General features: G+C 64.6%; 209 protein-coding genes, 5 tRNA genes and 2 pseudogenes (1 of these 216 cut by a window edge). 134 read left to right on the forward strand and 82 right to left on the reverse strand.

The features are described 5' to 3' along the window. The first annotated feature begins 83 nt into the window (after positions 1–83). The 3 genes from HAP40_RS18520 to HAP40_RS18530 all read left to right on the forward strand — a co-directional run bounded on the left by HAP40_RS18520 (position 84) and on the right by HAP40_RS18530 (position 4,754). Positions 84–995: a DMT family transporter gene (locus HAP40_RS18520; RefSeq protein ID WP_166816454.1), complete on the forward strand. Its 912-nt coding sequence runs from the start codon at positions 84–86 to the stop codon at positions 993–995. A gap of 111 nt (positions 996–1,106) precedes the next feature. Further along, on the forward strand, positions 1,107–2,342 hold the full coding sequence (locus HAP40_RS18525; protein ID WP_166816453.1) for an ABC transporter substrate-binding protein: 1,236 nt from the start codon (positions 1,107–1,109) through the stop codon (positions 2,340–2,342). Between the two features lie 240 nt (positions 2,343–2,582). Then, positions 2,583–4,754, forward strand: coding sequence for a hypothetical protein (locus tag HAP40_RS18530; RefSeq protein ID WP_166816452.1), 2,172 nt, complete (start codon positions 2,583–2,585; stop codon positions 4,752–4,754). Positions 4,755–4,967: 213 nt separating this feature from the next. Here the strand turns inward: HAP40_RS18530 and HAP40_RS18535 are convergent, their stop codons facing one another. After that, positions 4,968–6,335 carry a M23 family metallopeptidase gene (locus HAP40_RS18535; protein ID WP_208024762.1) on the reverse strand — a complete coding sequence of 456 codons (1,368 nt, stop codon included), beginning with the start codon at positions 6,333–6,335 and terminating at the stop codon, positions 4,968–4,970. Between the two features lie 110 nt (positions 6,336–6,445). Next, positions 6,446–7,126, reverse strand: coding sequence for a peroxiredoxin (locus tag HAP40_RS18540; RefSeq protein ID WP_166819456.1), 681 nt, complete (start codon positions 7,124–7,126; stop codon positions 6,446–6,448). A gap of 195 nt (positions 7,127–7,321) precedes the next feature. On the opposite strand from HAP40_RS18540, the gene HAP40_RS18545 reads away from it, so the two are divergent. Continuing rightward, a complete protein-coding gene (locus HAP40_RS18545) occupies positions 7,322–11,128 on the forward strand; it encodes a DUF3971 domain-containing protein (RefSeq protein ID WP_166816450.1) in 3,807 nt (1,268 codons plus the stop codon). A gap of 190 nt (positions 11,129–11,318) precedes the next feature. On the opposite strand, the gene HAP40_RS18550 is transcribed toward HAP40_RS18545, so the two are convergent. The 4 genes from HAP40_RS18550 to tyrS all read right to left on the reverse strand — a co-directional run bounded on the left by HAP40_RS18550 (position 11,319) and on the right by tyrS (position 16,603). Next, on the reverse strand, positions 11,319–13,013 hold the full coding sequence (locus HAP40_RS18550) for a methyl-accepting chemotaxis protein (protein ID WP_166816449.1): 1,695 nt from the start codon (positions 13,011–13,013) through the stop codon (positions 11,319–11,321). Positions 13,014–13,368: 355 nt separating this feature from the next. After that, on the reverse strand, positions 13,369–13,812 hold the full coding sequence (locus HAP40_RS18555) for a DoxX family protein (protein WP_166819455.1): 444 nt from the start codon (positions 13,810–13,812) through the stop codon (positions 13,369–13,371). A gap of 220 nt (positions 13,813–14,032) precedes the next feature. Beyond that, positions 14,033–15,292, reverse strand: coding sequence for an MFS transporter (locus tag HAP40_RS18560; protein WP_166816448.1), 1,260 nt, complete (start codon positions 15,290–15,292; stop codon positions 14,033–14,035). Positions 15,293–15,349: 57 nt separating this feature from the next. After that, on the reverse strand, positions 15,350–16,603 hold the full coding sequence (gene tyrS, locus HAP40_RS18565; protein ID WP_166816447.1) for a tyrosine--tRNA ligase: 1,254 nt from the start codon (positions 16,601–16,603) through the stop codon (positions 15,350–15,352). A gap of 163 nt (positions 16,604–16,766) precedes the next feature. Between tyrS and HAP40_RS18570 the strand changes: the two genes are divergently transcribed. The 3 genes from HAP40_RS18570 (at position 16,767) to HAP40_RS18580 (ending at position 18,975) form a co-directional block, all read left to right on the forward strand. Next, complete coding sequence (locus tag HAP40_RS18570) at positions 16,767–17,870, forward strand: anhydro-N-acetylmuramic acid kinase (RefSeq protein WP_166816446.1); 1,104 nt, start codon at positions 16,767–16,769, stop codon at positions 17,868–17,870. A 94-nt stretch (positions 17,871–17,964) separates the two neighbouring features. Beyond that, complete coding sequence (locus tag HAP40_RS18575) at positions 17,965–18,642, forward strand: glutathione S-transferase family protein (RefSeq protein ID WP_166816445.1); 678 nt, start codon at positions 17,965–17,967, stop codon at positions 18,640–18,642. A 9-nt stretch (positions 18,643–18,651) separates the two neighbouring features. Further along, positions 18,652–18,975, forward strand: coding sequence for a DMT family transporter (locus tag HAP40_RS18580; protein WP_166816444.1), 324 nt, complete (start codon positions 18,652–18,654; stop codon positions 18,973–18,975). Positions 18,976–19,040: 65 nt separating this feature from the next. Here the strand turns inward: HAP40_RS18580 and HAP40_RS18585 are convergent, their stop codons facing one another. After that, positions 19,041–19,688 carry an alpha/beta hydrolase gene (locus tag HAP40_RS18585; RefSeq protein ID WP_014495555.1) on the reverse strand — a complete coding sequence of 216 codons (648 nt, stop codon included), beginning with the start codon at positions 19,686–19,688 and terminating at the stop codon, positions 19,041–19,043. A gap of 341 nt (positions 19,689–20,029) precedes the next feature. Here HAP40_RS18585 and HAP40_RS18590 point away from each other — a divergent pair, with 341 nt between their 5' ends. The 8 genes from HAP40_RS18590 (at position 20,030) to HAP40_RS18625 (ending at position 27,597) form a co-directional block, all read left to right on the forward strand. Further along, entirely contained in the window at positions 20,030–21,169 is a 1,140-nt protein-coding gene (locus HAP40_RS18590) for a cysteine desulfurase family protein (protein ID WP_166816443.1), read from the forward strand. Positions 21,170–21,282: 113 nt separating this feature from the next. Continuing rightward, complete coding sequence (sufB, locus tag HAP40_RS18595) at positions 21,283–22,779, forward strand: Fe-S cluster assembly protein SufB (protein ID WP_166816442.1); 1,497 nt, start codon at positions 21,283–21,285, stop codon at positions 22,777–22,779. 61 nt (positions 22,780–22,840) lie between these two features. Next, complete coding sequence (gene sufC / locus HAP40_RS18600; protein WP_061848239.1) at positions 22,841–23,590, forward strand: Fe-S cluster assembly ATPase SufC; 750 nt, start codon at positions 22,841–22,843, stop codon at positions 23,588–23,590. A gap of 12 nt (positions 23,591–23,602) precedes the next feature. After that, on the forward strand, positions 23,603–24,907 hold the full coding sequence (gene sufD, locus HAP40_RS18605) for a Fe-S cluster assembly protein SufD (protein ID WP_166816441.1): 1,305 nt from the start codon (positions 23,603–23,605) through the stop codon (positions 24,905–24,907). Then, the gene (locus HAP40_RS18610; protein WP_166816440.1) at positions 24,904–26,151 is read left to right on the forward strand and encodes a cysteine desulfurase; all 1,248 of its coding nucleotides are present in this window, start codon (positions 24,904–24,906) and stop codon (positions 26,149–26,151) included. The genes sufD and HAP40_RS18610 overlap by 4 nt, the downstream gene beginning before the upstream one ends. After that, the gene (locus HAP40_RS18615; RefSeq protein WP_008558582.1) at positions 26,148–26,519 is read left to right on the forward strand and encodes an SUF system Fe-S cluster assembly protein; all 372 of its coding nucleotides are present in this window, start codon (positions 26,148–26,150) and stop codon (positions 26,517–26,519) included. Before HAP40_RS18610 ends, HAP40_RS18615 begins: the two co-directional genes overlap by 4 nt. 49 nt (positions 26,520–26,568) lie before the next feature. Beyond that, positions 26,569–26,967 carry a HesB/IscA family protein gene (locus tag HAP40_RS18620; protein ID WP_166816439.1) on the forward strand — a complete coding sequence of 133 codons (399 nt, stop codon included), beginning with the start codon at positions 26,569–26,571 and terminating at the stop codon, positions 26,965–26,967. Between the two features lie 183 nt (positions 26,968–27,150). Continuing rightward, positions 27,151–27,597 carry a TfoX/Sxy family protein gene (locus tag HAP40_RS18625; RefSeq protein ID WP_166816438.1) on the forward strand — a complete coding sequence of 149 codons (447 nt, stop codon included), beginning with the start codon at positions 27,151–27,153 and terminating at the stop codon, positions 27,595–27,597. Positions 27,598–27,663: 66 nt separating this feature from the next. Here the strand turns inward: HAP40_RS18625 and HAP40_RS18630 are convergent, their stop codons facing one another. From HAP40_RS18630 to HAP40_RS18640, 3 genes are all read right to left on the reverse strand, one after another. Further along, positions 27,664–28,731, reverse strand: coding sequence for a GGDEF domain-containing protein (locus tag HAP40_RS18630; RefSeq protein WP_166816437.1), 1,068 nt, complete (start codon positions 28,729–28,731; stop codon positions 27,664–27,666). Positions 28,732–28,896: 165 nt separating this feature from the next. Next, a complete protein-coding gene (locus tag HAP40_RS18635; RefSeq protein ID WP_166816436.1) occupies positions 28,897–30,396 on the reverse strand; it encodes a DEAD/DEAH box helicase in 1,500 nt (499 codons plus the stop codon). 300 nt (positions 30,397–30,696) lie between these two features. After that, a complete protein-coding gene (locus HAP40_RS18640) occupies positions 30,697–31,677 on the reverse strand; it encodes a helix-turn-helix transcriptional regulator (protein WP_166816435.1) in 981 nt (326 codons plus the stop codon). A 197-nt stretch (positions 31,678–31,874) separates the two neighbouring features. On the opposite strand from HAP40_RS18640, the gene HAP40_RS18645 reads away from it, so the two are divergent. Then, positions 31,875–33,389 carry a caspase family protein gene (locus tag HAP40_RS18645; protein WP_166816434.1) on the forward strand — a complete coding sequence of 505 codons (1,515 nt, stop codon included), beginning with the start codon at positions 31,875–31,877 and terminating at the stop codon, positions 33,387–33,389. Positions 33,390–33,568: 179 nt separating this feature from the next. Beyond that, complete coding sequence (locus HAP40_RS18650) at positions 33,569–33,784, forward strand: hypothetical protein (protein ID WP_166816433.1); 216 nt, start codon at positions 33,569–33,571, stop codon at positions 33,782–33,784. Positions 33,785–33,995: 211 nt separating this feature from the next. Here the strand turns inward: HAP40_RS18650 and HAP40_RS18655 are convergent, their stop codons facing one another. Beyond that, positions 33,996–34,403, reverse strand: a complete 408-nt coding sequence (locus HAP40_RS18655; protein WP_166816432.1) for a hypothetical protein — start codon at positions 34,401–34,403, stop codon at positions 33,996–33,998. Between the two features lie 601 nt (positions 34,404–35,004). Between HAP40_RS18655 and HAP40_RS18660 the strand changes: the two genes are divergently transcribed. Beyond that, a complete protein-coding gene (locus tag HAP40_RS18660) occupies positions 35,005–36,252 on the forward strand; it encodes an FAD-dependent oxidoreductase (RefSeq protein WP_208024938.1) in 1,248 nt (415 codons plus the stop codon). Positions 36,253–36,431: 179 nt separating this feature from the next. Further along, entirely contained in the window at positions 36,432–37,205 is a 774-nt protein-coding gene (locus HAP40_RS18665) for an outer membrane protein (RefSeq protein ID WP_166816431.1), read from the forward strand. A 123-nt stretch (positions 37,206–37,328) separates the two neighbouring features. On the opposite strand, the gene HAP40_RS18670 is transcribed toward HAP40_RS18665, so the two are convergent. The 4 genes from HAP40_RS18670 to parE all read right to left on the reverse strand — a co-directional run bounded on the left by HAP40_RS18670 (position 37,329) and on the right by parE (position 41,910). Then, positions 37,329–38,099, reverse strand: a complete 771-nt coding sequence (locus HAP40_RS18670; RefSeq protein WP_166816430.1) for an SDR family NAD(P)-dependent oxidoreductase — start codon at positions 38,097–38,099, stop codon at positions 37,329–37,331. 21 nt (positions 38,100–38,120) lie between these two features. Further along, entirely contained in the window at positions 38,121–38,312 is a 192-nt protein-coding gene (locus HAP40_RS18675; protein ID WP_166816429.1) for a hypothetical protein, read from the reverse strand. A gap of 294 nt (positions 38,313–38,606) precedes the next feature. Then, complete coding sequence (locus HAP40_RS18680; protein ID WP_166816428.1) at positions 38,607–39,389, reverse strand: outer membrane protein; 783 nt, start codon at positions 39,387–39,389, stop codon at positions 38,607–38,609. 472 nt (positions 39,390–39,861) lie between these two features. Next, positions 39,862–41,910, reverse strand: coding sequence for a DNA topoisomerase IV subunit B (gene parE, locus HAP40_RS18685; RefSeq protein WP_166816427.1), 2,049 nt, complete (start codon positions 41,908–41,910; stop codon positions 39,862–39,864). A 273-nt stretch (positions 41,911–42,183) separates the two neighbouring features. Here parE and HAP40_RS18690 point away from each other — a divergent pair, with 273 nt between their 5' ends. Continuing rightward, positions 42,184–42,714 (forward strand): DedA family protein, encoded by a 531-nt coding sequence (locus HAP40_RS18690; RefSeq protein ID WP_166816426.1) that lies wholly within the window; start codon positions 42,184–42,186, stop codon positions 42,712–42,714. A gap of 41 nt (positions 42,715–42,755) precedes the next feature. On the opposite strand, the gene HAP40_RS18695 is transcribed toward HAP40_RS18690, so the two are convergent. Continuing rightward, a complete protein-coding gene (locus tag HAP40_RS18695; RefSeq protein ID WP_166816425.1) occupies positions 42,756–43,757 on the reverse strand; it encodes an MBL fold metallo-hydrolase in 1,002 nt (333 codons plus the stop codon). A gap of 390 nt (positions 43,758–44,147) precedes the next feature. Here HAP40_RS18695 and HAP40_RS18700 point away from each other — a divergent pair, with 390 nt between their 5' ends. Then, a complete protein-coding gene (locus HAP40_RS18700) occupies positions 44,148–44,813 on the forward strand; it encodes an FMN-binding negative transcriptional regulator (RefSeq protein ID WP_166816424.1) in 666 nt (221 codons plus the stop codon). After that, the gene (gene argC, locus HAP40_RS18705; protein ID WP_166816423.1) at positions 44,810–45,793 is read left to right on the forward strand and encodes an N-acetyl-gamma-glutamyl-phosphate reductase; all 984 of its coding nucleotides are present in this window, start codon (positions 44,810–44,812) and stop codon (positions 45,791–45,793) included. The genes HAP40_RS18700 and argC overlap by 4 nt, the downstream gene beginning before the upstream one ends. Before the next feature lie 114 nt (positions 45,794–45,907). Here the strand turns inward: argC and HAP40_RS18710 are convergent, their stop codons facing one another. Both HAP40_RS18710 and HAP40_RS18715 read right to left on the reverse strand, forming a co-directional pair. Next, positions 45,908–46,306 (reverse strand): MAPEG family protein, encoded by a 399-nt coding sequence (locus HAP40_RS18710; RefSeq protein WP_166816422.1) that lies wholly within the window; start codon positions 46,304–46,306, stop codon positions 45,908–45,910. 68 nt (positions 46,307–46,374) lie between these two features. Then, positions 46,375–48,192 carry a PHA/PHB synthase family protein gene (locus tag HAP40_RS18715; protein ID WP_166816421.1) on the reverse strand — a complete coding sequence of 606 codons (1,818 nt, stop codon included), beginning with the start codon at positions 48,190–48,192 and terminating at the stop codon, positions 46,375–46,377. Between the two features lie 253 nt (positions 48,193–48,445). Between HAP40_RS18715 and HAP40_RS18720 the strand changes: the two genes are divergently transcribed. From HAP40_RS18720 to HAP40_RS18745, 6 genes are all read left to right on the forward strand, one after another. Next, positions 48,446–48,721 (forward strand): hypothetical protein, encoded by a 276-nt coding sequence (locus HAP40_RS18720; protein WP_166816420.1) that lies wholly within the window; start codon positions 48,446–48,448, stop codon positions 48,719–48,721. A gap of 275 nt (positions 48,722–48,996) precedes the next feature. Next, entirely contained in the window at positions 48,997–50,217 is a 1,221-nt protein-coding gene (locus tag HAP40_RS18725) for an LL-diaminopimelate aminotransferase (protein ID WP_166816419.1), read from the forward strand. A 30-nt stretch (positions 50,218–50,247) separates the two neighbouring features. Continuing rightward, complete coding sequence (locus tag HAP40_RS18730) at positions 50,248–51,564, forward strand: homoserine dehydrogenase (RefSeq protein ID WP_166816418.1); 1,317 nt, start codon at positions 50,248–50,250, stop codon at positions 51,562–51,564. 84 nt (positions 51,565–51,648) lie between these two features. Then, a complete protein-coding gene (glpX, locus tag HAP40_RS18735) occupies positions 51,649–52,650 on the forward strand; it encodes a class II fructose-bisphosphatase (RefSeq protein WP_166816417.1) in 1,002 nt (333 codons plus the stop codon). 139 nt (positions 52,651–52,789) lie between these two features. Next, positions 52,790–53,509, forward strand: a complete 720-nt coding sequence (locus HAP40_RS18740; RefSeq protein WP_166816416.1) for a haloacid dehalogenase type II — start codon at positions 52,790–52,792, stop codon at positions 53,507–53,509. A gap of 77 nt (positions 53,510–53,586) precedes the next feature. Beyond that, positions 53,587–53,991, forward strand: a complete 405-nt coding sequence (locus HAP40_RS18745) for an ASCH domain-containing protein (protein WP_166816415.1) — start codon at positions 53,587–53,589, stop codon at positions 53,989–53,991. Between the two features lie 129 nt (positions 53,992–54,120). On the opposite strand, the gene HAP40_RS18750 is transcribed toward HAP40_RS18745, so the two are convergent. The 5 genes from HAP40_RS18750 to HAP40_RS18770 form a co-directional block, all read right to left on the reverse strand. Next, positions 54,121–55,092, reverse strand: coding sequence for an MBL fold metallo-hydrolase (locus HAP40_RS18750; RefSeq protein ID WP_166816414.1), 972 nt, complete (start codon positions 55,090–55,092; stop codon positions 54,121–54,123). Positions 55,093–55,296: 204 nt separating this feature from the next. After that, positions 55,297–55,710: a cupin domain-containing protein gene (locus HAP40_RS18755; RefSeq protein ID WP_166816413.1), complete on the reverse strand. Its 414-nt coding sequence runs from the start codon at positions 55,708–55,710 to the stop codon at positions 55,297–55,299. 48 nt (positions 55,711–55,758) lie between these two features. After that, positions 55,759–56,502, reverse strand: coding sequence for an SDR family oxidoreductase (locus HAP40_RS18760; protein ID WP_166816412.1), 744 nt, complete (start codon positions 56,500–56,502; stop codon positions 55,759–55,761). Positions 56,503–56,753: 251 nt separating this feature from the next. Then, the gene (locus HAP40_RS18765; protein ID WP_208024761.1) at positions 56,754–58,121 is read right to left on the reverse strand and encodes a TAXI family TRAP transporter solute-binding subunit; all 1,368 of its coding nucleotides are present in this window, start codon (positions 58,119–58,121) and stop codon (positions 56,754–56,756) included. Positions 58,122–58,409: 288 nt separating this feature from the next. Further along, entirely contained in the window at positions 58,410–59,486 is a 1,077-nt protein-coding gene (locus tag HAP40_RS18770; protein WP_166816411.1) for a methyl-accepting chemotaxis protein, read from the reverse strand. 272 nt (positions 59,487–59,758) lie between these two features. Here HAP40_RS18770 and recJ point away from each other — a divergent pair, with 272 nt between their 5' ends. From recJ to HAP40_RS18785, 3 genes are all read left to right on the forward strand, one after another. After that, positions 59,759–61,600: a single-stranded-DNA-specific exonuclease RecJ gene (gene recJ, locus HAP40_RS18775; RefSeq protein WP_166816410.1), complete on the forward strand. Its 1,842-nt coding sequence runs from the start codon at positions 59,759–59,761 to the stop codon at positions 61,598–61,600. Between the two features lie 64 nt (positions 61,601–61,664). Beyond that, positions 61,665–62,474: an SDR family NAD(P)-dependent oxidoreductase gene (locus tag HAP40_RS18780; protein WP_166816409.1), complete on the forward strand. Its 810-nt coding sequence runs from the start codon at positions 61,665–61,667 to the stop codon at positions 62,472–62,474. Between the two features lie 96 nt (positions 62,475–62,570). After that, on the forward strand, positions 62,571–63,362 hold the full coding sequence (locus tag HAP40_RS18785; RefSeq protein WP_166816408.1) for an aldolase: 792 nt from the start codon (positions 62,571–62,573) through the stop codon (positions 63,360–63,362). 132 nt (positions 63,363–63,494) lie between these two features. On the opposite strand, the gene HAP40_RS18790 is transcribed toward HAP40_RS18785, so the two are convergent. Next, the gene (locus HAP40_RS18790; protein ID WP_166816407.1) at positions 63,495–64,724 is read right to left on the reverse strand and encodes a lytic murein transglycosylase; all 1,230 of its coding nucleotides are present in this window, start codon (positions 64,722–64,724) and stop codon (positions 63,495–63,497) included. A 123-nt stretch (positions 64,725–64,847) separates the two neighbouring features. On the opposite strand from HAP40_RS18790, the gene HAP40_RS18795 reads away from it, so the two are divergent. Together HAP40_RS18795 and HAP40_RS18800 are read left to right on the forward strand one after the other, a co-directional pair. Beyond that, positions 64,848–65,102 (forward strand): hypothetical protein, encoded by a 255-nt coding sequence (locus tag HAP40_RS18795; RefSeq protein ID WP_166816406.1) that lies wholly within the window; start codon positions 64,848–64,850, stop codon positions 65,100–65,102. A gap of 63 nt (positions 65,103–65,165) precedes the next feature. Further along, positions 65,166–65,417, forward strand: a complete 252-nt coding sequence (locus HAP40_RS18800; protein WP_166816405.1) for a hypothetical protein — start codon at positions 65,166–65,168, stop codon at positions 65,415–65,417. A 32-nt stretch (positions 65,418–65,449) separates the two neighbouring features. Here HAP40_RS18800 and HAP40_RS18805 read toward each other — a convergent pair whose 3' ends face one another. Next, entirely contained in the window at positions 65,450–65,977 is a 528-nt protein-coding gene (locus HAP40_RS18805; RefSeq protein WP_166816404.1) for a MarR family winged helix-turn-helix transcriptional regulator, read from the reverse strand. A gap of 54 nt (positions 65,978–66,031) precedes the next feature. On the opposite strand from HAP40_RS18805, the gene HAP40_RS18810 reads away from it, so the two are divergent. Next, the gene (locus HAP40_RS18810) at positions 66,032–66,511 is read left to right on the forward strand and encodes a carboxymuconolactone decarboxylase family protein (RefSeq protein WP_166816403.1); all 480 of its coding nucleotides are present in this window, start codon (positions 66,032–66,034) and stop codon (positions 66,509–66,511) included. Positions 66,512–66,532: 21 nt separating this feature from the next. Then, complete coding sequence (locus HAP40_RS18815) at positions 66,533–67,030, forward strand: cupin domain-containing protein (RefSeq protein ID WP_166816402.1); 498 nt, start codon at positions 66,533–66,535, stop codon at positions 67,028–67,030. A gap of 29 nt (positions 67,031–67,059) precedes the next feature. Here the strand turns inward: HAP40_RS18815 and HAP40_RS18820 are convergent, their stop codons facing one another. The 3 genes from HAP40_RS18820 to efp form a co-directional block, all read right to left on the reverse strand. After that, on the reverse strand, positions 67,060–68,046 hold the full coding sequence (locus HAP40_RS18820; protein WP_166816401.1) for a DUF808 domain-containing protein: 987 nt from the start codon (positions 68,044–68,046) through the stop codon (positions 67,060–67,062). A 78-nt stretch (positions 68,047–68,124) separates the two neighbouring features. Beyond that, positions 68,125–69,747: a M23 family peptidase gene (locus tag HAP40_RS18825; RefSeq protein ID WP_166816400.1), complete on the reverse strand. Its 1,623-nt coding sequence runs from the start codon at positions 69,745–69,747 to the stop codon at positions 68,125–68,127. Between the two features lie 23 nt (positions 69,748–69,770). Next, a complete protein-coding gene (gene efp, locus HAP40_RS18830; RefSeq protein WP_166816399.1) occupies positions 69,771–70,337 on the reverse strand; it encodes an elongation factor P in 567 nt (188 codons plus the stop codon). 162 nt (positions 70,338–70,499) lie between these two features. Here efp and epmA point away from each other — a divergent pair, with 162 nt between their 5' ends. Genes epmA through HAP40_RS18845 form a run of 3 tightly spaced genes read left to right on the forward strand, consistent with a single transcriptional unit; the run spans position 70,500 to position 72,949 of the window. After that, positions 70,500–71,564, forward strand: coding sequence for an EF-P lysine aminoacylase EpmA (epmA, locus tag HAP40_RS18835; protein WP_166819452.1), 1,065 nt, complete (start codon positions 70,500–70,502; stop codon positions 71,562–71,564). Continuing rightward, positions 71,561–72,655 (forward strand): lysine-2,3-aminomutase-like protein, encoded by a 1,095-nt coding sequence (locus tag HAP40_RS18840; protein WP_166816398.1) that lies wholly within the window; start codon positions 71,561–71,563, stop codon positions 72,653–72,655. The genes epmA and HAP40_RS18840 overlap by 4 nt, the downstream gene beginning before the upstream one ends. A gap of 42 nt (positions 72,656–72,697) precedes the next feature. Beyond that, positions 72,698–72,949, forward strand: coding sequence for a hypothetical protein (locus HAP40_RS18845; protein ID WP_166816397.1), 252 nt, complete (start codon positions 72,698–72,700; stop codon positions 72,947–72,949). Between the two features lie 148 nt (positions 72,950–73,097). Here HAP40_RS18845 and HAP40_RS18850 read toward each other — a convergent pair whose 3' ends face one another. The 6 genes from HAP40_RS18850 to HAP40_RS18875 form a co-directional block, all read right to left on the reverse strand. Continuing rightward, positions 73,098–74,183 carry a 3-deoxy-7-phosphoheptulonate synthase gene (locus HAP40_RS18850; RefSeq protein ID WP_166816396.1) on the reverse strand — a complete coding sequence of 362 codons (1,086 nt, stop codon included), beginning with the start codon at positions 74,181–74,183 and terminating at the stop codon, positions 73,098–73,100. Positions 74,184–74,416: 233 nt separating this feature from the next. Beyond that, positions 74,417–74,995, reverse strand: a complete 579-nt coding sequence (locus tag HAP40_RS18855) for an HdeD family acid-resistance protein (protein ID WP_166816395.1) — start codon at positions 74,993–74,995, stop codon at positions 74,417–74,419. A 68-nt stretch (positions 74,996–75,063) separates the two neighbouring features. Beyond that, the gene (locus HAP40_RS18860) at positions 75,064–76,104 is read right to left on the reverse strand and encodes a PrsW family glutamic-type intramembrane protease (RefSeq protein WP_166816394.1); all 1,041 of its coding nucleotides are present in this window, start codon (positions 76,102–76,104) and stop codon (positions 75,064–75,066) included. Positions 76,105–76,417: 313 nt separating this feature from the next. Then, entirely contained in the window at positions 76,418–76,690 is a 273-nt protein-coding gene (locus HAP40_RS18865) for a hypothetical protein (protein WP_414645333.1), read from the reverse strand. 104 nt (positions 76,691–76,794) lie between these two features. Continuing rightward, the gene (locus HAP40_RS18870; protein ID WP_166816393.1) at positions 76,795–77,421 is read right to left on the reverse strand and encodes a PilZ domain-containing protein; all 627 of its coding nucleotides are present in this window, start codon (positions 77,419–77,421) and stop codon (positions 76,795–76,797) included. A 178-nt stretch (positions 77,422–77,599) separates the two neighbouring features. Further along, positions 77,600–78,262, reverse strand: a complete 663-nt coding sequence (locus HAP40_RS18875) for a hypothetical protein (protein WP_166816392.1) — start codon at positions 78,260–78,262, stop codon at positions 77,600–77,602. 158 nt (positions 78,263–78,420) lie between these two features. Here HAP40_RS18875 and HAP40_RS18880 point away from each other — a divergent pair, with 158 nt between their 5' ends. Next, on the forward strand, positions 78,421–80,253 hold the full coding sequence (locus HAP40_RS18880; RefSeq protein WP_166816391.1) for an acyltransferase family protein: 1,833 nt from the start codon (positions 78,421–78,423) through the stop codon (positions 80,251–80,253). A gap of 239 nt (positions 80,254–80,492) precedes the next feature. Further along, positions 80,493–82,487, forward strand: a complete 1,995-nt coding sequence (locus HAP40_RS18885; RefSeq protein ID WP_166816390.1) for an acyltransferase family protein — start codon at positions 80,493–80,495, stop codon at positions 82,485–82,487. A 109-nt stretch (positions 82,488–82,596) separates the two neighbouring features. On the opposite strand, the gene HAP40_RS18890 is transcribed toward HAP40_RS18885, so the two are convergent. Next, positions 82,597–83,478, reverse strand: coding sequence for a hypothetical protein (locus HAP40_RS18890; protein ID WP_166816389.1), 882 nt, complete (start codon positions 83,476–83,478; stop codon positions 82,597–82,599). Positions 83,479–83,590: 112 nt separating this feature from the next. Beyond that, positions 83,591–83,665, reverse strand: a tRNA-Glu gene (locus HAP40_RS18895). Between the two features lie 224 nt (positions 83,666–83,889). On the opposite strand from HAP40_RS18895, the gene HAP40_RS18900 reads away from it, so the two are divergent. The 3 genes from HAP40_RS18900 to HAP40_RS18910 are packed head-to-tail and all read left to right on the forward strand — an operon-like array spanning position 83,890 to position 84,639. Beyond that, the gene (locus HAP40_RS18900) at positions 83,890–84,144 is read left to right on the forward strand and encodes a PilZ domain-containing protein (protein ID WP_166816388.1); all 255 of its coding nucleotides are present in this window, start codon (positions 83,890–83,892) and stop codon (positions 84,142–84,144) included. 57 nt (positions 84,145–84,201) lie between these two features. After that, complete coding sequence (locus tag HAP40_RS18905) at positions 84,202–84,465, forward strand: hypothetical protein (RefSeq protein WP_166819450.1); 264 nt, start codon at positions 84,202–84,204, stop codon at positions 84,463–84,465. Between the two features lie 6 nt (positions 84,466–84,471). Then, positions 84,472–84,639 carry a hypothetical protein gene (locus HAP40_RS18910; protein ID WP_166816387.1) on the forward strand — a complete coding sequence of 56 codons (168 nt, stop codon included), beginning with the start codon at positions 84,472–84,474 and terminating at the stop codon, positions 84,637–84,639. Positions 84,640–84,924: 285 nt separating this feature from the next. Here HAP40_RS18910 and HAP40_RS18915 read toward each other — a convergent pair whose 3' ends face one another. Both HAP40_RS18915 and HAP40_RS18920 read right to left on the reverse strand, forming a co-directional pair. Continuing rightward, positions 84,925–85,563: a glutathione S-transferase family protein gene (locus HAP40_RS18915; protein WP_166816386.1), complete on the reverse strand. Its 639-nt coding sequence runs from the start codon at positions 85,561–85,563 to the stop codon at positions 84,925–84,927. Between the two features lie 286 nt (positions 85,564–85,849). Continuing rightward, positions 85,850–86,302 carry a VOC family protein gene (locus tag HAP40_RS18920; RefSeq protein ID WP_166816385.1) on the reverse strand — a complete coding sequence of 151 codons (453 nt, stop codon included), beginning with the start codon at positions 86,300–86,302 and terminating at the stop codon, positions 85,850–85,852. A 517-nt stretch (positions 86,303–86,819) separates the two neighbouring features. On the opposite strand from HAP40_RS18920, the gene HAP40_RS18925 reads away from it, so the two are divergent. Then, positions 86,820–86,951, forward strand: a complete 132-nt coding sequence (locus HAP40_RS18925) for a hypothetical protein (protein ID WP_256380438.1) — start codon at positions 86,820–86,822, stop codon at positions 86,949–86,951. Positions 86,952–87,115: 164 nt separating this feature from the next. On the opposite strand, the gene HAP40_RS18930 is transcribed toward HAP40_RS18925, so the two are convergent. Beyond that, the gene (locus HAP40_RS18930; RefSeq protein WP_166816384.1) at positions 87,116–87,268 is read right to left on the reverse strand and encodes a hypothetical protein; all 153 of its coding nucleotides are present in this window, start codon (positions 87,266–87,268) and stop codon (positions 87,116–87,118) included. A 346-nt stretch (positions 87,269–87,614) separates the two neighbouring features. Here HAP40_RS18930 and HAP40_RS18935 point away from each other — a divergent pair, with 346 nt between their 5' ends. The 5 genes from HAP40_RS18935 to HAP40_RS18955 all read left to right on the forward strand — a co-directional run bounded on the left by HAP40_RS18935 (position 87,615) and on the right by HAP40_RS18955 (position 89,631). Next, positions 87,615–87,848 (forward strand): hypothetical protein, encoded by a 234-nt coding sequence (locus HAP40_RS18935; protein ID WP_166816383.1) that lies wholly within the window; start codon positions 87,615–87,617, stop codon positions 87,846–87,848. Further along, positions 87,842–88,069 (forward strand): hypothetical protein, encoded by a 228-nt coding sequence (locus tag HAP40_RS18940; protein ID WP_166816382.1) that lies wholly within the window; start codon positions 87,842–87,844, stop codon positions 88,067–88,069. The genes HAP40_RS18935 and HAP40_RS18940 overlap by 7 nt, the downstream gene beginning before the upstream one ends. A gap of 207 nt (positions 88,070–88,276) precedes the next feature. Further along, entirely contained in the window at positions 88,277–88,489 is a 213-nt protein-coding gene (locus HAP40_RS18945) for a DUF2934 domain-containing protein (protein ID WP_166816381.1), read from the forward strand. Between the two features lie 520 nt (positions 88,490–89,009). Continuing rightward, entirely contained in the window at positions 89,010–89,174 is a 165-nt protein-coding gene (locus HAP40_RS18950) for a hypothetical protein (RefSeq protein ID WP_166816380.1), read from the forward strand. A 250-nt stretch (positions 89,175–89,424) separates the two neighbouring features. After that, positions 89,425–89,631, forward strand: coding sequence for a hypothetical protein (locus HAP40_RS18955; RefSeq protein WP_166816379.1), 207 nt, complete (start codon positions 89,425–89,427; stop codon positions 89,629–89,631). A gap of 37 nt (positions 89,632–89,668) precedes the next feature. Here HAP40_RS18955 and HAP40_RS18960 read toward each other — a convergent pair whose 3' ends face one another. After that, a complete protein-coding gene (locus HAP40_RS18960) occupies positions 89,669–89,971 on the reverse strand; it encodes a hypothetical protein (RefSeq protein ID WP_166816378.1) in 303 nt (100 codons plus the stop codon). 143 nt (positions 89,972–90,114) lie between these two features. Further along, positions 90,115–90,597, reverse strand: coding sequence for a hypothetical protein (locus HAP40_RS18965; RefSeq protein ID WP_166816377.1), 483 nt, complete (start codon positions 90,595–90,597; stop codon positions 90,115–90,117). Between the two features lie 351 nt (positions 90,598–90,948). Here HAP40_RS18965 and HAP40_RS18970 point away from each other — a divergent pair, with 351 nt between their 5' ends. The 4 genes from HAP40_RS18970 (at position 90,949) to HAP40_RS18985 (ending at position 92,654) form a co-directional block, all read left to right on the forward strand. Continuing rightward, positions 90,949–91,245 (forward strand): HU family DNA-binding protein, encoded by a 297-nt coding sequence (locus tag HAP40_RS18970; protein WP_018323108.1) that lies wholly within the window; start codon positions 90,949–90,951, stop codon positions 91,243–91,245. 305 nt (positions 91,246–91,550) lie between these two features. Then, positions 91,551–91,688, forward strand: a complete 138-nt coding sequence (locus tag HAP40_RS18975) for a hypothetical protein (RefSeq protein WP_008558897.1) — start codon at positions 91,551–91,553, stop codon at positions 91,686–91,688. A 79-nt stretch (positions 91,689–91,767) separates the two neighbouring features. Then, positions 91,768–91,935, forward strand: a complete 168-nt coding sequence (locus HAP40_RS18980; RefSeq protein ID WP_166816376.1) for a hypothetical protein — start codon at positions 91,768–91,770, stop codon at positions 91,933–91,935. 521 nt (positions 91,936–92,456) lie between these two features. Further along, complete coding sequence (locus HAP40_RS18985; RefSeq protein WP_166816375.1) at positions 92,457–92,654, forward strand: hypothetical protein; 198 nt, start codon at positions 92,457–92,459, stop codon at positions 92,652–92,654. On the opposite strand, the gene HAP40_RS18990 is transcribed toward HAP40_RS18985, so the two are convergent. Together HAP40_RS18990 and HAP40_RS18995 are read right to left on the reverse strand one after the other, a co-directional pair. Continuing rightward, positions 92,651–92,773 (reverse strand): hypothetical protein, encoded by a 123-nt coding sequence (locus tag HAP40_RS18990; RefSeq protein WP_256380437.1) that lies wholly within the window; start codon positions 92,771–92,773, stop codon positions 92,651–92,653. The genes HAP40_RS18985 and HAP40_RS18990 overlap by 4 nt on opposite strands. A gap of 74 nt (positions 92,774–92,847) precedes the next feature. Next, positions 92,848–93,078, reverse strand: coding sequence for a hypothetical protein (locus HAP40_RS18995; protein ID WP_166816374.1), 231 nt, complete (start codon positions 93,076–93,078; stop codon positions 92,848–92,850). Positions 93,079–93,363: 285 nt separating this feature from the next. Between HAP40_RS18995 and HAP40_RS19000 the strand changes: the two genes are divergently transcribed. Beyond that, positions 93,364–93,648, forward strand: a complete 285-nt coding sequence (locus tag HAP40_RS19000; protein WP_166816373.1) for a hypothetical protein — start codon at positions 93,364–93,366, stop codon at positions 93,646–93,648. Between the two features lie 63 nt (positions 93,649–93,711). On the opposite strand, the gene HAP40_RS19005 is transcribed toward HAP40_RS19000, so the two are convergent. After that, the gene (locus HAP40_RS19005) at positions 93,712–93,876 is read right to left on the reverse strand and encodes a hypothetical protein (protein ID WP_008558907.1); all 165 of its coding nucleotides are present in this window, start codon (positions 93,874–93,876) and stop codon (positions 93,712–93,714) included. Between the two features lie 262 nt (positions 93,877–94,138). On the opposite strand from HAP40_RS19005, the gene HAP40_RS19010 reads away from it, so the two are divergent. The 4 genes from HAP40_RS19010 (at position 94,139) to HAP40_RS19025 (ending at position 96,531) form a co-directional block, all read left to right on the forward strand. Continuing rightward, entirely contained in the window at positions 94,139–94,900 is a 762-nt protein-coding gene (locus tag HAP40_RS19010) for an SIR2 family NAD-dependent protein deacylase (RefSeq protein ID WP_166816372.1), read from the forward strand. Positions 94,901–95,099: 199 nt separating this feature from the next. Further along, positions 95,100–95,759 (forward strand): cold-shock protein, encoded by a 660-nt coding sequence (locus HAP40_RS19015; RefSeq protein ID WP_166816371.1) that lies wholly within the window; start codon positions 95,100–95,102, stop codon positions 95,757–95,759. Positions 95,760–95,873: 114 nt separating this feature from the next. Continuing rightward, on the forward strand, positions 95,874–96,359 hold the full coding sequence (locus tag HAP40_RS19020; RefSeq protein WP_166816370.1) for a DUF192 domain-containing protein: 486 nt from the start codon (positions 95,874–95,876) through the stop codon (positions 96,357–96,359). Between the two features lie 95 nt (positions 96,360–96,454). After that, positions 96,455–96,531 (forward strand) — tRNA-Pro (locus tag HAP40_RS19025). A 91-nt stretch (positions 96,532–96,622) separates the two neighbouring features. Here the strand turns inward: HAP40_RS19025 and HAP40_RS19030 are convergent. Further along, a complete protein-coding gene (locus HAP40_RS19030; protein WP_246741077.1) occupies positions 96,623–96,784 on the reverse strand; it encodes an RNA-binding protein in 162 nt (53 codons plus the stop codon). A 571-nt stretch (positions 96,785–97,355) separates the two neighbouring features. Further along, positions 97,356–97,514, reverse strand: coding sequence for a hypothetical protein (locus HAP40_RS19035; RefSeq protein WP_166816368.1), 159 nt, complete (start codon positions 97,512–97,514; stop codon positions 97,356–97,358). Positions 97,515–97,821: 307 nt separating this feature from the next. Between HAP40_RS19035 and HAP40_RS19040 the strand changes: the two genes are divergently transcribed. Further along, positions 97,822–98,016, forward strand: a complete 195-nt coding sequence (locus tag HAP40_RS19040; protein WP_166816367.1) for a hypothetical protein — start codon at positions 97,822–97,824, stop codon at positions 98,014–98,016. A 44-nt stretch (positions 98,017–98,060) separates the two neighbouring features. Here HAP40_RS19040 and HAP40_RS19045 read toward each other — a convergent pair whose 3' ends face one another. After that, positions 98,061–99,230, reverse strand: a complete 1,170-nt coding sequence (locus HAP40_RS19045) for an OpgC domain-containing protein (protein WP_166816366.1) — start codon at positions 99,228–99,230, stop codon at positions 98,061–98,063. A gap of 256 nt (positions 99,231–99,486) precedes the next feature. On the opposite strand from HAP40_RS19045, the gene HAP40_RS19050 reads away from it, so the two are divergent. From HAP40_RS19050 to HAP40_RS19060, 3 genes are all read left to right on the forward strand, one after another. Further along, positions 99,487–99,792 (forward strand): ETC complex I subunit, encoded by a 306-nt coding sequence (locus HAP40_RS19050; protein WP_166816365.1) that lies wholly within the window; start codon positions 99,487–99,489, stop codon positions 99,790–99,792. A gap of 248 nt (positions 99,793–100,040) precedes the next feature. Then, positions 100,041–100,535, forward strand: a complete 495-nt coding sequence (locus HAP40_RS19055; protein WP_166816364.1) for an Lrp/AsnC family transcriptional regulator — start codon at positions 100,041–100,043, stop codon at positions 100,533–100,535. A gap of 221 nt (positions 100,536–100,756) precedes the next feature. Continuing rightward, positions 100,757–101,050 carry a DUF3551 domain-containing protein gene (locus HAP40_RS19060; protein ID WP_166816363.1) on the forward strand — a complete coding sequence of 98 codons (294 nt, stop codon included), beginning with the start codon at positions 100,757–100,759 and terminating at the stop codon, positions 101,048–101,050. A 95-nt stretch (positions 101,051–101,145) separates the two neighbouring features. On the opposite strand, the pseudogene HAP40_RS19065 reads toward HAP40_RS19060, so the two are convergent. After that, a pseudogene (locus HAP40_RS19065) lies at positions 101,146–102,157 on the reverse strand (AraC family transcriptional regulator). 156 nt (positions 102,158–102,313) lie between these two features. On the opposite strand from HAP40_RS19065, the gene HAP40_RS19070 reads away from it, so the two are divergent. From HAP40_RS19070 to HAP40_RS19085, 4 genes are read left to right on the forward strand one after another with little or no spacing between them, the layout of a single operon-like run. After that, positions 102,314–103,441 (forward strand): isovaleryl-CoA dehydrogenase, encoded by a 1,128-nt coding sequence (locus tag HAP40_RS19070; RefSeq protein WP_283815371.1) that lies wholly within the window; start codon positions 102,314–102,316, stop codon positions 103,439–103,441. Positions 103,442–103,465: 24 nt separating this feature from the next. After that, a complete protein-coding gene (locus HAP40_RS19075; protein WP_166816360.1) occupies positions 103,466–105,070 on the forward strand; it encodes a carboxyl transferase domain-containing protein in 1,605 nt (534 codons plus the stop codon). 4 nt (positions 105,071–105,074) lie between these two features. Continuing rightward, on the forward strand, positions 105,075–107,078 hold the full coding sequence (locus HAP40_RS19080; protein WP_166816359.1) for an acetyl/propionyl/methylcrotonyl-CoA carboxylase subunit alpha: 2,004 nt from the start codon (positions 105,075–105,077) through the stop codon (positions 107,076–107,078). Between the two features lies 1 nt (position 107,079). Further along, the gene (locus HAP40_RS19085) at positions 107,080–107,994 is read left to right on the forward strand and encodes a hydroxymethylglutaryl-CoA lyase (RefSeq protein ID WP_166816358.1); all 915 of its coding nucleotides are present in this window, start codon (positions 107,080–107,082) and stop codon (positions 107,992–107,994) included. 44 nt (positions 107,995–108,038) lie between these two features. Here the strand turns inward: HAP40_RS19085 and HAP40_RS19090 are convergent, their stop codons facing one another. Genes HAP40_RS19090 through dctP form a run of 3 tightly spaced genes read right to left on the reverse strand, consistent with a single transcriptional unit; the run spans position 108,039 to position 110,967 of the window. Continuing rightward, a complete protein-coding gene (locus tag HAP40_RS19090) occupies positions 108,039–109,397 on the reverse strand; it encodes a TRAP transporter large permease (protein ID WP_166816357.1) in 1,359 nt (452 codons plus the stop codon). Next, entirely contained in the window at positions 109,394–109,948 is a 555-nt protein-coding gene (locus HAP40_RS19095) for a TRAP transporter small permease (protein ID WP_166816356.1), read from the reverse strand. The genes HAP40_RS19090 and HAP40_RS19095 overlap by 4 nt, the downstream gene beginning before the upstream one ends. Continuing rightward, complete coding sequence (dctP, locus tag HAP40_RS19100) at positions 109,945–110,967, reverse strand: TRAP transporter substrate-binding protein DctP (protein ID WP_166816355.1); 1,023 nt, start codon at positions 110,965–110,967, stop codon at positions 109,945–109,947. Before dctP ends, HAP40_RS19095 begins: the two co-directional genes overlap by 4 nt. Positions 110,968–111,288: 321 nt before the next feature. On the opposite strand from dctP, the gene HAP40_RS19105 reads away from it, so the two are divergent. After that, on the forward strand, positions 111,289–111,531 hold the full coding sequence (locus HAP40_RS19105) for a pentapeptide MXKDX repeat protein (protein WP_166816354.1): 243 nt from the start codon (positions 111,289–111,291) through the stop codon (positions 111,529–111,531). Positions 111,532–111,659: 128 nt separating this feature from the next. Here HAP40_RS19105 and HAP40_RS19110 read toward each other — a convergent pair whose 3' ends face one another. After that, positions 111,660–112,007, reverse strand: a complete 348-nt coding sequence (locus HAP40_RS19110; protein WP_166816353.1) for a DUF6481 family protein — start codon at positions 112,005–112,007, stop codon at positions 111,660–111,662. Between the two features lie 267 nt (positions 112,008–112,274). Between HAP40_RS19110 and HAP40_RS19115 the strand changes: the two genes are divergently transcribed. The 3 genes from HAP40_RS19115 to HAP40_RS19125 all read left to right on the forward strand — a co-directional run bounded on the left by HAP40_RS19115 (position 112,275) and on the right by HAP40_RS19125 (position 113,731). After that, positions 112,275–112,502 (forward strand): hypothetical protein, encoded by a 228-nt coding sequence (locus tag HAP40_RS19115; RefSeq protein WP_166816352.1) that lies wholly within the window; start codon positions 112,275–112,277, stop codon positions 112,500–112,502. Positions 112,503–112,576: 74 nt separating this feature from the next. Then, positions 112,577–112,789: a DUF2273 domain-containing protein gene (locus HAP40_RS19120; RefSeq protein ID WP_166816351.1), complete on the forward strand. Its 213-nt coding sequence runs from the start codon at positions 112,577–112,579 to the stop codon at positions 112,787–112,789. Positions 112,790–112,972: 183 nt separating this feature from the next. Then, on the forward strand, positions 112,973–113,731 hold the full coding sequence (locus HAP40_RS19125; protein ID WP_166816350.1) for a hypothetical protein: 759 nt from the start codon (positions 112,973–112,975) through the stop codon (positions 113,729–113,731). Positions 113,732–114,026: 295 nt separating this feature from the next. Here HAP40_RS19125 and HAP40_RS19130 read toward each other — a convergent pair whose 3' ends face one another. Beyond that, positions 114,027–114,188: a hypothetical protein gene (locus HAP40_RS19130; RefSeq protein ID WP_166816349.1), complete on the reverse strand. Its 162-nt coding sequence runs from the start codon at positions 114,186–114,188 to the stop codon at positions 114,027–114,029. Between the two features lie 667 nt (positions 114,189–114,855). Between HAP40_RS19130 and HAP40_RS19135 the strand changes: the two genes are divergently transcribed. Then, a complete protein-coding gene (locus HAP40_RS19135; RefSeq protein WP_166816348.1) occupies positions 114,856–115,074 on the forward strand; it encodes a hypothetical protein in 219 nt (72 codons plus the stop codon). A gap of 467 nt (positions 115,075–115,541) precedes the next feature. Here HAP40_RS19135 and HAP40_RS19140 read toward each other — a convergent pair whose 3' ends face one another. Beyond that, positions 115,542–115,769: a DUF2171 domain-containing protein gene (locus HAP40_RS19140; protein WP_166816347.1), complete on the reverse strand. Its 228-nt coding sequence runs from the start codon at positions 115,767–115,769 to the stop codon at positions 115,542–115,544. A 114-nt stretch (positions 115,770–115,883) separates the two neighbouring features. Between HAP40_RS19140 and HAP40_RS19145 the strand changes: the two genes are divergently transcribed. Next, a complete protein-coding gene (locus HAP40_RS19145) occupies positions 115,884–117,170 on the forward strand; it encodes a hypothetical protein (RefSeq protein ID WP_166816346.1) in 1,287 nt (428 codons plus the stop codon). 188 nt (positions 117,171–117,358) lie between these two features. Here the strand turns inward: HAP40_RS19145 and HAP40_RS19150 are convergent, their stop codons facing one another. Both HAP40_RS19150 and HAP40_RS19155 read right to left on the reverse strand, forming a co-directional pair. Then, on the reverse strand, positions 117,359–117,847 hold the full coding sequence (locus HAP40_RS19150) for a tyrosine-type recombinase/integrase (protein WP_166816345.1): 489 nt from the start codon (positions 117,845–117,847) through the stop codon (positions 117,359–117,361). A gap of 182 nt (positions 117,848–118,029) precedes the next feature. After that, positions 118,030–118,106, reverse strand: a tRNA-Arg gene (locus HAP40_RS19155). A 406-nt stretch (positions 118,107–118,512) separates the two neighbouring features. On the opposite strand from HAP40_RS19155, the gene HAP40_RS19160 reads away from it, so the two are divergent. From HAP40_RS19160 to HAP40_RS19185, 6 genes are all read left to right on the forward strand, one after another. Continuing rightward, positions 118,513–123,714, forward strand: coding sequence for an alpha-2-macroglobulin family protein (locus HAP40_RS19160; RefSeq protein ID WP_166816344.1), 5,202 nt, complete (start codon positions 118,513–118,515; stop codon positions 123,712–123,714). Between the two features lie 111 nt (positions 123,715–123,825). Continuing rightward, entirely contained in the window at positions 123,826–125,937 is a 2,112-nt protein-coding gene (gene pbpC, locus HAP40_RS19165) for a penicillin-binding protein 1C (protein ID WP_166816343.1), read from the forward strand. Between the two features lie 50 nt (positions 125,938–125,987). Then, the gene (locus tag HAP40_RS19170) at positions 125,988–127,730 is read left to right on the forward strand and encodes an ArnT family glycosyltransferase (RefSeq protein WP_166816342.1); all 1,743 of its coding nucleotides are present in this window, start codon (positions 125,988–125,990) and stop codon (positions 127,728–127,730) included. A 1-nt stretch (position 127,731) separates the two neighbouring features. Further along, the gene (locus HAP40_RS19175; RefSeq protein ID WP_166816341.1) at positions 127,732–128,565 is read left to right on the forward strand and encodes a phosphatase PAP2 family protein; all 834 of its coding nucleotides are present in this window, start codon (positions 127,732–127,734) and stop codon (positions 128,563–128,565) included. A gap of 65 nt (positions 128,566–128,630) precedes the next feature. After that, a complete protein-coding gene (locus tag HAP40_RS19180; RefSeq protein ID WP_166816340.1) occupies positions 128,631–129,368 on the forward strand; it encodes a glycosyltransferase family 2 protein in 738 nt (245 codons plus the stop codon). Next, positions 129,365–129,703 (forward strand): lipid-A-disaccharide synthase N-terminal domain-containing protein, encoded by a 339-nt coding sequence (locus HAP40_RS19185; RefSeq protein ID WP_008559030.1) that lies wholly within the window; start codon positions 129,365–129,367, stop codon positions 129,701–129,703. The genes HAP40_RS19180 and HAP40_RS19185 overlap by 4 nt, the downstream gene beginning before the upstream one ends. Before the next feature lie 15 nt (positions 129,704–129,718). On the opposite strand, the gene HAP40_RS19190 is transcribed toward HAP40_RS19185, so the two are convergent. Together HAP40_RS19190 and metC are read right to left on the reverse strand one after the other, a co-directional pair. Then, the gene (locus HAP40_RS19190) at positions 129,719–131,410 is read right to left on the reverse strand and encodes a Na/Pi cotransporter family protein (protein ID WP_166816339.1); all 1,692 of its coding nucleotides are present in this window, start codon (positions 131,408–131,410) and stop codon (positions 129,719–129,721) included. 175 nt (positions 131,411–131,585) lie between these two features. Continuing rightward, positions 131,586–132,770: a cystathionine beta-lyase gene (gene metC / locus HAP40_RS19195; RefSeq protein WP_166816338.1), complete on the reverse strand. Its 1,185-nt coding sequence runs from the start codon at positions 132,768–132,770 to the stop codon at positions 131,586–131,588. Positions 132,771–133,154: 384 nt separating this feature from the next. Between metC and HAP40_RS19200 the strand changes: the two genes are divergently transcribed. The 6 genes from HAP40_RS19200 (at position 133,155) to HAP40_RS19225 (ending at position 142,356) form a co-directional block, all read left to right on the forward strand. After that, complete coding sequence (locus tag HAP40_RS19200) at positions 133,155–134,171, forward strand: amino acid ABC transporter substrate-binding protein (protein WP_166816337.1); 1,017 nt, start codon at positions 133,155–133,157, stop codon at positions 134,169–134,171. Positions 134,172–134,196: 25 nt separating this feature from the next. Continuing rightward, positions 134,197–135,402 (forward strand): amino acid ABC transporter permease, encoded by a 1,206-nt coding sequence (locus tag HAP40_RS19205; protein WP_166816336.1) that lies wholly within the window; start codon positions 134,197–134,199, stop codon positions 135,400–135,402. Then, positions 135,399–136,919, forward strand: coding sequence for an amino acid ABC transporter permease (locus HAP40_RS19210; RefSeq protein WP_166816335.1), 1,521 nt, complete (start codon positions 135,399–135,401; stop codon positions 136,917–136,919). The genes HAP40_RS19205 and HAP40_RS19210 overlap by 4 nt, the downstream gene beginning before the upstream one ends. 11 nt (positions 136,920–136,930) lie before the next feature. Further along, positions 136,931–137,668, forward strand: a complete 738-nt coding sequence (locus HAP40_RS19215; protein WP_166816334.1) for an amino acid ABC transporter ATP-binding protein — start codon at positions 136,931–136,933, stop codon at positions 137,666–137,668. Positions 137,669–137,768: 100 nt separating this feature from the next. Then, positions 137,769–140,009, forward strand: coding sequence for a tetratricopeptide repeat protein (locus tag HAP40_RS19220; RefSeq protein WP_166816333.1), 2,241 nt, complete (start codon positions 137,769–137,771; stop codon positions 140,007–140,009). A 103-nt stretch (positions 140,010–140,112) separates the two neighbouring features. After that, the gene (locus tag HAP40_RS19225; RefSeq protein WP_166816332.1) at positions 140,113–142,356 is read left to right on the forward strand and encodes a tetratricopeptide repeat protein; all 2,244 of its coding nucleotides are present in this window, start codon (positions 140,113–140,115) and stop codon (positions 142,354–142,356) included. A gap of 46 nt (positions 142,357–142,402) precedes the next feature. Here HAP40_RS19225 and HAP40_RS19230 read toward each other — a convergent pair whose 3' ends face one another. Then, positions 142,403–143,437: a cysteine synthase A gene (locus tag HAP40_RS19230; protein WP_166816331.1), complete on the reverse strand. Its 1,035-nt coding sequence runs from the start codon at positions 143,435–143,437 to the stop codon at positions 142,403–142,405. Beyond that, a complete protein-coding gene (locus HAP40_RS19235) occupies positions 143,421–143,663 on the reverse strand; it encodes a hypothetical protein (protein WP_166816330.1) in 243 nt (80 codons plus the stop codon). The genes HAP40_RS19230 and HAP40_RS19235 overlap by 17 nt, the downstream gene beginning before the upstream one ends. 546 nt (positions 143,664–144,209) lie before the next feature. Between HAP40_RS19235 and HAP40_RS19240 the strand changes: the two genes are divergently transcribed. The 5 genes from HAP40_RS19240 to HAP40_RS19260 are packed head-to-tail and all read left to right on the forward strand — an operon-like array spanning position 144,210 to position 154,122. Next, on the forward strand, positions 144,210–145,661 hold the full coding sequence (locus HAP40_RS19240) for an efflux transporter outer membrane subunit (RefSeq protein WP_246741076.1): 1,452 nt from the start codon (positions 144,210–144,212) through the stop codon (positions 145,659–145,661). After that, positions 145,651–147,054: an efflux RND transporter periplasmic adaptor subunit gene (locus tag HAP40_RS19245; protein WP_166816328.1), complete on the forward strand. Its 1,404-nt coding sequence runs from the start codon at positions 145,651–145,653 to the stop codon at positions 147,052–147,054. Before HAP40_RS19240 ends, HAP40_RS19245 begins: the two co-directional genes overlap by 11 nt. Positions 147,055–147,091: 37 nt before the next feature. Next, positions 147,092–150,244, forward strand: coding sequence for an efflux RND transporter permease subunit (locus HAP40_RS19250; protein WP_166816327.1), 3,153 nt, complete (start codon positions 147,092–147,094; stop codon positions 150,242–150,244). Continuing rightward, positions 150,244–153,348 (forward strand): efflux RND transporter permease subunit, encoded by a 3,105-nt coding sequence (locus tag HAP40_RS19255; RefSeq protein WP_166816326.1) that lies wholly within the window; start codon positions 150,244–150,246, stop codon positions 153,346–153,348. The genes HAP40_RS19250 and HAP40_RS19255 overlap by 1 nt, the downstream gene beginning before the upstream one ends. A 36-nt stretch (positions 153,349–153,384) precedes the next feature. Beyond that, positions 153,385–154,122, forward strand: a complete 738-nt coding sequence (locus HAP40_RS19260) for a tRNA-uridine aminocarboxypropyltransferase (protein ID WP_166816325.1) — start codon at positions 153,385–153,387, stop codon at positions 154,120–154,122. Positions 154,123–154,246: 124 nt separating this feature from the next. On the opposite strand, the gene HAP40_RS19265 is transcribed toward HAP40_RS19260, so the two are convergent. Both HAP40_RS19265 and HAP40_RS19270 read right to left on the reverse strand, forming a co-directional pair. After that, a tRNA-Cys gene (locus HAP40_RS19265) sits at positions 154,247–154,320 on the reverse strand. 168 nt (positions 154,321–154,488) lie between these two features. Further along, positions 154,489–154,695, reverse strand: a complete 207-nt coding sequence (locus HAP40_RS19270; protein ID WP_166816324.1) for a hypothetical protein — start codon at positions 154,693–154,695, stop codon at positions 154,489–154,491. 255 nt (positions 154,696–154,950) lie between these two features. On the opposite strand from HAP40_RS19270, the gene HAP40_RS19275 reads away from it, so the two are divergent. The 16 genes from HAP40_RS19275 (at position 154,951) to HAP40_RS19350 (ending at position 173,668) form a co-directional block, all read left to right on the forward strand. Further along, on the forward strand, positions 154,951–155,211 hold the full coding sequence (locus HAP40_RS19275; protein WP_166816323.1) for a hypothetical protein: 261 nt from the start codon (positions 154,951–154,953) through the stop codon (positions 155,209–155,211). A gap of 338 nt (positions 155,212–155,549) precedes the next feature. Continuing rightward, a complete protein-coding gene (locus HAP40_RS19280; RefSeq protein WP_166816322.1) occupies positions 155,550–156,467 on the forward strand; it encodes an ABC transporter substrate-binding protein in 918 nt (305 codons plus the stop codon). Continuing rightward, positions 156,467–158,089: an amino acid ABC transporter permease/ATP-binding protein gene (locus HAP40_RS19285; protein ID WP_166816321.1), complete on the forward strand. Its 1,623-nt coding sequence runs from the start codon at positions 156,467–156,469 to the stop codon at positions 158,087–158,089. The genes HAP40_RS19280 and HAP40_RS19285 overlap by 1 nt, the downstream gene beginning before the upstream one ends. A gap of 49 nt (positions 158,090–158,138) precedes the next feature. Beyond that, a complete protein-coding gene (locus HAP40_RS19290; RefSeq protein ID WP_166816320.1) occupies positions 158,139–159,380 on the forward strand; it encodes an acetamidase/formamidase family protein in 1,242 nt (413 codons plus the stop codon). Between the two features lie 134 nt (positions 159,381–159,514). Continuing rightward, entirely contained in the window at positions 159,515–161,845 is a 2,331-nt protein-coding gene (locus HAP40_RS19295) for an acetamidase/formamidase family protein (RefSeq protein ID WP_166816319.1), read from the forward strand. A 17-nt stretch (positions 161,846–161,862) separates the two neighbouring features. Then, the gene (locus HAP40_RS19300) at positions 161,863–162,246 is read left to right on the forward strand and encodes a RidA family protein (RefSeq protein WP_166816318.1); all 384 of its coding nucleotides are present in this window, start codon (positions 161,863–161,865) and stop codon (positions 162,244–162,246) included. Between the two features lie 234 nt (positions 162,247–162,480). Continuing rightward, positions 162,481–163,644 (forward strand): PspA/IM30 family protein, encoded by a 1,164-nt coding sequence (locus HAP40_RS19305; RefSeq protein WP_166816317.1) that lies wholly within the window; start codon positions 162,481–162,483, stop codon positions 163,642–163,644. 10 nt (positions 163,645–163,654) lie between these two features. Next, positions 163,655–164,314, forward strand: coding sequence for an OB-fold-containig protein (locus tag HAP40_RS19310; protein WP_166816316.1), 660 nt, complete (start codon positions 163,655–163,657; stop codon positions 164,312–164,314). Between the two features lie 23 nt (positions 164,315–164,337). Continuing rightward, on the forward strand, positions 164,338–166,032 hold the full coding sequence (locus HAP40_RS19315; protein ID WP_166816315.1) for a flotillin family protein: 1,695 nt from the start codon (positions 164,338–164,340) through the stop codon (positions 166,030–166,032). A 207-nt stretch (positions 166,033–166,239) separates the two neighbouring features. Then, a complete protein-coding gene (locus HAP40_RS19320) occupies positions 166,240–166,608 on the forward strand; it encodes a hypothetical protein (RefSeq protein WP_166816314.1) in 369 nt (122 codons plus the stop codon). Positions 166,609–166,744: 136 nt separating this feature from the next. After that, positions 166,745–166,819 (forward strand) — tRNA-Asn (locus HAP40_RS19325). Between the two features lie 213 nt (positions 166,820–167,032). Then, on the forward strand, positions 167,033–167,209 hold the full coding sequence (locus HAP40_RS19330; RefSeq protein ID WP_166816313.1) for a hypothetical protein: 177 nt from the start codon (positions 167,033–167,035) through the stop codon (positions 167,207–167,209). Positions 167,210–167,352: 143 nt separating this feature from the next. Then, positions 167,353–168,015, forward strand: a complete 663-nt coding sequence (locus HAP40_RS19335; RefSeq protein WP_166816312.1) for a protein-L-isoaspartate O-methyltransferase family protein — start codon at positions 167,353–167,355, stop codon at positions 168,013–168,015. A 203-nt stretch (positions 168,016–168,218) separates the two neighbouring features. Beyond that, positions 168,219–169,604, forward strand: coding sequence for a TolC family outer membrane protein (locus HAP40_RS19340; RefSeq protein ID WP_166819449.1), 1,386 nt, complete (start codon positions 168,219–168,221; stop codon positions 169,602–169,604). A 302-nt stretch (positions 169,605–169,906) separates the two neighbouring features. Continuing rightward, complete coding sequence (locus tag HAP40_RS19345) at positions 169,907–170,671, forward strand: PopZ family protein (RefSeq protein WP_166816311.1); 765 nt, start codon at positions 169,907–169,909, stop codon at positions 170,669–170,671. A gap of 126 nt (positions 170,672–170,797) precedes the next feature. Next, a complete protein-coding gene (locus HAP40_RS19350) occupies positions 170,798–173,668 on the forward strand; it encodes a valine--tRNA ligase (protein WP_166816310.1) in 2,871 nt (956 codons plus the stop codon). Positions 173,669–173,670: 2 nt separating this feature from the next. Here HAP40_RS19350 and HAP40_RS19355 read toward each other — a convergent pair whose 3' ends face one another. Further along, positions 173,671–174,273, reverse strand: coding sequence for a DNA-3-methyladenine glycosylase (locus HAP40_RS19355; protein ID WP_166816309.1), 603 nt, complete (start codon positions 174,271–174,273; stop codon positions 173,671–173,673). A 130-nt stretch (positions 174,274–174,403) separates the two neighbouring features. Between HAP40_RS19355 and lipA the strand changes: the two genes are divergently transcribed. Next, positions 174,404–175,360: a lipoyl synthase gene (gene lipA / locus HAP40_RS19360; protein WP_166816308.1), complete on the forward strand. Its 957-nt coding sequence runs from the start codon at positions 174,404–174,406 to the stop codon at positions 175,358–175,360. A 6-nt stretch (positions 175,361–175,366) separates the two neighbouring features. Continuing rightward, a complete protein-coding gene (locus tag HAP40_RS19365; protein WP_166816307.1) occupies positions 175,367–175,849 on the forward strand; it encodes a type II toxin-antitoxin system RatA family toxin in 483 nt (160 codons plus the stop codon). 154 nt (positions 175,850–176,003) lie between these two features. Here HAP40_RS19365 and HAP40_RS19370 read toward each other — a convergent pair whose 3' ends face one another. Genes HAP40_RS19370 through HAP40_RS19395 form a run of 6 tightly spaced genes read right to left on the reverse strand, consistent with a single transcriptional unit; the run spans position 176,004 to position 181,132 of the window. Beyond that, a complete protein-coding gene (locus HAP40_RS19370) occupies positions 176,004–176,819 on the reverse strand; it encodes a c-type cytochrome (RefSeq protein WP_166816306.1) in 816 nt (271 codons plus the stop codon). Beyond that, positions 176,819–178,441: a b(o/a)3-type cytochrome-c oxidase subunit 1 gene (locus HAP40_RS19375; protein ID WP_166816305.1), complete on the reverse strand. Its 1,623-nt coding sequence runs from the start codon at positions 178,439–178,441 to the stop codon at positions 176,819–176,821. The genes HAP40_RS19370 and HAP40_RS19375 overlap by 1 nt, the downstream gene beginning before the upstream one ends. Then, entirely contained in the window at positions 178,428–178,991 is a 564-nt protein-coding gene (locus HAP40_RS19380; protein ID WP_166816304.1) for a cytochrome C oxidase subunit II, read from the reverse strand. The genes HAP40_RS19375 and HAP40_RS19380 overlap by 14 nt, the downstream gene beginning before the upstream one ends. Next, positions 178,988–179,164, reverse strand: coding sequence for a hypothetical protein (locus HAP40_RS19385; RefSeq protein WP_166816303.1), 177 nt, complete (start codon positions 179,162–179,164; stop codon positions 178,988–178,990). The genes HAP40_RS19380 and HAP40_RS19385 overlap by 4 nt, the downstream gene beginning before the upstream one ends. A gap of 7 nt (positions 179,165–179,171) precedes the next feature. Further along, positions 179,172–180,410, reverse strand: coding sequence for a cytochrome c (locus HAP40_RS19390; protein WP_166816302.1), 1,239 nt, complete (start codon positions 180,408–180,410; stop codon positions 179,172–179,174). An 11-nt stretch (positions 180,411–180,421) separates the two neighbouring features. After that, positions 180,422–181,132: a c-type cytochrome gene (locus HAP40_RS19395; protein ID WP_166816301.1), complete on the reverse strand. Its 711-nt coding sequence runs from the start codon at positions 181,130–181,132 to the stop codon at positions 180,422–180,424. 1,398 nt (positions 181,133–182,530) lie between these two features. Here HAP40_RS19395 and HAP40_RS19400 point away from each other — a divergent pair. Both HAP40_RS19400 and HAP40_RS19405 read left to right on the forward strand, forming a co-directional pair. Next, positions 182,531–183,307 carry a mechanosensitive ion channel family protein gene (locus tag HAP40_RS19400; RefSeq protein WP_166816300.1) on the forward strand — a complete coding sequence of 259 codons (777 nt, stop codon included), beginning with the start codon at positions 182,531–182,533 and terminating at the stop codon, positions 183,305–183,307. A 63-nt stretch (positions 183,308–183,370) separates the two neighbouring features. After that, positions 183,371–183,796 (forward strand): GFA family protein, encoded by a 426-nt coding sequence (locus HAP40_RS19405; protein WP_166816299.1) that lies wholly within the window; start codon positions 183,371–183,373, stop codon positions 183,794–183,796. Between the two features lie 16 nt (positions 183,797–183,812). On the opposite strand, the gene HAP40_RS19410 is transcribed toward HAP40_RS19405, so the two are convergent. Next, entirely contained in the window at positions 183,813–184,421 is a 609-nt protein-coding gene (locus HAP40_RS19410) for a CinA family protein (RefSeq protein WP_166816298.1), read from the reverse strand. Positions 184,422–184,424: 3 nt separating this feature from the next. Next, complete coding sequence (locus tag HAP40_RS19415) at positions 184,425–185,606, reverse strand: bifunctional 2-C-methyl-D-erythritol 4-phosphate cytidylyltransferase/2-C-methyl-D-erythritol 2,4-cyclodiphosphate synthase (RefSeq protein ID WP_166816297.1); 1,182 nt, start codon at positions 185,604–185,606, stop codon at positions 184,425–184,427. A 283-nt stretch (positions 185,607–185,889) separates the two neighbouring features. On the opposite strand from HAP40_RS19415, the gene dusB reads away from it, so the two are divergent. The 3 genes from dusB to ntrC are packed head-to-tail and all read left to right on the forward strand — an operon-like array spanning position 185,890 to position 189,509. After that, on the forward strand, positions 185,890–186,891 hold the full coding sequence (dusB, locus tag HAP40_RS19420) for a tRNA dihydrouridine synthase DusB (protein WP_208024760.1): 1,002 nt from the start codon (positions 185,890–185,892) through the stop codon (positions 186,889–186,891). After that, complete coding sequence (locus HAP40_RS19425) at positions 186,888–188,057, forward strand: two-component system sensor histidine kinase NtrB (protein ID WP_166816296.1); 1,170 nt, start codon at positions 186,888–186,890, stop codon at positions 188,055–188,057. Before dusB ends, HAP40_RS19425 begins: the two co-directional genes overlap by 4 nt. Positions 188,058–188,066: 9 nt before the next feature. Further along, complete coding sequence (gene ntrC / locus HAP40_RS19430; protein ID WP_166816295.1) at positions 188,067–189,509, forward strand: nitrogen regulation protein NR(I); 1,443 nt, start codon at positions 188,067–188,069, stop codon at positions 189,507–189,509. A 175-nt stretch (positions 189,510–189,684) separates the two neighbouring features. Here the strand turns inward: ntrC and HAP40_RS19435 are convergent, their stop codons facing one another. After that, positions 189,685–190,053: a histidine kinase gene (locus HAP40_RS19435; protein WP_166810895.1), complete on the reverse strand. Its 369-nt coding sequence runs from the start codon at positions 190,051–190,053 to the stop codon at positions 189,685–189,687. Here HAP40_RS19435 and HAP40_RS19440 point away from each other — a divergent pair. The 5 genes from HAP40_RS19440 to HAP40_RS19460 all read left to right on the forward strand — a co-directional run bounded on the left by HAP40_RS19440 (position 190,016) and on the right by HAP40_RS19460 (position 196,278). Next, on the forward strand, positions 190,016–192,448 hold the full coding sequence (locus tag HAP40_RS19440) for a sensor histidine kinase (protein WP_166816294.1): 2,433 nt from the start codon (positions 190,016–190,018) through the stop codon (positions 192,446–192,448). The genes HAP40_RS19435 and HAP40_RS19440 overlap by 38 nt on opposite strands. 17 nt (positions 192,449–192,465) lie before the next feature. Then, the gene (locus HAP40_RS19445; RefSeq protein ID WP_027558046.1) at positions 192,466–193,836 is read left to right on the forward strand and encodes a sigma-54-dependent transcriptional regulator; all 1,371 of its coding nucleotides are present in this window, start codon (positions 192,466–192,468) and stop codon (positions 193,834–193,836) included. 250 nt (positions 193,837–194,086) lie between these two features. Continuing rightward, positions 194,087–194,335, forward strand: a complete 249-nt coding sequence (gene hfq, locus HAP40_RS19450) for an RNA chaperone Hfq (protein ID WP_028179548.1) — start codon at positions 194,087–194,089, stop codon at positions 194,333–194,335. 11 nt (positions 194,336–194,346) lie between these two features. Beyond that, positions 194,347–195,726: a GTPase HflX gene (gene hflX / locus HAP40_RS19455; RefSeq protein ID WP_166816293.1), complete on the forward strand. Its 1,380-nt coding sequence runs from the start codon at positions 194,347–194,349 to the stop codon at positions 195,724–195,726. Between the two features lie 36 nt (positions 195,727–195,762). Further along, complete coding sequence (locus HAP40_RS19460) at positions 195,763–196,278, forward strand: GNAT family N-acetyltransferase (protein WP_166816292.1); 516 nt, start codon at positions 195,763–195,765, stop codon at positions 196,276–196,278. A 29-nt stretch (positions 196,279–196,307) separates the two neighbouring features. Here HAP40_RS19460 and mazG read toward each other — a convergent pair whose 3' ends face one another. Continuing rightward, on the reverse strand, positions 196,308–197,126 hold the full coding sequence (gene mazG, locus HAP40_RS19465; protein WP_166816291.1) for a nucleoside triphosphate pyrophosphohydrolase: 819 nt from the start codon (positions 197,124–197,126) through the stop codon (positions 196,308–196,310). Between the two features lie 126 nt (positions 197,127–197,252). On the opposite strand from mazG, the gene queC reads away from it, so the two are divergent. Continuing rightward, a complete protein-coding gene (gene queC / locus HAP40_RS19470; protein WP_166816290.1) occupies positions 197,253–197,966 on the forward strand; it encodes a 7-cyano-7-deazaguanine synthase QueC in 714 nt (237 codons plus the stop codon). Positions 197,967–198,093: 127 nt separating this feature from the next. Here queC and HAP40_RS19475 read toward each other — a convergent pair. From HAP40_RS19475 to nthA, 3 genes and pseudogenes are all read right to left on the reverse strand, one after another. Beyond that, positions 198,094–198,466 (reverse strand): annotated as a pseudogene (locus HAP40_RS19475) (nitrile hydratase accessory protein). Continuing rightward, positions 198,466–199,125 (reverse strand): nitrile hydratase subunit beta, encoded by a 660-nt coding sequence (gene nthB / locus HAP40_RS19480; protein ID WP_166816289.1) that lies wholly within the window; start codon positions 199,123–199,125, stop codon positions 198,466–198,468. The pseudogene HAP40_RS19475 and the gene nthB overlap by 1 nt, the downstream one beginning before the upstream one ends. Next, positions 199,122–199,751 (reverse strand): nitrile hydratase subunit alpha, encoded by a 630-nt coding sequence (gene nthA / locus HAP40_RS19485; protein ID WP_166816288.1) that lies wholly within the window; start codon positions 199,749–199,751, stop codon positions 199,122–199,124. The genes nthB and nthA overlap by 4 nt, the downstream gene beginning before the upstream one ends. Positions 199,752–199,872: 121 nt before the next feature. Here nthA and HAP40_RS19490 point away from each other — a divergent pair, with 121 nt between their 5' ends. The 4 genes from HAP40_RS19490 (at position 199,873) to HAP40_RS19505 (ending at position 203,493) form a co-directional block, all read left to right on the forward strand. Continuing rightward, positions 199,873–200,679: an enoyl-CoA hydratase/isomerase family protein gene (locus HAP40_RS19490; protein WP_166816287.1), complete on the forward strand. Its 807-nt coding sequence runs from the start codon at positions 199,873–199,875 to the stop codon at positions 200,677–200,679. Between the two features lie 217 nt (positions 200,680–200,896). Further along, positions 200,897–202,036, forward strand: coding sequence for a methionine ABC transporter ATP-binding protein (locus HAP40_RS19495; protein WP_208024759.1), 1,140 nt, complete (start codon positions 200,897–200,899; stop codon positions 202,034–202,036). Then, positions 202,026–202,691 (forward strand): methionine ABC transporter permease, encoded by a 666-nt coding sequence (locus HAP40_RS19500; RefSeq protein WP_166816285.1) that lies wholly within the window; start codon positions 202,026–202,028, stop codon positions 202,689–202,691. Before HAP40_RS19495 ends, HAP40_RS19500 begins: the two co-directional genes overlap by 11 nt. Positions 202,692–202,719: 28 nt before the next feature. Continuing rightward, positions 202,720–203,493, forward strand: a complete 774-nt coding sequence (locus HAP40_RS19505) for a MetQ/NlpA family ABC transporter substrate-binding protein (RefSeq protein WP_166816284.1) — start codon at positions 202,720–202,722, stop codon at positions 203,491–203,493. Between the two features lie 13 nt (positions 203,494–203,506). Here the strand turns inward: HAP40_RS19505 and HAP40_RS19510 are convergent, their stop codons facing one another. Beyond that, entirely contained in the window at positions 203,507–204,496 is a 990-nt protein-coding gene (locus HAP40_RS19510; protein ID WP_166816283.1) for a helix-turn-helix domain-containing protein, read from the reverse strand. 183 nt (positions 204,497–204,679) lie between these two features. On the opposite strand from HAP40_RS19510, the gene HAP40_RS19515 reads away from it, so the two are divergent. The 4 genes from HAP40_RS19515 to fsrB all read left to right on the forward strand — a co-directional run bounded on the left by HAP40_RS19515 (position 204,680) and on the right by fsrB (position 211,838). Continuing rightward, positions 204,680–205,876, forward strand: a complete 1,197-nt coding sequence (locus tag HAP40_RS19515) for a serine hydrolase domain-containing protein (RefSeq protein ID WP_166819447.1) — start codon at positions 204,680–204,682, stop codon at positions 205,874–205,876. An 11-nt stretch (positions 205,877–205,887) separates the two neighbouring features. After that, complete coding sequence (locus HAP40_RS19520; protein WP_166816282.1) at positions 205,888–207,885, forward strand: primary-amine oxidase; 1,998 nt, start codon at positions 205,888–205,890, stop codon at positions 207,883–207,885. Positions 207,886–208,237: 352 nt separating this feature from the next. Continuing rightward, complete coding sequence (locus HAP40_RS19525) at positions 208,238–210,484, forward strand: TonB-dependent siderophore receptor (RefSeq protein ID WP_414645334.1); 2,247 nt, start codon at positions 208,238–208,240, stop codon at positions 210,482–210,484. 61 nt (positions 210,485–210,545) lie between these two features. Further along, positions 210,546–211,838, forward strand: coding sequence for a siderophore utilization protein FsrB (gene fsrB / locus HAP40_RS19530; protein ID WP_166816281.1), 1,293 nt, complete (start codon positions 210,546–210,548; stop codon positions 211,836–211,838). Here fsrB and HAP40_RS19535 read toward each other — a convergent pair. From HAP40_RS19535 to HAP40_RS19545, 3 genes are read right to left on the reverse strand one after another with little or no spacing between them, the layout of a single operon-like run. Beyond that, positions 211,822–212,727: an SMP-30/gluconolactonase/LRE family protein gene (locus tag HAP40_RS19535; protein WP_414645335.1), complete on the reverse strand. Its 906-nt coding sequence runs from the start codon at positions 212,725–212,727 to the stop codon at positions 211,822–211,824. The two genes, fsrB and HAP40_RS19535, sit on opposite strands and share 17 nt — an antisense overlap. Before the next feature lie 11 nt (positions 212,728–212,738). Continuing rightward, a complete protein-coding gene (locus HAP40_RS19540) occupies positions 212,739–213,911 on the reverse strand; it encodes a M24 family metallopeptidase (RefSeq protein WP_166816279.1) in 1,173 nt (390 codons plus the stop codon). A 48-nt stretch (positions 213,912–213,959) separates the two neighbouring features. Continuing rightward, complete coding sequence (locus HAP40_RS19545) at positions 213,960–214,619, reverse strand: GntR family transcriptional regulator (RefSeq protein ID WP_166819445.1); 660 nt, start codon at positions 214,617–214,619, stop codon at positions 213,960–213,962. Between the two features lie 227 nt (positions 214,620–214,846). Between HAP40_RS19545 and HAP40_RS19550 the strand changes: the two genes are divergently transcribed. The 8 genes from HAP40_RS19550 (at position 214,847) to HAP40_RS19585 (ending at position 222,434) form a co-directional block, all read left to right on the forward strand. Further along, positions 214,847–215,866: a TRAP transporter substrate-binding protein gene (locus tag HAP40_RS19550; protein ID WP_166816278.1), complete on the forward strand. Its 1,020-nt coding sequence runs from the start codon at positions 214,847–214,849 to the stop codon at positions 215,864–215,866. Between the two features lie 74 nt (positions 215,867–215,940). Next, a complete protein-coding gene (locus HAP40_RS19555; protein WP_166816277.1) occupies positions 215,941–216,450 on the forward strand; it encodes a TRAP transporter small permease in 510 nt (169 codons plus the stop codon). 55 nt (positions 216,451–216,505) lie between these two features. After that, entirely contained in the window at positions 216,506–217,786 is a 1,281-nt protein-coding gene (locus tag HAP40_RS19560) for a TRAP transporter large permease (RefSeq protein WP_166816276.1), read from the forward strand. A 30-nt stretch (positions 217,787–217,816) separates the two neighbouring features. After that, positions 217,817–218,311, forward strand: coding sequence for a type II 3-dehydroquinate dehydratase (locus tag HAP40_RS19565; protein WP_166816275.1), 495 nt, complete (start codon positions 217,817–217,819; stop codon positions 218,309–218,311). 16 nt (positions 218,312–218,327) lie between these two features. After that, a complete protein-coding gene (locus HAP40_RS19570) occupies positions 218,328–218,984 on the forward strand; it encodes a hypothetical protein (RefSeq protein ID WP_166816274.1) in 657 nt (218 codons plus the stop codon). Then, positions 218,984–219,802 carry a sugar phosphate isomerase/epimerase family protein gene (locus HAP40_RS19575; RefSeq protein WP_166816273.1) on the forward strand — a complete coding sequence of 273 codons (819 nt, stop codon included), beginning with the start codon at positions 218,984–218,986 and terminating at the stop codon, positions 219,800–219,802. Before HAP40_RS19570 ends, HAP40_RS19575 begins: the two co-directional genes overlap by 1 nt. A gap of 15 nt (positions 219,803–219,817) precedes the next feature. Beyond that, complete coding sequence (locus HAP40_RS19580) at positions 219,818–221,533, forward strand: FAD-dependent oxidoreductase (RefSeq protein ID WP_166816272.1); 1,716 nt, start codon at positions 219,818–219,820, stop codon at positions 221,531–221,533. 85 nt (positions 221,534–221,618) lie between these two features. Further along, entirely contained in the window at positions 221,619–222,434 is an 816-nt protein-coding gene (locus tag HAP40_RS19585; protein WP_166816271.1) for a hypothetical protein, read from the forward strand. 91 nt (positions 222,435–222,525) lie between these two features. Here the strand turns inward: HAP40_RS19585 and HAP40_RS19590 are convergent, their stop codons facing one another. Then, positions 222,526–223,989 carry an aldehyde dehydrogenase gene (locus tag HAP40_RS19590; protein WP_166816270.1) on the reverse strand — a complete coding sequence of 488 codons (1,464 nt, stop codon included), beginning with the start codon at positions 223,987–223,989 and terminating at the stop codon, positions 222,526–222,528. 15 nt (positions 223,990–224,004) lie between these two features. Continuing rightward, positions 224,005–224,450, reverse strand: partial view of an ABC transporter ATP-binding protein gene (locus HAP40_RS19595; RefSeq protein WP_166816269.1) — the 3' portion only. The gene runs 286 nt beyond the window's last position; only the last 446 of its 732 coding nucleotides appear in the window; the start codon falls outside the window, past its right edge; the stop codon is at positions 224,005–224,007.

Consider the following 224,450-nt stretch of genomic DNA (forward strand, 5'->3'; position numbering starts at 1 on the left):
ATCCTGCGCTTCGTCGGAATTCGGGTGGCATCGTCATTTGCATCGTCCTAGGCGGACAGGCTGGGCCGCTGAGGTGAGACGCCATGCCGGCGAATGACAACCGGATCGACACGCGTGACTGGTCGCTGCTCGCTCTGCTCTCGATCCTCTGGGGCGGCTCGTTCTTCTTCAACGGCGCGGCCTTGCGGGAATTGCCGCCGCTGACGCTGGTGTTTCTGCGCGTCGCGCTGGGAACGGCCATTCTGCTGCCGCTGCTCCGCATGCAGGGGATCGGCTTTCCCAGGAGCGTTGCGGGCTGGATGCCATTTCTTGCGATCGGGCTGCTCAACAACGTCATTCCGTTCTCGCTCATCGTGTTCGGCCAGACCTTCATCCCGAGCGGATTGGCGTCGATCCTGAACGCGACCACGCCGCTGTTCACGGTGGTGGTGATGGCAGTGGCGGACGAGGAAACCTTGCAGATGCGCCGTGTGGCCGGGGTGGCGCTGGGCCTTGCCGGCGTGATCATTCTGCGCGGATGGGGCTTCGAGACGCGGGCCGGGCAGGGGCTCGGCATCCTGCTCTGCCTCGGCGGCGCGTTGAGCTATGGCTTTGCGGCGCTGGCGGCGCGGCGGTTGCTGAAGGACGCAGCGCCGCTGGGGGCGGCGACGTTTCAACTGATGGTGTCGACCGTGATGATGGCGGCCGTCGCCGGCACGGTGGAACAGCCCTGGCGTCTTCCGATGCCGACCCTCACGACCTGGCTCGCCGTGCTTGGCCTCGCCGCGCTCTCGACGGCGCTGGCTTACATCGTCTTCTTCCAGATCGTCCGGCGCTCGGGCGCGAGCAATGTGATGCTGGTGACGTTGCTCATTCCCGTCACCGCCATCCTTCTGGGATGGCTGGTGCTGGATGAGCCGATCTCCATGCGCGAGATCGCGGGTGCGATCGTCATCGGCAGCGCGCTGCTGGTGATCGACGGACGTGCGTTCGGCTTGCTGCGCCGTGGCGCGTAAGTTCCGCGACCCACGCGTTTCGCTTCGCGGAAAATCGAGCCGCTTGCCAGCCGCACCTCTGCTTGCAACACTGTCTGCAAAACAAGACGACAAGACATAGGGGAGAGAACGATGCCAAATCGTCGCGCGAACCTTGCAGTCCTCGCCATTCTTGCTGCCGGCGTGCTCGTCACGCAACCGGCCCTGGCGCAGAAAAAATACGACCCCGGCGCCAGTGACACCGACATCAAGCTCGGCAACATCATGCCCTATAGCGGCCCGGCCTCGTCCTATGGCGTGATCGGCAAGACCGAGGCCGCCTACTTCAAGATGATCAACGATCAGGGCGGCATCAACGGACGCAAGATCAATTTCATCAGCTATGACGACGCCTATTCGCCGCCGAAGGCGATCGAGCAGGCGCGCAAGCTGGTGGAGAGCGATGAGGTGCTGCTGATCTTCCAGGCGCTCGGCACGCCCTCGAACTCCGCGATCATGAAGTACATGAACGCCAAGAAGGTGCCGCAGCTCTTCGTCGCCTCCGGCGGCACCAAGTTCGGAGACCCCAAGCACTTCCCGTGGACCATGGGCTTCCAGCCCAACTACCAGAGCGAGGGCCGGATCTACGCAAAATACATTCGCGACAAATTCCCCAACAGCAAGATCGCGGTGTTCTGGCAAAACGACGACGCCGGCAAGGACCAGTTCAAGGGCCTGAAGGATGGGCTCGGCGACAAGGTCGGCATGATCATCGCGGACAAATCCTATGAGGTCAGCGATCCCTCGATCGACTCGCAGATCGTGGCGCTTCACGATTCCGGCGCCGACATCTTCTTCTCATGGGCAGCCCCGAAAGGCTCGGCGCAGGCGATCCGGAAGGTCGGCGAGCTCGGCTGGAAGCCGAAATTCTTCCTCGCCAACACCGCGACCTCGGTCGCCTCGGTGCTCAAGCCTGCCGGCCTCGATTATTCCAGGGACATCATCTCGACGGCCTATCTGAAGGACCCGACCGATCCGACCTGGGACAAGGATCCGGCGGTGGTGAAATGGCGCGCGTTCATGGACAAATACTACCCCGACGGCGACAAGAGCAACGCCAACAACATCTATGGCTATGTCCAGGCCGAAGCGATGGCCCAGGTCCTGAAGCAGTGCGGCGACACTCTCACCCGCGAAAACGTCATGAAGCAGGCGGCCAACCTGAAGGATTTCCACACCGACCTGATGCTGCCCGGCATCATGATCAACACCTCGCAGGACGACTATTTCCCGATCGAGCAGATGCAGCTGATGCGCTTCAACGGGCAGGCGTGGGAGCTGTTCGGCGACGTCATCACCGGCGAGGTCGGCCACGAGCGGAGTCCGTAGCCCGGCTGTATGTGACTGACAGCGGTCGCGGTGTCCAGCTCCGCCGAAGAAATGTCTTCCCGGGTGTGTTCTACTTCACATTGCAGCCGGGTCGGCCGGTGTAGTTTTTCCCATTGCTATTCGGGCACCTGGGTCGACGCGCACTGCGCCTCCGCGATGTCCCTGATTTGAATTGTGCCCTGCCTCGGCGAGGGCAGCGCCAATCATGCAAGCGTCGCCTGCTATGTGGGAGCGCGTAACATGGATATCATCCAAGCGATCGTTACGAAGAGCCAATGGATTATTGCGGTCTTGGCACTCTTTGTCGTGGCCTGGGCTCGCTTCAACTCTCCGCCCACCAATCGGTCCGGTACGACCTTCGCGCTGTTCTTCTGGGGGGACGCCTTGATGATACCGCTCTGGCTGGTCGTGATGATCGGGCTCGTCCAGGGCAGCATCGGGTTCGACTTCATCGTCGGCCAGGTGAAGGAGGTAGACCCAAAGGCGCAGGCGCAACTGGCTCAATATGCTCCGATCGTGGCCGTACTCGTCATCGTTGTCGCTTCGCAATTCCGGCAGGTGGCACGGATCGATCGGGCCGCGCGCGCATTTTGCGTCAGATTGGCCGCAATTCCGCGTGAAGCCGACCGGCTCGCATTTGAACTCGCGCAAACCACGGGTTTCATCCCGCGCGACGACCTTCTCAGCAAGGTGACCAAAATCGTTTCGGAGAATATCGGACCACGAGCGCTGAGTTTCAGCAGGGACGGTACTCTTCCCGACCGCTTCACAAGGGCCGTCGGCTTGTACAACCTGTTCGTCGGACCCAGGCAGAATGCCGCGGCACTCGACTTCGCCGGAAATGGATATGGCCGTTCTGCCTACGCCATGATCATGCAAATGGGCGACGCAGTGGCGGCCCGTGCGGATGCCCGCTACGAAGAAATGATGCACGCCGGTCTTGCCTTTTTCACATCGCCGCTTCCACCCCCTGAATTGAAGGACGCCTTGAACCGCAACGTTGCGGAGGTCACCAACCTCACTTGCGGCCTCGTGTCTCGCTATGTCCTCTTTTGCGAAAGGACCCATAGCGGCCGATTGCAGCGGCTCGCGAGGATGGGCTTCGCCTACAGTCCGGGGCCGACGTTTGGGCTGGACCAATGGGCGACAACGATCTTCCTCGTCACGGCCTTGAGCATCGGCATGATGCTGCTCATGCCGGGAATGCGTCCGATCGACTACGGTAAGGTCCTGACGATTGCGGTCACGTTCGGCGCTTCGATCGGCTTCGCGGTGCTGGGAGCAATCGTCGTCGCGCAACGCTTCATCGGACGCAAGGAAGGCGACACACCTGGATATCCGCCCATCGCCGAGTTGGTCGTCGCCGGTCTCGTCGTCGTGGGGTTGTCGATTGCGCTCCGGATCGGCATTCCGCTGGTGTCCGCCCTGATGCAGGGACAAGGATATCAGGACGTTCTTAGGCAGTTCATCGAGCGGCTGTACGGCGTCATCACGCCTTTCATCTGTACCATCTCCCTCGGGCTCATTTGTTCCTACATGGGATGTTCGCGAATGAGCTGGTACCGCGTGGCGGCCTTGGGGGCTCTCGCGAACGGCGCCGCGCTGACCTGTGCGGGGTGGCTAGTCGCCCACATGATCGGCGAGCAAGTGCTCGCTCAGTTCTATGTGCATCCGGAGGATGCGATCAAACTGGTGGCGCTAAGCAATGGCTTAACCGGCTTCATCGTCGGTGGCATGGTTCTCGCAGTCTTCAATGAGTCCGAGCGCATACGCAAGGTCGCCGCTGAGCGGATAGCCACCAGTCCGCACAAGGATTTTCCATTGCATGATGCGCCGTCGATTGCCGGCGGACTCGAACCTCCTTCAGTGACGTCTACATTCGACATCGCCGACGATCTTGGCTACCGCGACCGCGCAGGTGTGGAGGCATTCGAGGGGGATTACGTCTGCTTCAGGCCCGCATTCTCCAACTCCGAGATCATCAGTGCCTACCTCATCGGCATTCGTTGGGACGAGACCGAGTCCTGCCTCATGTTCGAGGAACGCGAACGTGTTGATGCCGGGCACACGCAGACGGGCCGTGTCTACATCCCGGATGGACGTCCATTCTTGAACTTCGTCACCCTCGAAAAAGGCGCGATACGCCTGATCATGGTGTCGCGCCCCGAGAAGAGCAACGAGCCCGCACGCGGTCTGATTACGACGCTTTCCAATCCCGGTGGTGCCCAGTTTACGCCGGCGAGCGCTCCGATCGTTCTCATGCGTGTCGTCGATCACACGCCTCAACTCGGCTTCATTCGGCCGGGAGCGGTCAGCTACGAAAGCTATCGCCGCGAACTCGAAATGGTGGTGCCTGCTTTCGGCGTCTTTGCGCTGGCTCCCCACCCGGCGGCATGCGTGGCGGCGGAGTGAAAGGCTTGGGCGGGGAATGACGCGCACAGCCAGCCCGGTGCGCCGTCCGGCCCTGCGCTGACAGGTCCGAGCGGCCCGTCAGGTCCCGGTGGCATCGGGCGCGCCCGGCGGATCGATGGGAACCGGGAGTGGAATGGGTGGTGGTGGCTTCGGTGGCCCCGGAGGTGGAATGGGCGGTGGCCGGCGCTAACGGATCAAGAGAGAGACACGGAATCAGCCCGCGCTGAGCCGCACGCCGGCGCGCAGGAATTTCTGCGGATCGACCGCTTCGCCCTCAATGCGGGTCTCATAATGCAAATGCGGACCGGTGGAGCGGCCGGTCGAACCGACGAGGCCGATCACCTGGCCGATCTTCACGACCTCGCCGACCTTGGCGTTGATTTCGGAGAGATGGCCGTAGCGGGTCGAGAGCCCGTTGCCATGATCGACCTCGACCATGCGGCCGTAGCCGCCCGACCAGCCGGCGGAGACCACCTTGCCGTTGGCGGTGACGCGAACGGGATCGCCGGTGGCGGCGCGGAAGTCGAGCCCGGTATGCATCGCAGGCCTGCCGAGGAAAGGATCGCTGCGCACGCCGAAGCCGGAGGTGAACTCGACCTCGCCGATGACGGGCTTGCGATAGGGCACCAGGGCCAGCGTGCGATTGAGACGGTCTAACTCGGCGCGCGTGGTGTTGATGCGGTAGAGCTGCTTCTCGAATGGCCCAGAGTTGGGCGTCAATTTGACGGGTACGAAAGGTCCGCCCATCGCGCTGCGCGGCACGGCGGCTTCGAGATTGGCAAGGTTGAGGCCGAGATCGCTGACGACGCCGCGCATCCGGCGCATGCGTGAATCCATGCCTTCCTCGACGGCGTTGAGCGCCGCCATCTGGCGCCGCTCGACCTGATCGAGCGAGGTCGTGAGCCGGACCAGGACGTTGTCGAAGCCCTGGTTCTTGGCGAACTGGCTGGTCGGTGGCGCTGCAACCGTAGGCGCGCGCGACTCGAGCCGCGCTTCGCGGTCCGGGGGTGCCACGAAGATCACGGTGTCGCTGATCGGCGAAGGCTTCGGCGTGCCCTGCGTCGCGTTCTGGCCGGCGTCGCCGCGCTGCATTGTCGCGCGCGGGATCGATCCGGTCACATCGGGCATGGCGCCGAGCGCCGTGGCCCGGGACTCCAGCGCCGTCTGCCGCTTCATGATCTGGTCGAGCTTCTGGTCGAACTGCTCCTGGTCGAGCAGCTGCCGGCTGGTGGTGCGATCCACCTTGGCGCGCAACTCGGCGATACGGTCTTCATAGGCGTATTGCATCTCGGCCTGGCGGGCGATCAGCCGGGTCAGGACGTCGTCGCGAAAGGCGAAATAGGTGGCGGTCGCGGCCGACCACAGACCGAGCAGCACGACCGTGCCGACCACGATCCAGAACACCACGGGCCCGAAGCGGACCTGCTTGCCGGCATGGACGATGGTGTAGGCGTCATCAGCGGCGGGCAGGGGAATCGCGACCGCCGCCGCAGCGGCGGCTGGACGCCGGTGGAAGGCTCGTCCGTGGTCGTGAGGGTGATGTTGGGGGTACTGCGAGTATTGGGCAGAACTTTTCGACATCGGCACTCCCGCGCCGGTCGGATGAGTCCGTACGGCCTAATTGCCGCAGCAATCTGGGCCGGTCATGGTTAATTTTCCGGAAACAGGAACATTCGAATTTAAAGGACTGGTTAAAGACCTCTTGCCGCTTCCAGCACCTCGTCGGCGTGACCGTCGACCCGGACATTGCGCCAGATCCTGGCGACCTTGCCGTCGCGTCCAACCAGCACCGTGGTGCGAAGGATTCCAAGGAAGCTCTTGCCATACATGGATTTTTCGCCCCAGGCGCCATAGGCTTCGAGCATCTGATGCGTCTCGTCGGAGACGAGGGGAATCCCGAGCTTGTGCTTGTCGCGAAACTTCTCCTGAGCCTTTAACGGGTCGGCTGAAATGCCGAGCACGGCCGTGCCGGCGACAGCGAAGGCATCCGCCAGCCGGGTGAAGTCGATGGCTTCCCGGGTGCAGCCCGGTGTGTCGGCGCGAGGGTAGAAGAACAGGACGAGCTTGTGCCCGGCATGGTCCGCCAGCGTGACCACGTCGCCGCCGTCGCGGGGCAGATGGAAGGCGGGGGCCTTCTGGCCTTCGGTCAAGACGGCCTTCGCCGCCGCGGACGATTTGTAGGAATTTAACTGTTTCGATGCGGCGTTATGTGATCCTGCTTTTGCGATGGTCGCGGTTGATTTGCTGGCCGGCGTCCGCTGTGTTTTCGCGGACTTTGTTCGAGTCGCTGCCCGGGTTTTCCCGGTCTTCGTTTTAGCCGTCGGACTGCCGGAGGGCGTTTTGGGCGATTTCTTTCGGGATTTCTTGGACATACGCCTTCCTTTCGTCGCTTTCGGCGGGTCAACAAAAGCGGTATTGCAACTCTCGTCCGGTGTGCCGGAATCGCGCCCTCGGCTGGGCAAGTCTGACGACGCCGGAGTATGGTTACAAGGAATTCCACCGACCACCCCACTGCTCGTTGAACGCGCTTCCGGGGCGAAATGACGAACAGCAGGAACATTCGAGGTATGGCGGCAGTGCCGGCGCAGGGGGCCTCGCTCCCCATCGACGGCTGCGGTCCCGGCGGTGCTCAATCCTACGATGGGCGCCTGTATCGAGAGGCAATGGCAAGGAATACGTCGCCCCAGGACCACAATCGGAATTTCGATCGGCGCGGCGGCCAATCTGGGCCGCAGGAATGGGACGAGGCCGATTGGGATCCGGATCAGGAGGCGGCCGCGGGCCATCGCGCGCGCCGGCTGTTGGCGCGTTCCAATTCGGGTCTTTATCGCTTCGGTGACGGGTTCGGATCGTTGCGCCGCTGGCTGGGCGGCGGCCGCTGGCTGAAACGCTTCGCCATCGTGACGGGGGCCCTGATCGTCATCTTCGTCGGCTGTTTCGGTGCGCTGTGGTGGCGGCTTGGCGCCGGTCCCATCAATCTCGACATCGCAACGCCATGGCTGGCCGCGGCGATCGAGGACAATATCGGCCACGGCAACACCGTGGAGATTGGCGGCACCCAGATCGAGCGGGCCGGGCGGGTCCGTGTCGCGGTCCGCATCCGCGACATCGTCGTCCGCGATCGCGATCATGTCGTCGTCGCCAGCGCGCCGAAGGCGGAGGTGAAGCTGTCGGGCGCGGGACTTCTGATGGGGCACCTGCGTGCCGAAAGCCTCAACCTCGTGGATGCCGAGCTGGCGATCCGCATCGCACCTGACGGCACCGTCACCGTCTCGGCCGGCGACACCGCAAAGCCGCTGGCAACGGGCGTGGCCTCCAAGAAAGAGGCGGGCTTGCCGCCGACATTCCCGCGCAACGGCGTGCCGCCGCCGCCCTTCGCTGCACAGCCGGCGAGCCCGGACGCCTCTCAGGCTGCGCCCCAGGCGAGCGCGCAGAGCGGAATCCTTCAGGGGCTCGACTGGCTCGACAGCCTGAGCATGACCGGCCTCGACGGCCAGAACCTCAACGAGATCGGCCTGAAGAATGGCAACCTGATCGTCGACGATCAGCAGCGCGGCAGCAAATGGTCGTTCGAGAACATCACGCTCAGCCTGCGCCGGCCGAGCCGCGGCGGCGTCGCGCTCAGCCTCGGCGAGGAGGGCGCGCGTCCGTGGATGCTGCGCGCCACGATCGGACCGGTCGAGAACGGCGTGCGCTCGGTCGACATCCGCGCCGACAAGGTCTCGACCTCCAACATCCTGCTCGCGTTGCGGGTCAAGGATCTCACCTATACCGCCGACCTGCCGCTGACCGGCGAGCTCAAGGGTGAGCTCGGCCGCGACGGCGTGCCGACCTTCTTCCGCGGCAAGATCGCGGTCGGCGCGGGCAACATCATCGATACCGACACGCCCGACTATCCGATGGCGATCGACCAGGCCGAGATCAACGTCGAGTGGGACGCGAACCGGCGGGTGCTGGTCGCACCGTTCAAGATCCTCTCCGGCGCGAACCGCCTGACGCTGCTGGCGCATCTGGAGCCGCCCAACGGCACCTCCAATGACTGGCAGCTCGGCTTCAGCGGCGGGTCGATCCTGCTGGGCGGCATCGACAACGAGCCGCCGCTCGTCTTCAACCGCATCGCGATCGGCTTCCGCTTCGATACCGACCACAAGCGGTTCCTGCTGACGCAGGCCGATATCAGCAATGGCGAGATCGGCGTCGCCGGCACCGGCGCCATCGATTATTCGGGTGAGCCGCGGCTGACGCTTGGGTTTGCGGGAACGCCGATGTCGGCCTCCGCGCTGAAGCGGATGTGGCCGACGCTCGTGGTTCCCGAGCTGCGCGAATGGGTGATCGAGCGGATCGAGCGCGGCACGCTCCAGCGCATCGAGATCGGCGTTAATTCGCCGACGAAGAACCTTCCGCGCAAGGGGCCGCCGATTCCCGACGACGGCCTGTCGGTCAACATCGTGGCAAGCGGCGTCGCAGTCCGGCCCGTGGACGGAATGCCGGTGGTGCACGATGCCGATCTGAAGGCACGCGTGACGGGCCGCACGGCGACCGTGAACATCGCCCAAGGGATTGCCGATACGCCGGCAGGTCGCAAGATCACGATCTCCGACTTCACCTTCGAGGTGCCGGACATGGCGCCGAAACCGTCGCCGTCGCGAACGAAGTTTCGCGTTGACGGCCCCGTGCCCGCGGCGGCCGAAATGCTCTCCAACGATCGCTTGAGCGATCTGTCGTCGACGGTCGTCGACCCCAACACCAGCAAGGGGACGTTCTCGGCGAACATCCAGCTCGCCATGCCGGTCAAGGGCGAGCTGACCAAATCCGACACCACCTACGCCGTCACGGCCGACCTCAACGGCTTCTCGGCCGACAAACTGGTGATGAACCAGAAGCTGGAGGCCAACAACCTCAAGATCGTCGCGAGCAACCAGGGCTATCAGGTCAAGGGCGACGTCAAGATCAACGGGCAGGCGGCCTCGCTCGACTATCGCAAGCCGGCCGAGGGCGACGCGGACGTCAGATTGCAGGCGACGCTGGACGATGCCAGCCGCGCGCGGCTCGGCTTCGATCTCAGCCCCTCCATCAGCGGATCGCTGCCGATCAAATTGTCGGGCAGGATCGCGAGCGGCGCGGACCAGACGACGAGGCTCGGCGTCGAGGCCGACCTGACCGCGGTCAGGCTCGACAACATCCTGCCCGGCTGGGTCAAGCTGCCGGGCAAATCCGGCAAGGCCAGCTTCAAAGTGGTGCCGACGACGCAATCGACGCGTTTCGAGGACATCGTCATCGAGGGCGGCGGCGCCTCGATCAAGGGTTCGCTCGAGGTCGATGCGAGCGGCGACCTCATGAACGCGAACTTCCCGACCTACGCGCCGACCGACGGCGACAAGGCGTCGTTGAAGGTGGAGCGCAGCCAGGACGGCGTGGTGCGCGGCACCATGCGTGGCGACGTGTTCGACGGCCGCGGCTTCCTGAAGTCGGCGATCTCAGGCAATTCCAAGGACGACAAGAACAAGATGAAGAACGTCGATTTCGACATCGACGTGAAGCTCGGCGCGGTCGCGGGCTTCAATGGCGAGGCCATGCGCAGCCTCGATGCCAAGATGTCGAAACGCAATGGTGCGATCAAGGCCTTCACGTTGAGCGGCAAGATCGGGCGCGATACGCCTATCGCAGCCGACCTGCGCGGCGGCCGCGCCCAGGGCAATCGCGAGGTGATCTACCTCCAGACCAACGATGCCGGCGCGCTGCTGCGTTTCACCGATATCTACACCAAGGCGGTCGGCGGCCAGATGGTGGTGGCGATGGAGCCGCCGACATCCGAGGCGAACACGTCGCGCGAAGGCCTCATCAACGTGCGTGATTTCACGGTAAAGGGCGAGGCGCAGCTCGAGCGCGTTGCCGCGGGCGCCCCTAACGGCACCGGCAGCGGCGTCTCTTTCAGCGCGCTGCGCGCCGAATTCACCCGGCAGAACGGCTCGCTCACCATCCGCGACGGTGTGGTCAAGGGTCCGATGATCGGCGCCACCATCGAAGGATCGATCGACTATCCCGGCAACCAGGTGTGCATGAGCGGCACCTTCGTGCCGATGTATGGCGTCAACAACATCTTCGGTCAGATCCCGTTGTTCGGCATCTTCCTCGGCGGCGGCAACAATGAGGGATTGATCGGCGTGACCTACGAGGTCGTCGGCACCCCGGCCGCGCCCGTGATGCGCGTCAATCCGATCTCGGCGATGGCGCCGGGCCTGTTCCGCAAGATCTTCGAGTTCAACACCGGCAAGCAGAACTCGCCGTTCGACGAATTCCCCTCGCAATCGAACGACGGCTCGACCGGCTCGGCGCGCCAGCTCTCGAGCGGCTGCACCCTCGCGCGGCGATAGCAACGAGCTCGTTGGAGTTCGTCGCTGATCAGAGCCGATTGCAGCTACGAGGAAGGTGCGCTCCCTCTCCCGCTTGCGGAAGAGGGCTGGGGGAGAGGGTGCCTCCGCTGAGCGACTCCCAATGAGGCGAAAGCCCTCACCCGGCGCTTCGCGCCGACCTCTCCCGCAAGCGGGAGAGGTTCACAACCGCCTACGCCGCGCGCACGCCTGCGAGGAACGTGCCGACTTCGCCGGAGAGCTGCTCGGCCTGCTTGGAGAGGTTTGAAGCCGCCGCGAGCACCATGTCGGCGGCATTGCCGGTCTCGTTCGCGGCGGTGCCGACCGCGCCGATATTGGTCGTGACCTCCCTTGTCGCCTCCGCGGTCTGCGAGACGCTGCGGGCGATCTCGGCGGTGGCGGCGCCTTGCTCCTCGATCGCGGCGCCGATCGAGGTGGCGATGCGGCTGACCTCCTCGATGGTGGCGGTGATGCCGCCGATCGCATCCACGGCCTCCTTGGTCGCGCCCTGGATCTGGGCGATCTTGTCGCCGATCTCGCGGGTGGCTTCCGCGGTCTGGCTTGCCAGCGACTTCACCTCGGAGGCGACGACCGCAAAGCCGCGACCGGCTTCGCCCGCGCGCGCGGCCTCGATGGTGGCGTTGAGCGCCAGCAGGTTGGTCTGGGCCGCGATGCTGGAGATCAGCTCGGCGACATGCTCGATCTGCTGGGCGCCGTCCGACAGCGCGCGCACGATCGTATCGGTGCGGCGGGCACTGTCGACCGCGCGCCCCGTGACTTCGGCGGACTGCGCGACCTGACGGCTGATCTCGGTGATGGAGGAGGACAGCTCTTCGGCGGCCGCGGCGACCGTCTGGACGCGCTGGCTGGCTTCGGTGGCGGCCGAGCCGACCACGGCGGCACGGCGGTTGGTGCCCTCGGCGGTGGAGGACATCGACTTGGCAGTGCTCTCGAGTTCGCCGGAGCCGGATGCCATCAGGCCGACGAGCTGGCCGACGGAGGCATCGAAGCGGTCGGCCAGCGCGATCAGGGCGTCGCGCTTCTCCTGCTCGCTGCGCGCCTTGGTGGCGACTTGCGCGGCTTCCAGGTTCCGGGCCGTCAGTGCGGTTTGCCTGAGCACTTCGAGCGTCTCGGCCATGCGGCCGATTTCGTCGCCGCGATAGGTCTCCTCGACCGGCCTGTCGATAGCGCCGTCGGAGATCTCCTGCATGCGGTTCTTCTGGCGGTCGAGGGCGCCAAGCACGTCGCGGGCAATCAGCCAGGACAGCGCCGCCATCAGCAGCATCAGGCCGATGCCGATGGCGCCGAGCTCCAGCGTCAGCGCGCGCACGTCGGCATCGATGTCGTCGACATAGAGGCCGTAGCTGATCGTCACGTTCCAGGGCGCGAATTTGCGCGTGAACACGGTCTTGCGAACCGGCTCGGTCTGACCGGGGCGGGGATAGAGATAGGAGGTCACGCCGCCCTGCGCAGTCTCGGCGCCGGCCTTGATGATGGCGTCGGCGATCAGGACGCCGTTGGAGTCCTTGGCGCCGGTGATCTTGCCTTCGAGCTGCTGGTTGGCGCCGTTGATGAGGAGGGAGGTGTCCGCGTTGTAAACGACGGGGTAGCCCTGGCCGCCGTTGAAGCTCATGCGGCGGCCGCGCTGGTGGAACAGGCCCTTGGCCTCGGTTTGCGTGAGCTTGCCGGCGGTCACCTCGTCCTGGAGCGATTGAGCGTAATTATGGAGGAGGTCCACCGCGGTCCGCATCTGCTGGACGCGATCCTCCACCATGCGGCTCTTGCTCAGCACGGCCGATACAACGATGATGGCCGTAACCGTGAGCGCCGCGAGGCAGACCATGCTGGCGAGCTTGGTGCGGATCTTGAAATGACTCAGCAGCTTCATCGCAGCCCCTACGGAATGGTTGTTATTGCTCGCGTCGGTAGCATGAAGTTCTTACCATTCATGAACGGACGCGCGCGGCGCGCTGCCACGCATGCAGCGTTCGCAGCCGCATGCGCAAATGTGCAGGCGCAACGTGCCCTGCCTGCGCATGGCGGGTCGGGTCGCGGAGAGGAATGATGCTGGATTTTGGTCGTGATCGAGCCTGGTCGGGACGGCGATGAACGGATTCGTTCACCGCCTCATCATGACCGTGCTGCTCGTGGCGGCCCTCGTCCTGATCTGGAACGTGCTGGGCTCGCGGTAGGTGACACCGGCGAAGCTGCCGGTGTCATCCGTTACTTGCTCGTCAAGCGCGTCAGCGCCGTGCGAATGCACCGCCGGACGATTCGCTTTCATTGCCCAACGCCGCATCGACGCTGATCGGGCCTGCGCCTGCCGCCGACAGATAAAGGCAGGCGAAGCAGAACAGGATCGCCGCGGTGCCGCCGTTGAGCAGCGGCAGGAAGACCGGCGCTTCGCCCCTGAACATGTGTCCCATGAAGTAGGCGAAAGCCATCTCACCGGACAGGATGAAGGCCGCAAGCCGCGAGAACAGGCCGACCATCAACAGCCCGCCAAGCACCAGTTCAAGCGTGCCCGCCGCGCCGTAAATCGACATCAATTCGACTTTTGCGAACATCGGAACAGCCGGAAACTTGAACAGCTTGGCGATGCCGTACTGGAACAGCAACAGGCCGGTGATGAAGCGAAACAGGCTCAAGAGAACCGGTTGAAAGCGAGTGAGATAAGGAAAGTTCATTGGTTTGTGCCCTCCATCCAATGGGCGACTTGGATCGTATTCAGTTCTGTCCCGCAAGCCACCCAGGAACAATTCCGTCCTGACATTTTCGTCATGTAGGACAAAACACCGCACGCCCTGCATTTAGCCGGTTGCGAAGCAGGTCTTGTGCACCTGCTTGTAGGGTGCCCGTCCGTAATTTCCCGGTGACGCCGATGCGCTCAAGTTACTTCTAGGAGACCTACTCCCGCAAGGCGGGGACGATCAGGAATGGAATCATCCCGAGGATCACGCTCGCAAGTGCGAAGACGAGCAACAGATCGTAGCCGTGGGTGAAGTCGTGGATGAGGCCGCCGCTCCATGAGCCGAAGGCCGAACCCAACCCGCTGCCGATCGAGATGGTGCCGAAAATGGTGCCGACGCGTTTGCCGCGAAAGATCTTCATCGCGGTGGCGGTGATCAGCGGACCACGCGAGCCCATCATGCTGCCGAAGCAAACGACGAAACCGGTGAGCAGGATGATGTTCGGATAGAACTGCAAGAGCCAGAGCAGGACGATGCCGAGGATCGAGATCGCGTAGCTCAGCAGCACCGATGGCCGGCGCCCGATCAGCCCGTCCAGCGCGGAGACCCCGAGCATGCCGAACACCAGCACGACGCCGGAGAACCCCCAGGCGGTTGCAGCCTGCAGCGGCGCAAATCCGGCATCGATCAGGTAGGCCACGATCTGCGCGGCGATCGCGTACATGCCGACGGCGGTGAAGAAGAAGGTCGAGAACAGCGCCCAGAACGCATGATGGCGCATCGCGCTGACGAGTGTCCAGCCGCTGTCGATGAAGTCCGGATCGCTTTTCTTGGCGACGTGCGGTGAGCCCGCCGCGAACATGCGCCAGGGCAGGAGCAGCAGCGGCACGAGCAAGCCGAGCGCGGCGAAGCCGAACAGCTGATACGTCTCGCGCCAGCCGAGACGGTCGATCAGGAGCTGCGAAGCCGGAAGCAGCGCCAGGACGCCGCCGCCCATCGCCGAATAGACCACCGCCATGGCGGTCGGCAGCCGCGGCCCGAACCAGCGGCCGAGCAGGATCGAGTTCGGTACATTGCCGATGAAGGCGACGCCGATGCCGACGCACAATCCGATCGAGAGCTGGAATTGCCAGAGCGCCTGCGCCTGGCTCGCGATCAGGAAGGCCGAGCCAAGCAGGAACAGTCCGAGCGCGTAGACGATGCGCGGACCGGAATGATCGAACAGGCGCCCGACCAGCGGCGCGGTCAGTCCGCTGATGAGCCAGGTGAGCGAATAGATCGAGACCACCTCGGCGCGATCCCAACCGAAGCTTTCGGAGATCGGCTTGAGAAAGACCGTGAAGCTCTCGCTGAGGCCGCGGCCAAGAACAGCCAGCGTGAAGCACAGGCAGAGGATCACGAGCGCGGTGCGCACCGCGTCGTGCTTGGTGCGTCCGGCTTGTTCCTTCGACGTTTCCCTGGGCGTGTTCTGATCCATTGCCCGTCAGGGAGCGCGCATCGGCGCGCCCTGACAAGCAGCGAAAAGCTCATACGCCTATGCAGGCCGGATCAGCACGTGCTTCTTCTTGCCGAAGGACAGCTTGATCACGCCCTCCGGCGTCAGATTGGCAACGGACAGCGCCATCTTCTCGTCGCCGACCGGCTCGTCGTTGACGCGCAGGCCGCCGCCCTTGATCTGGCGCCGGGCTTCGCCGTTGGAGGCAACCAAGCCTGCCTTGACGAAGGCGTTAAGCACGCCGAGACCCGCGTCGAGTTCGCCACGCGGAATTTCCACCGTCGGCAGGCTTTCGGCGAGCGCGCCTTCCTCGAAGGTCCGCCGCGCGGTTTCAGCGGCTTCGTTCGCGGCATCGCGGCCGTGCAGCAGCGCGGTGGCCTCGGTCGCGAGCACCTTCTTGGCCTCGTTGATCTCCGAGCCGCCGAGCGCCTCGAGCTTCTTGATCTCAGCCATAGGCAGCGTCGTGAACAGCTTCAAAAATTTGCCGACGTCGGCGTCCTCGGTGTTGCGCCAGTACTGCCAGAAATCATACGGCGAGAACTGGTCGGCATTGAGCCACACCGCCCCCTGCGCGGTCTTGCCCATCTTGGCGCCGGACGCGGTCGTCAGCAGCGGCGTCGTCAGCGCGAACAGCTGGTGCGTGCCCATGCGGCGGCCGAGATCGACGCCCATGATGATGTTGCCCCACTGGTCCGAGCCGCCCATCTGCAATTTGCAGCCGGTGCGCTTGGCAAGCTCGACGAAGTCGTAGGCCTGGCAGACCATGTAGTTGAACTCGATGAAGCTCATCTCCTGCTCGCGCTCGAGGCGCAGCCGCACGGAGTCCATGGTCAGCATGCGGTTGACCGAGAAATGCCGGCCGACGTCGCGCAGCATCTCGATCCAGTTGAGCTTGGTCAGCCACTCCGCATTGTCGAGCATGACGGCGTCGCTCTTGCCATCGCCGTAGCGCAGCACCTTTGCGAACACGCCGCGGATCGATTCCTTGTTGGCTTCGATCTCGGCGACGGTGCGCATCGCGCGCGTCTCGTCCTTGCCGGAGGGATCGCCCACCATGGTGGTGCCGCCGCCCATCAGCGTGATCGGCTTGTTGCCGGACTGCTGGAGCCAGTGCAGCATCATCATGGTCAGATAGTTGCCGATATGCAGCGAGCGGGCGGTGCAATCGTAGCCGACATAGGCGGTCGCTTCGCCCTTGGCGGCGAGCGCGTCCAGCCCCTCGAAATCGGAGCACTGGTGGATGAAACCACGTTCCTGCAGGATATTGAGGAAATCCGATTTAAATGCAGTCATCTGTCGGCGTGCCTGACAATTCTTGGTTTACTGTTTTGGGGGCAATTTAAGGGTCTTGTGTGGGAACCCGCTGGCCGCCCGCCATTTGGCGCTGTGGCATTATAAGATGTGTCCCTCTGGCACAAGATCGGCATGCCGAGCAATCTCTTGAGGACGCTGATCCATGATGTTGACGGCACTCGGTTTGATGAGCGGCACCTCGCTGGACGGGGTGGATGTCGCGCTGATCGAGACCGATGGAAAGCAGGTCAAGGCGTTCGGACCGTCGGGGTACCGGCCTTATGGTCCGACAGAGCGCGAGGTGCTGCGCCGGGCGCTGAGCGAGGCCGTGCATTTGCCGCAGCGCGATGCCCGGCCGGGCGTGCTGGCCGAGGCCGAGCGTGCGGTGACGTGGGCTCATGCCGAGGCGGTCGCGGCCTTCATCGCCCAGAACCGGATGAAGCCGGAGGATATCGATATCGTCGGCTTTCACGGCCAGACCGTGCTGCACCGCCCCGAGCGGCGGCTGACGGTGCAGATCGGCGATGCCCCCGCACTGGCCAAGGCAATCCATATTCCGGTGATGTTTGATTTCCGCGCCGCCGACGTCGAGGCCGGCGGGCAGGGCGCGCCCCTCGTACCCGTCTACCACCGCGCGCTGGCCCAGTCGCTGGAACGCGAGGGCCCGATCGTCGTGGTCAATATCGGCGGCGTCTCCAACATCACCTATATCGACGGTAACGACACGCTGATCGCCTGCGACACCGGTCCCGGCAACGCGCTGCTCGACGATTTCATGTACCGCACCATGAACCAGGCGTTCGATGCGGAAGGAAAGTTCGCAGCGCTCGGCAAGGCCGATCAGGCCTGGATAGCGCGGGCGCTGGAGCTGCCGTTCTTCGCAGCGCCACCGCCAAAGTCGCTCGACCGCAACGATTTTGCCGCGCTGAGGCTTGCCGACGTCCCGCCGGCCGACGGTGCGGCGACGCTCACGGCCTTCACCGCGGCCGCGATCGCCCGCATCATTCCACTGTTGCCGCGGCGGCCGCGCAGCTGGATCGTCTGCGGCGGCGGCGCCCGCAATCTCACCATGCTGCGCATGCTGCGAGAGCGCGTGGGGTCGGCAACCGTCGAGGCCGCCGAGACGCTCGGCTGGGCTTCCGACGCCATCGAGGCGCAGGCGTTCGGCTTCCTCGCCGCCCGCGGCCTGAAGGGGCTGCCGCTGTCCTATCCGGCGACCACGGGGGTGCCGATGCCGATGACGGGCGGGGTGATCGCGCGGCCCTGACCAACATCGGATTGATGCAAGTGCATTGATCTTGACGAATTCATGCAAATGCATCTATCATAGATGCAATTGCATCAACCGTCGGATCTTTGCCATGACCGCTTCACTGAAACTGATCAGCCACAAGCTTTGCCCCTATGTGCAGCGCGCCGTGGTCGCGCTGGAGGAGAAGGGCGTACCGTTCGAGCGGATCGATATCGATCTCGCCGCCAAGCCCGACTGGTTCCTGAAACTGTCGCCGCTCGGCAAGGTGCCGGTGCTGGTGGTGACGACAGACAAGGGCGAGGTCGCGTTGTTCGAAAGCAACGTTATCTGCGAGTACATCGAGGAGACGCAGGGCGGCGCCAGGTTGCATCCGGCCGATCCGTTGAAGCGCGCCGAGCATCGCGCCTGGATGGAATTCGGCTCTGCCATCCTCGGCGACCTCTGGGGGCTGGAAACGACGACCGACCCAGCAACGTTCGAGAGCAAGCGTCAGGCGCTGGCCGCAAAGTTCGCTCGCGTGGAGGCGGCGTTGGGCCAAGGGCCTTATTTTGCCGGCGATGCATTCAGCCTGGTCGACGCGGTGTTTGCCCCGATCTTCCGCTACTTCGATGTGTTCGATGAACTGACTGAGCTCGGGGTCTTCGCCGATCTGCCCAAGGTCCGCGCGTGGCGAACGGCGCTCGCAAAGCGTCCGAGCGTGCGTGCCGCGGTCGGCGCGGACTATCCGCAATTGCTGCGCGCCTTCCTCGTCCGCTACGACGCGCATCTGCTCAAGCTCGCGGCCTGAGCGCACGCGATGTCGCAATCTCTGGCCTGGCTGATGCTGGTGATCGCCGGTGCGCTCGACGTCGGCTGGGCGATCTCGATGAAGTACGCGGAAGGCTATACGCGCGTGGGCTGGAGCATCGTCTCGCTGGTGCTGCTCGCCGCCTTCGTCTTCCTGCTCGGACGCGCGCTGAAAGTGCTGGAGGTCGGCGTCGCCTATTCGGTGGGGACTGGCATTGGTGCGGCCGGCACCTTCGTCATGGGCGTCGTGCTGTTCGGCGAGACCTTGAGCGCGATGAAGCTTGCCGGCATCGCTCTCGTGCTGATGGGAATTGTGGCGCTCAAGCTGGCTTGAGCGACGCACCCGTAGCCCGGATTTCGCTTGGCTCCATCCGGGCTACAAGGTCTTTTCGCGTAAGCTCAGCGAACGTTCGCCAGCCGCATGTCGAGATAGGCCGTGATGGTCTCCATCAGCGGCTCGAGCTTGGCGTCGAAGAAGTGATTGGCGCCGGGGATGACCTGCTGGTCGATCACGATGCCCTTCTGCGTCTTCAGCTTCTCGACCAGCGTGTTGACGTCCTTCGGCGGCACCACCGCGTCCTTCTCGCCATGGACGATCAGGCCCGAAGACGGGCAGGGCGCAAGGAAGGAGAAGTCGTAGAGGTTGGCCGGCGGCGCGATCGAGATGAAGCCCTCGACCTCGGGGCGACGCATCAGGAGCTGCATGCCGATCCAGGCGCCGAAGGAGAAGCCGGCGACCCAGCAGGCGCGCGCCTCCGGATTGATGGTCTGCGCCCAGTCGAGCGCGGCCGCCGCATCCGACAATTCGCCGGTGCCGTGGTCGAACGAGCCCTGGCTGCGGCCGACGCCGCGGAAATTGAAGCGCAGCACGGAGAAGCCGCGATGCGCGAAGGCGTAGTAGCACTGGTACACGATCTGATGATTCATCGTGCCGTGGAACTGCGGATGCGGATGCAGGATCATCGCGATCGGCGCGTTCTTCTGCTTGGCCGGATGATAGCGGCCTTCGAGGCGGCCAGCAGGGCCGGTGAAAATGACTTCAGGCATCGATGATCTCTTGATTGATTTCCTGGAGGACGGTCCTTGGCAATCAACCGATTGTGGCCTCGTCGGCAGATGCCGACGAAAGCGCGAATGAAGGGTGAGAGGGCGCGCGTAGCGGTGATGCGCTGACGGCGCGCGGTGACTTGACGGTGCGGGTTCTAACATAGGCAGAGGGTCAAAAAGCAAGCATCTTGAACATCGCCCAATGGGCTCAAGACGTTAGCGTGTCATGGTCGCGTCACCGACGGCCCCGCATTCGGAATCATCGGTTGCCAAGCGCGGGCCCGCGGCCCATGTCGGGGACGGCGCAAGAACCTTCGTGAGGAAAGGTAATATCTTACTCGATGCCGACCCGGGTCTATCTCGACTGGAACGCGACCACGCCGCTCCGCGCTGAGGCGCGGGCCGCGATGCTGGCTGCATACGACCTGATCGGGAATCCATCCTCGGTCCACGCCGAGGGGCGCGAGGCGCGGCGCCTGGTCGAGGACGCCCGTGCCGCACTCGCTGCAGCCGTGGGGGCGCTGCCGCGGAACGTCGTCTTCACCTCCGCCGGAACCGAAGCCAATGCGCTGGCGCTGGCGCCCGGGCTGCGCAGTCCATCGAGCGGGCCGGTCGAACGGCTTCTGGTCTCGGCCGTCGAGCATGCCTCGGTGCTGGCGGGCGGCCGATTCCTGGCGGAGCGGACCAAGTTGATTCCCGTCAGGCGTTCGGGCGTGGTCGACCTTGAACATCTGAAGGCTCAGCTCGCCGGCGGTCCCCCGGCGCTGGTCTCGATCATGGCAGGCAACAACGAGACGGGCGCGCTCCAGCCGATCGCGGAGGCGGCGCGGATCGTTCATGAGGCCGGTGGTCTCCTGCATGTCGACGCGATCCAGGCGCTCGGAAAAATCCCTTTCGATATCAGAGATATAGGCGCAGACCTTGCGACCTTTTCTGCGCACAAGATCGGCGGCCCCAAAGGTGTCGGTGCGCTGGCGGTAGCGGAAGGGCTCGCCGGGCTGGAGCCGGTGCTGCGAGGCGGCGGGCAGGAGCTCAACCGCAGGGCGGGAACGGAGAATGTCGCCGGGATCGCCGGCTTTGGTGCGGCGGTCAAAAGGGCGCTTCAGACTCTTCCGGAAGATCTGGAGCGGATGGCAAGCCTCAGAGATCATTTGGAAAATGGCCTTCGGGCCATTGCCGGGGCGACCATCTTTGCAAACGATGTCGAGCGGTTGCCCAATACCGTCCTGTTCACCGCACCCGGCCTGAAGGCGGAGACGGCGGTGATCGGCTTTGACCTCGCAGGCGTGGCGGTGTCGTCCGGCTCCGCCTGTTCCTCCGGGAAGGTTCAGCCGTCCCATGTCCTCTCGGCCATGGGCTACGATCCTGCGGTCGCCCAGGGAGCGGTGCGTCTCAGTCTGGGCTGGTCCACGGAACCAGATGACATCAATAGGGCGTTAGAGGCTTGGCGAAAGCTCGGTAATAGCCTACTTAAGGACTAAGCGATGAAACAGGGCTTGAACGGTTCTAAGCCCGTGCTTTCCGCGCAAAAACATCGTAATACTCGTCCGAGTTTGATCCACCGCGGTCCTTGAAACCGCGAGCGGAGGATGGAATGCCAGCCGTACAAGAGACGGTCGAGCGCGTGAAGCGCATCGACGTCGACCAGTATCGTTATGGGTTTGAAACCCTGATCGACACCGAGAAGGCCCCCAAGGGGCTGTCGGAAGAGATCGTAAAGTTCATCTCGCAGAAAAAGAACGAACCCGCCTGGATGCTCCAGTGGCGGCTCGAGGCCTATCGGCGCTGGCTGACCATGACCGAGCCGACCTGGGCACGCGTCGACTATCCCAAGATCGACTTCCAGGACCTCTATTATTACGCGGCGCCGAAGCCGAAGAAGACGGTCACCTCGCTCGACGAGATCGATCCGGAGATCCTCAAGACCTACGAGAAGCTCGGCATTCCCTTGCGGGAAGTCGCCATGCTCGAAGGCGTCGAGCCGAAGCCCGGCGAGGAAGATCCGGCCCGCCGCAAGATCGCGGTCGATGCCGTCTTCGATTCGGTTTCGGTCGCGACCACCTTCAAGGCGGAGCTGAAGAAGGCCGGCGTGATCTTCATGCCGATTTCGGAGGCGATCCGCGAGCATCCTGAACTCGTGCAGAAATATCTCGGCTCGGTGGTTCCGACCTCGGACAATTTCTATGCGACGCTGAACTCGGCGGTGTTTTCCGACGGCTCGTTCGTCTACGTGCCGCCGGGCGTGCGCTGCCCGATGGAGCTGTCGACCTATTTCCGCATCAACGAGCGCAACACCGGCCAGTTCGAGCGCACGCTGATCATCGCCGACAAGGGCTCCTACGTCTCCTACCTCGAAGGCTGCACCGCGCCGCAGCGCGACGAGAACCAGCTGCACGCGGCCGTGGTCGAGCTCGTCGCGCTCGACGATGCCGAGATCAAGTACTCGACGGTGCAGAACTGGTATCCCGGCAATTCGGAAGGCAAGGGCGGCATCTACAATTTCGTCACCAAGCGTGGCGACTGCCGCGGCGCCAACTCCAAGATCTCCTGGACCCAGGTCGAGACCGGATCTGCGATCACCTGGAAATATCCGAGCTGTATCCTGCGCGGCGACAACTCGCGTGGCGAGTTCTACTCGATCGCGATCTCGAACGGCTTCCAGCAGGTCGATTCCGGCACCAAGATGATCCATCTCGGCAAGAACACGTCGAGCCGGATCATCTCGAAGGGTATTGCCGCCGGCAAGTCGCAGAACACCTATCGCGGGCTCGTCACCGCGCACCGGAAAGCGACCGGCGCGCGCAACTTCACCGCCTGCGATTCCCTGCTGATCGGCGACAAATGCGGCGCACACACCGTGCCGTACATCGAAGCCAAGAACTCTTCCGCGACCTTCGAGCACGAAGCGACGACCTCGAAGATCTCCGAGGACGTGCTGTTCTACTGCGTCCAGCGCGGCCTCAGCCAGGAAGAGGCGGTCGGCCTCGTCGTCAATGGCTTCGTCAAGGACGTGCTGCAGCAACTGCCGATGGAATTCGCGGTGGAAGCGCAGAAACTGATCTCGATCTCGCTTGAAGGGTCGGTCGGCTAATTGCCGACCCTCGCGGTGCGCTGAGGCGCTCCAACATCAATTGAATAAACTGGATACCAAGATGGCTTTGCTTGAAGTGAAAGACCTCAAGGTTCGTGTCGAGGAGCGTGAGATCCTCCACGGGCTGACGTTGACCGTGAACGAGGGCGAGGTGCACGCGATCATGGGGCCGAACGGCTCCGGCAAGTCGACGCTCTCGCACGTCATCGCCGGCAAGCCCGGCTACGAGGTCACCGACGGCCAGATCCTGTTCAAGGGCGAGGATCTCCTGGAGATGAGCCCGGACGAGCGCGCCGCCAAGGGCGTGTTTCTGGCGTTCCAGTATCCGGTCGAAATTCCCGGCGTCGCCACCATGAACTTCCTGCGCACGGCGCTGAACGCGCAGCGCAAGGCGCGCGGCGAGGACGAATATTCCACGCCGGACTTCCTCAAGAAGGTCCGCGAGGTCTCGAAGTCGCTGAACATTCCGCAGGACATGCTCAAGCGCGGCGTCAATGTTGGCTTCTCCGGCGGCGAGAAGAAACGCAACGAGGTGCTGCAGATGGCGCTGTTCGAGCCGAGCCTGTGCATCCTCGACGAGATGGATTCCGGCCTCGACATCGACGCGCTGCGCATCGCGGCCGACGGCGTCAACGCGCTGCGCTCGCCGGGGCGCGCGATGGTCGTCATCACCCACTATCAGCGGCTGCTGAACTACATCGTGCCCGACGTGGTGCACGTGATGTCGAGGGGCCGTGTCGTGAAGAGCGGCGGCAAGGAATTGGCGCTGGAGCTGGAAGCGTCCGGCTACGCGCAATTCGAGGCCGCGTAAGGATTGGTTGCAATGAACGTTGCTGTGGCAAAGACCGGAGGTAGCCGCGCAGTGAGCGATCTCTTCGCCAGCGCCGAAGGCCGGCTGCCGGGTTCGCCCGAAGTGATCGCGGCGCGCCGCGAGGCATTCGAGACCTATGAGCGTCTCGGCCTGCCGCACCGCCGGATCGAGGAATGGAAATACACCGATCTGCGTGCGCTGGTCGGCGAGGTGCTGCCGCTGGCAGCCGCGCCCGAGGCGGCGGCGCTGAAGCGGGCCGCGGACGCGGTGAAGGCGCATGGGATTGCAGGCGCCCGCAAGCTGGTGCTGGTCGACGGTGTGTTCGTGGCGGATCTCTCCGACGTCAAGGCGCTTGCCTCCGAGGCAGGCTTCAAGACGCTGCGTGAAATGTTGCAGAAGGACGCCGGTCTGCTGAAGACCGCGGCCACCGATGCCGTGATCGCGCTGAACGCCGCAATGGCGACCGACGGCGTCGTGCTGTCGATCGCTGACGGCGCGCAGCTGTCCGCGCCGATCCAGATCATCCACATCGCGACCGCCGCCGCGGCATCGGCATTCACCCGATCGCAGGTCGCGATCGGGAAGGGCGCTCGCGCCACCATTGTCGAGAGCTTCGTTGCCGCCGGCGCTGCGGCCTACCAGGTCAACGACGCCGTGCTGGTGTCAGTCGGCGACAACGCCGATGTCGCGCATATCCGCCTGATGGACGATGCGCCCGATGCGGTGAACGTCTCGTCGCACTTCGTCACCGTCGGCGCCAGCGTGAAGCTCAATTTCTTCAACATGACGACCGGCGCTGCGGTCAGCCGCCTGCAGGGCTTCATCACGCTGGCGGGCGAGGGCAGCGAGCTCTCGGCCAACGGCGTCAACCTGCTGCAGAAGACCGAGCATGGCGACACCACGCTGGTGGTCGACCATGCCGTGCCGAACTGCGTCAGCCGCGAGACGTTCCGCGCCGTGATCGACGATCGCGCCCATTCGGTGTTCCAGGGCCGCATCATCGTGCGCCCGGACGCGCAGAAGACCGATGGCAAGATGATGACCCGGGCGCTGCTGCTCTCGGACGAAGCCGAGGCCGACAACAAGCCCGAGCTCGAAATCTTCGCCGACGACGTCTCCTGCGGCCATGGTGCCACCGCCGGCGCGCTCGACGACAGCCTCTTGTTCTATTTGAAGGCGCGCGGCCTGCCGGAGAAGCAGGCCCAGGCGTTGCTGATCCAGGCCTTCGTCGGCGAGGCGATCGAGCAGATCGTCGATGACGGCTTGCGCGAGCACGTGATCGGCATCGCCGAGCGCTGGCTGGAGCGGCGCCAATGAGCACACATCCGGCAGTCAAGAACGGCGCCTATGACGTTGCGCGCGTGCGGGCGGATTTTCCGGCGCTGGCGATGCAGGTCTACGGCAAGAACCTGGTCTATCTCGACAACGCCGCCTCGGCGCAGAAGCCGAGCGCCGTGCTCGACCGCATGACACAGGCTTATCAGTCCGAATACGCCAACGTGCATCGCGGCCTGCATTACCTCGCCAATGCCGCGACCGAAGCCTATGAGGGCGGCCGCGCCAAGGTGGCGCAGTTCATCAACGCGGCTCGCACCGAGGAAGTGATCTTCACCCGCAACGCGACCGAGGCCATCAATCTGGTTGCCTCGTCCTGGGGCGGGCCGAACGTCCAAGACGGCGACGAGATCGTCATCTCGATCATGGAGCACCACTCGAACATCGTGCCCTGGCATTTCCTCAGGGAACGTCAGGGTGCCGTGATCAAATGGGCGCCGGTCGATGACGAGGGCAATTTCCTCATCGACGAGTTCGAGAAGCTGCTGACCGCCAAGACCAAGCTGGTCGCGATCACGCAGATGTCGAACGCGCTTGGCACCATCGTGCCGATCAAGGACGTCGTCAAAATCGCCCACGCCCGCGGCATTCCGGTGCTGGTCGACGGCAGCCAGGGCGCGGTGCATCTGCCGGTCGACGTCCAGGATCTCGGCTGCGACTTCTACGTCTTCACCGGCCACAAGGTTTATGGACCGACCGGCATCGGCGTGCTCTGGGCCAAGTACGACCACCTCGTCGCGATGCGTCCCTTCAATGGCGGTGGCGAGATGATCCGCGAGGTCTCCCGCGACTTCATCACTTACGGCGATCCCCCGCACAAGTTCGAGGCGGGCACGCCTGCGATCGTCGAGGCGGTCGGGCTTGGCGCCGCCATCGACTACGTCAACTCGATCGGCAAGGAGCGCATCGCCGCGCACGAGGCCGATCTCACGGCCTACGCCCAGGAGAAGCTGCGCGAGATCAACTCGCTCCGGCTGATCGGCACGGCGCGCGGCAAGGGGCCCGTGATCTCCTTCGAGCTCAAGGGCGCACATGCCCATGACGTCGCCACCGTGATCGACCGCCAGGGCATCGCGGTGCGCGCCGGCACCCATTGCGTGATGCCGCTTTTAGAGCGGTTCAACGTGACCGCGACGTGCCGGGCCTCGTTCGGCATGTATAATACGCGGGAAGAAGTCGATCATCTGGCACAGGCGCTTCTGAAGGCGCGGGATTTGTTCGCATGAGTGACACGGCCGAAATCAAAGCCAATCCGATGGAGACTCAATCGGCGCTGCCGCCGGAGGAGACCGAGCGTCTGACCACCGAGATCATCGCAGGCCTCAAGACCGTGTTCGATCCGGAGATCCCGGCCGACATCTACGAGCTCGGCCTGATCTACAAGGTCGAGATCAAGGACGACCGCTCGGTCGACGTCCAGATGACGCTGACGACGCCGAACTGCCCGGCCGCCGGCGAGCTGCCGACCATGGTCGAGAACGCGGTCGCCAGCGTCCCCGGCGTCGGCGTGGTCGACGTCAAGGTGGTCTGGGAGCCGCCGTGGTCGCCCGAGCGCATGAGCGACGAGGCCCGCCTCGTCCTCAACATGTGGTGACGGTCTCAGCTCGCATTGAATTCGCTTCGCAACGGACCACATAGATAACATGACCCAGGCAACACCAGCTTCGACACCAAAGCCCCGGCGACCGCGCCCGCAGGTGATGCGGCTGACGGATGCCGCCGCGCAGCGGATCACCGAGCTGACCCAGCGCGCCGATTCCGAGATCGTGGGCCTGCGCGTCGGTGTGAAGAACGGCGGCTGTGCCGGCCAGTCCTACACCGTCGAATACGCCCACGAGATCCGCCCGACCGACGAAGTCGTCGAGGACAAGGGCGTCAAGATCCTGGTCGATCCCAAGGCCGTGCTGTTCCTGCTCGGCACCGAGATGGACTACAAGGCCGACAAGATGCAGGCCCAGTTCGTCTTCAACAACCCCAACCAGATCTCCGCCTGCGGCTGCGGCGAGTCCGTCGAACTGCGGCCGGCGAAGGTTGACGGGTAGTTTCGGCTTTATCGTTTCACGCCGCCGTCGTCCCGGCGAACGCCGGGACCCATACCGCGTGATCTCTCGGTGATGGGCAGTGCGCGTACCGACACTGGCGTGTCTGCCAGTCTTCGCTAAACTCCTCCCTGTGGCTATGGGTCCCCGCTTTCGCGGGGACGACGTCGGGGAGACAGTTGGGCCATGGACCGCGACTTCCTCAGCGACCTGTTCGGCGATTTCGGCCCCGTCACCATCCGCAAGATGTTCTCCGGCTACGGCATCTCCGCCGACGGCGTCAACTTCGCGCTGTCCTTGCGCGCGGGACTGTTCTTTCGCGCTGACGAGACGACCATCCCGGATTTCGAAGCGGAAGGCTCGAAGCCGTTCCAGTATTCGACCCGCGCCAAGATCGTCACCGTGAACTCCTATTGGCAGTTGCCTGCGCGGCTGTTCGACGATTCCGAGGAGCTTGTGCAATGGGCGAGGGCCGCGCTCGCCGCCGCGCAGCGTGCCAAGGTGAAGAAGCGGCCTAAAGCAAAGAAGGCGGCGAAGACGCCTGTTGCAAAGAAGCGGCCGGTCAAGAGGGCAGCCCGGACAACAGCGCGTAGGGTGGGCAAAGCGAAGCGTGCCCACCGTTCAAGAGCGTGATGCATGAGGGATGGTGGGCACGATGCTGCGCGCCGTTGCCCACCCTACGAGATTTGCTTCCGAAGCCTAGGCCACGCGGTTGTGCGTCTCGACCGCGTATTCCGGATCGACTTCGCAGATCACGCGGTTGCGGCCGTTGCGCTTGGCGGCGTAGAGGCAGGCGTCTGCACGCTCGATCAGCGCGTCGGTGTCGTCGCCCTGCTTGAGCAGGGAGACGCCGACGGAGATGGTGACGCGGCCGAGGATCTCGCCGGTGGACTTCTTCTTCAATTCCTTCGCCATCACGGCGCGGCGGATGTTATCGGCGACCGTGAGGGCCTGGCGCAGCGCCGTGTTGGGCAGCACGACGGCGAATTCCTCGCCGCCGTAGCGCGCGGTGATGTCCTGGCCCTTGATGGTCTGCTTCAGCGACAGGCCGACGAGCCGCAGCACCTGGTCGCCGGTGAGGTGGCCGTAGGAATCGTTGAACGACTTGAAGTGATCGATGTCGAACAGCAGCAGCGACAGCGGCTCGCCGGAGGCGAGCGCGCTTTGCACGGCCATGCCGATCATGCGGTCGAAATATTTGCGGTTGCCGAGGCCCGTGAGCGGATCGGTCAGGCTCTCGGCGCGGATCGCCTCCAGGCTCTGCTGCAGATTGCTGATCTCGTTCTTCGACAGCGTCAGGCGACCTTCGAGCGCCTTGTTGGCCTCGCGCATCTCGCTGGTCGAACGCAGCAGCGCCTCGACGATGGACTTGATCTGGTCGCGGCTCTTGGCCGACGACAGCCTTTCGGTCGCACCGGACAGGCTGGCATCGTAAGCGCCGCTCATCCCGAGCGCATCGCCGAGAACCTTCATCACGTCGTCGATCTCGCCGATGACGCGCGCGCCGACCTTGTCGATGCGGTCGGTGGTCTTGATGTGGGAGAGATAGGTCTCGTAGATCTGCTCGAGATCGGCTTCGGTCAGCTTGCCGTTGCGCGCCAGCGTCTCGTTGATGATCTTGTTGAGCGGAGCGTTGTAGCCCGTCGCGTAGACGTACCAGATCTCGTAATTGCGGGGAATTGCCGTCTGCCGAAGCGATCTGATCTGACCGAGCGCTACTTCGGCGAACGCCATCGTGCGTTCGTGTTCGTCGAGCACCTTGACCACTGAACATACCCCACGGCGGTCGGTGCGCACTCGACCGCGGCAATGCTTAAATTATGTTCGTAGGCTAACGGACGATCGTGAACACCCCGTAAATATACGTTCACGATTGCGTCTAAAAAGTTGCGCCGCGGGTTTGCTCAACCGAAACCCGGAGCGCCTCACGCGTCAAGCACCGGCGGGGGAGCGGACCGGCCGCAGCAGGAATGCCGGAAGATGCGAGTGATCGCCCGGCTCGGCGTCTGCTTCGCGTTGCCGGCGCGGCTCTGGACGGCCGATCGACGGGACATGCGATGCATTGGCTTGCTGGCGGGCGCCGCGACGCGGCTCGGGCCCACGCTTCGATTCGGAGGCTTGTCTGGGTTCGGCGACTTGCCTTGCCTCGGACGAATGCCTTGCCTCGCCGCGCGGCTCGTGGCTGCGCTCGCGGTCGTGACCGCGTCGCTCGCCGCGCTGCGTCTTGCCGCGTCCACCGCGCGAACGTTCACGGCCGCGCTGCTCGCGCGGACGCTCGGTCCCGTCGGCAGCCTCGGAGTTGACCTCGTAGTCGCCCTCGGCGCGCGGAATGCTCTGGCCGATCAGCTTCTCGATCGCCACCATCGACTTCTGGTCGAGTGGCGTCACGATCGAGATCGCAGTGCCGGTGCGGCCGGCGCGGCCGGTGCGGCCGATGCGGTGCACGTAGTCGTCGGCGTGATGGGGCACGTCGAAATTGAAGACGTGGCTGACCTCGGGAATGTCGAGGCCGCGTGCGGCGACGTCGGAGGCCACCAGCAGCGGCAGTTCGCCCTTGCGGAACTGATCGAGCGCCGCCATGCGGGCCGGCTGGTCCATGTCGCCGTGCAGGGCGCCGACGCTGAAGCCGTGCTTCTGGAGCGATTTGTGAACGATGGCGACTTCGCGCTTGCGATTGCAGAAGATGATCGCGTTCTTGAGGTCCTTGGCTTCGCGCAGCAGGCGGCGAAGCAGCTCGCGCTTCTCATGCGCCTCGCGTCCGGCGGGCACCTGGGCCTGCGTCACGGTCACGGCGGTGGTGGCGGGGCGGGAGACCTCGACCTTCTGCGGATTGTGCAGGAAGGCCTCGGTGATGCGCCGGATCTCCGGCGGCATGGTCGCGGTGAAGAACAGGGTCTGCCGCGTGAACGGGACGAGCTTGCAGATGCGCTCGATGTCGGGGATGAAGCCCATGTCCAGCATGCGGTCGGCTTCGTCGATGACGAGCAGCTCGACGCCGGTGAGCAGCAGACCGCCGCGCTCGGTGTGGTCGAGCAGGCGGCCCGGCGTTGCGATCAGCACGTCGACGCCGCGCATCAGCTTGGCATCCTGATCGCCGAAGGAGACGCCGCCGATCAGGAGCGCGACGTTGAGTTTCTGGCCGGCGCCGTAGCGGTCGAAGTTCTCCTTGACCTGGGCCGCGAGCTCGCGGGTCGGCTCGAGGATCAGCGTGCGCGGCATGCGGGCGCGGGCACGGCCTTTTTCGAGGATGGTGAGCATCGGCAGCACGAAGGCCGCGGTCTTGCCGGTGCCGGTCTGGGCGATGCCGAGCACGTCCTTGCGTGCGAGGACGTGGGGGATCGCCTGTTCCTGAATGGGGGTGGGGTTGGTGTAACCGGTGGCCGCCACTGCGGCGAGGACTTTTTCGGACAGTCCGAGATCTGAAAAGGACATTGAGCCTCTGGTCGAAACCGCCGTTCGGAATCGAGGGTAATAAGGCTGTCGCGTTCCACCCCGAAACGGCGCGCTCTCAAAGAAGCTGGGGGTGCTGACTCACGCGAACAAAGCGCCAGGCTCAGGAATCGCTCTTCGATCTGAGCCGCGTCGCCACGGAACATAGGCAGGAATCGGCCAAAGTCAATGGAGCGGGCGCGGGAAGACCCTAAAAAACCTGAGGTTTTTGCCCAAATCACGGGCGCGGCTAGGTTTTCTGCTCACGCCCCGGGTTCGGCCGGAGGCCGACCGAGCGACGACCTAATGCCCCTCCGGGCCCTGGGCCCGGAAATCACCGGGGGCCATGCCATAGGCGGCGTTGAAGACGCGGTAGTAGGTCGCCAGGCTCTCGAAGCCGCAGGAGGTCGCGATGTCGGCGATCAGCCGTTCCGGCGCCTCGCGCATCAGGCGGCGGCTCTGTTTCAGGCGCTCGTCGGTCACGGTCTGCGAGAAGCTCTTCTCCGCGGTCTCGAACAGGATATGCAGGTGACGTACGGATACGCCCAGCAGGTCGGCCACCATGACCGGTGCCAAATTGGGGTCCTGCAGATGGCGCGCGATCAGGCGCCGGGCCTGGGAGAGGCGGGCAGTCCGCAGCGCGGCCTGTCCGCGCCGGCTGCCGGGCCGCAGGATGCCGCGCTCGATCAGCGCCAGATGGGCCAGAGCCTGGACGAGGGAGGCCTGGACGAGCGAAGCGCCACCGGAGGCGCCCTCATCGTCCGCGGCAGCCTCGCCGAGATCGGCGAAGCAGGCGCCGAGAAGGGGCGCCAAGCCGGGATCGCCGAACGTGCGCGGGGCAAGCTCGCGCATGCGCTTGTCCTGCCCCGGAATGCTGCTCACCGGGATCTTCAGGATCCGCAGATGGAAGCCGCCAGCGCCGAGCGGCGCGGTGCGGTAGGGCAGGTCGGTGTGGCTGGTGGCGAAGCTGCCATCGGCGATCGAAAAGTCGCTTCCGCGCATTCCGCCGAACCAGCCGCCGGTGCCGAGCTGCTGGTAGACGCAGATCGCGTCGCCGGGTGCGTAGGCGATGTCGGATGCGCTGCGTTCGACCGAATAATGCGAGGCCTTCAGCTCGACGAGGCCAGCGTCGCCAAGCCGCTGCAGCGAGAATTCGCCGAAGAAATCAGCGCGTCGTTCGCGCTCGAGTTCGGCGGTGACGCCGAACAATCCCTTGGCGCGCACCTCGCGCCAATAGTCGAAGCGGTCGTGCGGCTCGACCTCGTCGGTACACCAGCGGTACACGGCAGCCCCCTTCAACGGAATACGCCAGAAAAAAGCAGATTCCGCCGGACTCTGCCATAGGTCATTGATGGTATCCGGGAACGAAAGGCTCTTGAACCGTCCTTGCGCTTGGCTCGACTATCACACAGCGGCAGGGGTTCCATGAACGATCGTTCGAGGGACCAGCATGGGCCGCCATGCAACGGGATATGATTGCGATGACGCGTCGGCTTTTCAGAATTCTGGCGGCCCTTGGCCTCGCGGCGGGCCTGAGCGGCTTCGCGGTTCCCGCACATGCCGAAAAGCGCGTCGCGCTCGTCGTCGGCAACAACGATTACAGGAACGTGCCGAAACTGCTCAAGGCGGTCAACGACGCCCGCACCATGGGCGATACGCTGAGGCAGCTCGGCTTCTCGGTGATGCTCGCCGAGAACCAGAACCGGCAGCAATTCTCCGAGACGCTGCTCGCCTTCGACAAGGCGATCGAGCCCGGCGATACCGCGTTCTTCTTCTATGCCGGCCACGGCTTCGAGATCATGGGCCAGAACTATCTGCTGCCGACCGATGTGCCGGCGGCGACCGAAGGACAGGAAGAGCTGGTGCGAGACGCCTCGATCCTCGCCGACCGCATCGTCGAGCGCCTCCAGAACAAGAAAGCGCGGACCTCGATCCTGGTGTTCGACGCCTGCCGCAACAATCCGTTCGAGCGCAAGGGCACCCGTGCGGTCGCCGGCGGCGGCGGGCTTGCGCCGATGACGCAATTGCCCGAAGGCGTGTTCTCGGTGTTCTCGGCAGGGCCCCGCCAGACCGCGCTCGATCGCCTGTCCAACGACGACGCCAATCCCAACTCGGTGTTCACGCGCACCTTCGCCAAGGAGCTGCTCAAGCCCGGCGAGAACCTCGTGCAGGTGGCGCAGCGCACCCGCCGCGCCGTCAGCGAGCTGGCCGATACCGTGAAGCACAGGCAGGTGCCCGTCTATTTCGACCAGATGGTCGACGACGTGTTCCTCGGCGGCCTCGCCAAGGATGCGGTCGCGAGGTCCGACGATCCGCCGCCCACGAAGCTCGCGGCGCTGCCGCCGGTCTCCGTGCCGCAGCTCCCGAAGGAGGAGGCCACCAACGCGCCGATCGCGAGCTTCTCGCGGCACAATGGCGGCTGGAGCGTGGTGTTCTCCTTCGCCGACCCGACGCTCGGCATTTCCTGGCGCATGGCCGGCAAGAGTGAGTTCCGCGAGACCGGCTTCATCGACACGCTCGATCCGCGCACGCGCAAGCGGATGCCGAATCCGTCGATCGAATTGCCGCCGGATGCTGCGGCCGGCACCATCGAGGTCCGCTATGTCGACCAGTCCGGCGACATGCAGGGCCCGTTCCCGATCAGGTTCGATCCCGAGGCCGCGCTGATCCGCGACCAGCGCAAGATCCTCGACATGACCGCGACGAGCTGGCTGTCGTTCCGCGAGTTCAACGGCCTGCTGGTCTACTACACCCATCTCGTGTCCTACCGCTGCGCCATCCGTGAGGTCCGCATCGGCATCGACAGCGCCGTGCCCAACCAGGTGCTGAAGATGCCGCCCTGCGACATGCGCGACCCCAGCGCGGTCAGCGCCGGCATGCCGCTCTACATGAAGCTCGCACCAAGCACGCAGACCGTGTCGGTGGAGCTGACCTATCGCGACGGCAGCGTCTCCGAGATCAAAAGCTTTCGCAGCGCCAACCGCAGCAATAATTGAGGTTCCGCGGCCGCGGCTGCCTCGTCTGTCAGTCGACGCAAGGCGCGTTGCCGTTATGAACCGTGGGTCCGGGAAGTGCCGCAGCAACAGTTTGTGAAAATTCCCATTAACATATTTTAATTCATTTAATGCATTTAAGGATTTTAATATCGCATTCCGACTCGCTACTGGAGGCCGCCATGTCAGCATCAGATGATGACCGTCGCGAATTCCTGAAGACCTGTGGAAAGTTCGCGGCCGTGACTCCTCCAACCCTGGCCGTTCTGCTGTCCACCTCCCTCACATCGGGTGCGATTGCGCACTCCGGTGGAGGCGCGATCTACAAAGGCAACAATGGCAAGGGCAACGGCGGGGGTGATGGAAGCCCCAACGGGAAGACCGACATAGGCCGCTGAATCGGTAGCGACAGCGGCACGCTGGAACGCTCCGTGACTTAGCAAGTTTCCCGATGCCCATCCCCAAGGGCAAATCGGCTGCCTTCCCCCCAAGGTAGCTTGAGCAGGCCCCGACTCTCTACCCCTGGAGTTGGGGCCTTTTGCTGGCGGGGCATTCCGCACTTGCCAGACACCTGACCGGACGTGGACGGGTATCGAACCGGCCAGACGATCAGCGCGCGCGAAGCTCAAGGGGGAGCGCGTTGGCCATGCCGCGAAAGCACTCTTGCTTCCAGTGCGCCGACCGCGCGGCCTGCGATCTCCGAGGCCATGCGATCGGTTGCGTTCGGTCCCGGTGGTCGTCGTCCTCACTGTCGTGACGTTGGCCATTCGGCAGAGTGCCTGAGCTCGACAGCCAGATTGCATCCGAGGTGTCGAGCAACCGCCTTCGTTCGTACGCGCTGAAGGCGTTGTAGTCGTCAACGATCCGCTGCGCCGACGGCTTGAGCGCCGTCCGATTGAAGGCTTGTTCGTTCTCCCAAGAAGAGCAGGCGTTCGTTCGCCGCTGGAGAAGGAACAACTCCTTCTGACTTGGATTGTCCACCAAACCAGGGAGGCAACCCATGATCCGCAACTCCATCCTCGTGACCATCGCTTGTGCGGCTCTTTCGACCGCTGCCTTTGCTCAAGGGGGCGGTGGTGGCGGAGGCGGCGGTGGTGCAGGAGGTGGCGCGGGTGCGGGCGCGGCGGCGGGTGCAGGGACGGGTACCGGTGGCGGCAGCGCGGGATCTGCGGGCTCATCGGGTGCCGGAATGGGCACGTCGTCCAGCAGCGCCAATTCCGGGCCGTCGGGTCCTTCCGGCATGGGGATACGTGGTACGACAACGGGCTCCAACGTGAACACCAGCACCAATACCGGCCCGATCAATTCGAACGCTCAAACGCCAACTACCGCCGGCAAGACTCCATCAGCAGCGCAAGCCGAGCGAAACATGGGTGTTGGCCATGCTCCCAATGGGTTGCCGATCGGCAGTCCGGGCACCGGGACCAGCAACGAGGATCAGAAATAATCTGGTCCGTCTTCAGGCGAGGCCCGCGCTCTGCGGGCCTCTTGCTGTCTTGCGGCCCTGGGCTGCTGCGAACCGGGGGCCTTGCCGCAAATTGAGACTGCCTTCGACCTGAATCACGCTAGTATCGTCCGCCATATCTCGATCGACAATCACAGGCGGATCGCGGCTGCAATGACGTCCGACCAACAATCTGACAGTGCCATGAAGGTCCGCTGCTGCATCGTCGGCGGTGGGCCAGCCGGCATGATGCTCGGCTATCTCCTGGGGCGCGCCGGCATCGATGTCGTGGTGCTGGAGAGGCATGCGGATTTCTTTCGCGATTTCCGCGGCGACACCGTGCATCCCTCGACGCTTGAGGTGATGGACGAGCTCGGCCTGATCGACGGCTTCCTGAAGCTGCCGCACCAGCGCTTGCAGAAGATGGACGGCCTGTTCGGCGGCACGCCGGTGCGCATCGCCGATCTCAGCCGGCTCCATACCAAGTACCCTTTCATCGCCTTCATGCCGCAATGGGACTTCCTGAACTATCTGCGTGAGGCCGGCCGACGCTTTGCCTCGCTCAAGGTGATGATGAGCACGGAGGCGATCGATCTGATCCGCCGCGGCGAGACGATCGCCGGCGTGCGGGCGAAGACGCCCGACGGCATCATCGACATCGAGGCCGACCTCACCATTGCCTGTGACGGCCGGCATTCGACGGTGCGCGAGCGCGCCGGCCTCGAGGTCGAGGAGATCGGCGCACCGATGGACGTGCTGTGGTTCCGCGCCGGCCGCAGACCCGACGAAACCGAGAACGTGTTCGCGCGGGTCGAGCCCGGCAAGATGATGATCACCTTCGACCGCGGCGACTATTGGCAATGCGCCTATGTCATCGCCAAGGGGCAGCATGATGCGGTGAAGGCGAGGGGGCTGGCAGCGCTGCTCGACGACGTCGTGCGCATGGCGCCGATCCTTCGATCGGGCATCGCGGAGGTGAAGAGCTTTGACGACATCAAGCTGCTCACCGTCGCGATCAACCGCCTGACGCGCTGGACGCGGCCGGGCCTGCTGTGCATCGGCGATGCCGCGCATGCGATGTCGCCGATCGGCGGCGTCGGCGTCAATCTGGCGGTGCAGGACGCGGTCGCGACCGCAAACCTGTTGGCGGACAAGCTGCAGCACGGTTGCCCATCGGAGGATGAGCTCGACGCCGTGCGGCGCCGGCGCGAATTCCCGGTGAAGATGACGCAGCGAATGCAGGTCGTCGTGCAGAACAACATCATCAGCGGCGCCTTGCAGGGCGGTGACCGACCGTTGAAGGTGCCCCTGATCGTGCGCCTGATCACCGCGCTGCCGTGGCTCCAGGGCATACCGGCCCGCCTGCTTGCGCTCGGCGTGCGGCCCGAGCACGTGCAGTCGAAAGCTGCGTCGTCTTCGTAGCGCGAGACTTACCCAGGGATAACGTCGCGTTAAATTGCGTGCGATGCGTTGCGTGCGCGCAACAGCGCGAACGGATTCAGGAATCGCTGCGCGCCGATCCGTCGCGTTAACCGTGTTGATTTCAATTTTAGTAAGAGCCCTCTGTGACCGTGCGCCCATCTGAGGACACGGGGTGTACCATGCGTAATAAATTGATTGCCGCCTTCGCCTGCACGACCGCTCTGGTTTCGACCGGCGCTGCTTCCGCCGCCGATCTCGGCGCGCGTTACACAAAGGCGCCTGCCTATGTCGAGCCGCTGTTCAACTGGACCGGTTTCTATGTCGGCGGCCATATCGGTGGCGCGTGGACCAACGAGCAGTTCATCAACAACGGGACCGGCGCGCCGTTCGGCGACCTTTCGCCGGGCGAAGGCTTCCGTCACCGCAAGTCGGGCATCATGGGCGGCGCCCAGATCGGCTACAACTGGCAGGCCAACAATTACGTGTTCGGCATGGAAGGCACGATCTCCGGCCTCGACAACAAGGGCTCGTTCACGAACACAGTGTTTGGCGTCGGCCTCGACGATCAATTCAGCTGGCGCGCCAATGTGCTCGCGACGATCGTCGGCCGTGCGGGCTTCGCGGTGCAGAACAACCTGTTCTACATCAAGGGCGGCTATGCCGGCGTGAACAATCGTCTGTCGGTGATCGACAACGTGGCGAACCCGACGACGGGCTCCGGCGGCCAGACCCATTGGCACAACGGCTGGACCGTCGGCGCCGGCTGGGAATACGGCATCACCCGCAACTGGATCGTCGGCCTCGAATACAATTACGCGGCCTTCGCCAGCCAGACCTATCAGCTCGGCGGCATCTCGGGTAACTACACCTTCGATACCAAGCCGCGTGACATCCAGTGGGCCGTCGTGCGCGCGAGCTACAAGTTCGACGCGCCGGCCATCTCCCGCTACTGAGCACGTCAACGAACGACCAAGCAAAAACGATCACTGCCAAATTCAAAAGCCCCGGCTTCCACCGGGGCTTCCTTTTTGCGTGCAGTGTTGTCTTGCGGCGCAGCCCTGTGGTGCAGGTCTGCCTCAGGCCATGACCGAGAAGCCGCCATCGACGGGAATCGCGGTGCCCGTGACGAAGTTCGACGCGGGCGAGGCGAGGAACACGGCGATGCCGGCGAAGTCGTCGATGTCGCCCCAACGCCCCGCGGGCGTGCGCGCCAGCACGCGCTCGTGCAGACCGGACACCTGCTGCCGCGCGCCGCGGGTGAGATCGGTGTCGATCCAGCCCGGCAGGATGGCGTTGACCTGAATGTTGTCGGGTGCCCAGGCGTTGGCGCAGGCGCGCGTGTACTGCACGATGCCGCCCTTGCTCGCCGCATAGGCGGTCGCGAAGCTCGCGCCGAAGATCGACATCATCGAGCCGATATTGATCACCTTGCCGTTGCCGGAGGCCTTCAGCGCCGGATAGGCCAGCTTTGAGCACACGAAGGCGCTGGTGAGGTTGGTGTCGATCACCTTGTTCCACTCGTCGAGCTCGAGCTCGTGCGGGGGCTTGCGGATGCTCATGCCTGCGTTGTTGATCAGGATGTCGATCCGGCCGAGATCCCGCACGACACGGTCGATCATGGCCGCAACCGCGGCCTTGTCGGTGACGTCGGTGGTGATGGCGATCGCCTTCACGCCGCGCTGCCTGAGATCGGCCACGGCGGCGGCGGACTTGGTCTCGTTGCGTCCGACCACGGCGATATCGGCGCCGGCGTCGGCGAGTCCGTGCGCCAGGCCGAGCCCGATTCCGCCATTGCCTCCCGTGACGATCGCGACCTTGCCGCGGAGATCGAACCGGTTCGATGTCATGTTCTTATTCCCTGGTTTCTTCTATTGGTTGCTCTGCCAGATCAGCACCAGCCCGAAACCGGCCATGGCTGCGCCATAGCCTGCCCATTGCAGCTGGTCGACCATGAAGCTCGATCGCGGCCAGGCAACCGTGCCGGTTCCCTGTCCGATCCAGAGCAGCCCGATGGCAGTCGCAAACAGCCCTGCTACAAGCAGAAATCTGCGCGCATGCATTCCTCCCATCGGTCCGCTTCTGTCGCGATGCGGCATGAACGATACCGCGGATCGCGAAAACTTGGCGCCACAGTAACCGTAGCTTCGGTGCGGACACAATGGTGCACCGGCACAAGCTGCCGGCGGGGAGGGGCGGGCGTCTCTGGAGGCCGTCGAGGCTGCGAGGCCGATTGGCGGTGATCGAATCCCGTTCACCGATGCAGACGAGGTGTCGTAGGCCGGCATCAGCCGCGGGGCCTCATAACGAAAAAGCCCCGGCGATGCCGGGGCTTTGACGTTTGACCTAAGGTTCGATCAGTAGCGACCGACAGCCGGGCCGGTCCAGTTGAAGCGGTAGACCAGCGAGGTCGAGATCGTCTGGTTCCAGCTGTTGGCGCGGACGCTGTTGATGGTCGGGAGGTCGCCGATATCAGTGTTAATGGACTGAGTCTTCTGGTCGTAGAAGGCCGAACGGTACTCGGTCTTCATGAACCAGCCCGGCGAAGCGATGCCGAAGATGTTCAGGCTGTTCTCGACACCGCCGCCGACGAACCAGCCGTGGCGATCATAACCATTGAGGTGAACACCGGCAGGCACGCCGGCGAGATCGGTGAGGTTGGTGCGGCCGAAGTGAGCGCCGGAGTAACCGCCGTTGACGTAGGAGAGAACGTTCGGGGCGACCAGCCAGCCGAGGCGGATACCAGCGGCCCAAGAGGTTTCCAGCTTCTGGCTGCCAGTGAGGTTGAAGATCGGGTCCTGGATGGTGGACCGGATGCTGCCGAACTGACCGTCGGCGAACACACCGGCGACCCAGGTGCCGCTGAACTGCCAATCGTAACCGGCGCCGACGGTGCCGAACCAGCCGGAGCCGCCCTGGCGCTGCGTGATCGTCAGCGGGATGCCGGTGGCCGTATCCACGAGGCTCTGGTCGGCATTCGAGAGGCCGCCGCCGCCGCCGCCGAACACGTAGAAGCCAGTCCAGTTGGCAACCGGCGCGGGAGCCGGGGCCTTCACGTAGGGGCGGGCGCCAAGGTCAGCGGCCGAGGCCGAACCGGTCATCGCCGCAACCGCGGTCAGAGCGAGCAAAGTCTTCTTCATTTCAAAATCCCCAACCTTGGTCTGTCGTCGTGGGCGCGAGCGCGCTGAAGTACGTGTCATCTGATGTCCGGACTATAGATGGTTCTCGCCGAAATGCTGTTGCAGGGCAGGCACAGTCGCCGGAAAACGCCCGGTCGCAGCGGTCCGGGTCGCTATTGCCGAAATCGAGAATAGTGACGAATTATCAATGTGTTATGCCGTTCACTGCAGGTTGGTTTTTGGTAACCTCTCGTTAGCAAATGCGGCATTGTCCGAAATGGAGGCGCCCCTGCCTTAGCTTTCGCCCCCGTGAGTCGCTGGCCGAGTCGCTGCGAGCGCGGAGAATCGATCAGCGTCCCCCGGAGCGCGGGCCGTCGGAGAATCATCGGCAAGAGCTTTGTGGTCCTCAAAAACGAAAGAGCCCCGGCGGTCGGGCCGGGGCTCTTGATGGGACGCGGCAGCGCCCGAGGCTGGAAGCGGAAGGCCAGGCGGCTCAGACGTCCAGCAGCTCCTCGCTGGCAAATTCGGCCTTGTCCGAGATGAAGGTGAACCGAGCCTCGGCCTTGGTGCCCATCAACCGCTCCACCGAATCCGCCGTCGTGTCGCGGTCGTCGGCGAGCAACACCACCTTGAGCAGCGTTCGCCTGCTCGGGTCCATTGTGGTTTCCTTGAGCTGCGCCGGCATCATCTCGCCGAGGCCTTTGAAGCGGTTCACCTCGACCTTGGCGTTGGCGTTGAACTCGCTCTTGAGCAGCGCCTCCTTGTGGGCGTCGTCGCGGGCGTAGACCGACTTCGAGCCATGCGTCAGCTTGTAGAGCGGTGGCACAGCGAGGAAGAGGTGGCCCTCGTCGATCAGCCGCGGCATCTGCCGGTAGAAGAAGGTGATCAGGAGTGAGGCGATGTGGGCGCCGTCGACGTCCGCGTCGGTCATGATGATGATGCGCTGATAGCGCAGATCCTCTTCGCGGTAATGCGCGAGCTGGCCGCAGCCGATCGCCTGCACGAGATCGGAGAGCTGGGCATTGGCCGTCAGCTTGTCCTTGCCGGCGGAGGCCACGTTGAGGATCTTGCCGCGCAGCGGCAGCACCGCCTGGGTTTTGCGGTCGCGCGCCTGCTTGGCGCTGCCGCCGGCCGAGTCGCCCTCGACGATGAAGAGCTCGGAGCCTTCGGTGCCCGCGTCGGTGCAGTCGGCGAGCTTGCCGGGCAGGCGCAGCTTCTTGCCGGCCGTCTTGCGCGCCGTCTCTTTTTCCTGGCGGCGGCGCAGCCGCTCCTCGGCGCGATCGATCACGAAGTCGAGCAGCCTGTTGGCCTGGTTCGGATTACCCGACAGCCAATGGTCGAACGGATCCTTCATCGCCTGCTCGACGATGCGCTGCGCTTCGGCGGTGGCGAGACGATCCTTGGTCTGGCCCTGGAATTCAGGCTCGCGCACGAACACCGAGAGCATCACGGCCGCACCCACCATCACGTCTTCCGACGTGATGGACGAGGCGCGCTTGCCCTGGCCGACGCGTTCGGCGTGGTCCTTCAGACCGCGCAGCAGCGCGCTCCGCAGGCCGGATTCGTGCGTGCCGCCGTCGGGCGTGGGCACGGTGTTGGTGTAGGACGAGAGGAAGCCGTCCGCATCCGCGGTCCAGGCCACCGCCCATTCGCAGGCGCCGTGCGCGCCGTTGCGCCCCGATTTGCCCGAGAAGATGTCGGGATGCACCAGCGTGTCGGCGTGGATGGCCGCGGCGAGATAATCCTTGAGACCGCCGGGGAAGTGGAACGTCGCCTCCGCGGGCACGTCCTCGACGCCCTTGAGCAGCTCGGGCGCGCAATTCCAGCGGATCTCGACGCCGCCGAACAGGTAGGCCTTCGACCGCGTCATCTTGAACAGGCGCTGCGGCTTGAACGCGGCCTTGGCGCCGAAGATGTCGGTGTCGGGCTTGAAGCGCACCCGCGTGCCGCGGCGGTTGTTGACCTTGCCGAGATCTTCGAGCTTGCCCTTGGGATGGCCGCGCTCGAACGTCATGCGATGCAGCTTCTGGCCGCGCGCGACCTCGACCTCGAGACGCGAGGAGAGGGCGTTCACCACGGAGATGCCGACGCCGTGCAGACCGCCCGAGGTTTCGTAGACCTTGGAGTCGAACTTGCCGCCCGAATGCAGCGTGCACATGATGACTTCGAGCGCCGACTTCTTCGGGAATTTCGGATGCGGATCGATCGGGATGCCGCGGCCGTTGTCGGTCACGGTCAGGAACCCGTCCGCGCTCAACTCCACACCGATGAACGTCGCGTGCCCCGCCAGCGCCTCGTCCATGGAGTTGTCGATGACTTCGGCGAAGAGGTGATGCAGCGCCTTCTCATCGGTGCCGCCGATATACATGCCGGGCCGGCGCCGCACCGGTTCCAGGCCTTCGAGCACCTCGATGTCGGCGGCCGTGTAGTCGGCTTCTCCGCCGCTTCCGCGCGAGGCTGACTTGGCGGCGGGCGCGGGGGACTTTTGCTCGTCGGCGCCGAACAGGTCGTTTTTCGCTTTGGTTTTCAACTGCTTGGACATATATCTTGATGCGTTTTGAGGGCCGCATTTGCGGCGAATCGGTCAGGCCGACTATGCCACTTCTGGCTTGGAAAGGTTACCGCAGGGCGGGCCGGCGTGGTGGGGTTGAGAGCCAATCCCGGCGATTTTACGCCGCACTCCTGCCAATTCCCGGCAATTTGACGTCCCGGCCCACCCGGGACGGAGCTTTGTGACTTGATGTCACACAAGCCCTTGGCTTACCAGTCCTTTTCATCGAGCAGCACCTTGAGAGGGCGGGAAGGCTAATCTGGAATGGAGCAGTATGCGCACGCCCTGGCCGACTTCGTGCGCGCTCATCAGGCCTGGGCGGCTCCCATCGTGTTCGTGCTCGCCTTCGGAGAGTCGCTGGCCTTCATCTCGCTGCTGGTACCGGCCTGGGGCGCGCTGGTGGGGATCGGTGCGCTGATTGGGGCGAGCGGCATCGACTTCTTTCCGGTCTGGATCGCCGGCGGCCTCGGTGCGGCGCTGGGCGACTGGGTCTCCTACTGGTTCGGCTTCCGCTACAAGGAGAGGGTCGCCCAGATGTGGCCGCTCTCGCGCTATCCGGAACTCCTGCCCAAGGGCGAGGCCTTCGTGCGGAGCTGGGGCGTGCCCAGCATCTTCATCGGCCGTTTTTTCGGCCCCTTGCGCGCCTCGGTGCCGCTCGCGGCCGGCATCTTCGAGATGCCCTACTGGAGCTTCCAGATCGCCAATTTCGTCTCGGCGCTGATCTGGTCGGCGGCGCTGCTGCTGTTCGGCGACGTGATCGCGAGGCTGATGGAATGGATCTGGCGCCTGATCTGACCGGGCGGTGAGGCCGCCCGGTCAGGGGCGCCGGGCCCAGTCTAAAGCGAGGCGTTCCAGATCGACGGGATCCAGCGGTAGCCGGAGCCATCCTTTTCCTTCTCGACGCGGACGAGGCCGGGGAAGGCGGCATGGAACGCCTGGATCGGCATCTTCTCGGCGATCGCCATGTCGTACAGCTTGCGCCGGGTCGCCTGGGCCAGCGGCTTGTCGACATCGGACGCAATGTTCCATTCGGGATGCTTGACGAACAGGAACGCCGCGCCTGCGGTGATGTCGACTTGCACCAGCACCTTCTCCGCGCCGGATGCAACGACGAAGGAGGTGTGGCCCGGAGTGTGGCCGGGGCTCGCGAGCGCGGTGATGCCGGGCGCGACCTCCTTGCCGGAATCGTATTGCGTGACCTTGCGGCCGAGCGCGTCGAACACGCGGCGGATGTTCTTGAAGTTGTTCTCGAGGATGGGATTGCCCATCCCTTTGCTCATCTCGCCGTCGTCCATCCAGAACTTCCACTCCGTCGCCGGCACCATGATCTCGGCATTCGGGAAGGCAGGCTTGTTCTCGGCTGCCAGCAGGCCGTTGATGTGGTCGCCGTGGAAGTGGGAGATGACGACGGTGTCGACCGTTGCGCGGTCGATGCCGGCCGCCGCGAGGTTGTTCTGGAATTGGCCGACCTTGCCCTTGGTCTGCGCGAACTGGTCGGGTCCGAGACCGGTGTCGATGACGACGAGCTTCGGTCCGGTATTGACGACGACAGGGTTGAACGTGTGGGTGACCTTGTCGGTCGGTAGGTGGTGTTCGGCGAAGACCTTGTTGATGTCGTCCTTGCTGGCGCCGGCTGCGTAATTGTCGGTCAGATTGACGGTTGCAACGCCGTCGCAGACCACCGTGACCTGGTGGGTGCCGACATTGTAGCGATAAAAGCTCGCATTCTGCTTGTCGGCCAGGGGCGCGGCGGCATGCGCGGGCGAGGTCTTGACGAAAGGCAGGAGCGCCGAGGCGGCGGCGCCGGCTAACGTTGCGCGACGGGTAATCTCGGTCATGGCGTTGTCCTGGGGCTGGTTATGAAAGCTTGGACCGGCGGGGGGTGTGGCGCGTCGGTCTCTCTCTGGAACCCCCATTGCTAATCGAAATTCCGCGGCAGCCCGATGACATCTGGGCGGCATCCTGCCGTCGCGCGGTGCGGCATCCTGCCGTCGCGCCGGACCGATTTGCACTTGACGATGGAACCTGTCGGCCTTATAGCCGCGCGCCATGATCAACGCCGCGACCATTCTGTTCGCCCGTCGCCGCCGCCGCATCTCAGCGGTTTGGGCGGTCGATCGCGTTTGAGATCATCGTCTTTGCCGCTGGATCCGATCCGCGGCATGCTCTCTCCTGTCAGTGCGATCTGATCCGGCGGCTCCCCCGAGGAGGCCCAGCAGGAGACCACGATGTATACGCCACCCTTTTTCAAGCAGGATCGCGCCGCGAGCCTGAAATTCGCCGAGGAGCGCGGCTTCGGCACCATGTGCGCCTTCGATGGCCACAAGCCAGTCGCTTCCCCGCTGCCGTTCTATCTGACCTACGCCGCTGACGGCACGCCGCAGGCCGCCTTTCATGTCGCCCGTCACAATCCGCTGCTAAGGCTTGCGGGCGGTGATGCGTCCTGGCTGCTCGCAGTCAACGGTCCCGATGCCTATGTGTCGCCGGACTGGTACGTCTCGCCCGATCAGGTGCCGACCTGGCTCTACCAGTCGGTGCATCTCAGCGGCCCGGTGCGGCTGCTGTCGGACGATGAGCTGGCGGTGCAGATCGACACGCTCAGCGACAAGTTCGAGCACTGGCTGCTGCCGAAAAAGCCGTGGACCTCGGCGAAGATGACGGCGGGCCGGCTGGCGACGATGAAGAAGGCGATCGTGGGACTGGTGATGACGGTCGAGGAGGTTGAAGGCAGCTTCAAGCTGAACCAGCACAAGTCCGACGCCGACTATGCAGCGATCGCCAATGCCCTCGGCGGCGGCGATGCCGACGCCAAGCAGATCTCACATTTGATGCGGCAGGCAAGGCCGCAGGTTTTTGCAGACGACACGAACATGCTCGAAGGGAGCGCACCATGAGCCTCGCTGACACCACCAAAGCCCCGACCACCGGCGCGGCGAAGAAGCCCGCAACCGTCTTCGTCGACGGCGGCTCCGGCACCACCGGGCTCGGCATCAACGAGCGGCTGAAGCTGCAAGTCGATGTCGCGGTGAAGACCATTGCCGACGACAAGCGCAAGGACCCCGCGGCCAAGAAGGCGCTGATGGAGGAGGTGGATCTCGTCATCCTCTGCCTGCCCGACGATGCCGCGAAGGAAACCGTGGCGCTCGTCGACAGCATGGGCGCCGGGGGGCCGAAGGTGCTGGACGCCTCCACCGCCTACCGGGTCGCGCCCGACTGGGCCTACGGCTTCCCCGAACTGACGGCTGACCAGGCCGGCAAGATCAAGGCCGCGAAAAAGGTCTCCAACCCGGGCTGCTATCCGACCGGCGCGATCGCGCTGCTGCGGCCGATCGTCGATGCCGGTCTGCTGCCATCAGACTATCCCGTCACCGTCAACGCTGTGAGCGGCTATTCCGGCGGCGGCAAGTCGATGATCGCGAGCTTTGAAGACGGCAGCGCGCCGTCCTTCGAGCTCTACGGCCTCGGCTTCGAGCACAAGCATCTGCCGGAGATGCAGCTCTATTCGAACCTGACGCGGCGGCCGATCTTCATTCCTTCGGTCGGCAACTACCGGCAGGGCATGCTGGTGTCGGTTCCGCTCCAGCTCGATGCGCTGCCCGGCAAGCCCGGCGGCGCCGATCTCCAGGCTGCGCTGGCAAAGCGGTACGCCGGCTCGAAATACGTCAAGGTGATGCCGCTCCAGAACGAGGCGACCAAGGGCGGCCGGCTCGAGCCGGAAGCGCTGAACGAGACCAATATGCTCGAGCTCTACGTCTTCGCCAGCGACAAATATCACCAGGCCTTGCTGGTCGCCCGGCTCGACAATCTCGGCAAGGGCGCCTCGGGTGCGGCCGTGCAGAACATGCGGCTGATGCTGGGCCTGCCGGAGGAGTAGGCGAAACTCCATCCTCCGTCATTGCGAGCGAAGCGAAGCAATCCAGAACTCCCGCGGGGAGGTAGCCTCGATTGCTTCGTCGCAAGAGCTCCGCGCAATGACGGCGGAGGGGCGTCAAAATACTCTGAAGATCGCCAGCGCCAGCACGGCCTGGGCGAGGAAGCCGACGGTGAAGGCGAGGGTGCGGAACACCGGGATGCCGATCGCGTAGACGATCAGATGCGCGACCCGGGACCAGAAATACACGGCGCAGGCGAGCACGGTCCATTTGCTGGAATAGTCGATCGCGTTCAGGATCAGCACCAGCGGCGCGAAGATCACGAGGTTCTCGACCGCGTTGTCGTGCGCGAACATGAGGCGGTTGGCCCATTCGGCCTGCGGCTTGTCGTTGCGCGAGGGATTGGCCATGGCGCCGCCGAGGCCGCGCACCTGACAGCGGTTGATGATGTAGGGGACCCAGAGAATGCCGGTCAGGATCACCGTCAGTGTCAGCCAGAACAATTCGCGCGTCATAGTCCGGTCCCCCTCTGTCGTCGCTGCTGCGTTGAGTGCGAGTCTATACAGGAGCGCGGCAGAGTCCGCTATGCGCGAACCCTGACGTAGCTGCCGGGCGCATCCTCGATCGGGGGCAGCTCGTCGCTGCCCACGCTGCGCGCCGGGACCTCTTCTGGATCGAGCTCGCCCAGCCATCTGCGCCAGTCCGGCCACCACGAGCCCTTGTGCTCCACGGCGTCCTTCATCCACTGCGCGACGTTGGCTTCCTTGATGTTGTCATTGGTCCAATACTGATACTTGTTCGAGGCCGGCGGATTGACCACGCCGGCGATATGGCCGGAGCCGGAAAGCACGTATTTCACCGGGCCGCCGAAGAACTGCGAGCCGTACAGCACCGATTCCGCCGGCGCGATGTGGTCCTCGCGGGTGGCGAGGTTGTAGACGGGCACCTTGACCTTGGAGAGATCGAGCAGCGTATTGTCGAGCACCAACGTGCCGGTCGAGAGCCGGTTCTCCAGATAGCAGTTGCGCAGGTAATAGGAGTGGTTCGCCTGCGTCATGCGCGTCGCATCGGAATTCCAGTGCAACAGGTCGAAGGCGCTCGGCTGCTGGCCCTTCAGATAATTGCTGACGACGTAGGACCAGATCAGGTCGTTGGAGCGGAGCATGTTGAATGCCATCGCCATCTTCGAGCCTTCGAGCACGCCGGCCGCCTTCATGTCCTGCTCCAGCGCTGCGATCTGCTCCTCGTCGACGAAGACGAGGAGATCGCCGGCATGGGTGAAGTCGACCTGCGCCGCGAAGAACGTCGCGGATGCCACGCGCTGGCGGCGCTTCTCGGCGAGCCAGGCCAGCGTGGTCGCGAGCATCGTGCCGCCGACGCAATAGCCGGCGGTGTGCACCTTCATCTCGCCGGTGAGCTTCTCGATCACGTCCATCGCCGTGAGCGGGCCTTCCTTCATGTAGTCTTCCCAGCTCTTGTTGCCGAGCCGCTTGTCGGGATTGACCCATGAGATCACGAACACGGTGATGCCCTGGTCGACGCACCACTTGATGTAGGATTTCTCCGGCTTGAGATCGAGGATGTAGAACTTGTTGATCCATGGCGGCACGATCAGGAGCGGGGTGCGCAGCACCGTCTCCGTGGTCGGCGAATATTGGATCAGCTGCATCATCTCGTTCTGGTAGATCACCTTGCCGGGCGTCGTCGCCATGTTGACGCCGACGACGAGATTGTCGGGGTTGGACTGGCGGATCTTCAGCATGCCCTTGCCGGCCCCGATGTCCTCGGCCAGCATCTTCAGCCCGCGCGCGAGGTTCTCGCCGCTGGACGCCACCGTCTCGCGCAGCACCTCCGGATTGGTCAGTACGAAGTTGGACGGCGAGAGCGCATTGGTGACCTGCTGGACGTAGAACTCGGCCTTGCGACGCGTGTGCGGATCGAGGTCGGCATCGCGCACCAGCTCCTGCGCCCATTTGGTCGTGAGCAAATAGAGCTGCATCACGAAATCGAAGAACTGGTTCGACTTCCATTCCGGATCGGCAAAGCGCTTGTCGCGCGGCGAGGGCGCAATCGCGGGCTCCACGCTCTGGCCGGCCATGCGGCGCGCCGCCGAGCCCCACAGGTCGAGATAATCCTTGGCAAGCTTGGTCTGGAGATCGGAGGAGCGAGACGTGTCCGACAGCCAGTATTGGGCGACCGAGGTGAAAGTCTTGACGACCTCGGCCAGCTCGGCCGGCGGGCGATCCTGCACCTCGCCGCTCTCGCGCGGCTTGAGATAGGCGGCGAGCGCCTTGCCGCCGCTCTCCATCGCCCGCGCGACATTCATCGCGAAGGCTTCGGCATCGAATTTCGACTCGAGCTTGCTGCCGGATTTGGGCGTGTCGGTTGGGACTGTAGTCATGCTCAGAACAGTAACGATTCATTCCGTATTCGTCACCGCGAAGCTCGCATGTTTGGCGTTAAACACTCTCGAAGATGTGTTGCAGTGCGATAAATTTTTCCGGTTCCGTCACAATCGAGCCGCACCGCTCGGCTTGGTAGCGCCGGGCTATTTTGTCGCTCACGCCATTTGGGCAGCAATGGTTTGAGCTTGGGCGCGGTCTTGGGTAATGTTGCCCGGGGCCGTGCTTTGGGACGAGTAGGGGATTTCCCAAGTGTTGGCGTTGTGGGACCTGCAAAAAACGCTGCCGATCGGCGGCGCGCTGTTGATCGCGGCGCTCGTTCTGGGCGGCTGCTCGAGCCAGCTCGCGGACATGACACCCGCGGATGCGCAGGCGCATCCCAGGGAGCCCGGCAGCTATCTGCCGGTGCATGATCTGCCGCCGGATCGCGATCAGGCGGTCATCCCGCCGGACCAGCGCGCCAAGATCGAGGCCGAGCTCGCCGCTGCGCGCGATCGCCAGGCCGTCGCTGCCAAGGACGCCAAGTGAGGTTAAGTGAGCTTGACGCCAAGCTTGGGCCAGGCCCGGCGACGTGAGCCGGAGCGAGCGGGATGGTGCAAGGTAATCGCTGGCGCCCCCGTCTTGCCGTGCTAAAAGACCTCAGTTCAGCCGAGAGTCAGGGCGAACGACTTCAGTCCTCATCGCCGAATATTGCTCTAAGTATTTGAATTTGAGTAAGTTTCGTGGGGGAATGAGTGCCTTTCCGAACGGCCGTTCTGGCCGGTCGATTCTGTCCTGACCGGTTGCCCGGAGCCCAGAGAGCCATGGAAGAATTTTACCGCATCCGCCGCCTGCCGCCTTACGTATTCGAACAGGTCAACCGGGCCAAGGCGGCCGCGCGGAATGCCGGCGCCGACATCATCGACCTCGGCATGGGCAATCCGGACCTGCCGGCGCCGCCGCATGTGCTGGAGAAGCTCAAGGAGACGCTCGGCAAGCCGCGCACGGACCGTTACTCGGCCTCCCGCGGCATCCCGGGACTGCGCAGGGCCCAGGCCGCCTATTATGCCCGCCGCTTTGGTGTGAAGCTCAATCCCGACACCCAGATCGTGGCGACGCTCGGCTCCAAGGAGGGCTTTGCCAACGTGGCGCAGGCGATCACCGCGCCGGGCGACGTCATCCTCTGTCCGAACCCGAGTTACCCGATTCACGCCTTCGGCTTTTTGATGGCAGGCGGGGTGATCCGCTCCGTTCCCTCCGAGCCGACGCCGCAATTCTTCGAGGCGGTGGAGCGGGCGATCGTGCATTCGATCCCCAAGCCGCTGGCGCTCGTGGTCTGCTACCCCTCGAACCCGACCGCCTATGTCGCGAGCCTCGACTTCTACAAGGACCTCGTCGCCTTCGCGAAGAAGCACGAGATCCTGATCCTGTCCGATCTCGCCTATGCCGAGGTCTATTTCGACGAGAGCAACCCGCCGCCCTCGGTGCTCCAGGTGCCGGGCGCGATGGACGTCACCGTCGAGTTCACCTCGATGTCGAAGACCTATTCGATGGCGGGCTGGCGCATGGGCTTTGCGGTCGGCAACGAGCGCCTGATCGCGGCGCTTGCCCGCGTCAAATCCTATCTCGATTACGGCGCCTTCACGCCGGTCCAGGTCGCGGCAACCGCCGCATTGAACGGCCCGGACGATTGCATCAAGGAGATGCGCGACACCTATCGCAAGCGCCGCGACGCGCTGGTGGAATCATTCGGCCGTGCCGGCTGGGAGATCCCGCCGCCGGAGGCCTCGATGTTCGCCTGGGTGCCGCTGCCGGAAGCCTTCCGCAGCGTGGGCAGCATGCAGTTCGCCACGCTGATGGTGGAGAAGTCCGGGGTCGCGGTCTCGCCCGGCGTCGGATTCGGCGAGCATGGCGAAGGATATGTCCGCATCGCCATGGTGGAAAACGAGCAACGGATCAGGCAGGCCGCGCGCGGCGTGCGCCGCTTCCTTGAAAGCGGCATCGAAACGTTGCACAACGTCGTTCCGCTCGCCAATCGGCGCTAATTCTTCTTCGACGGGTTTTCGAAAAGCATCATGGTCGCACCCCTGAAAGTGGGCATAGCGGGGCTCGGCACCGTGGGTGCCGAAGTCGTCCGTTTGATCGAAACGCAGGCGCGCGTGCTCGCGGGCCGCAGCGGCCGGGGCATCCGCGTCGTCGCCGTCACGGCGCGCTCGAAGGCGAAGAAGCGCGGCGTCGACCTGCGCGGCGTCGACTGGGCGAAGGATCCGATGGCGCTTGCCACCCATCCTGAGGTCGATTGCTTCGTCGAGCTGATGGGCGGCGCCGGCGATCCGGCGCTGTCGGCGGTCGAAGCCGCGCTAAACGCCGGCAAGTCGGTTGTCACCGCCAACAAGGCGCTGCTCGCCAAGCACGGCCTCAAGCTCGCCAAGGCGGCTGAAAAGCACGGCGGCGCGCTGAATTTCGAGGCAGCGGTCGGCGCGGCGATCCCCGTCATCAAGACGTTACGCGAAGGTCTTGCCGGAACCGGCATCAACCGTGTCTACGGCATTCTCAACGGCACCTGCAATTACATCCTGACCCGGATGGAGCAGGAGGGGTTGTCCTTCGCCGAGTGCCTGAAGGATGCGCAGCGGCTCGGCTATGCCGAGGCCGATCCGTCCTTCGACGTCGACGGCCACGACACCGCGCAGAAACTCGCGATCCTTGCCAGCCTCGCTTTCGGCACGAAAGTTGCTCAAAGCGCCGTGTATGTCGAAGGCATCTCATCCATCGCGCCGGAAGATCTGCGCGCCGCGGCCGATCTCGGTTACCGCGTCAAGCTGCTCGGCGTTGCGGTCCGCACCGCGACGGGCATCGAGCAGCGCGTGCATCCCACCATGGTGCCGAAATCCTCCTCGATCGCGCAGGTGATGGGCGTCACCAATGCAGTCACGATCGACGGCGAGGGGATTCCGCCGATCACGCTGGTCGGCCCGGGCGCCGGCGGTGCCGCGACCGCATCCGCCGTGGTCGCCGATATCGCCGACGTTGCCCGCGGCATCCGCGCCAATCCGTTCGGCCGGGCGCTCTCTCAACTGCGCGACACCAAGAAGGCGCCGATGGAGCGGCATGAGGGTGGCTATTACATCCGACTGCTCGCGCGCGACTTCCCCGGCACGGCGGCCGCGATCGCAACGCGGCTCGCAGAGCAGAAGATTTCGATCGAGTCGATCGTGCAGCGCCATCCCAATGGCGGCGCTGCGCCCAGCAACGGCAAGGCGGTCCCCGTGCCCGTCATCCTGATCACCTATGCGACGCATGAGGACGCCGTGCGCCGTGCGCTCGCCGCCGTGCAGAAGGACAAGGTGATCAGCGGACGGCCGCAGGTGATCCGGATCGAGAAGAACTGAGGCGGTTCGAACGAACGAACCGCGGGCGTTGTGAGTTGGTATGGGCGGAGCTGTCCGCCCCGAACCGTTTGAAGGAGTGAGCCGATGTCGACCCATATTTCAGTCCCGCCGCAAGCGTTGCTCGAGCGCATTCTCACGCTGGAGATCGTGCGTGTGACGGAGCGGGCGGCGGTGTCGTCGGCGCGGTTGCGCGGCCACGGCAATGAAAAGGCCGCCGACCAGGCGGCCGTGGATGCCATGCGGCGCGAGCTCAACAAGCTCCCGATCCAGGGCACCATCGTGATCGGCGAGGGCGAGCGCGACGAAGCGCCGATGCTCTATATCGGCGAGCAGGTCGGCCTCAAGGCCGGCCCCGAGGTCGATATCGCCGTCGACCCGCTCGAGGGCACCACGCTGTGCGCCAAAAACATGCCGGGGTCGATCGCCACCATGGCGATGGCCGACGGCGGTACGCTGCTGCACGCGCCCGACGTCTACATGGAGAAGCTCGCGATCGGTCCCGGCTACGACAAGGGTGTTGTCGAAATCGATGCCTCGCCCGCCGACAACGTTCGCCGCCTCGCCAAGGCCAAGGGCGTCAAGCCGGAGGGCATCACCGTCCTCGTGCTCGATCGTCCGCGCCATGCCGACATCATCTCGAGCGTGCGCTCGACCGGGGCCGCCGTGCGCCTGATCACCGACGGCGACGTTGCCGGCGTGATCCACTGCGCCGACCCCGACAATACGGGCGTCGACATGTATCTCGGCACCGGCGGTGCGCCGGAAGGCGTGCTCGCGGCCGTGGCGCTGCGCTGCATCGGCGGCCAGATGCAGTGCCGCCTGATCCTCGATTCCGACGAAAAGCGCGAGCGCGCCGCCAAGATGGGCGTCAACGATCCCAAGATGATCTACGGCATCGAGGACATGGCGCGCGGCGACTGCCTGTTCGCCGCCACGGGCGTCACCACGGGCTCGCTGCTCTCGGGCGTCAAATTCCGCAAGGACGGCGTGATCGAGACCGAGACGGTGGTGATGCGCTCCGTCACCGGCACGGTGCGCTACATCAAGGCCGAGCACCGCGAGCTGGCCAAGTTCCATCTGGACTGAGGCTGCCGTCATTCCGGGGCGACGCGAAAGCGTCGAACCCGGAATCCATCGAGCGGCAGAGTTCGATGTGCAATGGATTCCGGGCCTGGCCCTACGGGCCATCCCGGAATGACAACGATAAAAACAACGGGAAGCGCACATGTCCGATCTCTCCGCCGTCAAAGCCCTCGTCTTCGACGTGTTCGGCACCGTCGTGGACTGGCGCACCAGCCTCATCACCGACTTCATGTGGTGGGGCAAGCAGCGCGGCATCAGCGCGGACTGGACCGCCTTGGTCGACGGCTGGCGCGGCATGTACATGGCCTCGATGGACGACGTGCGCCAACATCCCGAGCGCGGCTACGTCATGCTGGATGATCTGCACCGCCGCTCGCTGGAAAAGCTGGTCGATCAATTCTCGATCAAGGGCCTCACCGAAGCCGATCTCGACTATCTCACCAAAGGCTGGCACCGCCTGCATCCCTGGCCCGACAGCGTCTCCGGCCTTACGCGGCTGAAATCGAAATTCGTGATCGCGCCGCTGTCGAACGGCAACGTTGCGCTGCTCACCAACATGGCGAAGTTCGCTCGCCTGCCGTGGGACCTCGTCATGTCGGCCGAACTGTTCGAGCACTACAAGCCCGATCCCGAGACCTATCTCGGTGCCGCGCGTCTGCTCTGCCTCAAGCCGGAACAGGTGATGATGGTCGCTGCCCACAACGGCGATCTCGGCGCTGCGCAGAAGAACGGGCTCAAGACCGCCTTCGTGGCGCGGCCGACCGAGTACGGACCGCTTCAGAAGGTGGATTTCGAGGCGAACGGCAACTGGGACATCGTCGCGAAGGATTTTGGCGGGATCGCCGACAAGTTGGGCTGTTAGCCGCCGTCTTCATGCGGCACTTGGCTTGGGTTGCTTCAGGGGCCGCCTGACGCAGGTAACGTGACATGCGGGAGAGCATGAGCAAATCGGTTCCCGAGCCCTATCGACATCTCCGGACATTTGCTTTCGGGGACAATCCTGCGCTGGCGGATGAATTGGTCGAGCTCGTCATCAAAGGCATCAAAACCGCGACGTGCAGCACCGAGGACGAGCCGAACACTTCCGCGCCCGGTGAGCGCTGGGTCGTGCTCGACGGGCGCGCCGAGCCGCGCTGCGTCATCGAAAGCATTGAGGTGACATATCGCCGGTTCAATGAGGTCGACGCAGCCTTTGCGCATGATGAAGGGGAAGGCGACCGGAGCCTGGCCTATTGGCGCTCCGCCCATCAATCCTATTTCGGCAGGCTCGGGCGATATAGCGATGACATGATGCTGATGTGTGAGCGTTTTCGTCTGGTCGAGGTCTTCAACGATACGCCGTGATACCGAACTCGCGCGCACGTTTTCATCACGGCCGCCGAGCGGCTGCAAATAATCCAGCGGCTAGGCGGCAAGCAAAAGGTCCGGGAAGCTTGGGCTGCCCGGACCTCGTGTGACAAACGACTTGGTGGCCTACAACGTCATCTGCATCGGTTCGGGATAGTAGCGGAAACCGTCGCCTGCCTTGGCGACATGACCATAGCCGGGCCAGGCGAAGTGATAGGACATCACCGGGACCTTGTTCGCGGCGAGCATCGTGAGCAGTTTCACGCGCGATTCCGCCGCCTGCTTCGGATCGGTGTCGTAGGAGAACTCCATCCGCGGCCGCTCCAGCAGCAGCACCGAATGGTGCGAGAGGTCGCCGAGGAAGGCGAAGGACTTGCCCGCCGACGAGACCGTGAAGATGGTGTGGCCGACGGTGTGACCGGGCGCCGCGATGGCCTGCACGCCCGGCAGAAATTCCTGGCCGTCCTTGAAGAACACGATGCGGTCGCGGACCGGCAGCAGGTTCTTGCGGGCGTGGACAACGAAGTCCTTGGCCGGGCTGCCGAGCTTGCCTTCGTCGGTCCAGAAGTCGAAATCGGTCTGGGAGATGTAGATCTGCGCGTTCGGAAACAGCGGCTTGCCGCCTTCGTCCACGATGCCGCCGATATGGTCGATATGGGCATGCGAGCAGACCACCGCGTCGATGTCCCCCGGCTTGATGCCGGCCTCGGTCATGCTCTTCTGTTGCCGCCCGGTGCTGGCACCGAACATCTTCGAACTGCCCATGCCGGTATCGAACAGGATGAGCTTGTCGCCGGTGTTCACGATCGGAGAGTTCTGCTCGAGCACGACATTGTCCGGCGACAGGAAATTGTCGGCGAGCATCTTCTTGACCTCTTCCTTGGGAACGCCAGAGAACGTCCCGGAGGGATCGCCGAGCGGTAGGGGCCCGTCGGATACGACGGTCACCTCGGCATCGCCGAGAACGAAGCGGTGCCAGTAGGGCGTCTGGGTGCCGAGCTTGGGAGCCCGCGCCATTGCGCTGCTGCCGAGCATGGCGCTGGCACCAAGGCCCGCCCCGAGTGCGAGCAGGGACCGACGAGAGACATCGATTGTCATGCGTTTCCTCGCTTTTGTCTTTTGCTTTGTGCAGTTGTTCGCGCGTCGCCGCCGCCCCGATCGGCCATCGACCGGAGGTCGGCAGGGGCCATGCTGCGCTGCTTACGGCAAGCTAGCAAGTAGAATTGGTCCGCGGATGCGTGCGGTCACGGATGCATACAACCCCGCGAGCACGGGGTTTTTCGATGGCGTGCCGATCTGGCGCTACTTCGTGATCGGCGTCGTCAGCTCCTTGTCGGCCGTGTCGACCACGAACACGGCAAGCAGCTTGGCAGGCTCGGTATCGCTGGCATTGGCGCTGACGGCGTGACGGTCGCCGGGCCTTTCGGAGAAGTTCTCTCCCTTGTGAAAGACCTTTGCGGGGCCGTCATTGACCTGACTGCGGATCGCGCCTTCGAGGACCGTGGCATAGATGAAGGCGGACGGCGCGTGAATGTGGGCCGGCGAGGAGCCTCCGGGACCATACTCGACCAGCACGCCCTTCATGCTCTTGCCCGGCACATTCGGCAGCGCCTGATCAAAGACGATCGTGACCTTGGCCAGGGGGGCCGTCTCGGCGGCATGGACGGCCAGGATAGATGCGGCGTAAACCGCCGTTGCGATCAGCAATCTGCGCATGGGATTCCCTTTCATGGACAGTTTGCGTCGTGATGACGCTGTGGAGCTTCAGAGCCGCGCGAGCCATGTTGCGAGCGCGGTTTTCCCGAGCCGCGCCTCGCCGAGCGGGTTGAGCGATGTGTCGTCGATGGGGGCGCCGTAATAGGGCGCCTTTGCATCTCCCACCACCGGACGGCTGTCGCCGGACGCCTTCAGGCGCCGCGCGATGAATTCATTGAAAGGAGCCTTCTCGGGGCCTGCGATATCGATGGTGCCGTTGAGCGGCTGGCCCGTTGCGACCTCTGCGAGGCGGTCCGCGACGTCGTCGGCCGCGATCGGCTGAAATTGCGCCGTAGGAACGACGACCTTGCCACCTGTCAGACCCGTTTCGGCAATGGCGCCGAGGAATTCGAAGAACTGAGTGGCGCGCACGATCGAGTAAGGGACCGAAGAGGACTTGATGACGGTCTCCTGAGCGAGCTTGGCACGAAAATAGGCGTTGTCGGGCGAACGTTCGGTGCCGACGATCGAGAGCGCCACGTGATGTTTCACGCCTGCTGCGGCCTCCGCCGCGACGAGGTTCTTGCTCGAACGCTGGAAGAAATCGAGCACGGCGGCCGGCTCCCAGGACGGCGCGTTGGCGACGTCGACGACGACATCGGCGCCGGCCAGCGCAGCCGCGAGGCCTTCCCCGGTCACGGCGTTCACGCCTGATTTCGGCGAGGCTGCCACGGGCTCGTGGCCTTGCTGTTTGAGCTTCGCCACGAGCTTGGATCCGATCAATCCGGTCCCACCGATCACAACAATCTTCATGGCATGTCTCCTCAGCATTCGACGAGCGCGCGATGCCCCGGCGAACGGGGCGCGCTCTTCCGTTGATGACGTCGATCAACGTGATGCCAGGCCATCTTACCCGAGCAATAGGGCGAGCTCTTGCCTGGAACTGGCCTGCCTTGTCGAAATATGCTCCGGAGATTCGCCGCGAGATTACAAAGAGTTTGGTAAGGGACCATTCCCCTTTGTCTCGCAGGCGCGTCTGTTCGCGAGGCTCGCCGCAGGCGTGCCTAAACTTGCGATTGGCTTTGGATCGGCGGCGCCGGCTCGTTTTGGACGGCATTCAGCACAGCCTTCCGGTCATGGATGAGGTTTTCCAACCGGTGGGCCGCCACGTTCAGCGTGGCCGCATCGAGCCTGTTTGCATCGTCATCGGCACTCGAGCGTTGTGCGCGAAGCACATTGTCGATCTGATTTTCGATCTCCGAAAGCTCGGCCTCGCTCTTCGCCTGGCGTATCCTGCTTCCCAGCGCGTAGAGCGCATCAAGTGCCGGCTCTCTTGGCTTGCGTTCGCCGGATCTCAGAAATTGCCAGAGCGCAGCCGCGACTGACGCCAGGGCCCCCAGGGCCATCGGTGCCAGGAAGATTATGTTGCTCCACTTGTCCAGGAAGCTCAGCTGGCTGCCGTTGTAGTACTCCGCGGCGCCGGCATGAACGGGAAGATAGGCGCCCGCGTCGGTATCAGGCGCCTTGAATTGCGCTACGATCGGCCACTCCGGCAAAATGTCCCTGCGCGCGGCTGTGAGGGCCTTTGTGAAGTCGGCGATCACGTCGTTGTCGAGATCTTTCGTGCCGACCACGTAGTAGGCCACGCGCAAGGTGGTCACGTCGTCATCGGGGACTGGAGGCGATCCGCGCAACGTTCCCTTGGGGATGTCGAAACTCTCATAGGCGCGCTCCTTCTCCGCAATAGCTCCCGCATTCTCGATCGGGATCAGCACAGGCGCGGTCTTGGCGTTCTGCGGGAACAATCCTCGTACCAGCGACAGATACTTGTCGCTGAGCGGCATGACGAAAAGCACCGCACGCACCTGCTTGGTGTCGAACGCGCGGCGGACTTCGTTTAGCGCAAGGCTCTTGAACGCGACGTTGGCACGGTCAAGGTCATAAGACCTGCTCAGGACACTGACTATCTTCTGATTGATGTCGCCGGCAACGACGCCCACGGTCGTACGCTTTAAACCCGCGATATCGGTTATGGTCGAGCCGGGAGGCGCCACGAGCACGGCCACCGCCTCGGCAAGGACGACGATGGCTTGAGCCTGCGACAGGTCGCCGACGTCGCCACGAACGACGGCGAGGTCGGTCTTGCCCGACGACAGCGCGGAGGCCGATTCGAGGGGGCCGCCGGTCTCGACGACCTTGAGCCGCACCGCTGAGTTATTCGCGGCAAGCCGGCTCGCAAGGGCCGACACGATTTTCGGGGCCTCGCCATCCAGCGATCCGACCGCAATCGACAGCGTCACCGGCCGCGCATACCAAAGATATGCGAACAGGCCCGTGCCAATGACGAGCAGGATCAACGCCACGACCGCGACGACACGAAGCCAGATCGGCAGTCTGCCGGCATCAATGCCAAGTTTCGATAGATCGTCCATGACACGGCTCGTTCCGGAAAGGCTCCGGCACGATCAGCATCAATTTCCGGAGGGCAGTCCCGTTGATTTGCATCAAGACCAAGGACGAACGGATGCGGGAGAGGCGGCCCTTGCACCGCCTCGTGTCCCGGTGCCAAAGCTCTACTGGCAGAGGTGCATTTAGGCCGCCATCGTTTTTGAAGGTACCGCCGGAACCGCAGACGATGCCATCACGGGTCTTCTAATCGTTCCAGCCGTTATAGTTGTAGCAAGCCTATGTTCCGGTAGTCGGTGTCCCGAAGACCGTCCTCACGCCCCGCAGACGATCACGCCGTACCAGCCGAGCCCGCGATAGGTCTCATAGCCGGGGGTGGCATGGAAGGCGACCAGCGTGCCGGTGCGGTCGTGATAGAAGCCGGAGCGCTGGCCGTTCAGCGAGATCGAGATGCGCTCGCTGAGGATGCCCTGGCCGTCGGATGCCGCGATGACGCGAAAGTTCGAATCGACCAGCAGCACGCGGGCCTTGTCGCCGTCGCCGACGCGTACGCCCTGGACGATGGCGCGGGCTTGCGGCTCCCAGTCGAAATGGATGGCGAGCACGCCGATCGGCGCGCCATTGGCCTGGCCGCCGGCGCGGACGCTGGCGCAATAGGTCGCGACCTGCGCATTGCCGAGCAGGGGCTGGTTCTCGACGTCGCCGGCGACATAGTCGTCGCCGGAGCGAAGGCCCTTCGCCTCGCGAAACCATCTGGTGTGGGCGACGTTCTGGCCGACGACGCGGAAGCGGTCCGCCCGGCCGTTGGCGATGACGTTGCCGTCGAGGTCGCAGAGCCAGAGGTCGAGATAGACGGTGTAAGCGCCGAGGATCACGCCGAGGCGCTGCGAGGCGTGGTTCACGGTCGCTGCGCCCGGAGCAGCCGCGCAATCGACCACGGCGGAATCGGTCGCCCACCAGCGCACGTCGCAGGTGCGCTCATAGAGGTTGCGGTCGATCAGCTCGATGGCGTTGAGCGACAAATCGACCATGCGCTCGCCGCGCGAGCGCTGGCTCATGCGGTCGATCGAGGCGACGAGATCGCCGGTGCGTTTGGTCAGCTGGGTCTCGAGCTCGCGGGCGATGGTCTCGACCTGCTGGCCGACGCCGCGGACCTCCTGGGCCACCACCGCGAAACCCGCGCCCTGCGCGCCGGCGCGGGAACTCTCGATCAATGCGTTTAGCGCCAGCATCTTCATCTGGTTGGTGATCTGCTGGATCGCCTTGGTCTTGTCGACCGCGATCTGGTTGACCTCTGCCGTGAGGCGGTTGATCAGCGCGGAGATATCGGAATCGTCGTCGGCGGGTTCGGTGGCGATCGGCTTGGCCTTCAGACCCAGCGCAGCAGACATCGGGGATTTCCCTTGGCAATGAGGTCTGATCTGCAACGAACCCGGAACAACAAATTACAGATCGAATACGAGTCGTTTTCGAAGATTCCGCCTAACGCCCGCTTAATTTGCTGTTCCACGGATTGCCCAAATGATAGTCACTTCGCGCAGCAAAACGGCAATCCACTGCTTTATGCGGCGCGGACATTGCATATGTCGGTGGATTCCGGGTCAATCGTCCTTCCGGCCCACCAGCTGCCACGCTGCCGGGTTTCTCAAGCCAATCGCAATCCATGACGCCGCCCGCCACTGCCTTGCCCGTCGAAGCGCCCCAGGCGTTCCTGGGGGTGACGCGCTCGCTGACCGACAAGCTGTGGCGCGACCGGCTGGACGGGCGCGGGGCGGCCAAGGCGCTTGCCATCGTGCAACGGCACCAATTGCCGGAACTGCTGGCGCGGGTGCTTGCGGGCCGCGGCGTCGACATCGACACCGTGCCGGACTTCCTAGATCCGACCATCCGAAAGCTGCTGCCGGACCCGTTCACGGTGACGGAGATGGAAGCCGCGGCCAGGCGGATCGCGGATGCCGCGACCAAGGGCGAGAAGGTTGCGATCTTCGGCGATTACGACGTCGACGGGGCGACCTCGGCGGCGCTGCTGGCCTGGCACCTGCGCCATTGCGGGCTCGATCCGCTGATCCACATTCCCGACCGGATCTTCGAGGGATATGGGCCCAACACGGAAGCGGTGCGCGCGCTGGCGGCCAAGGGCGCCACGCTGCTGGTTACCGTCGATTGCGGCACCACGAGCATCGAGCCGCTGGCCGAAGCCAAGCGCCTCGGCATGTCCGTGGTCGTGATCGACCACCATCAATGCGGCCTCGATCTCCCGGAGGTCGATGCGCTGGTCAATCCGAACCGGCCCGACGATCTTTCCGGCCTCGGCCATCTCGCCGCGGTCGGCCTCGTGCTTGTGACGCTGGTTGCCGTGAACCGCGAGCTGCGCCAGCGCGGCTTCTGGGGCAGCGAGATGCCCGAGCCGGATCTGCTCGGCATGCTGCACCACGTCGCGCTCGGCACCGTCGCCGACGTCGCCCCACTGATTGGGCTGAACCGCGCCTTCGTCGTGAAGGGCCTGATCGCGATGCGGCGGCGCGACCATGTCGGCCACACCGCGCTGATGGACGTGGCGCGCCTCAACGGCCCGCCGGAGGCCTGGCATCTCGGCTTCATGCTGGGGCCGCGCGTCAATGCCGGCGGCCGCATCGGCCGCGCCGACCTCGGCGTGCGGCTGCTCTTGGAAGGCGACAGCGTCGAGGCTGCGCGGATCGCGGCTGAGCTCGATCGCCTCAACAGCGAGCGCCGCGTCATCGAGCAGGCGGCGGAAGCGCAGGCCGAAGCGGAAGCGCTGGCCTCGATTGGGCTGGAGGACAAGCTCGGCGTCATCGTCACCGCGTCCGAAGGCTGGCATCCCGGCGTGGTCGGCCTCGTCGCCTCCCGCTTGAAGGAGAAATTTTCGCGGCCGGCCTTTGCCATCGCGCTCGAGCCTGGCGGCATCGGCACCGGATCGGGCCGCTCGATCGCCGGCGTCGATCTCGGCAAGGCCGTACGCCAGGCGGTCGCCGACGGCATTCTGCTCAAGGGCGGCGGCCATGCCATGGCCGCGGGCGTGACCTTGCGAAAGGAGAAGCTCGCCGAATTCCGCGCCTATATGGAGCAGGCCCTGGCACGCGACGTTGCCGAAGCCCGCCACGTCAACGAGCTCTATGTCGACGGCGCGGTCTCCGCACGTGCGGTAACGACGGAGCTAGCGACCACGCTGAACCGCGCCGGCCCGTTCGGCAGCGGCAATCCGGAGCCGGTGCTGGCCTTGCCGGCGCATCAGCTCGTCTATGCCGACGAGGTAGGACAGGCGCATCTGCGCCTGCGCTTCAAATCGGGTGACGGCGCCATCGTCAACGGCATCGCGTTCCGTTCGGTCGGCCAGAAGCTCGGCAACGCGCTGCAGGCCAATCGCGGTCAGCAGATGCACGTCGCGGGATCATTGTCGGTCGATCGCTATCAGGGCGTCGAGCGGGTGCAATTCCGCGTCGTCGACGTCGCACTACCGGATCAGGGGCCATCCGTGATCAGATAACGCAAGATCCGACGTGGCCTTGCGGCGACAATAAGTCGCTCAAACAACAAAAAAGGGAGTGAACATGGCAGGGCAGGTTGAGGGCAAGGTGGCGCTGGTGACGGGCGGCGCCTCGGGCATCGGCGAGGCCATCGTCGAGCTGTTCGCGCGCGAGGGCGCCACCGTCATTGCAACCGACATCGACGAGCTACGCGGCCCCGAGCTTGCCAAGCGCATCGCCACGGCCGGCGGCAAGGCGATCTTCCTGGAGCAGGACGTCACCAGCGAGGAACGCTGGATCGAGATCGTCGCCGAAATCGCCAAGCGCTACGGCCGGCTCGACATCATGGTCTCCAATGCCGGCATCGGCATCGCCGTGCCCTCGATCGTCGACATGACGCTCTCGGACTGGCGCAAGCAGAACGCGATCAACCTCGACGGCGTGTTCCTCTCGGTCAAGCACTGCCTGCCCCTGATGCGCAAGACCGGCGGCGGCTCGATCGTGATGATGTCCTCGCTCGCAGGCTTGCGCGGCGCGCCCGGGCTGTCGGCCTATTCCGCCACCAAGGGCGGCGTGCGGCTGTTCGCCAAATCGATCGCGATGGAGTGCGCGGCCGCCGGCGATGGCATCCGTATCAACTCCGTGCATCCCGGCATCATCGATACGCCGATCTGGGGCAAGATCCCGACCGGCGCGACCGGTGCCGGCCAGAACGCGCCGATCGATCCGGAGGAGCGCGCCAAGGTCGCTACGCCGCTTGGCCGCGCCGGCCATGCTGCCGAGATCGCCTCCGGCGTACTCTATCTGGCCTCGGATGGCTCGCGCTACGTCACCGGCAGCGAGCTCGTCATCGACGGCGGCATGAATGCCGGGGGCGTGCCGCGGCGCGCATAGGGCGCGCAGGGCAGGGTGGCGCCTGCAGGGGCTGACGCGCAAGCGCCGGCCCTGTACAACGCGGGGAGCTTCCGACCGACAGAGGTGTCCTTCGCCATGGCGCACAATCTTCACGCCTCCTCACCCGCGCCGCAGCGTTCGAACCGGCCGGATCTCGCCACCGATGCGATCCGCACCGCGCGCGAGGATCTCGCTGCCTGCTTTCGCATGGCCGCGCGCAACGGCTTCGAAGAAGGCATCTGCAATCACTTCTCGGCCGTGGTGCCCGGGCATGACGATCTCTTCCTGGTCAACCCCTATGGCTACGCCTTCCGCGAGCTGACCGCGTCGAAGCTCTTGATCTGCGATTTTCACGGCAACGTGCTCGATGGCGAGGGCGTGCCCGAAGCGACCGCCTTCTACATCCATGCCGAGATGCACAAGCGCCTGCCGCGCGCCAAGGTCGCCTTCCACACCCACATGCCCTATGCCACGGCGCTATCGATGACGGAGGGCGAGCCCCTGATCTGGGCCGGCCAGACCGCGCTGAAGTTCTACGGCCGCATCGCCGTTGACCGCGACTATAACGGCCTCGCGCTCGACAACCGCGAGGGGGCACGCATCGCCTCCAGCGTCGGCGATGCCGACATCGTCTTCATGAAGCATCACGGCGTCATGGTGCTGGCGCCGACCATCGCGGAAGCCTGGGACGATCTCTATTATCTCGAACGCGCCGCCGAGGTGCAGGTGCTCGCGATGTCGACGGGTCGGAAAGTCCTGCCTGTGGATCCCGCTGTCGCGGCCGAAACCTACCGGCAGATGCGCGAAGGCGACTCCGAATCCGCGCGGTTGCATCTCGCCGCGATCCGCCGCCAGCTCGATGCGGAAGAGCCGCAGTACAGGCACTGAGGCAGGCGTCAGCTACAGAATCATTCCGGGGCGCGCCACTTGGCGCGAGCCCGGAGTCCATCGTGCGGTAAGCGATGCGTAGGAATGGAGTTCCGGGCTCGCGCGTCGCGCGCCCGGGAATGACGGTGTGCTCTACGATCCCTGCCGCAGCTTCGCCAGCACCTTGAGCCCGCCATATCCGTCCGCCGGCGTGATGCCCGCACGCTGCTGAAAATCCTTCACGGCCTTCATCGTGTCGTTGCCGACGCGGCCGTCGGTGCCGCCGGTGTCGAAGCCGGCCTTGGTCAGGCGTGTCTGCATCTCCTGCACCTCGGCGAGCGTCAGCGCGCGCTCGGAGCCGGGGAAGGGCTGGATGAAGGGTGGCGCGCCCAGGCAGCGGTCGCCGAGATGGCAGATCGCCAGCGCATAATTCATCGACGGATTATAGCTTTTCACCGAATAGAAGTTCGGTCCGAGCAGGAAGGTTGGCCCGCCCGCGACCGGCGTCCACATTTGCGCGGATGCGTTCGGCTGCGGGAATGGCTGGCCGTCGGCGCGGGTCACGCCGGCGGACGCCCAGGCGGCGTAGCTGCGGCTCCCGCTCATGTTGCCGGACGCGCGCACCTCGTAGCCCCAATGCTCGCCGCGGTGCCATTTGCCGCGATTGACCAGATATTTTGCGGTCGAGCCCAGCGCATCGTCGGGCTTGCCGAATGGCGAGACCTTGCCGTCGCCGTCATAGTCGATGCCGACATTGAGCCAGACTTCCGGCATCCATTGCGAATGGCCCATCGCGCCGGCCCAGGATCCCTGCATCTGCTCCGGCGTGCTCCAGCCCTTGTCGACGATGCGGAGCGCATTGATCAGCTCGGTCTCCCAATAGGCCTTGCGGCGCGGCTCGTTCCAGGCGAGCGCGGCGAGCGAGGGAAACACCGGCTTCATATGGTTCTGCTGCACCAGCGGATCGCCATAGGCGGACTCGACGCCCCACAGTGCCAGCAGCGTGCCGCGCTCGACGCCGAAGTCGCGCTCGATGCGCGCCAGCAGCGCCTCGTTGTTCTTCAGCGCGACCTTGCCGTTGATAATGCGCCAGTCGGAAACGCGGCGGTTGATGTACTGCCACACCTGTTCGTGGAATTCCGGCTGGCTGCGCATCTGCTTGAACACGCTCATGTCCGGCTCGACCCGCGCCATCGCGCGTTGCCAGGCCGCGGCCGAAATGCCCTTTGCCATCGCCCGCGTGCGAAAAGCCTCGCGCCATTCGTCGAAGCCCGGAGGCGCGGCGAGAGCGCGTGTCGGGAGCGTGAGCAAGGCGGCCACACCGAGTGCGGATTTCAGCAGAGTGCGGCGGGCCTGATGGGCGGAGGAATCAGCATTTTTCATGCAACCATTCTAGCGGGAAACATGGCCCATGGGAGCCTGTTCCCGACGCGTCGGAACAGCCTGTTCCCGCGGAACAAAGTGTCGCAGTCCTGCATTCCCTCCGCACACATTGAGGAGGAGAGGATGAGGAAAGTTCTATTTGCAGCCGCCATGGTCACCGCGATTGCGGCCCCTGCATTCGCTGGCGAAGTCGGTGTTCACGTCGGTCCGGTCGGCGCTGGTGTAACGGTTGGGCAGTCGCCGGACTACCGCGTCCGCGAGCGTGATCGCACCACGGTCATCAAGGAACGCGAACCGTCGAGCCGCACCACAGTGATCAAGAAGGAAGATGAATACGGCAATCGCAGCAAGACCGTGATTCAACACGACAACGACTGACGAGCAGGGCCCCGGCTCCGAGGCCGGGGCCTTTGCACGATCGGCAAATCGAATCGGGGTGGAATGAAGATACGCGCACATGCGGAAAGCCATGTCGTCGAGCTCGACGACGGATCGCAATGGCAGATCTTTCCCGGTGATCTCGCGACCACGCTGAGCTGGAAGCCCGAGACCGATCTGCACCTGGAGCCGAGCCGCGACCGGGTGAGTTCGCATGTGCTGGTGAATGGCGCCGATCAGAGCCGCGTGCGGGTGATCGCCGCCGGCGAAGCCTGGCCCGACGGCGAGGTCAAGGATGCGCTGAAGGGCGGGTAGCATTCCTTTGGACGGCGAGGCGCGCGAGCCCCCTAGTCCTCCTGCAACTCGGCTGCGATGCCGGCAAGCCAGCGGCGGATCGCAGTTTCCGCCTTGCTATCCAAGCCCCGGGCGAGCCGCTTTTCGAGCGCGATGACGCGCTCGCGGCAGGCCTTCAGCAGCGTCGACCCTCGCGATGTCAGCGACCATTGCTGGATGCGGCCGTGGATGGGATGCGGCGTCATCTCGATCGCCCCGTCGCGTTCGAGATTTCGAATAATGACCCCAACGGTCTGAGGCGTGAGGAAAGTGAGGCGGGCGACGTCGGCCCCCGACAGGCCCGGATAGGCGTTGAGCATCGTCAGCACAGCGAATTGCGGCGAGGTCACGCCGAGATCGGCGAGGGTCCGCTCCATCGTCAGCCGAACCGCGGCGTGAGCCTGACGCAGCAGATAGCCGAGATAACCTTGCTCGCCGCGCTTGCCTTCGCCGGGCGCGGGTACGCGAACGCCGTCATCGGCCGGTGCAGGGGCCTTGCGCGCGTTTTTCGATCTTGTGAGGCCTGCGGTCTTGCGTGACATATAAGAGCTCTTATAATATGAAAGTCCTCTTACAATAAGACGAGGTGAACCGCAATGTCACACGCCCGCAGCGAATACGAGGATTTCAAGAAGATCGCGCCCGACGTCTATGATCTGGTGCTGGCGCTCGGTCAGCTTGCAACGAAGGCCGGCCTCGACAAGCATCTCGTCGAGCTCGTCAAGCTGCGCGCCTCGCAGATCAACGGCTGCGCCTTCTGCGTGCAGCACCACGTCCTGCTGTCGGAACGGATCGGCGTTCCCGCTGACAAGCTCCATCTCGTCGCGGTCTGGCGCGAGGCGCCGATCTTCTCGGCGCGCGAGCGCGCGGCGCTGGCCTGGGCGGAGGCGTTGACGCTGCTACCCGAGGGCGTCAGCGACGAGGTCTATTCGGAGGCAAGCCGCGAGTTCTCCGAGAGCGAGCTGACCTACCTGACGTCGGCGGTCGCCTCGATCAACGTCTGGAACCGGTTCGGTGCGGCCTATCGCTGGACGCCGGCCCAGCGGCCTGTCGCGGCGAATGCCGCGGCATCCTGATTGCAACACGGGGAGGTCAGCATGACAGCAATGAATTTGGCCGCGACGCAGCGTCCGATGCCCTCGATGGCGATCGCCGCCCTTGGCGGGCTTGCCTGTGCGCTCGTGATCGGCAAGGTGCTGCCGGTGACGATCGACGGTGTGTCAGGCGTGCTGGCGCCGCTCTGCGCCTCGGCGGCGGAGGGCTCGCCACTCGACAAGGTCGAGCCGATCGGCTCCTACGCGTTGCCGAACGTCCCGGGCAAGCGCGTCACCATCGTGCGCGTGTCCTATGGTCCGGGCGGGTTTTCGCGGCCGCACCGGCATGCGGGCTCGGTGACAGCCTACATCACCAAGGGCGAGATCCGCTCGCAGCTCGGCGGCGGGCCCATCGAGACATTCGGCGTCGGCCAGTCGTTCTTCGAGCCGCCGGGCTCGACGCATCTGGTGTCGGCCAATGCCAGCATGACGGAGCCGGCGGAATTGATCGCGGTGTTCGTCGCGGATGAGGGCGCGCAGCTCACGACGCTCCTGGACTAGCCGGCACCCGTCATCCGCGACCGCTGTGTTCAGGCCGGCTTCGATCGCCGCAACAGCTTCCATGCGGGGGAGAGACAGTATTCGACCACCGGAATTGCAATTGCGCCGACAAGCAGTCCAAGAACGCCGGAGATGGCTGCCTCGACCGACCATGCGATGATGCCGGCAACGGATGGAAGGAGGTGTGCGGCAGCCTCGGTCGCGGCATGGACCGTGTGACCGATGGCAGGCGGTCCGTATTTCTCGATGCCGTGCAGGATGATGCCGCCGCCGACCCAGATCATGGCGGCGGTGCCGATGGTGCTCAGCACCGCCAGGAAGATGGGCATGCCGCGAACGACCGCGCGTCCAAGCGAGCGGATCGCGCCGCCGATGACTGAGGCGCCGTCATAGCGCGCAAGGACCATGCCCATATCGTCCGCCTTCACGATCAGGGCGACGACGCCGTAGACCCCGACGGTGATGCAAAGGCCGACCAGCGCCAGGACGAACGCTTGCATCCAGATGCTGCCGGCGGGGAGGGCCGCCAGCGTGATCGCCATGATCTCCGCCGACAGGATGAAATCCGTCTTGATGGCGCTCGCGACCTTCTCGTCCTCGACCGAACGGGCATTCAGCGCAATCGGCTGGAGCTGGGCTTCGTGGTGATGGGCATGATGCGGCAGCACCGCTTCGAGCACCTTTTCGGCACCCTCGTAGCAGAGAAAGGCTCCGCCCAGCATGAGCAGCGGCGTGACCGCCGCAGGCAGGAAATAACCGAGCAACAACGCAACGGGCAGCAGGACCAGCAATTTGTTGCGCAGCGATCCGAGCGCGATCTTGCCGACGATCGGCAGCTCCCGCTTCGAGGCAAAACCGATGACGTAGTTCGGCGTGACGGCCGCGTCGTCGATCACCACGCCAGCCGCCTTTGCGCCCGCCTTGGCGGCCTGACTTGCCACATCGTCGAGCGAGGCCGCTGCCACCTTTGCAATCGCCGCGATATCGTCGAGAAGGCCGATTAGTCCGACACTCATCAATCCTGTCCTTTGATCGAGCCAGCGGTGTGCGCGACGACATCTCTTGCACCGTCCGGCATTGGAACGAGCAAGCCGTCAATTGTCCTCGCCGCTCGACCCCTCGCGCAGGTCCGGCTTGATAACGTCGTCCGGCAACGCATGTGCCACGGGCTGCGCCGTGACCGCGACGTCCGGGCCCACCTCGCGGCCGCGGGCGCGGATCAGGCGTTCATAGGCCGAGACCAGCGTGACGTAGGGGCTGACCCAGATCCAGCCGTCGCGGGTGAACACCTGCACATCGAAATGCAGATGCATGGACGTGCCGGCGGGATGGTCGAGATAGTTCGAGACGACCCCGATCTTCTCGCCTTCGGTGACGAAGCGGCCGTGGACGAGGCCGTCGGCGTTCATCGCGTGCGGGTTCATGTGCATGTAGCGGAAGCGGATGTGCTCAGTGCGGCTGTTGACTTGAAGCGTCGCGGCCTGGTCCTTGGTCGCGCGGATCACGATGGCATCGCGCACGGCGACGACGGCGCGCTGTTTGGGATCGCAGGCCTCGCGGCCGTCGCCGGGCGGTGGGCAATTGGCGGCGCGAATGTCCTCGCCCTGGTGGCCGTATCCGCCGGTGCACTGCCAGACCTCGAAGCTACGGGACTCGCAGAAATTGTCGCGCCAGGGATAAGCGGTCGGACCCTCGCTCTTGTCGCGCTTGCCGTAGGATTGCGAACGCACGAAGGCGGGCGCCTTCTCGAGCGGAAAGCGGATCTGTGCATAGGTCATCACGTCGGCATGGCCGCCTTGCTTGCGGTAACCGGTGTTCGGAATGATGTCGCCGCTCGGCCGGTAGCTGAACTCCGCCGAGCGTGCCGCAGGACGATCGAGGATGCTCGAGGCGACGTCCAGCAGCGGTCGCATTCGTTGGCCGCCGGCGACCCGCAGCGCCTTCAGAAATCGCTCCGCGACCGGATAGGCTTCCCTGCAGGCGAGCCGCCGTGGCTTGGCGGCGCTGTCGAGGCACTGGACCGACACCACATAGGCGACGCCGAAACGGGTGAAGGCGTAGCGCACATAACCTTCGCGAATGAACCTGCGCAGGTCTGGATAGGTCGTTGCGAGAGGTTTAACCGGCTCGCCTTTGCCCCCCGAGGGATCAGCAACGTCATAGACGAGCGCCGAGCCCGTGATCTGCACTTCGACGGGCCGTGCAAACACGCGGCTCGGCATGCCGTCGCCGGCGCCGGGATCCAACGAGAAGGTCGCGCTATAGCCGGCGGGACCGGCATCGAACATATCGACGGGATTGAAGTCAGCCTGGTAGCGCGACAGCGCGAGGGTCGCCGGTGCGCCGGTGCGTTGCGCCTCGAGGTACGCGGCGGCGTCGAACGGCAGCAGCACGGGCACGGGGCTGCGGGAGATGCCGGTGAAGAAAGGCGAGGAGACCGCGTTGAGCTGCACCAGTGCGGGCATCGCGCGCGGATCGTAGCGCGGCACCGACCGGCGCGGCACGAAGATGAAATCGCCCGCAATCCGGGGACGGCTGCTGATTTCGGCGCGGAGCTGGTCGAGCGCTGCGCGCCAATCGACGCGCAGGGCCGTGAGTGAGGGGCTGCGAAACTCATCCGCAGCGAGCGGGGTGGCAATGAGGAGCGAAAGCGACGCCAGAAGTTGCGAGACAAAGCGGAAACCCTTCCCAACCACTGTCTCGCCCCCCGGCGGCACCTTCTGCGATCCCTCTGTTCCCGTCAGTCCTTGGCGCGCTCGGAGTAGGAGCCGTCTTCGGTCATCACCACGATGCGGGTGCCGACCGAGATGTGCGGCGGCACGGTGGTGCGGACACCGTTGGAGAGCACCGCGGGCTTGTAGGAGGAGGAGGCGGTCTGGCCCTTGGTCACCGGTTCGGTCTCGACCACTTCCAGCGTCACGCGCTGCGGCAGCGCGAGCGAGACCACATTGACGTCGTGGGTCGACAGCTTGACGATCATCTCCGGTTGAAGATACGCGGCCGCGTCGCCGACGACGTCCTTGGGCACCTGGACCTGGTCGTAGGTCTCGGGGTTCATGAAGTGGAAGCCGTCGCCGTCTTCGTACAGGAACGTGTAGTTGCGCTCTTCGATCGTGGCCTTTTCGACCTGGTCGGTGGTCTTGTAGCGCTCGGAGATCTTTACCCCGTCCGAGATTCGGCGCATTTCGATCTGGCTGACCGGGGTGCCCTTGCCGGGATGGATGTTCTCGGCGCTCACGACGACATAAAGCTTGCCGTCTTGCTCGATCACGTTGCCCTTGCGAATAGAACTGGCGATGACTCTCAAAGCTGTATTTCCTGCTTGCTTGGCCCGGCACCGGCCAGGACATGGTCAAATCGATGGGGGACTTGGGGCCTCAAATCAGACCTCGGCGCCCGTTTCGGGCCGCAACATACTGATTTTGCCGTTGGATGCCAGCATTTTGCTGTCGCGGGAGGCGGTGGGTTAATGGCTGGGGACAAGCCGATTTCGCCGTTCTGGTCGCCCGGGCGGCACATCGACCGGCGCCCCTTCCTCCGGGCCAGGGGGGCCATTAGCGGGGCTTTGCGCGGATTTTTCGCCGAGCAGGGCTTCGTCGAGGTCGAAACCTCAGTCCTCCAGGTCTCCCCCGGCAATGAGACCCATCTGCACGCCCCCAGGACCGAGATCATGCGGCCGGACGGCAGCCGCGCCAGCCGCTATTTGCGGACCTCGCCGGAATTCGCCTGCAAGAAGCTGCTGGCGGCCGGCGAGGAGCGGATTTTCGAGTTTGCCCGGGTGTTCCGGGACCGCGAGCGGGGTGATCTGCACCTGCCTGAATTCACCATGCTGGAATGGTACCGGGCAGGCGCCCCCTACGACGCCATCATGGCCGATTGCGTCGTCATCATCGCCCGCGCGGCGCAGGCGACCGGCACCGAGACTTTCGCCTTCCGCGGCCGGACCGCCGACCCCTTCGCGGAGCCGGAGCTTCTGACGGTCGCGGGCGCCTTCGAGCGACTCGCCGGCATCGACCTGCTGTCGACAATCTCGGGCGACGAGGGTAACCGTGCCGCGCTGGCCGAGGCAGCCAGCGGGAAGGTCCGTGTGGCCGAGGACGACACCTGGTCCGACATCTTCAGCAAGGTTCTGGTCGAACATGTCGAGCCGCATCTGGGGCAGGGGCGTTTGACCATTCTGTTCGAATACCCATCTCCAGAGGCGGCGCTGGCGCGCGTGAAGGCTGGCGATGCCAGGGTCGCCGAGCGGTTCGAGGTCTATGCCTGCGGCGTCGAGCTCGCCAACGGCTTTGGCGAGCTCACCGATGCCGAGGAGCAGCGCAAGCGCTTCACGGACTCCATGGCGGAAAAGCAGCGCCGTTACGGCGAGGCCTATCCGCTGGACGAGGATTTTCTGGCCGCAGTTGCCGCAATGCCTGAAGCGAGCGGTGTCGCACTCGGTTTCGACCGGCTGGTGATGCTGGCAAGCGGCGCATCGCGGATCGATCAGGTGGTGTGGACGCCGCCGGCAGATGAAATGCAAAGTGAGACATGACGAAGACCAATCTTGCACGCACATTGCGTGATCCGGCCGAGCTCGTCGCCGAAGGCCTGGCGCCTGCCGCGGCGCTGCCGGCGCTGGAACGCGTCGCTGCGCGCTATGCGGTGGCGATCACGCCTGATCTGGCCGAGCTGATCGATACGACCAATCCCAAGGATCCCATCGCGCGGCAGTTCGTTCCGACCGCGGCCGAGCTGGACGTGCAACCGGGCGAGAACGCCGATCCGATCGGCGATCACCCGCATTCGCCGGTTCCCGGGATCGTGCATCGCTATCCCGATCGGGTGCTGTTCAAGCTCGTACACGTCTGCGCCGTCTATTGCCGCTTCTGCTTCCGCCGCGAGATGGTGGGACCGGGCAAGGAGAACGCGCTCTCGGACAGCGCCTATCGCGCAGCGATCGACTACATTCGCGCGCATGACGAAATCTGGGAGGTCATCCTCACCGGCGGCGATCCGTTGATGCTCTCGCCGCGACGTATGAGCGAGATCATGGCCGATCTGGCCACAATCGATCACGTCAAGATCATCCGTCTTCACACCCGCGTTCCCGTCGCCGATCCCGCGCGCATCAGCGACGAGATGGTCGCTGCGCTCAAGGTCGAGGGCGCGACCACCTGGGTCGCGCTGCACGCCAACCATGCGCGGGAACTGACCAGAACAGCGCGCGCCGCCTGCGCGCGGCTCGTCGACGCCGGCATTCCCATGGTCAGCCAGTCAGTCCTTTTGCGCGGCGTCAACGACAACATCGCGGCTTTGTCGGATTTGATGCGAGCTTTCGTTGAATGCCGGATCAAGCCCTACTACCTGCATCACGGCGATCTCGCGCCCGGCACCGTGCATTTGCGAACGACGCTGGCCCAGGGACAGGATTTGATGCGGCAGTTGCGCGGGCGGGTGTCAGGACTGTGTCAGCCCGACTATGTCATTGATATTCCCGGCGGAGCCGGCAAATCGCCGGTCGGACCGAATTATGTGTTGGCGGCACAAAATACCGCAGACGACGCGCGTGAAGCAGGAGCCGAAACGCGCTATCGTATCGTGGACTATTGCGGCGACGTTCATCTTTATCCGCCCGAGACGTGAGCGGTGCTGGAGCGTCGCCGGTTTGAGAATGGAGAAGCGGACATGAAGAAGATCATGGTGGCAGCATCGCTCGTGGTCTTGCTCGGCGGCACGGCGGTTGCACAGACCGGCGGCTCAAAGGGATCGACCTCAGGCGGCGTGAGCTCTGGAGTGTTGCCGGCGCCCGTGGGTCACCGCCAGCCGCGCGCGGCCGACGTGCCGAGCGAGAAGAATTTGAGCAATCCGAACACCCCTGCGAACAAGGAAGACGCGGAGCTCGATCGCAAGATCAAGAGCATCTGCCGCGGCTGCTAAAGCATGATCCGGAAAGTGCGAAGCGGTTTTCCGGAACGATCGTGCGTAGACATGACCCTCGAGCGCGATGGCGATTGATCAAAATCTCATCGCGCGTTAGGCCGTGACGATGCGGGCATGGCGCGCAGCGTCGCCCCGCCCGCTTCTGCTAAGCCGTTCGCTCGTGCAGCCCCGCGCGCTGGGTATTGCGGCGGATCTCGACCGCGTCGGCGAGCTGCTCGAGCGTTGTTGCCGTCGTCGTCCAGTCGATGCAGCCATCGGTGATGCTCTGGCCGTAGGTGAGCGGCTTGCCCGGTACCACGTCCTGACGGCCGGCGACGAGATTGCTCTCGATCATCACCCCCATGATGCGGTTCTCGCCGCCTGCGATCTGGCCGGCAATGTCGGTCATCACCAGCGGCTGGTTCTCCGGCTTCTTGCTCGAATTGGCGTGGCTCGCATCGACCATCACGAGCGGCGCGACGCCGGATTTGGTCAGTTCGTTGCAGGCGGCCGCAACGCTTGCCGCGTCGTAGTTCGGCTTGCTGCCGCCGCGCAGGATGATGTGGCAGTCCTCGTTGCCCGCCGTCGAGGCGATCGCCGAACGGCCGAGCTTGGTCACCGCCATGAAATGATGCGGATGCGAGGCCGACTTCACGGCGTCCGCCGCGATCCGAACGTTGCCGTCGGTGCCGTTCTTGAAGCCGACCGGGCAAGACAGCCCCGACGCCAGCTCGCGATGGATCTGGCTCTCGGTCGTCCGTGCGCCGATCGCAGCCCACGACACGAGGTCGGCGATGTATTGCGGCGTCGTCATATCAAGGAATTCGGTGCCGGCGGGCAGGCCGAGATTGTTCACGGCCGAGAGCACGTTGCGCGCGAGCCGCAGGCCCTTGTTGATGTCGAAGCTGCCGTCGAGATCGGGATCGTTAATCAGGCCCTTCCAGCCGACGGTGGTGCGCGGCTTCTCGAAATAGACCCGCATCACGATCTCGAGCTGGTCGGCGAGGTCCTCGCGCAGTTTTACCAGGCGCTCGGCGTAGTCGAGCGCGGCCTTGGGATCGTGCACCGAGCACGGGCCCACCACGACCAGCAGGCGGTCGTCCTGGCCGGTGAGGATGGCATGGATGGCGTTGCGCGCGGCCATCACCACACGTGTCGCGGTAAGCGTGCGCGGGACTTCCCGCATCACCTCTTCCGGCGTGCTCAGCTCTTTCAATTCGCGGATACGAAGATCGTCGGTCGTGCTCAGCACGGCGGGCTCCTGTCGGTTTCGAACCTGCCGGCCAATAAAAAAGCCGCCAGGTCTGGCGGCTTGTTCGGACGTTTGCTTCAATATTCAGATTGAGCGCGATCCTCCTGCCGCCAGCGAGCTGTCGTAGCTAAAATACCAAAAATAGCTGGTGGCGACGGTGATCATGGCAGGCCATATAGCGTGCCGCTGGCTCCTTGTCACCCCCAAAACGGCATGAGGGGCGACGAGGCGTCTCAAGTGTTGCTCTTGCGCGCCGCCAGCGCCATGCCGATCAGGGTGGCGCCGCCGAACAGCAGGTTGATACCGACGAGGACGCCGATCGCCCATTCCGCCGAGCTCGGCAGTCCCGCGATCACCATGAACGAGATCGCGATGTCGACGAGGCCCGAGATCAGCAGCCACGACCAGCGGCTGCTCAGCTCGCGGCGATGCTCCAGTGCATACATGATGGTGGCGACGCCTTCGGCGAGAAAATAGGCGCCGAGCACGATGGTCAGCGTCAGCACGGCCTGCATCGGTCGGGTGAGCAGAATTCCTCCGGCGAGCACCGCGAGCGCAGCGGAGATCAGCGACCACCAGAAGCCCGGCGTGCTGCGCGCCCAATAGGTCACGATCAATCCGCCGATGCCGGCGATCAGGAACATCCAGCCGAGGAAGATCGCGGTCGCAAGGCTCGCGAGCGGCGGTAGGATCAGCGCGGCAATGCCGAGCGCGGCGAGCAGGATGCCTTCGAACAGAAAGGCCTTCCAATGCGCCTTCACCGCCTTGCTCATCGCGGATTGCAACCGGGAAAAATCCTCGGGCGATGTCATCGGCAGGCTCCAGAACGAAAGGTCTAGCTCTATCTAGTCCATGTGTGGCGCGCTCGCCATGCGGCGGATCAACTGCCGCCGGGCGCCGATGAAAAACCCTCGGCGCTGGTGCGGATACGGTTGCGGCCGAGAATGTAGATCGCTGTCGTGACAATCAGAAGCGCGAGGCCGAGCAGGATCGAGACGAAGCCGATCGGGATCAGGGCCAGCGTCAGATTGCGCTCCGGATTGATCAGCCAGTGATGGATCGAGGTCAGCACGAAGGCGAGGCCGAGAAAGCCGACGCCGCCACCGGCGAGCAGCAGCGCCCACATGCGTCGCAACTGGCTGAGCCGCTCGCGGGCGACGTCCGTCCGGGGCGCGTGATGGCGCGCGACGCGCCGGACCAGGCGGATGGCGAAGGCGATCGAGCTGAAGCCTACCAACAGGCTCGCCGCGCCCAGCCACATCCGGAGCGTCGGGTCGAGATCCGGCATGCTCTGGAGGGTCAGCAGCGGAAAGTCGAACGCCGAGTGCAGCGCGAGGGGACCTGCGAAGATCAGCAGTCGGCTGGACAGGCGGGCCCAGTCGCGATTATGGCGGTTCGCTCCTAGCGCAGTGCCGGCGCGGGCAATGGTGAGATAGGCACCGGCGATGATGCCGAGCGCGCCGTGGAACGGCACCGTCAGCACGCTGCGCAGGGCAGCCAGCGAGCGCCACATTTCGGCATGATGGACGAGGTAGGCGAGGTTTTCGTAGGCGGCAAAGCCTAGGCCGACGGCGGCGCCATAGACCACGGTGTCCATCGGATTGGCAAAGGTCCGCCGCTTGGTCGAGGAGATCAGCACGATGGCGATCACCTTGACGGCTTCCTCCGGCAGGGCGACGCCGAAGACCGAATGCATGGCAAGTGCCGCCCAGGGGTCGTCGGGGGCTGCGACCATCTTGGCGAAGGGGACGCGGGCGACGCCCAGCAGCGAGATGCTGGCCGCGCCGAGCAGGAAGGCGGTCCAGACCTGGGCGGGCGGCCCGGGGCGCTCCTCGGCGGCGATGACGAGCCACAGCATCAGCAGTGCCGGGGCGATGGCGGCCGTTCCGATGACGGTGGGTAACGCTTCAATCAGGTACATCGGCGCCGAAAATAGGTTCCCTTGATCCGCTAATCTACGTCAACCGATGCGACCATGTGTCATGCGCATGCTGTCGCCTTGCTTAACATGCGCGACGGCTGGCGTTCATCAGGGGCGGTGATGTCTAGAACACGAGTGCAATCAATTGCATGACGGCGCCTGTTCGTCATCAATGGCAACGATGGGGCCCCGTCGGCGGGGCTGATTGGTAAGTCCGATCAGGGCTGTAGGGAAGTTTCTTCGATTCACGGTTGCGCCGGTCGACCGAAGTGGACGACCGGCCGGTGGCCATGAAGGCCGGCATTTCCCGCCTTCAATGGGTGGTGGATGGCGGCGGCCCGCCGGGCGCGATGTCGAAGGCTCCGAGATAAAATTCCTCGCTGATGGAGTCGTCCGGCTCGCCCCTTTGGGCCAGCAGCGTGAAGGCGGCCTGCGGATATTGCTTCCAGATATCGAGGTCGCCGGCGGTGATGGTGAGCCAGCCGAAGGTGTACATGTAGCGTCCGGGCTCGGTGACCCGGCCGACCCTGTCCCAAGTGACCTTGTCAACCGTGACCTTATCAACCGTGATCTTGTCGACTGCCATTCGGTCCCCCGATCGCAAGTCTGCAATGAACATCCGGCACACGGCGCGGACCCGGCAAAGGCTGATCCGGCAATGGGGCCGCTATAGGGCAGTGTTGCCGAGGGTCAGGCCGACTGCAGCAGGGGCGAGCGGACAATCAGCCGGACGAGGTCGTCCCTCGACTGCTTTTCGGCGAATTTGACCGCAAAGCCGTGGTCGAATTTGCGGATCACACGCCCGACGCAGGCGCCGACCGCAAGCGGGGTTCCGACCGGCGGATCGTATTCGCACGAGATCGCGACGCCGGCCGTGGAGACGTCGATGATGAAACACGGATGGGTGCTGCCGTCCGCGAGCGTCAGGAACGTGTGTGAGACCTGCGGGACGAAACGCGCATCGTTCCGCAACTCCTGGATGCTGGCGTCCTTCTGCTTCTTCTCTAGCCAGGTCAGCTTTTCCGACATCCAGGCGCGCCGCGCCCGGGTCATGTCGAGCTCCATCAGGAAGCCCGATTTCAGCGTCGCGCTGATCGTGCACTGGAATTCGCCGAAGTCCTGGAAGTAGGAGGTGAGACGCTCGCCGACCTTGCCGACGACGGGCACGTCCACGATCATGCGGAAGGGCGAGACGCGCTTGGTGCGGCACGCGAAGCTGCGGAGCTGACCCTCGCAATCATACCAGCGCGGCAGCGAGTAGCTGCCGCTCACGGCGACGTCCACTGCACGCTGCCTGAGAAACTCTGCGACGGACATGAATGTGCCAAGGGTTTGGGGTGATTCCGTAATTCCACGGTAGCGGTCAAATTCTAAGCAAATGATACCCGCGCGCAGGAGCAGGGGTAAATTTCCGGTAAATGCGCGGGCGGATGCGGCGCAATACCTCGCGGCACAAGGTCACAACGTCGTCATCGCGCGAACTGGACGCCGGGGTTCAGGCTGCCCCGAGCAGAGCCAACAGCGCGAGGACACCGACGACGATCACGACCTTGACCATCGTCCAGATCAGGCTGTCCGGGCTGATCGCCAATCCGAACCGCGGCCCTGCGCGCCGCAGCGTCAAGGCCGCGAGCGCATCGAAGATGGCGAGCCCGAGGGCGATGCCGGCGATTGCAGACCATGACAAGGTTGGCGGCATCCATGACGCGAGCCAAGCGGGAACGGAGCCTCTGATGGACACGAGCATCGCGATCCAGGTGAGCCAGAACACGGAGCCCTTGATGAGACCGGGCCCGATCGCATCGGACTCGAACCGGATGCCGATCGCGCCGAGCGCGCTTTCGATGCGCGGGCCGTAGGCCAGGAATAGGAATGCGCCGACGTAGAGGGGGACCTGGGACTGGAAAAGCAGTGCCATGATCCCGAACAGGACAGCGTAGCCAAAGGCATCACCGAGGATGGCCGCGACGGTAGCGAGCGGCGGCTGGGCCGGCGGCGGTGCCGCAATAGCCTGGGACTGTGAGCGGGCGCGCGCCATATGCTCGAGCATCTGGGCACGCCGGTCCGGCGCGTAGGGCGTCGCCCGGCGCATCCATGGCGGCGGCGCCGGCAACGCTACGCCGGACTGGTCTTCCGAAATGGTCTTGCGCTGTTCCATCGACCTGCACCGCTTCCTATCGAGCATTGGTCGGCGCCCGGGTGCGGGGAGGTTCATGCCGCCCCGGGCAAATCGCCGGTCCCAACGGCTATCATTTCAACGTTTTGCCATTCTGCATCCGATTGTGTCGCAGCGCGAATGCCGCTACCTCACATCCAATGACGCCGTCCGAGAACTACCGGCCAGACATCGATGGGCTACGAGCCGTCTCAATCCTGCTGGTGGTCGGGTATCATGCGCACCCCTGGATGCTTCCCGGCGGCTTCGTCGGTGTCGACGTCTTCTTCGTCATCTCCGGCTACCTGATCACCCGTATCCTGCTTAGCCATGGCGGGACGCCGATCTCCACATTCTATGCGCGCCGGATCAGGCGCATCTTCCCGGCTCTGATCGCGGTGCTGCTGGTCACCGCCGCGATCGGCTGGGTCATCCTGTTGCCCCCGCAGTTTCGCCTGCTGGGCGAGAACATCCTCGCCAGCGTCTTGTTCGCGTCCAACCTGCTCCAGCTCGGGCAGCTCGGTTATTTCGCGCCGCTCGCCGCCGAAAATCCACTGCTGCATCTCTGGTCACTCGGCGTCGAGGAGCAGTTCTACATTTTCTGGCCGTTGGCACTCGGCCTGCTGGTGCGCTCGCCGCGCCGCCGGCTGTACATTCTCGGCGCGATTGTGCTGTCGCTCGCTGCCAGTGCGGTGCTGGTCGTGACGCATCCGGACTGGGCGTTCTACGCGCCGTTGCCGCGCGCCTGGGAGCTGTTGATCGGCGGGCTGGTGGCCGAAGCCAATCTGGTCAGGAAGAGCAGCAGCCACCTTCTCGGCGGGATCGGCCTTGCCGCTATCGCAGCGTCCGCGCTGTTGTTCGATCGCGCGATGCCGTTTCCGGGGATGTTGGCGCTACTGCCCGTCGCCGGCGCCGCATTCGTGATCGTCTCGCCGAACGCCTTGACGAACCGCCTGTTGCTGTCGAGCCGGCCCGCCGTGCTGCTCGGTCTGATCAGCTATCCGCTCTATCTCTGGCACTGGCCACTCCTGACCTATCTCGGGATCGTGCGGCATGGGGTGCCGAATTTCCTCGAGATCTGGGGTGCGATCCTCGCTGCAACCGTGCTGTCGATCCTAACCTTCCGTTTCATCGAACAGCCAATCCGCAATCGTCGTGACGTGGTGCCGTCCCTGTCGATTGCACTCTGCTCGGTCGGCATGATCGGAACGGCCATCGTCATCTCGGCGGGAGTTCCGTGGCGCTTTCCGACAGAACTGCAGGCGGTCGCGAGCGTGAGCACCGACGACAATCCCGCCTTCAGGGATCGCTGCTTCCTCGAAGCGCCCGGCAGCGGTTTCGACGCGGGCTGCATCGCGCCGGGCGACGAGCCGCTGCTGGTGCTGTGGGGCGATTCGAATTCGGCAGCGCTCTATCCGGCGCTCGCGGAAGGCGCACAACGCGCCGCGTTCCGTGTCGGCCGCTTCACGGCGCCCGGCTGTGCGCCGATCCTCGATGCCGGACCGAACGCCGGCTGCACCGCCAGTAACGGCAAGGCCTTTGGCCTGATCGCCGCAGCTCGGCCCGCCATCGTCGTGCTGCATGCGATGTGGGGCTTCGACAACGACCTGAAGAAGCTCGGCGGCACCATCGCCGTGCTTCGAAGCGCCGGGATCGCGCGCGTCGTGATCGTCGGGCCGCCGCCGGTCTGGAAGCGCACGCTGCCGCATGCGGTCATCAACCACTACCGCTTCTCGCATGAACTGCCGGACCGGCTCGGCTCCGGCGTCTCCGGTCCTGCCGAGGACGAGCTGATGGCCGACTTCGGCAAATCGGCCGGAATTGGCTACGTCTCGCTGCGCAAGGTGCTCTGCGACGTGCGGCAACAATGCCTGGTCCGTACGCCGGAGAGGGAGGTGATTGCCACCGATACGATCCACCTGTCGCCGGGTGGCGCAAGGCTGGTGCTCGGTGTCATCGGTGGGGAACTGTTCCGGACGGCTGGCGCTCCCTAACGGAATCGAACCGCTCTCTCCACCGTGAAAGGGTGGCGTCCTGACCGCGCAGCCTGCTGGCGGAGCTGCCAGAGTTCGGCAGGCTCGACGGTGAAGCGATTGATGCGCTTGGCGCGCTAGCTTCGCGCGTATATGAAAGCGTGCAGACGAAACGCAGCGTGTTGCCGGTTCTTGCGGTCGGCTGAGGGATGCCGCATGGGTTGCCCTGGTGACGGGCCCGGGATACTACTGTCGCCCAGATGCAATTAGACGTCAGCGGCAATCGCCCCCAAAACCTAGAGTACCGCCGGGATATCGATGGGCTGCGCGCCATTGCCGTGGTCACGGTTCTCCTGTTCCACTACGGTGCTCCGCTCCGAGGGGGATTTACCGGCGTCGACGTGTTTTTTGTGATCAGTGGATTTCTGATCACGCAGGTCCTGGTCAACGAGATCGCGGCCGGCACGTTTTCGGTTCTGGCGTTCTACGATCGGCGTATGCGGCGTATCCTGCCGGCGCTGTTGATGATGCTCGCCACCAGCCTCATGGCGGGTCTGGTGTTGCTCTTGCCGGGAGAGTACACGCATCTCGCCTCGAGCGCGGCGGCTGCTGCGTTCGGCGTGTCGAACTTCTTCTTCCTGGCCCACACCGGCTACTTCGACCAGACTGCGGATCTCATGCCGCTCCTGCACACCTGGTCGCTTGCGGTCGAAGAGCAATTTTACCTGGTGTGGCCGTTACTGCTGTTCGTGCTCGCACAGAGCCGCTCGCGGCTTGTCATGGCCGCTGGAGTTGCCGTCTTGGTGGTGGCGGTGTGTGCGGCCAGCATCTTCTATTTCCGCGTCGATCCCAAGAGCGCGTTCTACATGGCGCTGCCGCGATCCTGGGAGCTCGCGATCGGCGCGCTCCTCGTGTTCCTGCCCGCGATGAACCGCGTGGCGGGCGAAATCGCAGCGGTCGCCGGACTGATCCTCATTGCGATCGGACTGACCCTGTCGCCTTCCAAGTTTCCCGGTGTGTTTGCCCTCTACCCTTGCATCGGGGCGGCGCTGATCATCTGGCCCCGCGCTCAGGAAACGACGTCGAGCCGCGTCTTGGGCGTGCTGGCGCCGATCGGGCTCATCTCCTACAGCCTTTATCTCTGGCACTGGCCGATCTGGGTGTTCTACCGGATCTACATCAACAACGGTGTCCCGACCCCGGGCGAGGCGATCGCGCTCTGCGCCGCGTCGTTCGCCATCGCTGCGATCTCGTATCACTATGTCGAGCAGCCATTTCGCAAGCGACGCTGGCGTCCTCTTCGCACGGTAGGCGCAGGTATTCTGAGCATGCTGGCGATCCTCGGCGCGTCGTTCTACATCAGCAGCGCAAGCGGACTTCCGCAGCGCCTGCCGCTGGAGGCGCAGCCGATGCGAAGTTACGAGACCATGCATAACTGGCCTTGCAAGGCTGTTCCGATCAAGGAAATGGCAGGCTCATATTGCGTTTTCGGCGCGCCCTGGGACAGCGCGAAGCGCAAGTCGGTGATCTGGGGCGACAGTCACGCAGAGCATTTCGCGCCGATCATTGAGGCGATTGCCGTGGATCCGGAGCGGTCCTACCTCGTCTTCGCTACATGTTCGGCGATCCTCGGCGATGAGAATTACATCATCTCGATCGATGTGCCGGACTTCCGGCAACGATGTGAGCGATCCCATGCGCACGGACTGAACTTGCTCCAGCAGGATATGCTGGTTGATGAGGTCATCGTGACGTCAAAGTGGCCAGAGTTGCCCAGGCGGGTAGGGAAGGGCGACGAGAGGGCCGGACTGGAGGCCATGCGCCGTGCACTCGTGAAGTTCATCGAAGCGATGTCAATCTCAGGCCGGCGGTTCGTTGTGATTGGGAGCGAACCCGAATTTTCCCAGAATGTCATAGGATGCGCGCATGCCACCGTTGCAAAGCTCTGGAGGGCGCCCTGTAACGCGGTGGGCGCGTCGTCCGACGCACCTGCAGACCTGCAGGGGTCGGCATCCGTTGACAACATGCTCGACGAGGTTGCGCGGGGGCTGCCCAATGTCGACCTGGTTTTTCCGGCGCGAAAACTCTGCAGATCGAATGGCTGCAAAGTCGATCTCGATGGCGAGTTTCTCTACCTCGATGCCAATCACCTTCGTCGCAACCTGACTCGTCAGACCAGACGCGACTTCGCCGACACGATCGGCCTTACAGACGTGCTGCTCGCGCGCGAGCGGCGCGATGAGCGGACGAACTGATCGCATCCAGCGTTCACGCGCCGGGATCTGGCATGCGGCGTCGCCGTTCGATCGGCTGCCTTTCACGCGGCCGGGCAGCGAAGCGCGTCATCCATGATTGCCGCGATCTCTAGTGGCCGTAGCCCACATGCTGCGGCCGGTCCGTCCAGGGATCGATGCACGCGCCGGCATTTGTGCTGAGCAAATGACGGTTCCGCGCGAAGTGCGCGCGCCAAGGTACGTCGGATGGGATGATCACGAAGGTTACGACGTCGCGGTGCTCGCGGAGCGGCGAAGTTGCCTTGTGCAGCACTTGGCCGTTCTCGAACAGGATACGCGTGCCCGGCGGCCCTTCGATGACGTCAGTCGTCGCACCGTTCTCGAGATCGGCCTGGACACGCTGGATCTGGCTTCGGTTCCGAAAGCCCTTGGCCCTGATGTCGTCGCTCAGCGACTTCTTCTTGAGCCGAAATGCGCCGGTATCCTCGACGACGTTGTCCAGATAGACCATGAGCTTGATCTCCGGCCCCGGACAATTGTCCAGATGCCAAAGAAAACTCGATTGCGGCTTCGATGGCGTCGGCAGCGTCCGGTAGAAATAGATCCCGAAAATCTTGAAATGCGACTGGTAGTAGCTCTCCAGCACCTGCTCCATCTGGGCATCGAAAACGTCGGCAACGGACGGAATCCGCTCGACGCCGTCGATCATCCGGAACAGACCGTCCATGATCGTGTACCGGTTCGCCGGCACAGCGAAGGCGTCATCGGTCTGTCGCGCCAATCCGTCGCCGTCCAACGTCTGCGGCGGTGGCAAGACGATATATCCGTCCTTTTGGAATTGCTGCGCCAGCGCGGTATCGCCAGCGGAAATTCCATTTGGCTTCCAGCCTTTGCGCACCTCAGCCTGGTATTTCGCGTATCGCAGATTAACGGCCAAGGGCTGGTTATTGCGGAACAGCTTGTCGCGCACGGCATGCCGCATCTCATATGCGGCCACCTTCAGCTTTCTCATGCAGCACACCCCGGAATTGAGTGATCTGGAGGTATCCTGCAAGCATTGGGCGAGTCAACCGGACCGGCCGCTAGTAGTTGCGCGCGATTCCCCATGACTGGCTTCGGCGGCATGGCGCTCCCTAGCGGAATCGAACCGCTCTCTCCACCGTGAAAGGGTGGCGTCCTAACCGATAGACGAAGGGAGCAAACGCAGGGCCCTGCCGCTTTCCGCGGCACGGCCGCTGGCCGGCCGAACGGGGCCCGGCGGCTTGCAGCGGGCGAACGTATAGTGGCCTTTGCGCTCCCGGGCAAGCCGTTCGGGATCGGTCTTTTGCGCCCGGTGGATAGCGCCGGGGCCGGGAGCGATAGGGCGGCGAATTCAACGGTTTCTTAGGGTTCCCTGAGTAGCGCTGGAGGAGGAGATTGTCCGATGCCACCGCCAAAGAAGCGCGCCGCCCGCAAGCTGCTGTCGCAGCACGCCTGGATCACGCTCGACGGCGGATTCGCGGCGCGGCATTGCCTGGTCCAGGACATCTCGGACACGGGCGCCAAGATCACGATGGACGAGGATGCGAGCCAGCTTCCCGGCGTGATCCGGCTGGCCTTCGCCCGCGACGCGCGCACCGGGCGGAGCTGCCAGGTGGTCTGGCGCCGGGGCAAGTCGGCCGGCATCAAGTTCCTCTGACATCGCGCCGCAGCAAGCCCAATGGCGCACAGGCCCCGTCCGGGCTACAAGGCGGCGATGCGCATGCCGCTCCTGATCCTGATCTCGCTCATGGCCACGCCCGCGATCGCGGCCGAGAGCCTGCGCCTGCCGCCCGCCGGACGGCCGGGCAAAGCGGCGGACAAGGAAATCGGAAAGACGCTGCCGCTGAAGGGCACGGCCGGGGCGGCCCGGGCGGGCTCCTGCGCCTCCTACGGTCCGCGCTTCGTCATGGTCGAGGGCACCGGGACCTGCGTGAAGGTCGGCGGCTCGATCAGCGTCGACACCACCGTCAGGCGCTGAAGGCCCATGCCCGCGGATCTGTTGCGGCTCGACCTCATCGTCCCCGTGCTGATGTATTGCGCGCTGCTGTGGTGGGTCGGCCGCGGCCTCAGCTGGACCGCGCGGCTGGCGACCGGTGCGGTAACGCTGGTGCTGATCATCGTCGTCCTGCTGGTCGAGCGGGGCTGGCGCTAGGGGCATGATGCAAAAAATTGAAAAACAACCCCATGCACAGTAGCCAACCCACGCTAAACGCTCAGCATTTGCCGCTTAGGATTTAGCGAAACAGAGCTTGACGCGTCGGGCAAAACACGGGCATGATGCCATCTTCGAAAGATGCGGCCGATGGATCGGGCGGCTTGCTCGGGCATCATGTCCGCTCTCTCGCCCGGCGACGCCCGCGAGAGGCGTCAACGCAAAGCCGCTGCGCCACGACGGCGATTTCTCGCACCATCATCGCAACTTACGGAGCGCCGGCAGTCACGACATCGGCGGCGCGACGAATTGTGCAAAGCCAGGCCGCTTGCCGAGCTCGGCGAGCCAGCGCGTGAGGTGCGGCTGTGCCGGGCGGCTGATGCCTTCGACGCCGAGCCAGCGCCGCGCATAGGAGCCGATCGCGATGTCGGCGAGCGTGAACGCATCGCCATCGATGAAGCGGCGCGAGGAGAGCAGGCGGTCGGCGATGGCCCAGACCTCGGCGGCGGCATCGGCATCGCGCTGCACCTGGATCATGTCGCGCTCGGCGGGCGCGGTGCGCACGATGCCCCAGAACACCGGACGGTCGACCGGCTGCACCGCCGATAGCGTCCAGTCGAGCCAACGGTCCACCGAGGCGCGTAGCTTCGGCGCCTGCGGATAGATCGGCGTGCCATCTCCGTGCGCGAGACAGAGATAGCGCATGATCGAATTGGACTCCCACAGCACGAAGTCGCCCTCGACCAGCGTCGGGATCCGCGCATTGGGGTTCATCGCGAGATAATCGGCCTCGCGGGTCTTGCCGTATTGCATGCCTGCATCGATGCGCTCATAGGCGAGGCCAAGCTCGGTGAGGCACCACAGCACTTTCTGCACGTTGACCGAATTGGCGCGGCCCCAGATCGTCAGCTTGGAGTCAGGCATGAGGCGTCTCCCGCGGCGTTGTTGCTTGCACGGGTGATAGCGGAATTTGCCGTTTGGAGATGCGCGATTGCCGCGCGCCCCTCATGCAAAAAGCTCCGCCATGGGCGGAGCCTTCATTGCAAAATCGTACCTGACGCTCAACGGCCGAAGAACAACCACAGCAGAATGATCACGGGGATCGGCACGCCAAGCATCCACAGCAACAGCCCTCTTGCCATCGCATCCTCCTCCAATCGGTTTCGTGAAAGGAGAACGTCGGGCGAGGGGCCTGGTTCCTGCCGGTGTCTTACCAATGACCAGTGTTCGGCATCGACGTCCAAGGCTCCTGCGGCGGCTTCGGATCGCCCTTCTGCAAGAGCTCGATCGAGTGCAGGTCCGGCGAGCGCACGAAAGCCATGTTGCCGTCGCGCGGCGGCCGGTTGATGGTGACGCCGGCCTTTTGCAGCTTCTCGCAAGTGGCGTAGATGTCGTCGACCTCGTAGGCGAGATGACCGAAGAAGCGATCTTCGCCGTACTTCTCCTCGTCCCAATTATAGGTGAGCTCGACCAGCGGCGCGCCGCGCGTCTGCGGCTGCTTCTTCAGCGCCTCAAGATCGTCCGCCGAGCACAGGAACACCAGCGTGAAACGCCCCTTGTCGTTCTCGATCCGCCGCACCTCCTTCAAGCCCAGCGCATCCTGATAGAATTTCAGCGCGACATCGAGATTGCGCACGCGCAGCATGGTGTGGAGGTATCGCATGGTTGTTGCTCCCTTGGATGGACGGGGTTTTGCTTTGGGCCGGGACGGCGAGGGAGTGAGAGATAGCAGGAATTGGGGAGGAGGGGCAGGGGGCAGAGGCAAATGTGCGTGAGGACGTTGCGGGAGTTGAGCGAAAGCGCAGCGTGACGATCGCAGCGACAGTGAAGGAATTTGGCCCATCGCAGAGAAGCTGAATGCGAACAGGAAGTGCCAACCGAAACGCGATCCGATCCAGCACTACGCCGACGTCGAATATCGTAACCTCGCCTCCCAAGAATTACGCGCAGGCATATTCAAAGGCCGAGCCACAAAGGAACGTGTCGTTCGTGATCGCGTTCTGCTTCACAGAGTAAGTGGAGTACCGGCATGCCGGATCGCGCGAGAGAAGCCGTCGAACAGGCGCGGGCCATTCTCGCAAGTTACGTCGAACCGGGATCGCGCGACTGCAACAGGACGATCAACAATCTGCTGAATGTTCTCGATGACCAAGAGCTCATCGAGGCCATGGAGAGGGAAGATGCGCAAGGCGCTGGCAGAACTACGTGAGGACGAACGGCACGCGTTGCTTTACCTGGCTGATCTCGGCACCGCGGTATGTCTTTCCGGTCTGATCGTCAGCATCATCAATCTTGTCGGGGACCTGTTTTGACGAAGCCCGATTGCCCCCGTTGGGCATCGGCTTCGTGTGCGAAACCGTCCTGGCCGCGCCGGGACCGGCTGGGCCTTCTCATTCGCACGAATTGAGCTTGCGGCCATTCTTCAAGACGCCCGCCGTCTGCGGGCTCCTTAGCTTATTAGCCCCATCCCAATCCCTCACGCCGCCTTTTCGACGCCCTTCGCGATGATCTCGACTTCGAAATAGCCCATGTCGCGGAGCTCGGCGGCCTTCTTCTCGGCCGCTTCCTTGGTGTCTCTCTTCAAAATGATCTGGCCCGCTCCGTCGCGGGCGCAAACGAAATATGGCATTTCCGATTCCCAATTTCGTTTGCATACACATGGAACCGGGTTCCCGCAATTCTACGGCTCACGCCTTCAGCCCGGCCTTTTGCCGCATCTTGTCGAACAGTGCGGAGGCCTCGGCCTTGGTCAGCTCGTCCTTGGGCGGGGGGTCTCGTGGGCCTGCTCGGCGAGGGTCTTGCGGTCGGATTCCTGGACCCAGTCATCGGGTCGTCGCCGGAAACCCAGTTTTTCGGATCTTTCCGGGTGTTGTCGGCCATCGCACATCTCCTATTCCGTTTTCCGTCCAACGTCGGACTCGACTTTTTGTTCGGCTTTTGTTCTCATATCTCATCTTCAAATCGCGAGGCGGAACATGCCGGACCTGGACTATGTCAGGCGGGAAATCGAACGGATGCGCATCCAGATCGGACGGCAGCGGAAGGAGGTCCTCCAGTTGCAGCGCGCGGGTCTCGGGACGGCCTCGGCCGAAGCCCTGCTGTCGCGGATGGAGGCGAAGGTCGACGATCTCTGCGCGCAACGCGACGCGCTGAAGGCGGCGCAGCCGCGCCCGACCAGGGGCAGGGTGCTCGGGGGGCGGACATGGTGAGCAGGCGCTGGTTTGACGACGAGAGAGAGCTGTCGCCCTTCCTGACCGCGCTCGAGGACGTTCGCCGCAGGGCGACGCGGGAAGGGTGGTGCTATGCCCACGTTCAGGCCATCATCGTGGCGATCGATCAATACGCGGAAGCCGCGACCGGCAACCGCGAGTATTTTCTGAACAAGCCGGTCTCGATCGGTGAGAGCAGAAAAGCCGCGGACGTTCCGTGAGCGCTTTGGCGCCGTGACTGCAACGCCCGGAAGCATCGCCCGTTGCGATGCTCGCACTCAAACTGCGATGATCGTGCATCGGCTCGGGAGAGCGGCGCTGACTGGCAAGTGATGCGATGCGCATTCCGAAAGCGGAACGTCGATCGCTTGAGAGCTTGTTAACCGACCGCGCTCAGGATGCCGCTCCAAATTGGAGGGGACAGCGACATGTCAGATCTGGAACAAGCGATCCGCGAGCGTGCTTACCAGCTTTGGATGGACGGCGGTGCCGAGCACGGCCACGCCGAACGGCATTGGCTCGAAGCTCAGCGCGAAATCCTCGCCACCTCTCTGGGCGCGGTGGCGCGGGTCTCGACGGCGAACTCCGGCAAATCGAAAACGAAATCTGCAGCTTCGCGCAAGAAGCGCCGCGCCGCCTGAAAAGATGCGGCGCTTGCTTCACGAAACCGAGTGAACCGAAGCGCGAGATGATCTGGTCCGGCCGGAGGAGGCAGCCTTCCGGGCGGCAGAAGCACCTCGGGTCTTTCCGGGCTTGGCATGAACTTCGGATATGATCCCGTTCTGCTCATCGAATTGCTTCAGCCACGCTTCGATGTATCGCGGGTCGTCAGGACAAAGCTGTTCAAGCAAACGAAGGTTCTGCGCTCTGAATTCCACGAGGGTTTTCGACATCATGGCTCCTCAAAACCTTGCCCGCCGAGAAGGTGCGTGGAAGGGATCGCCGGGTCAACGGCAAAGAGGGGCTTGAAATCGCAACTGAGCTGATGCAGCGCGCAACGGCAAAAACTCCGCCGGGGGAAGCGGCGTTCTCTGTCGGGGTGAAGTTTGGGGACGCTTCAGCTGCAAGACGTTCGAGCCGGCGGAGAGTTCAAAGGAAACGCACGGGGTGGCCGGAAACGGGACGCGTGAACTTCGGCCGAGCCAGGGGCGACCAAACGCCATGCTCCAAGCCCTGCTTAGCGCGATCGTGGATCTGGTCCTGTCTGTCGCATGGAGCGCCATCGTGCGATTGCTCGGCCTGGAAAACGTCGTGGAGATCGCGACGGCAATCCTCGGGCTCAGCTGTATCGTGATCGGCTTCACGGTGTTCCTGCTGGGGTACTGAAAACAGCGCGCTTGCAGCCACAAGCTCATGGACGGTGCCGGCGGCCTGATCGCCGGCCGGCACTGAGTCTGCGATTACAAATCCGTAAGTCAGTTGAAAAACAGCGCCTTGGAATTATCTCTGGGTCAGGCGGCAGCGTAACAAGCCGCTCCTCAACTGACACCCAGCCGCCGCGCTCAGAACCGGCGAAGCTGGGTCCTTTGACATTCCCGCGACTGGCCCCGCCTCACTGGCCTCAGAGGCAACGCCCATGGCTACCCGCACGTACAATCACGAACGCTGGTCGGAAGATGACGACCGGCTGCTCCGGTCCATGTGTGAAACCGGCAAGAGCCTGACCTTGATGATCGTGAAGCTCAAGCGTCCGATCGCCTCGATCAGATCGCGTGCGATCGAACTCGGCCTCAACCTGCCGGGCACCCGCATCGGTCTGCGTCGCAAGAGCCGGAGCGCCTAGACCGGCGCGGCGGTCACGCCCGCGCCCCGTCCGCAAATCAGGCCGCAACCCGTTGCTCGACGGGCGCGGTCAGGTATTTGAGCACTTCCGCATGCTCGAGGTCGGGGACCGCGATGGCCGTGTGGCTGTACATCGCATGGCTGCGCGAGCTTGCGATCCTGTCCAGGACATCCTTGCCTTTGACGACGTGCAGGCCCATGCCGTCTCCGGACGGGAAGATCGCAAGCACCACGTCATAGGCGGCGATGACGGCACGCAGCGCTTCCGCCTTGTCTTCGGCAACGTCGACGAAAATGCGCACATCAGCCGCGAGTTCACGCAGCTCGTTAAAATCCAGCACTGTGGGGTACTCCAACGCAACGATACTGACGCGAGATTGGAGGCGTTAGGTTACCGAAGTCTCAACAAGGCGTGCCGGGCCACAAGTTTCACGACGAGGTGACCGGCTGCGCTCTCAATGCGCCATGAGATCGGGATGACGCGTCATTGCGCTTTGCGAAGCCGGGCCTCCGCGGCCTCGTCCACGAGGCTCAAGGTGGTCCCGTCATAGCTCAGCTTGAACCCGCGGCCGACGATCCATGTCCATCCCTCGCGCTCTTTGATCGCCGAAGCGTTGAACTGGTCGGAGATCGATTTGACGGCAGCGTCCTGCGGCCCCGGATTGTTCAACTCCGCATTGACGCGCCAGATCGGATGCTTGGCGTCGGCATCGTCACTGTAGACCGTGACCTTGGCGCCGTTGATCTCGCATTCGAGGGTGTACGAGCCTCGGGTCTGGCGGCAAAGATAATGGCGCTGAGTGACGAGCTTGGAGGCCTCGTCAAACGTCATCCCGGGCGAGAAGCCGAACATGTCCGACTTCTTCACGACGGCCAAGGAGGCCGGCTTCAGGAAGCCTGGCTGGATGGCGACGATGGCTGCAACAGCGACAACGACCAGGCCGGCGAGAACGATAGCAACCTTCATGAGCCCCCCACGAGAAACCATTCGACCATATAGCAGCCGCCGCCCTCAACCGGGCCCCAAAAGCGAAAACCCCGCCTGGGGGAAGCGGGGCTCTCTGGTGGGGTGAAGCTTGGGGACTTCATGAATAAGACGCACCGGGGCGCAAATGGTTCAAAAAAAACGGTACATGCCGCGGCATCGTTCACAGGAAGTCGGGGAACCCCAGGGAAGCCCTGCTTGCGTTTTGGGCCTCGATAGGCTCTAAGCCCCGTCACTTCATGACCTCTGGCATGAATCAGAAGCGCGCCTCCGCGGGATCCCAGCCGCGTCCACGGCAGAGTTATTCGCGCACCCTTCAAAGGAATTCAGAACATGGCGAAGATGACGAAGACCCAATTGATCGATGCAATTGCGGAAGGCACGCAGCTGTCCAAGAACGACGTGAAGTCGGTGATCGAGTACATGGCGACGGTCGGCTATAAGGAGCTCAACGAGTCCGGCGAGTTCGTCATTCCTGGCTTCGTGAAGATGTCGGTCGTCAACAAGCCGGCGACCGAAGCCCGGATGGGCGTCAATCCCTTCACCAAGGAGCCGATGCAGTTTGCGGCAAAGCCCGCAAGCAAGTCGGTCAAGGCCTCACCGCTGAAGGTAGCCAAGGACGCTGTCTAGGCAAAAGAAAAACCCCGCGCTTTCGCACGGGGCTCTCTTGGCTGACGGCATTGGGATTTCAGCGCCTGGCCGTCAGCCGTGTCCCTAACTTAAGGTTGAAAATCCAAAAAGCAACAGCGCCGCGATGACGGAGTATGTTCGTCAGGCGGCGCTGCCGTATGACTGGGCGCTGAAATCCCCAGCTTCCATAGGTCCGCGCCGTCCGGAAAAGGTTCAAGGCGCCGCGCCCCGGAATTTCGCAGGCGGGGACTGGACTTTTTGTTCTCATTTTGTTCTAGTTGGTCATCTTCTTTGGGAGGTGATTCATGACCGTCGAGAAACAGCGCGAAGTGATCAGGCTCTGGAACGAACTCAGGAAGCTCGAGGGGCCGGCCGCGGAAGAGCTCCGTATCCAGATCCTGGAATGCTTTTCGGAGAAGGGCAAAGCGAAGCGCGCGGCGTGATCGGGATCGGCGGAGCGCGTTGCCGATATCTTGGAACGAACGTCTGACGTCAGCGTTCGCGCAGCATGACATGCCCGCAATGCGCCAAGCCGATGGCGGCGAACTCACCCAACAGTTTTCAGTGCGAGCCGTGCCGCGAGATCGTCATCGTGTTCGCGGTCGTCTCGAAATTCTTGCCGCCGAAAATGGCGCCGCCGAAGAGTCATGCACCGAAGCCTTGACGGCGCCTGCCTTCATCGATCGTTAGGATTTGCGTTTCCCCGAGCTTCCGACTCCGATTCGTTCTTTGCGAACGAAATGGAGTCGCATGCAGAACAAGCCGTGGCTTCTGTGTCGATGCGGGACATGTGCGTCTCGGCGAGCTTTCGCAACAGGCCTGCGATGTTGCCGGCCCCGCGGCTGGCGCGAAGTCGCTCCGTCTGCGGCGGGCGAGAAGGGCGTCACCCGATTGAACCTACGCGGCGCGTGCACACCGCTTGTTAAGAGTTGCTGCGCACCGATTTCTTCGATTCCGATTCGTTCTTCGCGAACGAAGAGGAGTCGAAGCCGGAACGAAGCGGGGCAGGGAGTGAAGGGCAGCGCCGGTCTACGCGATGCGCGGACACCGAGCTGCGAAGGCAGGTGCAACTCCTAACGAAAGCTTGTGCGAAAGCCGATAACCCTATTCGGTTAGGTTAAAAGCCCAATCGCGTTGCGCTTGCCGCTGCTTGGGATAGGTGTCTTGGCAAGGACAATCAAGAAACGACCTTTGCCAGAAGCAATTTTGCCATGACGCCATTTTCAAAGCCGTCCTTTTATCAAGGCGATCGCCACACCTACCGGCGCGTCGCCATCGTCGGCACGCTGTTCTGTCTCGCTTTCGTGGTGATCAGCTTTTCGCTGCGGCCGCAGGTCGAGGACACGCGTGTCGCGGTCAAGGCCGACCGGCTGGTGCGTACCGCAGGGCAGGCGCCGCGCGCGAACTAGCTCTTCTCGCAGAGCCGATCGTCGGCCGACCTGTCAGATGACGTGCCGCCGCGCGAGGCGAGCGCCACGAAGCCGGCATAGCCGGACAGGTTGAGCAGGACTTCGAGCCACACAGGCATTGTCGGGCCTCATCTGTCTCAAGACAATTGCAACGTGTGCGCGAACCCGTTGTTCCGTGCGCAGCCAAAATGGCTCAAAGAGGCGAGGACGGATCGAGCTTGCGTCCCAGGGCCGCGACGGACTCGCTCGACGGCTGCTCTTTCAGGAACTCGGCGATGGCCAGTGCCAGCTCGCGGTCGCTCATCGGCGTCGGCGGCGGGCGCAGCGTGCCAACGCCGAAATTGCGGACGATCTGCTCGTAGTGCTGATCGTCGGATTTGGGCACGAGCCGGCGGATACGGGCCAGCAAAGCGGATAGCGGCAATCTGTCCTCCTCGATCGTCGGCCCCGCTGGCAGCGGTGATCGTCTGCTGCCATCTCTCCCGTGAAACTAAAAACCCCGCCAGCACCGCGGAGGATGCTGACGGGGTCTTCGTGCTGTCGCCTCAACCCGGATGGCGGAGGCTTCCGCACTTGAAACATCAATCCGTGTCGCAAGTGTTCGTTCCCGGCGGCCCAATGTTTTTTTGAGCGCTTCGGGTTCCATGCTTCACGCAACCATCGCAGGCCGCCGCCGTTATCTCCGCGAGACGCGCGAAGGAGGAAAAGCATGAAGAAGACACTGGCAGTTCTGGCCACCGTCGCAGCCGTCGGCGTGACCGCGGTCGCGGCGCCTGCGCCTGCCGAGGCACGCGGCCGCGGCATCGGTCCGGGCCTCGCATTCGGCCTTGCCGCCGGCGCACTCACCGCAGGCGCGGTCGCCGCATCGCAACCGTACGGCTATTACGGCCCGAGATACGGATATTATGACGGCCCCGGCTACTACTACGGACGGGGTCCCTATGCTTACGGTGGCGGACCGTACTATCGGCACCATTACCGGCCCTACTGGTAGTTCCACATAAACGAAAAGCCCGGAGCGATGCTCCGGGCTTTTTTCGTGCGCGTGATGTCACGCCTAAGGCCAGAGCGAGGGACGTTCAACCTTGCGGGCGTTCTCCAGCGTCGACACAAAATATTCCTCGCGTTCGCGCTTGAATTTTTCCTGCGTGGCACGGAAGGCGGCGACACGGGCGGCGATTTCTTCGCGTTCGCGCTCTTTGCGTTGTTCGTCTTCGGTCATGTCAAATCCCCTCTACACCTGAGTATGTGCACTTGAACTCAAGCGCTGCCGCCGCAATCACGTTGAGTCGCGTCAACACATCCATTGGTGCTTCGGAATGGGGCGTCAATGGGGAGGAGGCATTGCAGGATTGTGATATGCGAAGGGCGGCAAGACTTGCCTACCCTGTTTCTCTTCGCTCTTTTTCCACGCTGGACGAGAGCGTCAACAATCTTGCCGCTTGCCCGCCTTGCGGCTAGCGCAAACAGACCGGGAGCAGCGCGTGATTGCATCGGATCTTCGCAACGGCGTCGAACGACTGGGCGACATGATCGCCGCAGCGAAGAGGATCGTGCCGTTCACCGGCGCCGGCATCTCGACCGAATGCGGCATCCCCGACTTCCGCTCGCCGGGCGGAATTTGGACGCGCAATCGTCCGATCCCGTTCGACGAGTTCGTGGCGAGCCAGGAGGCGCGCGACGAATCCTGGCGCCGGCGCTTTGCGATGGAGGAGGTGTTCGCGGCGGCAAGGCCGGGCCGGGGTCACCGCGCGCTGGCCTCGCTGTACCGCGCCGGCAAGGTTCCCGCGGTCATCACCCAGAACATCGACAATCTGCACCAGGCTTCGGGACTGGCCGCCGAGCACGTGATTGAACTTCATGGAAATACAACCTACGCGAGATGCATCGGTTGCGGGCAGGCCTATCAACTCGACTGGGTGAAGCGTCGATTCGACGCGGAGGGTGCCGCGCCCAACTGCACGTCGTGCGACGAGCCGGTGAAGACCGCCACGATCTCGTTCGGCCAGATGATGCCCGAAGACGAGATGCAGCGCGCAACCGCACTGTCGCAAGCCTGCGATCTCTTCATCGCCATCGGTTCCTCGCTGGTGGTATGGCCCGCGGCGGGCTTTCCGATGATGGCAAAGAACGCAGGCGCACGACTCGTGATTATCAATCGCGAGCCGACGGAGCAGGACGACATCGCCGATCTCGTCATCCACTACGACATCGGTGAGACTCTCGGGCCCTTTGTCGCAAATTGAGGCAGCAGTTTGATTCGCGGCAGTGCAAGCTGTTCATAGGTTCCGGCGAATCTCTTTTTTGTCTATGCCTCGCAACCGGGAGTGTTATCTTTTGATTCGAAAGATTCGCGTCGCGTCGAAGTGAGAACGTTCTCTTAAGACGCGTGATTCGAGCGCCGCCAATGTGGCGGGTTGCATGGCAGGTGTGGGGTCCGGGGTTATGGGGTCGTCGGACGGATTTGAGTCCAAGAAGCTTGGAGTTCCCGGACAGAGCACGTCGCCGGGGCGGTTGGCGCCGGGCGAGGGCGGCGGCGGCCGCGACACCGCGCTCAGTCCTTTCACCGGCCTCGGCGAGGCCAGCGCCAATCTCGTCGAGGTTCACGGCGTCATCAAATGGTTCGACGCCTCAAAGGGCTACGGCTTCATCGTTCCCGACAATGGCTGGCCCGACGTGCTCCTGCACGTTACCGTACTTAGGCGCGACGGCTTCCAGACCGCTTACGAGGGCGCCCGCATCGTCGTCGAGTGCATCCAGCGCGCCAAGGGCTATCAGGCATTCCGCGTGGTCTCGATGGATGAGTCCACAGCGATCCATCCGGCGCAGATGCTGCCACCGCGCACCCACGTCACGGTCACCCCGACCAGCGGCCTGGAGCGGGCCCAGGTCAAATGGTTCAACCGGCTGCGCGGCTTCGGCTTCCTGACGTGCGGCGAGGGCACGCCCGACATTTTCGTGCACATGGAGACGCTGCGTCGCTTCGGCATGACCGAGCTGCGGCCCGGTCAATATGTGCTGGTCCGGTTCGGGCCCGGCTCCAAAGGTATGATGGCGGCCGAGATCCATCCCGAGACCGGGTCGCCGGGCCCGCAGTCGCACTAGCGCGCCTATTCCCGCGATCGTGAGCAGAGGCGCGCCGGCTGGCTGGCGCGCCTCTGGCTTTTCTGGCGACCGCCGCGTAAGGACTGTTCCAGTCCCACGCCGCTGAGTGTCCCCATGAATTCCGATCGAAAGGCTACCTGGTCCGTTGCGAAGGGCTGGCTCGCCGCCATTCTCGTCGTTGCCGGCGTGGCGGCCGCAATCGGATCTGTCCGCGCCGCGACCTTCCAGCCGCTCGAGATCGTCACCAAGAACGGCGTGCAGGTGTTCTCGGTCGAGATGGCGACGACCGAGGAGGAGAAGCAGACCGGCCTGATGTACCGCAAGGAATTGGCCGACGGCAAAGGCATGCTGTTCGACTTCAATCCCGAGCAGGAAGTGTCGATGTGGATGAAGAACACCTACGTCTCGCTCGACATGATCTTCATCCGCGCCGACGGCCGCATCCTGCGCATCGCCGAGAACACCGAGCCGATGTCGACCAAGATCATCTCGTCGCGGGGCCCCGCCCGGGCGGTGCTGGAGGTGGTGGCGGGAACGGCGCAGAAATACGGCATCCGCCCCGGTGATCGTGTCGGCCATCCGCTGTTCGGCAGCAAATAGGCCGGGCAGGCGAGGGCATTGCCGGCCCGGCTGGCGCCTCCAGAATGCTTGCTGGCGCATTGGGAAGCGTGTATCGACGGGGCTCACCGGACATTCGGGGTATAGCGCAGCCTGGTAGCGCGGCAGTTTTGGGTACTGCAGGTCGTTGGTTCGAATCCAGCTGCCCCGACCAGTCCCGACGTTGAATCTTCTACACTTTCTCTGGCGATTCCGACCTGCTTGCGAACGCGGCGAGCCCCTGCGTTTCGGAACGCGACGACGTTTCAGAACAGCAACCAGTCGAAGAAGCGCCACGCGAGCCAGGCGAGGGCGCAGATCCAGCCCAGCATCGCGATTCCCGCGAGGCCGAGCCCGCAGAGTGCGAGCAGCGAACTTCCGGACTCCGGCGTCTCGGCAAGTTTCTCAGGCGTATCCACTCGGCTCACACCGTCCTCTTGCCTTGCCTCCAGTTCATTTCTCTCGGCTCGTTTGCGAAGGTTCACCGATGGCGCTCCAGCTCACATGGACGTGAGGCGTCGGCCCGTCCAGGCAGGCGGGTGCACGGTAATCGCAGACACGCTCGAATGCCCTGACAGGCGGGAAAAAGCTGCAACGCGTGGTCCGATGATTGGTTGCTGTCCGGCGAACGATGCGGCAATCGAATTTTCCGCGCATCCGCCGCCTGTTTCGGCCGTTCGCCGCGTTGATGGAGTGGGCCCCGAACGGGCCGTGCCCGTCGAGCTTCCTCGAGCGAGGTCTTCATGTCGATCAGCGCGATTGCTTCAACCAGTTCGGCGCCACGACGTCGACGTCCGCGACATCATCGACATCGTCCTCGCAAGCGCCGGGGCCTTAAAAGTGCGTGGAATTGCCGGGGCTCGTCGAACCTTTGGCTGCCGCCATAGACATATGTGTGTTGGGGATTTCAGCGCCCAATGTCTAAACGGACGCCGCCAAGCGATGATATTCCGCTTGCGCGGCGTTGCGCTTTTCAGGCGTCAGTCCTTGGCTCGGCCCTCAGCTCGAGGCCTGCCAGCCGGGCGGAAACGGCACGAACGGCCAGACCGTTTCGTTGTCGTTGGCGGCCTTCGGCGGCTCCTGGGCCGGCGTCTTCGCGGTCGGGACAGGCGCCGTCGATCGCAACGCCAGGCACAGACGTGCACATTGCAAATTCATTGTGGTCGCCCCAAAAGGTCAACTCATCTCAAAATATGTGTCGGGCTCAAAATCAACGCACACCCTCAAAACGGCGTGCTCTCAAATCGCGCACGCATTCTAGAAAAGTCGGCGCGGGCATTCAACTGGGGCTCGCCACTTGCGCGCGAGAAGTAAGGTTTACCGGTTAGGTTAAGGGCGAGCGGTTGTTGCCGCCGCCCTGGCGATCGTTATCAGATCGGGCCCGGCTCGCGACGGGCTGCCTGAAATCCGGGCTCACACAGAGTCACAGTTCGCCGCGACGCGCGTATCAGGCGAGTTCTGCGTCATGTCTTTCGATGGCAACTTCAAGACGGTTGGTCCGCAGTCCAGCTGGACCGAGATCTGGCATCTCTGGACCGTGATCGTGCCGCGCCGCTCGATCAACGGGCAGCTCGTTTACGGCAAGGTCTGGCGCCGCCACGACGGCCGCGACTGGATCTACAAGAAGTTCACCGAGTTCGACAGCGAAGAGGCGGCCTGACGACGGCATCGCCGTCGTCAGGTGCAAAGTCGCGGCCCTTGCCCTCAGGCGGCCTTCGCGGCAGTCGGCTTGGCCGGCGGCGGCTTCAGCGGCTTGTCCTGCTTTTTCGACCACGAGATGTAATAGGCCACCGTCGTCATGATCGCGATGCCGGCGATGCTGACGAAGATCTGCGCGAGCAGCGAGCCCGAGCTCATCGACAGCTCGAAATGGCCGACGAAGGACAGGAACACGCCGACGCAGAACACCGCGAGCGATTGCTGGCCGCAGACGATCAGCGGATCGAACACCTTCCATTCCAGGCCCGGCCATTCCTTCGGCACGAAGCGGATCACCAGGATCACGATCACGGCGAAGTGGATGAAGCGGTAGGGCGCGAGATTGGTCTTGTCGTTGGGGTTGAAGGCCGAGAACAGCCATTCCGGGAACATGCCGCCAAAGGTCGGGAAGCGGCCGGCCATGGTCATGATCAGCGCGAACAGCATATAGGCGAGGCACAGATAAAGGGTGATCGGCGAGTTGATCAGCGTCATCGATCGCCGCGCCCCGCCCATCGCGCACCAGGCGCCGAACACGAACAGCACCTGCCAGCAATACGGGTTGAAGTACCACTGACCAGCCGGATAGGCCGTCAGGTTCCAGCCGAACTGGCGCGCGGCGAGCCACAGCGCGATGGACAGCGCCATCGTCAGGTCGGGCTTGCGCAGCATGAACCACAACACCGGCGGAAACAGTCCCATCAGCACGATGTAGAGCGGCAGCACGTCGAGATTCAGCGGCTTGAAGCGCAGGAACAGGCCCTGGCGCAGCGTCTCGGTGGCGTTGTCGACGAGACCGGCGACGTTGAACTCGTTGATCATCTCGGAATCGCCGAAGCGCAGCGCGAGATAGCTGATCGAGGCGATGTAGATCACGAACAGGATGATGTGGGCGACGTAGAGCTGCCAGACCCGCTTGGTCAGCCTCGTGGCGCCGACGATGAAGCCGCGCTCCAGCATCATCCGCGCATAGACGAACGAGGCCGTGTAGCCGGAGATGAAGACGAACAGGTCGGCGGCATCGGAAAAGCCGTAGTTGCGCGTCGTGATCCAGTTCACCACGTTGTCGGGGATGTGGTCGAGGAAGATCGCCCAGTTTGCGACGCCGCGAAACAGGTCGAGCCGGAGGTCGCGACCCTTCTCGGGAAGCGTGGCGCTGACGTTCAGGAAGGCCATGCGACGGAAGCTTTCGAAGAGGACAGAAGCGGTGATTGCAGTGCGATGGGGACGCCCGGCGGGATCCCGGCGCGGAAGACGGGTACGCAATTGTCACGGTGCAGCATAATGACTATACCCATAGGCAAGGCACCTCGGGAGCCGGAATCACCGAACATTTCCCGAACGGTGTCTCTATACTATCCCTGAGGTTTCCACCAACTGCCACCGTGACGCATCGGAATAGCACGAAAAGACCAAGAGGCCCGGACCACCCATGACCGCACGCATATTCAAGCCCGCCAAGAACGCGATGCAATCCGGCAGGTCCAAGACGAAGGAATGGCAGCTCGATTACGAGCCGGAGCAGCCGCGTTCGGTCGAGCCGTTGATGGGCTGGACCTCGTCCGGCGACATGAAGCAGCAGATCACGCTGCGCTTCCACTCCAAGGACGAGGCGGTCGCCTATTGCGAGCGCAAGGGCATCGCCTACCAGGTGATCGAGCCGCAGGAGTCGGTGCGCCGCCCGGCCGCCTATGCCGACAATTTCTCGTTCCGGCGCGGCGAGCCCTGGACGCATTGATCCCAGGCAAACTCTATTCTTACGTACGTCACGCAGCCGAAGCCGCTTCGCTTCGGCGGGGCGAAGGCGCGGGCCTCCACGTTTCGGCGCGAGGGTGAAGATCGTGGATCGCCAGGACAGAGGCGAGCGGAAGCGACGCCGGCCCTGACGACGGGGGCGGCTAGCCGCCCGGGCCGAAGAACCCTTGGCAGCCATTTCCCCGCGTGCTTCGCTGCCCCGCATGACACGACCTTGGCGAGGGTAGGGGTATGGCGGGGCGTGACCAGCTCGACGGCGTCGATCTGAAGATATTGTCCGAGCTGCAGCAGGACGGGCGGGTTCGCAACAACGAGCTGGCGCTGCGTGTCGGCGTGTCCGCGCCGAACTGCCTGCGCCGGCTGAAATCGCTGTTCAGCCGCGGCGTGATCCGGGCGGTGCGGGCCGTCATCGATGAACGGCTGCTCGGCTATGAGGTGGTGTCGTTCGTCTCGATCCAGCTCGGCAGCCAGGCCCAGCCGGTGCTGGAGGCGTTCGAGAGCTCGATCGCCGTGATCCCGCGCATCCAGCAATGCTGGCGCATTTCGGGCGACACCGACTATCTCCTCAAATGCGTGGCGCCGAGTGTCGAGAGCATGCGCCAGCAGCTCCTGCATTTCGCCGCGATGCCCGATGTGAAGAACGTTCGCAGCTTCCCCGTGCTGGGTGTCGCCAAGGATGTGCCGCTGCCGTTGCAGGAGATCCCCCTGGCGACGCCGGCAGGATAGGGGATCCCGATATTTTCGCGCAGACAAACCGGAAGTTCGTGCAAGCCGAATTAAATGCATGACTCACTCACCTAACTGTGACATGTGAGTTTGGAAGTGCTGCGATGCGCTGGGACGTGATTGTCGGTCCTGGTGCGCCGCCTAAATGCAAGGGGTGAACCTCAGCATGCGTCGCATCTGAGGCCTGTTTTGTGGGACCCCTGAAGCTGGATAAAGACACCATGACCCCGACCTCGAAGACGTTCGTCGCATCCGCCGCGACGCTGTTTGCATCCGCGTTTCTCATGATGACTGCCCCCGCCGCACAGGCGGAAGATTATTGCATCACCAACGGCGCCCAGGCCGCTCATGGCTGCGGCTATCCGACGATGGAAGCCTGCCGCGCTGCGGCCGGCGGCATCGGCGGCACCTGCTCGCAGAGCGGCGGCGCGAAGACCTCGAACGACGCAATGGCCTATCAGCCGAAGCATTCGCGCACCAAGGTTCGCCCCGGCACGCAGACCAACTCGAATTAACGGCCGGGATCGAAACCGGTTTCGAGATGTTGCGGCCTCCGAGAGCCATCTCGGGGGCCATTAGACCATGACAGCGAGATAACGGCGGGCGTGCCTCAGCGATACCGGCCGCGAAATTCGCGCGGGGAGGCGCCGGTCCAGCTGCGGAAGGCGCGGGAAAAGCTCTTCTCGTTGCGGAATCCGGCGATCTCCGCGATGCGCTTGATCGGGCTGCGGCCGCGCATCAGCTCCTGCTTGGCGAGCTCGAACTTCGCCTCTTCCTTGAGATCACGTAGCGAGGTGGCCTCCTCGCGCAGGCGCCGATGCATGGTGCGGGTGGAGAGCGCCAGCTCGCTGGCGACATCCTCCGCGCCGAGATTTCGTCCGCGCGCATGGCGGAGCACGCGGCGGACGCGCTCGACCAGCAGGCGGTCACGCCGATAGGGCAGCACTGTCAGCCGCAGCGCTCCCTTGAGCATGCTGTCGAGATCGGCCGGACTGCGCGTCAGCGGCAGCGAGAGATAGTGCTTGTCGAAGACGATGCGCGCGCAGTCTGCGTCGAAGCGGATGCTTTTGCAGAAGATGGTCGGATAGACCGAGACGTGGTCGGGTTGAGGGTGCGGGAATTCCGCCGCCCGGAGCGCGATCGCGGAATCGACCGCCCAGCAGGAGAAGCCGAGCGCGTAACGCAGCAGGGTGACGAGGCAAAACTCGCGTAAGGATCCGAGGTCGCGCAGTTCCCGGATCGAGACGGCCGCGGTCTCTTCGTTGAGTTCGAGATTGAGCAGCACGTCCTCGGTGATCAAACGATGATGCCGGCACCAGCGCCTGAGCGCGACCTCCAGTGTCGGCGCCGTGATCGAGGCGCGGCACAGCATGCCATAGGTGCCCCAGGGCAGCCGCCGCGAGAACCAGCCGAGCGCCTCGTCGTCGAGCTCGCGCATCGCATGGCCGGCCACGGCCTCGAACTGGGCCGCCGTGACGCGCCCATCCGGAGAATTGACAAGGTCGGGGGCTACCTGGCCGCGGCTTAGCGCCTCCGCCGGGTCGCGGCCGTATCGTTCATACGCGGCGATCACGCCGCGGACGAAGGCGGCGCGAGGTCGCGGTGGCGGCTTGAAAAGGCATCGGAATTCCTCTCGAAAACCCTCGCCAAGTTTGGCGGAAAATGCAACCTTTTCGACCGCAAGAGGCCCTCGATGCCGCTAGGTTCGACGGTCAAAATACGGAGGAATCGCCTTGAACATCCCGAGCATCGACTTCGATCTGGGCGAAGACATCGGCATGCTGCGCGACACGCTTCGCGCGTTCGTGGAGGCGGAGATCACCCCGCGCGCGGCCGACATCGAGAAGGCCAATCTGTTCCCCGCGGACCTCTGGAAGCGCTTCGGCGACCTCGGCCTGCTCGGCATGACCGCGCCGGATCAATATGGCGGCTCCAACATGGGCTATCTCGCCCATATCGTCGCCATGGAGGAGATTTCGCGCGGCTCCGCGGCCGTGGGTCTGTCATACGGCGCTCATTCCAACCTCTGCGTCAATCAGATCCGCCGCAACGGCAACGATGCGCAGCGGCAGCGTTATCTGCCCAAGCTGATCTCGGGCGAGTATGTCGGCGCGCTCGCGATGTCCGAGCCCGGGGCCGGCTCCGACGTGGTCTCGATGAAGCTGCGCGCCGACAAGCGTGGCGACCGCTACGTCCTCAACGGCTCCAAGATGTGGATCACCAATGGCGGCGACGCCGACGTGCTGGTGGTCTACGCCAAGACCGATCCGGAGGCCGGCCCGCGCGGCATGACGGCCTTCCTGATCGAGAAGGGCTTCAAAGGATTCACCCATGGCCAGCATCTCGACAAGCTCGGCATGCGCGGCTCCAATACCTATCCCTTGTTCTTCGACGAGTGCGAAGTGCCGGAGGAGAACGTGCTCGGCAAGGTCGGCGAGGGCGTCAAGGTGCTGATGTCGGGCCTCGACTATGAGCGCGCGGTGTTGTCAGGCGGTCCGCTCGGGATCATGGCCGCCTGCATGGACGCGGTGGTGCCCTACATGCACGAGCGCAAGCAGTTCGGTCAGCCGATCGGCGATTTCCAGCTGATGCAGGGCAAGCTCGCCGACATGTATTCGACCTGGCAGGCCACGCGCGCCTATGTCTATGCGGTGGGCCGCGCCTGCGACCGCGCCGACCACGCGCGCAGCTTGCGCAAGGACGCGGCTGCCGCGATCCTCTATTCCGCGGAGAAGGCGACGTGGATGGCGGGCGAGGCGATCCAGGCACTCGGCGGGGTCGGCTACACCAGCGAATTCCCTGTGGGGCGTCTGTGGCGTGACGCCAAGCTCTACGAGATCGGCGCCGGCACCTCGGAAGTCCGCCGCATGCTGATCGGCCGCGAATTGATGGCCGAGACGGCTTAAATCGCTCACCTCATTGGAATCACCATGCCACTCCATTCCAGCATCGATCCGTCGTCATCGGACTTCGCGCGCAATTCCGAGGCCATGCGCAGCCTCGTCGCGGATTTGCGCGAGAAGCTGAGCCAGGTCGCCGGCGGCGGCGGCGAGGCCTCGCGCAACCGCCACACCGCGCGCGGCAAGATGCTGGCACGCCAGCGCGTCGACCTGCTGGTCGACCCCGGGACGTCGTTCCTGGAGCTGTCGCCGCTCGCGGCCTACGGCCTCTATGGCGGCGACGTGCATGCGGCGAGCGTCGTCACGGGCGTCGGGCGCATTGCGGGCCGTGAATGCGTGATCGTCGCCAATGACGCCACCATCAAGGGCGGCACCTACTACCCGATGACGGTGAAGAAGCATCTGCGCGCGCAGGACATCGCACGGCAGAACAACCTTCCCTGCGTCTACATGGTCGATTCCGGCGGCGCCTTCCTGCCGCTGCAGGACGAGATCTTTCCGGACGAGCGGCATTTCGGCCGCATCTTCTACAATCAGGCGCAGATGTCGTCGCAAGGCATCCCGCAGATCGCGATCGTGATGGGCTCCTGCACCGCCGGCGGCGCCTATGTGCCCGCGATGTCGGACGAGAGCATCATCGTGCGCAACCAGGGCACCATCTTCCTCGGCGGCCCGCCGCTGGTGAAGGCCGCGACCGGCGAGGTCGTCAGCGCGGAGGAGCTCGGCGGCGCCGACGTGCATTCGCGGCAGTCGGGCGTCACGGACCATTATGCGCAGAACGACGCGCACGCGATCGGGATTGCCCGCCGCATCGTCGGCACGCTGAAGCCGCCGGCGTGGCCGAACCTCAACATGCATCCGCCGCGCGACCCGCTGTTTGCGGCGGAGGAGATCTACGGCGTGGTGCCGGTCGACGGCAGAAAGCCCTTCGACGTCCGCGACATCATCGCGCGCGTGGTGGATGGCTCCGAATTCGACGAGTTCAAGAAGCTCTACGGCACGACGCTGGTGTGCGGATTCGCCCATATCTGGGGCTATCCGGTCGGCATCATCGCCAATAACGGCATCCTGTTCAGCGAAAGCTCGCTGAAGGGCGCCCACTTCATCGAGCTGTGCTGCCAGCGCGGCATTCCGCTGGTGTTCCTGCAGAATATCACCGGTTTCATGGTCGGCAAGAAATACGAGGCCGGCGGCATCGCGCGCGACGGCGCCAAGCTGGTGACGGCGGTCGCGACCGCCTCGGTGCCGAAATTCACTGTCGTGATCGGCGGCTCCTACGGCGCCGGCAATTACGGCATGTGCGGCCGCGCCTACTCGCCGCGCTTCCTCTGGATGTGGCCGAACGCGCGCATCTCGGTGATGGGCGGCGAGCAGGCCTCGATGGTGCTGAGCCAGGTCCGGCGCGACAATATCGAGGCCAAGGGCGATAGCTGGTCGAAGGAAGACGAAGACAAATTCCGCGAGCCCATCCGCGCGCAATATGAAAGCCAGGGACACCCGTATTATGCGACCGCGCGTCTCTGGGACGACGGCGTGATCGACCCGGCCGACACGCGGCTCGTGCTCGGCCTCGGCCTCTCGGCGGCGTCGAATGCGCCGATCGAGCCTACGAAATTCGGCCTGTTCAGGATGTGATGCGATGGACCGCTCAAAGCTCTACCGGCGTTTTCGCACCCTCCTGATCGCCAACCGCGGCGAAATCGCCTGCCGCGTCATCCGCACCGCGCGCGCCATGGGACTGCGCACGGTCGCGGTCTATTCTGAGGCCGATCGCGATGCAATGCATGTCGCGCTCGCGGACGAAGCCGTGCTGCTGGGGCCCGCGCGGGCGCGCGACAGCTATCTCAACGTCGAGCGGCTGATCGAGGCTGCGCGGAAGACCGGCGCAGAGGCCGTGCATCCCGGCTACGGCTTCCTGTCGGAAAATGCCGAGTTTGCGCGGGCCTGCCTGGACGCCGGGCTGGTGTTCGTCGGCCCAACCGCCGGGATGATGAATGCGATGGGCTCGAAGTCCGGCTCGAAGGCGCTCATGGAGAAAGCCGGCGTGCCGCTGGTGCCCGGCTATCACGGCGAGGCCCAGGACGAGGCGACGCTTTCGAAGGCCGCGGACAAGATCGGCTTCCCCATCCTGGTGAAGGCCTCCGCCGGCGGCGGCGGCCGCGGCATGCGCATCGTGCGCTCGGCGGACGAACTTGCGGCCGCGATCGTCAGCGCCAAGCGTGAGGCCAAGGCCGCCTTCGGCGACGATCGCATGCTGATCGAGAAATATGTCGACAATCCCAGGCATATCGAAGTGCAGGTGATCGGCGACAGCCACGGCAATCTGCTCTCGCTGTTCGAGCGCGAATGCACGCTGCAGCGGCGGCACCAGAAGGTGATCGAGGAGGCGCCGTCGCCGACGCTCAACGCGGCGCAACGCGAGACGGTCTGCGCCGCCGCGCGCAAGGCGGCGGGCGCGGTGGACTATGTCGGCGCCGGCACCATCGAGTTCGTCTCCGACGGCAAGGACGTGTTCTTCATCGAGATGAACACGCGCCTGCAGGTCGAGCATCCCGTGACCGAGCTGATCACCGGGATCGATCTCGTCGAATGGCAGCTGCGCGTCGCCTTCGGAGAGGCGCTGCCGTTGAAGCAGGATCAGATCCGGCTCAACGGCCATGCCGTCGAAGCGCGCGTCTATGCCGAGAACCCGACCAAGAATTTCATGCCGTCGGTCGGCAGGATTTCGACGTGGCGCCTGCCGGCGGAAACCGGGGGCCTGCGCATCGATGCCGGCTATCGCGAGGGCGACAGCGTCTCGCCGTACTATGACGCGATGCTGGCAAAGATGATCGCCTGGGCGCCGACGCGGGATGTCGCGATCGAGCGGCTCAACCGTGGACTGGAAGAGTCCGACGTCCGCGGCATCGTCACCAATATCCCGTTCCTGTCGGCGCTGATGACGCATCCGAAGGTGCGGACGAATGCGATCGACACCGGCTTCATCGAGCGCGAGCTGGCGGTGCTGACGTCCGCCTCGCCGGCGCCCGGAGAGCTCGAGCTGTGCGCCGCGGTGGCCGCGATCATCAACGCGGAACGGCAAGCCGCACAGGCGCAGGCGAACTCCCCCTGGCAGACCTTCGGCTGGCAGCCGGTTGGCCGCCGTCAGCGCGGCTTTGCCTTCCGCGTCGGCCACGGGCCGGAGCAGAAGATCACACTGAATTACGGCAGTGGTCCGTCGACGCTGGTAATCGGCGAACGCGAGCTGGCGTTCACCATCGCGACGAAGGAAGGTGGCTTCGACCTGATACTGGACGGCGTCAAATCGCAGGTTGCCGCCGTGATCGACGGCCATGAGCTGTATCTGCGCACGCGCAACGGTCGCTTCGACCTGCACTGGGTCGATCCGTTCGGCGGCGAGAGCGAGGAGCAGACCGGCGAGGATAAGATCGCGGCGCCTTTGCCGGGCACCGTCGTCGCCGTGCTGGCCGAGGAGGGCGCCAAGCTGGAGAAGGGCGCGCCGATCCTCACCCTCGAAGTGATGAAGATGGAGCAGACGTTGCGAGCGCCCTATGCTGGCGTGCTGAAATCGATCAAGTGCAAGGTCGGCGACATCGTGCAGGAGGGCATCGAGCTCGCCGTGGTCGAGCCGTCCGGAGAGTGACATGAGCAATTCCGTCCGCATCATCGAAATGGGGCCGCGTGACGGCCTCCAGAACGAGAAGACGCCCGTCAGCGTCGAGGCCCGCATCGCCTTCATCGAGGCGCTGGTCGCGGCCGGCCTCGATACGGTCGAGGTCGGCGCGTTCGTCTCGCCCAAGGCGATCCCGCAGATGGCCAGCTCGGATGCGGTGCTGCGCGGCGTTGCCCACGTGACGGGCGCCGAATTCCACGTGCTGGTGCCGAACGAGAAGGGCTACGACGCCGCGCGCGCCGCCGGCGCCAAGGTGGTCTCGGTGTTCGCGGCGGCCTCGGAGGGCTTTTCGCGCGCCAACATCAACTGCACGGTCGCGGAGTCCATCGAGCGCTTCAAGCCGGTGCTGGCGCGTGCCAGGGACGACGGAATACCGGTGCGCGGCTACATCTCCTGCGTGCTCGGCTGTCCGTTCGACGGCGAGATCGCGCCAAAGGCGGTCGCCGATCTCGCGAACACGCTGTTCGAGCTCGGCTGCTACGAGATCTCGCTCGGCGACACCATCGGCGTCGGCACGCCGGCCAAGGCGAAGGCGATGCTGCGCGCGGTCAGTGCCAACGTCCCGCCGGCAAAACTCGCGATGCATTTCCACGACACCTGCGGCCAGGCGCTCGCCAATCTCTATGCGGGGATGGAGGAGGGCGTGCGCGTCGTCGACGCCGCCGCGGGCGGCCTCGGCGGCTGTCCCTACGCGCCCGGCGCGACCGGCAATGTCGCGACCGAGGACGTGGTCTACATGCTCGAAGGCATGGGCGTCAGGACCGGCGTCGACATGGATAAGCTGCTGGCGGCCACCAACGAGATGAGCGGCGTGCTGGGCAAGCCGCCGGTGAGCCGCGTGGCGTCCGCGCTGAACGCGAAGAAGCGAATGGCGAAGAGAGAATAGCCACTAGGTTCCAACGCGCTATTCGCCACTCGCCATTCGCGCTTTCACCTGCTCCCGTCCGGCCCCATCACCAGATCCGGCAGCCAGGTCGAGATCCCCGGCACGAAGCAGAGCAGCAGCACGGCGAGCATCATCAGGAGCACGAAGGGCAGGGTGCCCCAGATCACCTCGCGCAGGGGAATGTCCGGCGCGACGTTGCGGATCACGAAGATGTTGAGACCGACGGGCGGATGGATCAGGCCCATCTCCATCACGATGGTCATGACCACGCCGAACCAGATGATGTCGAAGTTCGCGGCGCGAAGCGGGGGCAGGATGATCGGCGCGGTCATCAGGATGATCGAGACCGGCGGCAGGAAGAAGCCGAGCACGACGACCATGACGAGGATCGCGAACAAGAGCTCCCAGCGCGGCAGGTGCATCGCGACGATGGATTCGGCCACCGATTGCGAGATGTGCAGATAGCTCATCACGTAGGAATAGAGCAGCGACATGCCGATGATCATCATCAGCATGGTCGATTCCCGGATCGTCGACTTCATGATCGGAGCGAGGTCGCTCGGCCGCCACACGCTGTAGATCGCGGCGATCAGTGCCAGCGCGAGGAGGCCGCCGAGCCCGGCCGTCTCCGACGGCGTGGCGTAGCCGCCATAGAGCGCGACCATGACGCCGGTGAGCAGCAGCACGAAGGGGATCACGCGCGGCAGCACGCTGAAGCGTTCGGCCAGGGTATATTCGTCGCGGGCGAGGATTGCCGCCTCCGGTCCGCCGTTCTTGTAGGCCGCTTCTGCGGCGGCATATTCCTGGCGGAACCGAATGACGGCATAGCCGCCGAACAGGAAGACCAGCAGCAGGCCGGGGCCGATGCCGGCGAGGAACAGCCGCCCGAGCGATTTTTCGGCGGCGACCGCGAACAGGATCATGGTGATCGAGGGTGGCAGCAGGATGCCGAGCGTGCCGCCCGCTGCGATGATGCCGGCGGCGAAGCCTCCGGAATAGCCGCGCTTGCGCATCTCGGGGATGCCGGCCGAGCCGATCGCCGAGCAGGTCGCGGGGCTCGAGCCCGCCATCGCCGCGAACAGCGCGCAGGCGAACACGTTGGCAACGCCGAGGCCGCCGGGCACGCGATGCAGCCAGGCATGCAGCGCCGAATAGAGGTCCTGGCCGGCGCGCGACTTGCCGATCGCGGCGCCCTTCAGGATGAACAGCGGGATCGATAACAGCGTGATCGAGGCCATTTCCTCGTAGACGTTCTGCGTCACCGTATCGAGCGACGCGGCAGGCATGTAGATGGCCATGAATACGACTGCGACCGCGCCGAGCGCGAACGCGATCGGCATGCCCGAAAACATCACGAGCAGCGTGGCGATCCCGTAGGCGAGACCGATACCGAAAACGCTCATGGCCGCTTGGCTCCGGCGAAAGGCAGCGCAAGCTGCACGAGGATCTGGATGCAGAGCAGGCTCATCCCGAGCGCCATCAGCGTGTAGGGAATGGCGAGCGGCGGCGACCACATCGAGTTCGAGACCTGGCCGTCGACATAGGCTTCGTGAGCCAGCGTCCAGGATTTCCAGGTGAAGAAGGCGCAGAACAGGAACGTCGCGACGTCGACCAGCCAGAGCCGGACTTTGTTCGCGAGCGGCGAGAGCAGGCCGACGAAGGCCTCGATGCCGATGTGGCCGCGGTTCTGCTGCACATAGGCGGCCGTCATGAAGGTGGCGCCGACCAGCAGGAACACGGCGGCTTCGTCCTGCCAGTAATTGGCGGCCTTGAACAGAGCGCGGCTGAGCACGCTGTAGCTCAGGATCGCACAGGCTGCGACCAGCGCGATCGCAGCGAACACGACGATGATGCTGTTGAGGATGGCGAGGACACGATCGATCGCTGCCGCAGGGCCAGTCCCTGCGGCAGCGTTCGCCTGGTCATCACGATCCGGAAGCGGACCGTGGCTCATGCCGCGACGTCGGTGGCAAGCTTGAGCAGCTTCGCAGCGGTCGCGGTCTTGGCGCCGTAGTCCTTCCACGCGGTGTCGCGCGCGATATCCCGCCACTTGCCGACCGTCGCGGCATCGAGCGCCGAGACCTTGGCGCCGGCCTTCTCATAGACCTTGGCGACCTCGATGTCGTCGTCCTGCGCACCCTTGCGGCCGAAGGCCTCGAGCTCGGTGCCGACCGCGAGCAGGACATCTTGATGGTTCTTCGGCAGCTTGTCGAAGATCGCCTTCGACATCATCAAGGGCTCGAGCATGAACCAGTAGGAGGCGCCTGCGCCCGAGGTCAGCGACTTCGCGACCTCTTCGAGGCGGAAGGAGATCAGGCTGGTCGAGGAGGTGATGCCGGCATCGCAGGCGCCGGTCTGCATCGCCGCGTAGATTTCGTTGGACGGCACCGACAGCACCGAGGCGCCGGCGGTCTGCAGCACCATGTCCATCTCGCGCGAGCCGCCACGCACCTTGAGGCCCTTGGCATCTTCTGGCGCGACGATCGGCTTGGAGCGGCTGGCGACGCCGCCGGCCTGCCAGACCCAGGTGAGCAGGATAATGCCCTTGTCGGCGAGGAAGTCGGTCAGCGCCTTGCCGACGGGCTCCTTCTTCCAGCGCAGGCCCTGGTCGTAAGTGGTGACGAGGCCCGGCATCAGGCCGATATTGGTTTCCGGCAATTCGCCGCCGGCGTAGGGCATCGGATAGAGGCTGATGTCGAGCGCGCCCTTGCGCATCGCGGAGAACTGCGCGTTGGTCTTGATCAGCGAGGAGTTCGGATAGATTTCGGCGGCGATGTCCCCATTGCTGCGCTTGGCGACTTCGGCGGCGAACATGCGGCAGAGCCGGTCGCGGAAATCGCCCTTGTCGATGGTGCCGCCGGGGAATTGGTGCGAGATCTTCAGCGTGGTGGCGGCGTGCGCCGTACCGGTGCCAAAGCGGAGAATGGCGGGGGCGGCGACAGCAGTCGCGAGCAGGTGGCGGCGCGTGAACATGGTGTGATCCCCTTGGACGGTTCTTTGGACGGTTCTGCTTGGCGTGATTTTGGGTTGGGTGGTCGAGACCGCGGGTGTGCCCATCCTAGCCGGTCCTCACCCGATGATCTCTCATCTGATAGTTCGAGACCGCGTGCCGCGGCAAGTGTCGACCGTGCTGCGCTGCACACTTCCGATCCGCACGGGCTACGTCATTTCCGGGATGGCGGCAGCCAACAGAAATTTACCGATGGTCGGCGTAACAATGCCGCGTGGCCATCCGTCGAGACAGGATAGCGGCATCCGTCGCTGACAAACGCAATCTCGAAGGGAAGACTGCTCATGACCATTCGCACCCGCATCGTGCTCGGCGTCTCGGCTGCCGTTCTGTCGCTTGGCCTCGCGCTGTCGCCGGCCGCCTTCGCCCAGGACAAGATGGGCAAGGACGACGGCATGATGAAGAAGGACACGATGTCCAAGGACGGCATGAAGAAGGATCACATGTCGAAGGACGACGGCATGAAAAAGGATCACATGTCGAAGGACGGGATGAAGAAAGACGACGGGATGATGAAGAAGAACTGACCTTCCGTCGTCATCGCGCGACGCTGGCACTCGGCGGAGCCGTACGATCGCGAAATCCGGGTGCGGTCCCATGGACCGCCCCGGAATGACGCTTCAGTTCAATTTCAATTGAACGTGAAGTTTGAGCATCACTTGCGCTTGGCCTTGCGGGCCGCGTAGCGGGCATCGCGCTTGGCCTTTTGCTCGGCTTCGAGCGCAGCGCGCTGTGCTTCGGCTTCCTCGGCCTCGCGCGCAATTCGCGCGGCCTCGGCGGCCTTGGCTTCTTCCTCGAGGCGCTTCTGCTCGGCTCTTTCAGCTTCGCGCGCAGCCTTGGTCTCGGCTCGCTTGGCCGCGAGAGCCTCGCGTTCGGCACGCTTCGCCGCCACCGTAGGATCATCGGGCCCCGGTTGCGACTTGAACTTGTTCAAAAGATTTTTGCGGGCGTCCTGTGCCGCCTTTTGCCGGTCTGCAAAGCCGGGTTCCCTGAATCCACTCATCGACGAGCCTTGTCTTCCTCGCTTTCGATCCTACATCAGTGCCAGTTGGTACGTCGGCTGGGCATAGCAGGCGCCGCGCGACGTAGAAGCGTGTACATCGGCGCGCGTCGCGAAGCCACCCATAATCGCAGCCGATCAGGTCAACGAAAAATCGCCCCCTCCGACGATCTCTCGTAGCCAGGAAAAACTGCCGAATTGTGATCTCCTTCATAAGGAGCACACCGGGCGGCGCCTAGCGTCCGCCCGTCTACGAGACGGAGCACGGGCATGACGATCTCAAGACTGACCCTCAAGGCGCTCGCGCTCACCCTGGTGGTCGCTGCGTTGGTCGGTGCCACGCTGCTCTTCGCGCGTCCGCAACCCATCGAGAGTGCCGTCCTGGGTGCCGATTGGGAGTGTACCCGGACCGCGTTCGTGGTCACGACCTGCGCACCACGGGCGATCCCGGCGGTCGAGACGTCGCGCAAGGAAGCAATCCGGCCGACCCGAGGCTAAATGGCATCGCCGGTCGGATGTGACGCCACGTCGCAGAGCTGATAAAGGCATCTGACTCGAGCGACCAAGCAGCCATGTCGAAGACCGAGCCGGGCCTAAGGCCCAAATCCTCTCCAAAGTCCCCATCGGGCGACAGCCGTCGCGGCGCCGTCGCCGGCTTGCTGATCGCGGCTCTGATCCTGGGCATCGGGTGGTGGCTTGCCCGCGACCTCACCTCGGCCAGCAAGATGCAGGACTGCCTGATGTCGGGGCGGACCAATTGCAACGTGATCGAGCCGGCCCGATAGAAGCGGCCCCGCCCGCCGGGAGCGGCGCGCTGGAGCCGAAAAATTGTCGTGATCTTAATCATTTGTAACGGGACTTAGCCGATCAAGCAGGTCAGTTATGTCGGCCGGCATCAGCCCGGTGCGAGACGAATCGGCTGTCGCGCCAGGGACCACGGCCATCGAGAGAGTAGGGGGCGAGCACGCATGAGTGCTTCCAGACGCACGAAGATCATCATTCCCTTGGTTTCGGCCATGTCGTTGCTGGCGCTGTCGGCGCAGGCGCAGGAGGCCAGACCGCCGAGGGAGGCCGGGCCAGCCGCAGGCGCGCCGCCCCAGGCCAATCAGAACATCCGCAAGGGTCCCCCGCCGCAGCAGGCGGCCCGACCCGCGCCGCAGCCCGGCGCGCAGCCGCGTCCCGGCGGTCCCGGCCCGCACAACGCCGGCGGCCCGCCGCCTGGCCGCCATTACGCCCGCGGGCCCGCGCCGGAGCGCGATTGGGGCGGTCACGCCTATCGCGGCAACCGCGCCTGGGATGGCGGACGCTGGCGCCACGAGGTCCGCAACGGCCGCTCCGGCTGGTGGTGGGATGTCGGCGGGGTCTGGTATTATTATCCGCAGCGCATGGCGGGACCGCCGGCCTATATCTCGGAGGATTATTACGACGACGTGCCGGTGGCCTATGCCCCGGCGCCGCCTCCGGTCGCATATGCACCTCCGCCTCCGCCGCCGGCTGATCCGGGCGCGAGCGCGCTGGGCGGCGCCATTGTCGGCGGCGTGCTGGGCGGGCTGCTCTCGGGCAATGCAACCGGGGCTGCGGCCGGCGCGGTTCTCGGCGGGGCAACCGGCGCGATCGCCGGCGCCACGGCCGCCTCGCAACCGGGCTATTATCTGGCACAGGGCGTTTGCTATTACCGCTATCCGAACGGTCAGTACGTGCAGGCCGATCCCCGCGCGTGCTATTGAGTCATCCGGATCGGATATGATGCGCAGAGGCGGGCTCGGGCCCGCCTCTTTCGTTTGGTGCCGGCGATGGCTTCAAATTAGCGCTGGCGCTCGGTGCCGCGTCACGCAAATCTCAAAAGAAAACGTCGGATGATTCGCGGGGGATGTGGACATGCTGGATGCGATCCAGATCAGCATGGCGTTGTGGGCCATGATCGTTTGCGGCGGGATTAAACTCTCGCAGGTGCTGCACTACCTGTTCTAGCTCACGATCGGCGCCGCGCCTCTTGCCGCGGCACACGGATCGTTGCGCGCATCAGGACACCAGCCTGCTGAAGAACGCTATCGCGGCCCAGACCAGGCCTCCGATCCAGGCCAGCATCACGACGGTGATGGTCCCGAGATAGGCGATACCCAGCAGGTCGGGCTTTTGTCGTTCTGTCGGGACGACCACCTGGGCAGCTGATTTGTGTGTCATGACCGGAAAGACCATCGTGTCCTGCGCTCGTGTAAGCGCTTGCGCTCCCCGGGGAGCCTTCAATGATGTCTAGCGGCGAAGTCGTCAGCGGGCTGTGATGCAATTCACAGATCGGCCTGAAGGAACGGCGGCTGCGGCTTCACGATCGGCACGTGCATCGAAGCAATCGTGCTGCATCTCACGCGACGATACCGCCGGGCTGCCAGGGTTGACCCCGCAATCATACGGACGAAATTGCCATGCGCTTGTCCAGATCGTCTGGTTATAGGGTCAGCGTCATGTGTAGCCAGTACGATCCACAGCATCAAGCCGAGGCCGCAATGAAGCGGGCCGCAGCGTCCGAAGGCGCCGACCGGCAACGCCTGATCGAGCTCGCCCTGGCCTGGCACCAGCTTGCCCGCGAGCGGCGCGAGGAGCGGACCGACTAGAGGCCGGCTGGGCTTGTTCGAGACAAGAAAAACCCCGTGCTCGGGGGACAAGCGCGGGGTTCTTCAAAGCCGACCGGGGCTGCAGGTCGGCACCACTCTATTTCACCGGTCCAACGTGCCGGTCGTGGTCCCGTTCCACGGCGCGCCGAATTTTGTCAGGCTGCGACCGAAGGCGCGATCAATCCGCCCGGACTGGATCAGACGCAGGAACATTCGATCCGCAGCAGCGTTGGCCGGCCATGACCGACCCCGAGTTGCGTGCACAATCTTTCGAAATCGCCTGGAGATATCTCGACCAATCCGGACTGCTCACCGGTGAGCCCAAGGATTCGGCTCGCTTCATCCTGAACAGGATCGACCGCATGATGCTGCGTGGGGAGCGGCGCAGACTGCTGCTGTCAAACGCCGCGATCGACGCCTACCGGCTGCGGCCGGTACTCGTGACGCTCGATGCATAATTCATAGGTGGCAGGACGAGCCGTCTGGTCGCTTCCACGCGCCCAAGCCTGATTGCCACGTGCCCAGGCCTGAACGGCGAAGGCCAGATGATGGTGACCGATTGCGGCGTGCGTCAGGGACGCTTGCACCACTTCAAGCCGCTTTGCGATTCCACTCGGACTGACATCCACCGTAGCGTCGATCGCGAGGAAGGCAATCGCGGTCGAGGCGACCCCCGAGGTGATCGCCATTCTCGTCCAATCCGATCGCGGCATCACAACTTCCTACGACAGCATTTGCGCATGCCGCATAAGTAGGGCGCTTCGGTCCGCCGTACAGGCCTGCGCACGTTTTGTTGAAGGACGAACGAATTTGCGAAGACGCCCCGGAGGCGCCGCGCTCTGCAAGAGCGGACTAACGCTCGAATCGACGAGACGGGACACGGCGTCGTGAACGAGGAAAAAGCCCCCGAAGGGGCTTGCTGTCGTTATGCCGCTTCCTGCTTGGGCACGGCGTCGGCATTCACCGACAGCTTGACGATGTCACCCTCGACGGCACCGACATATTTCGTGTCGATGTAGTGATGGTGGTCCTTGTGACCTTCGGGGCTGTCCTTCCGCGTCAGCTTGATGCGGTTGCCCTCGACGCGGTCGACGGTGCCGACATGCGCCCCGTCTTTGCCGATGATCTTCATATGCTCTCTGATTTCCGACATGTGGTCCTCCTTTGCGGAGTCCCAACGGCCGACATCGCGCTTCGTTGCAGCGGCGCCGTTGGACCCAAGGCGGTTTCCGGGCGTTGACGTCGGATCGGATCAGCCAAGACGCACATGGAGACTATTCAAGCCTATCTCGACAGAAAGCACAGGGAAATCGGGCTGCTGAACAATTGCCTGAGCAGCCCCCTGCATCTGGCTCGTCCACGATCGGTCGATGAGGTCGTCAAGGCCAAATTCCAGATCACTGCGGCGCTGCGGGCGGACCATGAGCTGCGGGACTGGAAAGCGACGGAGACGGCATGGTCGGCCAGCGCACGCCCCGCCAGCGGCCCGTTCGTGTTCGCTTACGACTATCAGCGCGCCGATCTCGCCGTGCAGGGACCGCCGTTCTACGATCTCGGTCGCGCAAGCGCGAGCGAGACGATCTATACGGCCTCCGGCATGGCCGCGATCTCGTCACTGCTGCTTGCCTCCAGACACATCATCGGCAGTGCCGACATTCTCATGCTGCCGGGCTCCTACGGCGAGACGCTGGAGCTCGTCCGGGATCTTGTCCCGCACCTGCGGCTCCGCGCCTTGGAGCTCCCGCTACGTGATGTGTTCACTCCGGCGAGCCTGCCTCAGATCCTTTTGCTGGATTCCTGCGCCTCCGCCGCGACCTTCGAGGCGGCCCTGCGCTGTGGCGGTTCGGGGCTCGATCTGTTGATTTTCGACACGACGTGCTTTGCCGGCCGCTCGGGCCGCATCCAACGCATCTTGAGATGGGCGCGCCGATACGCAATTCCCGTCGTGATGGTGCGAAGCCACACCAAGCTCGATTCGCTCGGCGCGGAATATGGCCGGCTCGGCTCTGCGGTTTTCGTCCGCTGGAGTGAAAAGGATCTTGGCGCGAGCCGCCTCATGTCCGAATGCCTGGCGGTGGAAACCCGGAACGCCGTTCGGCTTCTCGGCGCTGCGGCGCTGCCGTCGCATTTTCCGCCGTTCGTGGGCAGCGCGGCCTATTGGGAGCTCACGCGGAAGCGGGTTGCCGCCATCCTGCGCAATGGCCGTCAGATGGCGCGATATTTCGCCTCCGAGCTTCCGGAGCTGTCGGCCGAGCTCCATTTTGCCCATGGCCTCTATGTCACGCTCCGCGGCAGACATGCGCTCGACGAAGCGACCGCGCGGCAGGCCGCCGCAGACATGAGCCGCGATCTCGGCGGCCAGGGTTTTCCGATCCGCCACGCCGGCAGCTTCGGCTTCGACTTCGCGGCGACCGAGTGGTTTCACGACGCGACCACGAACCTGTACAGCGTCCGGCTGGCGGTGTCGGATTTGCCGACCGAGCTCTGGGATGGTCTGACCGCGGCGATCGCGCGGTGGTGGAGGGGGCATCAGCCTGATCCGGGCGGCGCATGAGGGCCTTCGTCGTCCCAAGGCGGGCCAGCCAGGCAACATTTCGACGATGGATTTGGAGATTCGAACTTCGAGCCATCAAGGCTTGGCGATCCCGGCAGGACTCGAACCTGCAACCCGCGGATCAAAAACCCTTTGGACGCTGAGTCCAATCAATGGCCTAGCTCCCTGGTGTTGCGCTGGCGTTGTGCTCACTTGCGAGTGAAGATCACGCGATCAGACTCGACGTGAAAATTGCAGCGGTGCTCGGCGAAAGCCGTGAATTCGGAAAGAGCGAGTTTGCCCGCGCTGTTCCATTCATCGAACGCATCATCGCTGCTTGAGTAGAGTTTGGCCGCCTCGCTCTTGCTGATCCATCCCCTCGCGCCGACTGGTAAGCTTTTGAGAGCCGCAGACAATTCACGTTCGGATCTGGCGTTGAGATGCAATGGCGAGGAGGAGGCGATTACCTTGTTTTGTCGAAACAGAGACTTGAACCTTTCCAACATCAAATTTGCTCCCGAGCAATCGGGCCTGCAGTGCTTCGGCGGCGCGTTGATCCGCGTCAGCGTCTGAAAAAGGTGCCCGTAGACGTCAAATGTAGCCTTGATCGAGCCATGCCCCATGAGCCGTTGGATCTGCTTCGGGTTGTGCCCGTTCTCAATCCAAAGGGAGGCGCAGGCATGCCGTAATGAGTGCATGCCGTGCTTTCCTGCCACAACCGCCTTCGGCGCGCCAGCGGCGTCGAGAACCGGTTTGCCGACCTCATCCGGAACAGGACGGAGTTCGGTGATGCCGGCGGAAAGGAGGATCGGGCTCCCAGACCGCGCTCTAGCAGGCTGGAATGGCTTTCGACCTTCCCAAGGTCGTCGGGGATAAAGTTTGGCGATCCCGGCAGGACTCGAACCTGCAACCCGCGGAGTAGAAATCCGCTACTCTATCCAGTTGAGCTACGGGACCGTCCTTGAAGCCGCCCCGATCGGGGGCTGGCTGTTCATCTACCATGCCAATATGAAAAATCTGGCGTTTCGCCAAGTCTGAACCGAACCGTTTTCCTCGACGACGCGACAAAGCGGAACGGTGGCGTGTCAGGGTGCCGGGTTGAGCGGCAGCGGACTGGACGATGGCTTACATCGCCGGGAATGCTGGCCAGCTTCCGGGATGCGGCCGCCGGTCGACTGGTCTGGGATTGCTGCGCCATCAGGACGGCGTGCGCGGCGATGTCTTGATCGGTCTCCTCTGGGCTGACCTTGTCATGGCGAATGCGACGATCTCTACCTTTGGTTCCATCGCCTTGAGTCCGTCACCTTTCCGCGCACTTCATTTGCCGCCGCGGCGATCGTCCGCGCTTTCCGGGAGTCCCTTCATGATCGGTCTGATCCGCGCCGTCACACTCTGCGCCACGCTGGCGCTCGGCCTGAGCGCCGCACAGGCCGCCGACAAGGCGTTCAAGCGCGACGATCTCGCCGATTCCGCGATCAAGCTGGAGGCCCAGATCAAGGGCGAGGCGGGGCCGGTCGCCAAGTCGGGTGCGACGCTGCGCACCGACGCTGATGCCGCCTTCCGTCGCAACGACTACCGCACGGGCCTCTCGGTGCTCGGGCAGATCGCGGCAACCACGCCGGAGGACACGGCCAACTGGCTTCGGCTCGCCAAGGTGATCTTCCAGATCTCGCCGAAGAGCTCGAGCGAGCAGACCTTCCTGCTGGAGCGTGCCTCGACCGCCGCCTACATCGCCTATCAGCGCGCCGGCAATCCGGGCGAGGAGGCCGACGCGCTCGCCGTGCTCGGCAAGTCGCTGGCCGAGCGCAAGCTGTGGCGGCCGGCGCTGGATGCGATGCGGCTGTCGCTGGAGACGCGCGAGGTCGCCGAGGTCCGCGGGAGTTACGAGAAGCTGCGCGACGAGCACGGTTTCCGCCTGCTCGACTACACCGTGGACTCGGATTCGGCGAGCCCGCGGGCCTGCTTCCAGTTCTCGGAGGAGCTTGCCAAGCGCACCGACTTCGCGCCGTTCCTGGCGCTGGCGGGCCAGGACAAGCCGGCGCTGACGGCCGATGGCAAGCAGCTCTGCGTCGACGGGCTGAAGCACGGCGAGCGCTACAACGTCAATTTGCGGGCCGGCCTGCCGTCGACGGTGAAGGAAGGTCTGCCGAAATCGGCCGAGTTCAACATCTATGTGCGCGACCGCAAGCCGTTCGTGCGCTTCACCAGCCGCGCCTATGTGCTGCCGAAGACCGGCCAGCGCGGCATTCCCGTGGTCAGCGTCAACACGCCCGCGGTCAACATCAACGTTTACAGGATCGGCGACCGCAACCTGATCAACACGGTGGTCGACAGCGATTTCCAGAAGACGCTGTCGAAATACCAGCTCAGCGGTCTCGGCGACGAGCGCGGGGTCAAGGTCTGGTCCGGCGAGCTCGCGACCGCGATGACGCTGAACCAGGACGTCACCACGGCATTCCCTGTCGATCAGGCGCTCGGCGAGCTCCAGCCCGGTGTGTACGTCATGACCGCAGCGGCTAAGGGGCCGGGCTCGGACGACGAGTACCAGCTGGCGACGCAATGGTTCATCGTTTCCGACCTCGGGATCACGGCCTATTCCGGTAATGACGGCATCCACGTCTTCATCAACTCGCTGGCTTCGACCGATCCGGTCGGCAAGGCCGAGGTGCGGCTGGTTGCCCGCAACAACGAGATCCTCGCCAGCCGCAAGACCGACGAGTCCGGCCACGTGCTGTTCGAGGCCGGGCTTGCGCGCGGCGAGGGCGGCTTGTCGCCGGCGATGCTCACCGTCACCGGCGAGAAGGCCGACTATGCCTTCCTCAGCCTCAAGTCCTCCGCCTTCGACCTGTCCGACCGCGGTGTTTCGGGCCGTGCGGTGCCGGCAGGCGCCGACGCGTTCGTTTATGCCGAGCGCGGCGTCTACCGGTCGAGCGAGACCGTCTATCTCACCGCGCTGTTGCGCGACGGGCAGGGCAATGCCGTCACCGGCGGGCCGCTCACGCTCGTGATCGAGCGTCCCGACGGCGTCGAATTCCGGCGCGCCGTGCTGGCCGACCAGGGCGCCGGCGGCCGCACACTGGCCGTGCCCCTCAACTCGGCCGTCCCGACCGGGACGTGGCGGGCGCGCGCCTTCACCGACCCGAAGGGATCGGCCATCGGCGAGACCACCTTCATGGTCGAGGATTACGTGCCCGATCGGATCGAATTCGACTTGTCCGCCAAGGACAAGGTGATCACGGCTAATGCTCCAGTGGAACTGAAAGCCGACGGTCATTTCCTCTATGGCGCGCCGGCCTCGGGCCTCCAGCTCGAAGGCGACATGCTGGTCGCGCCTGCGAGCGCGCGCCCGGGCTTTGCCGGCTACCAGTTCGGTGTCGACGACGAGGAGACCACCTCAAACGAGCGCACGCCGCTCGAGACCCTGCCGGAGGCAGACGCCAACGGTGTTGCGACCTTCCCGGTGACGCTGGACAAGCAGCCGGCCTCGACCCGGCCGCAGGAGGCGCAGATCTTCGTCCGCATGGTCGAGACCGGTGGCCGCGCGGTCGAGCGCAAGCTCGTGCTGCCGATCGCGCCCGCGACCGCCATGATCGGCATCAAGCCGCTGTTCGGCGACAAGAACGTCGCCGAGGGCGACAAGGCCCAGTTCGACGTCGTGTTCGTCTCGCCCGACGGCAAGACCCTTCCGCGCGACGGCCTGCGCTACGAGCTCCTGAAGATGGAGTCGCGCTATCAATGGTATCGCCAGAACAATTACTGGGAGTACGAGCCGGTCAAGTCGACCTCGCGCGTGGCTGACGGCGATGTCGTCGTCGCCGCCGACAAGCCGTCGCGGATTTCGTTGAACCCCCAGCCCGGCCGCTACCGTCTCGACGTGAAGTCGAACGATGCTGACGGCCCGGTGACCTCGGTGCAGTTCGACGTCGGCTGGTATTCGGACGGCAGCGCCGACACGCCGGACCTGCTGGAGACCTCGATCGACAAGCCGCAATACGCCTCCGGCGACACCATGACGGTGTCCGTCAATGTGCGCAGCGCCGGCAAGCTGACCATCAACGTGTTCGGCGACCGCCTGCTGACGACGCAGACCATCGACGTCAAGGAAGGCACCGCGCAGGTGAAGCTCCCGATCGGCAAGGATTGGGGCACCGGCGCCTATGTCGTGGCGACGCTGCGCCGTCCGCTCGACGCGGCGGCCCAGCGCATGCCGGGCCGGGCGATCGGCCTGAAATGGTTCGGCATCGACAAGCAGGCCCGCACCTTGCAGGTGAAGCTGACGCCGCCGGCGCTGATCCGGCCGAATGCGTCGCTGAAGATCCCGGTCAAGCTCGACGGACTCAATCCGGGCGAGGACGCCAAGGTCGTGGTCGCCGCGGTCGATGTCGGCATCCTCAATCTCACCAATTACAAGCCGCCGGCGCCGGATGACTATTATCTCGGCCAGCGCAGCCTGACCGCGGAGATCCGCGATCTCTATGGGCAGCTGATCGACGGCATGTCGGGCACCCGCGGCCAGATCAAGTCCGGCGGCGACGCCGGCGGCGAGCTCCAGGGTTCGCCTCCCACGCAAAAGCCGCTGGCGCTGTATTCGGGCATCGTCACGGTCGCCGCCGACGGCACGGCCGAAGTGAGCTTCGATATTCCGGAGTTCGCCGGAACCGCGCGCGTGATGGCGGTGGCGTGGACCGCCACCAAGCTCGGCCGCGCCAACACCGACGTCGTGATCCGCGATCCCGTGGTGCTGACGACGACGCTGCCGCGCTTCCTGCTCAATGGCGACCGTGGCACGGTCAATCTCGAGATCGACAACGTCGAGGGCCAGGCCGGCGACTACGTCATCAACGTGAAGACGGGCGGCCCGGTGAAGATGACCGGCAATCCCGCCACCACCGTCAAGCTCGCCGCCAAGCAGCGCAACGCGTTCGCGCTGGCGATCGACGCGACCGCGGCGGGGCAGGCGACACTCGACGTCGACATCACGGGACCGAACGGACTTACGCTCGCGCGCCATTATGCGCTCGACGTCAAGGCGGCGACTCAGGTGCTGGCGCGGCGCTCGATCCGCACCCTGGCCAAGGGCGAGAGCCTGACGCTGACCTCGGACATGTTCTCCGACCTCGTGCCGGGCACCGGCGGCGTCTCGGTCTCGGCGAGCCTCTCGACCGCGCTCGACGCAGCGACGATCCTCAAGGCGCTCGATCGCTATCCCTATGGCTGCTCGGAGCAGATCACGAGCCGCGCGATGCCGCTGCTGTATGTCAATGACCTCGCAGCCGGCGCGCATCTGGCCATGGACACCGAGGTCGACCAGCGCATCCGCGACGCGATCGAGCGGCTCCTGGCACGCCAGGGCTCGAACGGCTCGTTCGGCCTGTGGTCGGCGGGCGGCGACGACGCCTGGCTGGATGCCTATGTCACGGACTTCCTGACCCGCGCCCGCGAGAAGGGTTTTGCGGTGCCGGACGTGCTGTTCAAGAATGCGCTCGACCGTATCCGCAACTCCGTCGTCAATGCCGACGAGCCGGAGAAGGACGGCGGGCGCGATCTCGCCTACGGCCTCTATGTGCTCGCGCGCAACGGCGCTGCACCGATCGGCGACCTGCGCTATCTCGCCGATACCAAGCTCGCCAACCTCGCGACGCCGATCGCCAAGTCGCAGCTTGCGGCGGCGCTGGCGCTGGTCGGCGACCGCAACCGCGCCGAGCGGGTCTATGGTGCCGCGCTCGACAGCCTCGCACCCAAGCCGGCGTTGGAGTTCGGCCGAACCGATTACGGCTCACAGCTCCGCGATGCCGCAGCTCTGGTGTCGCTCGCCAGCGAAGGCAATGCGCCGAAGGCGACGCTGACGCAGGCGGTCGCGCGCGTCGAGACCGCCCGCGGGCTCACGCCCTACACCTCCACGCAGGAGAATGCGTGGCTGGTGCTGGCGGCGCGGGCGCTGGCCAAGGAGAACATGTCCATGGACGTGGATGGCCAGCCGGTGAAGACCGCGCTCTATCGCAGCTACAAGGCGGACACGCTGAGCGGCAAGCCGATGAAAATCACCAACACCGGCGATGCGCCGGTGCAGGCGGTGGTCTCGGTGTCGGGCTCGCCGGTGACGCCGGAGCCGGCGGCATCGAACGGCTTCAAGATCGAGCGCAATTATTTCACGCTCGACGGCAAGCCTGCCGACATCAGCAAGGTCAAGCAGAACCAGCGCTTTGCGGTGGTGCTGAAGATCACCGAGGCCAAGCCGGAGTACGGTCACGTCATGGTGGCGGACTATCTGCCGGCGGGCCTTGAGATCGACAATCCGAAGCTGGTGTCCTCCGGCGACAGCGGCACGCTGGACTGGATCGAGGACGGCGAGGAGCCCGAAAACACCGAGTTCCGCGACGACCGTTTCACTGCGGCGGTCGACCGTGCCTCGGATTCCAAATCGGTCTTTACGGTCGCCTATATCGTGCGCGCGGTCTCGCCCGGCAAATACGTGCTGCCGCAGGCCTATGTCGAGGACATGTACAATCCCTCGCGCTACGGCCGCACCGGCACGGGCACTGTCGAGGTGCGGGCGGCGAAGTGAGTCGAACTCAAATCCGAGTTGAAGTGAATGAGCGCAGCGGAGCCACATCATCAGTCGTCATGCCCGGGCTTGACCCGGGCATCCACGGCCGCACGAGCGGTGGGTGACGGCGTGGATGGCCGGGTCAAGCCCGGCCATGACGGGCGGAGAGGGCAGCTCGCCTTTCGCCTCCTGTCGGCATCCGCACTCACGCTCATCCTCGCCGTCATCGGCTTCGTCGGCTGGGTCTACTCGCTCGGCCCGCTGCCGCTCGACGAGGCGCGGCAGGTCTCCACCACCGTCGTCGATCGCAACGGCAAGCTGTTGCGCGCCTATGCGATGGCCGACGGGCGCTGGCGGCTGCCGGTCGACGCCAGGACGAATGTCGATCCGATCTATCTGAAACTGCTGCTGGCCTATGAGGACCAGCGGTTCTACGCCCATGACGGCATCGATCCGCTGGCGCTGGGCCGCGCGGCGTTGCAACTGACAACGCGCGGCCGCATCGTGTCGGGCGGCTCGACCATCACCATGCAGCTGGCGCGGCTGATGGAGCCGCGGCGACAGCGCTCGCTCTATGCCAAGCTGCGGCAGATGGTTCGGGCGATCGAGATCGAGCGCAGCTTGAGCAAGGAGCAGATCCTCGATCTCTATCTTGCGCTCGCGCCTTACGGCGGCAATCTCGAAGGCATCCGTGCCGCCTCGATCGCCTATCTCGGCAAGGAGCCGAAGCGGTTGTCGCTGGCCGAGGCCGCGCTGCTGGTGGCTCTGCCGCAATCGCCGGAGACGCGCCGGCTCGATCGCCATCCCGAGGCCGCCCGCATCGCGCGCGACCGCGTGCTTGATCGCATGGTCGGCGAGCATCAGGTCAGCCTCGAGGATGCGAAACAGGCCAAGGCCGTTCCGATCCCGAAGCTGCGCAAGCCGATGCCGATCCTGGCGCCGCATGCCTCCGACACCGCGCTGTCGACCGTCAAGGATACGCCGGTCATCAAGCTGACGCTGGATGCTAATTTGCAGAAGGTGCTGGAGCCGCTGGCCCGCGATCGCGCCATTGCGCTCGGGCCCAACATCTCGGTCGGCATCATCGTGGTCGACAACGAGAGCGGCGACGTGCTCGCTCGCGTCGGCTCGGCGGATTATTTCGACGACAGCCGGGCAGGGCAGGTCGACATGACCCGCGCCGTGCGCTCGCCGGGCTCGACGCTCAAGCCTTTCATCTACGGGCTCGCCTTCGAGGATGGCTTCGTACATCCCGAGAGCCTGATCGACGACCGGCCGGTCCGGTTCGGCTCCTACGCGCCCGAAAACTTCGACATGACGTTCCAGGGCACGGTGCCGGTCAGGAAGGCGCTGCAATTGTCGCTCAACGTGCCCGCCATCGTGCTGCTCGATCGCGTCGGCTCCAGCCGGCTGACGTCGCGGCTGCGGCAGGCTGGCGGCAATCTGGTGCTGCCCAAGGACGAGGCGCCGGGGCTTGCCATGGGTCTCGGCGGCGTCGGCGTGACGCTCCAGGATCTCGTCCAGCTCTATACGGGCTTTGCGCGGCTTGGCACCACCAAGCCGCTGCGCGAGATCATGGCCGACAGGGATGACCGCGAGCCGATGCGGCTACTGGATCAGGTCGCGGCCTGGCAGGTCGGCAACGTGCTGTTGGGCACGCCGCCGCCGGAGAACGCCGCCCAAAACCGGATCGCCTTCAAGACCGGCACCTCCTACGGCTATCGCGACGCCTGGTCGGTCGGCTTCGACGGCCGCATGACCATCGGCGTCTGGGTCGGCCGGCCCGACGGTGCTCCGGTTCCCGGCCTGATCGGGCGCGTCGCTGCCGCCCCGATCCTGTTCGACGCCTTCGCCCGGACCGGCAAGACGCTGGCTCAGTTGCCGAAGCCGCCCAAGGGGACCCTGGTGGCGAGCAACACCAAGCTGCCGCTGCCGCTGAAGCGGTTCCGTCCGGTCGGCGAATTGGTGCGCACAGGGGGCGAGCAGGCGCTGCACATTCAGTTCCCGCTCAACGGTTCACGGATCGACGTCGATCGATCGGGCGGCCGGGAGAGCGCAGCCATGCCGGTCAAGGTCGCCGGCGGCGTGCTGCCCATGACCGTCATGGTTAACGGCACCGCGCTCGGCGAGATCGACGGACGCCGCCAGCGGCTGATCGATCCGCCCGGTCCGGGCTTTGCCCGCCTCACCGTGATCGACGCCACGGGCGCCGCGGACACAGTCGTCATTCGAATTCAATGAGCCCGGCTTAAGCGGTTGTGGGGATGGCGGTTTCAGCGTAAGCGGAACCAATGGCCGAGACCTATCCAACTCCCCGTTTTGGAGCGCCCCGCGAGCCGAAATCGCCCGTCAATCCGGGCAGCGGGCTCGTGCGCATGCTCGATGTCGTCACGGCCAGCAACGCCCGTGCGGTCGGCTTTTTGGTGCTGTGCGCGCTGCTGCTGTTCCTGCCTGGCTTCTTCACCATCCCGCCGATCGACCGCGACGAAGCGCGCTTTGCCCAGGCCACCAAGCAGATGGTCGAGAGCGGCGACTATGTCGACATCCGCTTCCAGGAGGACGTCCGCTACAAGAAGCCGGTCGGCATCTACTGGCTGCAATCGGCCGCGGTCGAAACCGCTGCGGCGCTCAAGCTGCCGAAGGCCGAATTGCGCATCTGGGTCTACCGCCTGCCGTCGCTGATCGGAGCGATCGGCGCCGTGCTCATGACCTATTGGGCCGCGCTCGGCTTCGTGACGCGGCGCGCCGCAGTGCTGGCCGCACTGATGATGTGCGCCTCCGTGCTGCTCGGCGTCGAGGCCCGACTCGCCAAGACCGATGCGGTGCTGTTGCTTTGTGTTGTCGCCGCGATGGGCGCGATGGCGCGGGCCTATCTGTCCTGGCAGCGCGCCGAGGACGAGGTCCGTCCGCCCTGGAGCTGGCCGGCGATCTTCTGGACCGCGCTGGCCGTCGGCATCCTCATCAAGGGGCCGCTGATCCTGATGTTCGCGGGCCTGACCATCGTGGCGCTCGCGATCCAGGATCGTGACGCCTCCTGGCTGTGGCGGCTGCGCCCGGTCTGGGGCCTGATGTGGACGCTGGTGCTGGTGCTGCCCTGGTTCGTCGCGATCTTCTGGCGAGCCGGCGAAACCTTCTTCGCCGATTCCGTCGGCGGCGACATGCTGAGCAAGTTGGGGGCCCAGGAATCCCACGGCGCGCCGCCCGGCCTGTACTTGGCGCTGTTCTGGATCACCTTTTGGCCCGGTGCACCGCTTGCGGCGATGGCAGCACCCGCGGTCTGGCGGGCGCGGCGTGAGCCCGGCGCCCAGTTCCTGCTGGCTTGGCTGATCCCGTCCTGGATCGTGTTCGAGGCCGTGCTGACCAAGCTGCCGCATTACGTGCTGCCGCTGTACCCTGCGATCGCGATCCTCACCGCGGGCGCGGTGGAGCGGCGCGTGTTGTCGCGGTCCTGGCTGATGCGCGGCGCGGCCTGGTGGTTCGCGATCCCGGCGGCGGCCTCGATCGTCGCGGTGGTTGGCGCGGTGATACTCACGCGGCAGCCGGCCTTCGTGGCCTGGCCGTTCATTGCGGCCTCGCTGATCTTCGGCCTGTTCGCCTGGTGGCTCTACGACAACAATCGCGCCGAGCGTTCGCTCCTCAACGCGCTGGTCGCCGCCTTGATGCTGGCGGTGGCGGTCTACGGTATCGTGCTGCCGTCGCTGACTCCGCTGTTTCCGAGCATCGAGATCGCGCGTGCGCTGCGCAACGTCACCTGTGTCGGCCCGAAGGCGGCGGCTGCCGGCTATCACGAGCCGAGCCTCGTCTTCCTGACGGGAACGCGGACCCTGCTGACCGACGGCTCGGGCGCTGCGGACTTCCTGCGGCAAGGCAGCTGTCGCTTTGCGCTGATCGAGCAGCGCTCGGAGCGCAGCTTCGTGCAGCGCGCGGAGGCGATCGGATTGCGCTACAAGGTCGGCACCCGCATCGACGGCTATAATTTCTCGCAAGGCCGCGCGATCTCGATCTCGATCTTCCGCTCGGAAGGCACCGAATAGGATGCCAGTCACCGCCGACATCGCGCCGCGTGCCGGCTATCCCGCGCAATTGCTTGCCGTGTCCCGGCGCGCACTGGCCCAGCTCGTGCGCTCGCCCTCGCATTCGCGCCGCGCCGAGGCCGCCCGCAAGTTGGCGCGGCATTCGCTCTGGCTCAGCGCAGCGGGCGCAGCCCTGGTCATCGTGCTCATGGTCGCGTTCGACCAGACCGAGATCCAGCTGATGCCGGCGCGCGGCACACCAAGTCTGTGGCCGATCCGCATCCTCACCGATTTCGGCAAGGACGAGTATCTGCTGCTGGTGCTGGGGGCTGCCCTGGTGGTTCTGGCCTTGGTTGCGGCAGGGCTGCACGGGACGCGCCGCGCGCTGCTGCTCGGCTTTGGCACGCGGCTGCAGTTCGTGTTTCTGTCGATTGCCGTCCCGGCATTCGTGGCCGATATCCTGAAATTTCTCATCGGCCGCGGACGTCCTTTCGTCGGCGGCAAGGCCAATGCGTTCAATTTCGTTCCGTTCGAGGGGACGGGGGCTTATGCCAGCCTGCCGTCAGCCCATGCCGTGGCCGCGTTCGCTCTGGCGTTTGCGGTCTCGGCCTTGTGGCCGCGCCTGCGCGTGTTCATGTTCACTTACGCAATCGTGATCCTGCTGACGCGCCTCGTGCTGCTCGCGCATCACCCGAGTGACGTCGTGGCCGGCGCCCTGGTGGGCATGGTGGGCGCCATGGCGGTCCGCTACTGGTTTGCGGCCAGAAGGCTCGGCTTTGCCATCCGCTCCGACGGTACCATCGTGGCTGTCCCGGGCCCCTTCAAAAGGGTTGCCCGCGGGGCATCCGCCCCATAAAAGCGGCTGCCTGCCGGGGGCGCCGGTTCCCTTTGAGGCGGCCAATTCCAACCACGAGCCTTGCTTTGTCGACGTCCCAGCCTTCGGTTTCCATCGTCGTTCCCGTGCGCAACGAAGCCGACAACATCGTGCCCCTGATCGAGGAGATCACGGCGGCGCTCGACGGCCGCTGGGCCTATGAGATCATCTACGTCAATGACGGCTCGACCGACGCGACCGGCGAGCGGCTTGCCGCCATCATGAAGCAACGGAGCAATCTGCGTCAGCTGCGCCATGCGCGATCGGGCGGCCAATCGGCCGCGGTGCGCAGTGGCGTGCGAGCGGCGCACGGAGTGATCGTGGCGACGCTCGACGGCGACGGCCAGAACAATCCGGCGTTCCTTCCGGACCTGATCGCGGCGGTCGAGAAGGGGGCAGGGCGCGTCGGGCTCGCCGCCGGCCAGCGCATCGGGCGCAAGGACACCGGCTTCAAGAAGCTTCAATCGCGCGTGGCGAACGGGGTTCGCAACGCGATCCTGAAGGACGGCACGCGCGACACCGGCTGCGGGCTGAAGGCATTCCGGCGCGACGTCTTCCTGATGCTGCCCTATTTCGACGGGCTGCATCGCTTCCTGCCGGCGCTGGTCCGCCGCGAAGGCTACGGCATTGCCTATGTCGACGTGATCGACCGGCCGCGCCACTCCGGCGTGTCGAATTATGGCTTCTTCGACCGGCTGTGGATCGGCATCATGGATCTCGCCGGCGTGTGGTGGCTGATCCGCCGCAAGAAGCCGACCCCAGATGTGACCGAGGTGAACGCATGATCATTCAATACGGTCAGGCGCTGAGCAACTATCTCTACGACGTCTTCGTCGCCAAGTTCGATTTCTGGCTCGCATTCGGCCTCGTCGCGCAATTGTTCTTCACCGCGCGCTTCCTGGTGCAGTGGATCGCGAGCGAGCGCGCCGGCAACAGCGTGGTGCCGATGGCGTTCTGGTTCTGCTCGATGGGCGGCGGGCTGATGACGCTGGTCTATGGCGTCGTGAAGCGCGAGCCGGTCATCATCCTCGGACAATCGCTCGCGACGGTGATCTACATCAGAAACATCATGCTGATCTGGAAGAACCGCGGCACCGCCTCGAAGACGCTGGACCGCTGAGCGAAGGCCCACCGCCTATCGCGGCAATGCCGACGCCGCGCCTGGGGTGGGCAGGGCGGCGGTCTCGGCTTCGGTCCTGCGATAGGGCTCGCCCGCTGCATCCAGCACGGGGTAGGCTACCGAGCAGATGTGAGAATGGATGCGGCGCAGATCGCGCAGCACGTCTAGATGCAGCGAGGTGGTCTCGATGGTCTCGGGACGGCCCTCGCGCAACCGGTCCAGATGCCGCTCGACGGCGGCAAGCTCGGTGTTGCGCAGCGCCGTCTTCTCCACCAGCAGCTTGCGCGCCTCATTGGCGTCGCCCGACATGAAGACGCCGAAGGCGATCCGCAGCGAATCCATCGTGCGCTTGTGAAAAGCAGCGAGCTCCTCGGCGCCCTCGGCCGAGAACTGGAAGCGGTGCTTGATCTTCTTGGTAGCGAGCTCGCTCAGACTTTTGTCGATGATGTCGCCGATATGCTCGAGGTTGATGGCGAAGGAGATGATCTCCATCGCGCGCCGTCCTTCGCTCTCGTCGAGGCTGCCCCGCATCAGTTTCGTCACGTAGAGCTTGATGGCCTCGTCGAGGCCATCAACGAGATTGTCCGTCTTCGAGACCTGGTCGACCAGCGCGCGGTCGCCGGTCATCATCGCCGTCATGACCTTGCGCAGCATGACTTCGACGAGATCGCCCATGCGCAAGGTCTCGCGGGCGGCGTCAGCGAGGGCCAGCGACGGCGTCTCCAGCGCCGTCTCGTCGAGATAGCGCGGACGGGCCGGATCGGCCTCCCGGATGCGATCGGGCAGCAGCCGGATCAACAGGCGCGACATAGCATCGAGCAGGCCGATGAAGAGGACGGCGGTGCCGACATTGAAGGCGATGTGGGAGGCCGCGGTCATCTTTGCGAGATCGGGCTGCCAGGCGTGCATGTGCTCGGCGATCACGCCCATAAAGGGCAGGACGAGGACAATTCCGATCACGCGGTTGACGAGATTGCCGACTGGCAGGCGATAGCTCGCGGGATCGTCGCGCCTGGCGCCCTCGAACACGGGATTGATGGCGCTGCCGAGATTGGCCCCGAGCACCAATGCGAGGGCGGCTTCAGGGGTAATGAATTGCGAATAGGCCAGCGACATGATCAGCAGCACGCTGGCAACGCTCGAATGTACTGCCCAGGTGACGAGCGCGGCAATGACGATGCACAGGATGGGATCGCCTGTGATCGCCGACATGACGACGCGGACGCCGGGCGCGTTCTCGGCCGGCGCGAGCGTGTCGAGCAGAATGTGCAGCGACAGCAGCATCAGGCCGAGGCCGATGCAGACGCGGCCGATATCCTTGATCCGCGAGCGCGGGCCGGAGCGGAAGGCGACGAGCCCGAGCACGAACAGCACCGGCGCCACGGCCGCGATGTTGAACGACAGCACCTGCACGATCAGCGTCGTGCCGACATTGGCCCCAAGCATGATGGCGAGCGCGGCGGAGAGGCTGACGAGACCCTCGGCGGCAAACGAAGAGGTGATCAGGGCGGTCGCCGTACTGCTCTGGAGCAGCGCCGTGAGCCCGAGGCCGGCGGCGAACGCACTGACGCGGTTGCTCAGCGCCTTGCCAAGCAGGCGCCGAAGGTCGGGACCGAAGGCGCGCAGGATCCCGCTGTGGACCATGTGCAGGCCCCACAACAGCAGCGCAACGCCGCCCATCAGGTCGAGCAGAACCAACGTTCCCATGCTCCGTGTCCGAATTGGAGTCGATTGTTGAGGCTAGCGCCAAATGCTTGAGGATCAAACCATTTGTTGGCGCATCGGCGTTAACGTTTACGACGCGCGCACGTTCCCGCGGCGCACGACTGCGCGTCCGCCGGCGCGCTGCCGCGTCATCGCGCATGATGCCCTGTGAGCAGGCTCACATTGCCGCTTTCAACGCAGCGAAGCCGCGGTCGAGATCGGCCTTGAGGTCGTCGACGCTCTCAAGCCCGATGTGGAGGCGCAGCGTCGGGCCGCCGGGCGCCCACTTGGTCGCGGTGCGATAGGCGTCGCAGTCGAAGGGAATCGCCAGGCTCTCGAAGCCGCCCCAGGAAAAGCCCATGCCGAACAGCGTGAGCGTGTTGAGCATGGTGTCGACGGCCTTCTGCGGGGCCGGCTTCAGCACGATGCTGAACAAGCCCGAGGCGCCGGTGAAGTCGCGCTTCCAGATCGCATGACCGGGATCGGTCTCGAGACCCGGATGCAGCACGCGTGCGACCTCGGGCCGGCCCGCGAGCCAGCGCGCCATGTCGAGCCCTGAGCGATGATGCTGTGCGAGCCGCACCGACAGCGTGCGCAAGCCACGCAGCGCGAGGAAGACGTCGTCTGGACCGGCACAGACGCCAAGCAAGCGGATGCCTTCGGCAATCTGCGGCCAGGCCTTGGCGTTGGCCGAGATGGTGCCGAACATGATGTCGGAATGTCCGCCGATATATTTGGTGGCGGCCTGCATGCTGATGTCGACGCCCTGGTCGAGCGAGCGGTGATAGAGCGGCGTCGCCCAGGTGTTGTCGTCGATGACGAGCGCGCCGCGCCCATGCGCGACCTCGGCGATGGCGCGGATGTCGGGCATCTCGAACGACTGCGAGCCCGGCGCCTCCACCAGAACGGCCCGGGTGTTGGGCTTGAACAGCTTGTCGATGCCGGCGCCGATCATCGGATCGAAGTAGGTGGTCTCGACGCCATAGCGGGTGAGCATGCCGTTGCAGAAATTGCGCGAGGGCCGATAGACGTTGTCGCAGACCAGGAGATGGTCGCCAGCCTTGAGCACCGAGAGCAGGGTGGTGGAGATCGCCGACAGCCCCGACGGCACGATGCCGACACCGGCGCATTGCGGTCCCTCCAGCGCCATCAGCGTGTCCTGGAACGCCTTGGTGGTGGGGGAACCGTGACGGCCATAGGTGAACTCGCCGCGATGGGCGTGCAGGTCCTCGGCGGTCGGATAGAGCACGGTCGAGCCGTGGAAGACCGGCGGATTGACGAACCCCTTCTGCGCCTTGGTGTCGCGGCCGGAGGTGACCAACCGGGTCTCGGCATGTTGCTGGGAGGGGTGCGAGGAATCCATGCGACTGCTTTCAAAAACTGCGTTTCCGCTCGGGCCTGACGCCTGGCGGGCAGGCCGAAAGGCCGCCGTCGTTAATAACAGAACACAGAAGAGTCCCGTCAACCCCTTGACCCGGCAGGCCAGTCGTTCTGTGATGCGCGGGTGCTATTCAGTCGCCGCATGTTGAGGGGCAGCCGCGACCTTCGATCCATCGTCTTGACCGGACCTTGCGCCACAGCCGAAAAATGGCGGGCGCCAGCGGCGGGGATTAAGGGTAAGGCCTCCCGAGATCGGCGAGTGTTCGGCAAGGATTTCCAGCATGACCCTTGCAAGGATCATCCTGGCAGAGACGATTCCAAAGACACCATTCCTGACCTTGAGACGACCTTGAAAGGCCTTCAGCTCATGAAACGCGTAACCCTGGCTCTCACTCTTGCTCTCGCCGCCGGCCTGTCCGCCCCAGCCGCCGACGCGCAAACGCTCAAGACGGTCAAGGACCGGGGCATGCTGTCCTGCGGCGTCAGCCAGGGCCTGCCGGGCTTCTCGTCGCCCGACGACAAGGGCAACTGGACCGGGATCGACGTCGACCTCTGCCGCGCCATTGCCGGGGCGATCTTCAACGATCCGAGCAAGGTCAAGTACGTGCCGCTGTCCGCCAAGGACCGCTTCACGGCGCTGCAATCCGGCGAGATCGACGTGCTCTCGCGCAACACCACCTGGACCATCTCGCGCGACACCTCGCTCGGCGCCAACTTCACCGGCGTGACCTATTACGACGGGCAGGGCTTCATGGTGAAGAAGTCGCTCAAGGTGAACTCGGCGCTCGAGCTCAACAGCGCATCGGTGTGCGTGCAGACCGGCACCACCACCGAGCAGAATCTCGCCGACTACTTCAAGGCCAACAACATGAAGTACGAGGTGATCGCGTTCGGCACCAACGACGAAACGGTCAAGGCCTATGAAGCCGGCCGCTGCGACGTCTTCACCACCGACCAGTCGGGCCTTTATGCCAACCGCCTCAAGCTCGCCAATCCCAACGACCACATGGTGCTGCCCGAGATCATCTCCAAGGAGCCGCTCGGGCCGATGGTGCGCCACGGCGACGACCAGTGGTTCGACATCGTGAAATGGACGCTGTTTGCGATGATCACCGCCGAAGAGCTCGGCGTGACCTCGAAGAACGTCGACGAGAAGGCGAAGCTGGAAAACCCGGAGCTGAAGCGCGTGCTCGGCAGCGACGGCAATTTCGGCGAACAGCTCGGCCTGACCAAGGATTGGGTGGTTCGGATCGTGAAGACGGTCGGCAATTACGGCGAGGTGTTCGATCGCAACGTCGGCGCGGGCTCGCCGCTCGCCATCAATCGCGGTCTGAACAATCTCTGGAACAAGGGCGGTCTCCAGTACGCGCCGCCGATCCGCTGATCGCCCTGATCCGCGGCTCACGGCGATGAGCACCGAGGCCCGTAAACCGCCGCCCCAGATCGCGCTGAAGATCAGGCGCGTGCTGGGCGGCAAGGCAGGCTGGAACGGGGTTGCCGTCCAGTTTGCCTTCGCAGCGGTCCTGGGCTGGATCGGCTACGAGATCGTCTCCAACGCCCGCTCCAATCTCGAGAACCAGCACATCGCCGCCGGCTTCGGCTTCCTGCGGAACAATGCCGGCTTCGACGTCAACCAGACCCTGATCTCCTACACCGGCTCGGACACGTTCCTGCGCGTGTTCGTGGTCGGACTCCTCAACACGCTCGTGGTCTCGGTGGTCGGCATCGTCTTCGCCACCGTGATCGGCTTCGTCGTCGCGCTGTGCCGGCTGTCGCCGAACTGGCTGTTGTCCCGCGTCGGCGAGATCTATGTCGAGATCATCCGCAACCTGCCGCTGCTGTTCCAGATCCTGTTCTGGTACCTCGCGGTGCTGGCGGCCTTGCCCAATCCCCGGCAGAGCATTTCGCTGCTCAATATCAGCTTCCTCAGCAATCGCGGCCTCGTCGTTCCCAGCCCGATCGGCGAGAGGGGCCTCGCGCCGTTCCTGGCAATGCTGGCGCTCGGCATCGTCGCGGCGCTGGCCTTGCGCATCTATGCGCGGCGTGCGCTGTTTCAGGACGGACGGATGATCCGGATCTGGCCCACCGTGCTGGGCCTGCTGGTCGGACTGCCGCTCGCCACCGTGCTGATATTCGGTGTGCCCTTCACCTTCGAGCTGCCGCAGCTCAAGGGGTTCAATTTCGCCGGCGGCTCGCGCATCATCCCGGAATTCGTGGCGCTGACGCTGGCACTGTCGACCTATACCGCCGCCTTCATCGCCGAGATCGTGCGCGCCGGCATCCTGTCCGTCCACAAGGGACAGATGGAGGCGGGATCCTCGCTCGGCCTGAGCCGCGGCACCACGCTCCGCCTGATCGTCGTGCCGCAGGCCATGCGCGTCATCGTACCACCGCTGACCAACCAGTACCTCAACCTGACCAAGAACTCCTCGCTGGCGGTCGCGATCGGCTATCCTGACCTCGTGTCGGTGTTCGCCGGCACCTCGCTGAGCCAGACCGGGCAGGCGATCGAGATCATCGCCATGACGATGGGCGTGTACCTCCTGATCTCCCTCGTCACCAGCGCGATCATGAGCGTCTATGGTTGGCGCGTCAGCCGGAGCCTCGGCGCATGAGCGATATCACCACGTCCGCCTTCGTCCGCCAGGACCTCGTCGCCGAGCGGCCGGCGCCGGTCAAGACCACCGGCTTCATCGGCGTGCTGCGCACCCGCCTGTTCAACTCGCCGACCAACATCCTGCTCACGATCGTGGGCGCCCTGCTGCTCTGGTTCACCATCGTTCCCTCCGTCCGGTTCCTGATGGTGGATGCAGTCTGGACCGGCAAGGATCGCACGGCGTGCCTCGCCGAGAACGCCGGCTTTGCGGTCGGCGCCTGCTGGCCCTACATCCAGGCCAAACTGCCGCAGCTGATCTACGGTTTCTATCCCGAGGCCGAGCGCTGGCGGGTCAATCTCACCTTCGTGCTGGCGGCCGTCCTGCTGGTGCCGATGCTGGTGCCGCGGCTGCCGGCGAAGGGCCTCAATGCCAGCCTGTTCTTCGTCGCGTTTCCGGTGGTCGCTTTCTTCCTGCTGCACGGTGGCGGCATCAAGGGCTTCGGCCTGAGCTGGACGGCCAGCCTGCTGCAATTGTTCGAAGAAAGCATCATCGGGGCCGGGCAGACGCTGCTCAATCTCAGCAAGACCTCCGCCATCGCCCCGCTGCTGTGGGGCCTCGGAAGCCTGATCGTGCTGGTCGGCACGGCGATGTCCTGGCTGATCTTTCCGCTCACCTGGCTGCGCGATCACATCCAGACGATGGGGCAGCCGGTCTGGGGCGATTTCGCCGTCACGGCCGCGATCGTCTGCTTGATCGCCTTCGTGCTCGGCGGCGGCATTCGCACCGGATGGCGAGCCCTCGCGTGGAGCATCGCCACTTTCATCGCCATCGCCATCGTCATCAAGGTGATGGATCTCGACCATGGCGGATTGCCGGTTGTGTCGACCAATCTGTGGGGCGGACTTCTGGTGACGCTGGTGGTCTCGGTCACGGGCATCGTGACCTCGCTGCCGATCGGGATTGCACTGGCGCTCGGCCGCCGTTCCACCATTCCGCTGATCCGGATCTTCTCGATCGCCTTCATCGAATTCTGGCGGGGCGTGCCGCTGATCACCGTGCTGTTCTTCGCCACCTACATGCTGCCCTTGTTCCTGCCCGGCAATTTCACGGTCGACGGGCTCGTGCGCGCCCTGATCGGCATTGCGCTGTTCACGGGCGCCTATCAGGCCGAGAACGTCCGTGGCGGCCTCGCCGCGATTCCGCGCGGCCAGGGCGAGGCCGCGGCCGCTCTCGGGCTGTCCTGGTGGAAGACGACCTCGCTGATCGTGCTGCCGCAGGCCCTGCGCCACGTCATTCCGAATCTCGTCAACAGCTTCATCTCGCTGTTCAAGGACACGTCGCTGGTCTCGATCGTGGCGCTGTTCGATCTCCTCGGCTCGCTTCGCGCCTCGTTCTCGGATCCGAAATGGTCGACGCCGTCGACCGCGTTCACCGGCTTTGCCTTCGCCGGCATCATCTACTTCATCTTCTGCTTTGGAATGTCGCGCTACTCGCTCTTCGTCGAGCACCGCCTCAACGCTCACCGCCGCAACTGATGGAGCGCATCATGTCCGATCCCATCGTCAAGATTTCCGGGCTCAACAAATGGTATGGCGATTTTCACGTGCTGCGCGACATCGATCTCGAGGTCCGCAAGGGCGAGCGCATCGTGATCTGTGGCCCCTCGGGTTCCGGCAAATCGACGCTGATCCGCTGCATCAACGCGCTGGAGGAGTTCCAGGAGGGCGAGATCGTCGTCGACGGCATCGAGCTCGGACCGAACCTCAAGCACATCGACGCGGTGCGCCGCGAGGTCGGCATGGTCTTCCAGAGCTTCAATCTGTTCCCGCATCTGACGGTGCTCGACAATTGCACGCTGGCGCCGATCTGGGTACGCAACATTCCCAAGAAGGATGCCGAGGCGACTGCGATGAAATTCCTGGAGCGGGTCAAGATCCCGCACCAGGCCAACAAGTTTCCCGGCCAGATGTCCGGCGGCCAGCAGCAGCGCGTGGCGATCGCACGTGCCCTGACCATGAACCCGAAGGTGATGCTGTTCGACGAGCCGACCTCGGCGCTCGACCCTGAAATGGTCAAGGAGGTGCTCGACACCATGGTCGATCTCGCCGGGGAGGGCATGACCATGCTGGTCGTCACCCACGAGATGGGCTTTGCCCGCGAGGTCGCCAACCGCGTCGTGTTCATGGACGCGGGCCAGATCATCGAGGCCAACACGCCCAATGAATTCTTCGCAGCGCCGCAGCATGCCCGCACCAAACTGTTCCTGAGCCAGATCCTGCGCTGAGGCCCCGGGAAATCCCGGGGGCGTCCCGGGTGCAGCTGACCGGCCGGCCCCGACCGCGAATCAGCTAGACTCTGTCCGGGCCATCCTCCGGAGAGACACCTTGCAGAGCAGCGGCGGCGCGCGCGCATTCCAGAACGCGCGATTGCAGAAGAAGTTGATGAAGCAGGCGGACGCCGTCATCTCCGCCGCGGCTGCCGCCTATGGCCAGGGCAAATATGCCGAGACCGAGGCGCTGTGCCGTGAGATCCTCAAGGCAATTCCGGATCATGTCGACGCCATGCACCTGCTCGGCATGTGCGCCCATGACGGCCGGCGCCTGGAGGAGGCGCAACAGCTGCTCGAGCGCGTGATCGAGCTCGATCCGCGCCTGCACGACGCCCACAACAATCTGGCGACCGTGCATTTCGACCTTGGCAATTACGAAGAGGCCCGGCGGTGCCAGGAGAAGGCCATCGCGCTGAAGCCGAATTTCGTGGTTGCGCTGACCAATCTCGGCAACACGCTGATGCATCTGGGGCGGTTCGCTGAGGCGCTCGAGCTGCACGAGCGTGCCATCAAGCTGAAGCCGGATTGCGCCGATGCATTCTGCAATCGCGGCATGGTCGAGATGTTGCTCGGACTGGTCGGCAACGCAAAGGAAAGTTTCGATCGCGCCCTGCTGTTTCAGCCGCGTCACGCGGAGGCTTTGGTCGGCAAGGGCATGGTCAGCATCGAGCTGCGGCACCACGACGAGGCGGCGGCGAAATTCGCCATGGCGCTCGCGATCAAGCCCGGATCGCCGAGGATTCTGGCCCAGCGCGGGCGGCTCAGTTTTGAGCTGCAGCGCCTCGACCAGGCGCTCACGGATTTCGAGGCTGCGCTGGCGATCTCGCCCAAGCTCGAGCTGGCGCTGCGGGGAAAGGCACAGACCTGCCTCATCCAGGGAAAGACCGCGCAGGCGATCGCCGCCGCCACGACCTTGATCGAACAAAATCCGCGCTCTGAGATCGGGGTGGCGCTGATGGGCTTCGCCTATTCGAACCAGGGGGAGATCGACACCGCGATCGAATATCTCGATCGCGCGCTGGCGATCCGGCCGGACTATGGGGATGCGATCAGGGGCAAGATCTTCCTGCAGGACTACCGCGCCGAGGCTGATTTCGCCGTCCAGCAGGCCGTGCGGCGGGATTGGTGGGACCTGATCGGGGTCAAGCAGCCGCGAAGGACGCTACCGAAGCGGCCGCTCGATCCGGAGAAGCGGATCAAGGTCGGCTACGTCGCCGCCGAATTCCGCCAGCATTCGGCGGGCCTCACCTTGCTGCCGGTGCTCCGCCATCACGATCACGCCAGGTTCGAGATCATCTGCTACTATTGCTGGCCGGTGCAGGACGAGTACACCGCCCGGTTCAAGCCGCTGGCGGACGTCTGGGTCGACGCCTGGCAGCTGTCGGACGACGAGCTGGCCGATCGCATCCAGGCTGACAATGTCGACATCCTGATCGACGTTTCGGGCCACACCACCGGTAACCGGCTCAATGTCTTCGCGCGCAAGCCCGCCCCGATCCAGGCCACGGGCTTCGGACACGCGACGGGCACGGGCATGCAGACCATGGACTACGTGCTCGCGGATCCCATTTTCATTCCGCCGCCGGTTCGGCATCTGTTTCCCGAAAAGATCTACGATCTGCCGTGCCTGATCACGATGGAGCCGGTCTCGGACCAGCAGCCCTCCGAACTGCCGATGCTCCGCAACGGCTACGTCACCTTCGGCGTGTTCAACCGCATCTACAAGATCTCGGACGATGCGATCCGGGTGTGGTCGTGGCTGATGCGAGAGGTGCCGAGATCGAAGATCGTCCTGAAGCACGGCCTGCTCGACGATCCCTTGCTGCGCGATAGCCTGGTCGCGCGCTTCGTGGCCCAGGGCATTGCCGAGGAGAACATCACCTGCCTCGGCTCGACCTCGCGCAACGACCACCTGTTGGCCTTTGCCGATATCGACATCTCGCTCGATACGTTCCCGCAGAACGGCGGCATCAGCACCTGGGAATCGCTCTACAAGGGCGTTCCCGTCGTGGCCAAGCTCGGCAACGGGGCCTCCTCGCGAGCCGGTGCCTCCATCGTGGCCGCCGTCGGGCTCGGCGACTGGGTCGCCGAGGATGACGACGGCTATGTCGAGATCGCGCGCAAATTTGCGACGCAGCCCGATCATCTCGCGAAATTGCGCGCGCAATTGCCGGCTCAGATTGCAGCCTCGCCGGCTGGCAATGTCGAGATTTACACGCGTGAGCTCGAAGCGGGTTACCGCCAGTTCTGGCGCGATTATTGTGCCGCGGCCTCGGAGGGTGATGACGTGGCGTAGTCAGTTCGGGCACCCCCCGGGGGCGTCGCTGGTCCAGCTGACTGGGCGGCGCCGGCCACGAATCAGCTAGACTCTTTGTTGGACCATCCTCCGGAGAGACACCTTGCAGAGCAGCGGCGCCGGCGCGCGCGCGTTCCAGAACGCGCGATTGCAGAAGAAGTTGAAGAAGCAGGCGGATGCCGTCATCGCCGCCGCCGCAACGGCTCATGGCCAGGGCAGACATGCGGAGACCGAGGCGCTCTGCCGCCAGGTGTTGCAGGTCGTTCCGGATCATTTCGACGCCACGCACCTGTTCGGCCTATGTGCGCTTCAAGGCGGCCGCCTGGGGGAGGCGCAGCAGCTGCTCGAACGCGCGATCACGATCGATCCGCGTTCGCACGAGGCCCATAACAATCTCGCAGCAGTGCACTCCAGCCTCGGGCAATTGGAGGCCGCCCGCTTATGTCAGGAGAAGGCGATCGCGCTGAAGCCGAATTTCCCGCAGGCCCTGACCGGCCTCGGCAATAGCTTGCTCCAGATGAACCTGCCCGAACAGGCAATCGAAGCCTACGACCGCGCTATCAGGCTGAAGCCGGACCATGCCGATGCGCTTTGCAATCGCGGCCTGGCGGAGCTGACCCTGCGCCGATTCGACCGCGCCAGGCAGAGCTTCGAGCGTGCCTTGGTGTTTCAGTCGCGTCACGTGGAAGCGCTGGTCGGCAAAGGCGTGGTCAGTATCGAGCTCAAGCACTACGATGAGGCGGAAGCCGCGCTCGCAACGGCGCTGACGATCAGACCCAATTCGGCGAAGGCCGTGGCGCATCGCGGGCGGCTTCATCTCGAGCTGTCGCGGTCGGAACAGGCGGCGGCGGATTTCGATGCGGCGCTCGCGCTCTCGCCCAGGCTTGAAGTGGCCCTGCAAGGCAAGGCGCAGGTCGCGCTTGCCATGAGAAATACCGCGCAGGCGATTGCGGCGGTCAAGACCTTGCTCGAGGAAAATCCCCGCTCCGTGACCGCATTGGCGTTGCTAAGCGCCTGTTTCGCAAACCAGGGCGAGATCGCAGCCGCGATCGAACATCTCGACGCGGCGCTGGCAATCGCGCCTGATCATGCTGACTTGATCGCGCGGAAGATCCACTTCCTGGACTTTCTCTCCGAAGCCGATTTCGCGGTCCAGCAGGCAGCGCGAAGACATTGGTGGGAGGCGATCGGCGCCAGACTGCCACAAAGGACTCTCCCGCCGCGGCCGCTCGATCCTGAGCGGCGGATCGTGATCGGCTATGTCGCGGCCGAGTTCTGGTACCATTCCGCAGCGTTCGGCTTGCTGCCGGTGCTGCGCCATCATGATCACGCCAACTTCGAAATCGTCTGCTATTCGTGCTCGCCGCAGCGCGACGAGATGACCGCCGAATTCGAGTCGCTGGCGGACGTCTGGGTCGATGCCTGGCAGCTTTCGGACGACGAGCTGGCTGATCGTATCCAGGCCGACAAGGTCGATGTCCTGATCGACGTATCAGGGCATTCGACCGGCAACAGGCTTCCCGTGTTCGCCCGCAAACCGGCTCCCATCCAGGTCACGGGCTTCGGGCACGCGACCGGGACCGGCCTTGGGACCATGGACTACGTGCTCGCCGATCCGGTCTTCATTCCGCAACCGGCGCGGCATTTGCTCGCCGAAAGGGTTCACGATCTGCCCTGCATGATCACGACCGATCCCATCCTTGACGTCCCGGCTTCGGAGCTGCCCATGCTCCGCAATGGCCACGTCACCTTCGGCGTGTTCAACCGCATCTACAAGATCTCGGACGAGGCCGTCCGGGTGTGGGCAAAAATCATGCGCGAGGTGACCGGATCGAAGATCATCATCAAGCATACGCTGCTCGATGATACCCTGCTGCGCGACGGTCTGATCGCGCGGTTCGTGGCGCAGGGCGTCGCGGAAGAGAACGTCATCTGCATGGGGTCGACGCCGCGCCACGAGCACCTGCTGGCCTTCGCGCAGGTCGACATCTCGCTCGATACGTTCCCGCAGAATGGCGGCGTCAGCACCTGGGAATCGCTCTATGCGGGCGTTCCGGTCGTCGCCAAGCTCGGCAACGGTGCCTCGTCGCGCGCCGGTGGCGCCATCGTGGCTGCCGTCGGGCTCGACGACTGGGTCGCCGCGGACGATGAAGACTACGCCGCGATTGCGTGCCGATATGCGGCGCTGCCTGCTCACCTGGCGAAGTTGCGCGCGGAGTTCCCGGCTCGGATCGCGGCTTCGCCGGCCGGCAATGTCGAGACCTACACGCGCAAGGTCGAGGCGGGCTATCGCCAGTTCTGGCGCGACTATTGTGCTGGGACCGCGGAAAACGGCGAGGTCGCGTAAAGCGCCGGCTTGAGCGCGCGCCTGGGGCGCGCGCTTGCTATGGCCATCAGACGAAGGGCGGCTTGATGTTGCTGCGCTTCTCCAGCCATTCGGGCACGGGCAGGTTCTTGGCGCGCATGAAGTCCGCGTTGAACAGCTTCGACTGGTAGCGGCTGCCGGAATCGCAGAGTACGGTGACGATCATCTTGCCGGGCCCGAGCTGCTTCGCAAGCTGCGTCGCGCCAACGATGTTGATGCCCGTCGAGCCGCCCAGGCACAGACCCTCATGCTGAAGCAACTCGTAGATGGCGCTCACGGCTTCGGCGTCGGGAATGAGATAGGCGTCATCGACCTTGGCCGTCTCGACGATCGCGGTGGCGCGGTTGAGGCCGATGCCCTCGGTGATCGAGCCGCCAGGCGTCGCCTTGGCATCGCCGGTCCGGAAATATTCATACATGCCCGCGCCGTGCGGATCGGCGCAGGCGATGCGGACGTTCTTGCTCTTCTCTTTCAGATAGCGGCTGATGCCGGCAAGCGTGCCGCCGCTGCCGACCGAGCAGACGAAGCCGTCGACCTTGCCGCCGGTCTGCTCCCAGATCTCAGGGCCAGTGGATTCGTAATGCGCCTTGGCATTGTCGAGGTTGTTCCACTGGTCGGCGAAGAGCACGCCATTGGGTTCGGTCTTGCGCAGCTCGTCGGCGAGCCTGCGGCCGACATGCTGGTAGTTGTTCGGGTTGGCATAGGGCAGGGCCGGCACCTCGATCAGCTCGGCCCCGCACAGCTTCAGGAAATCCTTCTTCTCCTGGCTCTGCGTCTCCGGGATCACGATCAGCGTGCGGTAGCCCCGCGCGCTCGCAACGACCGCAAGGCCGATGCCGGTGTTGCCGGCGGTCGCCTCCACCACGAGCCCGCCAGGCTTCAGTTCGCCGCGCTTCTCGGCCTCCAGGATCATCCATTTGCCGGCCCGGTCCTTGACCGACTGGCCGGGATTCATGAACTCGGCCTTGCCCAGGATGGTGCAGCCGGTCAGTTCCGAGGCGCGCTTGAGCTTGATGAGCGGGGTGTTGCCGATGGCTTCGACAACGTCAGTCTTGATGGTCATATCGGGGGAAATCACTGGCAAAGGGTTGATCAGGCTGGCCAGAACCTAGTGCTTGCAAGGCCAAAGGGGAAGGCTTTTGCGCCGCGGCGAAACCGGCCCAACGCTCCGCCGCAGCAGCGATAGTGTGAGAATATCGACGTCGCGGCGATGTGCCGAACCGCGAGGCGGGATATCGCAGGAGAATATTCGCGATCTTCGTCGGAGCACGGAAGTCAACGATCGTCATGAGCAGTTCTCGCGACACTCTTCGCTCTCGGCGGGACGGTCCGATGCCAGAGTTGGACGGATGGTGCGTGGAAGCTTGACGCGTGCCTGCCTGAGCGAAGCGCATTCGTTTTCGGCGATTGACGGACTCGTGAGCGTGGCCGTGCCGGATCTCGCGACCGAGCTGAAACTTCCGTGGGGCCGCCAAGCGCGGCGACAGAATCGCGCCGCGCCGCTGTTGCGGCAATATCACATGAAATCTTAGTAAGCTTGAAGGCCTGACGGACTGGCGAAATGAAGGAAGTGCCTGCAAGACAATGATATCTTGTATTTACTCAGATCCGGCGTCCGTCTTGTCCGGCGTGCCTCTCGCACCTGCGGGACTGTCCCGCAGTTCCGCGCCCGGCTAGTATGGGTGTTGAGGTTCCGCAGAAAGCATCAAAGCTGTGAACGAGTTATCCAAGGCCCCCCGACTGTGCCGCCGCGAATCGGTTAATTCGGCTGTGCGGTGGCGGCTCGATCTGCCCGGCGGGGGGTGGATGTGACACAGGATGTTTCTGCGATCGCCATGCGGCGGTCTCCTGGTTCGCCGTCCCGGACGCGGCGCGCGGCGCGCTGGCTTGCGGCGCTGTGTCTCGCGGCCAGTTCCGGCGCCTGCGTGCTGACGCAGGACCTTCCCGACCCCGCGCTCGATGTTCCCGTTCAGTACAAATATGCCGGGAAGGGGGATAGGCCGCCATCGCTGGACTGGTGGCGCGGCTTCCGTTCCGCCGAGCTGACGCAGCTGATGGAGGAGGCGCAGACCGTCAACCTCGACATCGCCGCGGCCGTCGCACGCATCGTCCAGGCCGACGCCCAGGCGCGGCAGGCGGGCGCGGCGCTGCTGCCGAGCGTGTCGACCGGCGGATCGGAAACCTATTCGCGCACCTCGGGCTCGAGCGCCTCGGGCCTGTCCATCGGCGGACGCGAGGTCGTTAACTATTCGGCCTCGCTCAGCGCGAGCTACCAGCTCGACTTCTGGGGCCAGAACCGCGACGCGCTGCAAACGGCGGAGGAGACCGCGAACGCCAACCGGTTCGATCGCGACACGGTCGCGCTGACGACACTGGCGGGCGTTGCCAACGCCTATTTCCAGGTGCTGGCCTCGCAGGACCGGCTGCGCACCGCCCAGAGCAACATCGCGAGTGCACAGCGCGTCCTCGATGCCATCAAGGAGCGCCGCAGGGCCGGCACCGGGACCGATCTCGACGTCGCGCAGCAGGAGAGCCTGCTTGCGAACCAGAAGGCGCTGGTGCCGCCATTGCGGCAGACGCTCGACCAGAACGTCAACGCGCTCGCGGTGCTGGTGTCGCGGCCGCCGGAGAGCGTAAGGGTACTCGGCGGCTCGCTGAACAAGATCGCGACCCCGCGCGTCACGCCTGGCCTGCCGTCGGAGCTCCTGACGCAGCGGCCCGACATCCGCCGGCAGGAGGCGCAGCTCGCCTCGGCCACCGCGAACATCGGCAACGCGCGCGCGCAGTTCTTTCCGACCATTCAGCTCACCGGCAATGGCGGCTATCAGAGCTCGGCGCTGGTCTCGCTTTTCCAGCCGCATGCGGCGTTCTTCCAGCTCGTTGGCAGCGCCACGCAGCCGATCTTCGACGGCGGCAGGATCCTCGGCAATTTCGAATTTGCCAAGGCGCGGCAGGATGAACTACTCCAGACCTACCGCAAGACCATCGTCCAGGCCTTTACCGACGTCGACAATGCGCTGTTCTCGATCAAGCAGACCACGATCAAGCTGCAATTGCAGCGCGACGTCGTGACCGCCTCGCGCCGCGCCTTCGATCTCTCCGAGCAGCAATTGCGCGCCGGCACCGCCGACATCGTGACCGTGCTGAACGTCCAACAGACACTATTTCAGGCGGAAGATGCGTTGTGGCAGGCCCAACTCGCACGGCTTCTCGCCATCGTCAGCCTGTATCAGGCGCTCGGCGGCGGCTGGGAGCCGCGCATGGAGAAACCGGTCAATGCTCTTTAAGCCGGATATGAAGCAAGACGCGAAAGTGGGGACGGCGAAGAAGTCGCGCGGCCGCGGCTTCATTATGACCTTGATCACGCTCGCGATCCTCGGCGGGCTCGGCTATCTCGGCTGGACCGTCATGCATCAGCAGCAGGCGAACAACCGCAACCAGCGGCCCGACCTGCCGGTGCCCGTGCTGGCAGCGAGCCCGCGGATCCAGGACGTTCCGGTTTATCTCGACGGTGTCGGCGCGATCCGCGCGCTCAATACCGTGACCGTGCGCTCACAGGTCGACGGCAAGCTCATCGCCGTCAACTTCACCGAGGGACAGGACGTCAAGAAGGGTGACGTGCTCGGCGAGATCGATCCCGCACTCTACCAGGCGACGTATGACCAGGCGGTTGCCAAGAAGGCGCAGGATCAGGCCCAGCTCGCTAACCAGCGCATCGACCTTACGCGCTACGAGCAGCTCGCGGCGTCCAATGCCGGCTCCAAGCAACAGGCGGATACCCAGCGCGCGCTGGTCGCGCAGACCGAGGCACTGGTGAAGGCCGATCAGGCGGCGATCGACAACGCGGCAGCGACGCTCAGCTATACCAAGATCGTGGCACCGCTCTCGGGCCGCGCCGGCCTGCGCCAGGTCGACCAGGGCAACATCATCCACGCCTCCGACACCACGGGCCTCGTCGTCATCACGCAATTGCAGCCGATCGCGGTGTGGTTCAGCCTGCCGCAGCAGCAGATCATGCGCGTCAACGCCGCGGCGACGAAGGGTACGCTCGCCGTCGACGTGTTCGGCAATGACGGCGTCACCGTCATCGATGCCGGCAAGCTCACCGGCATCGACAATCAGGTCGACCAGACCACCGGTACGCTCAAGCTCAAGGCCGAATTCCCCAACGCCAATTACCAGCTCTGGCCGGGCCAGTTCGTCAATGTCCGCCTCAAGGTCGAGACCTTGACGCAGGCGCTGGTGGTGCCGACCTCCGCGGTGCAGCGTGGTCCGATCGGGACCTTCAGCTATGTCATCGGCGAGGACAACGTCGTCTCGGCCAAGCCTGTGACGGTCACCCAGCAGAATGAGCATGACGCGGTCATCGCCAGCGGCCTGGCGCCGAACGACAGGGTTGTCACCACGGGCTTCGCCAATTTGTCCGACGGCTCCAAGGTGATGGTCGGCCGCGACGACCAGACCCCGTCGGCCGATCTGGCGCCACGCAAGCGCTCGCGCGGGCCGGACGCTCAGAAGAAGGAGGGCGGCAAGGAAGGGCAGAACGAACACCACAAGGACGGACAGGGCAAGGACGGCGAGTTCCGCGCCAAGCGCAAGAGCAGCGAGGGCGACCAGAAGGGACAGACCGGGCCGGCTCCGGGGCCGGGGGCATCGGGAAGTGGAGCCAAGCAGCCATGATCCCCACAACAGCCGCTTGACGCGGCAGGCGTAGCCCATGGGTGTCTCCGAACCCTTCATCCGACGACCGATCGCGACCTCGCTGCTCGGCATCGCGCTGCTGATCGGCGGGCTGCTGGGCTATTTCGCGCTGCCGGTCTCGGCGCTGCCACAGGTGGATTTCCCGACCGTGCAGGTGACGACGCAGTTGCCGGGCGCGAGCCCCGACGTGATCGCCTCGCTGATCACCGCGCCATTGGAGCGGCAGCTCGGCCAGATCCCGTCGCTGTCGGCAATGAACTCGACGAGCTCGTTCGGCGTCAGCCAGATCTCGCTCCAGTTCGACCTCAACCGCGACATCGACGGCGCCACCCAGGACGTGCAGGCCGCGATCAACGCCGCGGCGGGCGTGCTGCCCAAGACGCTGCCTTACCCGCCGACCTATGCCAAGGTGAACCCGGCGGACGCCCCGGTGATGACGCTGGCGCTGCGCTCGGACACGATCTCGCTGCGGGCGATGAGCGACATTGCCGACACCATTCTGGCGCAACGGCTGAGCCAGATTTCCGGCGTCGGGCGCGTCTCCGTGCTCGGCGGGCTGAAGCCGGCCGTCCGCATCCAGGCCGACCTTGCGCGGCTCGCCGCCTATGGCATCGCCATGGAGGACCTGCGCACCGCGATTGCCAACGCCAACGTCTCCGGGCCGAAAGGCTCGCTCGATGGCGCGCAGCAAGCCTACATCATCGCCGCCAACGACCAGATCGCCGCGGCGGACGCCTACAGGCCGATCATCATCGCCTATCGCAACGGCGCGCCCGTCACCATCGGCGACGTCGCGCAGATCGTCGACGGGCTGGAGAACGACCGCACCGGCGGCTGGTACCAGGGCACGCCGGCGGTCATCATCGACATCCAGCGCCAGCCCGGCGCCAACGTCATCGACGTCGTCAGCCAGATCCGTGCCGAAATCCCCAAGGTCCAGCGCGCGATCCCCGCCGGCGTGAACCTCACCATCGTCTCCGACCGCACCGTCACCATCCGCGCCTCGGTCCGCGACGTGCAGTTCACGCTGGTCCTTGCCGTCGTGCTGGTGACGCTGGTCGTGCTGCTGTTCCTGCGCTCGCTGCGCGCAACCGTGATCGCCGGCGTGGCGCTGCCGCTGTCGCTGATCACGAGCTTCGGCATCATGTATTTTGCCGGCTTCAGCCTCGACAACCTGTCGCTGATGGCGCTCACGATCGGCACCGGCTTCGTCGTCGACGACGCCATCGTCATGATCGAGAACATCGTCCGCCACATGGAGAACGGCGACGGTCCGATGGAGGCCTCGCTCAAGGGCGCCAGCGAAATCGGTTTCACCGTGATCTCGCTGACGGTGTCGCTGATCGCCGTCTTCATCCCGCTTCTGTTCATGTCGGGCCTCGTCGGGCGCATGTTCCGCGAATTCGCGTTGACGCTGACGATCGCGGTCGTCACCTCGGCCGTGGTCTCGTTGACGCTGACGCCGATGATGTGCTCGCGCCTGCTCAAGCACGCTCATGAGGAGCTGGCGGTGCCCGGCCTTGCCGCGATCAGCCGCTTCATCGACCGGACCGTCGAGGCCTATCACAGGACGCTGCTGTGGGTGCTGGAGCGTCAGCGCGCCACGCTGGTCGTGACCTTCGTCACGCTGATTGCGACCCTGGTCCTCTACGTCGTCGCGCCAAAGGGCTTCCTGCCGCTCCAGGACACCGCCTCGATCACGGCGGTGACCGAGGCGGGGCCCGACGTCTCGTTCGCGGAGATGCAGAAGCGGCAGGCCGAGGTGGCCGACGCCATCAAGGCCGATCCCGACGTCGTCGGGGTGGTCTCGGTGATCGGGGCCGGCTCGGTCAACCCGACCACCAATGTCGGACGCCTCGTCATGAATCTGAAGCCGCGCGGCGAACGGCGTGACGATGTCGCGGCGGTCGTGATCCGGCTGAAGGAGAGGGTGGCGGGCATCCCCGGCATGACCGTCTATTTCCAGCCGGTGCAGGACGTGCAGATCTCGACCCAGTCGAGCCGCTCGCAGTACCAGTACACGCTGACCGGCACCGACGCGGCGCTGGTCTCGGAATGGGCCGGCAAGCTGGTGGCGGAGATGCGGCGCGACCCGCTGTTCCGCGACGTCTCCTCGGAGGCGCAGGAAGGCGGCCTGCGGGCGCAGCTCGACGTCGATCGCACGCGCGCCGGCCAGCTCGGCGTCAGCCTCCAGGCCATCACCGACACGCTCAACGATGCCTTCGCGCAGCGGCAGATCTCGACCATCTACGGCCAGGCCAACCAGTACCGCGTCGTGCTGGAGGCGCTGCCGATGTACCAGCGCGATCCGTCGGTCCTGTCGAAGCTCTATCTGCCGGGCGCGGCCAGCAGCACGACGGTCGGCGCGCCTAACGCCCAGGTTCCGCTGTCGGCCGTGGCGACGCTAAAGCGTACCACGGCGCCGCTCGCGATCTCACACCAGGCGCAATTCCCCTCGGTGTCGCTCAGCTTCAACCTGGCGCCGGGCGCGGCGCTCGGCGATGCCGTCGAGGCGGTCAAGACGATCGAGACCCGGATCGGCATGCCCAACAGCATCGTCGGCGTCTATGCCGGCGATGCCGCCGAATTCGCCAAGGCGCTCGCCGGTCAGCCCTGGTTGCTGCTCGCGGCCGTGATCACGATCTACATCGTGCTCGGCGTGCTCTATGAGAGCTACATCCACCCGATCACGATCCTGTCGACACTGCCCTCGGCTGGCGTCGGTGCGATCCTGGCGCTGATCCTGTGCGGGCAGGATCTGTCGGTCATCGGCCTGATCGGCATCATCCTCCTGATGGGCATCGTCAAGAAGAACGCGATCATGATGATCGATTTCGCGCTCGAGGCCGAGCGCGGGCAGGGCATGTCGCCGAACGAGGCGATCGTGCAGGCCTGCCTCTTGCGCTTCCGCCCGATCATGATGACGACGCTGGCCGCGCTGTTCGGCGCGCTGCCGCTCGCGATCGAGAGCGGCACCGGCGCGGAGCTGCGCTTTCCGCTCGGCATCTCCATCATCGGCGGCCTGCTGCTGAGCCAGCTGCTGACGCTTTATACGACGCCCGTGATCTATCTGGCGCTCGACCGCATCAACCGCCGCCTCGAGCAGGCGCTGCCGCCGGCCGAATCCGGCGGCCCGCCGGTCGCGGGCGCGACCGAGGGGATGCAGTGATGGCATCGATCTCGGAGCCCTTCATCCGCCGCCCGGTCGCGACCACGCTGCTGTCGATCGGGTTGTTCCTGCTGGGTGTCGTCGCCTACGAGTTCCTTCCCGTCGCCTCGGTCCCGAACGTCGACTTTCCCGCCATCTTCGTCTCGGCCAGCCGGCCGGGCGCCGATCCGTCCGTGATGGCAGCGACGGTGGCCTCGCCACTGGAGCGGCGGCTCGGCGAGATCGCCGGCATCAACCAGATCACGTCCACGAGCTCGCTCGGCACCACCAACATTCAGCTGCAGTTCGACATCGGCCGCAACATCGACAAGGCCGCCCGCGACGTGCAGGCCGCAATCAACGCCTCGCTCGTCGACCTGCCGAGCGACCTGCCGACGCTGCCACGTTTCCGCAAGGCCAACACGGCCGGCGCGCCCGTCTTCGTGCTGGCGCTGACCTCGAAGACGCTGTCGGCCAGCGCGATCTACGACGTTGCCGATACGGTCATCGCACAGCGCATCTCGCAGGTGCCCGGCGTCGGCGACGTCACGGTCTCCGGCGCCGACCAGCCGGCCGTGCGGGTGCAGCTCAACCCCGTCGCTCTGTCGAATGCGGGCATCGCCACCGACGACGTCAGGACCGCGATCATCAACGCCAATCCGCTCGGTCCGGTCGGCATCTTCAACGGCGAGCGCCAGAGCGAGACGCTGGCGCTCAACAAGCAGATGCGCACGGCGAAGGAGTTCCGCGACATTGTCATCAAGAGCTCGAACGGCAATTTCGTCCGGCTCTCCGACGTCGCGGAGATCGAGGATTCCGTCCGCAATGCGCGCTCCTTCGCCTGGTTCAACAAGCAGCCGGCGGTGCTGATCCAGATCACCAAGCAGGGCGATGCCAACGTCATCGACACCGTCGACAGGGTCAAGGCATTGATCCCCGCGTTGAAGCAGTGGATCCCGGCCGGCGTCGAGATATCCACCCTGGTCGACCGGACCGGCACGATCCGCGCCAGCGTGCTGGACATGCAATGGACGTTGCTGGCGACCGCGCTCCTCGTCATGGTCGTGGTCTTCGTGTTCCTGCGGCGGCTGACGCCGACGATCGCGGCCGGCATCTCGGTGCCGCTGGCCCTGGCGGGAACCTGCGCCGGCATGTGGGTCGCCGGCTTCTCGATCGACAACCTGTCGCTGATGGCGCTGGCGATCTCGGTCGGCTTCGTGGTCGACGACGCCATCGTCATGATCGAGAACATGTACCGCAATCTCGAGCACGGCATGCGGCCGTTCCGGGCGGCGCAGGAGGGCGCCAAGCAGATCGGATTCACCGTGGTCTCGATCAGCCTGTCGCTGATCGCGGCCTTCACGCCGCTGATCTTCATGGACGGCGTCGTCGGCCGCCTGCTGCGCGAGTTCTCGCTGACGTTGACCTTCGCGATCCTGGTCTCGACGCTGGTGTCGCTGACGGTCACGCCGATGATCTGCGCCCATTACATCCGGCAGACCACCTCCGGCACCGCGACCTTGTTCGATCGGCTGATCGAGGGCTCGCTGTCGCGCGTCGTCGCCTTCTACACCCGCACCTTGCGCACCGTGCTGGAATTTCCGCTGCTGACGCTGCTGGTGTTCTTCGCCACCATCGGCCTCACGGTGACGCTCTACATCAAGGTGCCCAAGGGCTATTTCCCGACCGACGATTCCGGTTTCATCATCGGCGCGACGCGCGCCTCGGCCGACATCTCGTTCCAGTCGATGCTGGCCCTCCAGCAGCGGCTCGCCGACATCGTGATGCAGGACCCGGCCGTCGCCGGCATCGGCTCGACCGTCGGCGGCGGAGGCGGGCCGGGGGCGGCGACCTCCAACCGCGGCACCATGTTCATCAGCCTGAAGCCGCCGGAGGAGCGCGACCACGTCTCGACGCAAGTCGTCATCGACCGTCTCAGGCGCGCGCTATATCCCGTGCCCGGCATCCGCCTCTTCATGTTCGCCGCCCAGGACGTGCGCGCCGGCGGACGACAGAGCGATTCCGACTATCAGTACACGTTGACCAGCACCGATCTCGGCCTGCTGCAGAAATGGGCGCCGATTGTCGCCAAGCGGATGGAGAGCGTCGAAGGCATCACCGATATTTCCAGCGACCGCGATCCCGGCGGGCTTCAGCTGACCCTGTCGATCGACCGCCAGAAGGCCTCGGCGCTGGGCGTCAACGTCCAGGACATCGACAATGCGCTGAACAACGCATTCTCGCAGCGGCAGATCGGGATCATCTATACCCAGCGCAACCAGTACATGACCGTGCTGGAGATCGACCCCAAATTCCAGGTGGATCCCTCCAACCTCGACCGCATCTATGTCGCGGGCGCCAATGACGTGCAGGTGCCGTTGTCGGCCGTGGTGCGCGCGACGCGCGGGCTCGCCGCGCTCGCGGTCTATCACTCGCAGTCGTTCCCCTCGACCACGGTATCGTTCAATCTCTTGCCCGACGTGCCGCTGCAGGATGCGACGCAAAATATCCAGCGTGCGGTCGAGGAATTGCACATGCCCGAGGGCATCCGCGGCAGCTTCGACGGCAATGCCGGCGATTTCGCCAAGACCAGCGGCCGTCAGCCGCTGCTGATCCTCGGCGCGCTGGTCGCGATGTATATCGTGCTGGGGGTGCTCTATGAGAGCCTCGCCCATCCGCTCACGATCATCTCGACGCTGCCTTCGGCCGGTCTCGGCGCGCTCCTTGCGCTTCAACTCACCAACACGCCGCTGACGGTGATCGCCTTCGTCGGCATCATCCTGTTGATCGGCATCGTCAAGAAGAACGGCATCATGATGGTCGACTTCGCCCTCGACGCCGAACGCCAGCGCGGCCTGTCCTCGGCGGAAGCGATCTTCGAGGCGTGCCAGGCGCGCTTCCGTCCGATCCTGATGACGACGATGGCAGCGCTGTTCGCCGGCATTCCGCTGGTGGTCGCGACCGGCCCCGGCACGGAGCTGCGGCGTCCGCTCGGCATCACCATCATCGGCGGCCTGTTCGTCTCGCAAATCCTGACCCTGTACACGACGCCGGTGATCTACCTCCTGATCGACCGTCTGCGGCGGCGATCTGCGCCGCGTCCGCTGGCCGCGCCGGCGGAATGAGTTGTTGAAGCGCCGTGCAAAGCGTATAGCGGCGCCATGTCCAACCCGCCCGACACCGCCGCCGCGCCGGCCGAGCCGATCCCCGAATGCCCGCACTGCCAGAAGCCGATGCCGCTGTGCATCTGCGACAGCGTCTCGCCGATTGAAAATCGCCTCTCGCTCCTGATCCTCCAGCATCCGCAGGAGCAGGACAGGGCGCTCGGCACCGCGCGATTGCTTGCGAAGCATTTCGAAGATGCCACCGTGCGCGTCGGCCTGTCCTGGCCGAGCCTGTCCAAGGCGCTGGGACGGCCGGTCGAGAACGCCGCGCGTTGGGCCGTGCTCTATCTCGGCTCGGCCCGCGCCGCCGACCTCGACGCCGAGGGCGAGATCGTCGCGCTCAACCGCAAGGGCGAGGTCGCGGAGAACCAGCGCGCGATTCTCGGCAAGCTCGAAGGCGTGGTGCTGCTCGATGGCACGTGGAGCCAGGCCAAGGCGCTGTGGTGGCGTAATCCCTGGATGCTGAAGTGCCAGCGCGTGATCCTGAATCCGGCACACCCGTCGCGCTACGGGCGCCTGCGCAAGGAGCCACGCCGCGACGGGCTGTCGACCATCGAGGCCGCAGCGACCATCCTCGCCGGCCTGGAGCGGCGCCCTGACATTGCCGAGACACTGCATGCCAGCTTTGAACGGCTGTTAGCGCGCTACCGCGAGGTCCAGGCCGAGATGCCGGAATTGGCGCCGAGGCCCGCCCCCAAAGCGCGCCGCGACTTCCGCCGGCGCAAACGAACCTGATTCCAGGCGACATCGCCTGGGAGGGGCGCGAGACTTAGGACCGAATGTGCCGGCCGCCTGTCGCTCAAGGGCTGCGCACGACCGGCGCCAGACCGAATTATATTGAGAGATCAGGGGCTTGTGATGGAGGCCACGACCAGAATTGAACTGGTGTACACGGTTTTGCAGACCGTTGCGTAACCACTCCGCCACGTGGCCCCACTGGGCCTGTGAGTAGACATTTCCGTCACTTAGAGCAAGCGACAATCCTCTCCCGGGCGGTGCCCTTTGGCCACGCCAACGAGGAGCCCGCGGCCGGGCTTTTCGGCGAGCGCTTACAACAAAAGCCCGCGAGGCGGGCGCATCGATTCGCAAATGAAGCCGGCCTCAGCAGGCCGCGTACCAGCCGTCCGGAAAGGGCAGGAGAGGCCAGGCGCCCTCGTTGTCATTGGCGGCCATGGGCCTGTTCTTTGACACAGCGGCGTATGACCAGGAGCGAGGCGCGAAATCCTGCTCTGGCATGGGCGCGAAATCTTCGTGAGTCATGACGTCCCGGACGGCATCCAGCAGCAAGTTGAATTCGGCTTCGCTCATCACACCCTCCGGAACGCGGATGGCGCAATGTCGCAAAGCCGGTTTGTTTCCCGATTGATCGGATCGTTCGCATTTTAACGATCCGGCGATCAGGGCACGATTGGTTAGCGAGCGATGAAAATCCCCCGGCGAATTCTAGGTTCCTCTGCTCGGCCAGCAGTGTGAAGGAAATCACATCCTCGCAGGTTTATTTCTCGCAACCTCTCGTCCGACACCGGCCAGCGCAGCCGGACAGCGCAGCACGGGAGAGCGGTCATGAAGACGAGGTTCTTGCGGTTTGCAGGTGTGAAGAGCCGGGCGCGTCGGGCCTCGACGGTCGGGCTGTTTCTGACGTTGTTTGCCTCCACCGCCCACGCGCAGGGGACGCCGGAGCAGCGCCGGGCCTGCACGCCGGACGTCTATCGACTCTGCGCCGGCGAAATCCCCAATGTCCGCGCCATCACCGCGTGCCTGCGGCGCAACCGGGCCAGCCTGAGCGAATCCTGCCGCAGCGTGTTCGACCAGGCCGGCGGATAGGGCCTGTGGATTTGTGCGCAGCAAGTCGTTGGGCCGAGCGGGCAATCCGGCTTGGGCGGCCTGTGAATATGCTGCGGATAGTCTGTGGGAGACGGTGCGTCTCCCCGCGGCCGCAGATCATTGCGAGATCGGGCGCGTGTGGTTCTGCCGCATTTGCGATCGCCTCGCGCAGGCTCCGTCTGCGAACAGTTCTTGTGCAGCCGCATGCCCAAATCGCGAGCGCCGCATATCCAATTTTTTGTACGTCCGCGGACAAGCTTTTCCGTCCACTCCCAACCTAGTCTCGCTTCCGTGGTCTGGATCATGGCCAGGGCCATGACAATCAAGGGAGCGGGAGAATGGAGAGACGGGTTTTGCCCGAAGGGCGGGGAACGGCGCGCTCATCGTCACGGGGGCGCAAGCTTGCGGTTGGTGCCACAATCGCCTTTGGCCTGATCGCCGCCGCGCCGCTGAACGCTCAGGCCGCAGCGCCTGCCGCCTGCGCCGCACTCCAGGAGAAGTATCCGGACTGGAAGGGCAAGACGCTGGTCAACGCCATCAACCCGCACACACCCGGCTATGAGACCATCGACCCCAAGGATCCCAGCAAATACATCGGCTTCGACATCGATCTCGGCGAAGCCATCGGCGAGTGCCTCGGCTTCAAGCTGACCTACAAGCCCGTGACGTTCGCTGCACTCCTGACCACGCTCGCAGCCGGCCAGGCCGACATCGTCATATCCGACATCTACGCAACCAAGGAGCGGGCCAAGGCTGCTGACTTCATCACCTATTCGAAGGTGTTCGACGGTGTGCTCGTCGCCAAGGGCAATCCGAAGGGCATCAATGGCATCAACACGTCGCTGTGCGGCGCGGCCGCCGCCGAAAACACCGGCTATGTCGAGGTGCCGCTGATCCAGGCTCTTATCCCCGAATGCAAGAAGGCCGGCAAGCCCGAGCCGACCATCCAGCTCTACGACAACAATGCCAACTGCATCCAGGCAATCCTCGCGGGCCGCGCGGACACCTACATCAACGACGTCAACACCGTCGACAGCGCGGTGAAGGCCTACCCGGACAAGCTCGAGAAGGCGGTCGCGGTGACGATCCCATATTCGGTCGGCATCGCCGTTCCCAAGAACAAGCCGAAATTCCGCGACGCCGTGCTGGCTGCACTGATCGAAGTGCAGAAGGCCGGCACGCACATGGAGCTTCTGAAGAAGCATGGGCTCGATGTGAACAACTTCATGGAGCCGGAAATCCTCACGGCCGACTGATGTCGCTGTTCCTCCACTACCTGAGCATGCCATACCTGCTCGAGGGCATCGAGCTCACCCTCGAGGTGACCGCCCTCGGGCTCGGCGGCGGATTGATCCTCGGATTGATCCTCGCCGGAATGCAACTCTCGCGCTTCTGGCTGCTCTCGGCGATTGCGCGGGCCTACACCGTGATCTTCCGCGGCACGCCGCTGATCCTGCAAATGGTGTTCGCCTACGACGCGCTGCCGCATATTGGTATCAAGCTGCCGGCGGTGCTCGCGGCCGGCCTCGCACTTGCCTGCAACGAAGCGCCGTTCATCGCCGAGATGCTGCGAGCCGGCGTGCTCGGCGTCGATCGCGGCCAACGGACGGCCGGCCAGGCACTCGGCATGACGCCATCGGTGCTAATGCGCCGTGTGATCGCGCCGCAAGCGATCCGCACCATGATCCCGGCTTTCGGCAACGAAGCCGTCAGCGCGCTGAAGAATTCGTCGCTCGCCTCGGTGATCGCGGTGCAGGAACTGACCTTGCGCTCGACGCAATTGGCATCCTCCACCTTCGACTTCTTCTCGATCTTCTTCGCCTCCGGTCTTCTCTATCTCGTGCTGACCGCCACGATCAGCGTGATCCAGCTGTTCGTCGAATGGCTGCTCGATCTCGACCGTACGACCCGCCGCCAGCGCAAGCTCGCCGACTATCTGCCATGGCGCCGCGTCGATCTCGCCAGCAAACTCGAGCTTGCGGAGGCACCGGCGGATGAGCCTGAGCCGGTGAGGGCAGAACTTGTCGATACGCCCCCGCGCGCCCTGACCAAGGAAGAACGCGCTCGCCGGGCGGCCACGATCGCGCGCAACAATATCGCGGTCGAAGTAAAGGACCTGACCAAGACCTACGGCTCGCAAAAGGTGCTCGATGGCCTCGACCTGACGGTCCGCATCGGCGAGGTGGTGGCGCTGCTCGGCCCCAGCGGTTCCGGCAAGAGCACGCTGCTCCGCTGCATCAATCATCTGGAGAACTGGGAATCCGGCACCGTGCGCGTCGGCGGCCGCCGCCTCGGGTTCGGCGAGAACGGTAAGCCGTTGTCGCCCCGCGCTCTCTCGAACGAACGCGCCAGCGTCGGCGTCGGGATGGTGTTCCAGCAGTTCAACTTGTTTGCCCATTTGTCGGCCCGGGAGAACATCGCCGGTCCGTTGCGCTGGGTGCACGGCATGACCCGTATCGATGCCAACCGTCGCGCCACGGAGCTGCTCGACCGCGTCGGTCTCTCTCATCGCGCAGACGCGCTGCCGCGGCATCTCTCCGGCGGGCAGCAACAGCGCGTCGCTATCGCCCGCGCGCTCGCGCCGAATCCGAGCGTGCTGCTGCTGGACGAGCCGACCTCAGCGCTCGATCCCGAATTGGTCAACGAGGTGCTGGAGGTCATCCGCCGCCTCGCCATCGACGACGGCCTAACCATGATCATCTCGACCCATCAGATCCGCTTCGCCGACGAAGTTGCCGACCGCGTCGCGTTCCTGAGCGGTGGCGCGATCATCGAGGAGGGGCCCGCTCACGAGGTGCTCTCCAATCCCCGTAATCCGCTGACGGCGCGTTTCCTCAACGTGATGGAAGCCGACAAGACTCCGGACACGGTGCCATGAGCATCGTCTCTCCAAGGTTCAAGACCGCGTTCCCCGAAGAGGCCATCTCATGAAGCATTTCACGCTGCCAGTGTCGCCGAAGACCGTGCACTGGGGCTATTTCTCCAAGAAGGTAACGCCGGCGTTGACCCTGCGCTCAGGGGATCGCGCCACGATCGAGACGCTGACCCATCACGCCAATGACGATTACGAGCGCATGATCCAGGGCGATCCCGGCGCCGAGAGCGTGTTTCAGTGGACGCGCGAGCACAAGGCGGTGGCGCGGCGTGGCTCGGGTCCCGTCGAGGGCCCGTTCATCCGCGGTGCAGGCGAGGGGATCGGCGTGCACCTGCTCACCGGCCCCGTCGCGATCGAAGGCGCCGAACCCGGCGACATTCTCGAAGTGCGCATCCTCGACGTCCGACCGCGCCCGAGCTGCAGCGCCTGCCATGCCGGCCGCTGCTTCGGCTCCAACGTTGCGGCGAACTGGGGCTTTCACTATCACGATCTGATCGAAGAGCCGAAGCCCCGGGAGGTCGTCACCATCTTCGAACTGGACACCTCCGGCGAGCCTTACGCAAAGGCAGTCTACAACTACGTCTGGACGCCGCAGACCGATCCAGACGGCATCGTGCATCCGACCATCGATTATCCCGGTGTGCGCGTCGATCATGCGACCATCACCAAGCGCGAGAACATCCTGTCCAGCGTGAAAGTGCCGGCGCGCTTGCATTTCGGCACCATGGGGCTCGCCCCATCGGAAGCCGAGTTCGTCAGCTCGATCCCGCCGAGCTATACCGGCGGCAATATCGATGACTGGCGCATCGGCAAAGGAGCGCGGATGTTCTATCCAGTCGCGGTACCCGGCGCCTATTTCTCGGTCGGCGATCCCCACGCAGCCCAGGGCGACAGCGAACTCGGTGGCACCGCGATCGAGACGTCGCTGACCGGCGATTTCGAATTCATCCTGCACAAGAAGGCCGATCTCGCCGGCACCAGCCTGGACGGCCTCGATCATCCGATGCTCGAGACAGACCATGCCTGGTCGTTCTACGGCTTCACCTATCCGAACTATCTCGCAAGCCTCGGTGCTGATGCGCAAACGGAGATTGCCAATCACTCCAGTCTCGACCGTGCGATGCGCGATGCGTTCCGGAAGGTTCGTCGTTTCCTGATGACGGTGCATCGCCTCAGCGAAGACGAGGCGATCTCGCTGCTGTCGGTTGGCGCCGATTTCGGTGTCACGCAGGTTGTTGATGCCAATTGGGGGGTGCACGGCACGATCCGCAAAAACATCTTCCGGTGCGACTAATGCCTTGAGGCGCAGTCCGTTTTCGGGATGAACGCGTGACAGATCAACCTCATTTGCGGCCCGTCGGCGCGACGGACGAACGCCTTCGTCTGGCACAGAGGTTGCTTCGATCGACCGCAATGTGGGTCGATCCGATGAGTTTCCGTCCGTTCACGAGCGAGTCCTACGCACAAGACGACCGCCCCGAGGCATGGCGGGACGTGCTGGCGGCGGTCGGCCTGCAACCTGCGGGCGGCCACTGCTTCTTCGATGGCCACGCGACCGCGTCACATCGTCATGCTGACGGTGTGGCGCTGACCCGCATGGTCGCGGGCGCGCAGAGCGTTGGTCCGCTGTCGCGGACGAACGAAGATCTTCCGATCGCACTGATTCCGGTCGAGGACGGCATGGTGCTGAAGAGCGCCGGCGGCCATCGCATCATTCCCATCGGTCACCTCGTGCTGCTGCCGCGCAACGGTGACTGGAGCATCGCATTCCAGCGCGACATGCGCGCCATCGTCCTGTCGATAACATCGGATGCGCTGCATAGGCGCCACTCGGGCAAGCCGCGGCTCGATGAGCCGCGCGTCGTTCCGCCCGGCGGCTTTGCGGACGTGTTCGCACGGCTCTTGGACGCGACCGCACGCACGCTCGACACATTGAGCGATGCCGAATGGAATTCTCTCGCGCAGTCGCTCGTCGATCTGCAGCTCACTCTCACGCATCAATTGGCGGCCTCGAGCGCCGACGCCGGATCGAGTGCGACGCAGGCCGCGCTGCTGCACCGGATCTGCCAGACCATCGAGCGCCGCCTCGACGATCCCGATCTGGTGCCGGCGCGGGTTGCGGAGGCCGAAGGGATCTCCGAACGTTATTTGCAAAAGCTGTTCGAGACGGTTGGCGACAACTTTACCCATTACGTTCGCGAGCGTCGGCTCCAGCGTGCCTGGACCGATCTGTCGAGCCCGACTGAAGCGCATCGTTCGATCTCGGAGATCGCCTATGCCTACGGCTTCGGCGATTCCGCGCATTTCAGTCGCGCCTTCCGTCACCGCTTCGGCCTGCCGCCGCGCGAATTTCGCCAGCAGGAGGCGGAGCGGGCGACATTCCAACACGGCGTTGCCGGACAGCGTGGCTGGCCGCAGGAGGCACTGGCACAGCTTCGCGCACATCAGAGCGCGGAGGCGCGCAGCACAACCGCCCGCGCCGGCGCCGACGAGCAAACGACGACGGAGCGCAGGCATCATCATCTCCCGGTCGACGCGAGCCGCATCCATTGGGGCTATTTCAGCCGCTCGCTGCCGCCACAGGTCGAGATCGCCTCGGGCGACACCATCACCATCGAAACCTTGACGCAGCACGCCTCTGATGCTCCCGACGTGATGATCACGGGGGATGCTGGCGCTGAAGCGGTGTTCGGCTGGACGCGGGAGAAGAAAAACGTCGATCGCCGCGGTGCGGGTCCGATGGACGCGAGCGTGTTCGGTCGCGGCGCCGGCGAGGGCTTTGGCGTACACATTTGCACCGGTCCCGTGGCGGTCAAAGGCGCCCAGCCCGGCGACGTGCTGGAGGTGCGCATCCTCGACATTGTGCCGCGTGCGAGCCGCAATCCGGACCATGTTGGCCGGGTGTTCGGCTCCTCGGTCGCGGCTTGGTGGGGTTACCACTACAATGAGTTTCTGGGCGGTCTCAAGCCGCGTGAAGTCGTCACGATCTATGAGATCTTCGACGACGCTGAGATGCCGCATGCTCGGGCGCTCTATTCCTACCGTTGGGAGCCGCAGACCGATCCCTTCGGCGTGGTGCACACGACCTACGACTATCCCGGCGTGCCCGTTGCACCTGCCACGATCAAGCGGCGCCATGCCGTGCTCGACGACATCCGTATTCCCCTGCGGCCGCATTTCGGCGTGATCGCGGTGGCCCCGCGCGAGGTCGATTTCGTCGACTCCGTGCCGCCGTCCTATTTCGGCGGCAATCTGGACAATTGGCGGCTGGGGAAGGGGGCGACGGTATATCTCCCGGTTTCCGTTCCTGGCGCGCTTCTGTCGGTCGGCGATCCCCATGCCGCGCAAGGCGACGGCGAATTGAGCGGCACCGCCATCGAATGCTCGATGACCGGCACGTTCGAGGTGATCCTCCACAAGAAGGCCGATCTCGCCGGCCGGCCCTTCGCCGATCTCTCCTATCCTCTGATCGAGACCGAGACGGATTGGGTGCTGACCGGCTTCAGCCACCCGAATTACCTTGCCGAGTTCGGCGCGCAAGGCCAAAGCCAAGTCTACACGAAATCCTCGCTCGATCTCGCAATGAAGGATGCGTTCCGCAAGATGCGGCGCTTCCTGATGAACGTCAAAGGCCTCAGCGAGGATGAGGCGATCGCGCTGATGTCGGCAGCCGTCGATTTCGGCGTCACACAGGTGGTCGACGGCAATTGGGGCGTGCACGCGATCGTCAGCAAGCGCCTCTTCCAAAACTTGCCTTAAGCCCAGAGATATCAGAAATGAAATTCCATATGATCATCGGTGGACCGAAGCCGGTCGCGCCCTTTAGCCACGCCGTCGAGACCGACGGCTTCGTCTTCGTCACCGGCCAGATGCCGGATACGCCGCAGACACCAGGCGTGCTTCCCGACGGGATTGAAGCGCAGACCCGCGCAGTGATGGAGAACCTGAAGGTGGTTCTCGCCGGCGTCGACCTTGGCCTCGAGCATGTCGTCATGACGCGCATCTATCTGACGCGGTTCAAGGAAGACTACGCTGCGATGAACGAGACCTACCGCACGTTTTTTCCGCCGGATCGCCTGCCGGCCCGCACCTGTGTCGGCGTCACCGGCCTTGCTTATGACGCGCTGATCGAAATCGATCTGGTGTGCAGGCGGCCGTGAGCGATTCGAGGTCGAGATAGCCGCGCGGAGAGGACTGCCCCTCGCGTTCCAGCGCCCCGACCTTTGCTTAAAATTGCAATCTCCGCGTGCATCAAGTCTTGATCGCTTGTGATCTAGAGGTTGCCGCTCCGGCTTGAACGCAGACCCGGACCACGGCGACTAACCGACAGAGTGCATGAGGGCAGTGAGACGTGATCGCGATTCCGCTTCCTAAAGCACTAAAATGGTGCTTTAGTGCTTTTCATGAGCCCGTCGTCCCGAAACGCTCCGTCCGCGCTGCGTTACAGGCTTGCCCCCGACCCGGCCGCCAAGGCCGCGCTGGAGGCGACGTTTACGGCCTATGACCGCATGATGGAGATTCTCGACGAGGTCGCGCGGAGCCACAATGTGGGTTCCAACGTGGTCCTGCTCCACGCTCATGCCTATGAGCCGATCCGCAAACAGACCGCGCTGCCTTCGCGTCTCGTAACGCTGGGCTTGTGCGACCGTGCCGGTTACCGCGCGGCGCAGGGCCGCCGCCTGCCGCTGGACGACAAGCTCGCCAAGATCAAGGGGCCGGCCACCATCTCGATCGCGACCGTGCAGGGCCGCTTCAGCGTGCCATTCGACTATGCGGGCTATGCCGAAGGCTGGGGACAGAGCGTACCCGCGCATCTCATCCGTACCGACGACGGTTTCGAAGTTCACTACGGCGTCACGCCGAACACTCTGCCAGAGGAGGAGAACGCTATGGATAACATCGCTGCCGCCCCCGACAATTTCCTGTCCCGGGTCGGACGCCTGATCGCCGGGATCGCCTATGACGCGATCGAGCAGGCGGAGGGCAAGAACAAGCTCAAGGTGGTCGGGCAGGCCATCCGCGAGATCGAGCGCGCCGAGAGCGAAGCGCGCGATGCTCTCGCGGCCGCGCGGGCCGAGGAATACCGCCTCAACGCGCGCCGGAGCGAGATCGAGCGCGCGATGACCGATCTGACCGCCAAGATCGACGGGGCGATCGCGGACGGGCGCGACGATCTGGCTCGCGCCGGCATCGCGCGGCAGATGGATCTGGAGGCGCAATTCGAGGTGCTCTCGCGGGCCATCGACGAGAACAACGAGAAGATCGAGCAGTGCGTGACGTCGCTGCGCGCCGTGCTGTCGGCGCTCCAGGATGCCGAGCAGCGCCGTGCCGACCTGGAGAAGAGCGAGGCCGTCGCAAGCCAGCAGGCCTCGACATCGTCCAAGAAGCAGGGCGGCAGCTCAGCAGCGGCGAAGGCGCTGCGCGCGGGCAGGGCGGTGGCGCGGGCCACCGGCGTGCCGCCGGGCATCCCCTATTCGAGCGACATCGACGAGCTCAGCACGTTGCATCGCGACAAGGAAATTGCAGCGAGGCTGGCCCGGCTGAAGTCGGGCTCCTGAGTGCCGTGTCATGAGCGCTCTGCTCGAACACGTCATGTCGCCGGAGGTCAGGCCGTTCGCGATCGCGGCGGTCATGATCGTCATCGTCGGCTCGATCGAGGTAATCTCGATGCTGGTCGGGGCTTCGCTCAGCGAGATGCTCGGTACCAATATCGATTTCGCCCACCCCAGCGACAATGGCGTGATCAACGCGATCTCCTGGATCAATGTCGGTGGCGTGCCGCTGCTGATCTTCCTGCTGTTGCTGCTGGGCGCCTTCTCCATCACGGGCTTCCTGATCCAGGACATCGCGCGGATGGTGGCCGGTCCTTTGCCGGCGACCGTCGCCTCGGTCGGCGCGTTCGCCGCATCGGTTCCGCTGGTCCGCATTGCCAGCCGTGCCATCGCCCGGGTCATTCCCAAGGACGAGAGCTACGCCGTCGGCCTCGGCGATCTCGTCGGCCGGGTCGGTGAGGTCGTTGTCGGTCCGCTCGACCAGGGGCCGCCCGGCCGCGTCAGCGTCACCGACATCCATGGCAACCGTCACTTCGTCTCGGCGGTCGCAGCACCCTCATCATCGCCGCTGCCGCAGGGAACTCTGGTTCTCCTCGTCGATCGCGATGGCACCCGCTTCGTGGCGGTGAAGGCCGACGATGAACTCAAACCCGCCAAGACCAGTCTAAGCAGCTAGCACGTCCATCATCGGAGAAAGTCATGTTCGACATCGCAGTCCCGGCCCTGATCGGCGTCGCGCTGATCGTCGTCCTGGGGATCGTCTTCACCATTCTCTACAAGCGCGCAACGCGCGACGAGGCGTTCGTGCGCACCGGGCTCGGCGGCAAGAAGGTCGTGCTCGACGGCGGCGCCATGATCCTGCCGATCTTCCACTCCTATGCCAGCGTCAACCTGAAGACGCTGCGGCTCACCGTCGAGCGCAAGGAGCGGGAATCCCTGATCACCAAGGACCGCCTGCGCGTCGACATCGTCGCCGAGTTCTACGTTCGCGTCCGCCCCGACGAGGAGAGCATCGCACTCGCGAGCCAAACGCTCGGCGCGCTGACCAACGATGCCGAGGCACTGCGCAACCAGGTCGAGGCGAAATTCGTCGACGGCCTGCGCTCGGTGGCCGCGACCATGAGCATCCTGGAACTCCAGGAGAAGCGCTCGGACTTCGTCAAGCACGTGCAGTCGACGGTCGAGTCCGACGTGAAATCGAACGGCCTCGAGCTTGAATCGGTGTCGCTGACCAAGCTCGACCAGACCGACGTCAAGTTCTTCAACCCGGAGAATTTCTTCGACGCCGAGGGTCTGACCCAATTGAAGACCGTCACCGAGACCCGGCGGCGCGATCGAAACGCCATCGTCCGCGACAACGAGGTGGCGATCGCGCAAAAGGACCTCGAAGCGCGGCAGCAGACCCTCGGGATCGAGCGGACCAAGAAGGAGGCCGAGCTCTCCCAGGAGCGCGACATCGCCAACAAGACCGCGAGCACCCGCGCCGAGGTCGCGACCGCGACGCAGACCGCGCGTCTGACCGAGGAGAACGCCCGCATCGACACCGACCGTGCCGTTGCCGAGAAGGAGGCGGGCGCCAAGCAGGTCAAGGAAACCGCGGTGATCGAGTCGGATCTGGCGATCAACAAGCGCAAGACCGACGCCCAGCGCGAGATCCAGATCGCGACCCAGGAGAACGAAATCCAGATCGCCGCCAAGAGCAAGGAGACCTCGGAGGCCGTCGCCGAAGCCAAGACTGCCGAAGCGATCGCCGTCTCCGCGGAAGAGAAGGTCGTCACTGCGCGCGCCGTTGAGGTCGCCGATCGCGCCCGTCTCACCCAGGTGCTCGCCGCGCGCACCGAGGCCGAGCGCAAATCGACCGAGTTGATCGTTGCGGCCGAGGCCGAGAAGAAGGCCTCGCTCGATCGCGCCGAGGCCGTAAAGACGCTGGCCACCGCGGAAGCCGAGTCCAACAAGATCAAGGCCGTCGGTGTCCGCAACATCGGCGAGGCCGAGGCGGCCGTCATCACCATGAAGAACGAGGCCCAGAACAAGCTCGGCAGCAACGTCATCGATTTCGAGATCGCGAAGAGGCGGATCGAGACCATGCCGTCGGCGCTGGCCGAGATGGTGAAGCCGATCGCCAACCTCAAGGACGTCCGCATCCTGCACACCGGCGGCGCGTTCGGCGGGAACGGCGCCGGCGGCGGCAATGTCGGCTTCGGCGAAGGGCTTGCCGGCGAGCTTCTGAAGGTCCATGCGCTGCGTCCGATGATCGACGAGATCCTGCGACAGAGCGGCTTTACGCCGGACGACGATCCCGTGAAGGCGCTGGTCGGTGCCGTGACGGGTAAGAGCAACGGCGCCGCCGTGCCGGCCCCCGTATCGGAGAAAACAAACGCCGCCGATCTATGAATGCCCGTTCATTGCTGCGGAGAATTCGAAACGATAGAAGCAGGCCGTGCGCGTCTCGCGTCGCGCACATCTTCCGGAGGGCTGACCGACAGTGTTGAGCTGTCGATCGCGCTTCGGACGAATCTTGCGAGGCAACGCCATCTGTTGCCACGGCGCCTGCGCCGATCGACGCCAGGCGCCGAAGCCTGTTCGATCGGGAGCTTTTCAATGAAGCATTTTTTTTCTGGACTGGTCGCGATCGGACTTGCGATCGCCGCCGCGCCGTCATTTGCGGCTGACGCCCGCAACGTCACCGTCGTCAACGAGACGGGCTACGCCATCAAATTCCTCGGCTTCAACGCGCCGGACGATGGCCTCGACGAGTGGGAGAACGAACTCGAGAAGGTTTTGCAGAACCAGGCGAGCACCTATGTCGAGTTCGACGATGACGACGAGGGGTGCGTCTGGAACATCCGTGTCGACTGGCAGAACTATGACGAGGCCGTGCTCTGGAAGAACGTCAACCTCTGCAAGCTCACCGCGCTGCGGCTGCGCTACGATTCCGGCACCAAGACCACCTCGTTCCTGGCCGAGTAGGTCGGTTTGACACGACCGGAGGAGGGGGCGCGTTTGCCCCTTTCTCAGCCGCCTTGCCGAAGATGACGAATTCGTCCTTTGCAAGCGCAACCGGCTTTGTTATACGCAGCCGCGCGCGAACGACTGGTTCGCCTTTTCCTCGGTAGCTCAGCGGTAGAGCATCCGACTGTTAATCGGATGGTCGCTGGTTCGAATCCAGCCCGGGGAGCCAAATTTCATGGATATTTCAATAGGTTGAAGTCGCATTCTGATGTGGCGCGCGATACCGTTCGCGCATTTTGCGAGCATCGTTGGTCGGCGAATCCCTTTGAATCGCGTTCAAGCAGACGTGTCCGGCGGCGCGGTCACGCCATGAGGACGGCGCCAAATCGACTCAATTCAAATCGAGCTTGGCCGATGCCGGAGTTTCACGGAGCTGATTCCCATGCCAGACATTCAGGTCGACCGTCATATGGCCCCCTCGATTCTGCCGGCTGACATTCCCGAGCTCAGCGACGACGAGTGCCTCGCTTGCCTCGCGCGTGCGGTCGAGGCGCCCGATTCGGCGCGACTGGACGAGGTCGCCGCCTTGATCGGCCGCCTTGCGGTGACGATCGAATAACCAACCCGGCATCCCTGATGCGCTGAGCTGCACGCCGGAGCGGGCTCTTCCCGGCCAACGGCCATGTTGCGTTTTGGCCGGGCATGTACCAAAGATGCCGCCAACTCATCTCGGCTGCATTGGCCGCATTTCAGGGTCCGCAAATGTCCGGTTTCTCGACCGCGCGCCAAAAGATGGTCGATGGCCAGGTGCGCACCAGTGACGTCACTGACCGTCGTATTCTCGATGCCATGCTCACGGTTCCTCGCGAGGCCTTCGTTCCGGCCAGCCGGCAGGCATTGGCTTACCTCGACCTCGACCTCGATGTGAGCGAGGGCGGCACCAAGCGTTACCTGATCAAGCCGCAACTGACCGGCAAGCTGCTCCAGGCCGCCGACATCGGCGAGGGCGACAACGTGCTGGTGGTTGGCTGCGCCACAGGCTATCTCGCCGCGCTGAGCGCCAGGCTTGCACGTCAGGTCACCGCCACCGAATGCGATTCAGCTCTGGCCGCCAAGGCCAAGGATGCCTTTGCCGCGCTTGGACTCGCCAACGTCACCTGCAAGGCCGCGTCCTGCGCCGAAGGCGATGCTTCCGCTGGCCCCTACGACGTGATCGTCCTCAACGGCGCTGCCGAGGTCACGCCGGAGGCATTGCTCGGGCAGCTCAAGGAGGGCGGGCGGCTGGTGGGCGTTTCGGCCGAATCGGAGCCGCCACGGGCCATGATTGTGACACATACCCACGGTGAATTCGGCCATCGGGCGCTGTTCGATGCCGCCGCCCCGGTCCTTCCCGGGTTGGAACGGACCGCTGCCTTCGTATTCTGACACCTAGAGCTATAAAATACCGTTCTGAATCAGAAGTGTGGCCGGGATGCTGCACGTAAAGAGTTTCCACTGAGAACTACCCAGAGGTAGTTCCGTCACACCAATCCGCGTCCTATGTTGCGGCGGGGCAACGACTCCACTCGGTAGACGGTAACCCAGCTCGCGGGCACGAGGTGGGCGTTAGAATGAACGGAATTTCAGGGATGCATGGGGTGAAGCTCTTCACCGGAGCTGCGGTTTCGGTCCTGCTGCTGTCGCTAGCCGGGCCGGTGCCTGCCTTGGCGGACACGATCGAGTCCGCGCTGGTGCGCGCTTATCAGAACAATCCGCAGCTCAACGCGCAACGTGCCCAGGTGCGCTCGACTGACGAGAATGTGCCGCAAGCTTTGTCGGGCTATCGCCCCAGGGTCTCGCTGTCGGCGAGCGGTGGTTATCAGTACTCGGACTTCCAAAGCCAGCGCGGCGGTGCGCCAACCAGCGGGCCCGGCATTCCGCGAAGCGTCGGACTGACTGCTTCCCAGACCTTGTACAATGGCAACCAGACGGCCAACCGGACGCGCGCCGCCGAGAGCCAGGTCTCAGGCGCCCGCGAGGCGCTGCGCAGCCTCGATCAAAGCGTGCTGCTCCAGGCCTCAACGACCTACATGGATTATCTGCGCGATGCCGCCACGCTCGAAGTCCAGCGCAGCAACGTGCGCGTGCTCGAGCAGACGCTGAAGCAGACGCGCGACCGCTTCAATGTCGGTGAAGTGACCCGCACCGACGTTGCGCAATCCGAAGCTCAGCTGGCGGCGGGCAAGACGCAGGCCCTGACCGCGGAAGCGAATCTCACCACGACGCGCGCCAACTTCCGCCGCATCATCGGCAACGATCCGGTGAATCTTGCACCCGGATCGCCTGTCGACCGTTTCCTGCCGGCAACGCTGGCTGCAGCGGTCGAGCTCGGCCTCGTCGAGCATCCCAACGTCACCGCGGCAATGTTCGGCATCGACGTCAATTTCCTGCAGGTCAAGGTTGCCGAGGGTGCCCTGCTGCCTACGGTCTCGTTGCAGGCGTCCGTGACCCAGGCCTATGAACAGTCTTTAATTCAGTACCGCTCGTTTAACGCTGCCGCGGTCGCGCAGATCTCGGTGCCGATCTATCAGGGCGGCGGTGAATATTCGCTGATCCGTCAGTCCAAGGAAAATCTGGCGCAGCAGCGTCTCAACCTCGAAACCACACGCGACCAGACGCGTGCGACAGTGGTGCAGTGGTGGGGCAACTTGCAGGCCGGCAAGGCGCAGGTGCAGTCCGCCCAGGCGCAGGTCGCAGCGTCCGAGATCGCGCTGAACGGTGTGCGCGAAGAAGCCAAGGCGGGCCAGCGCACCACGCTCGACGTCCTCAACGCCCAGCAGGCGCTGGTCAATGCGCGTGTCGCGCTGGTCACCGCGCAGCACGACCGCGTGGTTGCATCCTATAACGTCCTCGCAGCTGTCGGCCGTCTGTCGCCGCAGGTGCTCGGCCTCGCAACGACGGTTTATGATCCCTCCGTGCACTACCAGCAGGTCCGCGACAGCTGGGCCGGCGTACGCACGCCCGACGGACGCTGATCTCCATAAGTATCCGGTCGGCTTTGCAAACAGCTGCGGCCGACCGGTGCTTTGCTTGCAATCATCAAAATCCCTGACATAGCCTTGCCAAGAAGATGCGGGTCGATTCGCCTGTATCGATGCCGTGTGCGTAAAGCTTGAGTGCCGCGGGCAGGGGCGCACCGCCGCACGTTGAGCCGTGATCTGGGGACAAGTCGGGCTACCACGACGAAAATGTCGGGCCGTCGATCCGGAACCGGCCAATCCTGTCGTGCTTGGTGTAAAACAACGCATGCGAGGGCGTTGATGATGTGGAGTCGGAGATGACGCAGCCTGCAAAGGTCACAGAACCCTCGATGGAGGAGATTCTGGCCTCGATCCGGCGCATCATTGCCGACGATGAGGCCAAGCCACCGCCGACAGAGGCCGCAAAACCTGAGAAGGCCGCGGCAGCCGCCGCGCCGCCAAAGCCGCAGGCGATGAACGACATTCCGCCATCCAAGGTCGCTCCGCCGAAACCGGCCGCCGAGCAGCCTGCACCGCCGCCGGCCGCGAAGCCGGCGCCGCCACCACCGGCGCCTGCGGCGGACGCATCCAACAGCCAGGACGATATCGACGCGCTGCTGGCCGGGCTCGACGCGGCCACGCCTGCGCCCGAGGTCCGTGCTCCCGAGCCGGAGCCAGAGCCTGAACCCGACGTGCTCGAATTGACCGACGAGATGGCGGTGGACCCGACGCCGCCTCCGCCGCCTCCGAGCTTCCGCAAGGTCGAGCCGCGCGACGATCTGGAATTCGCCGAATCGCCGCAGCCCCGCCCAGCGCCGCCGTCCTACGCGCCGGTGGACTTCGATGCGCCACCTTTGCCGCCGCAACAGCCGATGCTCGCGCAATCGACCGTCTCCGCGGTCGAATCCGCCTTCAACTCGCTGGCCCACACGGTGCTGAGCAGCAATGCGCGGACCCTGGAGGATCTGGTCAAGGAGATGCTGCGTCCGATGCTGAAATCCTGGCTCGATGACAATTTGCCGGGCCTGGTTGAACGCATCGTGAAGGCCGAGATCGAGCGGGTCTCGCGCGGCGGCCGCTGAGAAGGGCCGTGCGGCCCCGATAAAGCCCTGCTCCTGCGTCATATTAGGCCAGCGGCCCAGGCCGGAGACGCCTGCCGTTGAGCTTCCCGTTGACTCGAACCGCGCGCGCGGCTTTCTAGCAGCCCCATGATCGAAAAAAATTACCAGCCCGCCGATATCGAAACCCGCATGTCCGTCGTGTGGGAGGACAGCCTCGCTTTCAAGGCCGGCCGTCCCGACCGCCGCGACGCGGTGCCCTTCACCATCGTGATCCCGCCGCCGAACGTGACGGGCTCGCTGCACATGGGCCATGCCCTCAACAATACGCTCCAGGACATCCTGTGCCGGTTCGAGCGCATGCGCGGCCGCGACGTGCTCTGGCAGCCCGGCACCGACCATGCCGGCATCGCCACCCAGATGGTGGTCGAGCGGCAATTGATGGAGCGGCAGCAGCCTGGCCGTCGCGAGATGGGCCGCGAGAAGTTTCTCGAGCGCGTCTGGCAGTGGAAGGCCGAGAGCGGCGACACCATCACCAACCAGCTCAAGCGCCTCGGCGCGTCCTGCGACTGGTCGCGCGAGCGCTTCACCATGGACGAGGGCCTCTCGAATGCCGTCGTCAAAGTGTTCGTCGAACTGCACCGCGAGGGGCTGATCTACAAGGACAAGCGGCTGGTGAACTGGGACACCAAGCTCTTGACCGCGATCTCCGATCTCGAGGTGCAGCAGACCGAGGTCAAAGGCAGCCTCTGGTATTTGCGCTACCCGATCGAGGGCAAGACTTTCAGCCCCGAGGATCCCTCGAGCTTCATCGTCGTCGCCACCACGCGCCCCGAGACCATGCTTGGCGATACCGGCGTGGCCGTGCATCCCGATGACGAGCGCTATCACAAGCTGGTCGGCAAGAACGTGATCCTGCCGCTGGTCGGCCGCAAGATCAAAATCGTCGCCGATGACTATTCCGATCCCGAGAAGGGCTCGGGCGCGGTGAAGATTACGCCGGCGCACGACTTCAACGATTTCGAGGTCGGCAATCGCCACGGCCTGAGCCGGATCAGCGTGATCGACAGGGAAGGCTGCCTCGATCTCGTCGACAACGAGGATTATCTGCGCGCCCTGCCGGAAGGCGCCGCGCAATTCGCCGAGGAGTTCCACAAGGTCGATCGCTTCGTCGCGCGCAAGCGTATCGTCGAGCGGCTAGAGAGCTTCGGCTTCGTCGAGCGGATCGAGCCGCACACCCACATGGTGCCGCACGGCGATCGCTCCAACAGCGTGATCGAGCCATATCTGACCGACCAATGGTATGTCGACGCCAAGACGATGGCCCGGCCCGCGATCGCGGCGGTGCGCTCGGGCGAAACCAGCTTCGTGCCGAAAAATTGGGAGAAGACCTATTTCGACTGGATGGAGAACATCCAGCCCTGGTGCATCTCGCGCCAGCTCTGGTGGGGCCACCAGATCCCGGCCTGGTACGGACCTGACGGCAAGGTGTTCGTCGCCGAGACCGAGGAAGAGGCCGTCAGCCACGCGCTCGGCTATTACGTCGAGCAAGAGGTCATCACGGTCGAGCAGGGGCGCGAGATGGCGCTCGACCGCAACAAGCGCGAAGGCTTCATCACCCGCGACGAGGATGTGCTCGACACCTGGTTCTCTTCGGCGCTGTGGCCGTTCTCGACGCTCGGCTGGCCCGAAGATGCGCCCGAGGTGCAGCGCTATTATCCAACCAACGCGCTGGTGACCGGCTTCGACATCATCTTCTTCTGGGTCGCCCGCATGATGATGATGGGCCTGCACTTCATGAAGGAGGTGCCGTTCTCGACCATCTACATCCACGCCCTCGTCCGCGACGAGAAGGGCGCCAAGATGTCGAAGTCGAAGGGCAACGTCATCGATCCCCTGAACCTGATCGACGAATATGGCGCGGACGCGCTGCGCTTCACGCTGGCCGCAATGGCGGCGCAGGGGCGCGACATCAAGCTCGCCACCAGCCGCGTCGAGGGCTACCGCAATTTCGCGACCAAGCTCTGGAACGCCTCCCGTTTCGCCGAGATGAACCACTGCGCCGTGCCCGAGGGCTTCGAGCCGGCGAAGGTCAAGGAGACGTTGAACCGCTGGATCGCGCATGAGAGCGCGCACACCACGCGGGAGGTGACCGAGGCGATCGAGGCCTATCGCTTCAACGATGCCGCCGGCAGCATCTACCGCTTCGTCTGGAACGTCTATTGCGACTGGTATCTCGAGCTCGCAAAGCCCGTGCTGCTCGGACCGGACAGTCCCGCCAAGGACGAGACCCGCGCCATGGTCGCCTGGGCGCGCGACGAGATCCTCAAGCTGCTGCACCCCTTCATGCCCTTCATCACCGAAGAGCTGTGGGAGGTGACGGCCAAGCGCGAAGGCTTGCTCGCATTGGCGCCGTGGCCGCTGAAGCCGACCGAGCCGACGGTGGAGCAGCTTGCGATGCTCGCGGCGGCGACCGGGCCGACCGACCCGCTCGCCTCGCCCGCCTGGGTGCTGCCGATCTTCGACCACGCCGACTTCACCGATCCCAAGGCCGAAGCCGAGATCGGTTGGGTCATCGACCTCGTCACCCAGATCCGCTCGGTCCGCGCCGAGATGAACATCCCGCCGGCAACGCTGACGGCGCTGGTGCTCGCCGGCGCCTCGGCCAGGGAGCGCGCACCGCGCTGGACCGATGTCATTAAGCGCATGGCGCGGCTGTCGGACATTTCCTTTGCCGATCGCGCGCCTGACGGTGCGGTTCAGCTCCTGGTGCGCGGCGAGGTGGCTGCGCTTCCGCTGAAGGGCGTGATCGACGTCGCCGCCGAACGCGCGCGCCTCGACAAGGAGATCGGCAAGGCCGATGCCGACATCAAGCGTGCCGAGTCGAAGCTCGCGAACGAGAAATTCGTCGCCAACGCGGCCGAGGAGGTCGTCGAGGAGGAGCGTGAAAAGCGCGAGGCCGCCCTGGCTCGCAAAGCGAAGCTGCTCGAGGCGCTGGAGCGGCTGAAGCAGGCGTCGTAGGGCTACTTCGGAAACGGCTTGCTCAGAAACTTCGAGCCCCTGACGCCATAGCGCCAGGGCAGCTCCACGGCCTTGGTGATGCCGATCCGGATGCCGGTTGCGACATCGACATCCTCCGTCCGCGCATGCAGCGCGATCGGCCGCCGATCGAGGGGCAGGGCGTTGTGCGCGATCGTGATGCCGAGTGCTTCGGTCAGCTTGCCCGGGCCCGAGCACAGCGCATGCAGGTCCTGCAGATGACGGCGACGACGCATCGCAGCCAGGCCTTGCGTCGGCTCCAGCGCGCGGATCAGCACGGCACTGGCCGAGCCTTCCTCCTCGCAGACGAAGTTCACGCACCAATGGATGCCGTAGGAGCGGTAGACATAGGCAAAACCGGGCGGGCCGAACATGATCTGGTTCCGCGGCGTCGGGCCGTTGTAGGAGTGCGCCGCCGGCTCGGTATGATGATAGGCCTCGACCTCGACGATGATCCCGCCGACGCCGTCGACCAGCATGGTGGCCCCAATCAGATCGCGGGCGACCTCGCGCACCTCGCGGTTGAAAAAGGCACGCTTCAGCGGCTTGCCAAGCCGTGGCGTGGAGGGTTTCGAGACTGGAGCCATTCGAGGTGGGAATCGCCAGAGAACAGAGCAGGATATTGCCCATATCTGCCATGTTCCCTGAACCGGGGCGAGCCGGGTTGCGATGCCTGGCCAGACCGACTAGGTAGGACCTGAACAGACCGGACACCCCATGGTCGTTATTGTCGATACCATCTCGAACCCGTTGCGCCCACGCCACCCCGAAAAGGTGAACCGGCCCGATTCCGCTTCCCCGCCGAAGCCGGACTGGATCCGCGTGCGCGCGCCCAATACCCGCGGCTATGCCGACACCCGCAATATCGTGCGGGCGAACGGCCTGCACACGGTGTGCGAGGAGGCGGGTTGCCCTAACATCGGCGAGTGCTGGGACAAAAAGCACGCGACCTTCATGATCATGGGTGACACCTGCACCCGTGCCTGCGCCTTCTGCAACGTCAAGACCGGCCTGCCCAACGCGCTCGAGGCCGCCGAGCCCCAGAACGTCGCCGAAGCCGTGGCCAAGCTCGGCCTCGCCCATGTCGTCATCACCTCCGTCGACCGCGACGATCTCGCTGACGGCGGCGCCCAACATTTCGCAGAGACGATCGGCGCGATCCGGGCCGCGTGCCCCTCGACCACCATCGAGATCCTGACGCCGGACTTCCTGCGCAAGGAGGGAGCGCTCGAGGTCGTCGTCGCGGCGAAGCCCGACGTGTTCAACCACAATCTCGAGACCGTGCCGTCGCGCTATCTCACGGTGCGGCCGGGCGCGCGCTACTTCCACTCGATCCGGCTGCTGCAGCGGGTCAGGGAGCTCGATCCAACCATCTTCACCAAGTCCGGCATCATGGTCGGCCTCGGCGAGGAGCGCCACGAGGTGCTCCAGGTGATGGACGATCTGCGCTCGGCCGAGGTCGACTTCCTGACCATCGGCCAGTATCTCCAGCCGACCCGCAAGCATCACGCCGTGATGCGCTTCGTTCCGCCCGACGAGTTCGCCTCCTACGAGAAGGTCGCCTACACCAAGGGCTTCCTGATGGTGTCGGCGAGCCCGCTGACCCGCTCGTCGCATCATGCCGGCGAGGACTTCGCGAGACTGAAGGCCGCGCGGGCCGCTAACGGCCGCTAAATCGCCATGCCCAAATTTTCGAGCAAGCGCCGTGTCAATCACAGCGCATCCGAGATGTTTGATCTGGTCGCCGATATCGAGCGCTACCCGGAATTCGTGCCGCTGTGCAGCGCGCTGAAGGTGCGCCAGCGCATGGCCAAGCCCGACGGCACCGAGGTGCTGGTCGCCGACATGACGGTGTCGTTCAAGCTGGTCAAGGAATCCTTCACCAGCCGGGTGACGCTGGATCGCGCCAATCTGAAGATCCTGGTCGAATATCTGCAAGGTCCGTTCAGCAATCTGGAAAACCGCTGGACGTTCGAGCCCAGGGGCGAGCAGGAGGGGCAGGGTGTCTGCGACGTCGGATTCTTCCTCTCCTACGAGTTCAAGAGCCGCATGCTGGCGTTGCTGATGGGCTCGATGTTCGACGCAGCCTTCGCGCGCTTTTCCTCCGCGTTCGAGAAACGCGCGGATGCGATCTACGGCCGGCCGAAGCTGGCATCGACATAGGCAACTCTCGCGTCCCGGACGCGGCGCAGCGCGTAGTGCTGCTCCGCAGAGCCGGACCTATGGTTGCGGTCTCCTCACTCGATCGATGGGCCCCGGCTCTGCAGCGCACCGCTGACGGAGCGCTGCGCTGCGTCGGGGGCACGAGTTACTCACTTCAATCCACCGCCTTCACTACATCAGGCGGCTGCGAGGCGTAGTACGCCGCGGCCTGATCGATCTCCTGCGGCGTCATCGCACGGGCGATGTTGCGCATCTGCTGGCTGATGTCGTTGCGGCGCTCGCCCGAGGCGAAGGCCTGGAGTTGCGCCTTCATGTAAGCTTCGGACTGGCCTTCGAGCCAGGGGCTCCCGGTCTTGTTGTCGAGGCTGCCATGGCAGGAGCCGCAGGGTGCGATGCCGCGCATCGGCGCGCCGAAGATGACGATGTTGGGCTTTGGCAGCTGCGGCGTCGGGTGATAGGCCGGCAGCCGCGGCAGATAGGCGTAATAGTGGGAGAGATCGGCGATCTCCTGGTCGGTCAGGTTGATCGCAAACGGTGACATCACGGCGTTGGTGCGCGCACCCGAACGGAAGTCGAGCAGTTGCTTGTAGATCACGGCGGCGTACTGGCCGGCGAGGTTGGGCGAGTCCGCCCGGCTGACGCCGGTCGGGCCGTGGCAGATGGCACAGCGCTGCGCCAGCGTGGCTCCGCGCCCGATCGCCTCCTGGCTCGGACGTGACAGCGTGGACGAGGTCAGCACGACCTCCGACAGCCGCTTGCTCTGCTCGGGTGCCGTCACGCTTGGCGCGCGCTGCGGCACGCCGGCAGCGCTGCAGATGGCATCCCAGACATTGGCGAACTGAACCCAGGGCTGCGCGAAGGGCAGCATGATGAAGCCGGCAATTGCCGTCACGACCAGGATTGCGGCGGTGATGCCGACACTGAGCGTGAAATGCCTGTTACGGAAGGTGAAGAGGTCGGGCGTGCTCATCACTGCGCCCCCACATAGACGGCCGGCACCGACGTGCCCTCGCTCAGCGCCAGCGTCACGATCGGATAGCCGTAATTGGTGAGCGTGAGCACGATCATCAGCGCCACCCAGAGCCCGTGGGTGTTGAGCGCGACCGGCACGGTCGCGGGCTGGTGCACGGCCAGTGCAAACTGATAGGGACCGGTATCGGCCTGGGGCGCCCGCATGCCGCGCGCCAGGATGACGATGAACATGATGCCCGATACCAGCAGGACGAAGCCGCCGATTGCCGAAAGCGTCACCGAAAGCGCCTGCGGCGCGATCGCGGGATCGCCGAAATCGAAATAGGCCATGCGGCGCGGCATGCCGAGGATGCCGACCCAGTGCCACGGGAAGGTGGTGACGATCATGCCGACGAACCACAGCCAGAGCTGGATGCGGATCAGGCGGAGATCGATCAGCTCCCGGCCGGTCAGATGCGGCCATAGATCATAGGCGATCGCGAAATACATGATCACGATGGCGCCGCCGAAGATCAGGTGGAAATGGCCGGTGATCCACTGCGTGTTGTGGATCGAGGCATCGAGCTGGTAGCTCATGTTGATGAGGCCGCCGGCGCCACCGAAGCCGAGCATGACGAAGGAGAAAGCCAGCGCCAGCATCATCGGATTGTCCCAGGGCAGGGCCCCGATCCAGCCGAACATGCCGCGCCCACCGCGCAGGCGTGCGGCGATCTCGACGGAGGCGCAGATCGTGAACACGGTCAGCAGCGTCGGCAGGGCCACCAGCGCCGTGAAGGCCGAATGGATGAACTTGAATCCCGCGCCGACCTGCGGATCGGCAAAGGTGTGGTGCATGCCGATCGGCATCGCCACGACCAGGAACAGGATGAAGGCGATCCGCGCCATGGAATCGGAATAGACGCGGCCGCCGATCGCGCGCGGCACGATGGTGTAATAGGCGATGTAGGTCGGCATCAGCCAGAAATAGACGATGGCGTGCAGCGTCCAGGAGAAGAACACGCGGGCAAGGCCCGCGTCGATCGTGGTCTTCAACCCCGCCGCGACCGGAATGATCTGGAGCAGCAGCTCGAGCGCGGCGCCGACCGCAGTCCAGGCCCAGAGGTAGGAGCCCGCAACATTGGCGAACATCGCGAGCGGGACCGGCGCGCCGGGATTGGCCTTTCGCCAGACGCTCAGATTGACCGACATCAGCGCGACCCAGATCCACGAGCCGACGACGACCAGGACGACGCCGAGATAGTAGAACACGTTGCCGATCAGCGGCGGATAGAAGGTGTACAGCACCGAGGCGCGGCCGAGCGCGATCGGGATCACCGCCATGATGCTGCCGGCGACGATCAGCCAGAACCCGGCCCAGGCCCAGCGCACGCCGACCAGGCGCTGCCGCAGCGCGGCTTCACTGATGGCGTAGCCAAACCCCATCGCGACCAGGGTCGGGAAGACGTAGCCCATCACCGTGCCGTGCGCGGTCAATGAGCGGTAATAGAGCTCGGGATTGGACAGCCAGGTGCCGATCGGGCTGCGGATGAACATCTGCCAGGCGCCGAGCGTGAGCGCGATGCCGAACACGGCAAAGGCGAGCCAGAAATGGGCGAGGATGAGCTTCCTATTCACCAACACAGCTCAGCCTCCCGCCACCCTTCGCACGATCGGCAAAGTCGGTCTTGTCGATCACCTTGACCTTGCCCCACATGCCCTCGTGGCCAAAGGCGCAAAACTCCTGGCAGGGCATCAGATAGTCGCCGGTCTTCGCAAAGCGCATGGGCTGCTCGGAGATGTAGCCGGGCACCAGCATGGTGTTGACGTTGGTGCCCTGGACCAGGATGCCGTGCACGACGTCGGCGCTGGTGGCGCGCAGCGTGATCGGCGTGTCATTGGGCACCACGATGCAGGATGGCGTGAAGGAGTATTGCTGGCCGATCGCACGTACCGTCACATTGCCATTGGCTTCCAGCACGCTGCCGAGATTGCTTTCGACGAATTCGCCGGACAGATGCAGGCGCGATGGGTCGATGATCTCGACGCGCGGCTGCGGCATGGTCGCACGATGGATGCCCGCGAAGGCGGCGAGCAGCGCCATCATCACGATGATGATCACAGCAATGGTGGCCCAGCGCCGCTCGACGCGGGCTGCGACCTCGGCGCTGCCGTGGGCTTCCTCGGTGCTCATTGCAGTGATCCGCGCGGCAGAAAAACGAACAGATAGAAGGCGAACCACATCGCGACCACACAGGCGGTGGCAATGCCGGCGAGCACGACCGCCCCGGACGGGCCCTGCGCGACGACTTCCTCGACGGCCTGGTCGGCGGTAGCCGGGCTGGTCGGCGGATCGGAGTTGATCATGGCGGCCTCATTTCAGCGGTGCGGAGCGCAGCTCGTTGGCGTCGCGCGCCGAGACCGGCGTGCCGCGATTGCCCCAGGCGGTGCGGATGTAGGAGACGACGGCGGCGACCTCGTTGTCGGAGAGGAGGCCTGCGAAGGGCGGCATGCCGTAGGGCATCGGATTGCCCTTGGTGCCCGGCGGATAGCCGCCATTGAGCACCATGCGGATCGGATTGACCGCGGACTGCATCTCGATCGACTGGTTGTTGGCGAGCGGCGGCCAGTGCGGCGGCTTGCCTTCACCTTGCGGGCCATGGCAGCTCGCGCAGTGCTTGTCGTAGACGGTCTTGCCGAGGCTGACCAGCAGGCTGCTCTCGGTGGTCGGCAGCGTCGTCCTCGCCGGCGGCGGAGGCGAGGGCTCCGAGATGCTCTTGAGGTACACGGCCATCGCCCTGGTGTCTTCGTCGGAGAGATATTGCAGGCTGTTGTGCACGACCTCCGCCATCGGGCCGTAGACCACGCCGCGCATGGAAACGCCGGTCTGGAGCAGGTCGGTGATGTCCTTGATGCTCCAGTCGCCGAGCCCGGCCTCGCGGTTGGACGTCAGCGAGGGCGCGTACCAGTTCTGCATCGGGATCAGGCCGCCCTTGAAAGCGTCCGATTGCGAGGTGCCGCCGAGGGCGTTGATCGGCGAATGGCACATGGCGCAATGGCCGAGGCCTTCGACCAGATAAGCGCCGCGATTCCATTCGGCTGACTTCGACGGATCGGGCTTGTACTCACCCTCGCGGAAAAACAGCGTGCGCCAGCCGAGAATGAGCTGGCGGTTGTCATAGGGAAAGCGCAGCTCGTGTGGCTTGTTCTTCTGGTTCACCGGCGCGATCGAGCGCAAATACGCATAGATCGCATCGCTGTCGGCGCGCGTGACCTTGGTGTAGGACGCAAAGGGCATTGCCGGATAGATCAGCCCGCCGTCCGGGAAGCGGCCGTTGTGCATGGTCTTGTAGAAATCGTCCGCACTCCATTTGCCGATACCGGTATCGGGATCTGGCGTGATGTTGGATGTGTAGAGCGTGCCGAACGGCGTCGGCATGGCGCGGCCGCCGGCGAACAGGTGTCCTTCCGGCGCGGTGTGGCAGGCGGTACAATCGCCCGCGCGGGCAAGATATTCGCCTCGCGCGACGACATCGCTGCTCTTGTCCTGGGCTTTAGCCGCCGTCGACAGTGCGGCGAGGACAAGGAGTGCAATCGACAGTTTCGAGCCCATCATCCGCCTCGTCAGTTGGGCTGGCTGCCGCAGCCGAACGGCAGCGCGTAGGTGCCTTTCGGAACGGGGGCCGGATCGGCCGGCGCCGGTCGCGTCGCGAGCCATGCCGCGACGGCGGTAACATCTGCTTCCGTCAGATGTCCGGCGACGAGCTGCATGCAGTCAGGTGACTTTGCCGTGCGCGTACCATAGCGCCAGGCGCCGAGCTGCGCGCTGACATAGGCAGCGCGCAGCCCGAGCAGGCCGGGGATGCCCGGCTGCATCCCGGTCAGCGCAGGCCCATGGCAACTCACGCAGGCCGGAATGCCGCGGCCTGCGTCTCCGCTGGTGGCCAGCGTCTCGCCTTGCGCCAGCACGTCCTTACTGACCTCGCTCGGCGCGGGCTGTGGCAGCGGCGGATGCTCGCTGGCAAAATATTCCGCCATCGCTTCGAGATAGGGATCGGGCAGAAACTCCAGCAGATAGTTCATCGGCGGGTATTTGCGCCGGCCGCTGCGGAAAGCGAGGAGCTGGTTGTAGAGATAGCCGGCCGGCTTGCCGGCAAGGCGCGGGAAATAGACGTCGCTGGTGCCTTCGCCCTTGTTGCCGTGACACGGCGTGCAGGCCTCGACCCGCGCCGCCATTGTATCCGGCGGCTGGTTGGTGGCCGTTTGTGCGGCCGCACCATCAACGGCGGCCAAGGTGATGATCACGGCGGCCGAAGCCACGGCGCGAGCGAACAATTTCGTCGCCCTCCACAATGTTGGTCCGGTTGATTCCAGAGCACAACGTACGACGGCATTATTGCGCCAATATGGTTCCGCGCAAGAACGGATGCGTGATGACGTTTGGTCGCGGCCTCGACATCTGCGATCCCGATCGAATTCGACAAAACTTGCGCGTTTTTTGAAAACTGGACATAACGCTGCAGTCTCGCGACAGTTGCTGCCCGAGCTTTGCTTCGTCGGTGCCGCCCTCCTTGTCAGAGGGCGCAGGGAAGACCGGATGCCGGCTGGGCACCCACGGTCCACTGTGCGGCGAAGAGTTGCGCTACAAGAAGCTGCACAGCGGCATACAGGTGGAGCCGGAAACAACCCGGCCTTCCCTGCGCAGTGGTTTGACGGCTTATGCCGAGCTCTCCCCGGGGAGCGATGCACTATTGCCCCCGTCGCCTTGCAGATGGCTGATGTGCGTGCCCGGTCGGGCATCACACATCACCGCAAGACTTGACGCACAGGCCCCGGGCGTCAGGACGACACGGTTTTGCCGTACGCTGGTCGCACCTGTCGTTTGCGCGAAGGCGTCGCTCACGGTTGCCCGCCCTGCGACGACCATCGCGCCAGTGCACCCAGCGCCCACCACGGCTCACCCCGCGTTTCGTGACGATCGCGATACGCCCCTCTGACAGGGATGAGGTGGCGCACGAATACGCCAAAGACGAATTTCGGTAAAGGAGAATATTTTCGCGCGCGGCAATTGACCCGCCGGCTGGGTGTTTTGCCCGACGGGCAGCACAAGGCCTTGTAGGATCGTTGGACAGCCAGCATGTCCGGCGCACAAACCAGAATCGAACTCTGTACCCTGGGGTGACAAGTGCAGTTTGTGCCAAAACGCACTTGGCTGACGGAACACCCCTTGCTGTCCGCGATACACCCAATTCAGCTGCGTCCATGGAGGGACTCAACGAGAATACGAGGGGGCGCGGGGGCTGTTGTACCTGGACCAAGGGACATGGCACGCTGGAAGCAATCGTGGAGTGAGCAAGACCTTAGCAAGCTGAAGACACTCGCAGGCACCAAACCGATTGCCGTGATCGCGAAAGAGCTCGGTCGAACCACAGGTACGGTGCTAGCGAAGGCGATCGAGCAGAAACTCCCTGTCATTCATCGTATCGAGCGCCCGCCACGGTAATCGGGAATGTCACGCAGTATTCGAGCCTCTGGCAGCAGGGCAATGTCCGCAATCCCCAGACCGAGTTTCGCTTCATCGTGGATTACACCGTGCTGTTCCGGCCTCCGGTGAACTGGTCGGGCAGCTATGACTCCCGGCTTTGACCGGAACCGCAGCACCAGCGAGCGGATCGGGAGGGATCGTTTTTCGCCGCGGCGAGTTCAGTACGGATTGTCCGGGTTGGAGCCGCCATGACCATCAATTTCGACACGCTGAAAGCGTCACTCGTCCTGTATGGGCTGAACGCGATCTACGCGATCCTGCTGCTCGCGGTCGGCTGGTATCTGTCTGGCGCAATGCAGCGTTTCGTCACGCGCGTGCTGAGTGTCGGGCACCGGGTCGATCCGCTCGTGACCCTGTTTGTCTCCAGCGTCACGCGCTACGGCGTGCTCGCCGTGGTCGGCATCGCCGTGCTCCAGCTCTTCGGCATCCAGACCGCGAGCCTCGTCGCCGTGCTGGGCGCGACATCACTCGCCATTGGCCTCGCGCTCCAGGGCACGCTGTCCAATCTCGCCGCCGGCGTGATGCTGCTGCTGTTCCGGCCCTTCCATATCGGCGACGACGTCGAGGTCGCCGGCAAGGCCGGGAAGGTGAAGGCGCTGTCGCTGTTCATGACCGAGCTGGTCGCGCCCGACAATACGCAGATCCTCTTGCCGAATGGACAGGTCTGGGGCGCAGCCATCATCAACCACAGCGCCTATCCCGGCACGGGCGAAGTCAAGGTGACATTTCCGGTCAGAGCAGGATCGGCCAATGCGCTGGCTGGCGAGATCCTGAAAGAGTTGCGCCAGGACCCGCGCGTCGACGAGCGAGCCGCGCCGTCGGTCAATGTGTCGAAGGTGATCGCCGCCGATCCCGCTGCCCCGGTCGTGGAATTGACGGTGAGTGCGAAGGTGAAGCCGTCGGATGCCGATGCGGTCAAGCAGCGCGTGCTCGACCATGCCAGCGCGCTGCTCGCGGCGGCCTGAGGGAGAATTGGTGACCCTGCTCGGAATATCGTAGAAGTGCCTCGAACGGGAGGCGCAGACGGCATGGCAGGCGACACCAAGATTCGGACTGGCCAGTGCCATTGCGGCGCCGTGCGGTTCGAGGCAACGCTCAGCGACGGCTTCAATTCGATCCGCCGCTGCACGTGCTCCTACTGCCGCATGCGCGGCGCCGTCGTGGTTATGGCGGAAATGGGCGGGATCAAGTTCCTCCAGGGTGAGGATGCGCTCACGAGCTACCGTTTCCATACCGGATCGGCACAGCACTTCTTCTGCTCTCGCTGCGGAATTTACACGCATCATCAGCGGCGGTCCGACCAGACCCTCTACGCCGTCAACGTGGCCTGCCTGGACGGGGTCAGCCCGTTCGATTTCCCCGAGGTACCGGTCATGGATGGCATCAATCACACGAACGATACCGGCAAGCCGACGCGCCGGGCAGGCACGCTCCGCTTTGTGCCGGCTGACTAGCGGTCGTTGCCTGGCCTCAGCCCCGCGGCGACCGCGGCGACCTGCGCTTGACCGCATGCCGTCGCGGCGAGCGGGTGACACGGGGGCGCAGGCGGCTCGCGGCTGCGGGACGCGGCTTGGCCTGGGCTTGCGGGCCGCGGGCGAGGTCCATCAGCATGCGCAGCGCTTCGACCACGGAGCGCTGACGCACAGCGCTGCGGCCGATGGCGCCAAAGCGGTGCTCGCGATGGATGATGCGGCCATCTCGCGCGGCGGCGGCAAAGTGCACGAGACCGACCGGCTTACCCGGCGTGGCGCCGCCGGGGCCGGCAATGCCGGTGATGGCGACGGCGAGATCGACATCGGCGCGCTCCAGCGCGCCGATCGCCATCGCGGTCGCGGTCTCCTTGCTGACCGCGCCGAAATTGGTGAGCGTGCTCGCCTCGACTCCGAGCATCGCGCGCTTGGCGTCGTTGGAATAGGTGACGAAGCCGCGATCGATCACATCGGAGGAGCCGGGGATGTCCGTCAGCGCGCCGGCAACCAGGCCGCCGGTGCAGGACTCGGCGGTCGCGACCGTCAGCTTGCGCATCCGGCACAGATCGAGCAGCGAGCGGGAGAGGGCGCGTGCGTCGCTGCCGCCCATGGCCTAGACGCTCCAGGGAAGGCGGATGGTGGCGCTCGCGGTGGCCGCGATACCTTCCTCTCGGCCGGTGAAGCCGAGCCGCTCGCTGGTCGTCGCCTTCACCGCGACGCGCGAGATGTCGACGCCGGATATCTCGGCGATGCGCGCGCGCATGGTGTCGCGCAAGGGACCGATCTTCGGCCGCTCGCAGATCAGCGTCACCTCGAGATTGGCGACACGGCCGCCACGCGCCGCGACACGCTCGATGGCGTAGTTCAGGAACTGGTCGGAGGATGCGCCCTTCCACTTCGCATCGCTCGGCGGGAAGTGCGAGCCGATGTCGCCGTCGGCGAGCGCGCCGAGAATGGCGTCGACCAGCGCATGCAGACCGACGTCGCCGTCGGAATGGGCGAGAAAGCCCTTGGTGTGCGGGACGCGCACGCCGCAGATCATGAGGTGATCACCTTCGCCGAAGGCGTGCACGTCATAGCCGGTGCCGGTCCTGATGTCGCCGAGCTGGGCGGCCAGGCGTGCCTCCTCGCGCACGAAATCCTCGGGAGTGGTGAGCTTCATGTTGGCAACATCGCCTTCAAAGGTTGCAACCGTCAATCCCGCCCATTCGGCAATGGCGGCATCGTCGGTGAAATCCGAGCGCCCATCCTTCGCCGCGCGACGATGCGCCTCGAGAATGACGTCGAAACGAAAGGATTGCGGCGTCTGCGCGATTCGCAGCCGCGCGCGGTCCGGCGTGCCCTCGACATGGCCGTTCTCGCCGGTGAGCTTGATCGTGTCGGTGACGGCAATGGCGGGGATCGCGGCACCGGTGTGGCTTGCCGCCTCGATCGCGCGGGAGATCACGCCTTCCGAGACGAAGGGGCGGGCGGCGTCGTGGATCAGAACGATGTCGGGCTTGTGCTTTGCGAGGGCCTCCAGGCCGGCAAGCACCGAGGCCTGGCGGGTAGCGCCGCCATTGGCCGGCGGCTCGTGCTTGAGCCCTGCGACCGCGGCCGTGAACATGGCGCCGTCGTCGGGATTCACCACCGGCTGCACCGCCGACACGTCGGGATGACGGCTGAACGCCTCCATGGCGCGATAGATCACGGGCACACCGCCGATCTCGCGATATTGCTTCGGCCCGCCGGCACCGGCGCGCAAGCCGCGACCGGCTGCGACGAGGACGACCGCGGTGCGTTGTGATTTCGCCATAGGACTCGAATACTCGATTGGTGATGAAGCGTCGGGGGAGTGGGGTGATTTGACGGCATGCCTCTAGCACGGCAGGCCCGCAAAAAAAGGGGGTTTCCCCGGATTGTGGGAAACAGCATTTTGCTGCACTGCACTTGAAAGATTTGCAGAACTGTCTAAACTGTAGGCATGGCGCTTGACTGCACAAGAATTGTGCGCAAGATAGGTCATGGCAGGCGCGATGAGGCCCTGTCCAGTCAACGAGACTCCTGTGACCGGCTCGGCAGTATCAGGCTCTAAGCCGTTGAAAATAGGCGATATTGACATCGCCACCCCGGTCTTCCTGGCACCAATGTCGGGGGTGACTGACTCGCCCGTGCGCCGGCTGACCGCCGAGCTGGGCGCCGGCTTGGTCGTGTCCGAAATGACCGCCAGTGATGAGCTCGCCAACGGCCATCGGATGTCGCGGTTGCGCTGCGAAGCCACGGGAATCGGTCCGCACGTCGTCCAGCTCGCCGGCTGCGAGGCGCATTGGATGGCCGAAGGGGCCCGGATCGCCGAAGCCGAAGGCGCCGACATCATCGATATCAACATGGGCTGCCCGGCCCGTCACGTCACCGGCGGCCAGTCCGGCTCGGCATTGATGCGCGACCTCGACCACGCCGTCAGCCTGATCGATGCGACCATCGCGGCGGTGAAGGTGCCGGTGACGCTGAAGATGCGGCTCGGCTGGGACGACCGCAGCCGCAACGCCCCGGAGCTGGCACGTCGCGCCGAGGCGTCAGGCGTCAAGCTCGTGACCGTGCATGGCCGCACCCGCTGCCAGTTCTACAAGGGCGAGGCCGATTGGGACGCGATCCGCGCCGTGCGCGAAGCCATCTCCATTCCGCTCGTCGTCAATGGCGACATCACCACCCATGACAAGGCGCTTGCGGCGCTCGAGGCCTCCGGCGCCGATGCCGTGATGATCGGCCGCGGCGCGCAGGGCCAGCCCTGGCTGCCCGGCCAGATCGGCCGGCGCCTGAAGGGCGGAGCGGAGGAAGCCGCGCCGTCGCTCGAGACGCAGCTGCACTATGTCCGGACGCTCTATGAGGGCGTCTGTGCGCTCTACGGTTTGCGCATCGGGCTCAGGCACGCGCGCAAGCATCTCGGCTGGGCGCTCGACGTCGCCGCGGATGCGAGCGGCGCGCCGGCCGACACGCTGAAGTCCTGGCGCCAGAAGATCCTGACCTCCGAGGATCCGCGCCTCGTCCACCAATCGCTGCAGGACGCCTTCGACGATTTCGCATGGAGGGCTGCTGCATGAGCTCAGCCGCTGACCATCGCCGGCCCGCCGACAGCGACGCGATCCTGGATGCCTTACCCAATCCCGTGCTGATGATCGGGCCGGACGGCAAGATCGTCGCTGCCAACATTGCGACCGAAGCCTTCTTCGATATCTCGACGCAATTCCTGAAGCGGCAGTCGCTGAAGGAGCTGGTGCCGTTCGGCAGCCCGTTGCTGGCGCTGATCGACCAGGTGCGCTCGTCGAACTCGCCGGTCAACGAATACAAGGTCGATCTCGGCACCCCGCGCATGGGTGGGGACCGTCAGGTCGACCTGCATGTCGCCCCGCTCACGGAGCGGCCCGGCCACATCGTGGTGATGCTGCAGGAGCGCTCCATCGCCGACAAGATGGATCGCCAGCTCACCCACCGCAGCGCCGCGCGCTCGGTGATTGCGCTCGCCGCGATGCTGGCGCACGAGATCAAGAACCCGCTCTCCGGCATTCGCGGCGCGGCGCAGCTCCTGGAGCAGCAGGCGTCGTCCGAAGACCGCATGCTGACGCGCCTGATCTGCGACGAGGCTGACCGCATCGTGACGCTGGTCGACCGCATGGAGGTGTTCGGCGACGAGCGCCCCGTGGTGCGCGGGCCCGTCAACATCCACTCCGTGCTCGATCACGTGAAGCGACTGGCGCAGTCCGGATTTGCCCGCAACATCCGCTTCATCGAGGACTACGATCCCTCGCTGCCGCCCGTGCTGGCGAACCAGGATCAGCTCATCCAAGTGTTCCTCAATCTCGTGAAGAACGCCGCCGAAGCCCTGATCGACGTTCCCGACGCCGAGATCCAGCTCACAACGGCGTTCCGGCCCGGCGTGCGGCTGTCAGTCCCCGGTCAAAAATCCCGGGTATCCCTGCCGCTCGAGTTCTGCGTGAAAGACAACGGACCAGGCGTGCCGGACGACCTTCTGCCCAACCTGTTCGATCCCTTCGTGACCACCAAGCAGACCGGCTCGGGTCTGGGCCTTGCGTTGGTCGCAAAGATCGTCGGCGATCACGGGGGCATCATCGAATGCGAATCTCAGCCGCGCAAGACCACCTTCCGCGTGCTGATGCCGATGTATTCCACATCGGTGAAACATGCCGATCAAAGCAGTCGCGCCGACTCTGCCGGGAAGCCGTCGCCTGCGTCACAGGGGGCAAAATGAGGATTAGCGATGCCCGCAGGTAGCATTCTCGTAGCTGATGACGATACCGCCATCCGCACCGTTCTCAATCAGGCACTTTCCCGCGCCGGCTATGAAGTGCGGCTGACGGGCAATGCCGCAACGCTGTGGCGCTGGGTCAGCCAAGGGGAGGGCGATCTCGTCATCACCGACGTGGTGATGCCCGACGAGAACGCGTTCGATCTCCTGCCGCGGATCAAGAAGATGCGGCCGAACCTGCCCGTCATCGTCATGAGCGCGCAGAACACCTTCATGACGGCGATCCGCGCCTCCGAGCGCGGAGCCTATGAATATCTGCCAAAACCCTTCGACCTGAAGGAGCTGATCGCGATCGTCGGCCGCGCGCTGGCCGAGCCGAAGGAGCGGACATCGACGCCGGACGAGGACGCCGAGATGGAGGCGATCCCGCTGGTCGGCCGCTCGCCGGCGATGCAGGAAATCTATCGCGTGCTGGCGCGTCTGATGCAGACCGATCTCACCGTGATGATCACGGGCGAGTCCGGCACCGGCAAGGAGCTGGTGGCGCGCGCGCTGCACGATTACGGCAAGCGCCGCAACGGCCCGTTCGTCGCCGTCAACATGGCGGCGATCCCGCGCGACCTGATCGAGTCCGAACTGTTCGGCCATGAGCGCGGCGCCTTCACCGGCGCCAACACCCGCGCCTCCGGCCGGTTCGAGCAGGCCGAGGGCGGCACGCTGTTCCTCGACGAAATCGGCGACATGCCGATGGAGGCGCAGACCCGTCTGTTGCGCGTCTTGCAGCAGGGCGAATACACCACCGTCGGCGGCCGCACCCCGATCAAGACCGACGTGCGCATCGTCGCGGCCTCCAACAAGGATCTGCGCGTCCTGATCCAGCAGGGCCTGTTCCGCGAAGATTTGTTCTTCCGCCTCAACGTCGTGCCGCTGCGGCTGCCGCCGCTGCGCGAGCGCATCGAGGACCTGCCGGACCTCATCCGGCACTTCTTCACGCTGGCCGAGAAGGACGGCCTGCCGCCGAAGAAGCTGGATACGCTGGCGCTGGAGCGGATGAAGCAGCACCGCTGGCCCGGCAACGTGCGCGAGCTCGAAAACCTGGCGCGGCGCCTCGCCGCGCTCTATCCGCAGGACGTGATCACCTCCTCGGTGATCGACGGCGAGCTGGCGCCGCCCTCGGTCAGCCCGGGCGCCGCGGTCCAGCAGGGCGTCGACAATCTCGGCGGCGCGGTGGAGGCCTATCTGTCCTCGCACTTCCAGGGCTTCCCGAACGGCGTGCCGCCGCCCGGCCTCTATCACCGCATCCTCAAGGAGATCGAGGTGCCGCTGCTCACGGCTGCGCTCGCCGCCACCCGCGGCAACCAGATCCGCGCCGCCGATCTGCTCGGCCTCAACCGCAACACGCTGCGGAAGAAGATCCGGGATCTGGATATCCAGGTTTATCGGAGCGGGGGCTAGCTTTCCGGACCGGTGGCTCAGCTCCCCCTACCAAGCGGAGCTGAGCCTGTCCGGATCGCGCTGGCCGTTATGGCTGACGCGGTGAGCAGAATTCCTGATAGGAGCGGATTGTTCCGCTCCTACATTTAATTTGATCATTCGGCCGTAACGCGCGGCATCACATCTATCTGAACGTCTATCGGACAAGTCGGTCGGATGCCGGCATCACGCTGGCGACATTCACCAGCGGCTGCTGAACGCCAACGCCGTTGACCAGGAGGTCGGCGGCCACGATCAGCAGAAGAACGGCCGAAACCATCGTTGCGAGGCAGAATTTATCCATGCCCTTCAAGCCGGAAGGGCAGGAATCCGTTCCCGCCTCGAAGGCAATCCTGTGCAAGACCTTGTGGATGTGCCGGTCCGCCGCGGGACAGACGCCGCGGAATTGTCGCAATCCGGCAACAATGTGGTACGAATACATCAGTATCCGCGCGCCAGCGGACCCGTTTTCAGCACCCATTGCCGGAATGACCAGCGCAGATACCTCGGCCGCATCCTTTGACACGGCCCCAGCGGAAGAGCCCCGGCGCTGGTCGGTGCGACGCTGGCTGGCGCCGCTTGCCGTGGGCCTGGCCCTGGGGTCGGCCTTCCTGACCTTCCTGGTCCTGACCGGCCTCACCAAGATCGAACCGACGCCGGAGGTGGTGCGCTCGTTCTATCTGATCAATGCGGCGACGATCCTGCTCCTGGTCGGGATCATCGTCCGGGAACTCTGGCAGCTGATCCTGGCCAGACGACGGGGCCGGGCGGCGGCCCGCCTCCATGTCCAGATCGTCAGCCTGTTCTCGATCGTGGCGGTGCTGCCGGCGGTGCTGGTTGCCGTCGTCGCCAACGTCACCATCGAACGCGGTCTCGACCGGCTGTTTTCGGGGCCGACCAAGGAGGTGATCCAGAATTCGCTGACGATCGCGCGGGCCTATATGCAGGACCATGCGCAGCTGATCCGCGGCGATATTCTCGGCATGGCCAACGACATCGCGCATGCCCGTCCGCTCTACGACCAGGACCGCCGCTCGTTCCGGGAGATGCTGACCGCGAGCGCCGGCTCGCGCAATTTGCCGGGCGCGATGATCATCGACAAGAACACCAACATCCTGGAGTCCGCCGACACCGGCATGCGGCTCGCTTATTCGCCGCCAGCGCCCGACTTTCTCAGCAACGTCAACGAGAACGAGCCCGAGATCGCGGTGCTGCCGGATGCGAGCTTCGTCGCCGCGGTGATCCGCCTGCGCGCCTTCAACGACACGTTCCTCTATGTCGCCCGGCCGCTCGATCCGAACGTCGTCAACCAGCTCAAGCAGACCGAGGTCAGCGTCGCCGAATACGCCCAGATCGAGTCGCGCCGGCTCGGCATCCAGGTCGCGTTTGCGCTGATGTTCGCGGTGATCGCGCTGACCATCCTGATGGCCTCGGTGCTGATCGGCCTCAACTTCGCCAACTCACTTGTTTCGCCGATCCGGCGGCTGATGAACGCGGCTCACACGGTCTCGACGGGCGACCTTCATGTGCAGGTGCCCGTGCACCAGTCGGAAGGCGACCTTGCCCAATTGGGTGAGACCTTCAACAAGATGACGCAGGAATTGCGCAGCCAGCGTGACGAGCTCGTCAACGCCAGCGATCTCATCGACAGCCGCCGCCGCTTCATCGAGGCCGTGCTGTCCTCGGCGAGCGCCGGCATCATCGGCGTCGACGCGTCGGGCAGCGTCGGCATCCTCAACCGCTCCGCCGAGAAGCTGATCGGGCACTCCGAAGCGGAGACGCTCGGCCATCCGCTGTCCGACGTTCTGCCCGAACTCGACGAGATGATGAAGTCGGCGCGGGAAGGGACCCAGCGTCTGGTGCAGGGTCAGATCACGATCACCCGCGACGGGCAGGAACGCAATCTGTCGGTCCGCGTCAGCGCCGAGAAGAACCAGCCGCACGACAGCTACATCATCACGCTCGACGACATCACCGAGCTCGTCTCGGCGCAGCGCACCTCGGCCTGGGGCGACGTGGCGCGGCGCATCGCCCACGAGATCAAGAACCCGCTGACGCCGATCCAGCTCTCGGCCGAGCGCATCCGCCGCAAATTCGGCAAGACCATCACCGTGGACAAGGACAAGCAGATTTTCGACCAGTGCACCGACACCATCGTCCGCCAGGTCGACGACATCAGGCGCATGGTCGACGAGTTCTCCCGCTTTGCGCGGATGCCGAAACCGGTGATGGAGGGCGAGGACGTCGCCGACGCGGTGCGGCAGGCGGTGTTCCTGATGAAGGTCGCCCACCCCGAAATCGACATCGAAGCCGAGTTCAAGCAGGACCCGCTGCGGGCGCAATTCGACCGGCGGCTGATCTCCCAGGCCGTCACCAACATCATCAAGAATGCCACCGAGGCGATCGAGCAGGTGCCACCGGAGGAGCTTGGCAAGGGCCGTATCGACGTCGTGGTGTCGCGCGAGGGCGAGGACGTGCTGATCGACGTCATCGACAACGGCATCGGCCTGCCCAAGGTCGCGCGCTCGCGGCTGCTCGAGCCTTACGTCACGACGCGCGCCAAGGGCACGGGCCTGGGCCTAGCGATCGTCGGCCGCGTGCTGGAAGACCATGGCGGGCGCATCGAGCTGAAGGACGCCGCCGACTTCCGCGAAGGCCAGCGCGGCGCCTGGATGCGGATGCGCTTTGCGATCTCCGGGCAACCTGCGAAGTCCGAGGGAGCCTCGCTGGCGCCCGCGGAATCAGCCAGGCCTGAGGCTAAGGAAACGGTTGCGGAGTCCGCCAGGGGCCCAGTCTCCAGTGCGGACTCCAGTCAAGGCTTCAGCCAGGCCCCGGAAACAAAACAGCCGTCCGCCGAAACCAAAGAGCCGGCTGAAAAGACCAATGATTCAACGAAAATCGAAGCCTCAACAGGCAGCTGACAAGGCAGGCGCGACCCATGGCAAGTGAAATTCTGATTGTCGATGATGAGGCCGATATTCGGGATCTCGTTGCGGGCATTCTCGAAGACGAGGGGTTCGTCACAAGGACCGCACGCGACAGCGATACGGCGCTCGCCGAGATCGCCAACCGCAGGCCGCATCTCGTGTTCCTCGACATCTGGCTCCAGGGCTCCAAGCTCGACGGCTTGCAGCTGCTGGAGCAGGTCAAGAAGGACAATGCCGATCTGCCGGTCGTGATGATCTCGGGCCACGGCAACATCGAGACAGCGGTCGCCGCGATCAAGCGCGGCGCCTACGACTTCATCGAGAAGCCGTTCAAGGCCGACCGGCTGATCCTGGTCGCGACGAGGGCACTGGAGAACTCGCGACTCAAGCGCGAGGTCAAGGAGCTGAAGCAGCTCGCGCCCAGCGCCAGCCAGCTCGTCGGCCGTTCGCCCAGCATGAACCAGCTGCGCCAGACGATCGAGCGCGCGGCCAAGGCCAACAGCCGCATCCTGATCGTCGGCCCCGCCGGCGCCGGCAAGGAGTTGACGGCGCGCACGCTGCACACGGCCTCGGGCCGCGCCGATGGGCCCTTCGTCGTCATCAACGCCGCCGCAATCACGCCCGAGCGGATGGAGCATGAGCTGTTCGGCGTCGAGCAGTCCAACGGCGAACAGCCGCGCAAGCCCGGTGCGCTCGAGGAAGCCCATGGCGGCACGCTGTTCATCGACGAGATCGCGGACATGCCGCGCGAAACCCAAAACAAGATCCTGCGCGTGCTGGTCGAGCAGTCGTTCCAGCGCGTCGGCGGCACCGCCAAGGTGCAGGTCGACGTCCGCATCATCTCGTCCACTGCGCGCAATCTCGAGGAGGAGATCGCGGCCGGCCATTTCCGTGAGGACCTCTATCACCGCCTCTCGGTGGTGCCGATCCGCGTGCCCGCGCTGTCGGAGCGGCGCGAGGACATTCCGGAGCTGATCGACTACTTCATGGAGCAGATCTCGGCCGGCAGCGGCCTGCCGAAGCGTCAGATCGGGCAGGACGCGATGGCGGTGCTGCAATCGCACGTCTGGCCGGGCAACGTGCGCCAGCTCCGCAACAACGTTGAGAGAGTCATGATTCTGGCCGCGGGTGGGCCCGAAGTGATCATCACGGCCGACATGTTGCCGCAGGACGTCGGCTCCATGGTGCCGGCGATGCCAACCAGCAACAATGGCGAGCACATCATGGGCCTGCCGCTGCGCGAAGCGCGGGAAGTGTTCGAGCGCGACTATTTGATTGCACAGATCAGCCGTTTCTCAGGAAATATTTCTCGCACGGCCGAGTTTGTTGGCATGGAACGTTCGGCGCTGCATCGCAAGTTGAAGGCGCTCGGCGTCGGCTAGCGCGGTTTTGCTGCCGCCGCAGATCAGGGATAAGCGAGGAAAATCATCGCCTTCCGTAGTTTTTCGGGCGAGTACGGCATGGGCTGCGGCGTGAAGCGGCTTGCCTAATAAGTCCACCTGTCCTCTAATCATGCAGCTGTTCCTTCCGAGGGGGATCTCATGAGGAACAGCAACCGGGAAAGGCCCCACATCAACCAAAACAGGGGCGCAACCGGCGCAATAAAAAGAAACTCAAAGCGAGAAAAAAACAATGGCGGCAGACCGCGCACAAAACCTACAGGACACCTTCCTTAATCACGTTCGCAAAACCAAGACGCCACTGACGATCTTTCTGGTCAACGGAGTGAAGCTCCAGGGCATCGTGACCTGGTTCGACAATTTCTGTTTGCTGCTTCGGCGCGACGGTCACTCGCAACTTGTCTACAAGCATGCGATCTCGACCATCATGCCGGGTGCGCCGATTCAGTTGTTCGAAGGCGGCGAGGATCAGCCGACTTGAGAGTGATCTGATTGGAACCCCGGAATTTCGACGGGGATGCCGACCGTCCGCGGCCGGCGGGGGCTAAGCAGACGGGGCGGGTGCTGGTCATCGGCCCCTATTTGCGGGTGCGCGCAGGCAGTGCCGACGCGCAATCGGAGAGTCACGTTCAGCGAGACGCCGAGGCCCGGCTCGATGAAGCCGCCGGCCTCGCGCGCGCGATCGATCTCGTCATTGCGGACGCCATCGTCGCGCCGATCAGCCAGATCCGGCCCGCAACCTATATCGGCAAGGGCAAGGTCGAGGAGATCGCCGCGCTGATCAAGAGCCTCGATGTCGAGCTCGTGGTGATGGATTGCGCGCTGGCGCCGATCCAGCAGCGCAATCTCGAGAAGGAGCTACACGCCAAGGTACTCGATCGCACCGGGCTCATTCTGGAAATCTTCGGCCGCCGCGCCAAGACCAGGGAAGGCTCGCTCCAGGTCGAGCTCGCGCATCTCAACTACCAGCGCTCGCGCCTGGTGCGGTCATGGACCCACCTCGAACGCCAGCGCGGCGGTTTCGGCTTCATGGGCGGTCCCGGCGAGACGCAAATCGAAGCCGACCGCCGCCTGATCCAGGAGCGCATCTCAAAGCTCGAGGGCGAGCTGAAGAAGGTGCAGGCGACGCGGCGTTTGCATCGCGCGGGGCGCCAGCGCGTGCCGTATCGCGTCGTCGCGCTAGTCGGCTACACCAATGCCGGCAAGTCGACGCTATTCAATCGCCTGACGCGCGCCGACGTGCAGGCCGCCGACATGCTGTTCGCCACGCTCGATCCGACCTTGCGCGCGCTCAACCTGCCGCATGGCGGCAAGGCAATGCTGTCGGACACGGTCGGCTTCATCTCCAATCTGCCGACCCAGCTCGTCGCCGCCTTCCGCGCCACGCTGGAAGAGGTGCTGGAGGCCGACGTCATCCTGCATGTCCGCGACATCTCGCACGAGGATGCCGAAGCGCAGCAAAGCGACGTCGACGCCGTGCTGCGCCAGCTCGGCATCAACCCCGATGATTCTGGCCGTATCATCGAAGTCTGGAACAAGATCGATCGCTATGATGCCGAGCAGCGCGAAGAGCTTCTGAACATCGCGGCGCGCAGGCCGGAAGATCATCCGGCGATGCTGGTTTCCGCCGTATCAGGCGAGGGGGTCGAGGCACTGCTCGCCGCGATCGAGGAGCGGCTCGCGGCCAAGCGCACCACACTCGATCTCTCTATCGACGCCGCCGACGGGGCCGGCATCAGCTGGCTCCACCGCAATTCCGAGGTGCTGGCGAAGGAGCTGCACGACGGCCGCTTCGACATGACCGTTCGCGTGGACGAGACCAAGCGGGATATCGTGGTGAGCCGGTTTGACGCCGTGCCGCGCGTGGCTTGATCGCGAGAGTTCACTCGAGGACTAAAGGGCTGCAAGATGGCCATAACCGTCCGACCGATGACCCTGCAGGAAACGGCGGAGATCATTGAGTATTTCCACGCTGCGACGCCGGAGCACCTGGAAATGCTCGGGGTCGACCCGACGCGATTACCGCCGGTGTCGCAATGGCAGCGGCTGTACGAGCAAATGTTCGACCGGCCTGTCGAGCAAAGAAATAGCTTTCTGGTGAGCTGGCTCTCCGATGACAAGTTCGTCGGCTTCTCGACCGCCGACAAGATCCGCATTGGCCAGCAGGCATATATGCATCTGCACATCACCGATCCACCGCTGCGCAAGCAGGGCATTGGCGTGGAGTGCGTCCGAAGGACCGTCGAACTTTATTTCCACGCTCTACAGCTGAAGCAGCTTTTCTGTGAGCCCAACGCGTTCAACGTCGCTCCGAACCGCACGCTTCAAAAAGCGGGTTTCACATACGTCAAGACGCACATGACCGTTCCGGGCCCTCTCAACTTCCATCAGGCGGTCAACCGCTGGATGATCGATCGAGGCTGACGGCGTGGTCTCTCCGCCACTGCGCTCAACTAAGTAGCGGTCTTGGCCGCATTCCACAATGCGTCCATCTCGGCGAGCGATGCCTGTTCGAGCGTACGGCCCTGCGCTTCCAGCGTCCGCTCGATATAGGCAAAGCGCCGCTCGAACTTCGCGTTGGTCGCACGCAAGGCTGCTTCCGGATCCGCGTCGACATGGCGGGCGAGGTTGACGAGCGCGAACATGAGGTCGCCGGTCTCCTCCGCCAGGCCAGCGCTGTCGTTGCGGTCGAGCGCCGCCTCGATCTCGTCGGCTTCCTCGCGGATCTTCTGCAGCACCGCGCGCGGGTCGTTCCAGTCGAAGCCGACGGTGGAAGCCTTGCGCTGGAGCTCCATGGCGCGGGTCAGTGCGGGCTGGCCGGCCTTCACACCCGAGAGCAGTGACTTGCGCGACGGGGCTTCCTCCGTCGGCCGGCGCGCGGCGCGCTCGGCCTTCTCCTCGGCCTTGATGCGGTCCCAGACCTCCTTGACGTGGTGCGAGGCGAGGTTGCCGTCCTTGTCGGCGAAGACATGGGGATGGCGCCGGATCATTTTTCGCGTGATGGCCTCGACCACGTCGCCAAAAGCAAAGGCGTTCTGCTCCTCGGCCATCTGGGCGTGATACACCACCTGCAACAGGAGATCGCCGAGCTCCTCCCTGAGATCGTCGAGATCGCCGCGCGTGATCGCGTCCACCACCTCATAAGCTTCCTCGATCGTGTAGGGCGCGATGGTCGCAAAATCCTGCTCGAGGTCCCAGGGACAGCCGGTGACCGGCGTGCGCAGCGCCGCCATGATCTCGATCAGGCGGGAAATGTCGCGGGAAGGGGTCATTGCGGGGCGGTCTCCTAGCTCTCACGCCTTATGCCAAAAGCGGGCCGCCGTTCCCAGCGGGGCCCGGCCGAACGGGACGATTTCCACCGATTGGCGGGCGGTCGGCGCAGTGCTAAAGCGCGGGTCATGAGTGACGCATTTTCATCACAAACCGCGCTGGTGCTGTTTTCCGGCGGCCAGGATTCCACGACCTGCCTCGCCTGGGCGCTCAGCCGCTTCGCGCGGGTGGAGACGCTCGGGTTCGAGTACGGTCAGCGCCACGCTATCGAGCTGGCCTGCCGCGACCGGCTGTTCGACGGCATCAAGGGCCTGCGCGCGGACTGGGCCGCAAAGCTCGGCGAGAGCCATACGCTGTCGATCCCGACGCTGGCCGCCGTCTCCGAGACGGCGCTGACGCGCGACGTCGCGATCGCGATGGGCGCCGACGGTCTGCCCAACACCTTCGTGCCCGGCCGCAATCTGGTGTTCCTGACCTTCGCCGCGGCCCTGGCCTACCGGCGCGGCATCACCCACATCGCCGGCGGCATGTGCGAGACCGACTATTCCGGCTATCCCGATTGCCGCGACGACACCATCCGCGCGATGCAGGCGGCGCTCTCGCTCGGCATGGCCAGGACGTTCGAGTTGCATACGCCCTTGATGTGGATCGACAAGGCCGCGACGTGGAAACTGGCGCATGACCTCGGCGGCGACGGGCTGGTCGACCTCATCCGCGAGCAGTCGCACACCTGCTATCTCGGCGAACGCGGCGCGCAGCATGATTGGGGCTATGGCTGCGGCGAATGCCCGGCCTGCAGCCTGCGCGCGAAGGGATGGCGGGAGTTCGCGGCGGCGAGGTAGGGCCGCGCCGAACTACTCTCGTGCCGCGGACGCGGCGCAGCGCGTCTACAGCGGTGCGCTGCAGAGCCGGGACACGAGAGTGAGCTGCAGGGCATTGCGTTGCTCGCAATGACGAACTCAGCAGGAGCTAACCAAAATCCTCCGGGCGCAACTCAATCGGCTTGCCGTGCGGCGTGCGATCGGCCGCGTGGTCCCAGGCGTCGCGATAGCGGTGCAGCGTTTCCGTGGACGCGACGCCCTTGCGTGCAACGAGGCCTTCCAGCGTGGCGAGCCAGTGCAAATAGTAGGTCTCGCCAGTATCAGGATCGCCGGCGGCCTGCGCACGCTTGATCTCATCGGCAAGGGCGGCGGCCCATTCGGGCCAGGTGAACACGCCGCGTTCGTGCAGGCTCAAGGCCATCGCGAATGCGTGCGCCTCCCAGGGCGCGCGGAAGACGGGTGTCATCGCGCGGAATGCTCGGAATCGCCATCGTCGCGGCGGCCGCAAGCGGGCTGCTCATCACGCCGGGTCCAGATAGGGCTCGAACGCGTCGATTGACACTTTCAGCGTCGGATCGCCATCGGCGCCCCAGAGATCACGGCCCTCGAACACGACCGTGTAGAGCCACTGCGGATTTTCGCCGAGTTCCATCGCCGCGGAATCCGGAAACACGTGGCAGCCATGGTTGAGCTCGACCACGCCGACGTGGCCGCGCACATAGCGCGGCAGCCGCGTATGCGTGGCCGGATGAATGTTCTTGGCGCGCACGCGATCGCCTATATTGAACCTGGCGGACGCCGGGGCAGGGCGGGCGAACTTGCCGCGCACCATCACGCGCTCGACATTGGCGAGGTCGAACTTGCCGTGCTTGAGCGCCTTCGGGGCTTGCATCGCGCGGCCGGCGGCGACCTCCTCCCTGGTGAGGTAGCCTTTCTCGATCAGCATCTCCTCGAGGCCGAGGAACCATTTCTTGTAGTAGGAGCTCGAGAGATAAATATGTGGCGGCAGCGTCTCGCGATAGAAGCGCGAGGTGTCGATGTTGAAGGCGCCAGCCGCTCCCATTGCGCGCACCATGGCCAGAACGCGGGACTCCCACTCCTCGTGGAACATCGGCTCGTTCGGTTCGGGCTCGACCTTGCCGAACCCGTCCATCCCACCCATGTCGTGCACGCCATTCACGAGGGCGCTCCCGGCGTTTTGGGGAAGCCGGTGCCGATCATGGAATCGCGCGTGACGAGCTCGGCGAGTTGTTCCTCGCTCCAGCCCTCCGTGCCGGCAGGACGCATCGGCAGCACCAGGAAGCGCGTTTCGGCCGTGGAATCCCACACCCGGATTTCGATGTCCTTGGCCACCGTGACGCCGAAATCGGCGAGCACGCCGCGCGGGTCCTTCACGGCACGCGAACGGTAGGGGGCGGCCTTGTACCAGACCGGCGGCAGCCCGAGCATCTCCCAGGGGTAGCAGGAGCACAGCGTGCACACGACCATGTTGTGCCGCTGCGGTGTGTTCTCGACCACGACGAGGTGATCGCCGACGCGGCTGACATGGCCGAGCGTGCCGATCGCCTTGCTGCCGTCCTCCAGCAGCGCCGTCTTGAAGGCAGGATCGCTCCAGGCCTTTGCGACGACGCTCGCGCCATTGTGCGGGCCGATCTTGGTTTCATAGGCCTGGATGATGGCATCGAGCGCAGCCGGCTCGACATAGCCTTTTTCCGTCAGGATCGTCTCGAGCGCGCGCACGCGCAGCTCGGTCTCCGACAGCTCGGAATGATCGTGATCGTGGTGATGGTCGTGATCGTGGCTCATGGCGGCGAGGATAGGCGCAATGGTCCCTGCCTGTCGAGTATGCGTTGCGGCGCAACCGGGTCCCATATTCGCAAGGCCGGATGTAGGCTAGCATCGCCGCAAAGCAGGTTGGGAGACGCTGGTGACGGACTACGTGAAGATCGAAAGGGGCCTCGGGCCAGAGGGACGGATCGCGGTGGTGCGGTTCGATCGCGGCGACGGCATCAACGCCCTGTCACCGGAGGCGTTGCGGCAGCTGACCGCAGCGGCGCGCAGCTTCGAGGACGACGCTGCGACGTCGGTCGTCGTCCTGACCGGCAGTTCGGGCGCGTTCAGCGCCGGCTTCGACCTCAAGGACGCCGAAGGACGCTCGCGCAAGGAGATGGACCTCGGCACGCTGCGGCGGCATCTCAAGCTCGGGCCGCGCCTGACGCAGGCCTGGCAGGAGATGGAGCAGATCACGATCGCCGCGATCGAGGGCTTTTGCGTCGGCGGAGGCGTCGCGCTCGCCGTGGCGCTCGACTTCCGCGTCATGGGGCGCGATGCACATTTGCGCGTGCCCGAGATCGGCCTCGGCATGAACATGAGCTGGCAGAGCATTCCGCGCATGCTGCATCTGATGGGGCCGGCCCGCACCAAGCAGGCGGTGATCCTGGCCGATCAGCGCATCACGGCGGATGAGGCCTATGAATGGCGGCTGGTGGAGCACGTGGTCGATCCCGGCCATGCATTCGAGGCCGCGATGGATCTCGCGCGCAAGGTCGCCGCGCAGCCGCCGCTGTCGGTTGCGATGACGAAGCTCACCATCAACCGGCTCGCGCATGCGCTGGACGATCTTGCGAGCCACATGGACGTCGACCAGTTCGCGCTCGCAAGCCTCAGTGAGGACCACAAGGAGGGCGTCGAGGCGTTCCTGACGCGCCGCAAGCCGCGGTTCAAGGGGCGGTAATCGAGGCGATGATGCCCGGCAGATAATTCTTCTTCGCCAGGAGACGATCGGGAAAACTTAGCCCAACTCCCGGCAAATATCTGACATTGCAAGGAGAGCCCGAAAGGGCGATGGTGCGTGCTGCGGTGCAGCGTGCTTTCGCGAGCCCCTCATCGCGGTTCCATCCCCGTCGCATGATGCGACTAGGCTTCCCGCGCGGGCAAGCGAACCATTGTGCATGAAGGCCGCTTCCATGAACGCCCATCAATCACTTGCGATCGGACTGCCGATCCGGACGCAGGATGCGATGTCCCTCGCAGCGACCGAGCCTGACGCGATGGTCCGCTTCGAAGGCATCTCAAAGACCTATCCGGCCTATCGCGGCAAGCCCGGCGTCAACGCCCTGCAGGACATCGATTTCGCGATTCCGCGCGGTTCCATCACCGGCGTGATCGGCCGCTCCGGAGCCGGCAAGTCCAGCCTGGTCCGCCTGATCAACGGCCTGGAGAAGCCAAGCACGGGCCGCGTCATTGTCGACAACAGGGACATCTCCGCGCTCGCGGGGCGCGACCTGCGGCTGGCGCAACGCTCGATCGGCATGATCTTCCAGCATTTCAACTTGCTGTCGTCGCGCACCGCCGCCGACAACATCGCGCTGCCGCTCGAAATCGCCGGCTGGGCCAAGGCCGACATCAAGGCTCGCGTGACCGAATTGCTCGCGCTCGTCGGCATCGCCGACAAGCACGACCGCTATCCGTCTGAACTCTCCGGCGGCCAGAAGCAGCGCGTCGGCATCGCGCGGGCGCTGGCGACGCGGCCGAGCGTCCTGCTCTCGGACGAGGCGACCTCGGCGCTCGATCCGCAGAACACGCGCGCGATCCTCGATCTGCTCGCCAATATCAACCGCGAGCTCGGTGTGACCATCGTGCTGATCACCCACGAAATGTCCGTGGTGCGCCAGCTTGCGAAGGAGGTCGTCGTGCTCGATGCCGGCCGTGTGGTCGAGAGCGGCCATGTCGCCGACATCTTCACCCATCCGAAGCACCCGATCACGCAGTCCTTCCTCGCCGAAGTGATCGGCGACAGCCTGCCGGTGTCGCTGGCGAGCCGGATCGTGCCGGAGCCTGTGGCGGGCGGGCAGGGCGTGATCCGCGTCCAGGTGCGCGGGGCAGGGGCCGGCGACACGCTGGTGGCGCGGCTCGCCCGCGAACTCGGCCTCGACATCGCGCTGCTCGCGGCGCGGATCGACGAGATCGGCGGCCAGCACGTCGGCTCGCTCGTTCTCGGCATTCCCGGCGGCGAGGGCGCGGAGACGCGCACGCTCGCCTGGCTCTCTCAATATCAATTCTCGGCGGAGCGTCTCGGCCATGTCGCCTGAACTCATCAATCTGATCGTCCAGGCCATGGGCGAAACGCTGTTCATGGTCGGCATCGCGGCGCTGCTCGGCACCGTCTTCGGCCTGCCGCTCGGCGTCTTCCTCGCCACCAGCCGCAAGGGGGAGCTGTTCGCGGCCCCCGCCGTCAACGGCATCCTCGGCGTGATCGTCAACGCGACGCGGTCCACGCCCTTCATCATCCTGGTCGTCGCCATCATCCCGTTCACGCGGCTCATCGCCGGCACCTCGATCGGGTCGACCGCGGCGATCGTCCCGCTGACGATTGCCTCAACGCCCTTCATCGCGCGCCTCGTGGAGGCTGCGATCCGCGAGGTCGACGGTGGCCTGATCGAGACGGCGTCCTCGTTCGGGGCCTCGCCGGTCCAGATCGTGCTCAAGGTGCTGATCCCCGAGGCGCTGCCGGGCCTGCTGCTGGCGCTGACGCTCGCCGTGGTCAGCCTGCTCGGCTATTCCGCGATGGTCGGCGCCGTCGGGGGCGGCGGGCTCGGCGATCTCGGCATCCGCTACGGCTACCAGCGCTTCATGCCGGAGATGATGCTGGCCGTCGTGGTCGTGCTGATCGCGCTGGTGCAGGTCGTGCAGAGCGCGGGCGACTATCTCGCGCGCCGGGTCAACCGACGGCTGCGGCATCGCTGAACCGATTTTTCTGGAACTGGAGGCATCAATGCGATTTCTCGCAACCCTTGCGGCTGCAGCCTTGCTTGCGGCCAGTGCCCAAGCCGAAACCATCCGCGTCGGCGTGACCGCCGGCCCGCATGCCGAGATCCTGGACGTCGTCAAGAAGGTCGGCGCCGAGCGCGGCATCGACATCAAGGTGGTCGAGTTCACCGACTACGTGATCCCGAACCAGGCGCTCGCGCTGAGGGATCTCGAGGCCAACTCGTTCCAGCACGAGCCGTACCTGAAGAACCAGATCTCCAAGACCGGCTGGAAGATCGTCAAGGTCGCGAACTCGATCGGCTCGCCGCAGGGCGTCTATTCGCAGAAGTACAAGAAGCTCGCGGACCTGCCCAAGGGCGCTCGCGTGGCGATCGCCAACGATCCGTCCAACGGTGCCCGCGGCTTGATGATTCTGGCGCTGCACGGCGTGATCAAGCTGAAGGATCCGAACAACGTCTCGTCGACGATCGCGGATATCACGGACAACCCGAAGAAGCTGCGCTTCGTCGAGCTCGATGCCGCCCAGCTTCCGCGCGCGCTGCAGGACGTCGACGTCGTCTCGATCAACAATAATTACGCCGTGCAGGCCGGCCTCAACCCGGCGACCGATGCGATCGCGCGCGAAAACCCCGACGGCCCCTGGGTCAACATCCTCGCCGTTCGCGAGGAAGACAAGGACAAGCCGTGGGTGAAGCAGTTGATCGAGGTCTACCATTCCGATCCCGTGAAGGCGTTCCTGGAGACGCGCTTCAAGGGGACCTACCTGCCGACCTGGTAAGGCAAACGACGCGTCAGGCAGCGAGCCTGGCGCGCCGTAGCGTCTGCGAGGGCAGCTCGGAGAAGTGGCGCTTGTAGTCGAGCGAGAACTGGCTGAAGTGCCAGAAGCCGTGCTGCACGGCGACGTCGTAGACGGAGGCATCCGTGCCGCCGGCGCGTTTCAGATCGCGGCGCACACGGTTGAGCCGCATCGCACGCCAATAGTGCATCGGACTCGTGCCCAGCACCTCCTGGAAGCAATAGCCGAGCTTGCGCGGGCTGGCGCCGACCGCCCTGCAGACCTCCAGCAGCGAGAGCGTCCGCTCGCCGCTGCCATGCATCAGCTCCCGCGCCCGATCGACGGTGCGCTTGCGGGCCGCAGCGCTGCGGCCGGGATCGCTGGGACGTGCGGTCGGCAGCATGTCCATGATCTCGACAAGAAGGGCATCTTCGAGCGCCTGCCGGACGGCCGTATCGCCGAACCGTTCGGGCACGCTCGTGACGGTGTCGTGAATGGCGGCAAGATGAGCTCGCAATCGTTCGACCGGCGCCTGCGCCATCTCGATCACCCGCAGCTGGTGCCAGACCGCGCGCGGCAGCTCGATATCGAGCCGGGCGGCCAGCTCCTCGATCATCGCCGCGCTGGCGACGACACCGCGCAGCTCGAACGACTTCGGCGTGCACATATCGACTTCTGCGTCGATGCAGGCGATGACCTGAGCGCCTGCAACGCTGGCTCCATTGCAATTGACCTCGCCGCCGCCATGCCAGGGCAGTGCAATGCCAAAGCTGTCGGCTCCCAACTGGCCGTATTGGCGGACCTGCTGGCTGGTGATCTCGCGAAAGACGTCGAGCCGGGGCAGGGAGAGTTGAGTGAAGCTGCCCCTGAAGGCGCCGGCGCTGATCTGGTCGTAGCTCAGCCGCCAGCGGCCGAGTGCAGCGCAATGCTCATCGACATCGGTGCTGCTGGCCTGAAACAGGCTGGCATTCGAGTCCAAAGTCGGAAGAGTTGCGCTTAAGGTCATGACGACACGTCGAAATTCACCACGCGGCAGCCTGCAGGAGCCACGCCAGACTGGCACGGCCACGGGCGCTGTCCAGCAAATTATTGCCGGATCTCGATAACGCCGGCGACGGCCTTCAATGCAGTCTTCCGCCCCAGCCGTTCCCGACATCGGGGTTGGGAGAACGCCTTGCGGAGGATCAAGATGCGGCCGACCGAGATCATGCGCGGCAGTCCGCCTGCGCCCGAGGCGCTGGTGACGCGCGCCAACTGGCGCAGCTTCCCCGCGATACGCTGGGGCTTTACCCACACCCGCGAAGTGCTGCCGACCGCGGAGGTCCGCCGCGCAGCGCATCCGACGCCAATGCAAAGCGCGCCGCACGAGCTGTCAAAGCTCGGCTTCACCGCGCCTGATGGCAAAGAGACCACGATCGAAGCCACGCTGCGCGAGACCTTTGGCGATGCCCTGCTCGTCATGCATCGGGGCACGCTGATCCACGAATGGTACGGCGACGGCATGAGCGCGACCACGCCGCATCTGATCTGCTCCATCAGCAAGTCGATCGCCGGCACGCTCGGCGGCGTGCTCGCCGCGCGCGGGCTGCTCGATCCCGAGGCGAGGGTGGTGCGCTACGTGCCGGAGCTGGAGACCTCGGTCTATGGCAGCTGCACGGTTCGCAACGTCCTCGATATGGCCGTCGCCATCAAGTTCGAGGAGGACTACGAGGACCCCGCCGGCGACGTCGCGCGCTATCGCTTCTCGTCGGGCTGGGACGTGCCGCCGCCGGGTGTCGAGCCGGGGCATCAGCGGGCCTATCTCACCACGCTGCGCGGGACGGGCAAGCCGCACGGCAAGGTGTTCCACTACGTTTCGACCAACACCGAGGTGCTCGGCTGGGTCTATGAGCGCGCCTGCGGCAGGCCTTATCACCGCATCCTTTCCGAATATCTCTGGCAGCCGATGGGCGCCGAGGAAGACGGCTCACTCACGCTCGACAGCCACGGCATGGGCCGCATCGCCGGCGGCCTTTCCGTCACGGCGCGCGATCTCGTCCGCTTCGGCGAGATGATCCGCAACCGCGGCGTGGTCGAGGGGCGGCAGGTGGTGCCGGGCTGGTGGATCGACGACATCCACGAGAACGGCGATCCCAGGGCCTGGGCCGATGGAGACCTCGCCGACATCTTTCCGGGCGCCCGCTACCGCAGCAAATGGTACACGATCGATCCGGCGCGCAACGATCTCGCAGGGATCGGCATCCACGGCCAGTGGCTCTATATCGACGCCGCTTCCGACACCGTCATCGTCAAGCTCGCCACGCAGCCGAAGGCGATGGACGTGCCGCTCGACCATCGCTGGCTCGCCGCCTTCCGCGCCATCACCGCGCATCTCGCCCCGCGCTGAACGGACATCCCATGCTCGATGCCGCCAAATCCCAATCGCCGGACAAAGCCGCCACGACGCACGCGCTCGATCCGCTGACGACCGAAGAGATCACCGCGGCCTGCACTTTGGTGCGTGCAGCGGCGGCCTCGCCGGAGAATTGCCGCTTCCCGAGCGTGCGGTTGGAGGAGCCGACCAAGCAGGAGCTGGCCGCGGGCGGGGCAGGGCGCCGCGCCTTCGTGCTGACGCTGGATGTGACGACGGGAGAGGCGATCGAGCACGTCGTCGATCTCGGCCGCAGCGAGATCGTGGCGCGAAAACTCCTCCCGAACCGCGAGGCGCCCTATGGCCAGCCGCCGGTGATGCTGGAGGAGTTCTTCAAGTGCGAGGCCGTGGTGAAGGCCGATTCCGGCTGGCGCGCCGCGATGCGGCGGCGCGGGCTCAGCGATGAGGAGATCGAGCTCGTCCAGGTCGACCCGTTCTCCTCGGGCTTCTTCGACAAGGAATTCGAACGCGGTGCGCGCATCGTGCGCGCGGTCAGTTATTTTCGCGAGCATCCCCAGGACAACGGCTACGCCCATCCGATCGAGGGCGTCGTCGCCGTCGTCGATCTGATCGGCGGCAAGGTCATCGACCTCACCGACGAGGATCCGATCGTGCCGATTCCGCGCAAGAAGCGGAACTACGGCGCGCATGAGGTCAAGAGCCCACGCACCGACATCAAGCCGCTGCATATCGAGCAGCCGGAGGGTGCTAGTTTTCGCGTCGACGGCTGGAAGGTCGATTGGCAGAAATGGAGCTTCCGCATCGGCTTCACGCCGCGCGAGGGCCTCGTGCTGCATCGGCTCGCCTACCAGGACGGCGCACGCAAGCGCTCGCTGATCCATCGCGCCAGCGTCACCGAGATGGTGGTGCCTTACGCCGATCCGACCGCGAACCATTTCTGGAAGTCGGCGTTCGATGCCGGCGAATACGGGCTCGGCATGCTCGCCAACGCACTCGAGCTCGGCTGCGACTGTCTCGGCCACATCCACTATTTCGACGTGCCGGCCGCGGACAGCAAGGGCGAGCCCTTTATCATGCAGAACGCCATCTGCATGCATGAGGAAGACTATGGCATCGCCTGGAAGCACTACGAATTCCGCAACGGCCTGTTCGAGGTCCGCCGCTCGCGGCGGCTCGTGATCTCGTTCTTCGCGACAGTCGGCAATTACGATTACGGCTTCTACTGGTATCTCTACCAGGACGGCACGATCCAGCTGGAGACCAAGCTCACCGGCATCATCCAGACCGCAGCCGTGCCATCAGGCCAGATGTACAAATGGGGCGGGATGGTCGACGACAATCTGGGCGGACCGACGCACCAGCACTTCTTCAACGTCCGCCTGCACATGGATCTCGACGACGGCGGCAACACCGTCACCGAGCACGATTTCGTGCCGCGGCCCTGGGGTGCCGACAATCCGCACGGCAACGTGTTCGACGCCACGACACGCGTGCTGTCGCGCGAGCGTGACGCGGCGGGGATCGCCAATGGCGAAACCGGCCGGTTCTGGAAGATCAGCAATCCCAACGAAACCAACTCGGTCGGCAATGCGCCGGCCTACAAGCTCGTCGTCAATCCGAGCCCGCTGATGCTGGCACAGGAGGGCAGCTACGTGCGCAAGCGCGGCGGCTTCGCGACCAAGCATGTCTGGGTGACGGCGTTCGATCCGGCCGAGAAATACGCGAGCGGCGACTATCCCAACGTCCATGCCGGCGGCGACGGCCTGCCGCGCTATGCTGCGAAGGACCGCAACATCGAGAATGCCGATATCGTGGTGTGGCACTCCTTCGGCCATACCCACGTCTGCAAGCCCGAGGACTTCCCGATCATGCCGGTCGAATATGCCGGCTTCGTGCTGAAGCCGACCGGCTTCTTCGCCGCCAACGCGGCCGGCGATATCCCACCGGACCGCAACGGCCGCAGCGTGCTGGCGGGCGCGAGCAACGGCGCCCGCGAATCGTGCTGTGGCGGGAGCGAGGCGTAGTACCTGCGCGGTAACAGGCCGGTCGTTTCCAGCCATTGCCGAAAAGTCAGATCGTCTTTCTATCTAGAAGCATTCCAGATGCTCGATCACGGCGAGGACCGAGATCGCCGCTCGCATATGCGTCGGCTGCGCAGCGCCGCAGGCGCTCATTCGGCATGAGTGCATTGGTCGCGCATGCTGCGCACACGTCTGGAGAAATTCTAACGTTGTTCCTATCGCACTCCCAAACCGCCTGAGTTAGGGCGGGGCATCAAGAACGGTACCGGCAAAGCCGGCAGTGCGTGGGGCTTTATAAGACGTGACAGACTTCCAATTTCCCTTGCGTTCCGACGCGCGTCGTCAACGCATTCAAATGCTTCTCCTTAGTGCAGTCAGCACCTTTGCTCTCGCGGTGCCCTTCGGCTCCGCGCAAGCCCAGACCCAGATTCCGTCGGTCACCGTGGAAGCGCCGGCGCAGCGCGCCCGGCCGGCGGCAATTGCCTCGACGCAAAGGTCTGCAGCCGCGCGCGCCGCTCGCGCCAATCGCCGCACGCCCGCGCAGCAGGTCGCGCCGACCCAATCTGCATCATCGAACGGCGCCACGGGTGAACGCGCCAATGGTCCGGTGCGCGGGTTCGTCGCCACGCGGAGCGGCACCGCCACCAAGACGGATACGCCGCTGATCGAAACCCCGCAGTCGGTGTCCGTCGTCACCACGGACCAGATCAGGAACCAGGGCGCGGTCTCGATCGGCGAGGCACTGCGCTACACCGCCGGCGTCAGCGGCGACGTCAACGGCGGCTCCGACACCCGCTTCGGCGCGCTCCAGATCCGGGGTTTCGACACCACCATGTCGGGCCTCTACATCGACGGCTTACGGGTTCCTTCAAGCAACTACGTGCATTTCAACGGCCTCGATCCCTATGGCGCCGAGCGCCTCGAGGTGCTGAAGGGACCGTCCTCGGCGATGTATGGCGGCAGCGGCACCGGCGGCATCCTCAACTACGTGACCAAGTTGCCGACGGCGCAGCAGTTCGGCGAGGTCTCGATTTCGGGCGGCAGCTTCAACCGCTATCAGGGCCAGTTCGACATGGGCGGCTCGGCCAACAAGGAAGGCACGGTGCTGTGGCGCCTCACCGGCGTCGTCCGTGACGGCCAGACCCAGGTCGACTTCACCAAGGACAACCGCGTCTTCATCGCACCCGCCGTCACCTTCAAGCCGAACGAGGACACCACCATCACCTTGCTCGCGAACTACCAGCGGGATCGGGCAGGATGGGGCCTCCAGTTCCTGCCGGCCTCGGGCACGGTATGGCCGAACAACGGCCGCACCATCCCGGTCTCGTTCTTCGCGGGCGTGCCGAGCTTCAACGCGTTCAACACCGAGATCGCGACCGCCGGCTACCAGCTCTCGCACAACTTCACCGACAACATCACGTTCCGGCAGAACCTGCGCTACGCCTATCAGCATAACGAGGAGAAGGTGTTTTACGGGGCAGGCTATACGGATGAGGCGGCCGGGCAACTCGCGCGCGCAGGCAGCTACAGCAACTCGTATATCAACTCCTTCGCGGTGGACAATCAACTGCAAGGCAAGTTCGTCACCGGCATCTTCAGCCACACCACCCTGGTCGGGGTCGATTATCGCAACACTGCGTTCCGCGACACTGCCTTTGGCGTCACCACCTCGGCTCCCGAGATCAACGTGTTCAACCCGGTCTACAGCTACGACTGGGCCATCGGCGCGATGAGCGACAACACCGGCGTCAAGCAATCGCAGGTCGGTCTCTACGCACAGGATCAGATCAAGCTCGGCCGGCTGTCGTTCCAGCTCGGCGGCCGGCAGGACTTCGTGACGACGCAGCTCGACAGCGATCTGCCCGCCGCCAGTACGTCGGTCTCGAAGGATGCGTCGGCCTTCACCGGCCGCGCGGCCGTCATGTACAATTTCGACAATGGCATCGCGCCGTATTTCAGCTACTCGGAATCGTTCCTGCCGGTGCTCGCAAGGGGACCGGCCGGCCAGATGCTGGATCCCGAGACCGGCGTCCAGTACGAGGTGGGCGTCAAGTACCAGCCGCTCGGCTGGAACGCGCTGTTCACCTTTGCCGCCTTCGACCTCACGCGCGACAATGTCGTGACCTACGCGCCGCCGAGCTATCTCGCCGAACAGACCGGTCAGGTGAAATCCCGCGGCATCGAGCTCGAAGGAACCATGTCGCTCGCCGACGGCTGGAACCTGCGCGCGGCCTATGCCTATGTCGATGCCGTGGTCACGCAGGATCCGGTCAATGTCGGCAAGGCGCCGGTCACCGTACCGCTCAACCGCGCCTCACTGTGGAACGATTACACGCTGCAGAACGGGCCGCTCGCCGGTTTGCAGTTCGGCGGCGGCATCCGCTATGTCGGCGCGACCTGGGGTGACGATGCCAACACGTTCAAGGTAGGCTCCGCGACCGTGCTGGACGCGCTGCTCGCCTACACCCGTGACAATTGGCGCCTGTCGCTGAACGTGACCAACCTTGCCGATACGCGCTATGTCGCTGCCTGTTACAGTCTGTCGGGCTGCTTCTATGCCGAAGGGCGCAAGGCCATCGGCAAGCTGACCTACCGCTGGTGAGTTCGAACCGACGACGGTCCGGCCATGGGGATCCGGACCTGAAGGATGAGAGTGGAAGACGATGAGAGCGCTATTCGGTCGGCTGCATCGCTGGGCGGGACTGCTGACGGCCGGCTTCCTGTTCTTCTCCGGCATCACCGGGGCCATCATCTCGTGGGATCATGAGCTCGACGACGTCCTGAACAGTCACTTGTTCGACGTCTCCAGCAAGGGTCCCGCGATTCCCTCGATCGAGCTCGCCAAGATGATCGAGCAGCGCGATCCCCGCGCGCGCGTCGTCTATCTCTTCATGACGCCGGAGGAGGGCCACTCGCTGTGGTTCTTCGTCATGCCGCGGATCGATCCGGCGACCGGAAAACGTTACCCGCTCGACTACAACCAGGTGTTCCTCGATCCCAACACCGGCGCGGAGCTCGGCCGGCGCTATTGGGGCGCGGTCTGGCCTGTCACGCGAGAGAACTTCGTCTCGTTCCTCTACAAGCTGCATTACACCATGCACATCCCGGAATTCTGGGGCAGCGACCGCTGGGGCATGCGCGTGCTCGGCATCATCGCCATCATCTGGACCATCGATTGCTTCGTCGGATTCTATCTGACGCTGCCCTCGCGCAGGCGCGCCAAGGCGGCGCGGGCGCCTGAAGTCGCACGCCAGCTCGAGCGCGGCTTCTGGGCGCGCTGGGCGCCGGCCTGGGCCATCAAGACGTCGGGCAGCGCCTACCGGATCAATTTCGACATCCATCGCGCCTTCAGCCTGTGGACCTGGAGCCTGCTGTTCGTCATCGCCTTCACGGCATTTTCGCTGAACCTCTATTTCGAGGTGTTCTCGCCGCTGATGAAGATGGTGTCGAACTACACCCCGACGCCTTATGAGCAGCGGCCCTATCGCGACCTCGACGACCCCATCGAGCCGAAGATGACGTTCGCCGAGATCGCCGCCCGCGCGGCCGCCGACGGCAAGGGACGGGGCTGGACCATCCCGGTCGGCGCGATCAGCTACGGGCCCGCCCATGGCGTCTATGCCGCCGCCTTCTTCCATCCCGGCGACGATCACGGCGCCGGCGGCGTCGGACCGGCGCAGCTCTATTACGACAGCGAGGATGGCCGCCCGATCGGCGAGCGGCTGCCCTGGGTCGGTACCGCCGCCGACATCTTCGTGCAGGCGCAGTTCCCGCTGCATTCGGGCCGGATCGTCGGGCTGTTCGGCCGCATCCTGATCTCGATCATGGGCCTCGTCGTCGCGGCGCTCTCGGTGACCGGCGTCGTGATCTGGTGGCGCAAGCGCCGCGCCCGTGTCCGCGTGCGCGAGACCGCGGCCGTGCGCCTGGGCCGGCAGCAGCTCATCCCGGCGGAGTAGGTCCACACGGATCGATCGAGACACGGTGTTCCGGCAATCCTTGCGCGACACCGTGAATGGCAAGGAGATGACCGGCCTGAGGTTCGATTCCGAGTTGCTGCCGATCCAGGAACTTCCTGGCCGTCGTTACGAACAGAGTTTTGAGATCGCGGCCCCCGAAGCAAAGGCAGGTCGGATTGGTCACGGGCAGCGGAATGACCTTGTCGATCTGCCCGTCCGGCCGATAGCGCGCGACCCGGCCGCCCGAAAAGAATGCCGTCCACAGCCCGCCGTCGACGTCGACGGATGCGCCGTCAGGCCGCTCTTTCGAAGCGCCATAATCCGCAAACAAACGCCTGTTGCGGATCACGCCGTCATCGAGGTCGAAATCGAACTTCCAGGTGCAATATCGCCTGGTGTCGGTGAAATAGAGCGTGCGATTGTCGGGCGCGAACGCGATCCCGTTCGTCACGATGACGCCGTCGAACAGACGCATTGCCTCACCGTCTGCGGAGACGCGATACAGCGAGCCGTTCGGCCGATGCAATTGATTGTCCATGGTGCCGATCCACAACCGGCCGCGCGCGTCCACGCGGCCGTCGTTGAGGCGATTGTCGAGGCCGCTTTCGACCTCACAAAATCGAGCTGGAGGAGCGTCGTCGAACTTGCGACGGAACAGCGACAGATCTTGCGCGAGCAGGTGCGTGCCGTCCGCCGTCAAGGCCTGGCTGCCGAGGAATTGGCAATCGTAGGACCATACGTGATGGGCGCCCGTCGCCGGATCGAAGGATTGATGAAGCCTGCCGTCGATGTCGATCCACCACAGCTTGCGGGACCGGTCGCACCACAAGGGGGTTTCGCCGAGAATATCCGTGCTGGCGACCGCCGTCTCGACTCGAGAACGGGACATCGGATCCGCAGTCATGACGGAATCCGGTTCCAGCCGCGTGCGCCGTCGCCGAAGGCTTGATAACCGTCCGGGGTCACGGCGATCGTATCCTCGAGCTTGATGAAGCCCCGCCGCGCGTGCGGGAGCGTCGTTTCAATCGAGATGACCATGCCGGCCTCGAGCGGCGCATTGGCATCGTCGGCGGGATAGGGAATCGGGCCGCTCGCGGTCAGGCGCGGCGCTTCGTGGCTGACGATACCCATGCCGTGGGCGACGAAATGCATCTGCTTGCCGTGAGGGGACCGCGCGAGCGCTTCGTTCGCGGCTGCGTAGATCTCGCGGCCGATGAGACCGGCACGGATCGAGGCACGGGCGGCCTGCTGGATCAGATCGATCTCCCCGAGCAGGTCGACGAGTTCGCCGTCCGGCGCGCCGTGTACGGCCATCCGGCAGAGATCGCCGATGTAACCTCCGTAGTTCCCGCCCGAATCCAGCGAGATGATGTCGCCGGGCTCAAGACGTTGATCGGAGGGAGCCCGGTTGAGACTGGTCCCCATCGTCACCAGTGCGTATTCGAACGTCATGTCGCGGGACAGCTCGGCCTGCCGCAGATGCGCGATGATCTCACGCTTGCTGTGTCCGGTGTGGGTTCGGCCGACCGCATCCATCATGGAGGCGACCACCCGCTCGGACGCCTCACGGAGAATCTCCAGCTCGGCAACGGTCTTGATGGACCGCAGTTTCTCCAGAGGGCGCATCGCCTCGACGAACTGGCAATGGGGGAGCTCCCGGCGCAACAAATCCGCCGCGTCAGCCGGCAGAAACGACATCTCGGCCGCGATTTGCAGCCTGGTTGTCGCAACGGACTTCACATGCTGGATCGCCAGCGTCATCGCCTCGACCGAGGTCGACGATCCGTACACGACCGGCGGCATCCAATATCCCGCGCTGATTCTGTTCTGGACGCTGTCGCGCTCGTTCCGATTGGCGATATAGGCGGACTTGTCCTGTGCACCTTTGACGTAGACGAAGACGGGCAGATACCGGCTGATGCCGATCGCTTCCATGTAATCGAACTGGAAATGATAATAGCCGCCGAGCAGGTATTGGATGTTGTGCTTCGAGGTGACGATCAGTACGTCAATGCCGAAATCATCGAGCAAGCCGTCAAGCCTGTCCGTGGCGAATGGAATATCGGAGCGCATCGATCGTGCTTCTCCATCGACGATCTTGAACTTGGAAGGAGAGGGCGGTCAGCCGCCCTTCCAGGAGGACAGGGCGTGCGCGACGCAGCCATTGATGTGGTCGCTGAGGACAATCCTGGCGTTTTTGATGTCCCGCTTCAGGGCGCATTCCAGCAAGGCCTTGTGCTGGTTGATCGTCTCGGTGCCCCGATAACGCAGCGCATAGCGGAAGTATTTGTCGAACACGATCGAGTGGGTATGCATCAACTCGCGCGAACCGCAGCTCGAGATCAGTGCCTGGTGGAATTCACCATCGTAGCGCTTGCGCAGCTCGGGGTCGTCGCCCTCCTTGAGGACTGTACGTTCGGTGGCCGCCAGCTTGTGATGAGCGGATACCACGCGGCCCTCCCACTCGACGTCGCCGGCACGGAACGACTCGGCCATCGCATGATGTTCGAGCAGAATGCGCAGGTCGGCGAGTTCGCGGAGGTTCTGGATGGAGATCGGCGCCACCTCGAATCCACGCTGGCCTTCGGCGACGACGAACCCCTCTGACGTCAGGCGGTTGAGGATCTCTCGCAGCGTCGAGATGCTGAGGCCGTAATCCTCCTTCATGGCGTCGAGCTTGAGACGCCCCGCTGGCGTGAGCACGCCGAAAATGATGTCGGACCGGATCCGCTGGTAGCCGCTGTCGCCCGCGGACAGGGGCCGTTCCTCAAGTGACGTCATGTCCTCTGATCCCGCTTGTCCCGATCGCCGGCCCCATCCGGGCGGCCGAACCATCAATATTGCCAGCAATATAGCAGACTTCCTATGTCTGACATATATAAGAATCTCATATGAAACCGATAGTATCATTTGACATGGAAATATATGTATGATGGTTACATAAACGGAGGGTACGGAAAATAATGGCTTAAGCCGTCGTTCGTGCCCCGTCGAACAGGGAGGAAACGATGAGCATGTTGGTACGGGCGCTGTCCGCGACGGCAATCTGCGTGGCGCTGACTGTCGGCGCATCCGCCGCCGACGACATTCAGGAGCGGACGATCAGGTGGGGCCACCTCAACAACACCGATCACCCCGTCAGCTTTGGCGTGCAGAAATTTGCCGAGATCCTGCTGGCGAAAAGCGGGGGCAAGATGAAGGTCCGCGAGTTTGCGGCGTCACAGCTCGGCAACGAATTGCAGCAGCAATCCGCGCTGCGTGGCGGTACGCAGGAGATGCTGTCGGCTTCGACGACATCGCTCGCAACGGTCGTTCCGGAGTTCGGCCTGATCGATTTCCCGTTCCTCTTCAACACGACCGAGCAGGCCGACGCTCTCGCAACCGGCAAGTTCGGCCAGGCGATGCTCGAAACGTTGCCGTCGAAGAATCTGGTCGGCCTGGGATATTGGGGCCTCGGCTTCCGCAATGTCACCAACAGCACCCGCCCGATCACCAAGCTCGAGGACTTTAGCGGCCTCAAGCTTCGCGTGATTCCGAATCCGGTCTATCTCGAAAGCTTCAGCGCCTTTAAGGCCAATCCGGTACCGATGGCCTTCGGCGAGCTGTATTCGGCCCTGGAGACCCGCACCGTCGACGGTCAGGAGAATCCCTACACGGTCATTCTCTCCAACAAATTCTACGAAGTGCAGAAATACGTTTCTGCCACGAACCACACCTTCACCCTCAATATCATTCTGGTCAGCAAGACCTTCTGGGACAAGCTTTCGCCGACCGAGCAACGGCTGATGCGCGAGGCCTATCAGGAAAGCCGCGGCTATCAGAAGGAGCAGACGCGACTGCAGACGGAGAAGGCCCTGGCTGAATTGCAGGCCAAGGGCATGCAATTCAATGCGATCGCCCCCGAAGAGACCGACCGCATGCGGAAGACGGTGCAGCCGGTCGTCGACAAGATTTCGGCCAATCTCCGCCCCGAGACCGTAAAGCTCTTCAACGACGAGGTCGAGCGCATCCGCAAGGACGTGAAGTAGCCGGCGTCTTCATCACGCAGGCGGCGGAGCCGGCCATTGGCCGGCTTACACCCCTCATTGCCTGGACCTCACCCATGGCGCGAGCTCTCGATCTCTATTGCACGTTCCTGAAAGCCGTCATTGCCGCGTGCCTTGCGGTCATGGTGGTCCTGGTCTTCGGCAACGTCGTGCTGCGTTACGGTTTCAACTCCGGCATCACGATCTCCGAGGAGCTGTCGCGCTGGCTGCTGGTCTGGCTGACCTTCCTCGGCGCCATCGTCGCGATGCGCGAGCATGCCCATCTCGGCGTCGACACCCTGATCCGGATGCTGCCGGCCTCCGGAAAACGCATCTGCTTCGTCCTCAATTACTGCCTGATGCTGTTTGCCGACTGGCTGCTGCTCTCCGGCAGCTGGCGCCAGACCATCATCAACCTGGACGATCGCGCGCCGGCCACCGGTCTTTCGATGGGCATCTTCTACGCGGTCGGCGTGATCTTCGGCGTCTCGACCGCGATCATCCTTCTCCACGACCTGTACCGGGTGATCAGCGGGCAGGCGAGCGAGGAGGAGATGGTGGCGATCAGGGAATCGGAGGAGCAGTGATGTCCTCTATCGCGCTCGCGCCTGTTGATCGCCTTCGCGTCACCCGGATCATGCCATGACGATCGCCGTCTTCACCTTTTCGCTGCTCGGCGCCATGGCACTCGGCATGCCCATCGCCTTTGCGCTTCTCATCTGCGGCGTCGCCCTGATGAGCACGATCGACATGTTCGACGCCCAGATCGTGGCGCAGAACGTCATCAACGGCGCGGACAGCTTTCCGCTGATGGCCATCCCTTTCTTCATGCTCGCCGGCGAGATCATGAACAAGGGAGGGCTCGCCAAGCGCATCGTCAATGTCGCCCTCGTTGCAGTGGGGCATTTCCGCGGCGGTCTGGGCTACGTCACAATCCTGGCTGCCTGTATCCTGTCGTCCCTGTCAGGATCGGCGGCAGCCGACGCCGCAGCGCTGGCGGCGCTGCTGGTGCCGATGATGGTGGCGGCGGGACACAAGAAGAGCTACGCGGCGGGCCTGGTGGCCGCCGGCGGCGTCATCGGCCCGGTCATTCCGCCCAGCATCGGCTTCGTGATCTTCGGCGTGGCCGCGAACGTATCGATCTCCAAGCTGTTCCTCGCCGGCATCGTTCCCGGTCTCCTGCTTGGATTGGGCCTTTGCGTCGCCTGGTACTGGGTCGTGCGCAAGGAAGACCTGTCGCCGCCGCCGAGGTCGTCGCTGCGCGAAATCCTGCACGCCATCATCGACGGCTTCTGGGCGCTCATGCTGCCCGGGATCATCATCGTGGGCCTGCGCTTCGGCATCTTCACGCCGACCGAGGCCGGCGTCGTCGTCGCCGTCTATTCGCTGTTCGTCGCGACCTGCATCTATCGCGAGCTGAAATGGTCCGAGGTCTATGCGGTCCTGGTGTCGTCCGCAGTGACGACGAGCGTCGTCATGTTCCTGGTCGCCGCCGCGCTGGTGTCGTCCTGGCTCATCACGGTGTCGGAAATCTCCGCCCAGGTCGTCGACCTCCTGAAGCCCTTCATGGGAAACAACACGATCCTGATGCTCGCGATCATGGTCGTCGTGGTGATCGTGGGAACGGCGCTCGACATGACGCCGACGATCCTGATCCTGACGCCGATCCTGATGCCGATCATCAAGGCGGCGCATATCGACCCCGTCTATTTCGGCGTGCTCTTCATCATCAACAATTCAATCGGCCTGATCACGCCGCCGGTCGGTATCGTGCTCAACGTGGTTTGCGGCGTCTCCAGGATCAGCATGGAGGACATCATCAAGGGCGTCTGGCCCTTCATGATCGCCCAGCTGATCGTCTTGTTGGCGATGGTATTGTTCCCGGGACTGGTGACGATCCCGGCCAAATGGTTTGGCGGCTAGTCGCGTCGCGTTGGCAGAGGAGAGGCGAAAATGGTTGCACGGATCATGGTCCTCAATGGACCCAATCTCAACTTTCTGGGCATCCGGGAGCCGCATATCTACGGCCGGACGACGCTCAAGGAAATCGAGGACAGCTGCCAGGCCCTGGCCGACCAGCTCGGCGTGTCGATCTCGTTCCATCAAACCAACATGGAGGGCGAGCTCGTCAACTTGATCCAGTCCGGCCATGGCAAGGCGGATGCGATCATCATCAACCCCGCGGCCTATTCCTTCACTTCGATCGCGCTGATCGACGCGCTGAAGATCTTCGAGGGCGTGAAGATCGAGGTGCATATCTCCAACATCCATGCGCGCGACGAGCTTCACCGCCACTCGATCACGTCGGGCGCCTGTACGTCGGTCATTTGCGGCCTGGGTCCGTACGGGTATCTTGTCGCGATCCTGGCGGCCGTTCAACGGCTCGGACAATTGCCCGAAACGGTTCCGCCGGCCCTTCACGGGCTGGTAGCCGCGAGCAAGGCGTAAGGCAGGGAGGGCAGGGATGCGCGGAGCTGGATTTCTCGCCATCTGGAGCGACGTCGAGGCGCACGATCTGACCGATTACCGGCATTGGCTGACGCGCGAGCACACCACCGAGCGCGTGACGACCAGGGGTTTCCTGGCATCGCGTGTCTTCCGCGCTGCGCGGGACGACATCAACCGCTTCTTCATCCTGTACGAGCTGGAAGCGCCCGAGGTCCTCGACGGCGAGGCCTATCTGGCGCGGCTGAACGCGCCGACGCCGTGGTCGCAGCGCATCATGCCAAAACTCGGCAACTTCATACGGGGCGGGGGCGTCACGGTCGCGCGCGCAGGACGGGGCGAGGGAGCCACGATCGTGGCGCTGCGCGTCGAAACATTGCCAGCAGCCCCGCAGGAGCTGGCCGAGATGCTCGTTGCGTGCGACGGGGTCGCGGCCGTACAGATCGGCGCGACCGACGAGGCGCGAACATCGGTGCGGACGACCGAAAAGGGCATGCGCAAGGAGGAGGGGTTTTTCGCCGGGCTGCTGCTCGTCGAAGGGCTCGACGTGGGCTCGTTGCAGGGCGCCTTGAGCCAGCTGCGCACGATCGCGCCAGACGTCCTGAGCCGGGCAAGCGAGGCGGAAATCTACCAAGGCATGTTCGCGATCGACGCCCGTATTGCAGATGGTGCCTGATGGCAAGTTTCTCGCTCGCCGCCTTGACCGTGCTCGAGCTTTCGCCGCCCGAGATGATCGAGCTGGCCGCGCGCTGCGGTTACGGGAAAGTCGGGCTGAGGCTGTTGCCCGCAACGCCTGGCGGGGTTGCCTATCGCCTGATGGACGATGCAGCGCTGCTGCGGGAAACCTTGCACCGGTTGCAGTCGACGGGAGTTACCGTCGCCGATCTCGAGGTCGTTGCGTTCAGGCCGGAGACCGACGTTGCGTCCTTCACCGCCTTCTTCGAGACGGGCGCGCGCCTCGGCGCCAAGCACATCCTCGTCGCCGCGTATGATCCAGATCTGGCACGGTTCTCGGACCGCTACCGGGAGTTTTGCGAAGCTGCGGCAGGGTACGGGCTGACGTCCGATCTCGAATTCATGCCATGGACGAGCGTTCCGGACCTCAAGAGCGCGATGCGGATCGTCGCCGGGGCCGATCACCCCGCGGCCGGCATTCTGGTCGATGCCCTGCATTTCGATCGTTCGAAGAGCGCGCTCGCCGATCTCCGCACCATCCCGGCCGAACAGCTTCACTACTGGCAGCTCTGCGACGGCCCGGCCGAACGTCCGGCGACGACGGAGGAGCTCATCCACGCCGCGCGCGAAGAGCGGATGTTTCCGGGCGAGGGCGGTATCGATCTTGTTGGACTGACGCGGGCAATGCCGGACGGGTTGGCCATCAGCATCGAAGTTCCAACGGTTCAACTGGCGAAAAGCGCGAGCGCCGAAGCGCGGGCACGCCGGGCGCTCGAAGCCGGCAAAGCCCTGGTCGCGCGCGTGCGCGCGGCGTCGTGAAGAAAGGGGGACGGCATGCCGCAAGCCGGCCCTTCCTGGGACGCCGAGACCGATCTTTTGGTCATAGGTGCGGGTGCGGCGGGCATGACGGCCGCGCTGGTGGCCGCCCTCGAAGGCCTCGATGTCATCCTCTGCGAAAAGTCGGACATGGTCGGCGGGACAACCGCGACCTCGGCCGGAACGGTCTGGATCCCGGGCAACCGGCAGGGACAGCGTACCGGTACGCCCGACACGATCGAGGCCGCGCGCACCTATCTGGCCGCGATGCTTGGCGCGCATGCGACGGACGAACGCTTGGACACGTTCCTGAGGACGGGGCCGATCGTGCTCGATTATCTCGAGCAGAAAACGAGCGTCCGTTTCGTTGCTCCGCCGCTCCATCCCGATTACAAGCCCCTTCCGGGCGCAGCGATCGGCGGTCGGGCGCTCGGAGCCGTTCCATTCGACGGCCGCAAGCTCGGCGACGATTTTGCCCGCATCAGGCCGCCGCGCCGCGAGTTCATGGTTCTCGGCGGCATGATGGTCGGAAAGGCCGACATTCCATCGCTGCTGGCTCCGTTCCGTAACTGGACGAATTTTCGACACGCGAGCGGACTTCTTGCCCGGCATGCGCTGGATCGTATCAGCCATCGGCGCGGAACGCGCCTGATCATGGGCAATGCGCTCGTCGCAAGACTCTTTGACAGCATTCGCCGCGCCGGCGTCGATTTGCGGTTTGAGACGGGGCTGACCGAGCTGATCTGCGATGATGGCAAAGTCGTCGGCGCCGCCCTCTCATCTCCGGGGGGAAAGGTGGCCATACGCGCCCGCAAGGGCGTGATCCTGGCGACAGGCGGAATCGGCTGGAGCCGCGAACTGCGCCAAAGGTTGTTTCCAGAAGCGGCGCGCCGTATTTCGCTCGCGCCTTCGTCGAACACCGGAGACGGCATTCTCGCGGCCGAGCGCCTCGACGCCGTCATCGACCACGACCTCGATAGCCCGGGCTTGTGGATGCCGAGCTCGGTCATGGCACAGGCGGACGGCCATGTGTCGATCTTTCCGCACATCATGCTCGATCGCGCCAAGCCGGGACTGCTTGCGGTCGACACATCGGGCCGCCGTTTCGTGAATGAGGCCGATTCGTACCACGATTTTGTGGTGGCGATGTTGCGTTCCAACCTGTCGGCCGCGTCAGCTTCGCCGGCCTTCCTAATTTGTGACCATACCTTCATCAGGGATTTCGGCATCGGGCTGGTCCATCCCGGAACCCGGCGCTTGGGAGAGTTCTTGCAGACCAGCTATCTGATCGAGGGCGAAACGATCGCAGAGCTGGCGCAAAAAATCGGTGTCGATCGCGAGCAGCTTGCCGAGACGGTGGAGCGATACAACCGATATGCCGACGCTGGTGTCGACGAAGACTTCGGCCGTGGTTCGAGCACGTTGAATCGCTTCAACGGCGATCCCGACACCAAGCCCAATCCATGCCTGAGGCGGATCGGTCCGGGACCGTATTACGCGATGGCCGTATGGCCGTCGGATCTTGCCAGCAGCGCAGGTCTGCGCACGGATTCGCGCGCACGGGTATTGTCTCGCGATGGCAGACCCTTGTCTGGACTGTACGCGGCCGGCACCGATTCATCCTCGATTTTCCGCGGCACTTATCCCGGGCCCGGTACCATGATCGGCCCCGCCATCGTATTTGCCTGGTGTGCCGCGATGGATGCGGCCGGGCGCAGCTTTCCCGCCGAGTAGGGCTCCCGCATATCATCCCGATGAACCTTCGCGCCCCGCACCGGCACAAAGACTGGACATAGCTCCCGGTCTTTCGGACATCGCAATGAGATTGCTCGCCTTGCTCTGCCTGTTCACCTTCGTTGCGCCCGCACACGCGGCCACGCCCGAGCAGGCCTATTTCGACCTGCGCGACCGCAACATCGCGAAATTCTCGAAAGCCAAGGAGAGCGACGAGATCTACAAGCAGCATGACGCCGCGCTGAAGGAGCTGGCAGGCGTGCGGCGTGGCCTGGTGGGTCCGGTCACGATCAAGGGGCTGCCGGCCGAGGGCAAGTCGAACGTCGACACGCTGTTCAAGGGCGACGTCGGCTTCGGCCATCTCGACGGGCTGAGCTTCGCTTCGGAAGGCTACAAGACGCAGGCCGTTGCGACCACGACGACGCTGCTCAAGCACTGGCTGCGCGAGCATCGCGAGGACGGCATGCCGCAGGAGATCGGCGCCGCCTTCAAGTCGGATCGGTTCTATTACAATGCGATCCAGGACGCCGCCTTCGCGATCTATGCCGAACTGCCGATCACCAAGCCCGCGGGCGTGAGCGCCGCCGCGGCCGTGCTCGGCGTGCGCGGCAATGGCGGCCTGAAGGGGCTGCCGGACGAGATCGACGTGGTCGCGATCCACGGCGACAAGGTCTACTTCATCGCCACGTCGGACGCCGTGAAGACGGCGGAGATTCCAGCCTGCGAAAAGGTCTGGAAGCAGATGATGGCCAAGAAGATCCCGCAGGACGCCATGGCCCGCGAAGACCAGGCGATGAACGCCTATACCAAATGCTTCGCCAAGGAAGCTCCGAGCCAGAGCTGGTATGCGGCAGCGGTGAAGAAGGCGCAGGGACAGCTGGAGCTGCTGCCGCTGCGCTAGAGCATGACCGGTTCGGATTGAATCAGAACCGGAGCTCTAGCGTCGCGTTTTCATCCACTTCGCTCGAAAACGCTCCAGAGCGTACTACGGCTCAGAACGGATAATGCCGCGGCCCTGTCTGCACCGTGATCCAGCGCAGCTCGGTGAACTCGTCGATCGCCGCCTTGCCGCCGAAGCGGCCATAGCCGGACGCCTTGGTGCCGCCAAACGGCATCTGCGGCTCGTCGTGCACGGTGGGCGCGTTGACATGGCAGATGCCGGCCTCGATCCGCTTGGCGACGCCGAGGGCCCGCGCGATGTCGCGACCGAACACGGCGGAGGAGAGGCCATATTCGGTGTCGTTGGCGACCCGGACGGCCTCGTCCACGCCGCTGACGCGGACCACGGTCACGACCGGACCAAAACTTTCCTCGCCATAGATGCGCATCGCCGGCGTGACGTGATCGACGATCGTGGCCGGCATGATGGTGGCACTGCCGTGTCCGCCCGCCGCGACCACGGCGCCCTTGGCGACGGCGTCGTCGATCAGGCCCCTGACGCGGTCGCAGGCCGCGCCGCTGACGAGCGAGCCGAGCACCACATTCCCCTTGCTGGGATCGCCGAAGGGAAGGCCCTTGGCCTTGGCGGCGAACTTGGCGATGAAGGCGTCCGCCACCTTGTCGTCGACGACGATACGCTCCGTCGACATGCAGATCTGGCCCTGGTTCATGAAGGCTCCGAAAGCTGCGGCGTTCACGGCGGCGTCGAGCTCGGCATCGTCGAGGATGACGAGCGGAGCCTTGCCGCCGAGTTCCAGCAGCGCGCGCTTTAGGTGCTTGGCGCAAGCGAGCGCAATGAGGCGGCCGACCCGGGTCGAGCCGGTGAAGTTGACGCGGCGGATCGCGGGATGGGCGATCAACGCCTCGACGACGGCTTGCGCGTCTTCCGGCGCGTTGGTCACGACGTTGACGACGCCATCACCAAGGCCGGCTTCGGTGAGGCAGCTTCCGATCAGGCGGTGGACGCCGGGGCTCATCTCGGAGGCCTTCAGCACCACCGTGTTGCCGCAGGCGAGCGGCATCGCGACGGAGCGCACGCCGAGGATCACCGGCGCGTTCCACGGCGCAATGCCGAGCACGACGCCGACCGGCTGGCGGAAGGCCATGGCGAGATTGTCGGGCTTGTCGGTGGGAATGACTTCGCCCGATATCTGCGTCGTCATGGCCGCGGCCTCGCGCAGCATGCCTTCGGCGAGATGCACGTTGAAGCCCGCCCAGCCCGCGGTGGCGCCGGTCTCGGCCACCATCAGCGCGGTGAATTCCGGCGCCCGGCGCGCGAGGATGTCGGCGGCGACGCTCAGCCGCTTGCGGCGCTCGGAGGGACCGAGCTGCGACCAGGCCGGAAAGGCGGCGGCCGCCGCATCGGCGGCGCGCATCGCGTCCTCGATCGAAGCCGCCGCCACTGTTGTCGCGACCTCGCCGGAGATCGGATTGCGGCGCTGAAAGGTGCGCTGATTGCTGGCCGACTGGTCTTTGCCGCCGATGAGAAGGTCGATTGCGTTCACGGGACTCTCCATGGGGTGCTGGGAGGACTAGGTTGGTGTCGACGCGGCACGCGCCTTGCCGAGATAGGCGCGCTGAATTTCGGGATCGTTCTTCATCGCAGCCGCAGGACCACTGCCGGCGTTGCGACCGGACTCGATCAGATAGACCCGATCGGCGATGTCGAGGCTCGCGCGTGCGTTCTGCTCGACCAGGAGGACGCCGACGCCGCCGGCGCGGATCTGCGTCAGCGCGCGAAACATCTCTCGACTGAGCAGGGGCGACAGGCCGAGCGAGGGCTCGTCCAGGAGGAGGAGCAGCGGGTTCGACATCAGCGCGCGGCCGATCGCCACCATCTGCTGCTCCCCGCCGCTCATGGTGCGGACCGCCTGGGTCATGCGCTCGGCCAGGCGTGGGAACAGCTGGAGGATGTTCGCGAGGCGGGCTGCTTCGCCTGCGCGGGCCCGGGCAGGGTAGGCGCCGAGCTGCAAATTCT

The sequence above is a fragment of the Bradyrhizobium sp. 1(2017) genome (assembly GCF_011602485.2).
Classification (GTDB): domain Bacteria; phylum Pseudomonadota; class Alphaproteobacteria; order Rhizobiales; family Xanthobacteraceae; genus Bradyrhizobium.

Excerpts from the sequence above, each read along its gene's own strand:
- HAP40_RS18520 (WP_166816454.1), top strand. The coding sequence starts at position 84 with ATGCCGGCGAATGACAACCGGATCGACACGCGTGACTGGTCGCTGCTC.
- HAP40_RS18525 (WP_166816453.1), top strand. The coding sequence starts at position 1,107 with ATGCCAAATCGTCGCGCGAACCTTGCAGTCCTCGCCATTCTTGCTGCC.
- HAP40_RS18530 (WP_166816452.1), top strand. The coding sequence starts at position 2,583 with ATGGATATCATCCAAGCGATCGTTACGAAGAGCCAATGGATTATTGCG.
- HAP40_RS18535 (WP_208024762.1), bottom strand. The coding sequence starts at position 6,335 with ATGTCGAAAAGTTCTGCCCAATACTCGCAGTACCCCCAACATCACCCT.
- HAP40_RS18540 (WP_166819456.1), bottom strand. The coding sequence starts at position 7,126 with ATGTCCAAGAAATCCCGAAAGAAATCGCCCAAAACGCCCTCCGGCAGT.
- HAP40_RS18545 (WP_166816450.1), top strand. The coding sequence starts at position 7,322 with ATGGCGGCAGTGCCGGCGCAGGGGGCCTCGCTCCCCATCGACGGCTGC.
- HAP40_RS18550 (WP_166816449.1), bottom strand. The coding sequence starts at position 13,013 with ATGAAGCTGCTGAGTCATTTCAAGATCCGCACCAAGCTCGCCAGCATG.
- HAP40_RS18555 (WP_166819455.1), bottom strand. The coding sequence starts at position 13,812 with ATGAACTTTCCTTATCTCACTCGCTTTCAACCGGTTCTCTTGAGCCTG.
- HAP40_RS18560 (WP_166816448.1), bottom strand. The coding sequence starts at position 15,292 with ATGGATCAGAACACGCCCAGGGAAACGTCGAAGGAACAAGCCGGACGC.
- tyrS (WP_166816447.1), bottom strand. The coding sequence starts at position 16,603 with ATGACTGCATTTAAATCGGATTTCCTCAATATCCTGCAGGAACGTGGT.
- HAP40_RS18570 (WP_166816446.1), top strand. The coding sequence starts at position 16,767 with ATGATGTTGACGGCACTCGGTTTGATGAGCGGCACCTCGCTGGACGGG.
- HAP40_RS18575 (WP_166816445.1), top strand. The coding sequence starts at position 17,965 with ATGACCGCTTCACTGAAACTGATCAGCCACAAGCTTTGCCCCTATGTG.
- HAP40_RS18580 (WP_166816444.1), top strand. The coding sequence starts at position 18,652 with ATGTCGCAATCTCTGGCCTGGCTGATGCTGGTGATCGCCGGTGCGCTC.
- HAP40_RS18585 (WP_014495555.1), bottom strand. The coding sequence starts at position 19,688 with ATGCCTGAAGTCATTTTCACCGGCCCTGCTGGCCGCCTCGAAGGCCGC.
- HAP40_RS18590 (WP_166816443.1), top strand. The coding sequence starts at position 20,030 with ATGCCGACCCGGGTCTATCTCGACTGGAACGCGACCACGCCGCTCCGC.
- sufB (WP_166816442.1), top strand. The coding sequence starts at position 21,283 with ATGCCAGCCGTACAAGAGACGGTCGAGCGCGTGAAGCGCATCGACGTC.
- sufC (WP_061848239.1), top strand. The coding sequence starts at position 22,841 with ATGGCTTTGCTTGAAGTGAAAGACCTCAAGGTTCGTGTCGAGGAGCGT.
- sufD (WP_166816441.1), top strand. The coding sequence starts at position 23,603 with ATGAACGTTGCTGTGGCAAAGACCGGAGGTAGCCGCGCAGTGAGCGAT.
- HAP40_RS18610 (WP_166816440.1), top strand. The coding sequence starts at position 24,904 with ATGAGCACACATCCGGCAGTCAAGAACGGCGCCTATGACGTTGCGCGC.
- HAP40_RS18615 (WP_008558582.1), top strand. The coding sequence starts at position 26,148 with ATGAGTGACACGGCCGAAATCAAAGCCAATCCGATGGAGACTCAATCG.
- HAP40_RS18620 (WP_166816439.1), top strand. The coding sequence starts at position 26,569 with ATGACCCAGGCAACACCAGCTTCGACACCAAAGCCCCGGCGACCGCGC.
- HAP40_RS18625 (WP_166816438.1), top strand. The coding sequence starts at position 27,151 with ATGGACCGCGACTTCCTCAGCGACCTGTTCGGCGATTTCGGCCCCGTC.
- HAP40_RS18635 (WP_166816436.1), bottom strand. The coding sequence starts at position 30,396 with ATGTCCTTTTCAGATCTCGGACTGTCCGAAAAAGTCCTCGCCGCAGTG.
- HAP40_RS18645 (WP_166816434.1), top strand. The coding sequence starts at position 31,875 with ATGACGCGTCGGCTTTTCAGAATTCTGGCGGCCCTTGGCCTCGCGGCG.
- HAP40_RS18650 (WP_166816433.1), top strand. The coding sequence starts at position 33,569 with ATGTCAGCATCAGATGATGACCGTCGCGAATTCCTGAAGACCTGTGGA.
- HAP40_RS18655 (WP_166816432.1), bottom strand. The coding sequence starts at position 34,403 with ATGGAGTTGCGGATCATGGGTTGCCTCCCTGGTTTGGTGGACAATCCA.
- HAP40_RS18660 (WP_208024938.1), top strand. The coding sequence starts at position 35,005 with ATGACGTCCGACCAACAATCTGACAGTGCCATGAAGGTCCGCTGCTGC.
- HAP40_RS18665 (WP_166816431.1), top strand. The coding sequence starts at position 36,432 with ATGCGTAATAAATTGATTGCCGCCTTCGCCTGCACGACCGCTCTGGTT.
- HAP40_RS18670 (WP_166816430.1), bottom strand. The coding sequence starts at position 38,099 with ATGACATCGAACCGGTTCGATCTCCGCGGCAAGGTCGCGATCGTCACG.
- HAP40_RS18675 (WP_166816429.1), bottom strand. The coding sequence starts at position 38,312 with ATGCATGCGCGCAGATTTCTGCTTGTAGCAGGGCTGTTTGCGACTGCC.
- HAP40_RS18680 (WP_166816428.1), bottom strand. The coding sequence starts at position 39,389 with ATGAAGAAGACTTTGCTCGCTCTGACCGCGGTTGCGGCGATGACCGGT.
- parE (WP_166816427.1), bottom strand. The coding sequence starts at position 41,910 with ATGTCCAAGCAGTTGAAAACCAAAGCGAAAAACGACCTGTTCGGCGCC.
- HAP40_RS18690 (WP_166816426.1), top strand. The coding sequence starts at position 42,184 with ATGGAGCAGTATGCGCACGCCCTGGCCGACTTCGTGCGCGCTCATCAG.
- HAP40_RS18695 (WP_166816425.1), bottom strand. The coding sequence starts at position 43,757 with ATGACCGAGATTACCCGTCGCGCAACGTTAGCCGGCGCCGCCGCCTCG.
- HAP40_RS18700 (WP_166816424.1), top strand. The coding sequence starts at position 44,148 with ATGTATACGCCACCCTTTTTCAAGCAGGATCGCGCCGCGAGCCTGAAA.
- argC (WP_166816423.1), top strand. The coding sequence starts at position 44,810 with ATGAGCCTCGCTGACACCACCAAAGCCCCGACCACCGGCGCGGCGAAG.
- HAP40_RS18710 (WP_166816422.1), bottom strand. The coding sequence starts at position 46,306 with ATGACGCGCGAATTGTTCTGGCTGACACTGACGGTGATCCTGACCGGC.
- HAP40_RS18715 (WP_166816421.1), bottom strand. The coding sequence starts at position 48,192 with ATGACTACAGTCCCAACCGACACGCCCAAATCCGGCAGCAAGCTCGAG.
- HAP40_RS18725 (WP_166816419.1), top strand. The coding sequence starts at position 48,997 with ATGGAAGAATTTTACCGCATCCGCCGCCTGCCGCCTTACGTATTCGAA.
- HAP40_RS18730 (WP_166816418.1), top strand. The coding sequence starts at position 50,248 with ATGGTCGCACCCCTGAAAGTGGGCATAGCGGGGCTCGGCACCGTGGGT.
- glpX (WP_166816417.1), top strand. The coding sequence starts at position 51,649 with ATGTCGACCCATATTTCAGTCCCGCCGCAAGCGTTGCTCGAGCGCATT.
- HAP40_RS18740 (WP_166816416.1), top strand. The coding sequence starts at position 52,790 with ATGTCCGATCTCTCCGCCGTCAAAGCCCTCGTCTTCGACGTGTTCGGC.
- HAP40_RS18745 (WP_166816415.1), top strand. The coding sequence starts at position 53,587 with ATGAGCAAATCGGTTCCCGAGCCCTATCGACATCTCCGGACATTTGCT.
- HAP40_RS18750 (WP_166816414.1), bottom strand. The coding sequence starts at position 55,092 with ATGACAATCGATGTCTCTCGTCGGTCCCTGCTCGCACTCGGGGCGGGC.
- HAP40_RS18755 (WP_166816413.1), bottom strand. The coding sequence starts at position 55,710 with ATGCGCAGATTGCTGATCGCAACGGCGGTTTACGCCGCATCTATCCTG.
- HAP40_RS18760 (WP_166816412.1), bottom strand. The coding sequence starts at position 56,502 with ATGAAGATTGTTGTGATCGGTGGGACCGGATTGATCGGATCCAAGCTC.
- HAP40_RS18765 (WP_208024761.1), bottom strand. The coding sequence starts at position 58,121 with ATGGACGATCTATCGAAACTTGGCATTGATGCCGGCAGACTGCCGATC.
- HAP40_RS18770 (WP_166816411.1), bottom strand. The coding sequence starts at position 59,486 with ATGTCTGCTGCGCTGGGTCTGAAGGCCAAGCCGATCGCCACCGAACCC.
- recJ (WP_166816410.1), top strand. The coding sequence starts at position 59,759 with ATGACGCCGCCCGCCACTGCCTTGCCCGTCGAAGCGCCCCAGGCGTTC.
- HAP40_RS18780 (WP_166816409.1), top strand. The coding sequence starts at position 61,665 with ATGGCAGGGCAGGTTGAGGGCAAGGTGGCGCTGGTGACGGGCGGCGCC.
- HAP40_RS18785 (WP_166816408.1), top strand. The coding sequence starts at position 62,571 with ATGGCGCACAATCTTCACGCCTCCTCACCCGCGCCGCAGCGTTCGAAC.
- HAP40_RS18790 (WP_166816407.1), bottom strand. The coding sequence starts at position 64,724 with ATGAAAAATGCTGATTCCTCCGCCCATCAGGCCCGCCGCACTCTGCTG.
- HAP40_RS18795 (WP_166816406.1), top strand. The coding sequence starts at position 64,848 with ATGAGGAAAGTTCTATTTGCAGCCGCCATGGTCACCGCGATTGCGGCC.
- HAP40_RS18800 (WP_166816405.1), top strand. The coding sequence starts at position 65,166 with ATGAAGATACGCGCACATGCGGAAAGCCATGTCGTCGAGCTCGACGAC.
- HAP40_RS18805 (WP_166816404.1), bottom strand. The coding sequence starts at position 65,977 with ATGTCACGCAAGACCGCAGGCCTCACAAGATCGAAAAACGCGCGCAAG.
- HAP40_RS18810 (WP_166816403.1), top strand. The coding sequence starts at position 66,032 with ATGTCACACGCCCGCAGCGAATACGAGGATTTCAAGAAGATCGCGCCC.
- HAP40_RS18815 (WP_166816402.1), top strand. The coding sequence starts at position 66,533 with ATGACAGCAATGAATTTGGCCGCGACGCAGCGTCCGATGCCCTCGATG.
- HAP40_RS18820 (WP_166816401.1), bottom strand. The coding sequence starts at position 68,046 with ATGAGTGTCGGACTAATCGGCCTTCTCGACGATATCGCGGCGATTGCA.
- epmA (WP_166819452.1), top strand. The coding sequence starts at position 70,500 with ATGGCTGGGGACAAGCCGATTTCGCCGTTCTGGTCGCCCGGGCGGCAC.
- HAP40_RS18840 (WP_166816398.1), top strand. The coding sequence starts at position 71,561 with ATGACGAAGACCAATCTTGCACGCACATTGCGTGATCCGGCCGAGCTC.
- HAP40_RS18845 (WP_166816397.1), top strand. The coding sequence starts at position 72,698 with ATGAAGAAGATCATGGTGGCAGCATCGCTCGTGGTCTTGCTCGGCGGC.
- HAP40_RS18855 (WP_166816395.1), bottom strand. The coding sequence starts at position 74,995 with ATGACATCGCCCGAGGATTTTTCCCGGTTGCAATCCGCGATGAGCAAG.
- HAP40_RS18860 (WP_166816394.1), bottom strand. The coding sequence starts at position 76,104 with ATGTACCTGATTGAAGCGTTACCCACCGTCATCGGAACGGCCGCCATC.
- HAP40_RS18865 (WP_414645333.1), bottom strand. The coding sequence starts at position 76,690 with ATGGCAGTCGACAAGATCACGGTTGATAAGGTCACGGTTGACAAGGTC.
- HAP40_RS18870 (WP_166816393.1), bottom strand. The coding sequence starts at position 77,421 with ATGTCCGTCGCAGAGTTTCTCAGGCAGCGTGCAGTGGACGTCGCCGTG.
- HAP40_RS18875 (WP_166816392.1), bottom strand. The coding sequence starts at position 78,262 with ATGGAACAGCGCAAGACCATTTCGGAAGACCAGTCCGGCGTAGCGTTG.
- HAP40_RS18880 (WP_166816391.1), top strand. The coding sequence starts at position 78,421 with ATGACGCCGTCCGAGAACTACCGGCCAGACATCGATGGGCTACGAGCC.
- HAP40_RS18885 (WP_166816390.1), top strand. The coding sequence starts at position 80,493 with ATGCAATTAGACGTCAGCGGCAATCGCCCCCAAAACCTAGAGTACCGC.
- HAP40_RS18890 (WP_166816389.1), bottom strand. The coding sequence starts at position 83,478 with ATGAGAAAGCTGAAGGTGGCCGCATATGAGATGCGGCATGCCGTGCGC.
- HAP40_RS18900 (WP_166816388.1), top strand. The coding sequence starts at position 83,890 with ATGCCACCGCCAAAGAAGCGCGCCGCCCGCAAGCTGCTGTCGCAGCAC.
- HAP40_RS18905 (WP_166819450.1), top strand. The coding sequence starts at position 84,202 with ATGCGCATGCCGCTCCTGATCCTGATCTCGCTCATGGCCACGCCCGCG.
- HAP40_RS18910 (WP_166816387.1), top strand. The coding sequence starts at position 84,472 with ATGCCCGCGGATCTGTTGCGGCTCGACCTCATCGTCCCCGTGCTGATG.
- HAP40_RS18915 (WP_166816386.1), bottom strand. The coding sequence starts at position 85,563 with ATGCCTGACTCCAAGCTGACGATCTGGGGCCGCGCCAATTCGGTCAAC.
- HAP40_RS18920 (WP_166816385.1), bottom strand. The coding sequence starts at position 86,302 with ATGCGATACCTCCACACCATGCTGCGCGTGCGCAATCTCGATGTCGCG.
- HAP40_RS18925 (WP_256380438.1), top strand. The coding sequence starts at position 86,820 with ATGCGCAAGGCGCTGGCAGAACTACGTGAGGACGAACGGCACGCGTTG.
- HAP40_RS18930 (WP_166816384.1), bottom strand. The coding sequence starts at position 87,268 with ATGCCATATTTCGTTTGCGCCCGCGACGGAGCGGGCCAGATCATTTTG.
- HAP40_RS18935 (WP_166816383.1), top strand. The coding sequence starts at position 87,615 with ATGCCGGACCTGGACTATGTCAGGCGGGAAATCGAACGGATGCGCATC.
- HAP40_RS18940 (WP_166816382.1), top strand. The coding sequence starts at position 87,842 with ATGGTGAGCAGGCGCTGGTTTGACGACGAGAGAGAGCTGTCGCCCTTC.
- HAP40_RS18945 (WP_166816381.1), top strand. The coding sequence starts at position 88,277 with ATGTCAGATCTGGAACAAGCGATCCGCGAGCGTGCTTACCAGCTTTGG.
- HAP40_RS18950 (WP_166816380.1), top strand. The coding sequence starts at position 89,010 with ATGCTCCAAGCCCTGCTTAGCGCGATCGTGGATCTGGTCCTGTCTGTC.
- HAP40_RS18955 (WP_166816379.1), top strand. The coding sequence starts at position 89,425 with ATGGCTACCCGCACGTACAATCACGAACGCTGGTCGGAAGATGACGAC.
- HAP40_RS18965 (WP_166816377.1), bottom strand. The coding sequence starts at position 90,597 with ATGAAGGTTGCTATCGTTCTCGCCGGCCTGGTCGTTGTCGCTGTTGCA.
- HAP40_RS18970 (WP_018323108.1), top strand. The coding sequence starts at position 90,949 with ATGGCGAAGATGACGAAGACCCAATTGATCGATGCAATTGCGGAAGGC.
- HAP40_RS18975 (WP_008558897.1), top strand. The coding sequence starts at position 91,551 with ATGACCGTCGAGAAACAGCGCGAAGTGATCAGGCTCTGGAACGAACTC.
- HAP40_RS18980 (WP_166816376.1), top strand. The coding sequence starts at position 91,768 with ATGCGCCAAGCCGATGGCGGCGAACTCACCCAACAGTTTTCAGTGCGA.
- HAP40_RS18985 (WP_166816375.1), top strand. The coding sequence starts at position 92,457 with ATGACGCCATTTTCAAAGCCGTCCTTTTATCAAGGCGATCGCCACACC.
- HAP40_RS18990 (WP_256380437.1), bottom strand. The coding sequence starts at position 92,773 with ATGCCTGTGTGGCTCGAAGTCCTGCTCAACCTGTCCGGCTATGCCGGC.
- HAP40_RS19000 (WP_166816373.1), top strand. The coding sequence starts at position 93,364 with ATGAAGAAGACACTGGCAGTTCTGGCCACCGTCGCAGCCGTCGGCGTG.
- HAP40_RS19005 (WP_008558907.1), bottom strand. The coding sequence starts at position 93,876 with ATGACCGAAGACGAACAACGCAAAGAGCGCGAACGCGAAGAAATCGCC.
- HAP40_RS19015 (WP_166816371.1), top strand. The coding sequence starts at position 95,100 with ATGGGGTCGTCGGACGGATTTGAGTCCAAGAAGCTTGGAGTTCCCGGA.
- HAP40_RS19020 (WP_166816370.1), top strand. The coding sequence starts at position 95,874 with ATGAATTCCGATCGAAAGGCTACCTGGTCCGTTGCGAAGGGCTGGCTC.
- HAP40_RS19035 (WP_166816368.1), bottom strand. The coding sequence starts at position 97,514 with ATGAATTTGCAATGTGCACGTCTGTGCCTGGCGTTGCGATCGACGGCG.
- HAP40_RS19040 (WP_166816367.1), top strand. The coding sequence starts at position 97,822 with ATGTCTTTCGATGGCAACTTCAAGACGGTTGGTCCGCAGTCCAGCTGG.
- HAP40_RS19045 (WP_166816366.1), bottom strand. The coding sequence starts at position 99,230 with ATGGCCTTCCTGAACGTCAGCGCCACGCTTCCCGAGAAGGGTCGCGAC.
- HAP40_RS19050 (WP_166816365.1), top strand. The coding sequence starts at position 99,487 with ATGACCGCACGCATATTCAAGCCCGCCAAGAACGCGATGCAATCCGGC.
- HAP40_RS19055 (WP_166816364.1), top strand. The coding sequence starts at position 100,041 with ATGGCGGGGCGTGACCAGCTCGACGGCGTCGATCTGAAGATATTGTCC.
- HAP40_RS19060 (WP_166816363.1), top strand. The coding sequence starts at position 100,757 with ATGACCCCGACCTCGAAGACGTTCGTCGCATCCGCCGCGACGCTGTTT.
- HAP40_RS19070 (WP_283815371.1), top strand. The coding sequence starts at position 102,314 with ATGCTGCGCGACACGCTTCGCGCGTTCGTGGAGGCGGAGATCACCCCG.
- HAP40_RS19075 (WP_166816360.1), top strand. The coding sequence starts at position 103,466 with ATGCCACTCCATTCCAGCATCGATCCGTCGTCATCGGACTTCGCGCGC.
- HAP40_RS19080 (WP_166816359.1), top strand. The coding sequence starts at position 105,075 with ATGGACCGCTCAAAGCTCTACCGGCGTTTTCGCACCCTCCTGATCGCC.
- HAP40_RS19085 (WP_166816358.1), top strand. The coding sequence starts at position 107,080 with ATGAGCAATTCCGTCCGCATCATCGAAATGGGGCCGCGTGACGGCCTC.
- HAP40_RS19090 (WP_166816357.1), bottom strand. The coding sequence starts at position 109,397 with ATGAGCGTTTTCGGTATCGGTCTCGCCTACGGGATCGCCACGCTGCTC.
- HAP40_RS19095 (WP_166816356.1), bottom strand. The coding sequence starts at position 109,948 with ATGAGCCACGGTCCGCTTCCGGATCGTGATGACCAGGCGAACGCTGCC.
- dctP (WP_166816355.1), bottom strand. The coding sequence starts at position 110,967 with ATGTTCACGCGCCGCCACCTGCTCGCGACTGCTGTCGCCGCCCCCGCC.
- HAP40_RS19105 (WP_166816354.1), top strand. The coding sequence starts at position 111,289 with ATGACCATTCGCACCCGCATCGTGCTCGGCGTCTCGGCTGCCGTTCTG.
- HAP40_RS19110 (WP_166816353.1), bottom strand. The coding sequence starts at position 112,007 with ATGAGTGGATTCAGGGAACCCGGCTTTGCAGACCGGCAAAAGGCGGCA.
- HAP40_RS19115 (WP_166816352.1), top strand. The coding sequence starts at position 112,275 with ATGACGATCTCAAGACTGACCCTCAAGGCGCTCGCGCTCACCCTGGTG.
- HAP40_RS19120 (WP_166816351.1), top strand. The coding sequence starts at position 112,577 with ATGTCGAAGACCGAGCCGGGCCTAAGGCCCAAATCCTCTCCAAAGTCC.
- HAP40_RS19125 (WP_166816350.1), top strand. The coding sequence starts at position 112,973 with ATGAGTGCTTCCAGACGCACGAAGATCATCATTCCCTTGGTTTCGGCC.
- HAP40_RS19130 (WP_166816349.1), bottom strand. The coding sequence starts at position 114,188 with ATGACACACAAATCAGCTGCCCAGGTGGTCGTCCCGACAGAACGACAA.
- HAP40_RS19135 (WP_166816348.1), top strand. The coding sequence starts at position 114,856 with ATGACCGACCCCGAGTTGCGTGCACAATCTTTCGAAATCGCCTGGAGA.
- HAP40_RS19140 (WP_166816347.1), bottom strand. The coding sequence starts at position 115,769 with ATGTCGGAAATCAGAGAGCATATGAAGATCATCGGCAAAGACGGGGCG.
- HAP40_RS19145 (WP_166816346.1), top strand. The coding sequence starts at position 115,884 with ATGGAGACTATTCAAGCCTATCTCGACAGAAAGCACAGGGAAATCGGG.
- HAP40_RS19150 (WP_166816345.1), bottom strand. The coding sequence starts at position 117,847 with ATGCACTCATTACGGCATGCCTGCGCCTCCCTTTGGATTGAGAACGGG.
- HAP40_RS19160 (WP_166816344.1), top strand. The coding sequence starts at position 118,513 with ATGATCGGTCTGATCCGCGCCGTCACACTCTGCGCCACGCTGGCGCTC.
- HAP40_RS19170 (WP_166816342.1), top strand. The coding sequence starts at position 125,988 with ATGGCCGAGACCTATCCAACTCCCCGTTTTGGAGCGCCCCGCGAGCCG.
- HAP40_RS19175 (WP_166816341.1), top strand. The coding sequence starts at position 127,732 with ATGCCAGTCACCGCCGACATCGCGCCGCGTGCCGGCTATCCCGCGCAA.
- HAP40_RS19185 (WP_008559030.1), top strand. The coding sequence starts at position 129,365 with ATGATCATTCAATACGGTCAGGCGCTGAGCAACTATCTCTACGACGTC.
- HAP40_RS19190 (WP_166816339.1), bottom strand. The coding sequence starts at position 131,410 with ATGGGAACGTTGGTTCTGCTCGACCTGATGGGCGGCGTTGCGCTGCTG.
- metC (WP_166816338.1), bottom strand. The coding sequence starts at position 132,770 with ATGGATTCCTCGCACCCCTCCCAGCAACATGCCGAGACCCGGTTGGTC.
- HAP40_RS19200 (WP_166816337.1), top strand. The coding sequence starts at position 133,155 with ATGAAACGCGTAACCCTGGCTCTCACTCTTGCTCTCGCCGCCGGCCTG.
- HAP40_RS19205 (WP_166816336.1), top strand. The coding sequence starts at position 134,197 with ATGAGCACCGAGGCCCGTAAACCGCCGCCCCAGATCGCGCTGAAGATC.
- HAP40_RS19210 (WP_166816335.1), top strand. The coding sequence starts at position 135,399 with ATGAGCGATATCACCACGTCCGCCTTCGTCCGCCAGGACCTCGTCGCC.
- HAP40_RS19215 (WP_166816334.1), top strand. The coding sequence starts at position 136,931 with ATGTCCGATCCCATCGTCAAGATTTCCGGGCTCAACAAATGGTATGGC.
- HAP40_RS19230 (WP_166816331.1), bottom strand. The coding sequence starts at position 143,437 with ATGACCATCAAGACTGACGTTGTCGAAGCCATCGGCAACACCCCGCTC.
- HAP40_RS19235 (WP_166816330.1), bottom strand. The coding sequence starts at position 143,663 with ATGACGATCGTTGACTTCCGTGCTCCGACGAAGATCGCGAATATTCTC.
- HAP40_RS19240 (WP_246741076.1), top strand. The coding sequence starts at position 144,210 with ATGCGGCGGTCTCCTGGTTCGCCGTCCCGGACGCGGCGCGCGGCGCGC.
- HAP40_RS19245 (WP_166816328.1), top strand. The coding sequence starts at position 145,651 with ATGCTCTTTAAGCCGGATATGAAGCAAGACGCGAAAGTGGGGACGGCG.
- HAP40_RS19250 (WP_166816327.1), top strand. The coding sequence starts at position 147,092 with ATGGGTGTCTCCGAACCCTTCATCCGACGACCGATCGCGACCTCGCTG.
- HAP40_RS19255 (WP_166816326.1), top strand. The coding sequence starts at position 150,244 with ATGGCATCGATCTCGGAGCCCTTCATCCGCCGCCCGGTCGCGACCACG.
- HAP40_RS19260 (WP_166816325.1), top strand. The coding sequence starts at position 153,385 with ATGTCCAACCCGCCCGACACCGCCGCCGCGCCGGCCGAGCCGATCCCC.
- HAP40_RS19270 (WP_166816324.1), bottom strand. The coding sequence starts at position 154,695 with ATGAGCGAAGCCGAATTCAACTTGCTGCTGGATGCCGTCCGGGACGTC.
- HAP40_RS19275 (WP_166816323.1), top strand. The coding sequence starts at position 154,951 with ATGAAGACGAGGTTCTTGCGGTTTGCAGGTGTGAAGAGCCGGGCGCGT.
- HAP40_RS19280 (WP_166816322.1), top strand. The coding sequence starts at position 155,550 with ATGGAGAGACGGGTTTTGCCCGAAGGGCGGGGAACGGCGCGCTCATCG.
- HAP40_RS19285 (WP_166816321.1), top strand. The coding sequence starts at position 156,467 with ATGTCGCTGTTCCTCCACTACCTGAGCATGCCATACCTGCTCGAGGGC.
- HAP40_RS19290 (WP_166816320.1), top strand. The coding sequence starts at position 158,139 with ATGAAGCATTTCACGCTGCCAGTGTCGCCGAAGACCGTGCACTGGGGC.
- HAP40_RS19295 (WP_166816319.1), top strand. The coding sequence starts at position 159,515 with ATGAGTTTCCGTCCGTTCACGAGCGAGTCCTACGCACAAGACGACCGC.
- HAP40_RS19300 (WP_166816318.1), top strand. The coding sequence starts at position 161,863 with ATGAAATTCCATATGATCATCGGTGGACCGAAGCCGGTCGCGCCCTTT.
- HAP40_RS19310 (WP_166816316.1), top strand. The coding sequence starts at position 163,655 with ATGAGCGCTCTGCTCGAACACGTCATGTCGCCGGAGGTCAGGCCGTTC.
- HAP40_RS19315 (WP_166816315.1), top strand. The coding sequence starts at position 164,338 with ATGTTCGACATCGCAGTCCCGGCCCTGATCGGCGTCGCGCTGATCGTC.
- HAP40_RS19320 (WP_166816314.1), top strand. The coding sequence starts at position 166,240 with ATGAAGCATTTTTTTTCTGGACTGGTCGCGATCGGACTTGCGATCGCC.
- HAP40_RS19330 (WP_166816313.1), top strand. The coding sequence starts at position 167,033 with ATGCCAGACATTCAGGTCGACCGTCATATGGCCCCCTCGATTCTGCCG.
- HAP40_RS19335 (WP_166816312.1), top strand. The coding sequence starts at position 167,353 with ATGTCCGGTTTCTCGACCGCGCGCCAAAAGATGGTCGATGGCCAGGTG.
- HAP40_RS19340 (WP_166819449.1), top strand. The coding sequence starts at position 168,219 with ATGCATGGGGTGAAGCTCTTCACCGGAGCTGCGGTTTCGGTCCTGCTG.
- HAP40_RS19345 (WP_166816311.1), top strand. The coding sequence starts at position 169,907 with ATGACGCAGCCTGCAAAGGTCACAGAACCCTCGATGGAGGAGATTCTG.
- HAP40_RS19350 (WP_166816310.1), top strand. The coding sequence starts at position 170,798 with ATGATCGAAAAAAATTACCAGCCCGCCGATATCGAAACCCGCATGTCC.
- HAP40_RS19355 (WP_166816309.1), bottom strand. The coding sequence starts at position 174,273 with ATGGCTCCAGTCTCGAAACCCTCCACGCCACGGCTTGGCAAGCCGCTG.
- lipA (WP_166816308.1), top strand. The coding sequence starts at position 174,404 with ATGGTCGTTATTGTCGATACCATCTCGAACCCGTTGCGCCCACGCCAC.
- HAP40_RS19365 (WP_166816307.1), top strand. The coding sequence starts at position 175,367 with ATGCCCAAATTTTCGAGCAAGCGCCGTGTCAATCACAGCGCATCCGAG.
- HAP40_RS19370 (WP_166816306.1), bottom strand. The coding sequence starts at position 176,819 with ATGAGCACGCCCGACCTCTTCACCTTCCGTAACAGGCATTTCACGCTC.
- HAP40_RS19380 (WP_166816304.1), bottom strand. The coding sequence starts at position 178,991 with ATGAGCACCGAGGAAGCCCACGGCAGCGCCGAGGTCGCAGCCCGCGTC.
- HAP40_RS19385 (WP_166816303.1), bottom strand. The coding sequence starts at position 179,164 with ATGATCAACTCCGATCCGCCGACCAGCCCGGCTACCGCCGACCAGGCC.
- HAP40_RS19390 (WP_166816302.1), bottom strand. The coding sequence starts at position 180,410 with ATGGGCTCGAAACTGTCGATTGCACTCCTTGTCCTCGCCGCACTGTCG.
- HAP40_RS19400 (WP_166816300.1), top strand. The coding sequence starts at position 182,531 with ATGACCATCAATTTCGACACGCTGAAAGCGTCACTCGTCCTGTATGGG.
- HAP40_RS19405 (WP_166816299.1), top strand. The coding sequence starts at position 183,371 with ATGGCAGGCGACACCAAGATTCGGACTGGCCAGTGCCATTGCGGCGCC.
- HAP40_RS19410 (WP_166816298.1), bottom strand. The coding sequence starts at position 184,421 with ATGGGCGGCAGCGACGCACGCGCCCTCTCCCGCTCGCTGCTCGATCTG.
- HAP40_RS19415 (WP_166816297.1), bottom strand. The coding sequence starts at position 185,606 with ATGGCGAAATCACAACGCACCGCGGTCGTCCTCGTCGCAGCCGGTCGC.
- HAP40_RS19425 (WP_166816296.1), top strand. The coding sequence starts at position 186,888 with ATGAGCTCAGCCGCTGACCATCGCCGGCCCGCCGACAGCGACGCGATC.
- ntrC (WP_166816295.1), top strand. The coding sequence starts at position 188,067 with ATGCCCGCAGGTAGCATTCTCGTAGCTGATGACGATACCGCCATCCGC.
- HAP40_RS19440 (WP_166816294.1), top strand. The coding sequence starts at position 190,016 with ATGACCAGCGCAGATACCTCGGCCGCATCCTTTGACACGGCCCCAGCG.
- HAP40_RS19445 (WP_027558046.1), top strand. The coding sequence starts at position 192,466 with ATGGCAAGTGAAATTCTGATTGTCGATGATGAGGCCGATATTCGGGAT.
- hfq (WP_028179548.1), top strand. The coding sequence starts at position 194,087 with ATGGCGGCAGACCGCGCACAAAACCTACAGGACACCTTCCTTAATCAC.
- HAP40_RS19460 (WP_166816292.1), top strand. The coding sequence starts at position 195,763 with ATGGCCATAACCGTCCGACCGATGACCCTGCAGGAAACGGCGGAGATC.
- mazG (WP_166816291.1), bottom strand. The coding sequence starts at position 197,126 with ATGACCCCTTCCCGCGACATTTCCCGCCTGATCGAGATCATGGCGGCG.
- queC (WP_166816290.1), top strand. The coding sequence starts at position 197,253 with ATGAGTGACGCATTTTCATCACAAACCGCGCTGGTGCTGTTTTCCGGC.
- nthA (WP_166816288.1), bottom strand. The coding sequence starts at position 199,751 with ATGAGCCACGATCACGACCATCACCACGATCACGATCATTCCGAGCTG.
- HAP40_RS19495 (WP_208024759.1), top strand. The coding sequence starts at position 200,897 with ATGAAGGCCGCTTCCATGAACGCCCATCAATCACTTGCGATCGGACTG.
- HAP40_RS19500 (WP_166816285.1), top strand. The coding sequence starts at position 202,026 with ATGTCGCCTGAACTCATCAATCTGATCGTCCAGGCCATGGGCGAAACG.
- HAP40_RS19505 (WP_166816284.1), top strand. The coding sequence starts at position 202,720 with ATGCGATTTCTCGCAACCCTTGCGGCTGCAGCCTTGCTTGCGGCCAGT.
- HAP40_RS19510 (WP_166816283.1), bottom strand. The coding sequence starts at position 204,496 with ATGACCTTAAGCGCAACTCTTCCGACTTTGGACTCGAATGCCAGCCTG.
- HAP40_RS19515 (WP_166819447.1), top strand. The coding sequence starts at position 204,680 with ATGCGGCCGACCGAGATCATGCGCGGCAGTCCGCCTGCGCCCGAGGCG.
- HAP40_RS19520 (WP_166816282.1), top strand. The coding sequence starts at position 205,888 with ATGCTCGATGCCGCCAAATCCCAATCGCCGGACAAAGCCGCCACGACG.
- HAP40_RS19525 (WP_414645334.1), top strand. The coding sequence starts at position 208,238 with ATGCTTCTCCTTAGTGCAGTCAGCACCTTTGCTCTCGCGGTGCCCTTC.
- fsrB (WP_166816281.1), top strand. The coding sequence starts at position 210,546 with ATGAGAGCGCTATTCGGTCGGCTGCATCGCTGGGCGGGACTGCTGACG.
- HAP40_RS19535 (WP_414645335.1), bottom strand. The coding sequence starts at position 212,727 with ATGTCCCGTTCTCGAGTCGAGACGGCGGTCGCCAGCACGGATATTCTC.
- HAP40_RS19540 (WP_166816279.1), bottom strand. The coding sequence starts at position 213,911 with ATGCGCTCCGATATTCCATTCGCCACGGACAGGCTTGACGGCTTGCTC.
- HAP40_RS19545 (WP_166819445.1), bottom strand. The coding sequence starts at position 214,619 with ATGACGTCACTTGAGGAACGGCCCCTGTCCGCGGGCGACAGCGGCTAC.
- HAP40_RS19550 (WP_166816278.1), top strand. The coding sequence starts at position 214,847 with ATGAGCATGTTGGTACGGGCGCTGTCCGCGACGGCAATCTGCGTGGCG.
- HAP40_RS19555 (WP_166816277.1), top strand. The coding sequence starts at position 215,941 with ATGGCGCGAGCTCTCGATCTCTATTGCACGTTCCTGAAAGCCGTCATT.
- HAP40_RS19560 (WP_166816276.1), top strand. The coding sequence starts at position 216,506 with ATGACGATCGCCGTCTTCACCTTTTCGCTGCTCGGCGCCATGGCACTC.
- HAP40_RS19565 (WP_166816275.1), top strand. The coding sequence starts at position 217,817 with ATGGTTGCACGGATCATGGTCCTCAATGGACCCAATCTCAACTTTCTG.
- HAP40_RS19570 (WP_166816274.1), top strand. The coding sequence starts at position 218,328 with ATGCGCGGAGCTGGATTTCTCGCCATCTGGAGCGACGTCGAGGCGCAC.
- HAP40_RS19575 (WP_166816273.1), top strand. The coding sequence starts at position 218,984 with ATGGCAAGTTTCTCGCTCGCCGCCTTGACCGTGCTCGAGCTTTCGCCG.
- HAP40_RS19580 (WP_166816272.1), top strand. The coding sequence starts at position 219,818 with ATGCCGCAAGCCGGCCCTTCCTGGGACGCCGAGACCGATCTTTTGGTC.
- HAP40_RS19585 (WP_166816271.1), top strand. The coding sequence starts at position 221,619 with ATGAGATTGCTCGCCTTGCTCTGCCTGTTCACCTTCGTTGCGCCCGCA.
- HAP40_RS19590 (WP_166816270.1), bottom strand. The coding sequence starts at position 223,989 with ATGGAGAGTCCCGTGAACGCAATCGACCTTCTCATCGGCGGCAAAGAC.